Origin of the sequence: Chryseobacterium pyrolae, from assembly GCF_025153485.1 — a bacterium.
In the GTDB taxonomy this organism is placed as follows: Bacteria; Bacteroidota; Bacteroidia; order Flavobacteriales; family Weeksellaceae; genus Chryseobacterium; species Chryseobacterium antibioticum.
Genome location: NZ_JANZQH010000002.1, coordinates 1 through 230,686, shown reverse-complemented (window position 1 = coordinate 230,686; position 230,686 = coordinate 1). Strand labels below are relative to the sequence as shown.

Here is a 230,686-nt window from a genome sequence, read left to right as displayed (position 1 = left end):
TTTGCTGTAGACTTTAAAGTTCTCCTCCAACTGCTGAACCAAGTCCCGTGTCGGAGTTAATATTAAAGTTCTTATTTCTTTATGATCTGGTGTATTTCTTTTTAGTAACTGCAGGATAGGCATGGCATATGCAGCAGTCTTTCCTGTACCCGTTTGAGCATACCCTATAAAATCTCTTCCCGCCAAAATAGGTGGAACAGCTGCGTACTGTATCTCTGTAGGTTTGGAGTATCCGGCTTCTGTAACGGCGCGGACTATAGGATTTATTAAATTTAAATTTTTAAAACTCATTGTAATCTACCGGACATCCGGTTCTGAGTGGCCAAATCGGTTAAGATCTGAATTGTTGTCTTGTATAAAAATAAAGATTATCAATCAGGATAAGCATTATCTTTAGTTATTATTTTTACTTTGCATTAACTTTGACAATAAATTCAGTTGGAATATATTTGTTGAGCTTTGCAATATCGTATCGTTCTCATTCTTAGAAGCAGGATTTTGATGAATCCATACTGTCTTGAATTTTATAACTGCTTTTTTTTAACCTGAAAACCAAGGAAGCAGTATTAAAAATTATTTAAAAAATAAGTTTTAATTGGGCAGCTGAAAAAGCAAAACTGGAAGAGAAAAATGAATTTTAAACTATTACAGAATAGCAAAAGGCAGAGACCTGTTTTTATAAATGCTTTGCAAAAATACGATAAATAAACTAAATAATAATTGCTTTAAATAATTGATTATCAAAAATTTATTCGTAGCTTTCGCACGTTAACTGAATTGTTTGCACCAAGCGGATGATTTTAAATCCGTTCTTATGCAGACTTCCGCTCCTTCAACCAGCCCCCAGCCCCATACCTTAGAGTCCCACTCCGATCAGCATGTGAGAATTGCTTACTTTATTATGGTTCATCATAAGCCGGAAGTATTCAAAGCGATGTTTCAGAAGATCTACACCAGGGACCAATTTTACCTGATTCATATCGACCGGAAAGCGAAAGAAGAGATTACGGATGAGATCCAGATGTATCTGGTTCGGTTTCCCAACGTTTATATTTTAGAAAGCATCAATATTGTTTCCGGTGGGTTCAGTATGATTCAGGCAGAGCTTGATGCCATGGAATTTCTGTTGAATGTAAGTCAGGAATGGGATTATTTTGTGAATTTAAGCGGTGAAGATTATCCTCTTAAATCACAGAATGTGATTCGACAATTCCTTACCGTTAACAAAGGAAGGAACTATCTTTTCTATTATGACCAGAAATTTTACCGCCCTGATACCCTTCAGAGAATACAAAACCATTTTACCGAACTGTCTTACAAGATTTCCTCTCTTATGTATAAAAGGGAATTTATGAAAGACGTTACGCCTTACATAGGAGGAAAGTGGGTTATTTTTACCAGAGATACCTGTGCCTTTCTGGCCAATAATAAAAAGGTGATGAATTTTGAGGACTATTATCTTCATACTTTATTACCGGCGGAGTCATTTTTTCAGACTGTTCTTATGAATACTTCTTTCAATGATCTTATTGTGAATGATGATAAAAGAGCGGTTATTGAAAAACCAATATTCGGAAAGAAACAGACGACGGATGATCTTATCCTTTTCTTAAGAACCACCAATCACCTTTTCATCAGGAAAATAAACGAGAAAACAGATCAGGAAGTTCTGAATTATATTGCAGAAAGCTATGATGTTCCTTTGATAGAAATAGATGAAGTAGAAAGGGAACTGAAAATAGACAGACGGCAGAATAATTAACTTTTCCATTAAAAAATATTAACATTTTTCCCTATAAATTTTAAACAAAACCTCCCGTGATCAACAAGAGGCTGGTGAACATATGTTTTGTTCCAACTTAAATGTTCGTTAATAATAAATCAAAACACTGCGTATAGTTGCTTGATGTAATTTCGTTAAAATCCCCGTTAAGGGGATAATAGAAATATAAAGTATAATATAGATTATAAAATATAAAGTTTTGTGTTTTTTTATATGCTCTATTTCTGCTATTAAATGTAAGAGATTCAAAATGAATAATACTATTAAAAGGTGTTTATTTTCAGTGCTTTACATAGTGTATTTTGAAACCTGTTATGAATTTTCAAATGACCGTTTCCCGCTATTGATCACTTCATAATAGCTGGAAAAATCAAGACAGCATATCAAAGCCGGTTACTGTGAAGTAACGGGATCTGAGTTATAAAAAGAAGATAATTAAGGTAAGTTTTAGATAGCACCCATTACATACATATTCTCCATCGTAGGAACTGCACTACCGCCCTGTTTTTCAAGAGTTATAGCAAAGGCCTGTGCTTTGGGAATATGGGCAAGAGGTGTTTTACTGTCTTTTTCTTCGGTATACATTCCTGCGCTTACAGGTTTTCCGTCTGCAATAGCCCAAAGCTGATACTGCATGCCTTCCGGAGCTTTTGGTAAGCTTTCAGCGTTAAGGTAGACTTCTTTCGTTTTTTTATCCCAGAAAACCATTGCCTTAGAATCCGTATGTTTTTCTACGCCTTTCAGCATCACCATCTGCATATCAGGATTGGAGAACATGTTCATTTTCTGATTCATTTTTTGCATAGTGAGATCCTGAGCTTTTTTCTCGCTCTGTATCTTGGCAATTTCTGCTTTCGTTCTGGACTGATCATTCATCCAGAAAAGATTTCCGGCAGCACTGATCAGGAATAAGACAGAAGCAGCAACCGCATAAGGTTTCCAGCTGCTTTTTTCCTGAAGTCTGATCTCTTGGAGATCTTTGGCAACAGGAATCTCTTTGATCTCTGCAGGTTTTACTTCTTCAGTAATCTGTTCCTGCTGGATCTTATTCCAGATCTTTGATTTTAAATCGGCTGGTGGTGTCACGGCCTGGCTGGTCGCCAAATCTTCCAAAGTTTTTTGTGCTTCCTCGAAAGCTGCCTTTACCTCAGCATTGTTTTTCATCACACACTCCAAAATCCCAGCCTCCTCGGGAGAAGCAAGACCTAGAATATAAGATTCTATAATTCCGGATGATATGTATTCTTTTGTGTTCAATTTATTGATAATCTTTTAGCAAATCCTTTAATTTCATCAGCGCATTCCGCATTTTGGTTTTCACCGTCCCAAGGGGTATCTTCAGTTTTTCAGATATCTCGTTCTGAGTATATCCCTGATAATAAGCCAAGTCGATAAGTTCTTGTTTATCAACTTCCAGACCTTTAAGCACATTATTAAATCCAATAAAATCGGATGAATTATTACTCGTTGAAAGTTCTGCAGAATTATATACGAAATCTGGAAGCGGTTGGTTTTTAAGTTCGTTTTGGAAACCTTTTGATTTTAAATAATCTATTGCCGTGTTTCTGGCAATATTGATCATCCAGGTGTAGAACTTACCTTTTGACGAATCATATTGATGAATAGCATTCCAGATCTTAACAAAAACATCCTGAATGACCTCTTCAGTATACTCTTTTGACTGAACAATTCGGAGAACCACCCCATACAGTGCTCCTGCATAATGGTCGTACAAATAATGAAAGCCCGATTCGTTTTTTTCTTTCAGTAAAACGATAAGCTCCTCTTCCGAATAGGTTGTTTTAATAATGTATGATTTTCATTTCAAATGTAATAAAATAAAATATATACTACAAACAACATCCGTAAAATCTTTTATATCGTAAATAATTTTAAATAATCATTCAGAATTATCAAATATGAAAAGTTTAATCATAAAAATAGCGTTTTCTCTTTTGCTGATTACTATGGCAGAAAAGAGTGGTGCACAGTCAGGGAATTTTAAGACAAACAATCCTTATTACTCTCGTACGGCAACCACCCCTTTGAAAGTGAGCAATGCAGAATGGAAAAAGATTCTTAAACCTGAACTCTATCAGGTGGCGAGAGAAGGAGCAACAGAAACAGCTTTCACAGGAAAGTATGATGAATTCGATGAAAAGGGAACTTATTTCTGTGCAGTCTGTGGAAATCCACTGTTTCTTTCGACTTCAAAATTTGCAACGACCTGCGGATGGCCTTCCTTTTATCAGCCGCTTACGAAGAATAGTGTGAAATATAGAAAAGACACTTCCTATAATATGATAAGAAGTGAAGTTTTGTGCGGAAGATGTGATTCCCACCTGGGACATATTTTTGATGACGGTCCAAACCCTACCGGAAAAAGATTCTGCATGAATTCCGTTTGTCTTGAATTTGTCCCTAATTCCAAAAAGAAATAATGGACTTTAAAATTTTTAATAAAAAATCAATTTTTTAAATCCAAAACAAAATCTACCTCGTAAATGATTCTAAGAACACAATTCAATTACTTATTAACTAAAAAAATCAATACAATGAACACAAGCTCAAAAATCGCAGTTTTAGGAATGATTGCTTTATCATTCGCTTTCAGTGGGAAGGTAACTGCACAAACGATGAAAGAAAAAACAGTAATGGTAGGCGGTGCGCCGATGTATCCATCTAAAAATATTATTGAAAATGCTGTGAACTCCAAAGATCACAAGACTTTGGTAGCAGCAGTAAAGGCGGCAGGTCTGGTAGAAACGCTGCAGGGAGCAGGACCCTTTACTGTGCTGGCACCCACAGATGCAGCCTTTGCCAAACTTCCGAAAGGAACGGTTGAAACTCTGGTAAAACCTGAAAATAAAGAAATGCTGACCAAAATCTTAACCTATCATGTTCTTGCAGGAAAATACAGCGCGAAAGATATCTGGGCTACTGTAAAAGCTGGAAACGGAAAAAGCATGATGAAAACGGTAGAAGGTGAAGGACTGACTTTCTGGACCAAAGGAAAAGATCTTTATATACAGGATGCAAAAGGAAATAGTGCAAAAGTGACGATAGCTGACGTGAATCAGTCAAATGGTGTGATTCACGTGATCGATACGGTGTTGATGCCGTAATGTTTTAGTTTTCAAACAGCATAATTTATTATGCTGTTTTTTTCTCCTCTTTTTGAGAATCATATAACACTCAAACCTATAATATTATGAAAAAAATGATTAGTGTTTCTAACCAGGGAGCAACTCTGGATACAGGCAGAAGAAATTTTTTGAAACTGGGCGGTATAGGACTGGCGATGGCAGGACTTACGCTGATCGGTTGCGATGATGACAATGACTTCGGAATGACAGGTAACGGTCCGGTTTTCGACCTTGGTACCGGAGATGTTGGTGTTCTGAATTACGCGTATGCATTGGAACAGCTTGAAGCTGATTTTTATACCAAAGTAGTTAATAATTTTTACTCCGGAATTTCAAGTGTTGAGAGAGATCTTTTTACAGACCTTTATCATCATGAAGTAATCCACCGCGACTTTTTTAAAGCGGCCATTACCGGAGCAACAACCAATATTTTACCTACGCTTGAATTCCAGTATCCCAATGTGAATTTCAACGACAGAAATTCTGTTCTGGCAACAGCGAAAGCCCTGGAAGATACAGGAGTAGCGGCCTACAACGGTGCAGGAAAATACATTACCAATGCAGCTTATTTAGTGATTGCAGGTAAAATAGTTTCTGTGGAAGCAAGACACGCTTCAGCGATCAGAAATATTATTAATCCAGGATCTGCAGATTTTTCAGGTGACGATGTCATAGATGCCAATGGACTGGATCTTGCCAAAGAGCCTAAAGATATTGTCATGGCAGCGGGAGGGTTTATAAAAACGCCTTTCACGTGGAAAGAAAGAGGAATCAGCTAATTATTCATTCAAAATCTACAATTATGAACATTCTTAAATTACTAGATAAGCTTTCTAATGATAAATTTTTTACAACGGAAGCTACAAGATTAGAAACGATCACCAATCTGTCAACATTGGGTAAAAAAGCAGCAGTAGCATCCGTCCCATTAGGATTGGGAGCGTTAATGGCAACTCCTGCGAAAGCAGAAACTCTAGAAACGACAGCCTCTGCCACTTTTTTTAAAAGTGCTTTAACGGATGCCCTACAACTGGCATTGGTTCTGGAATATCTTGAAAATGAATATTACGCATTAGGTCTGGCAGCAGCCGGATTGATTCCGAATTCGGACCGACCTGTTTTTATGCAGATTTCAAAACATGAATCAGCTCATGTGGGATTTCTTAAAAGTACGCTCACCTCCTTAGGAGAAGCCCCAAAGCCAAAACCGACTTTTGATTTTACAGCGGGAGGAAGTTTTATGCCTTTTACAGATTACAACCAATTTTTGGTGCTGGCTCAGGCTTTCGAAGATACAGGTGTTCGTGCCTACAAAGGACAGGCTGGAAATGTAATGTCTAATAAAGCGGTATTACAGGCTGCCCTTCAAATTCATTCTGTAGAAGCAAGACACGCTTCACAGGTGAGAAGAATGAGAGCAAATAAAGGCTGGATAGAATTGGCTAACGGTGGAAATATGCCCACTGCTACCAATGCTGTGTATGCCGGAGAAGATAATGTAAATCAGGCTGGATTCAATACAAGTACTGCTTTTGGAGCCGCCGCCGGATCTGCTGCTTATGATGAAGTGTTAACTGGAAGTGAGGCTCAGGCTATCGCCGGTTTATTTATAGTCTGACATAGTTTTTTTATTATTTAGGTGTGAGTCCTATCCTTAGATGATGTCTAGGGATAGGATTTTTTTGTTTTAAATCTACTAATTGAAGAAATCATTACTGCTATTCTTGAAATAAGCTAATTATATTTAGAATTAAAGATAGGGGAATCATTTAATTATTTTTTCAAGAGCAAAACCTGTTGAGGTCAAAGATATAGTCGTAACAGAGATTTATTTTTAGCCGGATTTTCATCAAAAAGGTTCCAGTTATTCTCTGTCCATGGTGTGAAAATACTACTCTTTGAAGATGAAATTTAAATCAATTTCAATTTAGGACTCCTCATTTTTTGGCTTAAAGTTTCTTCCGGCCCCTTGCCTTAGGAATGTGATTTTCCCTTGTGTTTGCTTGGCTTTTTCAAGAACTTCCATAGCTCTTGTTCGTTCATTCATTTTACCCGCGTGCGTGATATTACTCTGATTTTCACTTTTTTTCATATAACAAGATAGTGAAAATAATTGACAAAAACAAATATTAGGTAGTAATTTGTTGTGGGTTGCCGTAAACGATAATTTTTTCATGATAAATCTAAGTAGTGAGAATTACTTATATCTTTAGTGTTTATACTAAATTATAAATTATGAAGAATTTAAAGAAAATCTCAAAGGAGAAATTAAGAAGTATCAAAGGAGCAGCAATCGTGTGTCCAAAAGGAATGGTTTCACACTACTGCCCTGATGACCAAACTCCACAGTGTTATTGGAAAGATAACGTAATAGATTGCAGATTATAATGAATAATTGGATCCCTCTAAATGAGGGTTTTCATTTCTCTTTTTTTAATGTTAATTCTTCGCTGGTTAGCACAAGAGAATTTAAAAAAAACCTCTGAAATCAATAATTTCAGAGGTTTTTAAATTATAGAACACATCCAAATGAATAGTTAAATTTTGATTTTAATTTGGAACAATCGTTCAATAATTATATATTTGTCTGAGATATGGCACGATTTAAAGAATTTGATCCGAAAGATAAGCTTGAAAAAGCAAGAGACCTTTTCTGGAAAAAGGGATATTATGCCACGTCCATGCAGGATTTAGTCAATGATATGAAAGTAAATCGCGGAAGCATGTACGATACATTTGGAGACAAGCACAAACTGTTCATGAGCAGTTTAAAAAGTTATGTTGCGGAAACACACAGCGAATATAAAAAAGCAGTGTCTGACGAAACCTCTCCGATGAAATCAATAGAAAAAATCATCCAGAGTGCCATTAGAAGATCATTTGAGGAAGGTAAGGTCTGTATGGTCGTTAAAACATCCTTTGAAATGGCTCCGTTTGATGATGGTATCAAAAAATTGTTACAACAGTCAACGAATGCATTAACCCAGATTTTTGAAGACCTGTTGTTAAAAGCAAAGAAAGTGGGGGAGTTTGATTCCAAAAGAGACGCAAAAGACACAGCAGCATTCATCGTGGCTTCCTTTGCTGGGTTTTGGCAAATGCAGGCATTATATGATAATAGAAAAAAGATTGATCAACTTGCTGAAAATCTGATGAATTATCTGCATTGATTTTTAACATAACATACTATAGAAGGTTACCTTCTTTAGATTTGGAAAAAAACGGAAAAGTGAAAGCTTAAAATTTTTTTATACTTAATTGGAATGATCATTCTAAAATTATAAACATTATGAACACAATGACAACGAAAAATGAACAACTTAAAAAAAGTATTCCGTTTGCTATATGGGCAATCGCTTTCTGTGCTTTTGGTATCGGTACAACAGAGTTTGTACTTGTAGGTTTACTGCCTACGATCGCCAGTAATCTGGCCATTTCTATTTCATCAACAGGTTCTCTGATAACATTGTATGCTTTGGGCGTAGCCATTGGTGGTCCTATATTTACCGTATTGACTGGCAAAATAGAGCAGAAAAAATTGTTGCTGCTCACCGTAGCTGTTTTCATTATAGGCAATACAGTAGCCTTTTTTGCCAAGGATATTCTTATGCTTCAGGTCAGCAGGGTTATTACAGGAACAACACATGGCGTCTTTTTTGGCTATGCGGTTATTATTGCAAGCAATATGGTCACCGTTGACCGCAAGGCGACAGCTATTTCGTTGGTATTTACCGGATTAATGGTTTCAAAGGTTATTGGAGTGCCATTAGGAACGTATATCGGTTCACACTTTGGCTGGAAGATAACATTTTTAGCTGTTATCGTTTGGGGTATCGTAGGTCTGCTTATCTTAAGTTTTACACTTCCAAAACAACCAAAGGCTACCGAAACACTAAAGCTGAAAGATCTGCCTAAAGTATTCAGAAACAGATCGGTATTAATTGTACTGCTGGCGAATATCTTCGCTTATACAGGGACATTTATATTGTTTACTTATCTGTCTCCTATATTGGAAAAAATCACCGGATTTTCATTGGATACTACTGCGAAAAATGCAACTGGAACATCAACGAATGCTGATGGAATTCTTATCCCTCGTGTAGATAGACAAAGGGCATTGAGTATGACTTCTGTAGAACCTTCTACCTTAATATATGTGAATAATATTTCCACTGGTACAACCACAGGGCAGGCATCCAATATTGATGCAATAGGATTCTATTATTTTGATGGCTCAACAAGTAAGTGGACAAAGCTGAATATCGGTGGGGTTACAGCAGATTTTACTCCTGATGCTTTTATAGATGATTCTGCGAATTCTATGGTAAAACTTGGAGCTAACTCTTCAGGAGGAAGCCGGGCGTCAGGATCAGATTTTGTGATTAAGGATAATGGTCGTGTAGGTATAGGTACAACTTCTCCTTCCAAAAAGCTGGACGTAAAAGGTGATGGTATATTTTCTGGAGCAGGGGCAGATGTGAAAATAGAATCATTGGATAATGTAAACCCAAGCCTTTCCTTATATCATCATCATAGTGGAACGAATTTATCAACAAATAGTAATGTTGGGAGAGTAAGTTTTAAAGGAAGAGTAAATGGGGCAGAACAATATCTGGCTTCAATTAAATCTACTTATTTGGGGAGTGGAACAGATGCAAAGTCTGACTTAAATTTTTCTGTGAACGGAATAGGAACTACGTCGATGATATTGAGCTCTGATGGATATTTGGGGGTAGGTACAATTTCTCCTACGGAAAGGTTGGATGTGAATGGAAATGCGAGGTTTAGGCTTATTCCAAATGTTCAGAAAGATGCTTTGTTTTACAAATTGGGGGTAAATGCCGCAGGAGATTTGGCTAAAGAAACATCAATATCTTCTTATAATACCTATCTAGGGTTTAACCCTGCGGCACCAACTCATACTAAAACTATACCTTTGACTCTAGAAAACGGATATCTTACTAAAATTAGTGGAACTTCTATCGGGGCATGTATGGGAGTTATGGTTGATTTTACAATTTATTTTATAGGAACATCTTACTTAGGAGCCTCATTACAGGCAAGAGCAACTAGTGGCACTACTACCTTTGCAGCAGTTACATTATCAAGTAGTCAGTCTATTTTTGGAACATCTCTTGAGCGTCTTGCAAATGCGTCAGGTTGTTCTGCGTCTGTGGGACATATTTTAAGTTATTCTGCTGGACAGATTACTGTTTCTTTTTTTGATCAGCCGACGTATTTTACTAATGCAGGTTTATTTGTTATTTATAGTATTGATAAGGTGAAGCAGACTAACTAAATAAGACAAATAATTAACCAAGATTTTATTTTAGGTAACTATATATAATTTTACACTTAAATAATATATAGTTACCTTTCAATTTATAGAACTAAAACTAGTAGTAATGATTTGCAATGTGTTACTATGTCTAAAGTAGGTATTGGATCAAGTTATGGTGCTCATACTTATATATTCTCATTCTCAAAGCTATAGTATCTCAGTAAAAATAATTTACCATTGTAATAAATTTATTTTTTTTGTATGGTAAGGTTAAATAGTCTATTTTATTAATGATGATCGGTAGGCTTTATCTGTCTTCCGACATTTTTTGTGCATATATAGTAATCGTTGAGTTGTACAAGACTGATCCAAAAGAGAGCTTATTTTCTAGAACAATAATATTCAGTTACAATAGGCTACGTAGATTAGATGTTTTTCTGAAAATATAATGCTCTAATTGTTTTGTTTTTAGTTGGTCACAAAATTGTTTTTTTTACGTATGTCTTTTTTTTTCTTTCATTCTTTGAATTCATTTCTTTGTAATGAACATAAAACTTAAACAATGAAAAATTCATTATTACCTATGATTGTTCTATTTTGTAGTACAACGATATATAGTCAGGTGGGAGTGAATACGACTTCCCCAAAAAGTACATTGGATATTACTGCGAAAAATGCAATTGGAACATCAACAAATGCTGATGGAATTCTTATCCCTCGTGTAGATAGGCAAAGGGCATTGAGCATGACTTCTGTAGAGCCTTCTACATTAATTTATGTGAATAATATCTCCACAGCAACAGCTACAGGCCAAGCTTCCAATATTGATGCTATAGGATTTTATTATTTTGATGGCTCCACAAGTAAGTGGACAAAGCTGAATATCGGTGGGGTTACAGCAGATTTTACTCCTGATGCTTTTATAGATAATTCTGCCAACAGCATGGTAAAACTGGGAACTACTTCTTCAGGAGGAAGCCGTGCTTCAGGATCAGATTTTGTGATTAAGGATAATGGTAGTGTAGGTATAGGTATAGCTTCGCCTAAAGCTAAACTAGATATTTCAGGAACAGATTCCGGGGTACGCCTACCGCAGCTGACCACAGCACAAAGAGATGCAATTGCATCTGATAGAGCACATACTGCCACTTTACTTTATAATAAGGATATTAATAAATTACAGGTAAATGTTGGTACGGATACTAATAGGATATGGGCAACTCTCGGTTCAATGAGTGAAACGTTAAATACATCTGCTACTTTTACCTCTAATGCCTCACAGACTATCACATATACAAGCCCTAATAATGGAGACCGGGTACGCTTTCAATCACAGATATATAATTCTACTCCGGCAGGATATATTTCTAAAGTTAATAATAATACTGATTTCGTTTTAAAGGGAGGACGAACTTATAAGGTGGATGTTAATATGGGAAGGCTAAAAACCAGTGATGCTAAGCATACATGGTGCCATGTATTTGATACAGCAGGGAGTGAGTATGCTTCTGTATCTGTTATACCTCAGAGTTATACATTAGTAAATTGGAATAGCGCTAACACGATGAGTACATATATAACGATTCCTGAGGGGAGTACTAAAACTATATATGTTAAATGTGCTAAACAAGACTCAGGTAATGTAATAATTAATGATGCTATTGCACCACAGATTTCCCTTACAATTATGGACTAGGTGATGAAAGTTATTTTTTATTAAAAACATTTCAATTAACTTTTAAAAACCTTGTATTTCCATAATGCTGTCTCATATTGAGGCAGCATTTTTATTTAAATGTAAAGAGTTTATTATTAATTTATAGAAATAAAAGATATTATTATACAAATAGAGTAATCGGAAGAGAGCAAATTTTACCAAGACTATGAGTAACTTGTGTAGGTAATTAGACCAGTATAGTTCTAATATAGTACAGAATAGACACAGATTGTTCTAGCAGAAATTAAATCTGAGATCATATAAAGTGATTGAATATCTGTTTAGAGGCTATGAATAAACTGTGTAGTAATAGAATCGGTTTTTATAATCTGTTCAAAACATTTTATATCAATTCAAAATGCTTTGTACTTTAAAGAGATTGTCTTGGCAATCTCTTTAGTAATTTATGTATTGGAAGGTATAGTTTGAAAGTTCCAGAACATTTGTCTATTATTTATGTCCAGTACTATGATAGTGAAATACGTTTTATATACTTAAAATAAAACAGGACAGATTTAAAATGCTTGTTTTTAGTTTGTTAATAATTAGTTTTTTTTACGTAGGGCTTTTCTTTTTGTTCATCCTTTGAACTCATTTCTTTGCAGTAAACATATAAAATCTTTAAGCAATGAAAAAAACATTATTACCTATGGCTGTTCTATTTTGTAGTACAATCATATATGGGCAGGTGGGGATGAATACTGCCTCCCCCAAAAGTACATTGGATATTAATGCAAAAAATGCGACGGGAACATCAACGAATGCTGATGGAATTCTTATTCCTCGTGTCGATAGGCAAAGGGCATTGATTATGAGTTCTGTAGAGCCTTCCACCTTAATTTATATAAATGATATTTCCACTGGCACAACCACAGGGCAGGCATCCAATATTGATGCAATAGGGTTTTATTATTTTGAAGGTTCTTTAGCGAAATGGGTAAAACTTAGTACCAGTGGGATAGTGGCAGATTCTACTCCGGATGCTTTTGTAGATGACTCTGCCAATACGATGGTAAAACTGGGAACTAATTCTTCAGGCGGAAGCAGGGTTGTGGGATCAGATTTTGTTATCAAGGATAGTGGAAATGTAGGGGTAGGTACAAATTCTCCTACGGAAAAACTGCATGTAAATGGGAGGGTAAAAATAGTAGATGGTTCGCAGGGAGCAAGCAAGGTTTTGACCAGTGATGCCAATGGTGTTTCAACTTGGGCATCCCTTCCTAACACGACAGCAAACAATGGTCTTACCAAAATCGGAAATAATCTTCAACTGGGAGGAACCTTAGCTAAAGCTACTGATATAGCTACGGCAGGATTTAATACGACTTTTAGCGGAACTGGGAATTTAGGTATTGGAACAAGTAGCCCTGTATCAGGTTCAAAAGTAAATATTCAAGGAGGGCCTTTGAATATCGGAAATATAACACAATACGCAGGAGGTTTACAGGTGAAGAATCTAGACGGTTCCAAACCCATACTTCTTGCTTACGATACTAGTAATAGTGAAAAATTTAGAATTGGGGCAGGGGGAAATGTCGGAATAGGGACGACTGCACCTACAGAAAGATTGGATGTTGAAGGGAATGCAAGGATCAGATCCATACCTACGACTTCATTAGGTTCCAGGGGGATTGTTGTTGCTGATAGTAATGGTAATTTAAGTAAGGTTTCACGAGATAATTTTGAGGCTCGTGGTATTTTGGTCGGACAGAATAAAACTTCTGGAAGCCAGAATGTTACATTAAATAATGAACGCCAAATCTGTAATTATTCAGTAACAATACCTGCTGGGCAAAAAAGGCTCTTCTTTTTATCTATAAATGCAAAATCTGCTAGTCCTTTTTCAAATCCAGGTTTTGACGGAGGGTGGGGAACGTATAGATTATATATGAATAATACTTTAATTGAAGCAAGTACTAGTAAGTTTTTTGGTGTTCAAACAACTGGTTCAGCTGCAAATATTACAGATATTAATTCGCCTGCTTCATTCTCTTCTTTTCAGGTTGTAGATAATTCCAGTGGAAATTCTGCAATTACTAGAAATTTTAGATTAACATATACCAATCAATTTACAGCTACAAATGTTGCCAATAAGAGTCACAAAGCCTTCGCAGATTTAGTTACACTGGTATTTCAACAGTAAACTGTTATTATACACTTAAACAGGTTAAAATCACCCCTTTGGTTTTTACATAAATGGGGATCAAATTATATATAAGAGCCTGTTTAAAAACGGTATAAAAAAAGAGTAAGGGTTACTCATTGGCTTAAAAACATCAATTTAGAGCTGCAAAACAAAAAAATTGATGTATCCAACAGACTTAACTCTTACTCAGTGGCAATTTATAAAAAAAACGCTTGATTTTGATGATAGAAAGCGAAAATATGATTTATGTATCATCTGGAATGCCATTTATTATATCGTAAAAACAGGTTGCCAGTGGCGAATGCTCCCCTCTAATTATCCCAAATGGCAATTGGTCTACTATTACTACTCTAAATGGTCAAATTTAGAACTCTTCGATTTACTTCTGTGTAATTTAAGAGAGAAGGTACAAGTAAAGAGAGGCCAAAATGCAGAAGCAAGTTTAGGAATTATAGACAGTCAGAGTGTGCGCTGGGGAAATAATCGTTCCCTTAATGGGTTTGATGGGAATAAGAAAGTGAAAGGAATAAAAAGGCATGTTGTGGTAGATAAAAATGGATTTTTGTTAGCCGTAATGGTAAGTGTAGCCAATTTTCACGATGGTAAAGCTGCTTTGTTATTCATGAGAACATTGCACTATCTTTTGATTCCAATTACAGTGATTTTAGCAGATGGAGGCTATAGAGGAAATATTATTGAAGAAATAAAAGATAAGTTTGGCTACATTATTCAGGTTGTTTTACGGTCCGATCATAAAGAAAAACTCTTTAAGCCTATACACAAAAGATGGATTATTGAAAGAACTTTTTCTTGGTTTGATAATGACAGAAGACTTTGCCGAAATTATGAATTGCTAATGGAAAATTCTGAAAATATGGTCAAACTATCAGCTATTAAAATATTATTGAACAAAATTTAAACAGGCTCTAAACTTTTATTCATTTATTTTATATATTTATATTATCATGAGACTGTTTCTTTTTCTGAGACAGTCTTTTGTTACTAAGCTAGTAATGAGGTGAAGGCTCTCGGGAACAATCATATTCGTAAGGTAGTAGAAGCCGTATAAAAAGGGCAGGAGAGTATAATGAACCAGTCAATGTATTTTCATTATTTATTTTCAAATGGTTACATATATTGTTAACAGAATAAAAGTAGCTAAGATAATGAATCACTATGCACTACAGTGATCTGTCTTTTGGCTATTATTCAGTACTGCAGCAATTACAAAAACATGTACTTCATTAATCTGAACTGAACGTGTTTTGTAGGCTAATTCTGGATTTATGAAAGACGGGAGACTAATACATACACAAGTTCTTTAAAACTACCACTACAATAAGTACACTCCCGCCTTTTCTTTAAAATTAATGCCACCACCAATTTGATCATATTCAAAAAGCTACATCCTCCATTACAAAAAATATGCACCTTCCCTTAATTAAGACCAAAGGCATTATAAAATTCGGGATAGTGGTGGTGTTGAATCCCGGGCGGTCTACAATATTCAGGGTGTAAACTGCGATTGAAAGAAGGAGTTGGTCGGTGTATATCTTTCAGAAAATGAAGGTGCTAAGTTCTGGCTTTCTGTGCTAATGTATTTGAAATAACGTGGTGTAGAAGATATCCAGGTTGCCTGTATTGACGGCTTAAAAGGTTTTCCGGAGGCCATAGAAACTGTATTTCCAAAAACGCAGATTCAGTTATGCATTGTCCACCAGATCCGCACCAGCCTCCGCTATGTACCTGAAAAAGACAAGAAAGCTGTCGTTGCTGATCTTAAGCCAGTTTACAAAGCCAATAATCAGGAACAGGGTTACGAGAAACTGTTGAAATTTGAAGATAAATGGGGTAAAAAATATCCCTAGTCTGTAAAAGGCTGGATGGATAACTGGACGAATTTATCTGCATATTTTGAATATTCTCCGGAAATCAGAAGAGTGATCTACACCACAAATGCTATCGAAGGAATGCATAGACAAATCCGTAAAATAACCAAAACAAAAGAGGCATTTACATCGGATCAATCGCTACTGAAACTTGTGTATCTGTCCTACAGAGACTTTTCTAAAAAATGGACGATGCCAATCTGGAATTGTGGCTTGACAATGTCTCAGCTCTATATTAGATTTGGAGAGAGATTAAAAGCCTTCGGCGACTTCTTCCTTGGTGGAGCTCCTTCAGCCTCTACCAAGGAAGAAGTGATGTTGACGACAGTTCAGTTTACACTCCCCGTAGGCTCATTCAAATAATAGAAATTATATTTAACAGCAGAATTATTTAATAATTTCTGCTGTTTTTTTTATCTGTTCTAATGTTTTAAAATTAAATGGCAGAGAGTTTATGGAGTTTGCTCCTCCCCAAAATGCAAATGATACACAATGTTGTATAGGTCATTAAAATGGAATTAGTCCTTGATTATACGCAAAGAATCATTGACCAAGTAGACGGTATATTTAAGATTTCTGTAAATGAACATTTTACAAACAATATCCTCATGAAGTTCAAACCTTGAAATGAAGCCTTTGAAGACGTTCATTTTTCATACAGTTAATAAAAAAGGATAAATTTATTTATGATAATAGGAGTTTTATATCACCTGGTTTGGATTAAAAAATATTGAGTGTAATATAGAAACTGGAGTCAGATAAATTTCCTTTTTAACAAAAAATCAATTGTCATTATTTTTTTTAAGTTGCAGGTACGTACGCAATCATTACCGTATTTTCTTGTAATAGTTTATTTTTGTTATTGATTATTAGGTTGTTGTGTATTTGGGTTGTTTTTACGTATGGCTATTTTTTTTAATAGAGTTGGTATTCCTTTCTTTTGTAAAAACATCAAAACCCTTACAATGAGAAGATATAAAATTCCCAAGATTACAGTATTAATCGATATCAGTATGTTTGATCAAATAGGAATTGATACCATTACATATACTTTTGATTCAATAATAAATTATATTGTTGGTTTTTCTAGAGGCAGTTATAATTTATATAAAATCTTCATAGAAGGACAAGAGGTAAAATACAATAAGATCTTCTTCAATAATATTTTCCAATTCAATCTTTTCAAACAAAATTCCCAACAGGTATTAATTCTATAGAACTTATTAATTAGGAAGCACAGCAGAATTATGGAAATGTGACAAATATAAACTATGGTAATTGTTTCAAAACTCAAATTATTAGACTTTTGTCATTCTGATAAACTAAGAAGTCTATTAATAATCAAACTTATGGAATTCATTACTACATTACTTTTCAATAACAATTTTGAGACAGCCTTATTAGGTAAAATATGCATATCTATTTGATGTTGCCTTCAATTAATTATAGCGCTTCTGAAAACAATATTATATGTAAATAGGTGTCTTCTTATTAGATAAATCAGGCAAGCAATAAGAAAAAAAATTATTGATAATGTTTGTTATATAATTTAATTGGGAGTTTTTAGCTTTGTATTTCATTAAAATTTGCAAAAGTCGAATTTAATATTTTTATTCATCTTTATTTTCTGTCATGGAAACGATGTGCTAAACTAAAACAACACATATTGTTTTAAATGTTTCATTTATTTCTTTTAATTAGTGTTTCTGGTTTGGTGCAAAATTTCGTAAGAGATAATAAACGTGATGTCTAAAATAACCGAAATCAATTTTGGTAGACCTCTTTTGGATGCTTCATCCATTCTTATATTATTCAATTTACCGAAAACGAAGAATTTTAAATCTAAGAGTTTAAAATAAATCTTTATTAGTAATTAAGCTGATAAGAAATTAATGCGTTAATTAATGCGATGGTCAAACTAAGATTCCGAAATATACATTGTTTTTCCGTAATTTGTTAAATATTTTCATTTATATTAATTAAAAATAGAAAATTTTATATGTTATTTAAATTTATAAGGATTATTTTATTATTTGTCTTTTGTTTTTTATATAGTCAACGGATTGAGCTTAAAAGAGTTGATGGCTTGCTGGAAAAATCAAAAGAAACTCTGTATACGAATACTATACAATCCCTTACATATGCAAAGGATGCAGCTATGATTGCTGAAAATGAGAAAAATTCATTCAAAATGGTTGAATCTTACCTAAATATAGCTCGTTGTACAAGCATATTAATGGAGTACAAAGATAGTTTTTTATATATCGAGAAGGGGTTAAATGAAAGCCAAACCGAGAATTATGCTATATTAGAATGTCAATTCAGAGAAATAAAAGCAATTAATTATAACAAGTTGAAATTGGATGGTAGCGAACTTAAAGAATATCAGAAAATTATAAAACTTCTTTCAGGAAAAAATGATATTGAATCAAAAAAATTAATATCCAGAGTTAATGCAAGAATTGCTTCGTATTATCTAAACAAACAGGAATCTTCGTATTCAGAAAAATTTATTAACAATGCTATTTCGATCTATCATGAAATAGCAAAAAACCAGGATGATAATTTCTCGGATAATTTAAATTTATATACCATAAAAGGATATGTATGCCTATCAAATCTTAAGTATGACTCAGCCTACTACTATTTTAATAAAAGCTATGCCCACTTAAACAAAATCAACAGAAAATACATCCAGTTCATTTCTCTTGGGGATTACTATTTTGAGCTGAAAAATTATATAAAAGCAGTTGATTTTTATTATAAATCTTTACAGGAACTTGAACAGAATAGAATCAAAGATCTTGAATATTCTACTTGTATCAATAAAAAGATGTCAATGTCATATGGATTTCTTAATGATAAAGCAAAAGAGAAAATATATTTGGAAAAATATTATATAGAGTCTGATGAATTGGCGGGTTCAAAGATGACAAATCTTCAATCTGCGGTAAATACAGTAGAAAATGAGCACCAAAATAGAAGTGAAAAATTCAGGAAACTCAATTGGATTATTTTTTTGTCTGCTATTATGCCATTTATGTTTTTAAATATTTTGATTGGTTATCGATATTTAAAACTTAAACGAAAAAAGAAAGCTGTAATTTTTGAGAAGAATTTGCTGATGCAGGAAAAAGATCATTTGGAGGAGGAAAAGAATATGTATTATATAAAATTACAACAAAAACTAGATGTAACGCTGGAGGAAGTTATCTATGAAGCTAAAAAAAATACGACTTCTTTCTTTGAAAAGTTTCAGGCATTCTATCCTGAATTTAGCCCAAGACTTTTGGAGTATAATCCTAGTTTTAATTTGGGGGAATTAACACTTCTTGCCTATGTATATCTGAATTTTTCATCTAAAGAGATTGCAGAATATACATTCAGATCCTATAGAACCATTCAGACCAGAAAATATACATTAAGAAAAAAAATAGGACTGGAAAAAGGAGAAGATTTATATGTTTGGCTAAAGAAAATAAATCCTTAATATAAAAAAAATAATATTATTTTACCTATTATTAAATAAAGTTATTTAAAATTTACAAACCATATGGCGTCATTTTAAACTTATTTCTGCAGTTTCGTATATTTTGACTTTTACTTTATAGAGTTTTTAGCATGGTTTAAATACTTAAATTCCACTTATTTATTGCTTTAAGCGATTGTAATCCATGGTTTAGATCGTATTTTCGCTTTTTGTTTTTTTTACGTATGTTCATTTTTTTAGATGAAAATGTAATCTCTTTTCTTTGCAGCTTTCTAAAAAACACACGAATGAAAAAACTTATTTTTGTAATTATTACAATTGTTTCTTCCACTGGGCTTTACAGTCAGGTAGGAATAAATGTAGCAAAACCAACAGCAACTTTAGATGTAAATGGAGATGTTAAAGTTCGGAATTTGCCTGTTGGCGGGTCAAATGCTGAAATTTTAGTTTCTGATGAAAATGGATATATTTCAAAACAGGAATATACTCAATTCCGAAAGGAAATAATTGGTGATATCAAAGATGCTATTCAGGATCAGGATCATGATGGCTGGTTTCTTTTAAATGGAAGAAGTATTTCTACCTTACCTTCAGCAGCAAAACAGAATGCGATCTCACTGGGCTTTAGCTCCGCTCTTCCAGATTTTAGGAATAAATTATCCAGAAGTAAAAATACTGCTGGCTCTCTAGGCACAATTGGAGGAAACTCTAGCATTACACTTTCAAGAAATAATTTACCTGCATTCGAACTGAGTGGAACCACAAGCTCAGCAGGTAATCATGAACATGGTTTTGTGAATACGATTAATCATGATGGAACAGGTTTTTCTTTAAATAATGCAAATACCGGAGCACGATGGGGTACAGACAAAACAGTACGAACTACAGGTACTTCCGGATCTCATTCTCATACTGTAACATTGAATAGTAATGGGAGTAATAGTGCTTTTAATCTGAATCCGTGGTATATCAGCTTGAAACAATTTGTATATCTGGGATTATAATTATAAATCAAAAGAAATGAAGTTTAAAGTATCATTATTATGTATAATTTCCGTTCAATGGATGTATTCCCAGATAGGAGTCAATATAAAGCAACCCACTAAAACTCTTGATATAAATGGAGAATTGAGAGTAAGAACGATTAAATCAGAAAATAGCCCTGCTTATGTTTTAGTCTCTGATTTGAACGGTGTAATAGGAAAAAAAGTATATAAAGAAATCAAGCCGCAAATAGGAGATGTAAAGAAAGGATTTCAAAAAGCAGATCATAATGGTTGGTATCTGCTAGACGGCAGACAGAGTTCTTCTTTACCGGGAATTGCAGCAGCAGGAGCACAGAGCATAGGATTTGCAGCGGCATTACCTGATGCTAAAGGAAAATTTTTGAAAGTATCTGATAACACTCAGCAAACAGCAATTAAAGGGGGAAGCAATACAGTAACTCTTAATAAAAAGAATTTACCAAAACTTAATTTTAACGGACAGGCTTCTTCTGTTGGTGTTTCCCACAGCCATTCTTTTACAGATGCTCACTCTGTTGCTTTTGCTGCTAATTTTAATGGGGTTTTGGCGGCAACATATGGAAATACTAATAATAGAAACCCCCACCTGAGTTCTCAGGCTAATACTTCCGGTTCAGGAAATCATAGTCATTCTTTTAAAATCTCGAATGCAGGGGGCAATAGTCAGGCATTTAGTGTTATACCTCAATATGTCGAAGTAAATACATTCATTTACCTAGGAAATTAAATTAAAAAAGAGATGAAAAAAATAATATTTAGCTTATTAATAAGTATGTCTGCCAGTATTAGTGCTCAAATTGGCGTTAAAACTTCCAATCCCACTACAACGCTTGATGTAAACGGGAATATGCGGATAAGAAAACTTGACGTGGTAAACACACCTGTAAATGTTGTGGCCGTAAATAATGAAGGGTATATAAAGAAGCACGAAAACATAAAACTATCCCCTTCCTTAGGAGATATTAAATATGGAATGCAAAAAAATGATCATTCAGGATGGTTTCTTATAAATGGAAGGATTATAAGTAGCTTACCTTCTGAAAAAATTAGAAAAAATGCTATTTCTTTGGGGTTTTCAACCTATTTATGGGATGCAAGAAATAAATATGTAAAGTATACTACTGCAGTTAATGGAAGCACAGGAGGTAGCCATACTGTAAAATTAACTACGCAAAATCTTCCCAGCTATAGTGTATCTGCAACAAGTGGTACATCAGGTGGACATTCTCATACATTGACTGATCATCATTTGGGACCTGCTGGGCTGAATGGTATTACTAGAAGAGGGAAACCTAACAATAATACAGGGATAAATAAACGTTTTCAGGATAGAACCCAAACCAGAAATACCAGTTCAAACTCCTGGAATCATACCCATACGGCTTCTGCTTCAATAGAAGATCAGGGACAGGCATTTTCTATAGAACCGGAATATCTTACGATGAACATGTTTATTTTTTTAGGCGAGTAATATAGAATTTGATTTACAAGATGGTCGGTAGTGACTATTTGTACTATATGAGTGGTAAGGATATTTATAAATGTATGATCGGTTTTAGGATTGTGGTATTTTTAGATACTTGGAATTTTGTTATTGCTGCTGTGAATTCCTTTATTGAGTGCTAAATATCTAAGGGGGCTGTGTTTAGTCATTTTTACGTATTACATTTTTTCTTTGTAAATGATCGCATCTTTAACTTCGTAAATGAGAATTAAAAGAAAAATCAACAAATTATTTCTAAATGGACTTTAAGAGTATAAGTATAGGAGGGATGATCAATAAGAGAGTAAATGAACTTGAGATGGATATATCTCGCATTATAAATTTTTTAAAGTGTTCTGAGGAAGAGCTACAGGAGATGTATAATGCTGAAAGTCTTGACACCAATCTACTTTTGAGATGGAGTAAGCTTTTGGAATATGACTTCTTCAGAATTTATTCGCAGCATTTAATACTTTTTTCACCTCCCACCTGTCAAAGCATAAAACAAAATCAGTCTGTTAAGAAATCTGAGATTCTACCACAGTTCAGAAAAAAAATTTATACTCAGGAAATAATAGATTTTATTCTTGAATTGATAGAAACAAAGACAAAAACTAAATTACAGGTAATAAATGAATATAACATTCCTAAAACCACACTGTACAAATGGATAGAAAAATACAAAAAATAGCGTCAATGCCTAACTATCAGAGTATTTATAAAGATATGATAGAACAAAAGTTTCCTGATAAACTAGACGATTGCAAAAAAATTATTGAAAAGGCTTCGCTTTGTGCTCTTGATATCATTCTTCTGAATAAAATCATTTTTGGGGAAAAAGTACAGGAAACTGAGCGGTTTAACCAAAGACACCGTTCTTATGATGAAAAAAGTATTATAAAAATTTTAGACTATCAAAAAAAGCATGAACTCAATAATACACAAGTTGCAAGCGCTTACAAATTAAGTCGAAATACTATTGCAAAATGGAAAAAGCAATATGAATAAATTAACTGGTTGATAAATAATATAGAGTAATCTGATTCTAAATATACAAATGATAGTGATAATGCATCCAGAATTATCATCTTATTTCCCTCATTTTTTTAATACCAGTTGCTTCAATCTCTCTTTCATAAGGAGAGATTTTTTTGTTAAGTTGTTTAAGCCTTACAAAACTACAAAAGCTTTCATTTTAAGAGCCTGTTTAAAAACGGTATAAAAAAAGAGTAAGGGTTACTCATTGGCTTAAAAACGTCAATTTAGAGCTGCAAAACAAAAAAATTGATGTATCCAACAGACTTAACTCTTACTCAGTGGCAATTTATAAAAAAAACGCTTGATTTTGATGATAGAAAGCGAAAATATGATTTATGTATCATCTGGAATGCCATCTATTATATCGTAAAAACAGGCTGCCAGTGGCGAATGCTCCCCTCTAATTATCCCAAATGGCAACTGGTTTACTATTACTACTCTAAATGGTCAAATTGGTAAATCTTCACTTTCGAAGTAAGTTTATAATTTTTATCAAGAAATTCAAATTTATCCTTAGCAAGATTTATATAATAAGAAGCTGCTTTATAAGTACTATATATTGATCTATCTAATGAAGATATCCTTTTTTTTACTTTAGTGTTAATAATATTTACAAGATCATTGTCTTTATATTGTTTAAAGAAATTATAAACATCTTTTACTGATGATAAAACTAGGCAAACCTATTGTCTCTTTGGGAGGTTTTCGTGAATATTGTTTATGTAGTTTTTTGATCAAGTAAATGTAAAATTGTACATAAAAATCAGACTTGCTAATATTATTGTTTTCTTTAACAAAAGAACAAACCCATTTAATCGTATTTAAATTCTGATTAAATGGTCTGTGCAGACTCTGTATGTATCGTATATTAAATAACAAAGATGTCAAAAAAAGATTAATAAAACAATAGCCACCCTTTGACCACCCTAAAAATCAAAATCCCCTGAAAATCAAATGATTTCAGGGGATTTTTGTACCCAGTACCAGAATCGAACTGGTACATCTTTCGATACTAGAGTTTGAGTCTAGCGCGTCTACCAATTCCGCCAACTGGGCTTGTTTCAAATCGGTGTGCAAATATATAAACTTTTTTTAATGTTCAAAAGCTTTTTAAAGGAAAAATTTTAAAATTCGATCTCCAAACCGTCATAGGCTAGATGCATCCCTTCCGGAAGGTCCTTATCTTCAATATCATGCAGTCCCAGATGGTGGCTGATGTGTGTTAAAAATAATTTTTTAGGCTTAAGCTCCTTAAACAGGGCGATGACGTCAGGAAGAACAAAGTGGGCAGGGTGCGGATCAAATTTTCTGATACAGTTTAAAACCAGTACATCCAGATTCTGTAATTTTTCCTTTTCCGTATCTGAAATAAAATTCGCATCTGTTATATACGCAAGATTTTTAAACTTATAGCCGAAGACCATAATTTTATAATGAGTCACTTCAATTGGAGTGATTTCGGTATCCAGAACATGGAATGGCTTATTTTCAATTTCGTGAAGATCAAAAGCGGGGGCTCCTGGATATCTTTCATCAGCGAAAGCATAGGGGAAACGTTTTTTGATCTCCTGGCCAACTCTTTCGTTGCAGTAGATGGGCATGTTTTTCCCACTTTTAAAAATCAAAGGGCGCATATCATCAAGCCCGATCACATGGTCATTGTGTTCGTGAGTAAGAAGGGCGATATCTACGTTGTTTTCGTGATTAAGAAGCATCTGCTCTCTGAAATCCGGTCCGCAATCGATCAGTATTTTTCTGCTTTCCTCTGTAGTAATCATTACTGAGGAGCGGAAACGCTTGTCTTTGGGATTTTCGGAAGTACATACTTCGCATGTGCAGCCTATAACGGGTACACCTTGTGAAGTACCAGTTCCTAAAAATTTCAACTTCATTTTCTTTTGAGGTTGGTTTAATTTTGGTAAATTTACGAAAAATTTTACGTCCTAATGTATCAGAAACTAACTCCTAAACAAAAAGCATTAACAATTAATCTAGATCCTACTATTTATGGTACTTTCGCGGAAATTGGAGCAGGGCAGGAGACTGTTCGTCACTTTTTTAGAGCAGGAGGGGCTTCCGGTACAATTGCTAAGGCGATGTCTGCTTACGACAAAGATTTTAGTGATGCCATTTACGGAAAAGAGGTGAAGAACAGGTATGTCACCCAGAACCGACTCCGTAAAATGCTCCGCTATGAAGTAGCATTGATCGAGGAAAGGATTTCCAGGGAAAACAATCCAAACAGAAAGTTTTTCTCTTATGCAAACACGGTGACAACGATTAATTTCGATAAAACACTCAAAGGCCACGGCTGGGTAGGAATCCGTTTCCAGACTAAAGAAAACGAAGATTACAACGAGATCGTGATCCACGTAAAATTTAATGAAAATGATGCTACACTACAGCAGGAAACTTTAGGAAACCTTGGGGTAAACCTTATCTTCGGAGCTTTCAACTACTACGACAATCCACGAAACTTAATCGAATCTTTATACGACGACATTGCCAAAGACGGTCTTGAAATTGATATGATCGATTTCAGCGGTCCTGCTTTTGACTATGTTGATAACCGACTGATGTCTCTGCAACTTGTAAAACATGGGATGACCGATGCCGTGATCTTCAATTCACAGGGGAGCAATATGCTTCCTGCCGACGTTCTGTACAAGAAGAATATATTTGCGGTAAGAGGAAGTTTCAGGCCTGTAACAAAAGTGAATATCGACATGCTTAAAAACGGTCTGGAGATGTTTCAGAAAGATGCGACCTGTACCCATGAAGAAACAGAAGTACTGATTGAGATCACCATTTCAAACCTTAGAGCAGACGGTGATATCGATGAAAGAGACTTTATGGACAGGGTAGATATTCTCGGCAGACTGGGCTATACCGTTATTATTTCCAACTTCTCGGAGTACTACAGACTGATTGATTATTTTGCCTCGTATACAAGCGGAGATATCGGTGTTGCGATGGGAGTAAATAACCTCCTGATGGTATTTGATGAGAAGTATTACAAGGACCTTTCAGGAGGAATTCTGGAAGCATTTGGTAAATTCTTCAGAAATGGGATGAGGGTATACCTTTATCCTTACAAAGATCCTGAAACCCATGAATTGCTGGATTCTGCCAACCTTAAAGTAGAAGAAAACCTTAAAGAGCTTTATAAATATTTCAAACACAACAACCGTATTGTAGATATCACCAACCATAATCCGGAGTTTTTGGGAATTTATTCAAGAGAGATCCTGAGAAAAATTGCATGCTGTGTTAAAGGCTGGGAAAACCAGGTTCCTGAAGGTGTTGCAGAAATGATAAAAGAACGTGGAATGTTCGGCTACAAAGAAGAACTTTCCTTCAAACAATTTTCCTAAAACATAAAATAATATGTCAGAAATAAAGAAAAGACTTTCTTCCATTCTTGAAAGTCCAAAACATAACACAGAAGAGAAACTAGAGAAGGTATGTCACCTGTTGGACCAGGAAATTTCTTACTTCAACTGGACAGGATTCTACTTTAAAAACGGAGATAAAGATGAGCTGAAATTAGGCCCTTACGTGGGAGCTCCTACAGATCATACCATTATTCCTTATGGAAAAGGAATTTGCGGACAGGTTGCCGTTTCCAATGAAACATTTGTAGTTCCGGATGTTCACCAGGAAAGCAATTACTTAAGCTGCTCTATTGATACTAAAGCTGAAATCGTAGTTCCTATTTTCAAAGACGGCCAAAATGTGGGTCAGATTGACATCGATTCCCATACTGTAGATCCGTTTACGGCTGAAGACCGTGAACTTTTGGAGTGGCTTTGTAATGAAGTTTCCAAGATTTTGTAATTGATATTTCAGCGCGAAATATAAAATATAAGCTCCGATTTAAAGTCGGGGCTTTTTTTTGTGTTCAAAATTCACTTTGTTGGTTTAAGAGATTATTTTCAGAGTTGAGATCGTGCGTGGGATTTTTTGAACCACCCCGTCAAAAATTCTTTGAATTTTCGCCACCTCTCCATGCGAGGGGAATTTTGGGTCGACGAATTTTTGTCATCACGAAAATCGTTGATTTTCATATAACTTATTAAGTGATCTTCTTTTTATCAAGCTTTTAAACTTAAAAAATAATTCAACGGTCTGAAAAGCTTTTGTCCCTTTTGTGGTTAAAAAAATCAACGTTGCATCGCATGAATTTCATTCAGGAATTCTTTAAAATAATCCTCACATTTCGCAATATGTGTTCCGTACCACGAAAATGCTTCTCCATCCACGATCATGATCTTCTTGTCCGGATAAAATGCCTTCATCTCCTCAATATGTTTTTCTTTGAAAGGAAAAGGTTCTGAAGAAAGCATAATAACTTCCGCATCAGCAAGGTCTTCCATTTGAATTTCGGGATAGCGCGTTTTATCTTTAAAAATATTTTCGAATCCTATTTCTGCCAGGATCTTATGAATAAACGTATCGGAACCAATCGTCATATATGGATTTTTCCAGATAAGGTAAGCTGCTTTTACAGTGGAATCAAGTTTAGCCTGCTGTAAAACGTCGTAGATTTTAAGGTTAAATTGCTGTGCCTTTTCCGTTTTATCAAAGGTATTTCCAAGAGTTTTAAGAAGGTAATAGTTGTCTTCAATAGTTTCCACATTCGTCACCAGAACTTTAAAATCATCCATTAATGCTTCTACCTGTTCCTTGATGTTTTCCTCTTTATTGGCGAGAATAAGATCCGGTTGCAGTGCCCTGATCTTATCAATATTGATATTCTTAGTACCGCCAATAATAGGTATGTTTTTTACTTTATTTTCGGGGTGGATGCAGAATTTTGTCCTACCGATCACTTCATGTTCAGTAACGCCAAGATCAAATAATGCCTCTGTAATAGAGGGTACAAGAGAAACAACTTTCATATTCAGACTTTGTCTGCCTAAATTACAAAAGTTTTCCTGTTAAGAAAAGTCCGGCTACGGAAAAATAGATAATAAGACCGGTAACGTCTACCAGAGTGGCTACAAATGGAGCAGAAGAAGTAGCAGGATCAAGGTTTAATCTTTTCAGGATAAATGGAACCATAGAGCCTGAAAGTGTTCCCCAAAGAACAATCAGAACCAGAGAAACTCCTACACTTAAACCTACATAAGGCCAGTACATACCATAATTGAAGAATCCGGCTTCATGCCATACCATAATCCTTAAAAATCCGATAGCCCCGAGAATACCACCCAAAGCGAGCCCTGTGAAAATCTCTTTTTTCATCACATACCACCAGTCTTTAAGTCCGATTTCCTGAAGAGCCATGGCACGGATAATAAGCGTTGCAGCCTGAGATCCGGAATTCCCTCCACTGGAAATAATAAGGGGTACAAATAACGCAAGGACTACAGCTTTTTGAATTTCATCCTCAAAATAGCCCATTGCAGAAGCGGTCAGCATTTCTGAAAAGAAAAGGATAATCAGCCACATTCCTCTTTTTTTGATCATCTCCATCAGAGAAGTCTGCGTATAAGGGTCATCTAAGGCTTCAAGACCTCCGAATTTCTGAATATCTTCCGTATTCTGCTGTTCGATCTGGTCAAGGATATCATCGATGGTTACAATACCTACAAGAACGCCTGCTTCAGTGATAATAGGAAGAGCTGTTCTGTCATATTTTTCAAAATAGGTTACTGCATCCTCCTTTGAAGTTACGGTGGTGATCGCCACAAAATGATTGTCGGTCATGTCTGAAATCAAAGTATCCTCTTCGGCCAGTAGAAGGCTTCCTAAAGCAATATCATCAATCAGACGGTTTCTTTCATCCACTACATAAAGGTGGTTCATGGTTTCCACTCTTTTTCCAACTTTTTTGATCTGCTGAAGACATCTTTTTACCGTCCATTCTTTACGGATCTGGATATAGTAAGGTGTCATCAGACGGGCAATAGAGTCTGAATCATAGCCCAGAAGTTTCAGAGCAATTCTTCTTTCCTGCGGATTAAGATGGTTAATAGAATACTTGATCAGCTCATCCGGGAAATCTTCAAAAAGGGCAGTTCTGTCATCCGGAGTCATTCCGTTCAGGATTTCAGAAACCTCTTCACTTCCAATGCTTCTGATGGTATCCTCCTGGAAGTCAGGATCAAGATGAGAAAAGACCTCCGCTTTGTATTCTTTTGGAACCTTCAAAAACGCGAGAAGCCTCTCGTCAGCAGGAAGGCTGCTAAGAGTTTCGGCAAGGTCGGCAGGATTAAAGATAAGTTCGTCTCTGGAATTCAAAACGTTGTTTTTTTGGATATGCAAAAATAATTCAAAATTTTAAGACTAAAAAAGAAACTGGAAGAATTAAGGATTAATTAAAGTATAAAGTAGGATAGAGCGCTCTTTACAAAAGAAAAACATCTGCCGGAGCAGATGTCAAAAAATTAAATTTAAATTCATAAATACCTATATTATTCAAGAATAGGTCCGCACATAGGATAGGGCGAGGGTAGGCACATACCTCCGTCACAGCATTCTCCGAATCCACATTGGGTATGGGTCTGACATTTTTTGATCATTCCGCCGCCGTTGAGTTCCTGCTTTTCTTTTCGGGTGAGTCTTTTAAGATTTTTCATATCAATTAGTTTTAATTATTAATAAAAATCTGTATTTATTCAATACAGTTGTATTCCATACAAACGCCCTGACAGCAAAAACCTATGAAACATGGTCGGGTTACGCTGCATTTCTGGATAGCTCCGCCATTGATTTGACTTTGCTGCTTTCTGTTGAGTTGCTTTAAATTTTTCATGTTCAATAATTTTAATTAAATAAAAAGATATAGATCTTAAAATTCAATGCAGGCAACGGTCTACAAACTCCTTCGCAACACCATCCAATGGTGCAAGGTCTGGTTGCATTGATTTGTTTTTGCTTCTCTGTTGAGTCTCTTTAAATTTTTTATATCAATTTATTTAATGATTAAATAAAAGATATGATCCTTAAGGTTCTATACATGCATAAGGTGAGCATACTCCGTTACAGCACCATCCTATGAAACAGGGTCTGTTGGTATTGTTGCATCTGTTAATGGCACCTCCATTAATTTGTTTCTGCTGCTCTCTGTTGATTTTTTTTAAATTTTTCATATTGTATAAGTTTTAATTTGTAAAACTAAAATAGTAAAAAATATTATATTATTCACCATGTGATGAAAATATTTAACTAGTAATCAGGGTGTTTGAATGTTTTTTTACTTTTCTTGAAAAGTATAACTGTGAGAATGCAGTTGTAAAATGGAGGGAAATGGATCGTGAATTATGAATTTTAGTACCAGCCAACAATTGCATATTGATGGTTGAAAAACATCGAAAGATGGGGAATAGTGAATCGTCAATGGTGAATTTTACTAACGACCACCAATTGACAACTCACCTGCGTAGCAGAATTTCCCATTTACCTTTAAGGAACATCGAAAGATGGTGAATAGTGAATCGTCAATGGTGAATTTTACTGACGACTACCAATTGACAACTCACCTGCGCAGCAGAATTGCCCATTCACCTTTAAGGAACATTGAAAGATAGTGAATAGTGAATCATCAATGGTGAATTTTACGGACGACCACCAATTGACAACTCACCTGCGCAGCAGAATTGCCCATTCACTTTTACAGCTCGGCTCCCTCCGAATGTTTCAGTTTCCGAAGTTTTTTCAGAATGCCTTTTATAGCACCATCTGTACCAATTTTAATAGAATTTTCGGTAGAACCTAAGAGGCGCATATTTTTCCGGTAGGTATCATAATCCGTTTCAGTCACCAGATTTCCTCCTGCATCGAAAAGCTTCATGCTTACAACGACCTGATTGGAGAATACATATTTACCAATTCCGACCTTAAAATATCTTACTTTGGGAACAATGGCAAAATCAGCATCATTATTAACACAGTAATCCGTAATGGTTTGTTTTTCTATGCTGTCGAAAGGGATCTGAACCTCGGCTCTGAGCATTGTATTCCTTCGTCCGCTGAAGTTATCGGAAACAGCACTGAAGAAAGCGTGGTTCGTGGGTTCTTTAATTTCTTCAATATCAGGTTCTACCTCGGGATTGAAGTATAGGATTTTTTTTACCTTATGATCTGCATTTTTCTGTGCTTTCACTGAAATGATGCCGATCAGTAAAAAAGAGCTGACTGCTGTAAAGAATATAATTTTTCTCATTTGTAATTCGTATGCAAAATTACTGCCTTTTCGTTGGATAGCATACAATTTATTAAGAAATTTTTAACATTTTTTTCTATCAATTTTGATACATGAAATCAATAATGTTTTGCTGAATTAAAAAATAGTTGTAAATTTGCAGCCGTTACATAATAATCATTAAACAAATATTGGAATGTACTTAACTACAGAAAAAAAGCAGGAAATTTTCGCGAAACATGGAAAATCTGCAACAGACACAGGAAGTGCTGAAGGACAAGTTGCTCTTTTCACTTTCAGAATCAACCACTTATCTCAGCATTTAAAGGCTAACCGTCATGATTTCAACACAGAGAGATCTCTAGTGAAATTGGTAGGTAAGAGAAAAAGTTTACTAGATTACCTTAAAAACAAAGATATCGCAAGATATAGAGCAATTATTGCTGAACTAGGTTTAAGAAAATAATCTACAAAGATTTTCAAATAAAAGCAACTTCGAAAGAAGTTGCTTTTTTGTTTTTTTAATGATGTAAAAAAATAAACCATTAAGAAGAATTTAGCTGTTAAGGAAAATTTAGAAAAAATCCGAGGATTTTTTTAAGGTAACAAGCTTAAAGCTTGAAGCTAAACTTAATATTCTAAAAATCTTAAGAAATCTTAATGGTGAAAATATATTAGCTTATCTCTGGCTTTACATTATTTATTCTTTCCAATTTTCCCCAAATGGGTATTCTGAAAACTGTCAGGATATTTCAGCCCATAGCCCAAAATCCTGTCAAATGAAGAGTGTGAGAATAAGATCGCTCCAATCATCTGTACATAGGGAAGGTGAAATGCCATTCCGGCAATATATAGAATGATGGCCAGCCCGAGATGATGAAACATATTGTAGCAGAATGCTCCGGCTTTATTGTTAATGACATATCCCAGCATGGAAATGTCAGGAGCCAGAAACAGGCCGATAAACCACCACCAGGAAAGCCCTGTCTGCTCAAAAGCAAAGGCTCCCAATACTAAAAAGGCAAAATATTCCAGCTGTAATTGAATCTTCATACATATAAAAGATATCTGATAAGTGTTTTGTTTCATGTAAAAGTTACGGTTTAAATAGTACATAAAAACAAAAGTGAGACGTTTTTAAAACATCTCACTGTATAATTTATTAAAATAGTTTGTTATTTAAATGTGAATGGGCAGTTCTGCTGCACAGGTCAATTGTCAACTAATAGCTATGGGTAAAATTCACTATTGATAATTTACCATTCACTATTCACAATCATTGACTGCAAGGTTTTAATGTCCTGATTTTGCATCCGCACTTTCTACATGCCCTAAATATTTGGTGCAGTAAGCTCCGAAGATGAGAATGACCAGATAACAGAATACAGGAATGATAAACGAATGCTGTACTCCAAACTGATCAGCAAGATATCCCTGAAAAATAGGGACTATAGCCCCGCCTAAAATAGCCATCACCACTAATGATGATCCCTGGCTGGTATATTTACCCAAACCTGAAATAGCCAGTGTATAGATATTGGAGAACATGATGGAATTAAAAATTCCGATTCCTAAAATACTGTACATCGCCAGCTCGCCATGATTGACCATCGCAGAGATAAGAAGTACAACATTGACTGCCGCAAAAATAGATAATGTTCTTGCCGGAGCCGATTTACCAATAAAGAACGCTACAAAATTAAGAGCAATGAAGACCAGGAAAAAGCTGATCTGTGAAAAGCTCAGGTCTACGATACTGAAAATAACAAGGAAAACAGCCGCCGCCGCACCCAGCATATAGATGGCTTTCTTACTCTGGCTTAATGACTGATTTAAAGAAATTGCCCCAAGAAAACGGCCGATCATAGCACCACCCCAATAGAGAGAAAGATAATTTTTACTGATGATCTCATTAAAACCCATGATCTGAGGCTGCTCCAAAAAGCTGATGATAAAGCTTCCTACCGCTACTTCTCCGCCTACATAACAGAACATGGCAAAAACACCAAATTTCAGGTGACTGAACTTAAGGGCACCCCAACCTGTTACAATTTCTTCCTCCTGGGTCTGGAAAGAAGGGAGTTTCACTCTCGAAATCAGTAACGCAACCAATAATAGGATCCCTGCAAAAATCAGATAAGGAATTCTTGTCGCCACAGCACTGAACGAACCGTCCGGAGCAGAGAAAAATTCAAAGATCAAATGTCCTCCAAGTACCGGCGCAATCGTTGTTCCGAAAGCATTGAAAGCCTGGGTCATATTCAGACGGCTGGACGCAGATTCTTCACTGCCGAGTAATGAAACGTAAGCATTGGCTGTGATCTGAAGTACTGTAAAACCAAGCCCGAGAATGAACAAAGCACCCAGAAATAAAGGATAATAAGAAAAAGTGGCTGCCGGATAAAACAGAATACAGCCAAAGGCCGCCAGAAAAATACCGAACATGATTCCTTTTTTATAACCTGCCTTATTAATAGGATCTCCTTTTGAAATAGAGATCAGGAAATAAATCAGGGAACCGATAAAATAAGCCCCGAAGAAACAGAACTGTACCAGCATCGATTCGAAAAAGGTGAGTTTGAAAAGCTGTTTCAGATAAGGGATCAGGATATCATTCATACAGGTGATGAATCCCCACATAAAAAAGAGCAGTGTGATCGTGATTAACGGGATCGTATAATTTCTGCTCTGTGTTTTTACTTCTTTATTGATCATAAACATTTATTTATTTGAAAAGAATTGTTAAGCTCTTTCAGTTGATTTCTCTGCTGCATATATATTTTGAGAAGCATGGCAAATATAAGGCAGTAGCCTGTTTTTCTGCAACTTTTCGGATGTTTTTTTCCGTAAATAAGCGGTCTTTATTTTCTTAAAAACATTATTTACATTTTTTGAGACAATAATACGAAAATGGCTGGATTCTTTGATCAATTTTCTTTGGAAAAAATCTTTTTATTGATGAAATATGATGAATAAGTTGAACATTTCGTAAGTAATTCTTACTTCATCGATAAAATAGGAGGGTAAAATCTTATAATTCCATATACTATTTCTGAGATTGAAAATTTAATATCTCATTATTATACGTTATCTTTGCAAACGAAAATTTAGACGAACTATCAATAATTAAAGCACTCAATACGGAGTGCAACACAAAACAATTTATGAGTATACCTCAAGCAATTACAGAAACGATTACTCTTGCAGACGGCAGAGAAATTACAATTGAAACAGGAAAATTAGCAAAACAGGCTGATGGTTCTGTAGTCGTAAAAATAGGCGGAACAATGCTTTTAGCAACAGTTGTAGCCAGTAAAGAAGCAAAAGAAGGAGTAGATTTCCTACCCTTAACAGTTGATTACAGAGAAAAATTCTACGCAGGAGGTAAGATTCCTGGAAATTTCTTTAGAAGAGAAGCGAGACCATCTGATCAGGAGATCTTAACGATGCGTTTGGTAGACAGAGTTCTTAGACCATTATTCCCTGAAGATTTCCATGCGGAAGTTCAGGTGATGATTTCATTAATTTCTTATGACGGACAGTCAATTCCTGATGATTTAGCAGGTCTTGCAGCATCTGCAGCAATCGCTATTACAGATATTCCTTTCAACGGACCAATGTCTGAAGTAAGAGTGGTAAGAATCAATGGTGAACTTTCTGTGAACCCTAATTATGCAGATCTTAAAATTGCCGACCTTGACATCATGGTAGGAGCAACTAAAGATTCTATCGTAATGGTAGAAGGGGAAATGAAAGAAATTTCTGAGCAGGAAATGCTTGAAGCAATCCAGTTTGCTCATGTAGAAATCAAAAAACAAGTTGAAGCTCAGGAAAGATTAGCTGAAAAAGTAGGCAAATCATTCCCAAAAAGAGAATATAGCCACGAAAATCACGATGAAGCTATCCGTGAGAAAGTGTGGAAAGAAACATATGATAAAGTATATGAAGTTGCTAAGCAACCTTCAGCAAAAGAAGAAAGAGGTGAAAAATTCAAAGCTGTTTTGGCTGAATTTTTAACTCAATATGTTGAAAATGCTGAAGAATTAGAAAGAGTAACACCTTTCGCTAAAGTATATTTCCATGATGTAGAGAAAGAAGCGATGCGTCAGATGATTTTGAATGATAAAATCCGTCTTGATGGTCGTGATCCTGAAACCATTCGTCCAATCTGGAGCGAAATAGATTATTTACCGGGAGCTCACGGTTCTGCCATCTTCACAAGAGGTGAAACTCAATCTTTAACAGCGGTAACGTTAGGTTCTGTGAAAGATGCGAACATGGTAGACAGCGTAATGGTAAATTATGACGAAAGATTTTTCTTACACTATAACTTCCCTCCGTTCTCAACGGGTGAAGCAAGACCTTTAAGAGGAACTTCAAGAAGAGAAGTAGGACATGGAAACCTGGCTCAGAGAGCTTTGGCAAACATGATTCCTGAAGAAAATCCTTACACAATCCGTATCGTTTCTGATATTTTAGAATCAAACGGTTCATCTTCTATGGCAACTGTTTGTGCAGGAACTTTAGCATTAATGGATGCAGGTATTCAGATTACAAAACCAGTTTCTGGGATTGCAATGGGATTAGTAACAGACGTTAAAACCGGAAAATTTACTGTTCTTTCTGATATCTTAGGTGATGAAGATCACTTGGGAGATATGGACTTTAAAGTAACGGGAACAGCAGACGGAATTACTGCTTGTCAAATGGATATCAAAATCCAGGGACTTTCTATGGATATCATGGAGAAAGCACTTTTACAGGCTAAAGACGGAAGATTACATATTCTTGATAAAATCACTGAAACCATTGCGGTACCAAGAGAAGACGTGAAACCTCACGCTCCGAAAATGGTAATGCTTGAGATCTCTAAAGATTTCATCGGTGCTGTTATCGGACCTGGTGGAAAAATCATTCAGCAGCTTCAAAAAGATACAGATACTGTTATTGCGATTGAAGAAGTAGGAGAAATCGGAAGAATTGAGATTTCTGGTGTAAGCAGAGAGAAAATCAATGCAGCGATTGCAAGAATCAACGAGATTACATTTGTACCGGTAGTAGGTGAAGTGTATCAAGGAAAAGTGGTAAAAGTAATGGATTTCGGAGCTTTTGTAGCGATTGCAAAAGGAACTGAAGGATTACTTCACATTTCTGAAATCGAATGGGCTCGTCTTGATAAAGTACCTTACAACGAAGGTGACGAAGTAGAGGTGAAGTTCATGGGTTACGATGATCGTAAGAAAATGAAACTTTCAAGAAAAGTTTTGTTGCCAAGACCTGAAAGACCTGAGTCTAAGCCAAGACCAGAAGGTCAAGACAGACCACAAGGTGATAGAAGACCAGAAGGAGATAGAAGACCACAAGGTGACAGAAGACCGGAAGGAGACAGAAGGCCAACCGAGCAGGCACCAAAGGAAAATGAAAATCCTTCAACTGAAGCTTAAGATTAAATCTTATATATAAATGAAATCCCTCAATTTGAGGGATTTTTTTGTTATTTACAAAGTCTTGAAACTAGGAATCACCTTATAGTTCTTTAAATAAAAGATCTACCTGTTTTCTGGTGACTGTATCGGGACATATTTTATAAAATTCATTAAGTAAATCCATAGAAGACGGTTTTTTAGGATAATGATTGTTTTGAAGGAAATTTCTTAAGGCCTCATTCACCTTATCTTCCCCAAGCAATTCGCTTAATTTAACCATGGCTACAGCACCTTTTGAATAGGCGATATGAGGAGAATCTCCTGTCGCTCTGTAAATTGGTACGTTTTCAGACAGGCCTTTTTCGTTGTCATAAATTTGCTGATGCATTTTGATCCTTTCCTTCATTTTTTCGTTGCCATGCATTTTTTTGTAAAGCATCATTTCTGTATACATGGCCAGGGTTTCCGTGAGCATGACGTTGCCTTCTCTGTCATCAGGATCTATCTGGCTGTTTCCCCACCACAAATGGGAAAGTTCGTGTCCTGCAAGTTCATTGATAACGTCCTGCTCTTTATCGGCATGAATATTGGCATGGAAAATCATATCCTCAGGCATAAAGATGGCAGACGGGTAAGCCGTTGCCGCAAATCCTCTGGTAAAAGATGAAATTTCAGCAAAACTAACCGTTTTAAAAGGATATTCTCCGAAATTCTGCCTGCAGTAATCCAAAGTAATTTTTGCATTTTCAAGAAGATGATCTACATTTTCAAAATGTTTTTTGTGATAGAAAACATTCACCATAATGCCTTTATATAACATACTTTTTACTTGATAATCTGCCGAAGAAACGGCAAAGCGAAATGGAATATCTTCAGCTTTGTATTGGAAGTAACTTCGTCCCGACTTTGTCCATTTTTTAACCAAATCTCCAGTACCAATAGCTGTTTGGCTGGCTTCTGTGGAAACAGTCATATCTAATTTGATAAAATCCTTTTTAAAGACTTCCGGAGCTTCCGGTTTTTTAAGATCTCCGGCTTTCCCCAGATGATTTTTTTTCCGGAGTTGTTCATCCTGAATTTCTTCACCCTTCTGATAACCGATGGTAGGATAATATCTGCTGATCCGCATAAAAGAACCGTTTTCTATAATGGCGTTGAAGGATTGATGCCCGTTAACCGCATACCATTGATAAGACAGTTTAAAACTAAGGTAGGCTCTTCCCCCAGGTTGTATGGGCTGCCTTAATTCAACTTCTGATGTCTTTTCATTGACTTTTATTATTTCAGAACCGGCTTTAAAAATAGCAGATTGCAACTTCAGATCCGGATTAAAATTGACCAGAATTTTATCAATAGGTAGGTCTGTAAAATTGGTGAGTGTATATTTTCCGGTGATCTGGTATGAATTTTCCGAAGGATATAATGCAATTTCAGTACTAACATCTGTAATCTCCGGCTGAGGCAGATGTTCATACCTCTTAAAATCCTTTTCATACTGAGCAGCGGTTGCGACGGCTTTTTCTTCATCTTTCGGAATGTAGCCTTTCATAAAAAATGTTCCTGCACAAATTCCTGAAATAAGTAAAAGAAAGCTGGATGTAATGGTGATAAGATTAAACTTTTTTGATCTGATGAGCTTATTGAGCATCCAGAAAAATGAAATGACTCCGGCTCCGAATAAAATTCTTTCTGCAAAGGCATATCCATAGACTCCATATCCATTAAAATCACTGTAACTCCCTGTGAAATCTGAAAATATTCTTAATAAAGGATACGGGATTAATTTACCGGAGGCCGGACCAGTCAGCAGAAATACCGCAAGAATGGAACCCCCTAAAGCAATAAATCTATTTCGAATTATATTATTGAGCAACAGAATGAATCCTGAGAAGAGAATCAACGGAAAAGTATTGAAGAGGAAAACACTCAGATAAGCATTCCAATCGATATGAAGATACTGATAAGCCGCCTGAAACAGGATCCCTTCAGTAATTAAGATTCCCGAAAAAAGGAATAACAGGATACTGATAGCAATGAAATGTCCTGTCATTTTGCTTTTTGAAAAGAAAGTACTGTTTTCGATCAGAGAAAACCCGGATAAACGGCTTCTCCAGCATAAATCATTAATAAAATAGGCAGAAAGAAGGAATCCAAACAGCGGAAAGTTTTCCGAAATGGTGGTTGTCATCAGGCCGGAACCTGCATACTTCTGCGGAAGACGTATTCCTTTTTCAATCTCAGCATACATTTCCATTCCGACGAAGAAAAGTAGCAGGATGGAAACTGCAGGAATACTTATGCTTCTGAAAAGGTAAAGCAAATCAATTTTTGCAAAAGAAAGGATGGACTTCGGAACATTTTTTTTACCAAAATCTACTTGTGATACCATATAGTGGATCGATGAAATATTTTGGTTTTCAGAACCTGAGGTCATTTTCTTTGTTTTTTGTTTTGAAACAGATGAAAAAGAAAATAAACGGTAGGTAAGAAAGAGAAATAGAACCGCCATAAAGAAAAAGACGACTCTGTTGACTAATAAATATCCTGTAAAATGGATTAATGAAGTGTTTTTTTGATGAACAGAATATCCTCTGGCTTCAAAAAAATAAGCGGACAATCCAAACGGATCTGCAAGAGCGGAAAATTGCTGGGTCTCTACCGACTGAGGTAAACTTCCTGTCATAAATGGTGAATTGGAAAAAACTAAAATGACCATATACAGAACATAGAGCAGAAGCCCACCCACTACAGCCAGCAGCTTTTTCTTTGCTACTAATGAAATGAAAAACAGAAAACTGCATACAAAAAAACAGTTGATGATTCCAAAAATCAACATAGGATACAGATAATACCCTAAACAGAACTCATTCTGCATTTCACTTCCTGTCCGCATGATTTGACCTAAGAGGAAACCGGCCATTAAAAAGAAAAAGCTTAAGAAGGTCTGCAAAAAATAAGTGCTGAATTTTCCACTCAGATAAATCCACTTAGAAAAAGGAAACGAAAACAGCAGAACATCAAATTTTGAATCTGAGTCTTTAAAAAGCAGCTGTACCGCAAAGATAACACCAATAAATATAATGGAAAGACTCAGCATTCCAGTCATAAAACCAATCGTATACGGGGAATTGAGATAGATTCCTTCTCCCACCGTGAGATTGAAATTGTTACCGCAAAAGATACCAATACCGACTAAAATAAAGACAATAAGGTAAGCTGGCCAGTGCTTGATAGTGCGTCTGGCTTCAAATAAAAATAAGGCATTCATGATTATGGTTTTTGGGTGAGCGTATGGAAGTAAACGTGTTCCAGAAGAGGATTTACAGCATAGAAATCTTTCGGCTTTTCTTCTGAAAATACCGTAATGTGGAGTTCTCTTTCGATCAGCTGACGGCTGATGATCTCATGGCTGGAAAGATAATTTTCCAGTTCGGTTTTGTCAATCGGTTTGGACCAGATTCTGTTGTCCAGTTCAGAAATTAGTTCTGCAGGTTTCCCTTGTCTTAATATTTTTCCTTTGTTCATGACTGCCATTTCCGAGCATAGATTTCTTACATCTTCCACCAAATGGGTGGAAAGAATGACAATCACCTCTTTACTGATATCATTCAAAAGAGAATTGAAACGGTTACGTTCTTCAGGATCAAGGCCTGCAGTAGGTTCATCTACAATAATGATCTTAGGGTTTCCCAAAAGGGCCTGAGCCACACCGAAACGCTGCTTCATTCCCCCGGAAAAAGTATGAACTTCTTTTTTTCTGAAATCTGAAAGGTTGACTTTTTCAAGCAGGCTCAGGATCTGTTCTTTACGTTCGGTACTGTTGGTAATCCCTTTTAACACGGCGATGTGCTCCAGAAGATCATATGCAGAAACTTTCGGATAGACTCCAAAATCCTGCGGAAGGAAACCGAGATTCTGTTTGATGGCATCAGGGTCTTTGGAAACATCAGTTCCGTTGAAAATAATATTTCCGGAAGTTGGTTTCTGCAGTCCAACAATGGTTTTCATTAAAGAAGATTTTCCGGCACCATTCGGACCTAATAATCCGAACATACCGTTCCTGATCTCAAGCGATAGGTCTGTAACCGCCTGATAGCCATTTTTGTAAATGAGGCTAAGATTGTTGATAGATAAAGTATTCATATGATAAGGTTTGGATAATAAAGGGGTAAGGCAGACCGTTATGGTTGCTCAAAGTAGATACTAGATTTCAGATATCAGACGTCAGATATCAGGCTGAGGATAAGATTGAGGGTGAGAGAATGTCAATGGTGAATTTCGCTTTGCGAGTGAAGTGTGAATGGAGTCAAGATTTTAGATACTGGATGTCAGACATCAGATTTCAGACTCTCAAACGACCAGCCACTAACTATTAACTAGCCACTACTTTTACACTCATAAATCCTGAAGCACTCCGACTCTCAAACTCGCCTTCTATTCCCGATACTCCAGAATATCTCCAGGCTGGCATTCCAGAATTTTACAAATCGCTTCCAGGGTATCGAAGCGAACCCCTTTAGCTTTGCCGGTTTTAAGAATGGAAAGGTTAACAGGTGTGATCCCTAATTTTTCTGCCAGTTCTTTACTCTGCATTTTTCGCTTGGCTAGCATGACATCTAAGTTGACTATGATCGGCATTATATAAATAGGTCTTGTTCGTTTTGCAAATGTAGTCCTTGCTTAAAGATATTCGCAAGAAACAGACAGAAAATTCCAAGCATGAAGTGGATAAACACCAGTCCCCAGATCATATTTTCCACTTCCACAAAAAAACTTGCGGCCACCACCACCGGTAGCGGAATGAAAATATTATATAGGTAAAATCTCTTAAGCCGAAGTATATTTTCTTTTGTAAACAGTTTTGACTGAAAAAATACTCTGAAAACGATCGCCGAAAGCCAGAAAAAAATTCCGTAGGAAAATAAAACCAGTAAAAATGAAAAGATAATATACGGATAGTTATGTTCAATATTCAGAAACGGCTGTTCTGTAAAAGGATAATTGATGTGAAGATACTGATCATTCTTGTACGGAGTCACTGCAAAACCAGTGGTAAGAGAGACAATAGAATAGACAAAAGTGATCAGATAACCTGCCGAAAGTACGGAACAGATATAATACAGAATTCTCGAAATAATTTTGGTCTGGTTCATGGCAATACTCATTTAACTATTGCAAATGTATAATTAATTATCGTAAAACAATAATTAATTTAAATAAAAATATATTTTGTGACGCTCATATGAAGATTGAAAACGGAAAATTATGCGTTGTTTAATATGTTTTTTGCCTACATTTAAATGATAAAAAAAATAATGGCATACAGTATTGAACTTGCAGACAGAGTTCGCGAACGGCTTTCGAAAATTCCTGATCTTGAGATCCTGGAAAAGAAAATGTTCAGTGGATTATCATTTTTGGTCAATGATAAAATGTGTATCAATGTGAGTCACGACAATCTGATGTGCCGTTATCATCCTGATCTGGAAGAGGAAGTTTCAGAAAGAACCGGCTTTCTTCCGATGATTATGAAAGGAAAGCAGCTCAAAGGATATTGCTATGTAGAAACTGTGGGGTTTCAAAAACAAGATGATTTTGAGTACTGGATAAAAATATGCCTGGATTACAATACAATAGCCAAAGCCTCAAAGAAAAAATAATCTTAATATTCCTAACACTTTTAAAATTTTACTATTAAGGTAACGTTGAGTTATTAAGAATATTAAGATTTAACAATATAATTTTTCACGGATCTCTATTAAGATTTTTTCCGTCTTTTTTATATCCGGATCATCAGGAAGGAAAGAAACGGAATGATGATGTTCTATAGACTTGATCAGATCTTCAGCTTTTTGCATTACTTGTTCATAAGACCAGTTTCCGGCTTTGATATCAAGCAGCTCTTCTCTGTTGTCTACGCGGATCTGTAAAGAGTTTGTTTTAAAAATATGCTCACACGACTGCAAAAGACGAATCGTATGCATCATGTTTTTGCTGTCGTAGTTCTGACCATGTTCCTTATTAACATTATAACGGTCTTCATTTCGTTCGGAAACCCATTTCCAGTATTCCTTATAATCTTTACAATAGGTGGAGTAGGCGTCAAGGTTGCAGTAGAGATAGGCTGTTGGCTTTTCATCTTTAGGAACGGAAGACAGAGAAACCTGATTGGCTTCCTCATGCTGTATGATTCCTTTATAATCCAAGTTTCCTGATTCATCATAAAACAGGGCATGCATTCCTTTGGTATTCCCAATATTGGTAAGGCCACACTTTTCCTGAACTTTTACATTTTCTGAGAGCCATTTTTTCAGAGGAACTGACCCCGGACCGTCGAGAATATAACAGAAATCAAGAACCGATTTTCTTTCTTTTTCTATTGGATTGAGGATCTTTTTGTTGAGCCCTTTGGCTTTTTTTATTTGCGAAACAGCATATCCGGCAAAGGTATCTTTACATAGTTTAGACAAGAAATCCTCCGGACGAAGGAGATCGATTATTGAATTTTTTTGAAGAATACAGTCTTCCGGACTTGCCAGCATTTCCAGGATATTGGGATTGTTTTTCTGTAATAATTCTACAAATCTCCCGATTTCATAATAGGTAATGTCGTTTGTTTCATTAGAGATTTGCGGGATATAATTCAGACCGAAAAAATCTTCTTTCGGCAGATAATAAACCCCACGGATATCGGTATCCGATTTTTCTGTAGCTAATCCGAAAGCACGGCTTCCGGAGATGGCTTCGAAGAGGATGAGGTTTTTGTTTTTTAGGGTTTGGATGGTCATTTTAATTAATTTAAATATTTTTTTATTTCAAACTTAAATAATTCTGGTTTTGATAATAAATATTTTTCAAATTTATGACTGTTTTTTGTACTTAAATTACCATTCCTATCCAACAAAAGATTTGATATTTGATCATCTTTTATTAATTCAGAAACACAACTAATACTTAATCCAAAACGAACTAAGTTAATTGTTGTTTCGTCAGTTGTACCATATATTATTTTTAGATAATAATTGTTTGTAATAATTTTGAAATCATTTAAAAACGAAATTAACTGAGTTAATTTATAACCAACAAAATCTTCTTCGATCTTCAATTTTACAATTGCTAAATTTATCAAATCGACATTTTCGCCAGATAAATCAACGTATACTTTTTGTTGATATCTTTTTTTATCATCATTATAAACTGATACTCTTCCAGCTTCTTCACTTGTTAATTCTCCATAGCTAACACCAATATATAGATAAGGATCATCTGTTCTTGATTTCTTTTCAAAATAATCTTTTGTTGAGATAATTCTTTGATTTAAATGAAGATGTTGTGTGATATATATATAGTTATTATAATAATTTCTAGCTTTTTCTTCGTTAAGACGGGCTATTTCAAAATCAGAGATATTCTCAGTTTGATTTTTAATAAATATGTTATAAATAATTTCTACAATTTTATCTTCTGTATTAAATTTATAAGTTTCAATATTCTCAATGATTATATCAATACTTAATTTAATATCTTTATAGTAATTACTTATAGAATTTTGTATGCAATATCTTTTTATTTTTTCAAATTGATTTTTAGGTTCTTCTAAAATAAAATCAGAAAAATCATTTAATTTTTTGTCTTCTAGTTTTTGTTTTTCCTTTTTTTCTACTTTATTTTCACCCGAAAATTCTAAATTTTCAATATCATAATTTTGAGATAAAGGATTCTCAATAGTGTCTTTAACTTTTTCCCTATTTAAAATTTCTAAAGTACTTTTCATAGAGTTTTTTCCTTGGAACTTATCATGATCTAAAAAGTGTATTTTAGATATTAGTTTATCTATATTACCATTTTTAAAAATAAAATTAAGTCTATTAGCTCTGCCGATAAGATTTATCAAATCATTATAAGTAATATTTTTTCTACCTACTCGATTATTTGTTATAAAAATTGTTTCAATTGGCATATTTATTCCTTCAAGAACAACCTTATTAGCAATCAAATATTTGATACTATCAATTTCTTTATATTTACTTTCTATATATTCTTTAATTATATTGGGAATTTTACCATGTAAATATATTATCCCTTTTTGTAAGAATTTAATAAGTTTAAAATCTTTATGAACTTCCTTTTTTAAAACCTCAGAGATTTTCATAATCTCGTAATCCTCATTTTTTAAAAAATCAAGATTATGATATAGATATTCAGCAAATTGTTCTATGAGTGGTGGCTTATTTTGATAAAAGAAATTTTTTCGTAGTAAATTCTTTTTAATATATTCAATATAGATAAGTTTAGTATCAATTAAATACCTTTCTCCTGAAAATCTATCGAAGAAAAAGCTTTGCCTTTCTGTAAAATGAAAAAGTTCAAAACTTTTAAAATCATGATTAATTTTTCTTACTGATATTTCATCTTTTGACGTTTTTATTATCTTTAAATTATTTGAAGATTCAATTAACGGGGATAAATAAATTATTTTATGATTATTGTTTCTTTTATAGTTTAATTGTACAATCCTGGCTAATATGTAACTTCTTGCATCTCTTCTTAGAATATTATGTGCTTCATCAATAAATAGTATATCAAAACAATTTTTTGCATTTTTATTTAAAATACGAGTAGCTCTTTCTTGAGTTAATATTCCAATAAAATTTTCTTCACTATTATACATTTCATCGTGTAAAACCAGTTTATAATCTTTGGAAAGCTCTTTAAGGTCTAAATATGTTTGGACAAGTAGTGATTTTGTAGGAACAATTACAGCTACTTTCTTTGGGTTATTAATTTTTATGTACTCTTTTATTATAGAACTTTTTCCATAAGATGTAGGAGCTATGTAAGCAATTTCATTTTTATCATGATTTATAATTTTTTTTCTCGAATTATTTTGCTCAAAACTTTCTATGTAACCTGGCTGTAATTCATAGTCTTTCTTAAAAAAAGTATATGTGAATAAATCTAATAAAACATTTTTATTTTTTAAACTTGATGATTCTTTTTCTAATTTTAAAAGAGTTCCAATTATCGGATAAAACCCTAATTGAATTGATATATCATACAAGGGTTGATAAGTATTATAAGACAGACAATATTTTAAAATAATATAATAACCAATTTTAAAAAATGATGAATATCTTTTATCAGAATCATATAATTGAAAAAATAATAAAGCGCATTTTAAAATAAATTCTTTTTCATCAATATTTAATTTTATGTTTAGGCAGAGCTTCTGAAAAATATTTTGAAAGTCCTTATTATTTCTAAGGTTACGTAATTGCTGTATATCTTTTTCCATAAATTAGCTATTGATATAGTTTACAAAATCAGCAATGCTCTTTTTGTTAATACATATGATATTAATCTTTTTTGCCTCAATTTTTTTTGATTCACTCTTAAATTTATTTTCTAAATCTTTTATATCAATTATTTCCCAATTATCACTTAGATAGATTGTAGAGCATGGGATTATATTGAATTCTTTTATTTTGTGTTTTCTGTTATTTATGAAATCAGAGCTTAATTTTTTTACGTTTTCAGATAATGATTTATTTGGATTTGCAATTTGAATATGATTTTTAGCATTTTCCCACGGATCATTTACTTTGTCTTCTTCGCTAGATTCCAATTTTGTTTTAATATCCTTATAAGCCTCATTAATTTTGCTTTTATGACTTTTTTTATTGTTGGTCGTTGATTTGCTTTCAACAATCCAAACTTCATTATTTAGAAGATATAAACCATCAAAACCCTTTTTGGGACCATTCTCTTCTAAATTTTTGAATAAAGAATATTGTTCAAATTTTATATATCTTAAATACAAATGACAAATAAATTCTGCAATAAATCCATTTTTTGCTCTTTCTTCTTTTCCTTTCTTATCAATCCAAATTTTGATTCTTTTCTTTACATCTCTTAAATCTTCGTCATTTAAAGGTCCATTTCTAATAAAACCGATTTCATCCTCAATAAGTTTTACCAGATCATCAGAATAATTTTCAATATTTAAAAAATGTAGAGTAACTTTTTCTGAAAGTGAAATTTGGGTTTCTTGGAAAATGGCCATTTGTTTTTGCTCTAAATTAAATATTATTCACGATACATTCAATATACTATATTTAAGTTACAAATATATTCCCAATTCATAAAAAAAGATTACGGACATCCGTAATCTTTTAATCTACATCAATATCTCCCTAAAAACCCTCTCCATCTCACCTTTATCCGATTTTCCTCCTCTAAGACTCTTAGACCTTTCTTCATTTTCCAAAACGGTATTCTCTAAAAATCCAAAAAGTTCCCAATCGTTCGGGTGATAGTAGGATTCTCCTTTGGTGGCTTTTAAAGCGATAAGATCCTCTATTTTAGTTTTTGTATCACGATCAACTAAAACCAGCAATTCGCTGAACAAAACAGGGGGAACCGTTCCTTTTTCGATGATCCATTTTCCGGTCAGTGCCGTTCTTAAACAATAAAAATAGCTTTTCAGTTTCACTTCATCACTTCTGCAGGCTTCCAGGTATTTTTTACTCATACTCAAATAGTGGTAAGAAACTGCTATCGGAGAAAAACAGGCATCTGCCAGAGGAGTGAACAGCTCCAAAAACTTCTCGTTCTTTTTGTAAACGATAGGTGAATAAAACCAGCTCAATAAAGCTGCATTCGATTTCAGCAAAAGATGAAAAGTTTTTCGAAGATCCCATCCGGAACCGTCCAGATCATCCGCAGTCATAAATTCTATCGTCTCGTCTTTATCCCACGGAGAAAGATACCAATCTTTTTCATGTCTGTAGATAAAACGTATATCATAATCACTATCCGGAGATGCAAAACCCCAGGCTCTGCTTCCCGATTCTACGGCCAATAGGACTTCTATTCCGCGCTCTGCCTCTATTTCTTTTATTTTTTCTAGTATTTTTGGTGTCATTGTATTCAATTTTAAGGCAAAGTAAAAACAGTAGTGCGCAGTGTTTTTGCGTTGTGGGGTTAGGGTTTGGGGTTTGAGAGTCGGAGAGTTTTTAGGGTTTGCGATTTTGTAGATGTTGTATGCGTGTTTAAAGATAGTTATAGTGATGAGTTTTCAGGATATGAAATACGATCTCGTTATGGTTCTTAAACTTACTCTCAGCCTTTACCTTAGCCTCAGTCTAAAATTTCATATCTGCTCGCGGAAATCTGACGTTTAAAATCTTGATTCTTGGCTCTTGTTTCTTGACGCTCTCCCTAATTTCACTAATATTGCAACTTGACAATTCAATTCAAACTACGTATACATCCATGTTAGCAGAAAAATTACAACATACAATAGATTTCAAAACAAAACCTTTGGGAGCATTGGGGCAGTTGGAACATTTAGCCCACAAAATAGGAATGGTTCAGAAAACGGTTTCGCCGGAACTTTTAAACCCGCATATGGTGGTTTTTGCGGCTGATCATGGGATTGCTGCTTCGGGAGTAAGTGCCTATCCACAGGAAGTTACCTATCAGATGGTGATGAATTTTCTGGGTGGAGGTGCTGCGATCAATGTGTTCTGTAGACAGCATAATATGGCCATTAAGATTGTTGATGCCGGAGTGAATTTCGATTTTCCTGAAGGTTTGGAGCTGATTGATAAAAAGGTCAGAAAGTCCAGCCGTAATATGTTGGAAGAACCTGCGATGACTGTGGAGGAATACCAACAGGCTTTGGAAAACGGAAGATCTGTAGTGTCAGAAATTGTTAAAACAGGCTGTAATAGTATTGGTTTCGGAGAAATGGGAATAGGAAATACTTCCGCTTCTTCATTAATGATGAGCAGACTGTTTGATATTCCGCTTGCCAGCTGTGTGGGGAGGGGAACAGGGTTGGATGATAGTCAGCTGCTGCATAAAATTCAGATTTTGTCGGAAGCAATTGAAAAATATCCGGATGTTGAAACGGCAGATGAAATTGCACAAACGTTTGGCGGATTGGAAATTGTGCAGATGATGGGAGCAATGGAAGAGGCGTATCGGCAGAACATGCTGATCATGGTTGACGGATTTATTGCAAGTGTTGCCGCCGCCGCTGTCTGGAAAAAGAATCCTCAGATTCTCGACCACTGTATTTTCTGCCATGTCAGCGACGAAAATGCGCACCAAAAGCTTTTGGAATTATTGGGACAGCAAGCTTTACTGAATCTCAATCTGCGGTTGGGAGAAGGAACAGGTTGTGCATTGGCCTATCCACTGATCCAAAGTGCCGTTAATTTTCTGAATGAAATGTCAAGTTTTGAAGATGCTCATGTTTCAAATAAAGAATAAATGAAAGCCATAAAAAACGAACTCATCTATTTTGCAACCGCTCTGATGTTTTTCACAAGAATCCCCATTCCTTTTAAGGTGCCCTATTCCGGTGAAATTATGAACAGATCACAGAAATATTTCGCATGGGTAGGGCTTTTAGTGGGTCTGGTTAACGCAGTTGTCCTATACCTTTCCTATCATCTATTTAATCTGGATATTGCCATTATTTTAATGATGATCTCCAGTGTTTTACTGACCGGAGCGTTTCACGAAGACGGCTTTACGGATGTTTGTGACAGTTTTGGTGGTGGATATGGCAAAGAAAAGATCCTTACCATTATGAAAGACAGTAGGGTAGGTGCTTACGGAGCGGTTGGAATCGTATTGCTGTTTGCACTGAAATTCTTCAGCCTTCAGGCTTTGGGAAATGTAGATGTACTTCAAACTATGGGTATTATTGTTCTCGCTCATACTGCAAGCAGATTTATTTCCGGAACCATGATCTATACCCATCGTTATGTGACGGATATTGATGTAAGCAAATCAAAACCTTTAGCCAATAAACCTTTGGATGGAGGAGCATTGGTTATAAGTTTTATCAGTGTCTTAGTTTCCTTTCTTTTGATCCCTGACTGGCGATTGATTCTCGCTTTTGCATTAGCTTATTTGGGAAAGGTAGGTATGGGCTGGTATTTTAAAAAACATATCGGAGGATATACCGGCGACTGTCTGGGATTCGTACAGCAGGTGACTGAAGTTTTGTTTTACTTAGGAACAATGATCGTATGGAAATTCATTTGATCCGGCACACGGCGGTAGAGAATCCGGAGCATCTGTGCTATGGTTTTTCCGATATACCTTTACGAAATGATTTTGCTGAAGATTTTAAGGCATTAAACTTTGATGAAAACTTTGATCTTATAATCTCAAGTCCATCTCAGAGATGTACACTTTTAGCAGATTATTTTAAATTGAATTATAAAACTGATGAAAGGCTTCGGGAAATGAATTTCGGTGACTGGGAAATGACGAAATGGACAGATATTCCGGAAGAAGAAATCACTCCATGGTACCATGATTTTGTCAATACAAAAGCTTCCGGTGGGGAAAACCTCTTGGAAATGCAGTCCCGCGTATTGAATTTCTGGAACGAACTTACGGCTGAAAAATTTACCGATAAAGTATTAATTATTACCCATGCCGGAGTGATCCGTTTGATTATACAGTCGATTTTAGAGTTTCCTCTGGAGAATATATTTAAAATACAGATCGATTACGGAAAGAAAGTGATCATTCAGATGAATGAAGGATATTTTTCAGTGCAGAAGTTAAATGTATGATTGGGTTTTAATCGCAGATAGGTAAATTTTAAAGATAAAATCCTTGCGCATTTGTGATTAAAATAACTAAATATAATTCAAAAAAAAGAGGCTCTACACAGGAGTGACGGCCTCTTTTCAATAAAATTAAATTCTAACTACTTATAGGTTTAAGCACTAATCTGCTTGGGTCCTTTTCCTTTATCTGCTTCTTTTTTATCTAATCTCTCAGATATTTTTTTTACGATATACTCTATCGCAATAGGGGCTATAATTGCAATCAATGCTTTAAATATTCTTGATTTCATAGTAAGATTTTTTAATGTGCAGATTAATACAATTTCTGAGCCATTTTGAAATTTTCTTTACAGATCGGTGTTTTAGAGGATGTGATATTTTATAGTAATCATTGTATGTTGTAGGAAACCACCCCGTCAAAAATTCTTTGAATTTTCGCTACCCTATACGGGAGGGGAATTCCAATCCTACAACTTCCAGTCATCATGAAAATCGTAAATTTTCAAAGAACTTAAGTGATCTTCTTTCAGAAATCCTGTTACGTAAAAATAACTAAAGTGTTTAAAAACTTTTGTCCCTTTTGGGGTGAAAAATATCAGTGTTCATCAGGAATATCCAGTTTCTCATAGTTTTTAAATCCAGCACTAAACTTCTCCTGTAATCGTAACCTTAGTTTTCTAGGCTTGTGAACGATCAGAGACTCTCCAAAACCAAGCAGCAGTCTTTCCAGTTCAAAATTGATTTGTACACAAATCTTAAATAATGTCCCTTCCTCCGTTTCATTGATAATCTCCTGACTTTTGTGGAGCGGTTTTGTTTTTACATACGGAGCATTGTGGGAGTCTACAAAGAAAATAACATTCCTCGGAGCCATCGTATCCGAAACCGTAACGCCCACAATATCTTTGAAATATTCATCACCGTCCAGATCCTGATCAATATATGGAACATTTTCCTCGGGATCAATGCTTTCCATACGATCCAGGGCTAAATTGTACATTTTCCCTTTGTGCTGGCAGATCAGGAACCAACGGTTGTTAAATTCCTTCAATAATTGAGGATGAACCACATAATTGCTGGATTCCCTGGCGGTAAAACTTCTGTAAAGAATATTCAGAACTTTTTTGTTGGAGATACTTTCGTAAAGAATATCGATATGTTCAAGACCTTTCAGCTGTTCATTTTTATCCAGATGAATAATGGATTTCTGGCCTGTAGAATGGATAGAATCTTCCAGTTTCTGAATCACCCCGTTCATCTCTTTGAACATGGAAAAATCCTTGAACTGCTTCAGAATCTGAACGGCATTATTCATCGCTTTCAGATCACTTTCGTTCACCGAGATATTGTGGATGCTGTATTCAGAGTCGCTGTATCGGTAGTATTTCCTTTCGTATACTTCAATCGGTGCTTCATACCCGAATTTTTCACTTCGCATATTCTGCAGATCAAGCTGAACAGTTCTCCTGCTTACGTAAGATTCTTTTCCTTCAAATTCAAACAGGGCATCAGAACACGCATCAATAAGATCTTCCAGCGTGTACTTCCTGTATTTGTTCTTAAGGCATTTGTCTAATGTTTTGTAGCGGATAAGTGCGTTTTTATTGGATGACATGGTTTTGTGATTTTTTGGTGAACGATGGTGAATGATGAATGATGAATTATGAATGATGAATTTTACTTCGCAAGTCGATTTTTAATCGTTTTCAAATTGACCATTCACTTGCGAAGCAAACTCACCATTCACTTATCTAAAATATTTCTCTTTCAACGCTTCTCCCTCAAAAGAAACTCCATCCCATCCATATTCCATAAAGTTTCTGATGTTCTGGTGATCAGTTCCTTCAGGATTTTTTAGAACGTCTTCTCTGTAAAACTCTCCGAAAAGAGGAAGCACCTGCTCTTTTGGCAATCCCTGAAGCTTTGCAAAACTGAAAACCTTGCATGAACCGTTATTCTGACCGGCTTCATTCATTGTATTTCCGTTTTTAAATTCTGTAGGGGTGAAATCATAATGTTTGTCAATATGAGCAATAACCTCTTTGAACTGAATGGTGTCAGGATTGTCTTTGAGTTGTTCTAATAACATAATTTTTTAATTTTATGGGTTGGATTGTAATAAGCAATGGAGCTTTCTTCCTTTCTGCAAAAATAATTAAAATAATTTTATCTACGCAGAATTATTGCGCACCTGTGTTATTACTTTGCATTATCAAAATGAAAAAACAAATGGAATTTAACGGAAATCACCTGATTGAATTAGGATACAGACCAGCCAAATGGTTTAAAGATGCCATTACACATATCAACGAAAATAATCTGGATGAAGTTCAGATCAAAGAATATCTGGATCAGTTTAAACAGCCCGATATCATTCCGCTTCATGATACAGCGAAAGATTTTATCATCAACATCAGAGCTGAACATGAAAGTGAAGTGGATAACGTAGAAAAAGTGATCAATACGATGAAGGTCTTAATGAAAACCCCTACGCTAACGGCTGGTGCTCTGATGCCGGATGCCTGTCCTACAGGACCGGAAGGTTTGATTCCGGTAGGTGGAGTCGTTGTAGCTAAAAATGCAATTCATCCTGGATTTCATAGTGCAGATATCTGTTGTTCTGTGATGCTTACTGATTTCGGAGACGCCGATCCTAAGGAAGTATTGGATGCTGCTCACTCTGTGACGCATTTTGGATACGGAGGGAGACCGAGAGGAGAACAGATGCCGATGTCTCAGGAACTGATGGATGCATTCAGAGAAAACTACTTCTTAAATGATGAAAAACTGATCAGCATCGCCCGTTCTCATATGGGAACTCAGGGAGATGGAAATCATTTTCTGTTTGTTGGAACCTCCAAAAATACCGGAAATACAATGCTGGTTACCCATCACGGATCAAGAGCTCCCGGTGCTGCCCTTTATGATAAAGGAATGAAGGTTGCCAACCGTTTCAGACAGGATATTTCTCCTGAAACTTTGAGAGAAAATGCATGGATCCCTTTCGATACGGAAGAAGGACAGGCCTATTGGGAAGCCCTTCAACTGATCAGAACATGGACTAAGGAAAACCATACGAATATTCATGATGCGGTTTTAAATAAACTGGGTGCTGAAAAGCAGGATAGATACTGGAACGAACATAACTTCGTTTTTAAAGACGGTGATCTGTTTTACCATGCGAAAGGAGCTACTCCGCTGGATGATAAATTTATGCCGGATATCACTGGACCAAGACTGATCCCATTGAATATGTCAGAACCTGTTTTGATCGTTCAGGGAAAAACGAACGAAAGAAACCTTGGATTTGCCCCTCACGGAGCCGGAAGAAATTTCAGCAGAACACAGCATAAAAAATCATTGGCCCATAAAACGGTTGAAGAAATCTTCGATGAAGAAACCCAGGGACTGGATATCCGTTTCTTCTCCAATGAAATTGATATCTCCGAACTGCCAACCGCTTATAAAAGTGCTAAAAACGTAAGAGCGCAGATTGAAGAATACGGACTTTGTGAAGTTCTGGATGAGGTGTTGCCTTACGGATGTATCATGGCAGGTGATGTGGGTAAAAATGCACCCTGGAAGAAAAAGAAGAAATTCAGAAAAGCATAATTCTTCAAAATCTGATTATAACGATGCCTAAACCTTATAGGTTTCTAAAATCTATAAGGTTTATATTCTCAATGATGATTAACCTATAAAAAGGCTTATAAAATAATCAATAGTAATGGGGCAGTAGCTCAGATGGTAGAGCAATGATCACTTTCCGCTATTGGCAGACAAAGTTCCTATGGTACATGGGTCATAGGTTCGATTCCTGTCTGCTCCACAATACTGATGAAAATACTTATATTTGAACTATTGAAGTTGTTTTCATCAGTAAAAAAAATAATAAGGCATACAGAGTTCCTATAATTGGTAATTACTCTCCGCCTTTTCTCAAAATAATAGGTAAAAGGAGTTCCTATATTGTTTCTTTAAAAACCATACTCCTCACTTATTTAATTTTTATCAAGATGAAAACACTTCAATTATTTAATGCCGTACTGGCCAAAAAAACGGCAAGTACACCCTTTATTTCTGACACAGGTTTTGTGATCGAAGCAGATGCTGTTTGGGCTAAAGACCAGATCATTAAATTTTACAGAAAGGAAAAATTAAACGGAAATGATCTGAACAAGACCTTCCATAAATCCTGGCAGAAAATAAAACAAAGTACCAGAATAGAGTTGTTCATCGAGCAGCTTAAACATTATATTTCTACGTATGGAAGCCATTTTCAGGATCAGATTTATATTCCTGATGAAATATTGAATGTTCCTAATACAAAGCTGGTTTTCAAACTAATTAAAGCGTATTCTGAAGAAGAAATGACTGAAAAATGTCTTTCACTGCTGAAGTCGGGAATTGCTCTGAATGAACAAACAACTAATGATCTGCTTTCTGTTTTAACGAAAGAACTGAATTATACTTTTACAGGAGCAGAAAATATCAGAAACAAGGAAGCGATCGTTAAAATAGCGGATCTGTACCAGGTTTATCCTGTGAATCCCGTAGAATTTTTCAGATACGTGATTTATAAAACGACGGATACGACACTTTTAATTAAAAATGAAGAGTTGATCAAAGCGATTAAGGAAAGCAAATTTAACCCATCAGCTTTATTTGAAAAATATGGATTAGAAAGACTTGCTCAGATTTTCAACAGATTCAAACCGTTGTTTTTAGCGTATAAAAAAAGATCATCTAAAACCATCAATAAAATATCAAAACTGTCGAAAATCCATCATCAGCCATTGGTTTCCAATCCCCTGAATGAAGCAACGCATACGCTGCTGGAAAAAAATGACCTGCACTGGCTGGATCATGCCACTCCTTTTGCGTTGTTTAAAGCATTATCTGCCTGTTATTTAAGGATGTATGGTCAGGATACCTTTGTTTATAGAATCAGAAATGGAAAATCTTGGGTGAAAACCGGAAAGGCAGGGACGGTAGGTGGAAAGAACTATGATTTTATAATGAATTATTTAAAATCAAGATTTGATCTTTCCGGAAAGAAGTTCTATTTCCCTGAACATGTAGAATTCGGATTGCCGACGTCTGAAAAAATGTTTGTAGGAAACATCCCTGCCGGAACAAGATTCCTGGGTGAAAAACTGGCTGTCGGGATTTATTGGGAAGATGGATGGGGAGCCAATGATCTTGATCTTTCGGGATTGAATATAGGAGGAAAAACAGGTTGGAATGCAGCCTATAATCAGAATAACGGAAGTCTGATGTACTCCGGAGATATGACCTCTGCGCCCAAAGGTGCCGTAGAATATCTGTATGCTTCCCACGGGTTGAATGTTCCGACATTAATTATGAATAATGTCTATTCCGGAAGTTCGGATTGTGGGTATAAAATTGTTATAGGAAAAGGAGACCATATTTCGAGAGAATATATGATGAATCCTGATCATGTTTTTGCAGAAGTGAAATGTAACTCCGTTCAGAGACAGACTGTTCTGGGAATGCTGCTTCCGAAAGGCGGAAAACAGTGTTTTGTCCTCCTTAATTTTGGAGCCGGACATGCTCATGTTTCAGGAAATTCCGAGATTTCGTTAATGGCTACGGAAGCGCTTTACCAGCAGTGGTACGAACCCATTTCCTTTAATGGGCTTATCACAGAATTAGGAGCAGAGATTACTTCTGAAAAAGAAGAAGCTGACTTCGATTTCTCATTACAGAGCCTTGAAAAAGATAGCTTTACAAAGGTTTTTAGGTAATATGAAATATATCAAAAATTCCAGACTTCATAGGTTTCAAAAACCTGTGAGGTTTATTTATCACATGGAATACACTGCCATTTTGATTAATACTCAGAATGGTAGTTTTATTAAATCTATCATATAAAATCATAGATTCCATTTTTCCAGCCCAATACTTTGGAAGAATCTGCCTTCAGCCAGTTTTTGAGAATCGTAGCGTAGACTTTTCTGAAATCTTCCGTGTAAATCAGATCCCCTTCATTTAATTTCTGCAGATCGGGAAGAGCATTCAGAAGTCCTTTCTTTTTAAGACCTCCACTGATAAAAAACATCTGATTGGCCGTTCCGTGATCAGTTCCGTTGCTGGCATTCTGAGCGACGCGACGTCCGAACTCTGAAAAAGTCATCAATAAAACATCATTGAAAATACCGTTACTTTTTAAATCAGCTACAAATGACTTTACGGCTTCATTAATGTCGCTAAAGAGTTTTGCCTGTCTTTCATTCTGGTTTACATGGGTGTCAAAACTTCCCACAGAAAGATAATAAACCTGGGTATTGATGTCAGATTTAATCAATGATGCCACCGTTTTAAAATCCTTTCCCAGTTGAGAATTGGGATACGTCTGATCTGTCTTTTTTAATTTACTTTTTTCAAAAATATACTCTGCATTATTGATGGTGGATCCAAGCGTCTGGTATAAATAAGAAACCGTTTCATCATCGTGATGGTGGTCATATAAAGATTTGAAATACTTCTCCTGACTCGTCTGATAAAGCCTTTTAGGATCTTTGAATGCAAATGCTTTATTGTTTTCTCCCTTCAAAGCGAGGCTCAGCATATCATCTACTTCCAGAGCCTGTGTCGGATGTTCACACTGATAGCATTCTTCATCCAGAAAACGTCCCAGCCAGCCTGTTTCAAGAAATTCGTCACTTTTACTTGCTGAGTGCCAGATATCCATACTTCTGAAATGTGACTTGTCAGGATTTGGATAACCTACATTATTCATAACAGAAAGTTCACCATTATCGTATAATTCTTTAAAATAAGATAGCGCCGGATTGATTCCCGTTTCATCATTCAATGGTAAAGAATTCCTGATGGAAATATTATTTCTTTCCTTAAAATAAATATCATTTTTCGTGGGAATAATCGTGTTTAAACCATCATTCCCACCTGTAAACTGCAGTACGACAAGAATTTTCTGATTCGGCTTCAAAGCGTCATCCAATGTCATTGCTTTCAGAAAATTGGGCATCATCAGTGATGCGGTGGCCAATGAACTTATTTTAAGGAATTCTCTTCTTTTGATTAACATGATTTTTCTTTTTTAGGTTGCAGGTTGTAGGGCTTGACTGCGTTTTATTAATGTTTGGTGTTTTTTTATTCACTTTTTGGGGAGCAGATAATAGCTTGCTGGTGTTGGGTTGCAGGTTGCGGAATTGAATCTCAATTTTAATAATGCTTGTACTTCTTATCAATATTTTTAAGCAAGAAATAATAAATCAAAAGCTGCAGAGCCAAACGGCAATCATTATTACCTGCTACCTGCAACCTAACATCTGCTACCTAACACAACTGATATTCCGGCGTAGACATCAGATTAATAATATTCATTTTAATGCTCTTATCTGAAAAATTCTTCACAGAATTCATATCGAGGGTTTTCGTATTCTGGATGAGGTACTCTTCACAGTTTTTATCAGCAAAGACCTTTTCCAGTCTGCTCCAGTCAATCGTGATATTAGGATTTTTAAAAGATTTGTTCATGGCAGTTTCACGGGATTTCATACCCATGTCGATGTCGTCGTCCTGACGGGGACTGTATTCCAAAGGTCGCAATCCGGACCATATCTGCGGAATCTGAAGCCTGACCATCAGGGTAGAACTGTCTATCCACGATTTTCCATTGGGCCATCCGGCGACGTTGGGTGGGTAGAGAAGCATCTGACCAAGCAATTTCTGATAAACGATGAGGTTTTCAGGATTTTGAATGTTCATCGGGAGCATCCGCATCATTCCAGCCATTAGTTCTATCGGGGATTTTATTCTGTTTCCGATATTCTTTTGATCATAGAACCATGTGCTTGAAAATATGTCGTTCATGAGTTTTTTGAGATCATATCCGGATTGGTAGAAATCTGTACTCAATTGTTCTACAATAGTGTTGTCGACTTTTTCATTAACGAAAAACTTATATATTTTGGTCGTAATAAACGTAGCGGTTGCTTTTTGTTCGAGGATGATGTTTAAAATATCCGTTCCGGTAAAATTTCCGGTTTTCCCCAGAAATGTTTTGGTTCCGTCATCGTGAAGATTTTTTCTTTCCTTAAAATTACCTTCCTTATCATAACCCCAACCGGTAAATGCTCTTGCGCCTTCCCTGATGTCTTTTTCTGTATAATTTCCTCTACCCATCGTAAACAACTCCATGACTTCGCGGGCAAAGTTTTCATTGGGATGGTCCTTTTTATTCTGCTGATTATTGAGGAAATTCAGCATGGCAGGAGACTGACTGACTTCAAAGAGAAGATCTTTAAAATTTCCCAGGGCATTCTTCCTTATCGTATTGAGAAGCTGTTTGCTGAATTTTGAATTGTTAACTCTGCATGCGAAATGTCCGTGCCAGAAAAAGGCCATCTTTTCTCTCATCTGATCCTTACTGTTCACCATCTGGTTGAGGAAATTCAGATTCAGTTCATTGTTTTGTTCCCGAATGATCCGCTGCATTTCCTTTTTCTTTTCAGCCGGTGTTCTGCTGTCCATCATATCATCTGAAATGGGAATATCAGGTGTATCATAGTTGATTTCTGTAAAGCTTTGTTCTTTAAACAACTCATTCACCAGCGTTTTTGTAGTCTTGTTTTTCAGATCTCCGATCTGATTGATTCCGGCTCCGAAACCGGCACGCCAAAGAAGATGTTTATGATGTAAGAGTGAATCGGCCATGTTGAGAGAATTTAATATTTTGATGACGTAGAAATAGAAAGGTTAAAATCATAACGGTTAAGAATTCGTAATAGTATTAATTTTAAGATTTAACTTAAACAATCATTTAATTTTAATATAAATTAACATACTGGTAATCATTGTTTTGTATTTTTTTTGAGTGTTAAAATCAAAAAAAACGCCTTCCTTGGCACGATTTTTACAGCTTATTCGATTAGTAAAATTTAAAATTAGAGTTATGAAAATGTTAAAACAAACAATATTGCTGGCTGGAATCTTAACAGCAGGTATCGTAAGCGCGCAAAGCTCGAAGATGAACAATATGATCAAAGTTGGCGCCAATGTTGGTTTAGCAGTTCCCGCAGATAATCTTTCCGCAGCTGCAGGTGTAGATGTATCTTATCAGAATTTGATTACTCCGGGATTTGGATTAGGTATTGCAACAGGATATACTCATTATTTTGGAAAAAGTAACAACGGTTATGATAACAATGATGTAGGGGTAGTTCCTGTAGGAGCTTTAATTAGAATCTATCCTAAACAGACTGGTTTCTATTTTGGAACAGACTTAGGATATGGATTCCTTGTAGGAAATGAAAAAGTAGCTTCCAATAGTTCTGCTGACAGACCGGACGGAGGTTTCTACATCAAGCCTGAGATCGGATATCACAACAGAGACTGGAATTTCTTCGTACAATACCAGAAAGTTTTTGTAGGAGATAAAGGGGATATCGCCGGACAGGACTACAATGTGGGGAATATCGGACTTGGTTTCGGATACAATATTCCATTAGGAAAGTAGTAAGATTTATATATAAACAATTATTAGCCAAACCTTTTTATTAAAATAAAAAGGTTTTTTGCTTCCCTACAGGATTTACAAAAACTATTATTATATTTGATAAAATTTGAGGTTATGATTTTGAATCCAAAATTTCCGCTTTATTTACCAGGAGTAGAGAACAGTAATAATGATAATGTTACTATCATTGGGGCAAGTCTCCGTGAAGATATAACCATCTTAGGCTATTTTGTTTCCAGTAACGGAGGTCTTGAGATAAAAATTCAGAATGAATATAGTACGAAAGACTATGCATCATTTTCTGATATATTAAAAAAATTCATTCAGGATAATCAGCTGGAAAATGTAAAACGTTTGTCAATGGCCGTACCAGGACCTGTGATTGATGGGAAAAGTAGCCCTGCAAGATTGGGCTGGGACTTAAATATTGAAGAATATACCAGAGATTTCGGATTTGAGAAAGGAGATATGCTGAACGACCTTGAAGCTTCTGCTTACGGAATGGCGCTTCTTGAAGACAACGATTTGGACCCAATCTATACCAGTGGTCATCTTGAAAAAGGAAATGTAGCCATCCTGGCACCCGGAAACGGACTGGGGGAAGCCGGATATTTCTTCGATGGAAAATACCTGAGACCTTTCGCAACGGAAGGCGGACATTCAGAATTCTCACCGAGAACGAATGTGGAGGTAGAATTTTATCAGTTCTTAAACAATATCTACGGTATTGTAAGCTGGGAAAGTGTACTGTCTAAAACAGGTCTTTTCAATATCTACAGATTCTTAAGAGATGTAAAAAGACATCCTGAGCCGGAATGGCTGGCCGAACGTATTTCTGGAGGGAATTTCGTTCAGGAGATTTACAAAGCTGCTGTAGAAGAAGATGTATTGATCTGTAAAATTGCTTTAGATACTTTCATAGAATTCATGGCAAGAGAAGCGAACAACCTTGTGTTAAAGCTTAAAGCTACCGGAGGATTATTGATTTCAGGAGATATTCCACAGACCATCAGAGAATATATCGACAAAGGAAAATTCTATGATAAGTTTAAGATAAGCGACAAGATGGAGGAAATGCTTAAAAATACGCCGATCTATCTGGTTAAACAGAACCATACGGCATTAAAAGGCGCCGCATTATACACTGCTTACTATCAAAATTAAAATACAAAACTCCGAAGCTTTCGGAGTTTTTTTATGCAATGACATTATTCATAAAAATAATTGTTTTAATTGATATACATCAATGAAATCTATCAGATAAGTAGACTATATTTGCACCGTTAAACAAGTAAATAACTTTATTCAAATGAAAAAAATATTCTTATTAGCAGTTGTTGCCAGCGGTTTGGCATTCGGACAGTCAAAAAAAGTAGTAGCGTCTGATGTTCACTGGTGGGGATACAAAGTAGCAAAATCTGAAGCAAGTTCTCATGATGGTACTGTAAAAGTAAAATCAGGAGATATGATCATGAAAGGAAAAGATCTTGTAGGAGGAAGCTTTGTATTGGATATGACTTCTATCAACTCAACTGATCTTTCAGGAGAGTATCAGCAGAAATTAAACGGGCACCTTAAGAACGGTGACTTCTTTGAAGTTGAGAAATTCCCTACGGCTTCTTTCAAAATCACTTCTGTAAAGAAAAACAGCGATAAGATTTACAACTCGTTAGTAACAGGAAACCTTACGGTTAAAGGAAAAACAAGCCCAATTACTTTCCCTGCAAAGATTGCTTACAGCAAAGGAGTAGTAAGCTTGGTTTCTGAGAAATTCGCTTTCGACAGACAAAAATTTGATGTTGCTTACAAATCTACCATGCAGGATGTTTTTGTGAAAGATGACATCGAAATGCTTGTAAAGGTAACTGCTAAATAATTTAATCAAAAAAAGATTGTTAAAAGTGTAGAAGTTCTACACTTTTTTTTATTTTTGTTGAATTGTAAATAAAAAAGAATGAAAAGATTACTATTGTTTGCTATGATGTGTGTAAGCATATCATTTGTTTCTGCACAGAAGAAATTTGATAAGGTTTCAAAAGTGACTTCATCAGAGATCAGGTGGTGGGGATATAAAGTCGTTAAAACTGAGGCTTCTTCGCATTCAGGGACGGTAAAACTGAAAAGCGGAAAATTCAATTTCGATAAAACGGTTCTGGTAGACGGAGAGTTTGTTATAGATATGAGAAGCATGATGGCGGGAGATATTTCTGAAGAAGATCAAATCAAGCTAACCAACGAGCTGAAAAGCACCAATTTCTTTGAGGTTAAAAAATTCCCGATCGCGAAATTCCACTTGACTAAAATTATTCCTTTAGCAAACAGTGAGTACAACTCAACGATTTATGGTGATATTACCATCAAAGGGGTGAGAAAAACAATTTCTTTCCCGGCAAATGCTTATGTAACTCAGTTTACAGTAGTGATTGAATCTGCCAAGTTCTCTCTAAACAGAAGAGACTTCAAAGTATTCTATCAGTCTTCACTGAAAGATTATTTCATCAAGGACGAAATGGATTTCCAGTTCAGAGTTTCTACGGAAAAACTGGATAACGACAACAGAGTTCCTGTGAAGAAAAAGAAATAAGTAAAATATACGATAAAATAATACAATGGGCGGTTTTTATAAACTGTCCATTTTTTATGTCTATACATTCTTAATAATGATCTGATATTAGAGATTTTCTTGGTCGGTAGCTTAGTTAGTGGCGGAGACGCAGACCTTTGCCTCGCTTATATGAAAAAGTAAAGCATGAAATCTTTGCGTTAAAAAAGAAGGATGCTTAAGGCGAAGCCCATCTTCATATTCTAAAAATCTTCTTAATGGTTCAGAAACTCTTAAATTTAATCTACGTCTTTTATCATGTTTTTCCTAAATTAGTACTATGAAAATTTATGTAGTAAGCGGTCTCGGAGCAGACTTTAAAGTATTAGAAAGGCTGGAATTCCCCGAGAACTGTGAATTGATTTTTATAGATTGGCTTATTCCTGAGAAAAATGAGCCCTTTCATTCCTATGTCGAAAGAATGGCGGAGAAAATAGACGTTTCTGAACCGTTCAGTCTGCTGGGATATTCTTTTGGGGGGATTATGGTTCAGGAGATCAATAAACTGAAGCCTGCCGAGAAAGTGGTCATCATGGGCAGCATTAAATCAGATAAAGAAAAATCTAAGTTTATCAGGACAGGGGAGATTACAAAAATTCCAAGAATAATTCCTACAGGGATGTTCAACGATAAAGCTGCAAATGTATATGCTGTAGTAAGAAAATTGTTTGATCCGAAAAATCCAAAAATTCTTCAGTACTTCAACGTCAGAGATCCATACTACCTGAAATGGTCTGTGGAAAAGGTTTCCGAATGGAAATTTGAAGAAATTCCGGAGGTGATCCAGATATTAGGTGATAAAGATATTGTATTTCCTATTAAATATTCAAAACCGGATTATGTCATCAAAGGGGGTACACATCTGTTTCCGGCCACAAAACACAAAGAAGTTTCCAAAATATTGAAGGAGGTTTTTGTTTAAAATTAAATTAATTCAAAATTAACGTAATTTTTTTAGGGGTTAAAATGTAAAAATATATGTTTTTATAAAATTTATATTTAATTTTGATAGGGTTAAATATAAATTGTATGAAAATTGGTTTAAAATGGATTGTTTCATTCTCAGTCATCACCCTTGTGGCATTCGGAGGATTATTCTGGAGCCCGGTGGCTGACCTTCCCAACACGGGAGACTTTCTCAGTGAAGATAAAATCGTAGGTGCAGATGTCGCATGGATTCTTGCAGCAGCTGGCCTTGTACTCCTGATGACCCCCGGGCTGTCCTTCTTTTACGGAGGAATGGTTGGGAAGAAAAATGTAATTTCCACGATGTTGCAGAGCTTTATTGCGCTCGGGGTTATTTCAATTTTGTGGGTCGTTGTCGGATTTTCATTATCATTTGGAGATTCTTTAGGTTTTGAGGTCGATGGAGTCCATTATGGGATCATCGGGAACCCGTTAAGTTATCCGTTTTTTAGCCATGTAGGTGCACTGCCTCATAAAATGATGGCTTCTACCATTCCGTTTGTCCTTTTTGCGCTTTTCCAGATGAAGTTTGCCGTCATCACACCTGCATTGATTACGGGTTCTTTTGCTGAGCGGGTACGTTTTATCTCTTATCTTCTGTTCATGGTGCTTTTCAGCATTTTTATCTATACCCCGCTTTGTCATATGGTATGGCATCCTGACGGACTTTTGAATAAATATTTTGGAGTAAAAGATTTTGCCGGCGGTACTGTGGTCCATATGAGCGCAGGTTTTGCAGCTTTAGCTGGTGCTTTGGTTTTGGGAAACAGGAAAAACCCTCATCATGAACCGTCTAATATTCCTTATGTCCTTTTAGGAACCGGAATGCTTTGGTTCGGATGGTTTGGGTTTAATGCAGGTTCTGCCCTAAGCGCAAATGCATCGGCAGCTATGGCTTTTGGAACCACAACCATTGCCTCAGCTTCTGCTATGATGACCTGGATCTTTTTTGACAGGATTAACGGAAGAAGTGTTTCTGCATTGGGAGCCTGTATTGGCGCTGTAGTTGGGCTCGTGGCGATTACTCCTGCCTGTGGTTTTGTCACCATTCCGGAAAGCCTTTTTATAGGATTTGCAGCGGCTATTGTTTCCAATCTGATGATGAATTGGAAAGCATTGAAAAAAATAGATGATACACTGGATGTATTTGCTTGTCATGGAGTAGGAGGAATTATGGGAATGATTCTTACCGCTATTTTTGCCCATGGTGAAAATGCAAGTCTTCTTCATGGGGGAATTGAAGTTTTTGCCCATCATATGATTGCTTTGATGCTTGTTTCGGTTTTTACCTTCTTTGGTTCTCTGCTTTTGTATAAGATTACAGATTCTATTATTACCCTCAGAGTTTCCGAAGAAGCAGAGTCTATCGGGCTCGATCTTTCCCAGCATGAGGAGAGTTTCAAGTGATGATTGCTAAAACAAAAACAGGGCATAGGACGTAAAGCCGAATGCCCTGATTGGGAATGCTCAATTAAAAGGATCTTTTCGCGATCTTATTCAATGGATTGAAGGGCGTTGAAAATTTTGTTTTTTGACTTTTCAAATACTTCGCCCCCAAACTCTTCATTATCTAATGAAAAAATGGTCATATCTTTGACTCCCATGATTCCGAAAATGTGTTTCAGATAAGTTGTTTGAAAATTGATATGCCCGTTTTTTTCATTTTCTCCGTATCCTGTATCGCCCCGGGCAGATAATATAAATGCTTTTTTGTTTTCAAGCAAACCTACGTAGTCGCCATCCGGAACTCCTGACCTGAATTTCCAGGTTTCATTGATCCGCATCACCTGGTCTATATAAGCTTTTAGCCCACTGGGAATAGCCCAGTTATACATGGGAGTTCCAATGACATAGATATCATGTTCTTTGAGCTCTTGGACCAGCTCATTGCTTACCAGTAATGCCTTTTGGTTTTCTTCTGTTCTGTCTGAAGGCTTTTTAAACGCTCCTGCAATCCACGATTCGTTAATATTGGGAATGCTGTCAATGCCCGTTTCTCTGTACGTAAATACATCTGCGGGATATCTGGTTTTCCAGTTTTCAACAAAAAGTTGGGTTAATTTTCGGCTGTAAGATCTTTCATTTCTTACACTTGCATTAATAATCAATACTTTCATTACTATAAATTTTATAACAACAAAATTCCTGATTATTCATTCCTTAAAAATTGATCTAGTTCAAGAGGATTTATTTTTTTTCCGGATTCTGCTTATAAATTCTGCTGATACCCCTAAATAGGAAGCAATTAAGTATTGAGGAACTCTGGATGCAATATCCGGATAGGTATCGAGAAAATCATAATACTTCTGTTCAGCTTTGTACATGTTGTTCAAGACAATTCTCTTCTCAAGAGTTCCCAGATAGCTTTCTAAAATAATCCTGAAATATCTTTCCAGGGAAGGGATTTCCTGCAGCATTTTTTGAAAAGACTGATGACCGATCTGTAAAAGGTTTGTTTTTTCTACGGCCTGTATATTGTAAATGGAAGCTTTTTGTTTGGAAAAACTGGAGATATCGGTTGCCCACCAATCGTCAATAGCTAAGAAAAGGATCTCCTCATTTCCATTTTCTGAATTGATGCAAAAGGCTTTTAAAACCCCTGAGACAATATAGCTGTCATAACGGCAGGTTTCTCCGTTTCTTAAAAGAAATTCACCTTTTTCCAATGTTTTTTCTGTCCAGAAATTTTTAAAAATGACAATTTCTTCCGGACTTAGCCGGACATGCTGTAAAATGTTCGTAATTAATGTTTCCATTCAAATTGATTAAAAGGAGAGATAACTTATATAACAGGTTTAGAAGACAACACTGGATCAGCTAATTTACAAAAATACTTATTATAAAGGCATCTGATGATGCCTGAAGTGGTATTAATTCTAAGATCCTGGGGTGCTTTTATTGGGATTTATCATGTATCTTTGTTGTTCGAGGAAAATGAAGAATCATCTATGGAATCAATATCGGTTTTTGAGATTATTAAAGTAGGAATAGGCCCTTCCAGTTCACACACAATGGGACCCTGGAATGCAGCTTCTGCATTTATCAGAATTATAAAAAGGGAAAGATCCATCGCAGAAGTGAAGGAGGTTTTCCTTGAATTTTTCGGGTCTTTAGCTAAAACCGGAATAGGACACGGGACGGATATTGCCGGAATGCTTGGGCTGAATGGCGAAGATTTTAAAACCATCAATACGTCAAAAATTGATGAAAAGATCGAGAAGATCAAAAAGGACCAGATCATTAACCTGGGGGGAGAGAAAGAAATTCCTTTTGTCTACGGGTACCATTTGGTTTTAAATATGCAAAAATCCCTTGATTTCCATCCTAACGGAATGATCTTTAAGGCTGTTTTTGAAGATGGAACCGAGCTGGTTCAGGATTTTTATTCTGTAGGGGGTGGCTTTATTGCAAGCCAGGAAAAAAATTCTATAGAAAAACAGTGTGTGAGAACGCTTTATCCTTGTCATCACGGTTCGGATATTATAAAATACTGTGAAAAACTAGGATTTAAAAGATTTTCAGATCTTATTCTGATCAATGAAGAAAGCTGGAGATCTCAGGAAGAAACCAGACAGGAAGCGCTGAATATCTGGGCAAATATTAAAGAATGCATCTACAAAGGCGTTAATAAAGAAGGCATCCTTCCCGGAGGTTTAAATGTAACCAGAAGGGCAGCCGGAATCAATAGAAAACTGTTAGGAGATAAAATCTATAAGAATATCGATGAATGGTTTAAGCTGGTGGTTGATGCAGAAGAGAACTTCACTAATATCAATAAATGGATCGCGTGTTTTGCACTGGCAGTGAACGAAGAAAACGCGAGTTTCGGAAGGATCATCACGGCACCTACCAATGGAGCCAGCGGTGTTATTCCGGCAGTTTTAATGTATTCGCAGGCATTTACAGAATGTATCAGTGAAGACGATATCGTAAGATTTTTACTGGTTGCCGGAGAGATTGGAACTTTATTCAAGAAAAATGCAACCATTTCTGCTGCGATGGGTGGATGTCAGGCTGAAATCGGAGTTTCATCGGCGATGGCAGCTGCAGGGCTTACGGAAATTTTAGGAGGAAGCATTGGACAGGTTCTGATGGCGGCAGAAATTGCCATGGAACATCACCTTGGACTTACCTGCGACCCGATCAAAGGACTGGTACAGATTCCATGTATTGAAAGAAATACAATGGGCGCCATGAAAGCGATCACAGCTGCTAATATTGCATTGGAAAGTGATCCTGCCAAAGCGAAAGTAACCTTAGATGAAGTGATCCAAACCATGTGGGAAACCGCTTTATCAATGAGTGACCGTTTTAAAGAAACGTCAGAGGGTGGACTTGCTATTGCGGTAAACGTTCCTGAATGTTAAAAGAAAACATATTATTTTAAAATATAAAATCCTTAGACTCATCATCTAAGGATTTTTTTATGGTGAAATTTTAAACCATTAAGAGCAGTGAAGAGATTAAAGAGGGTTAAGATAAATCAATTGATTTTTTTAGTGTAACTCTTAAAGCTGAGCTCTACTTAACGTTCTTAAAAACTTAAAAACCCTTGGTTAAAAAAGAATTCGAACTACTTTTTATTAAACAGATTTGTTTTTCCTTTTTGAATTAATTGCATTTGCTTGCTTTCTGGCATGAAGAGAATTGTAATACCCGCTTTTTCAAACTGGAATTTATTTTTTTCAATATTTTTCAGAGGGAATTCCGGTTGTCCTTTTCCTTGCGCAAATAAAGATCCGTTTTTGGAAAATACTGTCAAAGGAATCGGAATTTCTTTTGATTCATATTCTCCTTCATATTTTTCCAGCTCAGAATTTGATTTTGTGTCAAATGATGGATATTGATAATCTCTTCCGTACAGTTGATTTAAAATTCCAACGTATAAATCATTGTGGGGAAAATTTTCTCCGTTAACGGTAACTGCAAAAGAGAGTTTATCTGTGGGCTCATATGATAGTATAGAGTGAGAACCTGCCGTATCACCACCGTGTCCGTAGGCAATAATGTTGTAGAAAGGCACTTTCATAATTCCGGTTCCGAAGAACTTCTCCTCTTTATTGGAAGTCATCATGTCAAGCGTCTCTTTTTTAATGAATTTTCCGTTGAATAAAGCATCGATAAAAGTATTCATATCTTCTGTCGTAGAAGTGATGTCACCTAGTCCTACGCAATTTCGGAAATTAAAATCCGGGACTTCGTTCCAGCTTCCGTCTGTAAATTTATAAGATTTAAAAACATTCTTAGGGTCATCCAATACCGAGAAAGTATGCTTCATTCCTGCTTTTTCCAGGATGTTTTCTTTTAATATGATATTATATGGTTTGCCGGAGAGTTTTTCCAGGATTCTGCTTAAAAGGAAGTAGGCTGAATTGGAGTATTTGGTTTTCTTTCCGGGTTCAAAGCTTACGCCCTGTTTTTTGATCTCCGCAACAATGGCTTTATCACCTGTTACCTTTCCGAAAAGCCAGTTGTCCTTTGCTCCACCTACATAATCGCCGAGTCCGCTGGTATGGTTCAGCATCTGGTGGAGGGTGATCTTTTGTGCGTTGGGAATTTCCGGATAGTATTTTGACAGTTTCTCATTCAGTTTAAGCTTCCCGTTTTCAACGAGCTGCATCAGCATCACTGCGGTGATCATTTTACTGATAGAACCTATCTGATATTGCGTGTTTTTATCATAAGTCACGTTGGTTAATTGCCGTTGGCCGAAATCTTTATGGTATTCCTGAACGCCGTTTCTGAAAATAGATACACTGCCAATACCCTGGTTTTTCTCAGCGATATAATTCAGAAAGTCATCTATTTTTTCTTTATTAATTGCTTTTCCATTGAGGTAAGGGACGTCAGAATTTTTAGAAGCAGGAAGATGTCTGAACAGGTCTAAAGGAAGTACTTTCCCATTCTGGCTGAAGTTTCCTTCAAAATGATCTTCCTTGAAAATTCCTTTATAGCTGGCATTGATTTTTTTGATCTCAAAACTAAGTTCATTATTACTGAAAACTGTTTGGTCTACGGTAATATCATCTTTGCTTTGTTTAGGACTGTTGAGCAGAGAAGAGTATCCTTCCGGACTTTTTTTGATTTTCAATATGATGGGCAGTTTCATTGCCTGGATGTCGATTTCTCCGTTCCAGTTGCCTTCGATTTGGGCGTGACAAAGGTGTGCCAGAAAGACCAGCACGAATAAGAATTTGATTTTCATGATATTTAGAAGTATTTAGATAGTAATATTTGGCATATCAAAGTCATAATGAGTGATACTGCTGCGAAAAGAACAATATGATGCCATTTTTTGATGTTGGTAGCGGTTTTAAAACCGTTGTAATAAATGGTTATACTATAGATTAAAATAATAAGGGCGAATGATGCCATACCTATTGTAACTATAAGATCTCCAACGGGCAAAGTTTCTGGAAGGTTTCTCTGATGGCTGATCAATCGGTCCTGCGCTTCTTTTATAAAGGATATTTTTTCCGTTGCCTGCAGAATAACCAGCAAGAGCTGCGAAATTAATACAGTATTTACGATGTCGATAAGCCTCGTTTTACTGTTTAAAATTTTACCTAATATAAAAAGGATGATAATAGCAGAGGCAAAGCTGATTAAGGTGGGAATAGCTACAGCCTGCAGGGTTACTTTTTCCAAACTGTTGACTTTATAAATGCTGCTGAAATAGGTTCCTGTCCAATAGCCCATTAAAATAGCCAGAGCCGTTCCCAAAATCCCAATAACAAGAAGCAGTTTATCATCAAACCTTTCAAAAGGATTAAAAATTGTTTTCCAGTTCATCTTGTTGAGTTTACAGGTTCGTTTTTAGTTGTCCTACTTTAGTAATCAGGTCGTCCATTTTGTTTCTCATGGTCGGGTAGGAGAGTCCGGCCTGTTTGGCCATTTCCTTAATGCTTCCGCTGGAAAGGAAGAAATTCAGAACAAATTCCTGCTCTTCCCGATTCAGTTTAAGCAAAACGGGGAGCTCGTAATCGCCGCTTACTTCTGTTTTACAGTTCGGGCATTTCATCTGGCTCACATTTAAAGTATTGTCACAGCTCGGACAGACAGTTGGCAGTTTCATCAATTAATTTTTTACTAAAGTACTATTTTTTTTAATAAAGTTAAAATAACTTTTAATAAAGTTAAATTAAAATAATAAAAGGTATAGGTTTTAGAGAGCAGATCGTAGGTAGTGGGTAGCAGGTGATAGGTGATCACAGTCGGAGAGTAAAGATTTCGAGTTATTATTGAATGCTTTAAAAATAGAGGTAAAAAATACCCAATATCAATAAAATTGTTGTGAAGTCTTACCACCTGTAACCTATTATCTGCTACCTATTTTACCTCAATATTCCTCTGATTCTGTTGGCATTGGTAATCAGCTCTTCAAGGTATTCATAGTTTTCTTTTTCTAATGCAGCCTTAAATTTTCTAAGCTGGGTAATATGTTCATTCAGAACATCCAGAACGTTTTCTTTGTTTTGTTTAAAAATGGGAACCCACATTTCCGGATGCGATTTTGCAAGACGTACCGTACTGGAGAAACCGGAACTGGCCAGTTGGAAAATCGTTTCCTCCTCACGTTCTTTTTCCAAAACGGTGTTGGCTAAAGCGTAAGATGTAATGTGGGAAATATGTGAAATATAAGCCGTATGAATGTCGTGATCTTCGGCATTCATGTAGATCAGGTGCATATCAAGGTTTTCTGCCACTTTTTCTACCAATTGAAGGGCGTCGGGTGCCGATTCTTCCTTGTTGCAGATGACTCCGGCCTTTCCTGAAAAACTGTCGGAAACAGCAGAGGCGGGACCGCTGTTTTCTGTACCCCACATGGGGTGAAAAGCCACAAATCTGGAACGTTTCGGATGGTCTTTAACTGAGTTAACAATCCCGGCTTTTGTAGATCCGGCATCCATTACAGTTTGGTTGTCAGATATTAAATCCAAAACATCAGGAAGCAACTTTCTGGCTGCATCCACAGGAACGGCAATGATGATAAAATCAGCATTTTTAACCCCGTATTCGAGATCTGTACCCGCGTCAATAATTTTAAGTTCCAGTGCTTTACTGATATGCTGCTGATTATTATCAATCCCGTAGATGAAATCTGCAATGCCTTTTTCTCTTAATTTTAAAGCCATTGAACCCCCGATTAAACCTGCACCAATAATACTTATTTTCATCTTTTTAAATTTTTAAAATAAAAAACCCCGTCCTAGGACGAGGTTTATATGTTATGTTCATAAGAATCCCTATCCCAGATCTGAGCTAAAAATTCTATAATAATATGTCGTGTTATTGAAATTCACCAAGCGAAGGTATAAAATATTTTTTAAACTCGAGATACTTTTGGCTGAAATTATCATTTGTTCTGTGAACATGATTTTATAATTTTCTTTAATTTGCGCTGTGAATAATCGTTCTTTTAACGTCCTTATTCTGTTGTTCCAGACTTAGCGTTGTTACCCCGCCCTCAAAAAGAAACTCGATCTCGGTTTTTTTTGAAGTCACTGCGTAGGTAATGGAAACAAGGCCATCGTCGTTGATTTCTTTTGTTGTGTTTTCTGTCGGAAGGGTGGCCAATAGTTGCTCTGCTTTTTCTATCTCTTTGTCTTTTATCGTTCTTCTATAGACTTCATCAACAGAGGCGTTTTTAAAGATACACTCCTGTTCGGTTTCGTATTCTATCTGTTTTTCGGTACATTCTTTCAGGGTGAGAATTCCTTTGGTTTCAGTAACGGGTGTATTTTCTATCGCAGTTTTTTCAACTGGAGTGCTGTCTTTTTTAGCGGTTACTGTTTCATTTACTGTTTTTTTTGACTCATTTTTACAGGCTGTAAAAACTAATAGACTAAGGCAGACGAAACTTATTTTTTTCATTGATAAAAGGTTAGATTTATTTTTCTTTGATCCTAAAAGAAGGGTTTAAAAATAATGAATTCCTTTGTAAATGGGACTAAACCTGCAATTTTAATACATTTGTCTTTATAAATAATTGAATGCCAGTTGATTTTTTGTTTGGGGATTACTTTATTCAATACAATTAAATCCATAAAACACGGGCCAGTTTTTATTGTCTTTTCTTGTTAGAAGTAGGAGTGTCATTGCCGTCTTTTTGTACTTTTGTATGAAGAGGTGTTTTTGTGACAAAAAAATGACTTCACTGAATCTTATCCATTGTATCATTAAAATCTAATAATATGAACTATCTGAAAAAAATAGTATTGAGTATATGTTTTACCGCTGGTATCTGTCACGCTCAGCAAAAGAATACTGATGCGAATTATAGTTTTAGCGGTCTTATTGACCAAAAAATCCCTGTTGAACTGAGTGTCAGCGTTTCAAAGAATGTCGTTTTAGGGAACATCAGATATGTAAAAACTAAAGAAAAGAAACCCATTAAAATAATAGGAACGCTGAATTCTGGAAATCATTACCATCTGGAGGAATTTGAAAATGATGGGAATATCAGCGGAATTATTGATGTGGTCTTAAAAAATGGAAAATTAGAGGGAGACTGGTCATCCACAAAGTCTGACGCAGTTTATCCCATAGCACTTGATGTTCAAACTAAAGTAAATCCGAAGCCGCAAATAGTTTCACCTGTTCCATCTGATCGTTTTGAAGGAACGTATACCTATCAATATGGAGAAAATGGGTATCAGGGAAGTATGACTATTAAAAAGATAAAAGATCAGATGTATTCCTATGACATTGGTTCTGTGACCCGGGCTCCCGGAAGAAATATTGCAGATGCGTCAGGAGAGGTGATGATTAAAAATAATCAGTTTACTATTGAAATCAATAAATCATGTTCATTCCTCGTTACATTTTATAATGGATTTATATCCATTACATCAGTTCCGTCTGAGCAGTCGCGTGATTGTGAGTTTGGAATGAATGCCACTTTAGATGGAACTTATCTTAAGGTGAAATAGATTCGTGAACTAACGCAAAGCAAACTTATTGAATCACTCCAAGCCATGCAAGAAAATAATGTAACAATATAACAATGTACCAGTTTATCAATCATTTAATCAAACAGGATACTACAAATATCTATTATAATACCTTGGGATTATTCTATTGTTACATTGTTATACTGCTACATTGTTACATTAGTTCTATGGGTTCGAGATAATCAACGTCGAAGGAATATCAGACAACCAAAGGCTCTTACTATCGATCAGATTTTTCCAGCTTTTACTGCTGATCAGCATCAGATCCTGTGAGTTTAGGAATTCTTTCTCAATCTTTTTCTCGTTATATAAAGTGATGTGGTTCGGGGCTACCTGTTCAATGCTTCTGATCAGCTCTTTAACCTCGATATTGTTGCGGATCTGTCCGGCTGCATCAAGGATAATGATCTGTGAATTGTTATTGTTGATCAGTCTTTTCGCATATTCCAACAGATAAAAATCGCTCAGGTTAAAAATAGGGACAAATACTTTATCCGCTGATTTGAAATCTTTTTCTACCATAATACCTACCGGAATATGGGTCTTATCAAGGATCTGAAGCGTAAAATCGTCGAAAGGAGAATTGTTGAAGATATTTCCTTTGCCTTTTACCGTATTCAGAAGCTTTTCCGGGTTGATGATCTTTGTGGTGAATCCAAGCAGCCTTCCCAGTAAGCTCCCTTCGTACATGGACTTGCCGAGCATGATCAAAAGAAGATCATAATTTCCTTTATTTGAAATCCCGGCAAGGTCACTTTGAATATCTGTTGAAGCTTTGAAAAGGGTAGTCACTTCCAGTTTCAGGTCATGTGATGTTTCGATGACATTTTTGAACTGGGCATCTTCATACTCATCAATATCATAAGCGTGCATTTCGTCTACAGGAGCAATATTCATCGCTGTGATGCTTTTATTGCCGTTCATTTTATTGGTGAAATCGTGAGCCAGCTTCAGAAGGGTACTTCCGGATTCAGGGATATCAAAAGAAAGCAATACACGGTATTTGGAATCATTACTGTCGTGAATTTCTTCGTCACTACTTTTTTTGGATTTAAAAATAAAATTAATAAAGTCTAAAGCAGGTCCTGTCATAAAAGTGGTAAACAAAGCCATAATAACGAGCATTGCAAAGATCTCCGGACTTAGTACTCCAAGATCATACCCGATGTTCAGGACGATAAGCTCCATTAATCCCCTGGTGTTCATCAAAGCACCGATCGTTAGACTTTCTTTCCAGTTGATTCCCACAAATCGTGCTGTGAGTGCGCTTCCTATGAATTTTCCTGTAACGGCGGTTAAGATGATAAATCCTGCCGTCATCCACAAATGACCATCATTCAATAACCCGATTTGTGTACGGAGACCTGTAAATACAAAGAATAGCGGAAGGAGAAGCACTAAAGCCACATCTTCAACCTTATCGATGAAAAGGGTACGGAATTTTGCATTTTCCGGCATAATAGCTCCAGCCATAAATGCTCCGAATAATGCATGGATACCGATTACTTCAGTAGCATATGCAGAAAGGATCAGCGTCAGGAAGAAAATAGCAACCATCGGTTTACTGATGGTATTTTTACCCGCCTGAAGATCCCCGATTCTTTTTAAAAACGGTCTTACGATTTTGATCATTAAAAAGACATAGGCAATAGCCATAATGATCACATAGATAGAACTGGTGAAAGAACCTGCTTTTACAATGGCAATAACGGCCGCAAGGATACACCATGCCGTAATATCATCGGCTGCCGCACAAGTAATAACAATCGTTCCCAGTTTGGTTTTCTGAAGATTTCTCTCCTGAACAATCCTTGCCAGCACTGGAAATGCGGTGATACTCATTGAAATAGCAATAAACAGGGCAAATGATGTAAACTGGATGCCTTCAGGTGCAAATTCCTGATACACAAAATAAGAAAGCCCGATACCCAGTGCAAAAGGAATAATGATACTTGCATGGCTGATTACCACTGCATCATGTGCTTTTTTCCTTAATACGCTAAGATCCAGCTCCATCCCTACGATATACATAAACAGGATAAGTCCGATCTGACTCAGAAACTGTAAGTTACCTAAAGATTCTTTCGGGAAAAGAGAAGTGGAAAATTCAGGAAAGTACATCCCAAGAAGTGATGGTCCCAAAACAATCCCCGCAATCATTTCACCAATTACGGTGGGCTGCTTGATTTTCATACAGATCCACCCAAAAAGTCTTGCGACCAGAATAATGGTGACGATCTGTGCAAGAAGCAAGGCCAGCGGATGGTGCAGGTTGGCTTTAAAAGATTCCTGGAAATTCTCCCAGGTAGAGCCCGTATTGGTTTTTTTAACAATATTTTCTCCGATCTCCAGCGTCTGTCCTTCTATGATGAAGAAGTACATCAGGCAGGAAAAAAAGGCGATGGTCGATATGTAAAAAATTAAATTTCTGTATTTCCCCCAGTTCATGATTCCTAGTATTTTAATGCAAAGTTGATAAGAATATATGAATGTTAAACACCCTTCTTTTTAAAATGTAATAAATGTTCTAAAAAATGTAATAAAAAACCTTAAGTCTGATTAACGAAATTGAGATTATGGATAAGGGAGCGGGAAGTGGGAGGTTAAAAAAGTGAGTACGAAACTTACTAGTTTTGATTCTTTACCCTTGTTAAGGTTTTAAACCTTAACAAGGGTAACAGTACTATTCGGACCTCAATAACTTCCCTCCTACGACTCATCTTCCTGATTCCAAAAAAATCTATTTCAAAGAATATCCCAAGCCAAGTCCTACTTTCCAGGCTCCGTTTTCTGCAGATGTTTTTGTGTTATAATAGACGTGTATCTGAAGTGCTATCTTTTTGTAAACTATGGTAAGGCCTGCTCCAAGGTTGGGGATGATCGGGCTGTTTTTCGTTCCCGGAGAATGATCTTCTTTAATCCGAAGCGCAGGAAGCATTCCGGCGATCAGTTTCAGTCCTTTATAGGTGAAAAAGCTGACGTTTGGGCTTGTGACCGGACAGAGAGTGCAAAAGGGGAGGGTGTAACGAAACCACGGTATTTTGCTGTGAAACCACAAAGGTCTGAAAGATCTACTTTCCGAACAGTTCCATTAATGAATTTTTATAAGCTTCTCCGATCTGAAGCTTAAGGAAATGATCGCTTTCCATCTGAATGGTGGTAATGATTTCATTGGTAGAAAATACCTTGATTGAGGCGAGGGCTATGATCTCTTTTTTATTAACCTGGGCGAAATCTTTGGAAGGAAGCATTTCAAGAAGCGTTTTAAAACTGAGATTTTTAAGGACAATGATGGTTCCGTCGTTCAGGATGATATCTTTGTCACGGCTGTCGATCTCCGATGTTTTAATATAAGCGATCTGTTCTGTAAAAATAACGGTTCTTCCGATATTGGTGTTCCATTCGATCAGATCTTTTTTATGGGGAACGTCTACCAGCTCTTTTGCTTTTTCGAAAGCCTGGATCAGCCTTTCTTTTTTGATGGGTTTTCTTACGTAGTCTACCACATTCAGGTCAAAAGCTTCTGCTGCATATTCTTTATAAGCGGTGGTAAAGATGATCTTTTTGGAACCGGAAATAATTTCTGCCACCTGAAGTCCGGTCATTCCCGGCATTTCAATATCCAGGATGCACAGATTACAGTCGATGTTGTCTATCTCACTCAGGAAAATTTTAGGATCATTAAATGCCTTTACCACTTCTACATTTTCGATCTGTTCACATAGAAGTTTTAAATAACTGATCGCCAGTAATTCATCGTCAAGAATAACGCATTTTATCATAGAATTCTCCTAAATTGATTTTTAATTCTGCCGTGAAGATACCGTTTTTCGAACTTTTTTCAAGCTGGTAATGATTGCTATAGATCATTTTAAGCCTTTGATCCAGTGACTGGCTTCCAAAACCGCTGTTTTCCTTTTCCAGAATATTCTTTAAGGAAGACTTGTTGCTGACTTTCATGGTGAAAATCCTGTTTTCAAGCTCCAGATGGATCGAGATAAAAGAATCCTGAGCCAGAAAATCCGTATGTTTGAAAGCGTTTTCAATGAGGTCCACAGAGATCAGCGGGGCAAAAACCTTTTCTTCGTAGACCGAATCAGATTTATTGATTTTAGACTTGATCCTGAAATCAAAAAGGGGATTGATCTTTATTTTATTGATTTCAATAAGGCTTAAAGCAAAATTCAGTTCCTCTTTCGGGCTTACAAATTTATTGTTGCTTTCGTATAAAATATAATCCAGGACATTCGCCAGCTTATCCAGAGACATATAGGTCTGGTAGGCATGAGACTGTACCGAATTCAGGATATTCTTAAAGAGATGGGGATTCAGCTTTGTACCGATATGTTCCAGCTGAACTTCATTCAGTTTCTGTTCAATGATCTTATTGGTTTCAGACAGCCTTGTATTTTTCTGTCTGAAGTTGCTGTTCTGGCTGAACAGGTAGATGCTGACTGTGAGCAGAAAGAAAATAGCAAAAACTCCAGTGAATATTAGATAATCGTGGATCATGTAGTAATTGCCTTCCATAAAAAATATTATTTGATGCTACTATTTAAAATTAGTTTAATTTAACCATTAAGAGCATTTAAGCTGTTAAGATTAATTAAGAAAAATATCAAAGATATTTTATAAAGCATGCTGCTTACTATTTGACATTGTCAAATCCTAAATTATTCTTTTTAAGTAAGTTTCTTAATTCCTTAATGTTTAAAAATAAAATTTATTTATTTCAGTTTTTTCAAAGAATTCAGCGTAACTGTTTCTTCACACTTTTCAAAAGTGATCTCATAAGAAGGGTTCTTCTCCGGATAGGTAATAACATAGTCCGGACATGGTTTTTTCTGAGCATGACTTCTGTCAAAATCTACTTTTCCATTGGTAATGATGCTGTCTTTTATAAATTTCTCATCAATTTTATAAGTGATCATTCCGTTTTTGACGTCTTCAGAATATTTGAATTCCTTAGACAGGGTTTCTGCGATCACACGGCTGTTGGGAAGATATCCGCTGCAGCTCGCGCCTTTTTTGTTTAAAATAAAAAATACAAGAATCAGACCCGGAATAAGGCCTATTAAAAAGAATTTAAACTTTTTCATTAGAAAATTAAAAGATTGATATCATGGTAAGTAAGTCCGAAACGGTCGCATATCACTTTTTTGGTATGTCTTCCTTTGTACATATACAGACTCTGCTTCATTTCATTTTTGCGGATCAGCATATTTTCAAAACCGCCTTCTTCATCATAATTCAGAATATAGGAAAGAAAGAAATTGGAGATCGCTTTTGTAGTGGTTCTCGGCATTCTTGACGTAAGATTCGGGAGCCCACAGTGGATAACACCGTGTTTGATGATATAAGGATCCTCCATCGTCGTTAGCTCAGACGTTTCGATCACTTTACCGTTGTCTATGGTAATATCGATGATCACACTGCCCTTCTTCATTTTCGCGACCATTTCTTCGGTAACGATAGGGGTCATATTCAATCTCGGAAGTGCACCGATAACCACATCGGCACGTCTTAATGCTTTACTTAATTCTTTAGGATCAATAATTGAAGTCGGAACGCGGCTGTCTACAAGGGTATGAAGTCTTCTCAGCTTTGAAAGGGAGTTGTCAAAAACTCTTACGCTGGCTCCAAGTCCGATAGCTGCTTTTGTGGCAAATTCTCCCACAATGCCTGCTCCTAAAATAACAACTTCTGCAGGTCTCACTCCTGTGATGCCGCCCAGCATTAAGCCGTTTGATAGCGCAAGAAGTTCAGATGCATATAAAACAGATACTGTTCCTGCAATTTCGCCGACCAGTCTTACCAAAGCAAGCTGTTTGTATTCGTCAACGATAAATTCAAAAGCGATGGCATTGATCTTTCTCTCCGCCAACTTCAGGAAATAAGCTTTATCTCTAAGGTTGATCTGAAGGGCTGAAACCAGATACGTATTAGGTTTCATATAATCAATCTCATCTTCTGTAGGCGGATTAATTTTCAGAATAAGATCTTGTCCGAAAGCTTCTTTAGGATCATTGGTGATCTTTGCTCCAGATTCAGAATACTGTAAATCTGTAAAAAAAGAACCTTCTCCGGCACCTGCTTCTATAATGAGTTCATGGCCGTGTTCTACCAGCACCTGTACAGCATCCGGAGTAATGCACGTTCTCCTTTCGTTAAGACAGGTCTCTTTAGGAATTCCAATACTGAACTGCTTTCCTTTCTTAATAACCTCCAACTTCTCTTCTTTCGGCATCAATTCTTCTTCAGTAAAAGGAGTAAAAATATTTGTAGTACTCATTCTTTAAATAAATTATGTCTTACAGGTTGTTGTTTTTCAATTGAATTTATGAAGCAAAGATACATAATATTTACTCGAATGAAATTTCTCTTTCATCCCCTGTATTCACAATGCTCATTGTGTGGTACTTAAGCCCGTAGAGCTCTTCTTCGTACACTTCAGGCCATTCTATGATGCATAAAAACGCATTATCCAGGTATTCTTCAATCCCGATATCATAGACTTCTTCAATGTTTTTTAAACGGTAAAGGTCGAAGTGGTAGATCTTTCCTTTTGGGGTATTGTATTCGTTGACAATAGAGTAGGTAGGAGAGTTCACTTCATCCTGGCTTCCCAGTTTTTTGAGAAGAAATTGAGTGAATGTCGTTTTGCCTGCACCAAGGTTTCCTTTTAAAAGTAGGATGTTATGCTTTAAGTCAGGAATGATCTTATCGACAACTTCCTGCCAGTCTTTGATCTCTTGTATAGTAAACTGCATAAAAGTAATTTGTGCAAAAATAAGCAATTTAGTTGGAGACTGAGAAGGTTTGAGAGTGGGAGAGTTTTAGGGTGAGAGTGTGGGAATGTGATAGAGTGGCGGGCTGTTGTGGGAAATATGTTTTTTTGTTTGTTAATTGTAGAAATATTTAGTTTTCATATTTAATACAGTCATTGTTAAATTCTGAAAAACTCTCAAACCCTAAAACTCTCCTACACTCCGACTCGAATGCAAAACACTTTCTCCATCTCTATAAATTTACTTATTTTTACGCTATGATTTCCAAACAGACCATAGATAAAATTTTTTCAACGATACGGGTAGAAGAGATAGTAGGAGAGTACGTTCAGCTGAAAAGAGCCGGGTCTAACTTTAAGGGGCTCAGTCCTTTTCATGATGAAAAGTCTCCGAGTTTCGTCGTTTCACCAAGCAAACAGATTTGGAAAGACTTCTCAACAGGAAAAGGGGGAACTGCCATTTCTTTCCTGATGGAGATCGAAAATTTCACCTATCCAGAAGCCCTTCGCCACGCGGCTAAAAAATACGGGATCGAAATTGAAGAAGATCAGCGTGAGTTTTCTGAAGAAGCAAAACATGCACAGACCGAAAAAGATCAGCTGTATAAAATTCACGAAGTGGCCAATACTTATTTTCAGGAGATTCTTTGGGATTCGGAAGAAGGTAGAAGTATTGGTTTGGCTTATTTCAGAGAACGTGAGCTGAAAGATGATATCATTAAAAAATTCCAGCTTGGATATTCCGTGGAAAAGAAAAATGCCTTCACCGTTTATGCGGAGGAAAAGGGCTACACGAAAGATATTCTTGAAAAATCCGGACTTTCTATATTTCCTGAAAATACACCATCCGGAATCGACCGTTTCAGGGAAAGGGTTATTTTCCCTATCCACAGTTTTTCGGGGAGGGTTTTAGGTTTCGGGGCCAGGATTCTTAAGAATAACGTCAAAACGGCCAAATATCTTAACTCCCCGGAAACGGAAATTTACCATAAGTCCAATGTTCTTTATGGTTTAAATCAGAGTAAACAGGCAATTTCCAGAAAAAATAACTGTCTGCTTGTGGAAGGTTATATGGACGTGATCGCACTTCATATGTCAGGAATTGAGAATGTAGTGGCCAGTTCAGGAACATCTTTAACTATTGAACAGATTAAACTGATCAAAAGGCTGACGGAAAACGTAACCATTCTTTTTGACGGTGATAATGCCGGGATCAAAGCGAGCTTCAGAAGTATCGATATGCTTTTGACGGAGGGAATGAACATTCGTGTCCTGCTTTTCCCGGAAGGTGATGACCCAGATTCATTTGCCAGAAAACATCCGCAGGATTATGTAGAAAAGTTCATCGAAAATGAAGCGACAGATTTCATCGATTTTAAAGCAGACATCCTTTTAAAAGATGCCGGAAATGATCCCATAAAAAAAGCCGAAGCGATTCAGAATATCGTAAAATCGGTTTCTTTTGTACAGAATGCACTGAAAAGAGAAGTCTATCTGAAAGAGGTTTCCAATAAATTCGGACTTTCGGAACAGAGTCTTTTCAATGAACTGGATGTTCAGAAACAAATCACACAAAACCAGCACCAACACGTTCAGCAGCAAAAAGAAAAAGCTCCTGCTAAGCTTGAAATTGTGCCTCTGGATGAGGAAAAAGAAGATCCTTATTTGTATGATGTTCTGTTTATGGAAAGCAAGCTTGTAGATCATATGCTGATGTTTGGCGATGTTGTTTTGAAAAGAACCAATGAAAAGAACGAAGAATACCAGATTACCGTCATTGAAGAAATCCTGTTGCATTTTGAAGAAGAACAATATAATTTTTTAGTAAAAGGCAATGAAATTATCATCAACCAGGTGAAAGAAGGTATTCAAAAGGATGAGCTGAGAAGCGGAAACTTTTTTGTAGCTTTTATGGATGAAGAAATTACCTCCAAGGTAGTAGATGCCCTGATTCCTTTGGATGAACTGGAAAACTGGGGTTCCCGAAATATTTTCCCTCCCAATTACGGTGACAAAATAGCGGAACAGGTGCAGGGAGACGTTCTGTTGCATAAATACAGATATATAGACTATCTGATCAAAGAAACTGCAAGACAGCTGGATCAGTACAGCGGAACCGATGAAGTGAAATATTACGAACTGATCAAAAAGATTACCCTGCTGAAACAGGCATCCATCAGATTAAGCGATATTATTGAATATTCACCTATCAAAGGGATTTACGTAGATAGGAAAAGGTAAATTGCAGACATAGGCTGAGCATCAGGCCGGAATTCTCTGACAAAAAGTCCTATAAAATTTTAGGAATAAAAGTTGTAATTTAAACTTCGATAAATATTTAATAATACATAATAGACAATATGGACATTAAAAAAGACTTCAGAGATTTCTCTGTAAAACATTTAGGAAATAGCGGTCTTGCTACCGATCAGTATATGGGAATGTATGGTCCAACGAATCTTACGCCGTATATTATGGAAGAAAGAAGATTAAACGTTGCCCAGATGGACGTGTTTTCGCGTCTGATGATGGACAGAATTATCTTCTTAGGAACAGGAATTGACGATCAGGTTGCTAACATCGTAACAGCTCAGCTTTTATTCTTGGAAAGTTCTGATTCTGCCAAGGATATCCAAATCTACATCAACTCTCCGGGAGGAAGCGTTTATGCAGGTTTAGGAATCTATGACACGATGCAGATCATCAAGCCGGACGTAGCTACGATCTGTACAGGAATGGCAGCTTCAATGGGAGCGGTACTTCTTGTGGCAGGAGAAAAAGGAAAACGTTCTGCACTTAAGCATTCAAGAGTAATGATTCACCAGCCTTCAGGAGGTGCTCAGGGAGTAGCTTCAGATATGGAGATCAACTTGAGAGAGATGCTTAAATTAAAGCAGGAGCTTTATGAGATCATCGGTCACCACTCAGGACAAACGTACGAATGGGTAGAAAAGTCTTCAGACAGAGACTACTGGATGACTTCTGAGGAAGCTAAAGGCTACGGAATGGTAGACGAAGTTTTACAGAGATCTACAGAGAAAAAATAATTTCCTTTTCAGGAATATTGAAAAACGCACCGGATTTTCGGTGCGTTTTTTTATTGCTTGATTTGTATTTTAACCACAAAAGGGACAAAAGTTTTTTAGCACTTCAGCGCTACTTTCAAGCTTAAAAAAAATGTGAAAAGAAGATCACTTAAGTTCTGTGAAAATCTTTGATTTTCATAATGACAAAAATTCGTCGACCCCAATTCCCATCCCGTGGAGGGGTGGCAAAAATTCAAAGAATTTTTGACGGGGTGGTTAAAAAAAATACTCAGTCTTCCCCCAACAACTCAACTTCATCACCTCAAAGGTTATAAAAACAAAAACGCGCCCCTCAAGACGCGTGTCATCTATTTTTTAATAATCTTATGAACCGTGGTATTCTTTGATGTTTTAATTTCCATCAGATAAATCCCGGTGTTCAAGGCCTGAATATTGATTCTTGCTGTATTTCCAGTCAGTACCTTTTGTCCTGAAGCGGCATAAATATTCACTTCTTTAATACTTTCCGCAGTTTCTATCTGGACAAAATCACTTGCCGGATTTGGATAGATTCTGAACTCCTTTTTATTGATGTCAGAAACACTTAAAATAGAGCTTGATGCTTCTCTGGGAGTAAATGGTAATCTTTGTCCGAAACTTAAGCCTAGCCAGTCGTTATTTCCCAATTGAATTTGAGATAAATTGGTCTGTCCTCTCCAGTTTGAAAGGTCTTTTCCTTTGAAAAGCTTCCACGTATTGGTTCCTGATGTATTTCCTGTAAAGTTATTGAGAGATAATGTACTGATCTGGTTGCTTGCTGATGTAAAGTTAAAATAAGGAGCTTGTGCATGAATCAGCTGAAGAGCCTGCTCAGCGGTTAAGCCTCCATTGTATTTAATTCCAAAAACAAAGGAATGAGCTTCACCATTTGAATTGTTCGTCCCAAAATCGATAACAACAAGACTTGTATTGCTTCCCGTTCCGATCCAGTTGGTGATCTGTGAAAGATTGTACCAGGAAGAGCTGTAAGCTGCCACAGGAGAAGACGGATGGGAAAGTGGAGGCGTAGTAGAGGTAAATCCATAACCGAAAGAAATACCATACCATTTTCCATTAACTAATGGATCATTGTTTACGCCATTATTCAAATTCATGTTTTCTGCAGTAGGACCGGACCATGTAGACCAGTAATCTTCCAAACTTGGAATGTGATGGTTGTAATTGAAACTGTAAAGAAAACCTGAAGGAACTTCTGCCTCTATTTTAGGCTCTGCCGCAGAAATAGCATTGATGAGGTCTTCCATCGTAAGATTATTTGCATCATACCGATAGCCCCATGCATAAGATGTGGGATTGTCACTATCATTAAAATCGGCGATGAAATAAGCCTTTTTCGAGCCTGTCCCTACCCAGAATTTAATGTCATTCTCTGTAAACTGGGCAGAGAATAGCTGCAGACATAGCAGCAGAAAAAAAAGATAGATCTTTTTCATAATATAATTAAATTAAAGTTTTATTCCCGAAACTTTCCCGCAGGAAAAAGAATAAGAATCTTTTTCAGATCCTTCTTTTCCTGAAGTGAACGCAGATAAGGCAGGTCTCCTGGCTCGCTTCTCGAAGTACGCCTTCCCGGATTGAGATCCAGTGGCCTATTGTACTCAAAGTTTAAAACAGCTTACAGTTGCGGGTACAGCCCAAGCATTGAATTTCTTCTCACTTGATTCCCTGTTAATGAACAGATGTTCAGCCTTAACTGCTGCAAATATATTATATAAATTTTTGAAGCTGTTTTGTGAATTATTGTATGGTTTCTTTATTTGTTTAGCTGTCAGATTACTTTTAGGAAGATGATTTTTTGATTTAATAAAGAATTAAAAAGAAGATTGATGATATTCGGATTAATTCAAGTGTTTAAAATAAATTCATCTAACGATCTTATTGTTAAAATACAATTGTTATTAAATTCAACATCAGTTTACAATCAATGTATACTTTCGCGGCATAAAAGTAACTATGAGAAAACTGCTGTTATCGGCGATCGTATTCACAGCGCTTGCATCATGTAAAGATGATGACAACAAGATGAATAACCAGGATATCAATTATGCTAAACTTCCTCAGGAATTTCCTTTCTCCAAATTGACAACTATTAATGGGGTAGATGTTATTAACGGTGGCTTCGGTTCAGGTGCAGCTGCACATCCAACCAGAAAAGGGGAGTTTTATGTGATCACCGATCGTGGTCCGAATACAGATTATCTGAACGGAAAGAAATTTCCAGCCCCGAATTTTACGCCAACAATTATGCATTTTAAGATCAATGCAGAAGGAAATATCGAGGTTATCAAATATATTAAACTTAAAAATCCTTCCGGCCAGCCGATTACAGGTCTTCCGAACCCTGCAGGAATGGGAAGTACAGGAGAAACAGCCTACGATTCATCAGGAAATGTTTTGGGAACAGACAATTATGGACTGGACAGTGAAAGTATTGTAGCAGCAGCAGACGGAACTTTTTGGGTTTCTGACGAATATGGTCCGCACATCGTTCATTATAACGCAGAAGGAATAGAATTGGAAAGGATAAGTCCGATAGGGGTCAATACCGGACCTAGAAAATTGCCTGCTGTTTTGGCGAAAAGAAGAGCCAATAGAGGAATGGAAGGATTATGCATCACTCCGGATGGGAAAATGCTGGTAGGCACTATTCAGTCTACGATGTATGTTCCTACAAAAGTTCTCGCCACGAATACAACGTTAACCAGAATTGTCACTTTTGATATTGCAACAGGACAGACGAAACAGTATTTGTATAAGCAAAATGGAGGGGCATCAGATTCTGTATGTGATATTACAGCTATCAGCAGCACGGAATTTCTTGTTATAGAAAGAGACGGAAACTTTGGCTCTCAGGGAGGAACCAAAAAAGTATACCGGATCAATATTGCTGGAGCTTCAGACGTGAACGGTACCGATATTGCGGCTGTTGACGGGATGAAAATCAATAATAAAGCTTTAGAGCAGTCTACCTGGGATGAAATTACGAACGCAGGAATAAAGCCTGTTTCCAAGGTTTTAGCCGTAGATCTGGTAGCAAAATTAGGATATGAGCATGATAAATTTGAAGGAATCGTTTATTTAGGGAATAATAAACTGGCAGTCTTCAATGATGATGATTTTGGAATTTTAGATGACGGAAACGGAAATCCAAAAGCGAAGATCCTTCCTAAAACCGGAAAAGTAGACAAAGGAACAATGTATGTAGTCGATATTCAATAATTAGATTTTTTTTAAGAAAACGGCGGCATCGAAGATGCCGCCGTTTTTGACTCTATATGTTTTTAAATTCGATAGAAATTGGCTTTAGCTGAAACCTACGAATTAAAACCCTCAATAATTTTAGAAAAATCCTCTAATTTTAAAGCGGCACCTCCGATCAGTCCACCATCGATATCAGGCTGAGAGAAAATCTCTTTCGCATTATCAGGCTTCACAGAACCTCCGTAAAGGATAGAAATTTCGTCAGCCACTTCCTGTCCGTATTTTGCAGCGATGATGCTTCTGATGTGTGCATGAATCTCCTGAGCCTGAGCCGGAGAAGCTGTTTCACCTGTTCCGATCGCCCAAACCGGTTCGTAAGCGATCACTACTTTTTTGATCTCTTCAGCAGAAAGTGTGAAAAGAGCTACTTCAGTCTGGTTTTTCACCACTTCAAAATGCTGTCCAGCCTTTCTCTGTTCAAGCGTTTCACCGTTACAGTATACAGGGATCAGTCCTTTATCAAGAGCTAATTTGATCTTTCTGTTGCAGTGAGAATCTGTTTCACCGTGGTATTGTCTTCTTTCAGAGTGCCCGATTAATGAACCTGTCGCATCGATAGATTCCAGCATATCTGCAGAAAGTTCTCCTGTATAAGCACCGCTTTCATGCTCGCTCATATCCTGAGAGAATACGCCAATATCATCCTTTTCGAAGATATCTTTAGCCATCATCAGATATAAAGAAGGTGGCGCTATCCATACTTCGCAGTTAGTGGTGTTATTATTTTTATAGCTAAGTAATTGAATCATTAACTGTTGTGCGTCAATGACATTTTTGTTCATTTTCCAGTTTCCTGCAACTATTTTTCTTCTCATAGCCTTATATAATTATGTAAATTATTGTTTATTATTTTTATCTCACGCAGATTGTAATGATTTAGCAGATTTAAAGGTGGTTAACCACTTTTTTATTGATTTTAATTCCAATATTACTTTGTCTTCTACTAAATGTTAATTTTAAAATTAATAGCAAAATCTGCGAGAGTTTAATTACTTATTAATCCCTTCAAGTTTAAACATGAAAGCATACACCAGGGAAATATCCTTCAGGTAGTCAAACCTTCCCGAAGCACCACCGTGGCCATAATTCATGTCTGTTTTTAATAACAATACGTTTTTGTCAGTTTTCATATCCCTGAGTTTCGAGACCCATTTTGCCGGTTCAAAATATTGTACCTGAGAATCATGAAGTCCTGTTGTTACCAAAAGGTTAGGGTAATTTTTCTTTTCGATATTTTCGTAAGGAGAATAAGACTTCATATAGAAATAAGCTTCCTTATTGTTTGGATTTCCCCATTCATCATATTCGTTGGTCGTCAATGGAATACTTTCGTCAAGCATTGTATTAACCACATCTACGAAAGGAACCTGTGAAATCATCCCGTTCCATAAATTTGGATTCATATTCGCGACAGCACCCATCAAAAGGCCTCCTGCACTTCCGCCCTGAGCATAAAGATGTTTGGGTGATGTATACTTTTCTTTAACCAGATATTTTCCGGCATCAATGAAATCGGTGAAGGTATTCTTCTTTTTCATCATTTTTCCGTCTTCATACCATTGTCTTCCCATTTCCTGGCCGCCACGGATGTGAGCCATGGCAAAAGCAAAACCTCTGTTCAGAAGACTTAGCCTTGTACTGCTGAAAGCCGCATCCATTGAACTTCCGTAAGAACCATAGGCATAAAGAAGCAGCGGGCTGTTTCCATCTTTTTTAAATCCTTTTTTATACACAATGGAGATCGGAATTTTTGTTCCGTCTTTTGCCGTTGCGAAAAGTCTTTCGGTAGTATACTCGTCTTTAGCATAACCGCCAAGAATTTCCTGTTGTTTCAGTAACGTTCTTTTTCCTGTCTTCAGATCCTGTTCAAATTGTGAAACAGGCGTAATCATTGAAGTATAGCCGAAACGGAAATTATCTGTGTTGTATTCGGGGTTTTCCAGTGAAGAAATGGTATAAGCAGGTTCGTCAAATGTCAACGCTTCCTTTTTAGCGGTCTTTCTGTTGTAAATAACAAGCTGAGTAAGCCCATTCTGTCTTTCACTGAAAACAAGATAGTTTTTAAACGCACTCACAGACTGCATTAAAACATCATTTCTGTGTGGAATAAAATCCTTCCAGTTTTCAACACCTGTTTTATCTAAAGGAGTTTCTGCAATTTTAAAATTAAGCGCATCTTTATTCGTTCTGATTAGGAATCTGTCTTCCAAAGGAGTGATCGAATAGAGAACATTCTTCATTCTCGGCTGGAAAACCTTGAATGTTCCGTTCGGATCATCAGCATTTAGATATCTTGTTTCAGAAGACGTCGTGGCGCCTGAATAGATAAGAATGAATTTCTGATTTTTAGACTTGTATACCGAAATATAGTTGGTATGGTCTTTCTCCTCATAAACCGTTACATCTTTGCCTGGATCAGTTCCCAGTGTATGTTTTTTTATTTTTTCGGACAAAAGAGTAACCGGGTTATTCTCCGTATAAAAAATGGTTTTATTGTCATTCGCCCATTCTGCGGATCCTTCTGTGTTTTTAATGCCCAGATCGGTTGTTTTTCCGGTCTTCAGATCCTTTAAAAATAAAGTATACTGTCTTCTGGAGACATCATCAACGCCATATACCAGTTTGCTGTTGTCCGGGCTTATGCTGAAGCCGGTAGCATTATAATAAGGGTGTCCTTCCGCCAGTTGATCTACATCCAGAAGGATCTCTTCAGGAGCAGTAAGACTGCCCTTCTTTCTGCAGTATTTGAAATACTGTTTTCCGGCTTCTGTACGGGTATAATAAAAATATCCGTTGTCGAAGACAGGAACAGATTCATCTTTTTCCTTAATACGGGCTTTCATTTCCTGGAAGAGTTTGTCCCTGAAAGGTTCTGTATCTTTCATCATGCCTTCCCAATAGGTATTTTCGGCTTTCAGATAATCAACCACCTTCGTAGAGTCTTTTCCTTTTTTAAAATAATCGATCATCCAGTAATACGGATCATTCACTTTATCACCGTGAATTTCCCGGATGTGTTCCTGCTTTTCCGCAACCGGAGCTTTTAAAGCAGGGAATTTTTGAGATTGTATCGTAGAAGCACTCATAATTAATATTCCAAGATAAAACTTCTTCATGATGTATTTTGTTTTTTGGGTGTGTTGTCTATGCTAAATTCCACAGGTTTTTCAAGAGCTTGTAGAACGTATGCTCTTCGTCAGTTACCTTATGGTCAGCTTTGATCAATGTTTTAGAGAATTGAGCAAATTTTATACGCTCATCTTCTGTAGAATCATCGTGGAAGCATCTTGCATGGAATTCAAAGTGATCTTTCCATTCCTCAGGCTGTAAAAGAGCCAGCGTTTCCAGTTCATTGTCAAGATTCATTCTGAACGGAAATTCGTCTGCCATATACTGCTGGATCAGCATTCCCTCTTCAGGAGCAAATTCTCCGTCTACAGAAGACAGAATCATTAAAAGATGGTAACCGGCGATTGATTTATTTGATTTTTGCATTTGTAATTGTATGTTTAAGTTTAGTGTTTAAATTTGATAGTTGCGTGATTCGGGATTGGAAGAGTTTTAATTCAAAATTAACCATTCAGAATTTACTTATTGACCATTCACGATTCACAATAATCTTCTTATTTCAAATAGTCTTTTGCAGGCTGTTTGTCTACAATTTTTCCTTTCTCCAATACCACCACAAACGGGTTGCTTCTCGCAATAGTTTTGATGGCAGTTCCGTCCATCATAGCATTTTTGATGGTTTTAAAAGTGTTCTGATCTGTAGAAACGCCATAGATGACAGCCCCTTTTTGGGCACTTACTTTAGCTTCAAGTTTTTGAATAAGATCAGCCGGAATTTCTTTCGGATGATAAGAAAAAACAAGTATTGCTTTAGGAGCATTAATGATTTCATCCGTCAGGTCCATTCCTGTGGGATCTTCAATTTTGAATTTTACGATCTCAGATTTATACCCTTCTTTCGTTAGAACAGATTCATTTTTGCCTTCCTCAATTTTCCAGGGAGAACCTTCTGCCCAGTATTTGGTTTCTTTAATATAATCATCCTGGTTCACCTTTAAAACCTCTCCGGTTTTCTGGTTTTTAAGCGAGTAAAAAGTCTTGTATTCTGAAGGATTTTTATTGATTTTTTCCTTTTCAGACTTGATATTCGTCCCGATTTTATAATCACGGAAATCAATCAGTGGTTCATGCATGATTCCCTGAGCCATAATGTAAATCATAATCACCGAAAAAAGGCCTAAAAGAGCATATCTGAACTTACCGGATGATGGTTTCGTATGATCGCTGCTGTACTCATCTTTTTTACGGAATTCTTTTCTGTAAAGAATGAACAGGATGATAAGACCAGCAAGAAGCACAATATCTTTAATAAAGCTCTGCCAAGGCGTAAACTTGATCGCGTCGCCAAAGCATCCGCAGTCCGTTACCACATTGAAATAAGCCGAATAAAAAGTAAGGAACCCAAAGAAGATACAAAGGGCAATTAACGCTGAAAGTGTAAATTTAAGCTTCAGTTTCAGTAAAAGCATAAACCCCAGGAAAAGCTCCAGTACGACCACAATGATCGAAAACAGAAGCGCAAATTTTTCAAGGAATGGCATATTAAAAACCGATGGGGCAAAATATTCTTCCATCTTGAAAGAAAATCCTACCAGATCCACAGCCTTTACAAAGCCTGAAAGAATGAAGATAACAGCAATAATAAACCGTAATAAACCTTTGATCATATTAAATTATTTTTGGGGTTCGGAAATATTTTCTTTTTCAGAGAACTTAATCAGACAGAAAACAGCATAGTTCAGCATGTCGAAATAATTGGCATCCAGACCTTCAGAAACGATGGTTTTTCCTTGATTGTCTTCGATCTGTTTAGTTCTCAGTACTTTCTGGTAAATAAGATCAGTGATAGAAGAAATTCTCATATCCCTCCATGCTTCACCATAATCATGATTCTTTCTTTCCATTAAAGCCTGAGCATCATTAGAATATTGATCATAAAGACTCAAAACTTCCTCCTTATTTTCATTAAAATCATTGGAAAGCCCTTTTTCAAGCTGGATAAGTCCGATGATAGAGTAGTTGACGATGGCGATGAATTCATCTTCCTCGCTTTCATCCACCATTTTTTTATCTGTCATCTGCAGCGTACGGATCCTGTTCACTTTAATGTAAATCTGATCCGTAATAGAACTGGGCCTCAAAACCCTCCATGCTGCGCCGTAATCCTGCAATTTTTTACTGAAAAGATCACGACACTGACTGATAACTTTCCCGAACTGTACTGATGTTTTTGACATAAATTCTCTTAATCTCCCAAATATACGAATTAGGTTTAAGGTAGCAGGAATCAGGGATTGATTTTTGTCAGAGTTTAGGCGTTTGGGGTTAGAGAGTTTGAGAGTGGGAGGGTTTTAGAGTTGTTTCTGTTGTTTCTTGTCAGGGAATTTTGAAAGGAGGAATTTTAAGTTTAATATTTAATTTTGAATTCGTCCCTGCCGAAGCTCTTATCAACGAATAACAAACAACTGTCAACTAGCAACCATCAACAAACAAAAACGATCAACTCCTCAGATTCAACAATAAGTCTTAATTTTGCAGAATATCATCACTTATCAATCATAAACATGCTCTCAAACTCCCAAACTCCCAAACCCTCAAACCCTCCGACGCTCAAACCTTTCCATTCCATCAACTGCAACGGAAGACTGGTAGAATTGAGCACTCCAAAGATTATGGGGATCCTCAATCTTACCCCGGATTCCTTTTCCGACGGTGGAAAGTTTAACAGTGAAAAATCAGCACTGGAACATGCCGAAAAACTTCTGAAAGACGGTGCAGAGATCATTGATATCGGACCACAATCTACCCGCCCAAATGCTGAATTTTTGACCAGTAAAGAAGAGATTGAGAGAATAGGAAAGATGATTTCCCAGATTAAAAAAGATTTTCCGGAAGCATTGATATCACTGGATACATTCTACGCAGAAACCGTAAAATTCGGATTTAATGAAGGAATTGATATGATCAATGATATTTCCGGAGGGCAGTATGACAATAAAATGTTTGATACCGCTGCTGAAACGAAACTTCCCTACATTCTGATGCATGTAAACCCGTCTTACGAGACGATGCACGAAAAGGTGAAATTCGAAGATATTACACTCGAAGTGAACCGTTATTTTTCTAAAAAGACCAATGAACTTCTTTCAAAAGGAGTGAAAGATATTATTCTTGATCCCGGTTTCGGTTTCGGAAAAACAATAGAAGATCAGATGAAAATGATCGGTGAAACGGAGTATTTAGGTTTTGGGAAATTTCCTCTATTGATAGGTATTTCCAGAAAGTCATTTATCTATAAACCGCTTGGAAAATCTCCTCTGGACATCAATGAAGAAACACAGAAACTTCATAGGATAGTTTTGGAGCAGGGAGCCAAAATTTTGAGAGTGCATGATGTAGCTGAAACTGCAGCAACCATCAGACAATTTTGTGAAAAAAATAAAAAGTGTTAAAAAAACTTGCTCAGTATTTGAAAATTAATACATTTGCAATATGAATTTTACGAATCAGAAAAATATTATTGTCATTTCTAGCATTATTGTTGTCATTAACAACAGTTAGGAATCGGCATTATAAAAATATTTTAATTTAAATTATATAAGCCGTTTCATATTGAAGCGGCTTTTTTTATTTCAATCATTATGTATCAGTTATTAACAGTAATTATTATCGTCATTATTATTCCCTTGCGTTGGTGAGAAGGATAGAGTATGACTGTACATATTTGAGCCCTCTCACATCGTGAGAGGGCTTTTTTTATTCCCTTTTGTTAATTTTTTTAAACCCTATACAATGTATTACAGCGACAAAACTATCGTGTATTTTGATGGAAACTTCTTAAAAGCCAAAGAAGCAGGAATGGACCTTTACGGGCAATCACTGCATTACGGCTATTCTGTTTTTGAAGGCATTAAATCTTACAGAACCGATCACGGGACCAAAATCTTTAAAGCAGAAGAACATTATGAAAGACTGAAAAGATCAGCGGAACTGATGCATATCCCATTTGATTATACGGTCAGCCAGCTTACGGATATCACATATGAACTTTTGGAACGTAACGGATTCAGTGATGCTTACATCCGCCCGCTGGTAACATGTTCCCCTAATATGTCCCTTTCAAAAGGGCAAAAATCCTATCTGTCTCTGCTCGCCTGGGAATGGAGCAATGGCTATCTCGCTGATAAAATGAAAATCATGACTTCTACTTTTCAACGTCCGAATCCCAAAGCTTTTAAGATAGAAGCCAAAGTAGGCGGACACTATGTCAATTCTATTTTGGCCTGCCAGGATGCCAAAGACAAAGGATATGATGAAGCTTTACTGTTGGACGAAAATGGAAATGTAGCAGAAAGTTCAGGCGCTAATGTATTCTACGAAAAGGACGGAACATTATTTACACCCGCAAAAGGAAACATACTGCCGGGCATCACAAGGCAGACCGTTTTTGAAATATGCAGTCAGCTTCATATTCCCGTTAAAGAAACCTTCTTTAAACCTGAAGAAATGAGAGGAGCGGATGCCGCTTTTTTCTGTGGAACGGCAGCTGAAATTGTAGCGTTGGATTCTTTGGATGATGTTCCTTTCACCAAAAACTGGAAAGATACAGAAAGTGAAAAAGTACAGCAGGCCTATCTGAAACGGGTAAGAGTTCTGTCATTGTAAATTTTAATAACCTAAATATTTAATTATCAAATGAATACATCTATTTTTCAAACAGTTGAATATTGTAATTTTCATCAAAGTGAAAAGGAAAAAGATATTACAAGCTGTAGTTTTGGACCAAAATTAAGTAAAACTTCATTTATGAATTCCGAAAAAATTGAAATTTTTGATACTACACCGAGAGATAACAAGAACAGGAAATGCAGGATAATATGTTAAATAAATATTCAAAAACATTCACCCAAAACAGTGAACAGCCCGCCGCAAAAGCAATGCTTTACGGGATAGGATTTACAGATGAAGATATGAAGAAAGCCCAAATCGGAATTGCCAGCATGGGTTACGACGGGAATACCTGTAATATGCATCTCAACGATCTCGCCAAAGTCGTAAAAAAAGGAACCTGGAATCACGGTCTTGCAGGATTGATATTCAATACCATAGGAGTAAGTGACGGAATGAGCAACGGGACAGACGGAATGCGGTATTCATTGGTTAGCCGCGACGTGATTGCAGACAGCATCGAAGCCATCTGCGGAGCACAGTATTATGACGGAATTATTGCATTACCGGGATGTGACAAGAATATGCCGGGAACCATCATTGCGATGGGAAGACTGGACAGACCTTCGATTATGGTATACGGAGGAACAATAGCCCCCGGATGTTATAAGGACGAACCGCTTAATATTGTTTCAGCCTTTGAAGCTTTAGGGAAAAAAATTGCCGGGGAAATTTCAGAAGAAGATTTTAATGGAGTTATTAAAAATTCCTGTCCCGGAGCGGGAGCTTGCGGAGGAATGTATACTGCCAATACCATGTCTTCAGCTATCGAAGCATTGGGAATGAGTCTTCCGTATTCATCTTCCAATCCCGCATTGAGCACAGAAAAGCAAAATGAATGTCTGGAAGCAGGAAAATACATCAAAATATTACTGGAGAAAGATATCAAACCATCAGACATCATGACGCGGAAGGCTTTCGAAAATGCACTTCGTCTGATCATCATTCTTGGAGGAAGTACGAATGCCGTCCTGCATTTTATAGCGATGGCGAAAAGTGTTGGCGTTTCTGTCACTCAGGATGATTTCCAGAAAATGAGCGATATCACGCCGGTATTGGCAGATCTTAAACCAAGCGGGAAATACCTGATGCAGGATCTTCATGATCACGGGGGTACGCCAGCCGTAATGAAATATTTACTGGAAGAAGGTCTATTACATGGTGATTGTCTTACGGTTACCGGAAAAACCATCGCTGAAAATCTTGAACATGTTCCCAGCCTGGATTTTAATAAACAGAAGATCATCAGACCCTTATCAAATCCTATCAAACAAACAGGGCACCTGAGGATACTGTATGGCAATCTTGCAGAAAAGGGAAGTGTAGCGAAAATCACAGGGAAAGAAGGTGAAAAATTTTCAGGAAAAGCAAGAGTATTTGACGGAGAAAAAGATCTTATCAAAGGAATTGAAAACGGCAGAGTTCAGCATGGAGACGTCATTGTCATTCGACATGAAGGGCCAAAAGGTGCACCGGGAATGCCGGAAATGTTGAAGCCTACCAGTGCTCTGATCGGAGCAGGATTGGGTGGAAGCGTAGCTTTAATTACAGACGGTAGATTCAGTGGCGGAACCCATGGTTTCGTAGTAGGACACATTACTCCCGAAGCCTATGAAGGCGGTTTGATTGCTTTTGTGAAAGATAACGATCTTATTGAAATAGATGCAGTAAACAACACTATAGAACTAAGAGTTTCCAAGGAAGAAATCGAGCAGAGAAAGGAAGGATGGCAAAAACCAGAACTTAAAGTCAAAAAAGGACTGCTCTACAAATATGCACTCACCGTGTCATCAGCTGCCGAAGGCTGCGTAACAGACGAAATCACTTAATAAAAATAGAATGAAGAATCTAAATATATCCACAGAAACAGAGATTAGCGGGAGCCGGATCATCCTTGAAGCATTTCTTCAGGAAGGGGTAAAAACGATATTTGGATATCCTGGAGGAGCAATTATTCCGATTTATGATGCCCTTTACGATTATAAAGATAAGCTGGAGCATATTTTGGTCCGCCACGAGCAGGGAGCGGTCCATGCCGCGCAGGGGCTTGCCAGAGTTTCCGGAGAGGTAGGAGTGGTTTTGGCCACCAGTGGCCCCGGAGCAACCAATCTTGTGACAGGATTAGCCGATGCATTACTTGATAATACCCCTATCGTATGCATCACAGGACAGGTTTTTGAACACCTTCTGGGAACCGATGCTTTTCAGGAAATAGATGTGATGAATGTGACAAGTCCCGTTACGAAGTGGAATTATCAGGTGACCGATGCAGATGAACTTTCCGAAGTATTGGCCAAAGCATTCTACATCGCAAGATCAGGAAGGCCCGGCCCGGTATTGATAGATGTGACAAAAAATGCCCAGCTGCAAAAGGTTTTGTATAGAGACTATACACCATGTGATTCTTTGAGAAGCTACAGACCGGATCCTGTTCCCAATATAGAAAACATTGAAAAAGCAGCAGCAATAATTAATCATGCAGAAAAACCATTCATCATTGCCGGGCAGGGAATTATACTGGGAAAGGCTGAAAAAGAGTTTATACAGTTCACAGAAAAATCAGGGATTCCTGTAGCATGGACTGTGTTGGGAATGAGTGCTATTCCCACAGATCATCCGCAGGCTGTAGGAATGGTGGGAATGCATGGGAACTACGGACCGAACATCCTTACCAATGAATGCGATGTTCTGATTGCAGTGGGAATGCGTTTTGACGACCGAGTGACAGGAAGGCTTGATCAATATGCCAAACAGGCGAAAATCATCCACCTGGATATTGACAAAGCAGAAATTAATAAAAATGTAAAAGTTGAAGTTCCGGTTCTGGGAAACTGTAAAGAGACTTTGCCACTTCTTACCCGGTTAATAGCACCAAGACAACATGCTGAATGGCATCAAAAGTTTAAAGATTGCTATGAAGTAGAGCAATTTAAACTGATCAGGCACGAATTGTATCCTACTGAAGGAGAAATTACAATGGGAGAAGTAATTCGAAATCTGAATGAGATGACCCAGGGAGAAGCTGTGATTGTCAGTGATGTCGGGCAGCATCAGATGGCTACCTGCAGATATTCCAACTTTAAGCATACCAGAAGCAATATTACAAGTGGCGGACTGGGAACGATGGGTTTTTGTCTGCCCGCTGCTATAGGAGCTGCTTACGGAACTGACCGTCCGGTTGTTGCGGTGATGGGAGATGGCGGAGCTCAGATGAACATTCAGGAACTGGGAACATTGATGCAGTACCAACCGGATATCAAGATTTTGATTTTGAATAACTGCTATCTGGGAATGGTAAGACAGTGGCAGGAGCTGTTTCACGAAGAAAGATATTCTTCGGTAGATATTCAGAGTCCGGATTTTGTGCAGGTAGCCAAAGGATATCATATTCCCGGAAGAAAAGTAGCACAGAGAGAAGAGTTGGAAGCAGGTCTCAGTGAAATGCTTCATCATAAAGGAGCATTCCTTCTGGAAGTAATGACCGGAAAAGAGCACAATGTTTTTCCGATGATCCCTCAGGGGAAAAGTGTTTCCGAAATCGTACTGACTCACAATAAAGTTTAAAATATTAATAGAAAAAAGATGAAATCAGAAAATAAAGAATACACCATCACCGCCTATACAGAAGATTATCTGGGGTTGATCGGCAGGATCAATGCTATTTTTTCAAGGAGAAGGGTCTCTATTGTGAATCTCAATGTAGGTCCCTCCGAAATGGAGAAAATAAAAAAGTTTGTGATCGTCATTAAAGAAACGGAAGAATCTGTACAGAAGATCACCCAACAAATGGAAAAGCAGGTAGATGTGCTGGAAGTGCATTATCATAAAAATCCATACCTGACAGCGATATTACATGCGAGCTGAGCAGATAATAGAATTAAAATATAATAATTAACAACAAATAAAAAATTAAAAAAATGGCAAAATTGAATTTTGGCGGAGTAGAAGAAAACGTAGTAACAAGAGAGGAATTTCCATTACATAAAGCTCAGGAAGTATTAAAAGATGAGGTAATAGCAGTGATTGGTTATGGAGTACAGGGGCCAGGACAGGCGCTTAACCAGAGAGATAACGGCGTTAATGTGATTGTTGGCCAGAGGAAAAATTCAAAATCATGGGACAAAGCAGTTGCAGACGGTTTTGTACCCGGAGAAACATTGTTCGAAATAGAAGAAGCTTTACAAAAAGGAACAATTATTTGCTATCTCTTAAGCGATGCAGCCCAGATCGAATACTGGCCTAAAGTAAAACAGCATCTTACTCCCGGAAAAGCCCTGTATTTTTCTCACGGTTTTGGAATCACCTTTAATGAGCGTACAGGAATTGTTCCCCCGGCAGAGGTTGATGTATTTCTTGTTGCCCCTAAAGGATCCGGAACGTCATTGAGAAGAATGTTTCTGCAGGATCGCGGACTGAACAGCAGTTTTGCTGTGTATCAGGATGCTACAGGAAAGGCAAGAGAAAGAGTGACTGCATTAGGTATAGCTATTGGAAGCGGTTATTTATTTGAAACAGATTTTAAAAAAGAAGTATTCAGCGACCTTGCAGGAGAAAGAGGAACATTGATGGGTGCTGTACAGGGAATATTTGCGGCCCAATACGACGTATTAAGGAAAAACGGACATAGCCCTTCTGAAGCATTTAACGAAACCGTAGAAGAATTAACGCAATCATTAATGCCCTTAGTTGCAGAAAACGGCATGGACTGGATGTATGCGAACTGCAGCACCACGGCTCAAAGAGGAGCATTAGACTGGTGGAAACGTTTCAGAGATGCTACTTCTCCATTGTTTGAAGAATTATACGACAGCGTTGCGAAAGGGGATGAGGCCCAACGTTCTATCGACAGCAACAGCAAACCGGATTACAGAGAAAAACTGGAAGTAGAACTCACAGAGCTTAGAGAAAGCGAAATGTGGAGAGCAGGTAAGACCGTCCGCAGTCTGAGACCAGAGAACAATTAACCCCATTAAAAAAATGATGAGAGAAGAAACGTATCCATCCGTTTTAGACAATGTCTATAGGGCAGCCGAAAGGCTCAGAAATATAGTTGTAAGAACACCTTTGGCTGTCAATAACAATCTTTCCACTATTTATAATGCCAAAATAAGCTTTAAAAGAGAAGATCTGCAAAGAGTGAGATCCTACAAAATCAGGGGAGCTTACAATAAAATGGCAGTGATGTCCCCGGAAAGTCTGGCAAAAGGTGTGGTTTGCGCCAGCGCTGGAAATCACGCTCAGGGAGTTGCTTTTGCATGCAGTACGATGAAGGTGAAAGGAACTATTTTCATGCCTTTGCCCACGCCGGGGCAGAAACTGGAACAGGTAAAGATGTTCGGAGGCAGTGCTATAGATATTGTTCTTTACGGGGATACTTTTGATGAAGCAAAAGATGCTGCCGTGAAGTTCTGCGATGAAAACGGAGGAATATTTATTCATCCGTTCGACGATCAGAATATCATTGACGGACAGGCTACGGCAGCGCTGGAAATCCTTGAACAGTCGGAGGAGCCAGTTGATTATCTTTTTGTTCCAATAGGAGGAGGAGGACTGGCTGCGGGTGTATGTACGGTATTCAGTGAATTGTCTCCACATACAAAAATAATAGGAGTGGAGCCTTCTGCAGCGGCAAGCATGAAAAAAGCACTGGAAAATGGAAAGCCGGTGCTTCTTGAAAAGATCAGCCGCTTTGTGGATGGTGCTGCCGTGCAGAAAGTGGGAAATCTTAATTTTGAACTTTGTAAAAATGTATTGTACGATATGGCTTTAGTGGATGAAGGAATGGTTTGTGAAACTATTCTTTCCCTTTACAATAAAGATGCTATAGTGGTAGAACCTGCCGGAGCTCTTTCTGTGGCTGCATTGGAGAAATATAAGGATCAGATCAAAGGTAAAAATGTAGTATGCATCATCAGCGGAAGCAATAATGACATTACCCGGATGGAAGAGATTAAAGAAAAAGCTCTTCTGTATGCTGGTTTAAAACATTATTTCCTGGTTCGGTTTGCACAACGTCCGGGAGCTCTGAAAACCTTTGTGATGAATGTTTTGGGACCGAATGATGATATCACTTTTTTTGAGTACACCCAAAAAAACTCCAAGGAGAAAGGGATTGCTGTTTTGGGGATTGGATTGAGGAATAGTGAGGATTTTACTCCACTGCTTAACAATATGAAGAAGTATGATTTTTTTGTCAATTATCTGAACAATGATCCGTCTTTAATGAATCTGCTTATTTAAGTAACAGGTATTGGTTTATTGGAAAGTTTGCAGAAAATAACTTTTTATAACGGATAAACATCTGACATAGGAAAATGGAGCGTTAAGAAAATAAATTCTGTGAACGTCAAGAAAATTCTACTGTCTGAAGCGCGGGGCTGTAACCGAAACGAAGCAGAAATAATAAATCCGCGCAAGTTTTAGAATTTTTAGAGAACAGTATTTATTTTTAGCGGAAGTTTCCCAGTCTTGAATTTTTGATTCTTTTGTTTCAAGACAAAAGAATAATAGAGAATATGTTGCAGAATGTATTGTGAAGCAGTGACAAAGTAATCTTAAGAATAAAGAATAAAGAATAAAGAATAAAGAGATCGCTTCGCTCCTCGCAATTACAAAAAGTAGACTCGGCGGCCCGAAGGGCCGCCGAGTCTACTATCTTATCTCTCAAGCGTAAAATTCGAAATAACTTTTGGGCGTTCAGCCTCATTGGCTACCTTCCATGATGTTCTGTACATCCATTCCGTCATTTTATAAAGCTTTTTGTAGTTGATGTTTTCAGATTCATCCTGTGGAGTATGGTACTGATCATGCAGTACGCTGGTGAAAAATACAGCAGGAATACCAATTTTTGCGTATGGTAAATGATCACTTCTGAAGTAGAAATACTCTGCGTGGTTGGGAGAATCCCAATCTTTCAGGTATTTGAATTTTGTACTCTCATTATTGGCATCCTCAGCCATTTTTACCAGATCTTCAGAATTTTTATGCGGTGCATTTCCTCCAAGAAGAGCAGCTTCATTATTGTCATTTCTTCCGATCATGTCACCGTTTAAAACGGCTACGATCTTTTCTTTTGGAACTACAGGATGAGCAGCGTGCCATCTGGAACCCAGCAGTCCTCTTTCTTCAGCTCCATGGAAAACAAAGAGAATACTTCTTTTTCCGGGTTGTTTTTTGTAAGCTCTGGCCATGGCAAGCATGGCGACACAGGTACTGGCATTGTCGTCAGCACCGTTGTAGATCGTGTCATTTTTTACGGGATGTCTAATGCCGTCATGATCCTGATGACCGCTCAGTAAAACGTATTCCTCTTTAAGTTTTGGATCTGTACCTTCAATTTTTCCGATGATATTGACAGAAGGGTATTTGTAGGTTTCGGTGATGAGGTTAAGAGAAATCTTAGGGTTATTTTTTACCCAACCTGCATTTTCTCTTTTGATCCATAAAACAGGAATATTATTCGTTATTTTCTCTCTCAGTCCTTCTACACCGTAGGTTCCTCTTGTCATTTGGGGAAGAACTTCTACCCAGCTTTTTTCGGAAATATCGTCTGTGATAAAAATAACGGCTTTAGCTCCTAATTCATAGGCTTTGTTGTAATATTTAGTCCTTACAAATCCGGGATATCTTCTTACGAAAAGAGTCATTTCTTTGTCGATGTTTTTATCAGAAGCATTAACAGCAAGAACTTTTCCTTTGATATTTAATTTCGAAAGTTCTTCAGGCTCTGTAGTTCCTGCGTACACAATCTCAGTATCAATAGCTGCATTGACGGGTTCTGCAACAAGGAAATCTTCCCATAATTTCAGGCTGCTGTCGCCAATTTTTAAACTGCTTTGAGGAATCACCTGATGCCTGTACATATCAAAAAACTGGAAGAATGTACCGTTGTCACCTGCTGGTTTCATTCCGGCTTCTTTGGCTTTATCAGCCAGCCACATGGATACTTTTAATTCATCCAAAGTTCCGGCCTCACGTCCCCAAAACTGGTCCGCAGCGAGTTCATACATATCTGTTCTCAGGTCGGCTTCTTTGATAGCAGAGACCAGAGGTTTTTTATAATTTTGAGCATGGCCGAGGCTGAACAGGAGAATACTTACTATAGAGAATACGTAATTTTTATTCATCTAAACATTTTTAATTGAAGTTAGCCAATTTATCTGAAAACTGTTTTGAAAACTCCTTTCTGTCCTCCTCCAGTTTTTCTTGATCAGCAGGAAGGATATAGTTAAAAAGGACTTTGTCTTCATTATCTAGAAATACCATTTCCTTTTCATTACCATCGATCATTTGTGCGAAAATTTCCCACATCGGGGTGTCTTTCAGTTTTAATAATTCAAAAAACTGTTCCGCTTTTATTTCTATTCGCTGCATATTTCGTTTTTTATGTATTTATAATGTTGCTTAAATTTCGTTTTTCTTTGAAAGAATGGATGTTTGGATAATTAAAATTCTAATACTTTTAACTTAAACTGGATGGCGAAATTCTGTTTAAAATTGGGAGTCGTATAGTATCCAACCCTGTAGAATAGTCCTAAATTGAAATAGCTGGACAGGAAATTATTCCATTCCAGACCGACTTCCTGATACAGATGGTCCAGTTTTCTGAACCTGAATTCATGGTATTCAGGATGTTTCATGTCTCCTATTGTTCCTCTTAATACAAAATCAAAGCTGGAGATATTCTGTCCGAAACTTTTGAAGTACAGAGGAAGTTTGTGGGTGAAATAATACGCAACAAATTTATCGTTGTAATATTTACCACCTTCCAGTGTGGCAAATCCAAGATAAGAAGTAAGGTTGAAATTAAAATCCTTTCTCGGTGACGCCAGTCCGTTCATGGTAAAATGTTTCCAGATGGGAGCTTCCCCTAAAACGATTCCACCATATAATCTGAATCCGGTAGTTCCGAACATCGTCTTAAAGTTATGGACGAAAAGCGCATCAAAACGGGTGTAGTTGAAGTCTCCACCTAGTATTTTATAACTCTGTTCATAGTTAAGATACAGTTCTGGGTATTTCTGATCAATGATCGATTTTCCCTGAGGGGTCATGATATTCGTAGAATTGGGAGAATATTTTAAGGTAAACAGCGTATTGAAATTATCAAACTGGCCACCTCTTCCTCTGAACTGATAGTCAAATTTAGCTTCTTCAATATTTCTTTTGGCGGCAAAAACCAATGTAAGTCCGTTCGTTACATCATTCAGATAGGATAGGGAAGCACCTCTGTAATGATAGTATTTATCATTGTTGATGTTGTTTCCGTAATTCATCGTTCTCATCTTGAAATTCCAGAGTCTTCTGTAAAACTCTCCTGAGGCTGTCACATCATTATAATATTCAATCCTGAAGAATGAATTTTTATCCAGTGTGGTCTTCATATCCAAACCGATTCCGTATTTCCATTTATCGTCCTTGAAACCATAGGCAAAATAATAATCCGGTGAAAAATAGGGATTGAAAGTCTCATTCAGTTTAGCTTTTAAACCAACTCTAAAACCTTCATACAAGTTGAAATTGACAATTTCATCTACCGCAAAATCCACAATACCCATCCTGATCTGCCCGTTGATAAGTCCGGTCAGAATTTTGGCCTTGTTGTCAATATTATATTTTTTACCCAGGCTGTCGATCGTAGTGTAGGTATTACGTTCCCTTTCCGTCAGAGGGTCGGTTCTGTATTGATCCAGCAGATGTCCGTCAGCATTTTTTACGGAAAATGTGTAGCCTTTAAAATCATTTCGATCTTCTTCGATAGGTGATTTGAAGTCAAAATAGGTGGAAGTCAGGAAAGCATAGGTGCCGAAACTGGTTCTGTCCCTTTTTTCATGCTCTTCCGTTTTCTTTTTGTTTTCCTCTTCCATGGCCACTTTGCTCATTCTCAGTTTTACCTTTTCCTGAGCGAGAAACCATTTGTTATTGTAGAAAACCCAGGTACTTGTGATAATTCCGTCGTTTTTATTCTTGCTGAAGTTTTCGATTTTCTGAATGCCATAGGTTTCTGCATCTATGTAGATCGCACCGTTGTACTTTCTTTTTTTGTCCTGTTTTTTATAATTGACCTCACGAAAGCGGATGACGAATGTTTTTCTTCCGTTCACTTCAAGGGTATCCGAAAGAAAAAAGCGGTAAAGGCCTCTGTTTTCCTGTTTGATCTGATTCGGAATTTTATCCCTGTTGCTTTGCTGAACCGCAATCATTTCATAGATAGGCTGCTTAAGCCCGGAAATCCTGTTGTCCAGGATATTGATCTTTTCACCGTATTGTTTGGAATACAGAAACTCCTGAGCTCTTTCCCACAGGAAGAGTTTGCTTTTTGAAAAAATTTGTTTTGCTGAGATATTATTTAATGAATCTTTTTCCCTTTTTTTCTTGATAAAATCGGTGTTGTTAAAAAAAGTATTAAACTGGTTAATACTATCCTGATCGATGTCCAGAGATATTTTTTCGTAAGATTTAAAAGAATAGGATTCCAGGCTTTTTGGTGAATTGTCCCTGAACAGTTTGTTGACTTTTTTAAGGATTTCCAGCGCTCTTGGGTCGCTGCGGTCTTCAATCACCACAGCTTCAATATCAGTGGTTTTTGATGCCTTTTTTTGCATAGAAACTTCCATGTCAGCCTCTGCGGTTGCCGCTTCTTTCTGGTAATTTTCCGCCTGAACTTCAATGCTGTTGCATGATGCTTTAAATTCCAATAAGCCCTTAATGTCTGTAAAGCCAATGACTTTTCCATCGCAGGATATTTTTGCATGGGATATTGGTTTCTGGTCAGTTTCGTCAATAACCCTGATCTTTGATTGTGAATAACCAAAGAAATACATTATTAAAAATAATAAAACTAAAAACCTTTTCATGTAAAAAACTAGGTCAAAAGTAATGATATTTCTTGTGTTAAGAAAGTTTTTATGATATGTTATGACATTGATTTAATCTAAATTTTTGATAGAAAAATGCAGTAAAAATAGAGATGAGAATATTCAATATAATTTATGAAAACCATAATTTTTTTATCGATCATATAAGGTATTCATGAAGTCTATCATTTTATCTATTTCGTTGTTGGTAAGTTGCAAGGGTGTATCAGAAAGCGTTTGGTTCTCTACCTTAAAACCGAAGCCTTTTCCACCTCCTTTATTATAAAAATTCATGACATCTCTTAGCGTTTTGTAACCTCCGTTATGCATATAGGGAGCTGTTTTGCTGATGTTTCTAAGAGTTGGTGTTTTAAAAGAATGCTGCAAAGCTTCAACCGTTTCATGGAATTTTCCTCTTCCCAAATCCTGATCAAACATCTTATTGTTACCGTTGACAGCAGTTCCCAGGATTTCCTGTTCTGTTTTTTTGAAATTGGGAGGAACAGTTCCATTGAATAATGGAATGAAATGACATAGTGCGCACTGACCTTTTCCTACAAAAAGATTGAATCCCTGTTTCTGGTTTTCCGTCATAGCAGATCTGTTTCCTCTCATATACTCATCAAAATTAGAATTGAATTTCGCCAGAGAACGGATGTAGCTTGCCAGTACATTCTGAAGCTGCCAGGTTTCAGCTTTTGAAGTTTTATAGATTTTCTTAAATTCCGGAAGATATTTTGTGTCCTGATTAATTTTACCAAGAATAACATTCATATCGCCGTGCATTTCTTCTTTATTGGAGATCACGTCTGAACTCTGCCCTTCAAGATCATCTTTTCGCATATCCCAGAACTGTCCGTGCTGGAAACCTGCATAATTTAGCGATGGTGCATTTCGCTGCAACTCTGCATTCTCCAAAGACATAGACTTGGCGAGCCCGTCCGTAAAAGCCTTTTCGGGAATATGACACGTTGCACAGCTTCTGTTATTGCTGTTGGAAAGAATTTTGTCATTAAACAGTTTTTTCCCCAGAGCGGCCTTGTCTTCAGAGAATGCAAATTCTTTTCCGGGAACAAATGCATTGGGATTGAAAGCATTTTTTGAGAAAAAAGAAGCTACGTTTTTGTTTAAGGCGGAAGTAACTTCAATATCCGGAATACCTTCCTGCTTTTTAAATTCCAGGAGTAAAGAAGAGATTTTATTTAAATGATCTGGAATAAAATTGACATAATCGAAAGTATTTCTGTCTGTATTTTTCTTTAAAACAGCAATGGCTGAATCAATGGAAGTATTGATGTTTTTCAAGGCTTTGTCCGTAGATTTATCAGTAGAAATCTGTTGTAAAGTCCGTTTAACAGCTTCCAAAGAATAGGGCATTTCTTTCAAAAAAGTCCCTGATATTGGCGTATCAAAACTTGAAATTCCTAAGCTTGAAATCCTGAAAATCTCCTGTCTGGCTGCATCAAAAACCTGATCTTTACTCACGGAGATTGCCTGAAAATTGACCTTTATAGTATTGCTTTTATTGGTCAGCTTCTTCAGAAACCTTACAGCTTCATCTTTGTTTTCAGCAGTATAGGGATAGAAAAGTTCTTCCAAAACCTGAAGACCTTCCGGCTCAAGTTCTGTATGCTCATCCATTTCAATTTCAGGAAGGGCAGGACCGTTGATGAATCTGGCAGAATTCGGCAGGAAATATTCTACCGCCCATTCCATTTTTTTATACGTTATTCTGAGATCTTCAAATTTCTTCTGAATGGTCTTTTCATCTGCATTTTTTGAGACAAGAGCCATCAGTTCAGTGATCTGCCTTTCAAACGAAACATTGGTTTTGGCTATTTCATTTTTTACAGCACTCAGATCTTCATTAATGGGCTGATGTTTGTCGTTTTTGCATTGAAAAAGAACAAAAAGAACCGTTATAGTGAATGAAATAATGAGAACCGGATATTTTGAAAGTATTTTCATAAGCATGAAAAAGTACCAACGGGAATTTTCCCGCTGATACTTTGCTATTTATTGGATATTTAAAATTATTTCTCTACGTTTCTGATGATTACGATCTGCCCACCTTCCTTATTGGTATTCACACCGGCTCCGTCAGCATTCTTGAACTTATCTTTCTGCCATGTATGCGAGTGAATATTCACGGTAAAAGTGTTTGGAATTCCTATGATATCTGAAATATCCACCATCGCTCCATACTCCCATGAACCGAACTTCTGAAGGGTTCCGGACTGATTATAAGCCGTTTGCCAAGCTGTATCTGTTCTGTTGTGTTTCATGTTCAGCCATGGTTTGTATTGCTTTGTAGCAATGTTGAGCTGCCAGATATAAGAATCGTGTGCTGCTGCTGAATAATAAGAGTCACCGTCTTCCTGAATATAGACAAAGTTTTCGGTCACACATAAATTATCAGGATTGATCAGGTTGTGTCCCGGATTAGAATCCCCTTCTGCGACAACTTCAAGTTTTCCAGCCAGCATATTATTTTCGTTAAGTACCAGCTTGTAGACTCTTCCCCACATCGTCAATCCCGGCTTTGGAGTAACACCGTCTGACGATTCTCCGGTTGCAGTAAAGTAAATTTCTCTTCCTTTTCCTGCTCCTTTTCTATAATCTACGTCCTCAACTCTTGAAAAGCGGATCGCATTATTATCAATGTTTTTCTGATTGATTTGAGCACCTGTAAGGTTTTTAGCATTTGGAATTTCCACGAATTCTACGTCGTAAGAACTGCCTTTTACCATATCCGTTTCTGTATAATTGCTGTTTGTTCTTTTTAAAGCATACAGTTTTCCATTGTCGAGGTCTCCCTGCGTTGTTGAAACATACATGATCAGCTGTCCTGCAGACTGGTGTGAAGACGAATAAGACTGGTCTTCACCAATCATAATGTAGGTTTTTCCACCTGAAATATCCTTAGGAAGCGGAACTGCATTCTCCATAGAAGCCTTTCCCAAAGCCGGCTTTACTCTTGTCTGATCAGAGGCCTGGGAAGCAGGTGCCAATGGATTAAGAGCGTGAACCATACTTTCTTCACCGGACTCACCAGCAGTAAGAAACGCACTGAATCCATGGGTTTCCGGGGTAGCCAGTGTAGCAGAGCATAATCTGGTCATACCGCCCATTCCGTTCAGTATGTATTCTCCTTTGATAGGCTTAAATGTTTTATCTAAATAAACTCTGGAAACAGATTGAGTGATCTCATGATTGGTGATCATTAAGTAGCCATCAGAATTAGGATCTTTCATGATTCCCATGCCGTCCGGCTGTCCTGCGAAAACAAAATTCGGAGTTCCTGAAAGTACATCAGAACTTGAGATCAGGGTAGTGATGCTCAGATTTTCAAAACCCGTCATTCCAAAAACGAAAGCTGGTTCCTGTGAAAAATTTTCAATCTTTATATTCTGATTGACAGGAGTGGTTTCCTGCTGATCGGTATTGTCGTCATTACAACCCTGAAAGGCCATAGAAGCAAACAATAGAGCTCCAATAGTTTTGTTAATTTTCATAATTACTTTTATTGATTTCGATAGTAGCAAAGCTAAAGGTCTATTGTGAATTGTATTTTAAGGGGACGAAACAAATAGTTTAAGTTTAGGTAATGGTTTGTTAAGATAAGATCAATAATTAGAATGGATATAAATAAAAAAACTCCTGAAATTTTCAGGAGTTTTTACTTTTTTTATGATAAAGGACCTCTAATCCTAAAGATTTAAGGCTTTCTGGTAAGCATTTTCCAAACCATCAAGGTTTTTACCTCCGGCGGTTGCAAAGCCAGGGTTTCCGCCACCGCCGCCTTGGATCTCTTTTGCCAGGTCTTTGACGATAGCTCCAGCCTGATAATCTGCTGCCAGATCTTCAGAAACTCCAACTGTAATCATTGGTTTTCCGTCCGCATCAGAAAGAATGATCGTTACCGAAGTCGGGATTTCTTTCTTCAACTGGAATACAATGTCTTTAACAGAACCTGCGTCCAGAGAAGTTTTCTTCACCAGTAGCTGTTTGTTTCCTTTCTGCTCGTAAGCGTTTTTCCATTCGCCGATCTCGCCTTTTGCTTTTTCTTTTTTTAGAGCTTCTACTTCAGATTTTAAAGAAGCATTTTCTTCTATCAGTTTCTCGATAGATCTTACTACATCTTTAGACTTCAATAATTGAGAAAGCTCGTGAATTTGATTTTCCAGGTTTTTGAAATATTCCTCAGATTTGTCTCCGGAAATCGCTTCAATTCTTCTGATTCCTGCAGCAGCAGAACCTTCAGAAGTAATTTTGAAATGACCGATCTCAATGGTATTTTTTACATGAGTTCCACCACAAAGTTCCTTAGAGCTTCCAAACTGGATCATTCTCACGCTATCACCGTATTTCTCACCGAACAAGGCCATTGCGCCTTTCTCCAAAGCCTCCTGAATAGGAATACTTCTGAACTCCTGCAAAGCAATGCTTTCCTTGATTTTGTGGTTTACTTTTTCTTCTACCAACGCCAATTCTTCCTCCGTCATTTTATTGAAATGAGAGAAGTCAAAACGAAGATAGTCAGGACCTACGTAAGAACCTTTCTGCTCAACATGAGTTCCTAAAACCTCTCTTAATACCTCATGTAAAAGGTGAGTCACAGAGTGGTTAGCCTGAGAATTTTTTCTGTCGATTGCATCAGCTTTAGCATAGAAAACAGCTCCTGCATCTTTTGGAAGACCATTAATCAATGAAATGATCAGTCCGTTTTCTTTTTTAGTTTCTAAAACCTCAAAGCTTTCCACAGCATTTTCCAGAACCCCTTTGTCTCCCACCTGGCCACCGCCTTCAGGATAGAAAGGAGAACTGCTCAATACCACCTGGTAGAATTCCCCGTCTTTATTTTCTACTTTTCTGTATCTTGTAATATACGTTTCCGATTCGATCTGATCGTAGCCTACAAAGTTTTCAGGCTTTGTTTCCAAAGTGACCCAGTCGTATACTTTCTGAGCAGAATCAGCTTTTGAACGAAGCTTTTGCTTTTCCATTTCAACTTTAAACCCAGCTTCATCAATGGTAAGACCCTTTTCCTCTGCGATAATTCTCGTTAAATCATCCGGGAATCCATACGTATCATATAATTCAAAAACCTCTTCGCTTGGTAGTACCTTTGAACCATCTGCGATCGTCTGTTCAATTAATTTTTCAACTCTTATTAACCCATTTTCAATGGTTTTTAAGAATGAATCCTCTTCACTTTTGATAACCTCAGTGACCAGATTGCCTTGTTTTTCCAATTCAGGGAAGAAAGGTCCCATCTGATCTTTAAGAACAGCGACCAGTTCAAAAAGGAAGGGTTCTTTCATTCCTAAGAATCGGTATGAATAAGAAATAGCTCTTCTTAAAATTCTTCTGATCACATATCCTGCACCTCCGTTTGAAGGAAGCTGTCCATCTGCAATCGCAAATGAAACCGCTCTGATGTGGTCTACCACAACACGGATAGCAATATCTTTTTCGTCTTCCAGAATTCCGGTATATTTTTTACCTGAAAGTTCTTCCACTTTAGCAATAAGCGGTGTGAAAACGTCAGTATCATAGTTGGAAGACTTACCCTGAAGTGCCATACAAAGACGTTCAAAGCCCATTCCTGTATCAACGTGCTGTTGAGGAAGTTTTTCTAAACTCTTATCTGCCTTTCTGTTGAATTCCATGAAAACCAGGTTCCATACTTCCACCACCTGAGGGTGATCATTGTTAACCAGGTCAAGTCCTGAAACTTTAGCTTTTTCTTCAGGTGTTCTAAGGTCAATATGAATTTCTGAACACGGTCCGCACGGTCCGCTTTCCCCCATTTCCCAGAAATTATCTTTCTTGTTTCCGTTGATAATTCTGTCTTCAGAAATATGAGATTTCCAGAAATCGTAGGCATCCTGATCTCTTTCCAGATTTTCAGAGGCATCCCCTTCGAAAATCGTTACATATAAATTTTCTTTGGGAACTCCGAATACTTCAGTCAGTAATTCCCACGCAAAAGCAATAGCATCTTTTTTGAAATAATCACCAAAAGACCAGTTTCCTAACATTTCAAACATGGTATGGTGGTAGGTATCTCTTCCCACATCATCCAGGTCGTTATGCTTTCCTGAAACTCTAAGACATTTCTGGGTATCGGCAATTCTTGGGGCCGTAGGTGTTTTGTAGCCTAAGAAAAAATCTTTGAACTGCGTCATTCCCGAGTTGGAAAACATAAGGGTAGGGTCGTCTTTCAGAACGATAGGCGCTGAAGGAACGATCAGGTGGTCTTTACTTTTAAAATAATCTAAAAATTTTTGACGTATCTCTTGTGATGTCATAGTATTGCTTTGCTTTTAAAACTATCAAATTTTTGATAAGATGCAAATTTAATGTTTTTAAGCGATTTGTAAATCATTTTATGCTATGTTTTGAATGGGGTAGGAAGAGGATTTGTTATCGAATAGGTTTCAGTTTGCTTTGAAGTGGATAGAGGATTGTTGCATTAGCGCAAGGGCGCAAAGTTTTCAGGAAGTCTCCATGTCAAGGTTTTAAACCTTGACATGGAGACTTAGTAATTCCTAATCTCCCTCTCTCAGCTTCTTTTAATTCCCCTAATCTGAGCTCAGATTAAGCAAATAATATTTTTTACTTACAGTTCACAATGGTATGCGTAATAAAAACTTTGCATGTTATGATTTAACTTTTTATATTCGTTTTAATATTACATAAGGACTCAATAGATTTTACGATTTGGAGGGGCGATATAATCAATCTTCTCCAAAATTGAAAAATTAGTTTTTATCATATTAAAGAATAAGAAATGACGAAAAATGAAGTGCTGAAAAGCTGGGTAGAACAATATTCAGGGCCTCTTCTGAAAAGAGCAACGTATGTACTTTCAGATAAAATAGAAGCAGAAGATATAGTACAGGAAGTTTTTTTAGCTGCATTTTCGTCCTACGATTCTTTTGAAGGTAAAAGCCAGCCGCTGACATGGCTGATGGCTATTTTAAATAGAAAAGCCGCTGACTTTTACCGGAAGAAGTATAAATCAGAACCGCAGATCAAGCTGGATCATTTTTTTGATGAAACGGGTTCCTGGAAAAATGATGGTGTTTTGAACGACTGGAATGTTTCAGAGAAAGAATCTGAACTTTTAGATGATAATGATTTCAATAAAACGCTGGAAGATTGTATCGAGGATTTACCCTCCAGATGGAAGATTCCGTTGAAAATGTATTATCTTCAGGAGAAAAAAGCACCGGAAGTGAGTCAGGAACTGGAAATTTCTGCGACCAATCTATGGAAGATCCTTCAGAGAAGCAGAATGCAGCTGAGGGAATGCCTGGATGTTAACTGGTTTGCCAACTTATAACCATATCATAAAACATGTTGAGAAAATTTATTCATATTCTGTTCCTGCCATGCAGAAAAGCCACAATGCTGATGGAAAAAAGGAACGCACAACTGATCTCCCGAAAGGAAGACTGGCAACTTTCCGTGCATTTGAAAATCTGTAAATGGTGCCGTGCTTATGAAGAAAAACTCAAAATTTTGGATGATATTTTAAAAAGAAAGCTTTCTCAAAAAGAAAATACTGAAATTAATGATTATGATATTCAGGGTTTTAAAAATAAAGTTTTAGAAAAACTGGATCTTTAGATAAAAAACTGTCAGGATTTTGAAATGGTTCCGACTATACTTTTGAAAATCATAAAGTATCATTCAAAATCATAAAGACATGAACGGAACATCATCACTTAACGTCGAATCAGGGACGTACAAAACAGGGTATTATATTTCACTTTTCGGAGCTGCATTGATTCTGCTCTGGATCGGAATATTCAAATTTACGCCCACAGAGGCTGCTGCCATTAAACCTTTGGTCGAAAACCATTTTCTTACTTTCTTCGTATATAAAATAGCAAGTGCACAGACGGTGTCAAATGCTATCGGAGTGATAGAAATTATCATTGCCTTACTACTGGTATTTAGTGTGAAATTTGCATCTCTAAAGAAGTATGCCGGAATCGGAATGATTGTCACGTTTTTGGTAACGCTGAGCTATCTGTTCACCACTCCAGGAATCTGGAAAATAGTGGATGGCGTTCCTGTCACAGATTTTTTTATTCTAAAAGATCTGATGTTATTGGGATTCGGGTTGATGATCGTTCAAAACAATAAATAAGTAATGGATAAAAAGAAAAAAATGAAAAATATATTTATCGTACTCGGAATTATTCTGGGTATCGCAGTTTTTGCTGCAGGATCGGGGCTTTTTAAAAATTCAAAGTCTAAAGAAATAACAAAAGAAAAGGAAAATCAGAACATTATGGATAATAAAAATGTCAGAGAAATCTATTTTGCAGGCGGATGTTTTTGGGGTACGGAACACTTCTTTCAGCAGATCCGCGGAGTTGTGGGAACTGAAGTAGGATATGCGAACGGAAATACTCAAAATCCAACCTATGAGGAAGTGGTAAGTCATACCACAGGTTTTGCAGAAACGGTAAAAGTAAAATATGATCCTGAACAGGTTGATCTTAAACTGCTGATCGATCTTTATTTTAAAACGATAGATCCTACGACTCTTGACAAACAGGGAAATGACAGAGGAAATCAATACAGAACAGGAATTTATTTCTCCAATAAAGAGGATGAAACGGTAGTGAAAAATGAGGTTTCGAAATTGTCTAAAAATTATTCTCAACCGGTAGTGGTAGAAACCGTAGCGTTGAAAAACTTCTACAAAGCTGAAGATTATCATCAGGATTATCTGGATAAAAATCCTGGGGGCTACTGTCATATCGAACCAGGACTTTTTGAAATGGCCAAAAATGCCAACCCACTTCCTAAAGCAAAATACGAAAAACAGGATAAAAAAGCTTTAAAAGAAAAACTGACTGCTGAACAATACAATGTAACGCAGGAAAACGGAACAGAAAGACCTTTCCAGAATGAATACTGGAACGAAACCCGTGAAGGAATCTATGTAGATATCACGACTGGCGAACCTTTATTCATTTCTACGGATAAATTTGAATCAGGTTGCGGATGGCCAAGTTTTTCAAAACCGATTACTAAAAAGCTGATCGATGAGAAAATGGATAAAACCGCCGGAATGATCAGAGTGGAAGTAAGAAGTAAAACCGGAGATGCCCATCTGGGGCATGTTTTCACCGATGGACCTACGGATAAAGGAGGACTTCGATACTGTATCAACAGTGCTTCACTGAAGTTTGTTCCAAAAGCTGAAATGGAGAAAAAAGGCTACGGAGATTATATTCCGTTGTTGGATAAAAAGTAATATGAAGGAGAGACCGCCGAGAGGCGGTCTTTTTTTGCCTAGACTAAAATATAAAACTTCTCCCGCTGATTTTGCGGATGACGAGGATGTTTGTGTTTTATTGATTATAACCATATAGGTTTTTAAAACCTATATGGTTTAATTATTGTGTAATTAATAACCAAGACAGGCCTCAAAATAAAAGACCTTTTAGTAATGAATTTGAAATCTTTCTTTAATACTGAGCATTGAGATATTCAGTAGAAATAAAAATCCGAAGATGATATAATATCCTTCTTTGGGAAGATTGGTTAAAAACAGCTGAATTTTATCAAATAAATTTACTCTATAAACTTCATTTAAAGAAATAACATCATTGCAAAGTAGACAATCATATTCAAATTGTTTGATATTTGGATCGATGTAATTAACGGTTGCAAATAAATGTCCTGTCTTTTCTAAATCATATGCATAAGTATCCTGCTTGGCAATTGCCATATCATTCAATAAAGACGCAAAATCTCCATAGGTATTGTTCTTATCTAAAATAAATTCAATACCTGAATTTTTCTCATTTCTTTTCTGTAAATTTTTAATTTCAGCAACATAGAGCTTTGTATTTTCCCTTGCTTTATTGGGAGCCACTCTTATTTTTTTATACTTCCAATTTCTATACGGCTCAAAACTTAAAAAGGATGGCTTCTCTCCAGTTTTTGCTTTTGCTGGAAGCCAGATATCCATAACAGAAACATTGATTTCCTCAAACTTCCGGTTTCCATAATACCAAAAAAGCAGCGGAATAATAACGGCGCTGATCAATCCCGGAAAGTAATAGATCTTTTTCATGCAAATGTTTTTCTTTGGATTTGAAGATTTTCTTTAATGCTGAACATAGACATATTCACCAAAAATAAAAATCCGAATAAGATATAAAATGCCTGTTTAGGTAGATTTTTTATCACATTTTCTGGATCAGAAAAATTGATTTGATCTTTTTCTACATAGTAACGCTCTCCTCCTACTGTTCCTCCGCAAGTAGCATAGTTTTTATTAGGATCTTTATAAAAATGGACAGCAAAAAAATGACCTGTTTTCTCTACATCAATTGCATAAGTTTCCTGTTGAGCGAGCTGCATGGTATTGATGAGTGCTATAAAATCCTGATAACTGTTATGATCGTCGATAACAAACTCAATTCCAGTTTCTCTTTCATTTCTTGTTTGAAGTTTCTTTAATTCAGAAATATAATATCCTTGATTTTGGATGAATGTATTAGGCTTTACAATGATTTTTTTATACTTCCAATTTCTAAAAGGTTCAAAGGTATTCCTCGGATTGTAGGCTTCTTTTGAAGGAAGTGCAAAATCCAGGACCGTATATTTTGGCTGCACCCTCTGGTTTCCATAATACCAGAACAACACTGGAATTAATACAGCGCTGATCAGTCCTGGTAAATAGTATATTTTTTTCACTCCTGTCATTTTTATAAAATTAATGAAAAATTTAATACGCGAATGGGTAGCCACTGTTTTTAACATTCCAGCCATAAAAAACAAAAAAAGTGATCCAAGGGACCACTTCATTATTTAATCTTTCAATTTTAAATCTTTTAATCTCAAATATCTACCAATCCCTTTTTCTCAGGATCCAGTAAGAACCCCAAATAAAGACCACAGACCAGATGATACACGCGATCATACTTTCTGTAGGATAATGAGCTTCATATTTTACCCCCATCACCTTCACAAGATTCAATCGCATCAGTGGATTTGGAATTAGATTGGACATGCTCTCTAAAGGTAAAAGATTGGTGATGAAGAAATCATTCTCGAGAACGGCTTTTCTTTGTTCCCCTTGCATTCCTGTTAATTTCTGATAGGCTTCGATACCTGCTAAAATCTTTTCTGCGATCCAATAGGCGAAGAAACCAAGGAATACAAACATAGATTTTCTAAGCAATACCGAAAGGAACATCAGGAAAGAAAAGAACGTAAACAGTTTCACAAAATAATTTCCAATATAGTAAACCTCCTCATACACTTTGGCAGAATCGGTGACCTTAGAATATTGATGTCCCAAAAACATGGTGATAATAAATACAATCAATGTAGAAACAGTCGTAAAGATCGTAATGGTTAGAAGTTTTGACCCTATAAATTCCTTTCTGCTCAGTCCGTCTATCGTATTTTGTTTAAACATCCTGTTCGTGAACTCCTGGGAGATTGAAAACACAATGATTAGCCCTAGGAAAATTTTCAATAACGCGACGATCCATGTGGTGAAATTCCATATTTCAGGGAAATTGTAAATTCCCTGTTCCTTTAAATTGATAGTTCCTCCAAAAACATCCAGATCTACCAATCCTATGAACAGAAGAGCAATCAGAATAGCAAAATATAAGACTGTGAAAACCTTGAACGGTCGGTAGTTCAGGTTTTTATAATATTCAAGTTTTAATAATTTAAGCATGGGTATTCGTGTTTTTTACAAGTTCAAGGAATTGAGTTTCAAGAGACAGTTTTTTCTTCATTAAATGGGATAGAAAAATTCCTTTTTCAGCCAGTTTCTGATTTAAAGCCGAAGCAGATATCGAAGCGTCCTCACGGATCTGAGCTTTGATGATTTCTCCATCGATTTTTACTGCGCTGAACCATTGAAGTTCCTCCAAAGCGCTTAAAAGGTGGTTATTATTGTCTGCTTTTAATTCAAAATATCCGTTGTTGGCCGTCATTTCATCCACTCTTCCGCTATAGATGGCATTTCCTTCTTTCAGGACAATCACGTGACTGCAGATCTTTTCGATCTCATCCAGAAGGTGGCTGGCTATGATAATGGTAATGCCTTGCTTTGCGATATTACTAATGATATCCCTGATCTGGATAATTCCTTCCGGATCCAGACCGTTAGTAGGTTCATCGAGGATCATCACCTCAGGATTATTCAACATAGCTGAAGCGATGGCCAAACGTTGCTTCATTCCCAGTGAATATGTTTTGAAAGCATCATTTTTTCTTTCAAAAAGACCCACGGTTTTCAGAACTTCAGCAATTCTGGTATAAGGAGTTTCTTTGATCTCCGCTACGATCTTAAGATTGGTTTCAGCATCCAGATAAGGATAAAAATTAGGTTGCTCAATAATGGCTCCTATTCTTTTCAGAGTATCAGGCTCAGTTCCTTTCTTTCCAAACCAGTACCAGTCACCACTGGTAGGATTGATGGTAGACAGAAGCATTCCAAATGTGGTAGATTTTCCGCTTCCGTTAGGCCCTAACAGACCATATACATTTCCCTTTTCTACATCAAAGGAGATATTGTTGACTACAGTTCTTTTGAATTTTTTGGTTAAATTCTTTACTGACAAAATTTTTTCCATGTAATTTGTTTTACATAGTAGTAGTCTATGTAATTGAAGGATTGTTACAGATCCTGATATTTTTTAAGGTATAGCAAAATTAAGTTTCTCTATATTGAATGTAATAAGATTCAGATTGTCATTGTTTTATCTGTGTAACTATTGTTGTTGAACATAGACCTATTGACTACGTTTCAGCTTTGAAATTATCAACCAGATCAAAAAATATAACTATGAAAATTGCTAAATGGCTCAAAAGAATAGGCATGGCACTCCTTTTAATTGTCATTCTCGTATTAATTACAGGATTCATTTTTGAAGAAATATCCCGTTCAAAAGCTGAAAAAATTCAAGCGGACGGTCAGTTTGCGGAAGTCGAAAATCATAAGATGCATTACCTTCAGAAAGGAACCGGTGGACCGACCGTAGTTTTTGAAACCGCTTTCGACCCGGCAGGTCACCTTCAATGGTACCATATCCAGCAGGATCTTCCCAAAAACTACACTACTTTTTCCTATGACAGATCCGGAATTTTGTGGAGTGAACGGGGGACAAATCCTAAAACAGGAGAGAAAATAGCAGAAGAGCTTCACACACTGCTGGAAAAGTCAAAAGTACCCAAACCTTACATTCTTGTCGGACATTCTTTCGGGGGAATGCTTACCCGGTTTTTTGTCAAAAAATATCCTCACGATGTTGCCGGAGTGATTTTGGTAGACAGTCAATATCCATCTGATGAAAAATACCTGTCCCCGGAATTGTACAAAATGGTGAACCAGGGACTTCCCGGAGGTTTCTTAAAGTTTGCGAATACGTTTGGAGCAGCAAGGCTTATGTTCAGCAATATGTTTCCAGCTACTGCGCAGTATAAATACCAAAATTCTATTATGCCTGCACTGCTTTATAAAAGTGCCGACGCCACACTGGAAGAACAGGATCATATGAAATCTATTAAAACAGAAGCTGCTGCAATCAATTCCTTTGGTTCCATTCCCCTTTTCGTCATTACGGCAGGAGATAAGACAAGATATAATAGTTTCATTAAAGATCAGAAAATAAAAAATGAAATACTTACAGCATGGGATAAAATGCAGAAAGATCTATTGAATCTATCTACCGACAGCAGACAAATTATAGTTGAAAAAAGCGGTCATTACATCAATCAGGACCAGCCTGAAGCCATAGAAGATGCTGTGAATGATATGGTGAAAAAAATCACAGTCAAATAGTCGAATGCACTGACTTATAATCTGAGCCTCAATCTCAATCTTCATTAAACAAACTTTTTCATCTGCTATGTTATTTTAGTTATTTTCAACAGATGTTCAAGATTAAAATATTAAATTTGATAGAATTAATCGGTAGTTTATGAAGTTAATTGAGTTAGCAAAAGAGCTTAATGTTTCGGCAGAAGCCATCAAACAGTTTATTCAGGATTTTGATCTTGAGTTGGGAATCTGTATCAGTACCAACTTTGAAGTGAAGGAAGATTTCGAAAAATTTGCCCGTGAAAACCTGGATTTTTTAAAATTGTATGAAAAAGATCTTGACGAAAATAAAACCCTGGAACAGATCGCTGAAGTGATCAACCAACCAAAGGAAAAAGTAGAAGAAGTCATCAAAGAAGACAACCCCAATATTTTCGATAACGGATTTTTCCGTTCATCGATCTCAAGCTATGGGATTGATAATAAACTCGGCGGTAACTACCAGTTTGTTTATGATTATTTCGGACATAAAACCAGCCTGCAGCATCGGGATTTCATTGGATACAGAGATCTTTTCTTTTATATATCATCGGTTTTAGAACCGTTCCTGAATCCGCAACAGATCAAAGACTGGGGAATCCATAAACCAGCAGGGATCATTTTGTATGGGCCTCCGGGCAGTGGGAAAATATTCTGGGCCACCAAAATCGCTGAGATTATCGGGTATAAGTTCAAAGAAGTGAAAAAACATTATCTGGGGACATCTTTCATAGATGGAAACCAAACCAATTTTACTGATTTTCTGCTCACCATGATGAAAGAAGAAAAAGTGCTGCTTTTCCTTGATGATTTTGATGAAATTATGATGGAAAGGAAAGCAGAAACAGATCTAGCTTCCTGTAATCTGGAAACTCAGGAACTGATCCTGCATTATATTGGGAAATTTGAAAAAGAAGAATTGCTGATGGTGGGTTCTGCCAATACGGTTTCGGAGATCGACGAAGAAATTCTTGCTCCGGGAAGATTTGATGTCATGATTCCTATATTCCCACCCAATGCAGCAGAACGTTCGGAAATCATTCTTTATGCGATGACCAGAGGGCTTGAAGAAGACTCTCTTCTCTATAAGATTCTTAAAAAGAACAAAGCGGATAAAGTTCCGTTCTGGCATGAGATCTCTTCTAAAATGAAGGCATTCAGCAATACCATGCTTATCGATTTTACACAAAGTCTTAAAAAACGCCTTAAAAATCAATACCAGAAGACTAAAAACGAAAACCTTAAGATCGATCAGAATCTCCTAAATGCAGCTTTAAGAGATGCGGGAGGAAAGCTTACTGAAGAATATCTTGATCAGGTAGCAAGATCCCTTGCAGATGCTATTATCAATAATTTTGACGATTTTAAATTAAGAATTCAGGCTCTGAAAAAAGAACTGGAAACCTATAAGGTCGTAGAAAAACCAGCAAGTGCTATTGGTTTTCATCATAACGGAGAAAAGGATGGAGATGGTGCACAGGGATGATTAGTGAGATATGGGATGAGAGTTTGAGGGTTTGAGGGTCTTAGGGTAGAAGAGTTTGAGTATAAATGAGTCTGAAATCTGATATCTAGCATCTAAAGTCTTGATTCCTAGCTCTTGTTTCTTGGCTCTTAAATCTTCAAATACATCAATAAATTTCACAAAAAATGAACAGCATCTGGGAACTTGAAACCTTTTACAGAAAAAGAGATATTATCATTATCGGGTCCGGATTTTCCGGGCTTTGGACTGCTATATCCATTAAGGAAAAATATCCTCAAAAATCTGTTTTAATTATTGAAAGAAGTACTGTTCCTCTTGGAGCCTCGACCCGGAATGCCGGTTTTGCCTGTTTCGGAAGCCTTACAGAAGTGATTGCCGATTCTCAGAAAATGGGCTGGCAAAAGACATTGGAATTGGTTAAGATGAGGTTTGAAGGTCTGCAGAAAATCAAAAGATATTTTAACAGTGATGAAATAGATTTTGAATTGAATGGAGGCTATGAAATTTTAAATAATGCTGAACCTTTAGAGCATTTAGATACCGTTAATGAAAAACTGAAAATGATAACCGGTCTCGATACAACTTACTTTCTGAATCAGGAAAAGATCAAGGAATTTGGTCTCGGAAAATCCGAATTTTTAATTGAGAATTCATGCGAAGGAAGCCTGCATTCCGGTAAACTGCTGCAGAAACTTCTCGAGAAATGTTACGAATTGAAAGTAGAATTTCTTTTCGGAACAGAGGTGGAACATATTAATGAAAAAACGAATGAAGTAGAAATCTATCTTTCTGAGACTCTTTCTGTAAAGGCGGACAAAATTATTTACTGTACGAATGCCTTCAGCTCAAAATTCCTGGAAAAAGAAGAAATTATTCCTGCACGCGGACAGATTCTTTTGACGGAACCTATTGATGGCTTAAAGCTCAAAGGAACATTTCATTACGATGAAGGATTTTACTATTTCAGAAATCTGGGAAACAGAGTTTTGTTGGGCGGTGGTAGAAATCAGGATTTTAAAAGAGAAGAAACCACAGATTTTGAAACCACAGAATTTTTACAAAACCACTTGGAAAACTTTTTAAAAGAAGTGATTCTGCCTAATCAGGACGTGAAAATCTCTCTCCGTTGGTCAGGTATTATGGCGATGGGTTCAGAAAAAACACCCATTGTAAAACAGCTTTCAGAAAGGCAGTTCTGCGCAGTAAGACTTTCAGGAATGGGAGTGGCGTTGGCCCCGGAAATAGGAGAGATGGTGACTGAAATGATTTAAATGTAACGTCAGGACGAATGAAATATTTACCTTTTGAACGCATTATTTATAGGACAAATTTATCTGAACAGGAAGTAATTACAAGGCTTTCAGGTTTTGTTGAACCCAAAAAGTTTAGTTTTGGTAAAACATCAACAAAAGAATATGAAGGATCAGTTAATGACAACAGTTTTGAAATCAATAGAATTATCAGCAACAGAAATTCTTTTCTTCCTCAAATCAGCGGTACAATTCAAAAGAATAACTACGGAACTCAAATAGGAGTTACCATGAAATTACATGTGTTTGTATTTCTTTTTTTAGTGGGTTGGTGTGGGTTCGCGATGCTTTTCTTAATAAGTGTATGTATGACACAGCAAAAAGTATCCGGCGATTTTTTTGGTCCAATACTGATGTTATTATTTGTCTATGGTTTAACGATGCTTGGCTTCAAAACCGAAAGTAAAAAATCAAAAGAATTCCTTAGGAAAAGCTTTGAAGCTGAAATAATAAATGAATAAATGCTTGCTATTCGCCCAGTTCATCCTATTATTTGTTAATTTTTAAATTAAATTCATTGAGATAGATGGAAGCTAAGGTTTAGACTAAGATTAAGAAGGTTATAATCTCCATACACTAAACACTCAAACTCTAAGACCCTCAAACTCTCCAATCCGCACCCAGCTCTCCCAACTCACAAAAGAATTCCGTATTTTTGCATAAAATAAAAAATTCGTGATCAACAACGACCAGATAAAAGAAGTTCAGTCCAGAATCAGAGACTTACATAAATACCTTCAGATCGAAAAAAAGAAGATAGAAATAGCGAATGATGATGAAAAAACAGCTGCTCCAGAGTTTTGGGACAGTCCAAAAGAAGCAGAAGTCTTTCTAAAGCAACTCCGTTCTAAAAAGAGATGGGTAGAAGATTATGAAGAGATCAGTACCCAGTTTGAAGACCTGCAGGTACTGGCAGAATTTGCCAAAGAAGACCCGGACTCTGAAAAAGAGCTGGATGAAACATTTCCGAAGCTTGTAGAAAAAATAGAAGACCTGGAATTCAAAAATATGCTTTCTAATGAGGGAGACGAGCTTTCTGCCGTTCTTCAGATTACTGCCGGAGCAGGAGGTACAGAAAGTTGTGACTGGGCTTCAATGCTGATGAGAATGTATACGATGTGGGCTGAAAAACAAGGCTACAAGATCCGTGAACTTAACTATCAGGAGGGTGAAGTTGCCGGAGTGAAAACCGTTACGCTGGAAATTGATGGTGAATATGCTTTCGGATATCTGAAAGGCGAGAACGGTGTACACAGACTGGTAAGAATTTCACCGTTTGACAGCAATGCAAAACGACATACCAGCTTCGTTTCTGTGTATGTGTATCCTTTGGTGGATGATACTATTGAAATCAACATTAATCCTGCAGATATTTCATTTGAAACCATGAGGTCTTCCGGTGCCGGAGGACAGAACGTAAACAAGGTAGAAACTGCCGTACGACTTCGCCACGCACCAACCGGAATTATCATAGAAAACTCCGAATCCCGATCTCAGCTTCAAAATAAGGAAAAAGCCATGCAGCTCCTTCGTTCAAGACTTTACGAAATGGAACTTGAAGCCCGTATGAAAGCAAGAACCGAGATAGAGGCCAATAAGATGAAAATAGAGTGGGGAAGTCAGATCAGAAACTACGTAATGCATCCTTATAAACTGGTGAAAGACGTACGTTCTGCTCATGAAACTTCAGATGTGGATTCTGTGATGAACGGAAATATCACGCCATTCCTGAAAGCCTTCCTGATGGCCGATGGTACCGCCGTTTCAGACGATGACATGGACTTGTAAAATATCATGTCCTTATTTTAGTTAAAATCTTATAATTAATTTTTGTTTAAGACATTTTACGCTTACTTTTGTTGTTAATCGTTATATATGGAAGATTTCAATAGCTGGAGAGATTTACTGAACCCCGAGTTTTATATTAAAATGGGTGGGTTCTGGCTTATTTTATTTATTGTTTTTGCTGAAACAGGTCTTTTTGTAGGGTTTTTCTTACCTGGAGATTCATTACTGTTTGTATCAGGAATTTATGCGGTTGATATCATCAAAGCGACTTTTGGCTCCACAGGGAGCGACTTCCTGGATACGACTATTCTGGCTTCCTGCGTGGCAATTGCTGCCATTATTGGAAACGAGGTAGGGTATTATTTTGGAGTGAAGGCAGGGCCTGCTTTATACAAAAAGCAAGACACAATGCTGTTTAAAAAGAAATATCTTTATCAGGCTCATGACTTTTTTGAAAAACATGGTGCACTGGCGATTATTATGGCTAGATTCTTACCGGTAGTAAGAACATTTACTCCCATTGTTGCAGGTATTGTAAAAATGGACAAGAGAGAATTTTTAAGAGATAACGTTATAGGGGCTATTCTTTGGTCGTTTATTCTGATCTTTGCCGGACATTATTTAGATAAATTGTTCCAGGAGCAGTTCGGGATCAATTTAAAAGAGAAACTTGAACTGATCATCATCATTATCGTTTTAGTAACAACGCTTCCGGTGATCATCAAATTTGTATTCGGTAAAAAAGAAGATCATTCCAAATACGAGAACAAAGATTTAGATTAATACTATCACACAATCATATAGATAACCTGCTTTCCGGCAGGTTATTTTTTTATCCAGTTAAGAATGTTGGGATAGATAATGCTGTCTCTTTTTACTTTACTGAAAAACCGTGGTACATGACCTGTTCTTTTCATAAAGATCAGTTTGTGGGGTACATTCTGTTTGGAAAGAGCAGAATCCATGGACAATCCCTGATGCTGATTGACCAGGAAGTCGTTATTTCCTTGAAAAATCAGTGTAGGAACATTGGATATATTAGCGATGGGGCTGGCTTCCTTAAATGCTTCAGATATATTTTTACGGTCAAGCTTTGTTCCTACAACTTTCTGAAAAGTAGGAGAGGTGTATTTTGAATAAAATGAATTAAGATATTCCGGACTGTAAAAATCTGTTGGCCCGCTCAGAGAAATGATTTTTCTGATCTGCTCAGGATGACGATAACCGTAAAGAAGGGCAAGATGCCCTCCAGCACTTTCTCCCAGAAGTATATAATTATCCGGTTGAAGTTCTGCTTTTCCAGCCAGGGAATTAAATTTTTCAATGGCCATGCCAATGTCTTCCAACTGTTGTTTATAAGTAATGTTTTTTCGTTTGGAAACAAGTCTGTAATTCATGTTGACACTCGGAATCTTATGTTCAAAAAGCATTTTCTGGATTTGGATCATATGCTCTTTTTTCCCGAGAGTCCAGGCACCGCCATGCACGATAAGAACTACGGGAGCATCTTCAGCATAATCCAGCGGAAGAAAAACGTCCATTTTCTGTCTTTTATGCTCACCATATTTCAAATTATATATTTTCTGCTGACCACCTTCGCCCACCCAAACCTTAAATTTTGTATGGCAAGACTGCATCAGAAAGCTTAAACAGCCTACAACAAAAAAATGGTATCTGAGAACGAGCTTTTTCATAAGATAAAATTACGGAATATTATCAGTTTAGATAAGCCCCGAAAAATGATTTTTGTTATCAGAAATTCTTTTTGAATGCATGAGGTATTTTTATACCGGCATCGTTTAATAGGAGAGTTCTTCCTTTTTTAATCTTATCTGGTTAGAAACCATTTGTATTTCTTAGTCTATTGTTTCTCTGCCGTTTTTGATGAAAGTCCTTTTTTTATTGTAATCACCCCTTTTTCACCTTCTTTGAAGATAAAAGTGATTTCACTGTCATCATCCTGGAGAAAAAATGTGTTTTCATTTTCAGCCAGCATTCTTACTTTAGGATCATTGTTATTTTGAATGAAAAGCTGACCGTTTTCGTATAGAATATGAATGACACTGTCTTCCGAAAGCTCATAATTACCGGCATATTTTTTCAATATAGAAGTATCAGGATTGATTTCTTTCTTAGGTTTTGGGAGATCATAAGGTTGGTCTAAAAGTGCCCCTAAAATGGTATTACCCGCTTTTTCCAGTTTTTTACTCGTAATATTATTGAGCAGTATAATACAGATATCATCATCAGGAAACATAGCGAAATAACTTGTTGAGCCCTCTATATTTCCTCCGTGATTAATCAATTTTTTTCCATACAAATCGTCGATGAACCAACCAAAGGCATATCCGCTTAAATAAGGCGTGGTGGCCTTTTTGAAGGTCTCTTTAGAAACAATTTTATAATCTCTGAGCCCTTCATAATACTTGTAAAGATCTTCTGCAGTGCTGTAAATTTGCCCTGCTGGGCCTGTTAATTCCGGATTCCAGATTTCTGTTTTTTCCTGTTTTGTTTTTGAAAGGTAAGAATAGGGAACGGTTTTGTAAGGACTTTTCAAAGCAGGATAATCAAATCCTGTATGACTCATTTTCAGAGGGTTTAAGATGAATTTTCTTACAGCCTCTTCATAAGATAAACCTGTAACCTTTTCAATGATCATTCCCAGAAGGATATATCCTGAATTGGTATATGAAAATTGAGTACCCGGTTCAAAATCTAGAGGTTCGTTTTTAAAAAAAGAAATTTCTTTACTTTTTGTAATGGTTTCTCCGGTATGAAGCAAGCGGAAATACTCCTTGTTTCGGAGTACCTCATAAATTCCTGAAGAGTGGGTAAGGAGATGCTCAATGGTAATTTCATTTCCTCTCGGATAATCCGGAATAAATTTAGAGAGAGGATCCTTTACCGAGAGCTTTCCTTCTTCACTTAACTTGACAATAACCAATGCAGTGAAAGATTTGGTTAAAGAAGCAATCTGGTAAATGCTGTTGTTTTGATTCGGTATCTTTTTTTCTGCATCTTGCCAGCCGTAGGACTTTTCGAAGAATGTTTTATGTTGGTAATGAACCAGAGCCATTCCATTGAATTTATTGATGGCTGCATACGCCTGTATAATGCTGTCTATGGCCAGTTTCTTTTTTTCCGGCTGTTGAACATTGATGTCCGCTCTATTTTGGGCTTTTAAAGGGGAAAAGAACGTACAACAGATAAGGATTATAAATCCTGACAAAAAAATAGAATATTTATGGCGCATGGTATCTTGTTTAAAAACAGTTAAAAGTAAGCAGAGTTTTGCTCAGATGAACGCCCCATCGGCATAAAATATTTAAAATTAATATTCAGAAACAAATAAAAATAGATTTTAATAATTATTTTTGCCCTACTTAACATATATTAAAAAAACATTAAAATAATATGGCATCTGGTTTTTTTGCGATTTTAGATGATATTGCGGCACTGATGGATGATGTGGCTGTTACGAGTAAAATAGCTACCCAAAGAACAGCCGGTATTCTGGGCGATGACCTAGCTGTGAATGCAGAGAAAGCTACAGGTTTTCTTTCCTCACGGGAAATCCCTGTTTTATGGGCTATTACAAAAGGCTCCTTTATCAATAAGCTGATCATTCTTCCCGTTGTATTCCTTCTCAACTGGCTCTATGCTCCGGCAATTAACTATGTGTTGATTCTGGGTGGATTATATCTGGCGTTTGAAGGTGTTGAAAAAATTATAGAATTTCTTTTTCACCGGGATAAAACAGGTCACGAAGTGGTAGAAGAAATTGTAGAAGACGAAAAGAGTGATGAAGACATAGAAAAATCAAAGATAAAATCAGCTATTACTACAGATTTTATTTTGTCTGTTGAGATTGTCATCATTGCTTTGGGAACGGTTTTGGAAGAAAGTCATCCTTTCATTACCCAGATTTTGGTAACGAGTCTGGTTGCCTTTATAGCTACAGTGGGCGTGTACGGAATTGTTGCTTTGATCGTAAGGATGGATGATGCAGGATTCAAATTAATCAAAAAAAGTAATGACAAAGGTTTCTTTGGAAAGCTTGGACACTTTTTGGTGAAAGCTTTACCTGTTGTTATTAAAGCTTTGGGAGTGATAGGGACCATTGCCTTGATTATGGTAGCCGGCGGTATTTTCGCCCATAGAATAGAATTTCTTCACCATGTTTTGCCTTCCTGGTCTTCTAATGAGATGCTTACTATTTTAAAAGAAATTATTCTCGGACTTATAGGAGGTTTATTTGCTGTAGCTCTTTTTACAATGGGAAAAGGAGTTGTTTCTTTAGTAAAGAAGAAATAGGAATTTGATATATAATAAAGGACTCGGCGCGGGGTGGAAGAATCCCCGCCGCGGCCGGTTATGTAAAAAAAAAAGGCTGTTTTATAGACACTTTTTTTTATTTTTAATTTATAAATCTTTCACTTTATCAAAAAAAGTTTTTTCCTTTCCGGAAGGTTCTGCAACCATATCTCCGCTTGACATCTGTTTTTCAAAGAAATCTTTCTGTTCCTTATTCAGTTTTTGTGGTGTCCATACATTGATGTGGATGAACATATCTCCTTTTCCATAGCTGTCGATGCTTGGAAGCCCCTTTCCGGCTAGTCTAAGGATCTTTCCGGACTGAGTCCCCGGATCAACGGTGATTTTCACTTTACCGCCTACCGTAGGGATTTCTTTCTTAGTTCCTAAAGCAGCTTCTGCATAAGATATATATAATTCCTGATGAAGATTGTCCCCTTCTCTCTTGATGGTTTTATCTACTTCCTCTTCAATGATTACCAATAAGTCTCCGGGAATTCCTCCGAATGGAGCGTCATTTCCTTTTCCTCTTACATTAAGCTGGATGCCGTCTCTTGCACCTGCCGGGATGTTAATTGAAATTTCTTCTTCATCTTTGATCAGTCCCTGTGCATTGGCGCCTGCAGGAATTTTATCAGCTACTTTTCCGATTCCCTGACAAGATCCACAGGTAGTCTGTGTCTGCATCTGTCCGAACATCGTATTCATGACCTTCATCTGAACACCGGACCCGTTACAGGTAGGACATACTTTTGAAGTGGCCCCTTCGGCCATCTTCATTTTCTTTACTTTGATGGTTTTTTGCGTTCCGTTCACCATTTCCTCAAGATTCAGTTTGATTCTGATTCTCAAATTAGATCCCTTTACCTGCTGCCGTCCGCCACCTCCAAAACCTCCGAAGCCTCCTCCGCCTCCGAAAATATCTCCAAACTGACTGAAAATATCTTCCATATTCATACCTCCACCGAAGCCTCCGCCTCCAAAACCACCGTTACCACTCATTCCGGCGTGGCCGAACTGGTCATATCTGGCACGTTTCTGATCGTCGCTCAGTACTTCATAGGCTTCTGCAGCTTCTTTAAATTTTTCCTCAGCCTCTTTATCACCAGGATTTTTATCAGGGTGAAATTTAATGGCCATTTTTCGGTATGATTTCTTTATCTCCTCGGCCGATGCAGATTTACTGATCTCAAGAACTTCGTAATAATCTCTTTTTGACATAATGCTTATAATTGATTATTGATGAGTCATCAATGAGGTATTGTCTCACCATTGATGACCCATCATTGATCATGGGTATTTTAGTTTCCTGTTACTACTTTTGCAAAACGGATCACTTTATCACTTAAAGTATATCCTGTTTCAATAACATCTACGATTTTGCCTTTTAGATCTTCCGATGGTGCAGGAATCTGAGTAATTGCCTCATGGAAATCTACGTTGAATGTATCACCAGCATTGACTTCCATAGCTTTTAAGCCCTTTTCGGTAAGTCTGTTCTTAAATTTCTGATAGATAAGTTCCACCCCTTGAAGGTCAGATGAATTTCCGTTTTTAGCAATTTCTTTTAAAGCTCTTTCGAAATCATCCAAAATTCCCAGCATAGAAACCATCATATCCTGGTTGGCATACTGGAAGAATTCCATCTTCTCTTTTGCCGTTCTTTTTTTATAGTTTTCGAACTCAGCGTATAATCTGATGTAACGGTCTTTCTCTTCTGCCAAAAGTTCCTCTGCAGAAGGTTTTGCTGTCACATTTTCCTCAGCTACCACTTCGTTCTGAATGTTGTTTTCTTCCTGATTATTGATGCTTTCTTCGTTAATATCCTGATTTTGCATAATTCAATATTTATTTAAATAGTTGTTTGACAAAGAGCCTGCCAAATAGAAAAAATGGACATTAAGGCAGAAAAAAGGAAAGAGAAATTGTCAATTTTGCAGCACAGTCTAGCGGTTGATTTTGGGTGTAATTTGAATTCACCATTGCCTATTCACCATCATTCACAGTTGCCATTTCTATCCGGCAAATGTCTGGTACAGAAGGTAAAGGTTGAGAACAATGATGACAAGAGAAATAATCCAGACAATGATTTTTAAGAAAGGTTTATTCACAAAATCTCCCATTTTAGCTTTATCATTGGTAAACATAACTAAAGGAACTACCGCAAAACTCAGCTGCATAGATAAGATTACCTGGCTTAAAACCAATAAATCGGTGGTTCCCTGTTCACCATAAATAATGGCCACTATTAAAGCGGGAATTACAGCAATCAATCTTGTAATCAATCTTCTCAACCATGGTTTTAATCTGATATTTAGGAAGCCTTCCATGACGATCTGTCCTGCAAGCGTCCCCGTAAGCGTTGAGTTTTGTCCTGATGCCAGCAATGCAATTGCAAAGGCAATACTTGCCATGGAAGCACCTAAAATCGGAGTAAGCATTTTATAGGCATCATGAATGTCAGCTACGTGCTTATTTCCTGTAGTATGGAAGGTGGCAGCAGCTAAAATAAGGATCGCAGCGTTGATAAAAAAAGCCAGCATCAATGAAACGGTACTGTCTAAAGTTGCAAATTTTATGGCCTCTTTTTTTCCTTCTTTGTCGCGCGTATAATCTCTGGTCTGAACAATACTGCTATGCAGATATAGATTGTGAGGCATAACCGTAGCACCCAAAATTCCTATGGCGATGTACAGCATGGCCGGATTTTGAATAATTTCCTTTTGAGGAACAAGTCCACCCAGTATTTCATTAAAGGCAGGTTGTGAAATCACAATCTCATAAATAAAACAGGCGAGAATAATGAAAATAAGACCGCCAACAATACTTTCTATCCATCGGAAACCTTTGGCTTGAAGCAAAAGTATGATCAAAACGTCTACGGTTGTGATCACAATTCCCCAGGTCAGAGGAATGTGGAAGAGTAAGTTTAAAGCAATGGCAGAACCTATGACCTCGGCGAGATCGCAGGCGGCAATCGCTATTTCACAAAATACCCATAGGATAAAATTGGTCGTAGGGCTGAAATGGTCGCGGCATGCCTGTGCCAAATCTCTTTCTGCAACAACACCCAATTTCACAGACAGATGCTGTAAAACCATTGCGAAAATGTTTGAAATAAGAATAACCGAAAGCAATGTATATCCGAATTGAGCTCCTCCTGCAATATCAGTCGCCCAGTTTCCGGGATCCATGTATCCTACGGCAATCATCAGTCCCGGGCCCGCAAAAGCAAGGTATTTTCTCCAAAATGAACCATTTTTTGGGACTTTTATAGATGAATATACCTCCGGCAGGGAGTGGGAAGTTTTATCTTTACGCCAGGCGTTATTTAAATTGAAATTCATAAATGTTAGAAATGACTAACAAATTTACTTAAATAAATGTAAATACGAAAGTAAGGTGAAAAAAAAATCCCGAAAACTAAATTTCGGGATCTTATTTTTATGGATTCTAAAGATCTATTTTGCAAATCTTACAGACATTTTTCTGTCTGCAGCTCTTTCTGCGTCAGAAGCTTTAGCATCTACTGTAGCAAATTTACTTCCGTAACCTTCTGCTTCCAGAACCTGAGCGCCAACACCAGCTTTACCTAAAGCAGCTTTAATAAATTCAGCTCTTGATTTAGATAATTTTACGTTGCTTGCCTCGTTCCCTGTTTTATCAGTATACCCTCCGATTTTTATTTTTGCATCCGGGAATGCTTTTAAAATCGCTACTAAATTATCAAGCTGTCCCTGAGAACCTGCTTCCAGTTCAGTAGAACTTCCCATTTTGAAGTTTACATGGTCAAAATCATACCACTTATCTTTTAATGCAGCATCGTCAGCAGCATTTTTATAATCTCCTGATTTCAGGAAGGTAATCATCTGATCTTCCATACCTCCTTTGTACCCTTTCAGCATAACCCCGTTAAGATCGATGTTTTCATCAGTCTTAGCAACCGGTGTTGCTGTTGAAGTAGAAGTATCTGCAGGAGTGATGGTAGCAGCAGTATCTGCTGTTGATCCTGTAGAATCAGTGGTTGTAGTGGTGGTGGTAGTCTGTTTCTTGTCGCATTGTTTCCAAATGAAATAAGCTGCGGCAATTAAAAGTAAAAGCGGAAGCAACCATTTCCAGATTGAACCTCCGCCTTCATTATTATTTCTGTCAGGATTGGTTCCTGCAGATGTAGTACTTCTTGTAACTTCTATTTTAGGCTCTGGCTTTGGTGCTGCTTCTGCATGGGAAGTTGATGTACCTCCTCCGAACCAGCTCCCTAAATTTAGAGAGGCTAAAGATAGTCCTGCCGGAAGAAGTGAAGAAACGATTCCTTTTTGCTCACCTAGCAGACTTGAAATACCTGATTTGTCTAAATTATTATCAGCAGCATATTTTCCGATAGAACCTACCGTAGCTCCCGTTACTAAATTCAACAGCGAACTTGAAGAGTTATTGCTGATTCCTGCATAGGTAGCAATAGCATTCACGATTCCACTGATTTTGTCTCCAAAAATAGAGGTCAACAAAGTGGAAATTACAGGGCTGCTGGATGCACCACCTAATAAATTTCCTAAAATTCCGCTCGACGAGGCATTGGTAATTGCATCCAAAACTCCCGGGTTATCAGAATTATTTGCTAATCCTCCAACAATGGCAGGAAGTAAACCTCCAATTGCTTTTGAAATACCGGATTCACTCTCTCCAAATTGAGAAGCTGCTTGTGAAACCAAAGCGGGACCTAACTGTCCTTTAATTAAATCAATGACATTTAAAGACATAATAAATTATTTTTTTAGATTAATGTTGAATAAATTTAAACAAAAATCTGTCCAAAAGTCACTTTTTTTGAATATTTATTTAATTTTCAGGAAAGTTTTTGAAAATGAGCCAAATATTTTAATAAGCTTTTGCGAATAATACACGTCTTTGAGACGGTTTGCCGCTTACCAAAGAAATACCTTCTTCAATATCATCATCTAAAGGAATACATCTGATTGTTGCCTTCGTTTCATCCTTTATTTGCTCTTCTTCCTCAGCGGTTCCATCCCAATGTGCATAGATGAAACCTCCTTTTTCTTCAAGAACTTTCTTGAATTCTTCATAGGTGTCCACTTTCGTGATGTTATCCTGTCTGAAGTTTAATGCTTTTTCATAAAGATCTTTCTGAATCGTCTGCAATAATTCTTCGATATAAGTGTCTACTCCTTCAATAGAATGAAGTTCTTTAGTTAGATTATCTCTTCTCGCGATTTCTACAGATTTATTTTCAAGATCTCTTGGTCCCATTGCAATTCTTACCGGAACACCTTTTAATTCGTATTCTGCAAACTTCCATCCCGGTTTGTTATGTGTATCATCATCAAATTTTACAGAGATGCCTTTCGCCTTTAATTTAGCCACAATACCAAGGGCTACTTCGCTGATCTGAGCTAATTGCTCTTCACCCTTGAAGATGGGAACAATAACCACCTGGATTGGAGCCAAGGTAGGAGGAAGTACCAATCCGAAATCATCAGAGTGGGTCATGATCAAAGCGCCCATTAAACGGGTGGAAGTTCCCCATGATGTTGCCCATGCGTGTTCAATTTTACCTTCTTTATTGGTGAATTTTACATCAAACGCTTTTGCGAAATTCTGACCAAGGAAGTGAGATGTTCCTGCCTGAAGAGCTTTTCCATCCTGCATCAATGCCTCGATACAATAAGTATCATCAGCTCCTGCAAATCTTTCAGATGGTGTTTTTACTCCTTTAATAACAGGCATAGCCATGAATTTTTCCGCAAAATCTGCATAGACATCATTCATTTTTTCAGCTTCTTCTATCGCTTCATCTTTGGTAGCATGTGCTGTGTGTCCTTCCTGCCATAAAAATTCTGCTGTTCTCAGGAACAGACGGGTTCTCATTTCCCAACGAACAACATTTGCCCATTGGTTAATCAGGATCGGAAGGTCTCTGTAAGACTGGATCCAGTTTTTGTATGTATTCCAGATAATTGCTTCTGAAGTAGGACGCACGATAAGCTCTTCTTCCAATTTAGCATCCGGATCTACAATAAGCTTGTGTGGATTGTCCGGATCTGTTTTTAATCTATAGTGAGTAACTACTGCACATTCTTTAGCAAAACCTTCTGCATTTTTCTCTTCTGCCTCAAAGAGGCTTTTGGGCACAAAAAGCGGGAAATAAGCATTAACGTGACCTGTTTCCTTGAATCTTTTATCCATTTCATCACGCATTTTTTCCCAGATTGCATAGCCGTATGGTTTGATCACCATGCATCCTCGCACTCCAGAGTTTTCAGCTAAGTCAGCTTTTACCACCAACTCATTATACCATTTGCTGTAATCTTCGCTTCTTGAGGTTAATTTTGCCATTATTTTTTTAAATTTTTTTAACTTTTGTACATTATTGTAATCTAAAAATAAAAATCTATTTTTGATAGATTTTTCTACCAGTGTTTTGGTACATTTTTGGTACAGATTGCAAATATAATTTAAATTAAAAATCTTTACGTTATCATGAAAAAAAATATACATAAAAATTTACTCGGTTTGTTAAAGTCCAAAGGGATTTTAGCAATATCAGGTGGATTGCTACTTGTGTCTTGTGGCGCCCAGATGGGAGGATATACAGAGACCGATGGGGTGTACTATGACCCTAATAAAGATACGCTGCCAGAAGGAGTAATCATCAATGATGGCGGAAACAGAGTTGGAGAAAATTATGATTATTACCAAGAGTCTAATGTGATACAGAATGCACAGGCTAATTCTAAGGAACAAGATAATAGATACAGTACATGGAGTGATAGCAATTGGGATACCAATGCTACCAACTCAGACTGGGGCGCATTTGCCGGAGCTCAGACCAACTTTTACGACAATTCCTGGGTATCTCCTTGGGGATGGGGAGGTTATAGTCCATATTGGGGGATGAACCGCGGCTGGGGCTGGGGTGCATCATTCGGTTGGGGCGGATCTTTTGGCTGGGGTGGTTCATTCGGCTGGGGCTGGGGAGGCTCTATGGGCTGGGGAAGTCCTTACTGGGGATATGGATATTCACCTTATTGGGGAGGATATTATGATCCGTTCTGGGGTGGCGGTTACGGTAACCCATATTGGGGCTGGAATGGCGGCTACTGGGGGAATGGGTACAGACCCGTTTACAGAAGAAGCAGTGGCGGAGGATTCAGTAATCCAGGCTTAACCAATGCTGTGTACAGAACAAATACTTACAGAGGCGGCTTCAGAAACAGTAACGGAAACGGTTTCCAAAATAATAATGGTGGTTTCAGAAGTAGCAGTACAAATGGCGGTTTCAGAAACGGTTCAAATGGCGGTTTTAGAACCAATGGTTCAAATAATGGTGGCTTCAGACAAGGAAACGGGAATGGTGGTTACAGACCTCAGCAACAGTCTGGTGGATTCCGTAATTCAGGTTCTCAGCCAAGACCTAATTATAATTCTCAACCTAACTATAACAACAATAACAATGGCGGTTTCAGATCCAATGACAATGGAGGCTTCAGATCAAGTGGAGGTTCTTCAGGAGGAGGTTTCAGAAGCGGTGGTTCGTCCGGTGGTGGCGGAGGTATGAGATCTGGCGGCGGAGGCGGCGGCTTCAGAGGCGGCAGATAATTTCAAACTAAATAACTATTAAAAAAATAATGTTAAGAAAATCTTTAGTATTAATGAGTGTTTCTGCAGCATTTTTTGCGCAGGCTCAGGATGTTTCTGTATTAAGAAATACTGTAGATGTTTATTCCAGTACTCCAATGGTGGGTTCGTCGAAATTTAATGCAATGGCTGGAGCTAACGGAGCATTAGGAGGTGATGCCAACTCACTGCTTACGAACCCTGCAGGTTTGGGAGTTGCCATTTCCGGAGAAGTTTCCGGAACACTGTCTATCGCAGGAAATAAAAATAAAAGTACGTGGGCGGGATCTACGGTTGATTACAGTCAAACCAATACAGATCTTGGAAATGTAGGAGCCGTAATAGCTTTTCCACTAATGAGTGAAACAGGGTGGAAGTTTATTAATATAGGAATTAATTACTCCAACCAGTCGCTTGATAACTATGTTGAATCTCCCGGAAGTAATAATGTCATCAAGGATTTTGATGTTGATAAGAGTTCATCATTTGCAGGACATGCTTATGACAGGTATGGAAATCTGTCAAAAACAAGTTTTGGTGTAGGAGCCAACTATAATCATAATGTATATCTTGGTGCTTCATTTAACTTTTTCAATGCAGACATTGATCAGGTTGACAGAGCGGCTTTCCAATCTCTCCAGAATGGTTCTTTAGAATATTTTGACCGACAAAATACACCTTTTACTGAAAGATCTTCCGGATTTTCTGCTACTCTAGGGGTAATTGGGAAATTGAGTCCTAACTTCAGGATTGGGGGTGCAATAGAAACACCTACGTTCTGGCGTATAGACAGAGTATATAGTTTCTATAATGATCCAACTTACGGAGATGGTTCCGGGGGTGAATCCAGAGATCTCACGACACCTCTTAAAGCGACCGTCAGTGCAGCATTTGTTGCCAGCAAAAACTTTTCATTGAACGTAGATTATACGCTGGGACTAACAAGACCTAAATATGAGGTAGTTACAGGTGCTGAAAGTGAATTGAACAGTTTCTTTAAAGATAATTATAAAAACGTATCAGAAGTACGAATAGGTGCTGAATACAGGATGAAACAGTTTAGATTAAGAGGAGGGTACTCTTATGTATCTAATCCTTTTGATGCTTTGACGGTAAGCCAGGTAAATCCGGACGCTTCTACATCAGACCAGTCATACAGCAATATGATGCTTAATAGCAGAAATCTTGCTTCAGTTGGTTTGGGATATGATTTCAAATCGTTCTACATAGATGCATCTTATCAGTATGTAACATCCAAATACAGCAATCCTTTCTTAAGAGGTGTTGAGACAGGGAATCCTGCTACTGATACTGCTTATTATTCTCCTAATACTATTATGTCATCTGATTACTTTGCGGTCTCAGAAGTGAAAAATAACAGAAATAACTTCTTTATTACATTCGGCTGGAAGTTCTAATTCCAGATTGTGTAATGAGTGATTAAATTGAGGCTCCGGATCGTAAGATCCGGAGCTTTTTATTTTCGTTGAATTATAATAGTATTAATGAGAATGTCCTGCTGCAGGATGATGATGAAAAAGGTGCATAATCAGGGCTAAAGAAACCCCCAGGATTACAAGACCTATCTTTACCCAGTCGATATTATGGTTTTTATTGCTCTCAAAAATGATTACTGATGAAATATGCAGGAAGATTCCCCCCACGATAGCCAGAAAATAAGGCTGAAGATTAGGGTTGAAATAATTTCCAAGCAGCATTCCCATCGGAGAGGCAAGTGCAAATAAAGCAACAATCAGAATGGAAGGATAATGTGAATTTTTGGATTCATTTTTTCTGTTGAATAAAAAGGCTCCAAGAATAAATGAAATAGGAAGATTGTGAAATACAATTCCCAAAAGATAAGGCGATAGCTGTTCCTTCTCGTTAGCCAAAGGAATTCCCTCGATAAAAGCATGTATAAATAAACCAACCATCAGCGCCATAGGAAGAATGTTGTTCTCACTGTGATGGTGAAAATGCCCATGTTCGAAACCTTTCGTTAAAGCTTCCAGAATCATCTGAAGCAGAACTCCTGCAATCACGAAAATTCCCAGGCTACTTCCGACTTCAGAGGTGTAGACCTGCGGGAAAACTTCATTCAGACAGATGGTAATCAGAAATCCGGCACTCAGCACCAACAGATTTTTGGCAAGCTTTTCCTTTTTTCCGAAATGCTTGCCGAGAAAAACTCCTGTAATAACGCTTAATATCAGTAAAACGACAGTTATCATGCCTTTTTCTTAAATAAATTGATACAGCGTGGTGAAACCTCACGGTCAAATTCATTCAGCTGATAATCACCCCATATCTTCACTCTTTCAAAACCGCAGTCTGCTGCATAGGAATGAATCGCTTCCAACGTATGAAGTTTTACTTTTTCGAAGAAATGAAATGATTTTCCGTCCGTTTCAAAACGAATATCTTTGATGATATGTCTTCCTTCGATCTTTTTTAGAATTTTAAAATCAATGTCACCACGGGTGATTGTGGTTTCAGGGACTATACTTTTTCTTACAAATTCTTCATTCAGATAATCCAGTACAAAATATCCTCCTGGTTTTAAAACATTGTAAACCGACTGAAATACTTTTTTGTCATCACTTTCGTTATCAAAGTATCCGAAGCTTGTAAATAGATTGAATACCGCATCCATAGGATCGGCATCAATTGGGTTCCGCATGTCGTGAACATTGAAAAGAAGTGTTTGGGTTTCAAACTGTTTATCGAATTCAATACTCTGTCTGGAAAGATCAAGTCCCAATACATCGTAGCCTAATTTATTCAAAAAAACAGAGTGTCTTCCTTTTCCACATGCCAGATCAATAATCTTGGATGAAGGGGGCAACTGAAGGTCTTCAGTAAGCTTCGTAATGAAATTTTCGGCTTCCGTATAGTCTCTGTTACTATAAAGAAGATGATAATAAGGTGTATCAAACCAAGATTCAAACCATTCCATAATGCAAAAATAACTAAATTTGTGCGGTTAAAAGCAAAGTATTTAAATATTGAAAGATCGAAATATTCAATTAATTGCAAAATTGAATGTGTAATCTTTTAATTATTAAGTTGTTAAATCTTTTAATAATAATTTATGGACATAGAAAATCTAAAGATTCAGATAAAGACATTCTTCGGACTGGAGGAGATTCTTGCTGAAGAGATCAAAAAATTAGGCGGAAAGAACGTTGAAATTAAAAACCGTGCGGTCAATTGTGAAGGTGACCTCGGTTTTCTTTATAAAATTAACTACTCTGCAAGAACAGCATTAAAAATATTAATTCCTGTTTTTGAATTTAAAGCATTTAATCAGCATCAGTTTTATACAAAACTTTCAGCCATTGCATGGGAAGAATATATGGATGTTGATCAGTCGTTCGCGATTGATGCTACGGTAAATTCTGAGACATTCAAACATTCTCAGTTCGTCACTCTTAAAATGAAGGATGCTATTGTGGATTATTTTCAGGATAAATTCCACAGACGTCCGGATGTAGAAACAAAAAGTCCTGACATCAAATTTCACCTGCATATTGACCGTGAATTGGTAACGGTTTCTATGGACTCTTCCGGAGATGCACTATTTAAGAGAGGGTACAGAAAAGAACAGGGTGAAGCACCTATCAATGAGGTGCTGGCAAGCGGAATGCTTCAGCTGGCAGGCTGGGATGGAAAAGGAAACTTCCTGGATCCAATGTGCGGTTCGGGGACTCTTCTTATTGAAGCAGCCATGATTGCATTGGATCTTCCTGCACAGATTTTCAGAAGGAGATTTGCTTTCCAGAACTGGGCGAATTATGATGCTGATCTTTTTGCAAAGATCAAAGAAGTAAGAGTAAACAGAGTAAGAGAGTTTACTGGAAAGATCGTGGGTTATGATATTGACGGTAGAATGCTGAATGCGGCCAGAACAAATATCGAAGCCGCAGAAATGGAAGATGTGATCGAATTGAGAACAAAAGACTTCTTTGAATCCAAAAAAGACCTTTTCCCGCTGTTAATGGTTTTCAATCCGCCTTACGATGAAAGAATTTCTATTAATGATGAGGATTTCTACAAAAAAATCGGTGATACATTCAAAACAAACTATCCTAATACATTAGTCTGGCTGATCTCTTCAGATCTGGAGGCGGTGAAAAAAATTGGTTTACGCCCTTCGAGAAAAATCAAGCTTTTCAACGGGAAACTGGAAACGAGATTTTTACAGTACGAAATGTATGAAGGAACGAAAAAGCTTCATAAAATTGAAAAAGAATAATCAGTTTTATATAGAAACCTTCCTGTTTACGGAAGGTTTTTTGTTTTTGTGTAAACCCGAATTAAAAGCATAACTTGGAATCTTATATATTATCAAAAATAATCTTTCCGTAAAATTCCCTAACTAATTGGTAGATCATATTGATTTTGTATAAAAGTTAATTTCTTTGAATAAGCTGTTAAACTGTTTGCGGATTCCTCAGCGAATAAGTAATTTTGAAAAATTTTCAATTTGAGACCTACTATTTCCATCGTTGTTGCTATTTTTAACCGAAAAGACGAACTTTTTGAGCTTCTAAATTCTTTGACTTTTCAGACAGATAAAGCGTTTGAAGTTATTATCGTAGACGATGGTTCTCTTATTGATCTTAAGCCGACTATTCAGAATTTTGATGGAATATTAGAGATCAAATACTTCAGAAAAGACAATTCAGGTCCCGGTCTTACCAGAAATTACGGTGCGAAGAGAGCCCAGAATGACTGGCTGCTTTTTGTAGACAGCGACGTGATCGTAGAGAAAGATTATATCGAAAATATTAAAAAAGATATAGAAACCATTCCATGTGATGCGTTCGGAGGAGCAGATAAGGCTCACAAAGGTTTTAACCTGATGCAGAAAGCAATTTCCTATTCCATGACCTCAGTTTTTACAACGGGAGGAATCAGGGGGAGTAAAAAAGCGGTATCCAGATTTCAACCCAGAAGTTTTAATATGGGGGTAAACAAAGCCGTTTTTGAAAAGGTAGGTGGTTTTTCCGAAATGAGAATCGGGGAAGATCCGGATCTGTCGATGACACTCTGGGAGAAAGGCTTTACGACTGCATTTTTCGACGATATCGCAGTGTATCATAAGAGAAGGGTGGATCTGGGTAAGTTTTCTAAGCAGGTCTATCAGTTTGGATGTGCAAGACCCATTCTCAATCAAAGGCATCCTAATTATGTCAAGATCTCATTTGCATTTCCAACACTGTTTATGCTAGGGTATATTTTAGGCTTTATAGAATATTTTATTTTAGGAAGAGGTATTATTCTGGCGTTTTACGGATTGTATACCTTCCTTGTATTATTCCATGCCATGATCGTGACGAGGAATATAAGCATTGCCGGAATGGCGGTCATCTCTACCTACATCCAGATGTTTTCTTACGGATACGGTTTTCTTAAATCATGGGTGCTCCTGAATATTTTCAGAATGAAGCCCGAAGATGCTTTCCCGAAACATTTCCATAAAAAATAGATTAAAAAAAATAAAAGCTGTCAGAAATTCCGACAGCTTTTATAACAATAAAATTAGGATATGTATAGAGTTTCATGGTTGAGAACGCCTGTTTTTAGCATGCATTCCCGCATTTTTTCATAAGTTCTGGCGATATCATGGTCTAGTCCGATTGAGAATCTGATCAGTCCGTCTGATATGCCCATGGCTTCACGCTCTTCTTCCGGAATCTCCGATGAAGTAGAACTTCCCGAGCATGAAAATAAAGTTTTGTAGAATCCTAAACTTACTGCCAGGTAGCCTAAGTTTTCCTGCTGCATCATTTCCATCAGCTCATTCGCTTTGTCAGTGGTGCCTGCATCTACCGTAAGTAGTCCTCCAAATCCGTATTCCTCATACATCATGCTTTTCATCAGTTCGTGATTCTTATGGGATTTCAGTCCCGGATAAGAAACTTTAAGCCCATCTTTTTCAAATCTTTCAGCAAGGTACATCGCGTTGTGACTGTGCTGTTTCATTCTGATGTGAAGCGTTCTCAGGTTTTTCAAAATACTTGCAGAACGGAAACTGTCCATCGTTGGACCCAACAGCATACATGCTCCGTTATTGACATTTTTGGTATCATTAATGAATTCCTGAGTTCCACAGTATACACCACCTACCGTATCGCTACTTCCGTTAATGAACTTGGTTAAACTATGAATGACGATGTCAGCACCTAATAATGTAGGCGAAACAGAAAGAGGGGAGAATGTATTATCTACAATCAGTTTTAAATTGTGTTTTTTACAGATTTCAGAAAGTCTTCTAAGGTCTGCCACTTCAAGAAGCGGGTTGCTTACACTTTCACAGTAAATCACTTTGGTATTAGGTGTTATTGCATTTTCTATAGACTCAAAATTGCTGATGTCTACAAAAGTAGTGTCAATATGAAAAGGAGGAAGGAAGTTTTTAAGAAAAGCGTAAGTTCCGCCGTAGATGGTTCTGCTGGAAATAATATGGTCGCCGCTTTTACATACCTGCATCAAAACAGAAGTAATAGCTCCCATGCCAGATGCTGTAACGTTGGCAGCCTCTGTGTTTTCCATTTTAGCCAATGCTTGTGCAAGGTACAGATTCATTGGGGATGAATGTCTGGAATATAAATAACATCCTTCAGCATTCCCTTCAAAGGTGTCAAACATTGTTTTTGCAGAGAGGAACGTATACGTAGAGCTGTCAGAAATCGATGGGTTTACACCTCCGAATTCGCCAAAATATTGCAGATCCTGGATCTCATTAGCCGCATTAAAATTTTCCATAAGCTTTAGATTTTATTTGTCGGTCTAAATATGCTCTGTTTTCATAATTATTACAACATATATTTGAATATGTAGAATATAAATCTAATATTTTTGTTTTGAATAGAAAATATGTTTATTATATTTGAATTTGTTAAACTTTATCCAAAAATTTATCTATGAATTTTGATGAAACTGATAAAAAACTGCTTCTGTTCCTGCAGGAAGACTGCAAACAGACCACCAAAGAACTGTCTTACAAGCTTGGTTTATCTGTAACGGCTGTTTATGAACGTATAAAAAAGCTGGAAAACCTTGGTGTGATTTCAAAATATGTAGCGTTGCTGGACCGGCACAAGATCAACCGGGATTTTATCGTGTTATGCCACATCAAATTGACCCAGCACAAAAAAGAATTTGTACTCCAGTTTGAGAGAGAAGTGATGAATCTACAGGAAGTTACAGAATGCTTCCATGTAAGTGGCGATTACGACTATATCCTTAAAATAGGCGTGAAAGATATGGAGGATTACCGTAATTTTATGCTGAGTAAATTAACGGCACTTCAGCATATAGCGAGTACCCACAGCTCTTTTATGATCTCTGAGGTTAAAAATACAACCGCGATTGTGCTTTAAATTTATACTAAAACTCCATTTTTAGATGAAATGGACTCCGGAATGTCTGTTTCTCCACCCATTTGTAAAAGATCGATTTCTATAGCTCTGCAAATAGAAAGCATCGGAACATCAAACATTAATCCGGCGAAAGGGTTTTCAGAATAATCACCTACCAGTTCCATAATAATATAAATCCACCCGATAATAATACAGAAAGGAATGGAAGTCCAGATTCCCCAGTCACCCAATTTGGCAAACTCATTTACCAAACCTAGCGGAAGCAAGAGGATAAAAAGGATGTTAAATACGAATGCAGTACTGGCAAACTGCCTTGGTGAAGGGAATTTTTTAATTCTTTCGGCTTGCCCCTGATAATTATAAAACTCGTTTAAGCAGTTTTGAAGTTGTACCTGGTTAAACTCAGAAATGATCTTTTTATTTTTTAATTCGTTGATCTCTTTGGCTTGCTTTGAGATCAGATAAGTGGCGAAATTTTTATAATCCGATTGCAGTTCAAATTCTTCCTCTGAAAGGTATTTATGTAAAAAGATAGGTGTTCTTCCGTAGTCAGGAAAGCCTGCTTTGATCAGTCTGTGACGTTTAAGATCAATACTTTTAAATTGATCCTCTTCATTACTGATGTGTTCCCATTCTGCAGGAACCAGAAGCTGTTCACGGAAAGCATAAAGCCATGCAATATGACGGTAAATAATTCTTTTTCTTCGGTCTTCCAGCTCAAATGACCCTGTTCCTTCATTTTCGGTGTCAAAAGCATAGATCATGGAGGCGAACGAGCGACTTGAGTTCACAATTCCACCCCATATTTTTCGTGCTTCCCACAATCTGTCATAGGCCTGATTATTTTTAAAACCTACTAAAAAAGCCTCTGCGGTACCAATCAATGCAACCGGAACCCAGGGAATGATCATCCAGTGCCAGTTAAAAAAATAAAAGAGACCTGTAATCAATGTACACCAAATCGAAATCCAGATCAAATGAATGCCGGATAAGTTTAAAACCTGTTTGTAGTTGACGTATTTTGTGGTGATCATATTGCTGTGTGAAATTTGATGTGCATATAAACAAAAGAAATACCAAAAGCGGTATTTTAATGCTGATTAAATGTAATAAAAAAACCTCTAAAAAATTAGAGGTTTCATATAATTCATATGGCTGATTAATATTTCAGCATTTCTTCGATTTTTTTGCTAAGCTTTTCAGCGTTTGGAAGCATTTCTTTTTCCAGTACCAGATTGATCGGAACAGCTGGTACATCCAGAGATCCCATTGTTTCCACAGGAGCATCCAGATACTTGAAGCAGTTTTTCGAGATACGGTGCGCAAATGCTTCGGCAAATGAGTTGTTCAGCTGTTCTTCCGTCAGAACGATACATTTTCCGTGTGCTTTTACCCTTTCAAAAACAAGTTCTTCATCAAGAGGAATTAAAGTTCTTAGGTCGATCACTTCAACTCTTCCGTTAAAATTCTTAACCGCTTCTTTTGCCCAGTAAACTCCCATTCCATAGGTGACAACCAGTAAAGTTCTTCCTTTTTCCGTTTCATTTTGATCCGCTTCAATGATCACCTTGCCTTTTCCAAAAGGAAGGATGTAATCTTCTGCCGGCTCAATGGTTTTAGCATCTTCAGTTCCCGGAACTTTACTCCAGTATAAACCTTTGTGCTCCAGCATGATTACAGGGTTCGGATCGTAATAGGCTGCTTTTAATAAACCTTTGAAATCAGCTGCGTTGCTTGGATAAGCGATTTTAATCCCTTTAATATTGGCTAAAATACTTTCAACACTTCCACTGTGGTAAGGTCCGCCACCTCCGTAAGCACCAATCGGTACACGGATGATATTGCTTACAGGAAATTTTCCCTGACTTAAATAACTGGATTTTGAGATTTCAGTGATCAGCTGGTTGATTCCCGGATAAATATAATCGGCAAACTGAACTTCTACGATAGGTTTTAATCCTACAGCACTCATTCCAGCGGTTGATCCAATGATATACGCTTCCTGAATAGCGGTATTGAAAACCCTTTTACTTCCGAATTTTTTTCCTAAAGTAACCGTTTCTCTGAAAACACCTCCGATTCTTTCTCCCACATCCTGTCCGTAAAGAAGGGCTTCAGGATGTTTCCACATTATTTCCTGAACCGCATGAATAGCTGCGTCTACCATGACGATTTTTTCACCACCTGCAGGTTCGCGCGTTCCCGTTTCCTCCGTGATCGGAGTAGGAGCGAAAACGTGCTGCATAACGGTTTCAGGTTTCGGGTCTTCAGCATTTTGTGCTCTTTCGAAAGCTTCTTCTGCTTCAAGACGGGCTTTTTTAGTAATCTGTTTTAGAAGATCTTCGTCCGTCCCTGATTCCAGAAGTTGTTTTCTAAGGATCTCACCCGGATCTTTAGCTCTATGTTTTGTTAAATCTTCCTCGTCTCTATAGAATTCTCTTCTTACCCCTGATGTATGATGACCGATAAGAACCGTTTTAGCACAAACCACAATTGGTTTTCTTTCGTTTCTTACGAAATCGACAGCCTTTTTCATGGCCTCGAAACTTTCCACAAAATCAGTTCCATCTACACGCATTCTGCTAAGGCCTGTAAACCCTGCCACGAAATCGTAAGCATCACAGGTTCTGGCCTCTTCTTTGGTCACAGAAATTCCCCATTCATTATCCTGTACCAGAAATATAATAGGAAGTTGGTGTAGAGCTGCAAACTGTAAAGCTTCACTTACTTCACCTTCTGTTACAGAGTTGTCCCCAAGACTGCATATCACAACAGGGTTATTTTCGAAGGTCTGTAAATTGAAATCCTGAATATATTTTATCCCCTGTGCAACCCCGGTTGTTGGGATGGTTTGCATTCCTGTTGCAGAACTCTGGTGAATGATTTTAGGTTTGTTTTCATCACGGCTTGAAGGGTGAGAATAATACGATCTTCCACCTGAAAAAGGATCCTCTGCTTTGGCAAGCAGCTGAAGCATTAATTCATAAGGTTCAAAACCGATACCCAGAAGAATACTTTCGTCTCTGTAATAAGGAGAAATCCAGTCTTCTTTTTTAAGCTGATAAGCAGTGGCCAATTGAATGGCTTCATGACCTCTTGAAGTACTATGAACATATTTACATATATTTCTGTTTTCTTCATAGATATCCGCCATAGCTTTAGCCAGCATCATATGATTGTACGCTTTAAGCAAAATATCCTGAGAAACTTTTTCGTGAAGTGTATTTTCCATAGGAAGCAAATATACACAAAAAAACAAAACACTAACGCTTGTTAGTGTTTTGTAAAAATTATAGGAGCTAAAGGGTTATTCCTTAATGACTTTTTTAGAAATGACCTCTTTTCCGGTTTTTATTTCAATGATGTAAATTCCGTTATTGAAGGTTGAAAAATCTATAGGTTCTTTATCACTGCTAATCATACCACTTTGTATCTTTTTACCTGAAATATCATAAACAGTGAATACAGATTGTTGAGGTGCTTTCAATACATAAACCCTATCTTTTGTAATAGTTGGTGCCACAGATAGGTTACTTAAAAGTGAAGCTTCAGCGGTTCCAAGAACTCCATTTTGGCCAGTTATGATAATTGAATAGTTTTGAGGTGCCGTAGCCCCTGAATTGTCTTTTAATGTTCCTTTATGAGAGATTTCAATCCGGTATTTTCTGCCTCCTGTTGGGGCATTTATAATAATCTGTTCCACATTGTCTACTGTATTGTCTCCTTTGGTGGCAGGTACCATGGGACTGAGAGGATTAAGTTTCCACGGAGTGTATACCGTATTGGTGACAGTATCTATAATTCTTACATCAATGTCGTTGATCAGTTTGGAATTTCGATCATTATGAATTTCAGTCCAGAGACTGCCGAAATTAGTGAATTCAGGATCTATCCAGGATAAGGTTACTTTTAGTGGTTCGTAGCCGGAAGCAATGACGCTTTTCTGATTGATAGTGCCATTATCGAGCTTCTCGTCATTAAAAAGAACCGTATTATTTGATTTTCCTACCAATAGTTCTGCCCCTTTTTTCGCATTAATAAAACCCCAGCCAAATTGAGGATCGGGACCTGTATTTCCTGCTTCTGATGCTGAATGTATCATTAATGTTTTAGCAGAGGCTGCATTTAAAACTTGTCCTGAAAATAGCTGTTTGCTGATTTGTGTCCAAAGTCCTATAATTCCAGTAACAACCGGGGCTGAAAAAGAGGTGCCGCTTCCTGTAGTAATAATGCTGCTTCCCGTTGTGTTATTGGCACTGTTGGCACTACTGACGTTTGTTCCAACCGCGATGATGTCCGGTTTAATAGCTCCATCATCCCTCGGTCCAGCACTGCTGTAGCTTGAATGTATGACGTCAGGTGATGAGATGTATCTGCCTCCGTTGGTGGTAACAATGTCTGCTGCTCCCACTACAATGATATTCTTCGCCAAAGAACCTGTACCAATGCAGTCATACCCTTGAGAGCAGTTGTTTGGAGGTATAGTATCTGTAGATGAGAATTCCACAAAATATCCGTTGGAATTTTCATAATATTTTTTTTCAGTACTGGCTTGCGGCCCATCTCCAAAAAAATTACCGGCAGATTTTACAATAATGAATGAAGGATTGTCATAGACGATTCGATCATAATTTTGGTCGTTGGTGAGATAAACTCCCTGAGCGTCATAATAAATGTTGGGGCTTGTAAAGCTTCCCTGCCAAACCCAGGCTCCTACTCCGGCAATCGGCCGGTAGGTCCATCCACTATTGATGCCATAGGAATGATTTGATATATTGGGCTGTGCAATCACTAATTTTTGGAATACACTACTGGCTGCAGAATTTCCAGGGAGTGGGGTTGTTCCAAAGGAATAAGCATCTATCGTTGAATTAGGAGCAATTCCTTTAAAATTGACCTGTTTGGTTGTTCCATTATTGGATGTGATCGTAGAGGGATAATTTTTGGCGCCGATAAATCCGGCAACAGCAGTTGCATGATCACCATAGATGAAGCTGCTGCTTTCCTTGTTGCTTATTCTGTTGGGGAAATTATTAAAAAATATATGGTCGGCATAGACTCTTGCTTCGCTTGTTGAAGAGCTGCCATCAAAAATCGTAAACTTGATATTTTCGCCATTAAAAGAACCTGTTAATCCTGAAATATTACCCTCCTGTAAAAAATCAGCATTTGAATTTAAAATCTGGTCTTTATCTGTAGCCTCCAGAAAGTAAGGTTTATCATCAGGCAGGAAACCGGCGAGGGTGCTTCTTTTTTCCTGAATTTCTTTTGATGTTTCCTGGTTTTTGTTATTGCCGTAGTGTTTGAGAAAATATAGATCGAGCTTTTTATTATTTTCAACAGTCTGTCTCTCAAACTCTCTTTTAAGGTTTTCATTTTTTTGTGCGTTACCTAGTGTAATACCTAAGGTACCCACTAGAATGAAAATTTTTTTCATTAAATTGTATTGTGTTTTGAGACGCCAAAGATATTGAACATATAGATATAATGTTCTGTATTTTAGTTGATTGATTTAAATTGTAAATTTATTTTTATAAATATGTTTATAATTTTATATGTATTGTGTTTTTTGATGTTTTTTATACGTTTAAAAAAGCAATATTGTCGCTAATCGCTCTGTTAAAATGTGAATTTGTACTTCAAAATTGATCAGAGACGGTGTTTTGGCTGCGCTTTTCTTTTGGTAGAGTACAATAGAATGATAAATACAAATAAAAATGGGCAATATTAGCCGGTATCTAACATTGTTTTTAAATGAAATTTTATTTTTTATTTATAAGATAGAAATTGTAAAAAGTTATTAGTCTTTCTTTGTATTTTACTGCTGAATTTTTGAAAAAATGAAGTAACTTTACATTCTCTTTTTTAAAAAAGTTAGAAACTAATATGTATTTAATTTTTGACACAGAAACAACCGGTTTACCTAAAAATTTCAATGCACCCCTTTCAGACTCAGACAACTGGCCAAGAATGGTTCAGATTGCATGGCAGGTGCATGATGATGATGGTAAATTAATTGAAAATCAGGATTATATAATAAAACCTGAAGGATATGATATTCCCTTTAATGCAGCAAGAATTCACGGGATTACTACCAAAATAGCCAATGAAGAAGGACAGGATCTCCAGGAGATTTTAGAAGAGTTTTCTAAAGTACTGGACAGGGTAAGAGTAGTTTCCGGACACAACGTAGAATTCGATTACAATATTGTAGGAGCAGAGCTCTACAGAAAAAATTTAAAAGACAATCTTCAGGATAAACCTAAGGCCGATACCATGGTTTTAGGAACAGACTATTGTAAACTTGGTGGTGGAAGAGGAGGAAGGTATAAATCTCCCAAACTGGAAGAATTGTATGAAAAGCTGTACGGTCATAAATTTGACGAAGCCCACAACGCTGCTGCCGACGTAAATGCAACCGCCAGGGTATTCTTTGAAATGATGAGGATAGGAGTGATTCCTGCCGAAGTACTGAAGATATCTGAAGATCAGCTGGCTTACTTTAAAACACTTTATCCAGATCCGATAAAGCCGTTTAATATTGTTATCAGAAGACAGGTTGCCAATTTTAATAATAAGAAAAAACAGGCTGACACCGGAAATATTGACGAAGTTGATATCGGAAAATATTTCAATTTTAACAACCACAGCGTTTTCTCTACCTTAATGGCTACGTCCAGCATTAATGACCTGATCAAAAAAGCTTCCGATGAAAACTTTCCTGCTGTAGGAATGGTGGATATCGGGAATATGATGGGAGCTTTTAAATTCGTTTCAGCAGTGGAATCTGCCAATTCTGATCGTTCAAAGAAGTATAAAGAATTTTTAGCAAAAAAACAGGAAGCAGAAGAAAACGGAACAGAATTTAATGAAGATGAACCTGTTTCTGAGCCTTTGATCCCTGTTGTTGGCTGCGAATTCTATATTTCAGACCGTTACGAGCAGAAACAGTTTACCAAAGATGATCCCGACAGAAGAACACAGGTTGTTCTTTTGGCTAAGGATTTTGATGGATATAAAAATTTAGCAAAACTTTCAAGTATAGGATTCTTAAAAGGATTCTATTTTGGAGTTCCGAGGATCAGCCGGGAGTTGATTTCTCAATATAAAGAAGGATTAATTGCCCTGACTTCTGGAATCAACGGAGATATTCCCGATGCGATTTTAAATACAGGGGAACAAAAGGGGGAGGAGCTTTTCAAGTGGTGGAAAGAAACTTTTGAGGATGATTTTTATGTTCAGATCCAAAACCATAATCTTCCCGAAGAAGAGCATTTAAATGATGTTTTACTGCATTTTGCAGATAAATATGATGTTAAAATTTTAGCTCAAAACGAAACCTATTATACCAATAAAGACGATTCTAATATTCAGGATATTGTAAGCTGTATTAAAGATGGAGAAAAGTTGACAACGCCTGTTGGTAAAGGGTTTGGTAAAAGAAGAGGTCTTGCTTCAGGAGAGTATTTTATTAAAAATTCCCATGAAATAAAAGAAGCTTTCTTAAATTACCCTGATGCTTTTGATGCCTATGAAGAATTTACAGGAAAATTTAAACCTTATACCTTAAAAAGAGACGTTTTACTTCCAAAATTTGATATTCCGGAGGAGTTTATTCATGCAGAAGATGAAGTTGATGGAGGAAAACGTGGTGAAATGGCGTATTTAACGCATTTAACCTACGAAGGAGCAAGGAAAAGATATGCTGACACAGGAATTACAGACGAAATTAAGGAACGTCTTGATTTTGAGCTTGAAGTTGTTGCCAATACAGGTTATCCCGGTTACTTTTTGATTGTACAGGATTTCTGTAACGAAGCCCGCAAAATGGGAGTTTGGGTTGGTCCGGGACGTGGTTCGGCAGCAGGATCTGCCGTTGCATATTGTACCGGAATTACCAATGTTGACCCTATTAAATACGATTTGCTATTTGAGAGATTTTTGAATCCGGAAAGGATTTCGATGCCCGATATTGATATCGATTTTGATGATGAAGGTCGAGACAAGATCATCAAATGGGTAGTTGAAAAATACGGTAAAAATCAAGTAGCTCAAATTATTACCTATTCAGTTTTAGGAGGGAAATCTGCGATTAAAGATGCCGGAAGAGTTTTAGATCTTTCAATTTCAGATACTATTAATATTGCTAAACTTATTCCCTCTACACCAGGGATGAATATTGCAAAAGCTTTAGCCAAATATGATAAATTAAAGCCAGAAGAGCAAATGCTTGTCGATGAGATGAGATATGTTCTGGACAGTCCTGATGATCCCCGTTTTGATGTGCTTGCGAGTGCTAAGAAAATGGAAGGATGTATCAGAAATACAGGTATTCACGCTTGTGGAGTTATTATTACGCCGGAAGATGTGAGTAATCTGGTTCCGGTGACGATTGCTGCTAAAGATGCCGATATTTTGGTCTCTCAGTTCGATAACTCGGTGGCGGAAAGTGCCGGACTTCTGAAAATGGACTTCCTGGGGCTTCGTACTTTGACGATTATCAGAGATGCTTTAAGGTTGATTAAAGAAAGGCATAATGTAGATATCAATCCGGATGATATTCCTTTGGATGATACCAAAACGTATCAATTATTTAAGGAAGGAAGAACGGTAGGGATTTTCCAATATGAAAGTCCGGGGATGCAAAAATACATGAGAGAGCTTAAACCAACGGTTTTTGCCGATCTTATTGCCATGAATGCCCTTTACCGTCCGGGTCCTATTAAATATATCCCGAACTTTATCAACAGAAAGCACGGAATTGAAGAAATTGTTTACGATTTACCCGAAACCGAAGAATATTTAAAAGAAACCTACGGAATTACCGTTTATCAGGAGCAGGTAATGCTTCTGTCTCAAAAACTGGCCAACTTTACAAAAGGTGAAGCCGATACATTGAGAAAAGCGATGGGTAAAAAGCAGATTGATGTACTGAATAAAATGTACCCGAAATTCATCGAAGGCGGTAAGAAAAACAATCTTGCCGAAGATCCGTTAAATAAAATATGGAATGACTGGAAGGCCTTCGCAGAATATGCCTTCAACAAGTCTCACTCCACTTGTTATGCATTAATTGCTTATCATACAGCTTACTTGAAAGCAAATTACCCCGCAGAATACATGGCGAGTGTAATGAGTAACAACATCAACAATACGGAATCGATTACCATGTTCATGGAAGATTGTAAAAGTATTGGGGTGGACGTTTTAGGACCTGATGTTAATGAATCTCAATATAAATTCTCAGTAAACGAAAAAGGCCAGATCCGTTTTGGATTGGGAGCGATTAAAGGTATTGGAGAAGGCCCGAGTGAGGGTATTACGAAGGAAAGGGCGAACGGAAGATTCAAAAATGTTTATGATTTCTTTGAAAGAATTTTGCCTTCTCAGATGAATAAAAGAGTGGCGGAAAGTTTAGTGCTGGCGGGAGCTTTCGATGAATTAGGTTCTTACCACAGAGGTCAATATTTTGATATTGACATGGCTGGGAAAACAAATCTTGAAAGACTGATCAGATACGGGCAGAGTTTCCAGGAAAGCAAAAACGAAATGGAGCACTCTCTCTTTGCTGATTTTGCCGATGAAGTACAGATCGAGCAACCTAAATTGCCACCTTGCCCGGAATGGCCGAATATGCATAAGCTTAACAAAGAAAAAGAAATCATCGGTTTCTATCTTTCTGCGCACCCGTTGGATGAGTTTAAATATCATTATCAATTCATGCAGGGTCAGCTTTCAAAAAAAGCAGTTTTAGAAAAAGATGAAGAGGAAAAAGTAGTAGCAGAAGTAGTTCCGATTCTTGAAAAAGATACTGTTGATGAGGTTGCGGATCTTATAGAAATTGTTTCTGATGAAATGTCCATAGGTGAGGAAGAGATCATAGAAGAGGTTACGAAAAAGGCTGAACCAAAAGGGAATTTCATGTTTTTAAATCTTGATGAGGTAGATGCATACAAAGAGCAGGCGTTTGCCAATAAGCAGGAAGAGCTTTTTGAGGAAAAAAAGAAAGACTGGAAAACTTTACAAAAAGAAAGAGAAAACGGTGGCGCTGGAAAAGAATATACAGTTGCTGGTTTGATTACTGAGTATGTGGTGAAAGATGGTTTCAGAAGCGGTGAAAAAGTAGCTTTTGTTACGCTGGAAGATTATTCCGGGTCTTATTCTTTCAGGCTGGGAGATCGGGACTATATGCGATTGAAAGAAAAGCTGGAAGTTCAGAGATTCGTGATTTTTAAAATAAAGTTTGCCCAGGTGAAGGACGGAAGAGTCTTTGTAAATGTAAATGATGTTATTGAGCTTCAGGAAGCTTTTGAAAGATTTGCAAAAAGTATCTCCCTGGTAATGGACGTCATGGATGTCCGTGCTGAAGATCTGGAGTTTTTCAGGACTGTTCTTGACCGGAATAAAGGGAATCAAAAACTTAAATTCTTTATTAAAAATATTGAAGATGATTCACAAATTGAAGTTCAGTCTATGAAACATTCTGTAGATCTGAACGGAGATCTCATTAAGGAAATTCAGCTCCTTAATAAATATGAGTTTTATCTGAATTAAGAATAGTGAAATATTAAAATAAAAAGCGGCATTTTGTCGCTTTTTTTTGTTTTTTTAATTGAAAATGAGAGGGGTAACTAAAAAAAATATTTTATGTTAAATTGGAATTTTTCCATTTTAGGTGATTTTAAATATAATTGTAATGTATTGATAATCAAGTGTATTTTAAATGTATTGCGATTGTGAATTTTAAGTTAAAATTAAACATGTATTTAAGTTTAGATAATAAAACAAATAATTTATGTGTTTTGGTTTAATATTTTAAGATAATTTTTGATTTTAAGTGAAATATTTGTCTACATTTACCTCCCTAATTTAATTTTTACTGAGTATGAAAAAAACTTATCTTTGGCTCTTATTGGTCTGCAGTTTTGCAACAATGAAAGCACAAACAACGTATTATTCCAAAGCCTCGGCCACGGATTTTACAAATGTGGCTTCGTGGGGAACGAATGCTGATGGGACAGGAACATCGCCTGGTTCTATAAGTAATTCAGACAATTTTGTTATTCAAAATGCTTCGGCAATGACACTTCCCGGTAGTGCTTCAGTCAGACAGCTTACTATTAATTCCGGAAGTTTAACAGTTGCTACAAACACCCTTACGGTAAGTAAAGCGGGAACATTTGACTCTACATTAAATGTAGCTGGAGGAACATTAACAGTTTCAGGAGGTAATTTGAATGTAAATGGAAATGTGATAATAGCATCAGCAGCTACTTTTAATCAGAGTGGTGGAACGATTACAGAAGATGGGAATAATGGAGGTTCAGCAACAGGAAGTGTAGCGAGTGGAACTTCATTGTTTGTAATATCTACTACTTCTCTTAATTTAACAGGAGGTACAATTATTATTGTAGATCCACATGTAGGAACTACGACTTCTAGTTATTCATTTAATTATTCCAATTCTACAACAAATGTAAATGCTTCAACAGCTCATACGCTTCAATTTGGAGATGGGGTCTCAACAGATGCTACAACAAATACAGGTGGTTTTATTTACGATCCATACACAGGTTCTAGCAAATTAAATACTGGAACGATAGTATTTAATACAGGTACTACAACTGGAAACCGATTTGTTACTTCTCCTTTTAGTACAGGTAATTTTGGTAATATGACTATTAGTGCAGGGAGTGAGTTCAGGCCCACGGGAATTAATGTAATTGGAGGTAATTTGATTAATAATGGAATATTAACAACCGCTTCAACTCTTACTTTTGCTCTGCCTTCAGGTACATCAAGTGCTGTAAATACTGTTGCTCAGAACATTTCAGGAAGTGGCGTATTTAGAAATTCAGCAACAGCTTCAACGGCAAATTACACTTCTTTATTAATCAATAATTCAAGTGCAGGCGGTGTTACTTTCGCAGATGCCAACTCGTTACTAAGTGGCGCAAATACAGGTACTGTTTCGGGAACATTGACTTTTACCAATGGGGTTGTAAATATAGGTTCTAATACTTTTATACTGGGAGTTTCTGGTACAGCTGTAGGAACTTTAAGTTATACAGCAGGTGGTTTTGCTTCTGGCTCTACTTTTAGCAGATGGTATGGAACAACAGGATCAGGAACGACAATAGCTGCAGCAACTATACCTACAGCGGGTGCAGGTACTTATCCTTTTGTGACAGGGAATGCAGGTTCTTACAATGCTAGCCACTTTCATAGAGCTACTGCAGCATTAACTACAGCAGGTCAATTGGCAGTTAAATTTAACGGAGGAACAGGAACTTCTGCCATTACTCCGGTAACAGAAGGTTCTTTAACTTATGACAGACAAACTAATGCCAATTGGGTAGTTACGACTTTGGCAGGTTATGCTTCGTCTGCCACACATAATTTTGCTATTCAAGGGCAGGGTACATATACGGCTACTAGTGCAAATGTTACATTGTTAAACAATGGAGCGTTGGTAGGAACTGCTCAGGCAGGTACAAGCCAGCCTATGGGACAAAGAACTTCGGTACCTGCCGCAAATATTGCAGCTACTTATACATTGGCTTCGATTGCATCAGAAGCTCCTATAGAATCAGCACAATCAGGTCCTTGGGAAAGTACAAGTACATGGGTAGGTGGTGTAGTGCCAAGTTGTGCAAATGCAGCTATTTTATCAGGTCATACAGTAACTGTTAGTGCTTCAACAACAGCAACACCTAGTAATGTGATTATTAATGTAGGAGGTACTTTATCTGCAACAGGAGGATCTATTACAGTGGGTTGCGTTAATAAAAATAATTATGTTAATAACGGTGGTACTTTATCAGTATCTGGAGGAAACGTAGTAGTAAATGGTAACATTAATAATGTATCGGGTTCTACTTTTGCCCAAACGGGGGGTAATATAAATGTGGATGGAAACGATGCAGGAGCTACGGCAACAAGTGTAGCTTCGGGTACACACATAGTAAATATAGCTACCGGAAATGTAACACTTACTGGTGGAACTATGACCGTGGTAGACCCTCATGCAGCTAATAGTACTGCTTCATACGCATTCTCCTATTCTGGTGGAACTGCCATTGATAATACAGTAGGCTGGACTTTAAAGTTTGGTGACGGATCTTCTACTGATGCAGGAGGAACTACTGCAACTGCTTCAGCTGCGGGAGGATTTATTTGGAACAATGCAGGAAGCAAAATATATTTTGATAATGTAATAGTAGACGGAGCTTCAGGTACAAATAGATATGTATCAAATTCATCCTCAACTATTGGTATTAATACATTAACTATTAATGCAAATGGAGAATTTAGAATGCCAACATCTGGAATAAGTATTGCAGGTAATTTTATCAATAATGGTACATTTACGCATACTGCTTCCACTTTGAGTTTCCAAAATTTCAAAAATGCAACTGCTTCAGCTTCTGCCACGCCTCAGACTGTTTCAGGATCTGGTGTATTTAGAAATAATATTGTTACAGCAAGTTCTACTGCCAATTTTAGTTCAGTAACAATTAATAATAGTTCTTCAACTGGTGTTACTTTTGCCAATGCAAATTCATTATTGAGTGGGGCAAATACAGGTACAGTATCTGGAACATTAACCATGACAACTGGATTTGTCAACACAGGTGCTAACACTTTTATTTTAGGAACTTCAGCTACTTCTAACGGAACTATGTCTTATACTGCAGGTGGTTTTAGCACGGGTAGTATTTTTGCAAGATGGTGGCCTACAACAACCGGCGGAGCAACTATTACGGCAAGTACTACTCCTTCTGGAACAACAGCTGGAGTATATCCTTTTGCTGTAGGTACATCTTCTGCTTTTGTAGCGCGTAATTTATATTTGAATCAAACAGCAGCCGCTACAACAGGTGGGAAAATTGCAGTACAATACAATGATGTTGCAGGAACAAATGCTGTAAGCATTGTAGATGGAGCTTATACCGTAGATACGCAAGCAAAATCCAATTGGGTTGTTTCTCAATCAGGGATTGCAGGGACACCTGCTTATAGCATGGCAATAAACGGACAAAATATTTATGGTGCTGCTAATGGAAACAGTAGGATAACTTTAGCATCAGCTCCAGCTTTGGGAACACACCAAACAGGAACAAGTTATGTAAATGCACAAAGAACAGCTGTTCCACTGGCTAATTTGGCGAACACGTATTATTTAGGTATTGCAGCTTCGGATATTCCTTTTCTATCTGTAGCAAATGGCGATTGGGGTGTTGCTTCTACCTGGAACAAAGGAACGGTGCCTACTTGTACAGATGTGGTGCAAATTGCAGCTGGTACTACGGTAACGGTAAACTCAGCAAGCAATGTTTCTAAAAATGTTACTATCAATGCTGGAGGAACATTAGTAAATGCTTCAGGAGATTTAACTGTAGGTTGTACACTAAATAATAATTTCCTTACCAACAACGGTACATTAACTGTTTCAGGAGGAACATTAAATATTAATGGAAATATTAGCAATGCAACAACAACATCTGTATTTAATCAATCAGGTGGAACAATTAAAATAGATGGAAATGCAGCAGGGGTGGTGGCTAACTCAGTAGCATCTGGTACTCCACTATTTAATAGTGCTTCTACGAATATTAATTTAACAGGGGGAACATTATTGTTTGTAGACCCACATACGGCAACAACAAATACAAATGGGTATACAATTTATATTACAAATGGTACGGTATCTACAACAACATTAGCTACATCTGTAAATCATATCACTCAATTTGGTGATGGTGTTTCTACTGATTCAGGAGGTAACACAAATGGTTTTTATGTAAATAACTGGGCTAGTTCAGCATACTTGTCTTTAGGAAGTATAATTGTGAATGGAGGAAGTGGTACCAATAGATTGGTTTCTTCAGTATATCAGTTAGCAGCAACTGGAGATGTAACAATTAATGCTAATAGTACACTTAATTTAGGAGTAGCATTGATTTTTGGTAAAAACTTAACAGTAAACTCAACAGGTGCTTATATTAACACTGCTGGTGGCTTAGTAGCAAGCTTAGTAACAAGTAATACAACCTCTGCTTTAACATTCTCGCCATCTACATTATCACAATCTATTACTAATAATGGAACTATAGGAAACTTGGCAGTTTCTCCAACAGCAAATTTATTTAACTTTCAAGTTAATAATTCAAATGCAACAGGTGTAACACTGAATTCTCCTTTATCAGTAAGTGGAACTTTAACTTTAACTCAAGGTTTTGTCAATACTACTGATACCAATTTATTGACATTAGGTACAGCAACAGTAGCAGGTACATTATCTGGAGGTAGTGCAACAGCTTATATTAATGGGCCTTTTGCCAGAACTATTGCTAATTCCAATACTGCTTACATTCATTATCCAGTTGGAAAGACTGCGTATGCACCAGTTTGGTTGGCTCCGGCTACTACTGCAGTGACTAATATGAAAGCAGAAGCATTTGATACTAACTCAGGAACAGCATCTGCTGCGATCCAAAATTTATCTACGAGAAGATGGGAAGCACCTTTAGTATCTGGTACTTTCTCAACAATTAATGTAAGATTGGGAGATAATGCAATTACAAATGTTAATTTCCCGGTAATTGCACCAACTGCAAGTGGAGTATATGATAGTTTATTTGGTACTACAGGTACTTATGCTGCTGGTACACCAAATACCACACAATCTACTACTGCATTAGCAACTGCTAGTTATTCAGGTTTTCTATCTTATGCGAAAATAGCTTCTGGTCTTGGTACAAGTGAAGTTGTATCTAATGGAAAAGGAATAAAAGCTTATCCAAATCCATTCACGGATGTATTGAATATTTCTGATATTTCTAATGTGAAATCTATTTCCATAATAGATCTTGCCGGAAGATTAGTAAATACTATCGAAAATCCTTCTACAGCTCTTCAGTTAGGAAATCTGAAACAAGGAATGTATCTTGTCACTCTTAACATGAAAGACGGATCAAAACAAACAATCAAGGCCATTAAGAAATAAAATTTTATTGACCCTATTATTATAGAATAGCAGCTGAAAGGCTGCTATTTTTTTGTAATTATAAGTGTAATGATTTGTATTTAATGATTGATGCAAAAACTTTGTACTTGCTTATATTTATATATGTGGGATTTTTAATTGAATATATATAATCAATTAAAAATTAATTATTTGCAAATATTTTTATACAAACTTCAAGGAGTCATATCTTTTTTAAACAAAAAAAATAGATATTGTGTTTTTTTTATTAAATTAGCGATTACCATAAAATAATATTACATGAAAAAGATTTTACTTGCGAATTTACTAATGATTAGCACGTGTGCATTTGCTCAGACCTATTGTATACCAGAATTTTCAAGCGGTTGCGATGGAGGGGACATGATCGACAGTTTTACGATTCCATCAGCGGGATTTAGTCATTTGGATACAGGCTGCTCTCAGGGAGCGTATGGAGATTATACCTCACAAACGATTAACATGAACGCCGGAGTTAATTATGCCTTTTCTATTGTCCATGATTATTCCAATCAGAATGTGCGTGTCTGGATCGATTTTGATAATAACGGAACCTTTGATGATGCAGCACCAGAACTGGTTGCAGCGGCAAGCAGTGTGGGACCTGATGATAATTCAATTACTAACGGGAGTATCATTATTCCTGCTACAGTAACACCCGGAACTTACAGAATGAGAGTAGGGGACCGATATTCCAGCCAACCAGAGCCTTGTAATACATCTGGGTATGGAGAAGCACATGATTACACAGTAACTATAGGAGCTGCACCAAGCTGTCTGGCACCGAGTAATCTATCTTCCAGTGCAGTCACTTCAAGCTCAGCATCTGTTGCATGGACAGCCTCAACGAGTACCGTAGGGGTAGGTTACGAATATTATTATTCTCAAACAAATACAGCACCCACCAGTACTACTGCAGCAACAGGAAGTGTAGGAGCATCTTCTACATCGGTGCCCCTGTCTACGCTATCTTCTGCTACTACTTATTATGTATGGGTGAGGTCTGTATGCAGTGCTTCTGATAAAAGTGCATGGTCGATAGGAACATCATTTACAACACTTTGTGCCGTTGTAGTGCCTTCAGTAACCTATACAAACGATTTTTCAACATTCCCTGGAAACTGTTGGGAACAAGCTTCGGGTGGGGATGCCAGTACAGGACCTGACGATACGGAAGAGTTATGGTTTGATGGTGACTTCCTGAATTCCGGTGATAATGCGGCAAAAATAAACCTTTACTTTACCGGAACTAAAGCATGGTTGAAAACTGTACCTTTCAATTTGTCTGCAGGAGGATACAGGGTTAAGTTTGATTATGGAGTTACAGAATTTTTGGAGACTACTGCTTCTGCTATGGGATCTGACGACGTGGTTCAGTTCTTGGTTTCAGGTGATGGAGGAAGTACATGGACTGTCCTTCAGACGTGGAATAATGCGAATGGACCATCTAATACCTCTACGGCCTATTCTTATAATCTGACATCTTATACGGGAGCGAATACGATCTTTGCATTTTATGCCTCGGACGGATCTGTGAACGATCCTGAGGACTACGAGTTCTTCGTAGATAACTTTAAAGTAGAATCTGCATCACTGGCTACATCTGAAGTTTCCAAAGCAAAAGAAGATATTAAAGCATATCCGAATCCTTTCACCGATGTATTGAACATTTCAAAAGCAGATCTTGTGAAGTCGGTTTCAGTTTCTGATGTTTCCGGAAGATTGGTGAAAACTATTGATACTCCTTCTTCTGCTCTTCATTTGGGAGACCTGAAACAAGGATTGTATTTTGTGACTTTAAATATGAAAGACGGTTCTAAACAGATGATTAAAGCCATCAAAAAATAAAAAGAAAATACTCACATTCATAGAAAAAGACGGCCATATGGCCGTCTTTTTTATATTACTCATCCTTATCATTTATTGGGTACTGGCTGTATATCTCCTGTGTTCATATGCTCAAATACAGTTGGGAAAAACATTACGAGTATAAAATAAATAATGATCATTAATACAATTAAAGAGAAAAGGATAATGACCAGACTATTGGGCTTATTTTTCTTTTGTGGTTCCATGATTTTTGTGGTATTTTGGTGAATATATTAATATCAATACCAAATACTAAGCTAATTTCTTGCCACACTGTTTACAGTATCTCGCGTCGTCATCTATATCTTCGTTGCCACACTGGTCACAGATCTTTTCCAGATTCTGTCTTTTGTTCCGCATTTCTGCCGTTACAATTCCCGTAGGAACGGCGATGATAGAATATCCGGCAAGCATTAAAATAACAGCAAAAAATTTACCCATTGGGGTAATAGGGGAGACATCACCATAACCCACTGTGGTCACCGTAACTACCGCCCAGTAAATAGACTGTGGAATCGTTTCAAAACCGGGTCTTCCGCCCTCCACCATAAACATGAGGGAGCCTACAATCACTGAAAAAATAATCAGGAATAAAAGAAAAATATAGATCTTTCTGGAACTGTGTTTTAAGGCTCTCACGATGAGGTAGCCGTCGTTCATAAAATCCAGAAGGTTGAAAATTCTGAAAACTCTCAGCATTCGTAGCATTCTGAAAATCAGAAAATATTTTGTGACCGGAAAGAAAAAACTGAGGAAGAAAGGAACCAGTGCCAAAAAATCGATGATTCCGAAAAAGCTGAAAATATAGTTTTTCTTATTTTTCACCACACTGATACGCATCCAGTACTCGACGGTGAAGAAGATAGAAATAATCCATTCCAGGATCAGAAAGGTTCTGTGAAATCTTTTGTCGAGTTGAGGTACACTTTCCATCATAATAATGGCCGTACTTATAAGGATCAGAGATAATAATGTAATGTCAAATAACTTCCCGAGTTTAGTGTCGGCACGATAGATGACCCTGTAAAGAAACCTTTTCCAAAGCTTGTCTTCAGGAACAAGATTATGTTCTCTTTCCATTTTTAATGTTTTTTAAAATTAACAAATTATCGTTATTTTCGTAGCAAACATACAGAATAAAATGACAATAAGCGAAGTAATTTCAAAAATAGAGAACCGTATTCCCCTGCAGCAGGCAGAAGACTTTGATAATGTAGGACTGCTTTGTGGAGTTCCGGGCCGAAATGTCAGCGGTATACTGGTATGCCATGATGCACTGGAGAATGTGGTGGATGAGGCTATTCAGAAAAACTGTAATCTGATTGTATGTTTTCATCCCATTATTTTCTCAGGATTAAAATCTCTGACGGGGAAGAATTATGTGGAAAGAGCTGTGCTAAAAGCTATTGAGAATAAAATAGCCATCTATGCCATACATACGGCATTTGATAATGACTTTTTTGGAGTCAATCATGGAATCTGCAGCCATTTAGGGTTAAAAGATCTGAACATTCTTCAGCCTAAAAAAAATAATTTAAAACAGTTAACGGTTTTTGTGCCGAAGGATCATTCGGACAAAGTGAGAGAAGCTCTTTTCTCTGCAGGAGCCGGGAATATAGGCTTCTATGATGAATGTAGTTTTACACTGAACGGAAATGGTACTTTCAGACCGGGGGAAGGTTCTAATCCATTCTCGGGACAGCAGAATATCCGTGAACAGGCAGATGAAGATATGGTATCCGTTATTTTTGAAAGCTATAAACAAGGACGTATTATTTCAGCGATGAAGGCAGCGCATCCCTATGAGGAGGTAGCCCATCAGATTTATCAGCTGGATAATGAAAACCAGCATTCGGGATTGGGAATGTATGGCGATTTTGAGGAAGAGATGGATGAACAGGATTTTTTAAGACTCGTGAAAGAAAAATTCGGACTTGAAGTGATTAAACATTCTGATTTTACCCGGAAAAAAATCAGAAGAGTAGGTGTTCTTGGAGGATCCGGCGCCAGTGGAATAAAATCGGCAATATCGCAGAAATGTGATGCCTATCTTACCGGAGATATCAAATACCACGACTATTTTATGGCAGAATCCAAAATGCTGATCTGCGACATAGGCCATTATGAATCAGAACAATTTGTAACTCAACAATTATTTGAAATTTTGTCACAAAAATTTAGTACATTTGCAATTTCAAAATCTATTGAAAAAACAAACCCAGTAAATTATTTCATTTAAGATATGGCAAAAACCAACGATATTTCAGTTGAAGAAAAATTAAGAGCTTTATACGATTTGCAGATCATTGATTCAAGATTGGATGAAATCCGAAATACCAGAGGAGAATTGCCAATTGAAGTTGAAGATCTTGAAATTGAGATTGAAGGACTTGAAAAAAGAGCTGAAAAATTTCATGCAGATATCAAAGATCAGGACGACCAGATCAAAACCAAGCATGAAGTGATCAACCATGCGAAAACTTTAATTGAAAAATACAAATCTCAGCAGGATACGGTAAGAAACAATAAAGAGTTTGAAGCATTAGGAAAAGAAATGGAATTCCAGGAGCTGGAAATTCAGCTTGCTGACAAGAGAATTAAAGAATTCGGAGTTAAAATTGCTCACAAAAATGAAACTTTAAGCGAACTTAACGGGAAAATCAGTGACCTAAAAAACCATTTAAAATTCAAAAAAGTAGAATTGGATGGTCTTGTCTCTGAAACTAAAAAAGAAGAGGAATACTTAATAGAGCAGTCTAAAGAGTATGCAAGTAAGATTGACGAAAGATTACTAGCTTCATATAACAGAATCAGAAAGAGCTCTATCAACGGATTAGCGGTTGTAGGATTAGAAAGAGGAGCGCCAAAAGGTTCATTCTTTACCATTCCTCCTCAGAAGCAGATGGAGATTGCACAGAGAAAGAAAATCATTATTGATGAGCACTCAGGAAAAATTCTTGTAGATGACGAATTGGTAATGGAAGAAAACGATAGAATGAAATCGGTTATTAAATTTTAATTTCGATTTTAAATAATATAAAAATGTGCTTCAGAAATGAAGCACATTTTTTGTTTCATATAAAGATGATGTTTTGGCTAAAGCCTTTGGATTATGCTTTTAAGGTGAACGGGCTAAAGCCCGTTTCTATTGATACAAAATACAAGAAGCTGCTTCATCTCTGAAACAGCTTTTTGTATTTTTATTCGTGATGCTCGTACATTTTGTTGTACAGATCCATAAACTTCTCTTTGACAGCCTTTCTTTTCAGTTTTAAAGTAGGCGTAAGCAGTCCTGTATCGATGGCCCAGACTTCCGGGGTAAGCTCAATTCTTTTGATCTTTTCCCAGTTTCCGAGATGTTCATTGATGCCTTCCATCTCCTTTTGTATTCTTTCCTTTAATTCAGGACTTTTGGCAATTTCTGCCGGAGTAGAACCTATATTCAGATTGTTTCTCATTGCCCAGTTTTTTGCAAATTCAAAATCAGGTTGTACCAATGCACATGGCATTTTTTCACCGTCACCTACTACCATGATCTGTTCAATGAATTTTGACGCTTTTGCAAGGTTTTCAATCATTTGTGGAGCAATATATTTTCCACCTGATGTTTTAAACATTTCTTTTTTACGGTCTGTGATCTGAAGAAACCCTTCAGTATCAATATGTCCGATGTCTCCTGTTTTGAAGAATCCGTCTTCTGTAAAAGCTTCCTTAGTTATATCTTCAGCCTTAAAATAGCCTTTGAAAACAGACGGTCCTTTTACCGTAATTTCACCATCTTCCTGGATCTTCACCTGCAGATTATCCAACGGCCTGCCGACGGTACCGATCTTCATTTTTTCAAAACTATTTACAGAAATAACCGGTGACGTTTCAGTTAAGCCATATCCTTCTAAGATAGGAATACCGGCATTCTGGAACATCAGGTTTAATCTTGTGGAAAGGGCCGCAGAACCGGAAACCAAAGTAATGATTTCTCCGCCCAGGCCTTCTCTCCATTTAGAAAATACCAGTTTATCCGCAATGATTCCCTGCAATCCTGAAGGTTTGGAGATTTCTTTTTTCTTGCTGATTAAATTTAAAGCCCAGAAGAATATTTTTGATTTTAGTCCCCCAGCTGAAGAACCTGTGTTATAGATCTTGTCATATACCTTTTCTACCAGTCTGGGTACAACACTCATATAATGCGGCTTTACTTCTTTTACATTTTCACCCATTTTATCAATGCTTTCAGCGAAATAAACAGAAAAGCCATTGTACTGGAAAAGATAAAAAAGCATCCTTTCAAAAATATGACAGATAGGAAGGAAGCTCAGCACTCTTGTATCTTTGTAATCCAGGCTTTTTTTCTTAGGGATTCTTGGAAAAGAGCCCAATACATTAGAAACAATATTATGATGGGTAAGCATCACGCCTTTTGGTCTTCCCGTAGTTCCGGAAGTGTAAATAATGGTAGCCAGATCCTCAGAATTGATAGCATTGGAAAGATCTTCTACTTCAATCTGAGTGGAATCGTCTTCACCAAGATCCAGAATTTCTCTCCAGTTGGCTGCTCCGCTTATGATATCAAAAGTAAAAATTCCCTGTAAAGTAGGAATATTATGTTTTACCTTCATCACTTTAGTAAGCAGTTCCTTATCAGATACAAAACAATACTGTATTTCAGCATTATTAAAGATAAATTCATAATCTTCAGCAGAAATACTCGGATAAACAGGAACAGAAACCACACCGATCTGAGAGAGTCCAAAATCCATCACTGCCCATTCCGTACGGGAATTGGTGGTAATCAGAGCAATCTTATCTCCCGGTTTAATGCCCAGTTTCAAAAGTCCTCTGGAGATTTTATTTCCCTGATTGATAAACTCTAACGTTGAAGTTTTTTTCCACTCGCCCTGGTATTTGGTTACAAACATATCCGTTTTAGGAAATTTTTCTAAAGCGTAGTATGGAATATCGAATAATCTTTTGATTGTCATGATTTTTTAAGCAATTTTTAAAGAATTTTAAATATAAGCATTTTTTTTAATTGTAGTAATCTGAAATGATCAATTGGGAATTAATTGAATGCCTGCCATAATAAACAATCTATTCCATAACCTTCAGCTAAAAATATGAAACAGTATAGCCTTCTAACTTTAACCTTAATCTCAGACTTTACCGCCTTCCACCCTCTAATCCCTAAAACCTGTTCCCTAATTTCCAATTCTATTTTCAGATTTCGTTAAAAAGTGTAAATTTACGGCTATCTAATTATTATTTTTTATGGACTTTAATTTATCGGAAGAACAGCTGATGATTCAGCAGGCTGCAAGAGATTTTGCACAAAATGAACTATTACCTGGAGTTATCGAAAGAGACCGCGACCAGAAATTCCCTACAGAACAAGTAAAGAAAATGGGTGAAATGGGACTTTTGGGAATGATGGTAGATCCTCAATATGGTGGTGCTGGTATGGACAGTGTTTCTTACGTGTTGGCAATGGAGGAGATCGCAAAAATAGATGCTTCTGCAGCTGTTGTAATGTCTGTAAACAACTCATTGGTATGTGCAGGTCTTGAAAAATTTGCTTCCGAAGAGCAGAAAGTGAAATACCTTACGCCTCTTGCCAGTGGAAAAGTAATTGGAGCTTTCGCATTATCTGAGCCTGAAGCTGGTTCTGATGCTACTTCTCAAAAAACAACAGCAGAAGACAAAGGGGATTATTATCTTTTAAATGGTATTAAAAACTGGATCACCAATGGAGGAACTGCTTCTTACTATATTGTAATTGCACAGACAGATCCTGAGAAAAAACATAAAGGAATTAATGCTTTCATCGTAGAGAGAGGATGGGAAGGTTTTGAAATCGGGGTGAAAGAAGACAAACTGGGAATCAGAGGAAGTGATACGCATTCTTTGATCTTCAACAATGTAAAAGTACCGAAAGAAAACAGAATCGGAGAAGATGGTTTTGGTTTCAATTTTGCAATGGCAGTATTGAATGGCGGGAGAATAGGTATTGCTTCTCAGGCATTAGGTATCGCTTCAGGAGCTTATGAATTGGCTTTGAAATATGCTAAAACAAGAAAAGCGTTCAAAACTGAAATCATCAATCATCAGGTTATTGCATTCAAACTAGCAGATATGGCAACTAGTATTACTGCGGCAAGAATGTTATGTTTCAAGGCTGCTGTTGAGAAGGATGCCGGTAAAGATATCTCCGAGAGCGGCGCAATGGCGAAATTATATGCATCTCAGGTGGCAATGGATACTACTATCGAAGCAGTACAGATTCACGGTGGGTATGGATACGTGAAAGAATACCACGTAGAAAGAATGATGAGAGATGCGAAGATCACTCAGATCTATGAAGGTACTTCAGAGATCCAGAAAATTGTAATCTCAAGAAGCATTGCAAAATAAATTAATATAAAACACACTACTTATGAAAAAAACTTTGTGGATCAGCTTGGGAGTAGTCCTTCTTCTGGTAAGCGTATTGGTATGGTATAAATACTTTTTCGTTTTTGGAGAGGGCGTGAAATCCGGCTATCTGAACTATGCCATGAAAAAAGGCTATGTCTTCAAAACCTATGAAGGAAAATTAATTCAGGAAGGTTTTGGAAAAGGAAAAACAGGAAGTATTACAAGCTACGAGTTTGAATTTTCTGTAGAAGATTCTGAAATTTTTAAACAGCTGGAAACAAACAGCGGAAAAACTTTTGATCTTCATTACAAAGAATACAATGGAGCGCTTCCCTGGAGAGGAAACACAAAGTTTGTTGTAGATAAAGTAGTGAATATGAAATAGCGAAAGGCTCCCAATGGGAGCCTTTCTATTTACAAACCACTTACTTTAATAATATATGAACACTTTTACAAGCGATATTATTCTGTTTTAATTCTCTATTTACCAATAACGGTTGTTATTATCTGTCATCCCTCCTGGCCCTGATCTGGGCTCTTTTTTTCTAATTCATATCTAAAATGGAGAAGTACCTTATCCGTGGATTACTATGCTTGTCTTGATAATATAAATATAAGAAGAAGAAATGAGTTTAATTTTTATATTGATTAAAATAATATTAAAAAAATCCATCGAAGATGGATTCTATTATTACTGAGGATTATTGTCTGTCGTTTTTTTATTCTTATAGAAATAATATCCTATACCTGCGATAACAAACAGAGGCCACAAAGGGAGTATGAAGAGAAAGATTGAAGTTATAACACCCCAGCCGGATGAAATGGCTGCCAATGATTTTCCACCGAAAGTTTTAGGCTCCTTTTCATGATCGGATTTATCGGTAAGGGTTACGGCTATGCTGCATAACGTATTATCCGTATAGCTATTTCCGGAAACCTGGATATTTTTATTATCTACATCACCTATGCTGCTCAGGTCATTCATTAAATCGTCAAAATTCTGGATGGGAACTTTAATATCCATATAATAGACTTTCTGGTTGGTCTCAGGGTAGGAAGACTCGCGTCTCGCCGGTTCTACAGTAATATAGGAAAGCTCTTCACTTTTTATATACCCATTGTTTTTTAGCGTTTCTTCTTTTACAAGCTCTTTTACGGTTTCTGCGTTGTCCGCTTTTACAGACAGCAATCCGGTTTTTACCATTCTGTTTTTAGGAGTGTTAAGCTCGTAGCTGTCGTTTTTAGGTTGGTCTTTGTAAATGATCTTGGTTTCTTTGATCACTTTTGGAGCCGGAACATTAACAACGATCTTTTCAGTTTTTTTCTCTGTTGAGTCTTTTTTCTCAATCTTGGATTCCAGTTTTGTGGATGCAATTTTATCAGATAAAGAATCTACTATTTTGGCAGTACTTTCTATGGTCTGCTGAATCTCACCTTTTGTATCTTCAAAGTCTTTGATTTTGATATGAGCTGAATCCAGAACCTTATCTGCTGTATGATGAATAGAATTCACCGTTTCATTTACTGCAACTGCAGCACTGTCCGCCGCATGTAACGTATTTTCAATCTGAGATTGTGCAGCTTCTCCTTTTTTACACATGATAAAAGTGCTTGATAAAGCAACCAGTACTATGAACTTTTTCATAACATTAATTTTTTGATGAAGTAAAATTAGCGGTGTACAGGCGCAGATTTTTGTAAATGGAACGTATTATTCTGGTAAATATTTAAATAATTGAAAATTAGTGTTTTGTATTTGTTTTACAATTATTTTACAAATTATTTGTTGTTTTGTGAGACGCTGTCTTATCATTCTGATGATGTAAAGGGGAGGAGGCAAAATAAAATGCTTATTGTCTCATTTTAAGAATCTTAGTTGTAGAAAATGATAATAGAAATAATGAATTCATGTTTAAATAATTTTTATATTTGTTATTATGGGTTTATGTATTAAAAGTTTTCTTTTTTTGAGTTTTTTTACTTTTTTAGTGTTTAATTGCGCTGATTATAAAAGTATTTCGATTATGAATCTGGAAAGTGAGAACCAGAAAAAAGTAGAATTCATCGAAATAAGAAGGCTTAATCTTAATAATGACCTGAAAGAACATACAGTAATTACTTCTACAAAAGGAATCAAAGAGCTGTATATGAAACTTAATGATTCCAAATATTCAAGATCAGCACCGATACCCGTTTTAGAAGAAGGCGAATATTTTTTGATATTAAAACCAAAACTAAAAAGAATAAAAAACGGAGATATAGAGGTTGAAAAACTAGAAAAAAACGGTTCTACCCTTAATATTTTTTATAAAGAAATTAAAAATCAGGAGTACACTGAGAAGAAACAGTCTCATCCTATACTCATCCTTAAAGTCATTGACAGTCCTAAAAAAATTAAACTAACCATCATTTAAATTAACAATATGAGACAAAAATTATTATTTCTGACAAGTCTTCTGCTTCTTTCGGGAACGGCAGTTGCGCAGCAGAATACCTGGAGCAGGACTTCGCAGAAAAGTGTAAAAGAAACCAGAGAAAGGAATGTAAGAACATCAGACTACCAGTTAGTCAGTCTAAATACAGATGAACTGAAGCATCAGCTCTCTTTGGCACCGGACAGAAACAGACTTTCTTCGGAAAAAGGAATCCTTGTGAAATTTCCAAATGACCAGGGAACATTCGATACCTATGAAGTGTTTGAAGCATCTACAATGGATCCCAAGCTTCAGTCAAGATATGCTGACATTAAATCTTATGTAGGGCAAAGAGTAGGGGACCCTGCAACCAATATCAGATTTACTTATGATCCGTATTTCGGCCTAAATGCGGTAGTGAGAGGAATAAAAGGAATATACTATATTGATTCATATTCTCAGGATAACAAGACCTATATGGTATATGACAGAAAGAATGCTGCTTCTCAGAGCCGTTTTGACTGTCTGTTTAAAGGAAATTCTCCTTTGGTTGATCTGGTTCCGGATGTCCACGGGAAAACCGTTATAGATGGTTTGCTGCGTAAATACAGATTGGCCATCAGTACAACAATAGAATATACGGCTTATATTTCCCAGCAGGCTGGTGTAGGAGCAGGAACAGATGCGCAGAAAAAGGCAGCTGTACTTGCTGCGGTTAATTTAGCGGTAGCCCGTCTTAATCAGGTATTTGAAAATGAAATTTCAGTAACATTGCAGCTTGTTGCCAATACAGACCTGCTGTTTTTCATTGCTTCAGATACTTTTGATGCACTGGATGCCTATCAGATGATTGACGAGAATGTTACGGTAACCAACAATGCTATCGGTGTTAATAATTATGACATCGGGCATGTATTTTTCCAGGCTACTCAGGGTAATGATAACGGACTTGCTTATACTCCTGCAGTTTGCGGAAGTGTGAAGGCAGGGGGTGTTACAGGCTCGGCAGCTCCCGTAGGAGATCCATTTGTAATCGATTATGTAGCTCACGAAATGGGACATCAGTTTGGAGCCAACCATACACAAAACAACGGTTGTAACAGAAATACCCCAACTTCAGTAGAGCCTGGAAGTGCAAGTTCTATCATGGGATATGCAGGAATCTGCTCTCCAAACGTTCAAAATAATAGTGATGCTTATTTCCACGCGGTAAGTATCCGTGAAATGTACACCAGAATTACCGGAGCAGGCGGGAGCTGCTCCGTGAATATACCAACAGGAAATAATGAACCCACTGCCAATGCAGGACCAGATAAAACAATCCCGATGGAAACTCCGTTTGCTTTGACAGGCGTAGGTTCTGATCCGGATGGTGATGCAATTACCTATAACTGGGAACAAATTGATACCGGTGCAGCTACAATGCCTCCGAGACCAACCAATACAATAGGTCCAATGTTCAGATCTATTTGGGGAACAACATCTCCTACAAGATACTTCCCAAGACTTTCAACAATTGTGGAAGGATACGACCCTGCCATGATTACAGCTTCAAATTATAAATCATGGGAAAAACTGTCTACAGTAGCAAGAAATTTAAATTTCTCATTAATGGTGAGAGATAACAAACCAGTGGGCGGACAAACAGGACGTGATGATATCCAGCTTACCGTATCTACTGCTGCCGGACCATTTACAGTAAGCTCACAGAATACGGCAGGAGTCGTATGGAATGTAGGAACACCACAGACCATTACCTGGAATGTAGCCAATACAAACTCAGCTCCTGTCAATACGGCGAATGTAACGATCCTGCTTTCTAAAGACGGAGGGCTTACATTCCCTCATACGCTGGTAGCCAGTACACCAAACAACGGTTCTTATGCATTTAATGTTCCGGCAGGTTTAGGAACAAGTTCAACAGCAAGAATCATGATCAAAGCGATTGATAATGTATTCTTAAATGTGAATACAACCAACTTTACGATCAATTCTACATTAGGAACCAGCGAAACTGAAAAAGCGGAAGAAGGAATAAGAATTTACCCGAATCCTTCAAAAGGAATCTTCACCATCGAAACAGAAGCCGGAAACGGTATTTCGTATACTGTTTTTGCAATGGACGGAAAATTAGTCAATGCTAAGAAAGAGGTAAAGGGCGGTAAGGTCCGTGAAGAAGTGAATCTATCTTATCTTCCTTCAGGTGTTTACATTGTTCAGGTAGATAAAGACGGTCAGAAAATCTCCAAAAAACTGATTATTAAAAAATAATACAAGTTTTTGTTATAAAAAGAAACCGTTCAATATCACATTGAACGGTTTTTATTTTTAATTGAAATCTTATTCATAACAAACTGTTTACGGGTGCATTTTTATAAAAGTAGACGGTTGGGCAACTGCTTTTGTTTTTGAACTGATCATTTCTTTTAACAATTATGTGATTTTAACGACTCATTATTATGTTTTTGGGTTGATTTAACAGTTATTTGATAATTTTTAAAAAAATATTCATAATTAGCATTTTGAATATTTACCTTTGCTTTTTAAGATTTTTATAATGAAAGGCGTGTATTGGGTTCTCGTTTTTAATAGTGCGATCATCAACATTTGTTGATGACGAAATTATATTATAATATTAAAAAGATAAGCACAGTAATAATAAGTTTAAAAAAAGAAAAGTAATTTTATACCTCTTAATATTAAAAAAAGAAAAACTATATGAAAAAACAATTATTTTTGATGGGGATATTTCTTATTTCCAATGTTTTTTTAGCACAAACAAGCCGTCTTTGGAAGGAAGTGTCTCAAAAAAATACTTCGGAAATCTTTAAAAATAAGACCAGCATTCTTCACCCTAAAATTTATAATCTTGATTTTGATAATTTAAAGAATGTTTTAGCGAAAGCACCCAAAAGATTTACTGTTAAAGGAAAGTCTGATGTTATTGTTTCTTTCCCAAATTCTAATGGCAACCTTGAAAATTTCAAAGTAAGAGAAAACTCAAATTTCGATCCTGAATTAGCAGCAAAATATCCGGATATTAAATCTTATGTTGGTGTAGGTGAAGATGACCCTAGTTCTACTATTTACTTCAGTATTTCACCATTGGGATTATCTTCAATGGAGATTTATGGAAACAAATCAGCGGTTTTTATCGAGCCATATACAAAAGACCTTTCAACTTATGTTGTTTATAAAAAATCAGATAAAAAAGAGAGTTTAGATAAGTTTGAATGTACTGTGCTGGATGTTGCTCAAAAAGGTCTGGATAATTCTAATCTTGCGGCAAGACCAAATGCTGATGACGGAAAATTAAGAACTTTCAGATTAGCCTTATCTTGTACAGGTGAATATACAACCTATTTCGGAGGAACAGTAGCGGGTGCATTGGCAGCGATGAACAATACAATGACTCGTGTAAATGGGGTTTTTGAAAAAGATTTCTCTGCAAGAATGATCATTATTGCAAACAATAATGCTGTAATTTATACTGACGCAACTACAGATCCTTATTCTCCTTCAGCCCAAATGAATAACTGGAATGCTCAGTTACAGAATACTTTAACTGCGACGATTGGAGAAGCAAACTACGATATCGGCCATTTATTTGGAGCAACTGGTGGTGGTGGAAATGCTGGTTGTATTGGTTGCGTTTGTACAAATGGATCAAAAGGAAGTGGATATACTTCCCCGGCAAATGCTATTCCATCTGGTGATAGTTTTGATATTGATTATGTTGCCCATGAAATGGGGCATCAGTTTGGAGGGAATCATACATTTTCTCATAATATTGAATCAGCAGGGGTAAATATGGAGCCCGGTTCAGGATCTACAATTATGGGGTATGCAGGGATTACCAACCAGGATGTGCAACAACATTCAGATCCGTTTTTCCATGCTATAAGTATTCAGCAGATTACTGATAATATTAAAACAAAAACATGCCCGGTAGTTACAAATACCGGAAATACTATTCCTACAGCTAATGCAGGATTAGATTATATCATTCCCAAGGGCACTCCATTTATGCTTACAGGAACTGGCACTGACGGAGATGGAGATGCTCTAACCTATATTTGGGAGCAAATGGATAAAGCTGTTGCCGGACAAACCGGAGCAAATTCTGCGGCAACTGCAACAAAAGCTTCTGGTCCTACTTTCAGATCCTGGACTCCACAAACTACTCCTATCAGATATTTTCCAACAATGACTTCAGTATTAGCTGGAGCAACCACCACTCAAGGCTCGGCAATTCCTGTAGAAGCTTTATCAAATGTTGCCAGAACCTATAACTTCAGGTTTACAACCCGTGACAACAGAGCAGGAGGTTCTGGAAACAATTCTGATGATATGGTAGTTACAGTGAATGCAGCTGCAGGTCCGTTTACAGTAACTTCACAAAATACTACTGGGGTTGTTTGGACTGAAGGTCAGTCATATGCAATTACATGGGATGTTGCCAATACAACGGCAGCCCCTGTAAGCACCCCTAATGTAACAATCCTGTTATCAAAAGACGGCGGTCTTACGTTCCCAATTGTTTTGGTGGCAAGCACTCCTAATAATGGTTCTTATAATTATACGGTTCCGGGCGGGCTTGGAACAATTTCCAACAATGCCAGAATTATGGTGAAAGCGGTGAATAATGTATTTTTCAATGTCAATTCGAAAAATTTTACAATTAATTCATCAGTGGTAGTAATAACTCCCGGTCCAAATCCGGGGAATCCGGTAATCCCTACAAGAATCTACCAGGGGCTGATGATATATCCTGTGCCTTCCAATGATGGTTATGTTTATATTAAGGCAGATTTCCCTAGACAGGTTCCGTTGCGCCCTTACGTTCTTACTTACGAAATATTTTCAATGGATGGAAAACTGATTGTACCTAAAAAGACCAAATATATATTTGATCAGGATCTGCAACAGATTAACTTAAAACATTTACCTACCGAATCCTATATGATTCATGTTACTGTAGATGGAGAAAAGATTGTTAAGAAATTAATGATGATCCCTAAGTAGATCATCCAAATAGATTCAATAAAAAAACCGTTCAGATGAACGGTTTTTTGTTTTTTATGGATTTAATATTACTCATTATTAAATTCACTGATAAAATGCAGTTTCACATTCGGGAATTTTTCCTGTGTCATATGAATTGTGAATGATGAATCTGCCAGGAATACAAGCTGGTTGTACTTATCTCTTGCAAGGAATCTCTGTTTCAGTCTTGCAAATTCTTTAAACTCTTCAGATTTTTCATCAGCTTCTATCCAACATGCTTTATGCATAGAAAGTGGTTCGTAGGTACATTTTGCGCCATATTCATGCTCCAAACGGTATTGGATCACCTCATACTGAAGTGCTCCCACAGTTCCGATGATTTTTCTGTTATTCATTTCCATCGTGAATAGCTGGGCAACCCCTTCATCCATCAGCTGATCAATACCTTTTGCCAATTGCTTAGCTTTAAGAGGATCACTGTTGTTGATATAACGGAAATGTTCCGGCGAGAAGCTAGGAACTCCCTTGAAGCTTAATTTTTCACCCCCTGTCAATGTATCTCCGATTCTGAAACTTCCCGTATCATGAAGACCTACGATATCACCCGGGAAGCTTTCATCTACCACCTCCTTTTTATCAGCAAAGAATGCATTGGGTGAAGAGAATTTCATCTTTTTGTTTTCTCTTACCAGCAGATAATTTTCATTTCTTTTGAATGTTCCCGAAACAATTTTCACGAAAGCAAGCCTATCTCTGTGTTTTGGATCCATATTCGCATGGATTTTGAACACAAATCCGGTAAAATTACTTTCTTCAGGTTTTACAAGACGGGTGTCGCTTTCTTTAGGCTGAGGCATCGGTGCAATTTCAATAAATGCATCCAGTAGCTCACGGACTCCAAAATTATTTAAAGCCGAACCAAAGAAAACAGGCTGTAAATCACCTGCCATATATTCTTCACGACTGAATTCAGGATACACAGACTGTACAAGTTCCAGCTCATCTCTTAAGTTTTGAGCGGCTTTTTCTCCGATCACTTCATCTATTGAAGGATCATTGATATCGTCAAACTTAACAATTTCACCTACTTTCTGCTTCTTTTCTTCAAGGAAAAGCTGAATATTGTTTTCCCAGATATTATAGATTCCCTGGAAGTCACTTCCCATGCCGATTGGAATAGATAATGGAACTACTCTTAATCCTAATTTCTGCTCCACTTCATCCAAAAGATCAAAGGCATCTTTACCCTCACGGTCTAGTTTATTGATGAAAACAAGCATCGGGATATTTCTCATTCTGCACACCTTCACCAATTTTTCAGTCTGTTCCTCAACCCCTTTTGCAACGTCGATGACCACGATTACAGAGTCTACGGCTGTTAAAGTTCTATACGTATCTTCAGCGAAATCTTTGTGACCTGGCGTATCCAGGATGTTGATTTTATGGTCTTTATATTCAAAAGCCAATACGGAAGTCGCTACGGAGATCCCTCTCTGTCTTTCGATTTCCATAAAGTCGGAGGTAGCTCCTTTTTTTATTTTGTTGGACTTTACCGCACCGGCTTCCTGGATTGCACCCCCGAAAAGAAGTAATTTTTCTGTAAGGGTTGTTTTTCCGGCATCCGGGTGGGAAATGATCCCGAAAGTCTTTCTTTTTTGTATTTCTTTGATTAAGTCTGACATAGTGTATTTTGAAGTTGCAAAAATCGGGATTTTTTACGAGGTTTCAAATAATTTACGAGAATAAATGGTTGCGAGGTTGGAATACAGGCTACGAGATCTAGGATGCAGGATAAGAGGTGTAGGATATAAGGTGGAGACTTGGGATGTTTGAGGAATAGACTGATCCTGGATTCTATGCTTGGGAAGGGGCTTTCCGGGCTCGCTTTTATTAGGATTGAAATGGATGGAAGAAAATAAGTATTTCTTTTTTTTAGTTGCTTAAGGCTTTCAAAAAAATTATCTTTGTTTTTATAAAATTTTACAGAAATAGTATGGAAAATAGCAGGTATCCGAAGTTTACTTTCACCTGGATTGGTGGTCTTGTCTTGTTGGCAGGATTATTCATAGGAACAATGGCTGTTAATTTTTTCGGCAGTTTCTGGAAAATGGCTTTCAGAGAAAACCTCGAACTCAAAGACTGGTTTTTAATGTTGACCAATGCCGCAGGCTTTTTGACTGCTATTGCCTTTTTTGACTTTTTTATCGTAAGGCCCACAACAGGAAAGAAACTGAATTTCAACTTTTCACCAACGAATTTTTATACCTACCTCCTGATATTTCCTATGATGATCGGGATGATGTTTATTTCAGAATTTATCACCTCTCTTATTCCTATAACAGGGCCATTCTGGGGAAAATACTACGAATATTTCTCGCAGCTTATGGAGCAGCTTACCTTTGAACCGGTGATTATGATCATTATGACCGTGATTATGGCGCCTATTTTTGAAGAAATAATTTTCAGGGGAATTATTCAGAAAGGATTGGTGAATAAAGGAGTAGACCCCAGAAGAGCCATTTTTTATGCATCCATTATTTTCGGACTGGTTCATGGAAATCCGTGGCAGTTTGTAGGTGCGGTTTTGCTGGGCTGCGTACTGGGACTGGTTTATCATAAAACAAAGTCTCTGTTGCTTCCGATGTTGCTGCACGGATTCAATAACCTGTGTTCTTCATTGTTGGTAACCTATACCAAAAGTGAAAGTTTCGCAGATGCTTTCAAAATTTCAGAATGGATCATTCTGGCGGTAGGAATTGTACTTTTTTCTTTATTCTATTATCTTTTTACGAAAAAGTATAAAGTACATTATGCTGAAATATAGTTTTCAATGGCTAAGAAAATCGGAAACTTTTCAATTGAAGAAAATGAAGAAGCTGTTTCATTGCATTATACTCTTTCGAAAAAGGATTGGCTTGATTTTGTAATAAAGTTAGTAATGGCCATACTGACATTGTTAATAGGCTTCTTATTTTTTTATAAGCTGACTTCTAAAAGTATAATACTGGAAGTAGTTATAGGAATAGTATTTATTCTATTTGGTTGTATTTTTCTTATTGATGCTGTTTCCTTAATTATCAGAGTGAAAAGAAATATAGTCAGAGTTTTAAAAAAAGAAAACATACTTGTTCATAGAAAGACATTATTTACTTCTGATACTTATAAATTGCAAGATATTAAAGCATTTATTGTGTCTGGTAAAAATGAGCAGGCTTACTTTAATAGAAAATCGGTACGGAGGCTTTACGGAATAATTGAGTTACAGCTTAGTAATAATATTTTAAAACCTGTTTTGATAATCAATTCTAAAAGGGTTTTTCAGGATTCAGGTAATATCTCAATTGAATCTGAGATACAAAACGAAGCAAAAAATATAGTTAAAGAACTAAATAAAAGTATTAAAGCAAAGTATCAGTTTGAAAACTTTAAAATAGAAAATTTTTAAATAATGGAATTATTAGTTGCCACACACAACACACATAAGAAAGAAGAGATCCAGCAGATTCTGGGTGATGATTTTACGGTAAAAAGTCTCACAGATTATAATATTCATGAAGAGATTGTAGAGGATGGCGATTCTTTTAATGCCAATGCTCTGATCAAAGCAAAATATTGCTTTGAAAAAACTGGAATTCCGAGCTTAGGAGACGACAGCGGTCTTGCAGTTGAAGCCTTAGATGGCAGACCTGGAATTTTTTCAGCACGTTATGCAGGTGATCATGATTTTGCTAAAAACATGGAAAAGGTTTTAGGCGAATTAGACGGTGAAGAAAATAGAAAAGCATATTTCATTACAGTTTTATGCTATTATGACGAAAATGGAGCCCGATATTTCGAAGGAAGAGTTCATGGAAATATACTAACAGAAAATAAGGGGCATAAAGGGTTTGGATATGATCCTATCTTCGTGCCTGAAGGATATGACAGAACTTTTGCAGAAATGAATCCTGATGATAAAAACAAGATAAGCCACCGCAAACAGGCATTGGATCTGTTCCTTGATTTTTTGAAAGTAAAAGATTAATTGATATAACGTAAAAAGCCACTGGTTTTTAGAAAGCTTAAGCAATTCCATACAGCTTTTGCCCTTTTAAAAATCCTATGCTTTTCAGTATTTAAAATGAAATCTAAAATATATGTTTAGATTTTCTGTCGTACATTTGTTACAATAAACTATTGATTTGAGTACCTATTTAACGATACTTGGCTTTAATTCAGCTATTCCGACCATTAATTCTTCGCCAACAGCTCAGCTTTTGGAAATAGAAGAAAGACACTTTCTGATCGACTGTGGAGAAGGAACACAAGTGCAGCTGAGAAAAGCAAAAGCAAGATTTTCAAAGATCAATCATATCTTTATATCGCACCTGCACGGGGATCATTGTTTTGGCCTTCCGGGGCTTATTGCCTCTTTCCGTCTGCTTGGACGGGATATGCCTCTGCACGTCTACGGTCCCAAAGGGATCAAGAAAATGCTGGAAACCATCTTTAAGATTACAGAAACACACCGCGGATTTGAGGTGGTTTATCATGAGCTGGATAAAGATTATTCTGAAATGATCTATGAAGACAGCAGGGTAGAAGTATATACCATTCCCTTAGATCACAGAATATACTGTAACGGTTACCTTTTTAAAGAAAAACCGAAAGACAGACACTTGAACATGAAGGAAATAGCCAAGTACAGCGAAATAGAATCCTGTGATTATCACAATATAAAGGCCGGAAAAGATGTTGTGCTGAGCGATGGTTACGTTCTTAAAAATGAAGTACTGACTCTGGACCCGGCACCTCCCGTTTCCTATGCTTTCTGCAGCGATACCCGTTATCTCGAAAGTATACTCCCAATCATTAAAAATGTAACGGTTCTCTACCATGAATCCACATTCCTGCATGATCTGAAAGAAATGGCGGATTATACCGGACATTCAACCGCTTTGGAAGCTGCAACGATTGCCCAAAAAGCAGAAGTAGGAAAACTTATTCTGGGACATTTTTCGAATCGATATGCAGACCTTACTGTATTTACGGATGAAGCCAGAAATGTTTTTCCCAATAGCTACCTACCGAAAGCTTTGGAAAGCGTAAAAATTGAAAACCTGTATGCTTAATTTTGAAGAATTAAAAAGCTTTTTGAACGAAAAAGCAGATCAATACAACAGTCCGGACTTCATTGAAGATGACCCAATACAGATCCCCCATCGCTTTACTTTAAAACAGGATATAGAGATTGCCGGTTTTCTGGCGGCCACTATTTCGTGGGGAAACCGGAAGTCAATCATCAAGTCTGCTGATAAGATGCTGGATGTCATGGGAAATTCTCCTTACGATTTTGTACTGAATTATTCCGAAAAAGATTTGGAAATTCTTCAGGACAAAAGTATCCACAGAACTTTTAACGGCCAGGATTTTGCTTACTTCATCAGGCAGTTCAATAAGGTGTACAAAGAAAATGAAAGTCTGGAAAATTTATTTACCGTAAAAGATAAGGAAACCAATTTTTTTCATGCTATTGAAAGATTCAGGAACAACTTTTTGGAAGTTGAGAAACACAGAAGTCATAAACACATCAGTTCGCCTTACAAAAACTCTTCATCCAAAAGGATTATTATGTTCTTGCGATGGATGGTACGAAAAGACAAACATGGCGTAGATTTTGGTATTTGGGAAAATATAGACCAGAAACATTTATCGATTCCTCTGGATGTACATACAGGGAATATTTCGAGAAAGCTCGGCCTGGTTTCCAGAACGCAGAATGACTGGAAAACCGTAGAGGAACTGGATGCAGCCATTAGAAAATTTGACGAGAATGATCCGGCTAAATATGATTTTGCACTATTTGGACTCGGAGTGACCAAAGAACTCTTATAACACAGGAAAGGATGAAAAAAGAAAACGAAAAAACAGAAGTCTTAGAAAAAATAGCAAACGGTATTACGTGGTGGGTAGGTTCTATTCCTTCACTTATCGTTCATACATTATTCTTTATTACATCATTTCTTTTGCCCATGCTCAATCTTGTTGAGTTTGACAAAATGCTTCTGATTCTTACCACTGTTGTTTCGCTGGAAGCCATTTATCTTGCTATTTTCATTCAGATGTCCGTGAATAAAAGTCATGAGAAAATTGAAGATATCCAGGAAGATATCGAGGAGATCAGTGAAGATATTGAAGACATTCAGGAAGATATCGAAGAGATTAGTGAGGACATTGAAGAGATCAATGAAGATATTGAAGATATTCAGGAAGATATCGAAGAAATTAACGAGGATGAAGATGACGAAGATAACAATGAAAGAGCTAAGAATGTGATACTTAAAAGCAATGTGAACTCCAATAAAAATGAGATTAAAGCACTAAAAGATATTATCAGCCAGCTCCAGACAGAAATAGAGCAGCTGAAAAAAGAATAATGGAAAAGACTAGATAATTGAATGATTATCGTAATAATATAAAAACAGATCGGTACGAATGAACCGATCTGTTTTTTTTGCCGTTTTTTAAGTTCAAAATGTAACTCTACTATTTTTGTGGAATATTTAATTATAAAATATATTTATTATGAATATGGGTGGTAAATTATTTCAATGTGGTTGAAGAAGATGGTTTTTAATGATATTTTTGCTACATTTGAACAAACAATTATAAAATGTTAGGTTATAGACTGAATAATTACTTTTTAGTTACCATGTTTCTATTGGCTTCTGTTTCTGCATTTTCCCAGAAAGTGAATAGAAAGCCGCAGCTCGAAAAGTTTAGCATCCAGAGTAAAAAAGCAGGTGCATTTATTGATGTAAATGTACCTACGTATGCACCTTCCGCGTTCACCATAGATCAGCTGGTAAAAAATGTACTGATTTCCGGAGGATCTGTCTGCGCAGCCCCCAATGTGAGCAATGTAACCATATCACCCAATCAGCTCCCAACAGATACAGAAAGAGCATGGGGATATTTTCATAAAGGAACTACTAATTTTCCTTTTACTGACGGAGTTGTGCTTGTTTCCGGTAAAGCAAGAAGAGCTGGGAATGGATTGGAAGCATCCACATTAAGCGATATTGTTCCTGGAGCCGGGATGAATGATCCTGATCTGGTAGCGGCTATCAACCCTCCGGGTAACCTTAAAGACGTGGTGTCTTTAGAATTTGATTTCGTTCCAAACAGCAATCAGGTTAAATTTAATTACTTATTCGCTTCAGAAGAGTATACAAGTGGATTCCCGTGTGGTGATTTTGCAGACGGTTTTGCGCTCCTTCTGAAAAAAGTAGGGGACCCAACCTATGAAAATTTAGCAATTCTTCCCAACGGAGCAGGACCGGTAAGTGTTCTTAATATTGTACCACCGGGAGTAGGGTGTGATGGGGAAACCATTAATGAGCAGTACTTCGGTGGATTAAATACCCTGAATGTCGAAACTAATTTTATAGGAAGAACCATTCCTCTTACGGCAGTAGCTACAGTTGTTCCCGGCCAGACCTATCATTTTAAAATGGTGATGGCAGATGCGGTGGATAATAGTTATGATTCTGCAGTTTTTTTGCAGGGTGGATCATTTGACATCGGAATGACCATCGTTGACAGTAACGGAAATCCCCTGGGAGCAACTTTGAATATGTGTGATAATACACCACAGACTTTAAAAGCTCAGGTATCTGCCGTTCCTGGAATGACCTATAAATGGTATAAGGATGGAGTATTTATCCCTTTTGCAACAAATGCGATATATATAGCCAATTCACCGGGAGTATATGAAGTGAAAACGTTTGTAGGCGGAACAGAATGTCAGAAAGCCAGCATTACCATCATAGGGGGAACTTCTCCTGTTGTTCAAAATGCAACACTGAAACTCTGTGCTACTCCTACTTTGAATACGTTTAATTTGGAAACTGCAAAACCGCAGATAAGTACAACAGCTGGAGCTGTCTTCCGTTTTTATGCAAATCAGGCTGATGCGCAGGCGCAAAATAACAGCTTCATTACAAACACCACCAATTATAATGGTACAGACGGACAGGTTATATATGTATTAGTTTCAAACGGAGCATTCTGTAGTAAGATTGTAACGCTGACCTTAAGGAGAGAAGAAACTCCCGTTGCTCAGCTTAATGCACCGAGATTGAGAATCTGTGAAGGAGAATCTCTTATATTAACGGCTTCCGGCGGGGTAACCTATCAGTGGGGAGATACTTCCAGCACCGCAGGAGTTAGAACGGTAAGCCCGACTCAGACGACTACTTATACAGTATATGCGATCGGAGCACAAGGATGCAGATCTCTGCAACCTGCAACCATTACGATTGATGTAGTACCAGCTATTGTGTCTTCATTGAAAGGAGGACAGATCTGTGAAGGGGATATGATCCTTTTAGATGCCGGATCCGGTCCCGGGTATACTTACCAATGGAATACAGGCGAGACTACCCAGGCGATTACTGTAGGAACTCCGGGCGAATATACCGTAATGATAGGCAATGGAGTATGTTTCAAAGAATTTAAGACCCAGGTCATACGTGCCGGAATACCTCAGATTATAAAAGTTGACTATAACAATAATGGAACTATGGTTCTTACGGCAAGCAATCCTAGTAACGGAACATTGGAATATTCTGTAGACAATGGATTTACATGGCAGACTTCCAATGTATTTGCGAATGTTCCTAAAAATACGGTCATATCAATCCGTGTTAAAGTAAAGAACACCAGCTGCGTAGGATTTCTGGAATATTTTACGTTTGTCATGAAGAATGTAATCACGCCAAACGGAGATAATGTTAATGATATTATTGATTTTAGCGGAGTAAGCAGTTATAAAGACTTCAAAGGTCTTGTTTTTGACCGCTACGGAAGAGAGGTATTCAAAGCCGGAAAAACCAGACCGTATTGGGATGGCTTTTTCCAGGGAAAACGTTTGCCAACCTCATCTTACTGGTATCAGGTCACTTATCAGGATCCTGCCAGTAAAGAGACAGCCGTGAAAACAGGGTGGATTCTTCTTAAAAACCTCGAATAATCTTTTGATGTAATATACAGAAGGGCCGGCATAATTGCCGGCCTTTTTTGTTATCTTTAAATAAAGCGAATTTATATTGCAGAATGAATAAACTTGTATGGATGATAATGTAAATTGTGTTAAATTAAGTTTCAATCAAAAAAAATAGTATTTTTGTTTAAAATACTATAAAATGTTAAATAGGAGGATTGGAAATTTATTTTTGGCGTCATTTTTTGCACTGATAGGTAGTTTTGTTTTTGCTCAAAGCACAGACAGAGCTACGATAGCTGCAAAAAAGGCTAATGCAATTTCTATGAAAGCGGGTCAGTTTATAGATGTAAATACCCCCAATTATCCGGAGTCTAACTACAGCGTTACACAACTTGTAAAAGATGTACTGATATCCGGAGGAGCTTGTTCTACCTCCAATGTAAGCAATGTCAATGTTTCCCCTAACTTAGCGGTTAATGATGCCGGAAGAAGCTGGGGATTTTTCAATAAAGGAACCACGGGTTTTCCATTTGAAAAAGGAATTATTCTTTCAACAGGATATGCAGCAAAAGCTGGGAATACCTATCAGGGACTTTTAAATGATGGTATCAATACTTCCGGAGATGTAGATCTGGCTACTGCTTTAGGCATCAATAATGGTGACTTGAGAGATGCCACCTATATTGAATTTGATTTTGTACCAGCTTCTACGGAAGTTACATTTAGATACTTATTTGCATCCAAAGAATACGCACCTGGGTTCCAGTTTGCATGTACCAAATCAGACGGATTTGCCTTACTGTTAAAAAAAGCAAGTGATCCTACCTACACCAATCTGGCGGTACTTCCGGGAGGGGCAGGACCAGTAAGTGTAACCAATATCCACCCGGCAATTCCCGGAGGCTGTGGAGCGGTTAACCCGTCTTATTTTGCAGGAATCAATAACCCATTGATCGAAACTAACTTTGATGGACGTACAGTCCCTTTAACGGCTAAAGCTACCGTAATTCCAGGTCAGACTTATCACTTTAAAATGGTTTTAGCTGACTTTAGTGATAGAAATTACGACTCAGCAGTATTCCTGGAAGCCGGTTCATTTGATATTGGTGTGAAAATTTTGGATCCTGCAGGAGTGCAGCTTCCTTCCTCTGTCAATATGTGTGACAATGCCCCTCAGACATTTACAGCCTCAGTACAGGTTCCTAACGTTACCTATCAGTGGTTTTTAAATAATAATCCTATCCCTGGCCAAACGGGACCAAGCTATACGGCCACACAGCCGGGAGTATACAGCGTTCAGGTATTTATTCAGGGGAATACATGTCCCGGAATAGGAACAATTACAGTAGTGGGGGGAACTTCTCCTACGGTACAGAATGCAACCTTAACAGCTTGTTATGCGGCAGGAAATACAAATTTTAATTTACCTTCAGCGCAGACTTCTATAAGTACAACCCCGGGTGCAACGTTTTCATATTATGTGAATCAGGCAGATGCACTTGCCGGAAATACAAATACTATTCCCAATCCGGCAACATACTCAAGTCCGGGAGGACAGACGGTATATGTCTCGGTAAAAAATGGGTTCTGTTCAAAAGTAGCCCAGTTACAACTGGTTAAAGCACCTCAGATAACTGCGTCTATTTTGCCACCACCTGTATTGACCTGTGCCAGTTCACAGGCAACTTTAGATGCTTCAGCTTCAGTATATCCTACAGGATCTGTCTTTAGCTGGACCACTACCGGAGGAAATATCGTCTCAGGAGGAAATACATTAACTCCTGTTATTAATGCTCCGGGAACCTATACTTTAACAATATCAAATACGTATCAGCCGGGAACTGTTATCTGTACCTCAGCTGCCAATGTGACCGTTACAGGAGACAGCGCTCCGCCTGTTACAGGGCTTACGGCAAGCAAAATACAGATTTGTAACGGTGAATCAGTTGTTTTAACAGCATCTGGAGGTACTACTTACAACTGGACTGCTCTTCCGGGAACAGGAAATACACAGACCGTATCTCCCACCACGACCACGACTTATACAGTCACTGCTGTAGGAGCCAATGGATGCGTATCCCAGAACCCGGCAACAATAACTATTGAAGTTTCGCAGCCAATCACTGTACAGAATGCAGTGCTTCACAAATGCTATGCACCAGGACTTACCTATGATTTAACAACCGCCCAGAGTCAGATTACTGCTGCCGGTGCCGGTATTACTTTTACTTATTATGTTCTTCAGGCTGATGCTCTTGCAGGGAATGCTAATTTTATTGCAACGCCTACCACATATGCTCCGCCAGGAAATCAGACTATTTATGTTTTGGTGAAAAACGGAGGATGTCACTATGTGGTTTCACTTCAATTGTTGAGAACAGCCGAAACAACTCTTACTATAGCTGCACCGCAGCAAATTACCTGTACAACTCCTCAAACTACATTAGATGCCTCAGCATCTGTAGTGCCGGCAGGATCTACCATTGCCTGGGCAGCAACAGGAGGCGGAAATATTGTGTCAGGGGCCAATACACTCAATCCTGTAGTTAATGCAGGAGGAGTTTATACCCTTACAGTTTCTAATGTGTCTCAGCCTGGAAATTTAGCATGTACATACACAGCTGCCGTTACGGTAACACAAAATACGACCCTGCCAACAGCTACTGTTGTCTCCTCACAACCTAGAATATGTGTAGGAGAATCAGTAACACTGACTGCTTCCGGAGGTGTAACCTATAACTGGGTGGGTTTACCCGGAAACGGAAATACCCAGGTAGTTTCTCCAACGACAAATACAGTATACACAGTTTTTGCAGTAAGTGCTAACGGCTGTATTTCTGCAACTCCAGCTACAGTTACTGTTTTAGTGGGGCCACCCACTGCTGGTATATCTGCATCTAAAACAAAGATATGCGCAGGAGAGTCTGTTACGCTTACTGCTACAGGAGGATTTACCTATAACTGGGTAGGCTTACCTGGTAACGGAAATACCCAGGTGGTTTCTCCGACAGGGACTATAGAATACTCAGTTTTTGCCCTTGGAGGCAATGGTTGTAGCTCTGTTTTACCAGCAAAAGTAATCATCGAAGTGGTACCTGCCATTGTATCTACCTTACAGGATGTGTATGTCTGTACAGGAGATACGGGTGTTTTAGATGCTGGGGCAGGTCTGAATTATACCTATCTCTGGAGTACGGGAGCAACTACTCAAACTATATCCACTAATGTCATTGGAACATATTCGGTTACCATTAGCAATGGCGTTTGTTCTAAGGTTTTCACTGCGAAATTATTAAATCCGGATCTGCCACAGTTCACGAATGTAGTCTATGATAATCATGTGCTTACTATTACAACCAGCAATCCTACGGGAGGCGTTTTAGAATACTCTATAGATGGTGGTGTGGTATGGCAGACATCCAATATATTCTATAATGTTTTAAATAATACCAACTACCATCTGATGGTAAAGGTTAAAGATGCAAAATGTGGTAATTCATTAGATTACTTCACATTTGTGATCAGCAACGCGATCACTCCCAATATGGATGGAGTGAATGATACGATAGATTTCTCAGGACTTAGAGGATATAATAATTTTGCAGCATCAATCTTTGACCGGTACGGAGCTGAACTCTTCAAGGCAACAAAAACGGATGCTATCTGGAGGGGATCTTTAAAAGGGATGAATCTGGCTACTGGCACATACTGGTATAAAGTACAGTGGGAAAATCCGGCAAGTAAAAAGCTCGAACAACGTTCAGGTTGGATATTGCTAAAAAACAGGAACTAAGAGATAAACCTTCCATATTTGGAAGGTTTGTTTTTTTAATATTAAAAAAAAGGTAAAAAATAGATGATATATTTGAAAATAAATTAAATTTGTTGAAACAAAAGTATTATGCAAAGAAATCTCTTATTTTTTTTATTTTTCTTAGTCATTTCGACCTTTTCATATTCTCAAATAAACGGGCCCCGTAAGCCTCCCAAAGAAAAAGCTTCCGGATCAGCTACTCAAAAAGCGGGTAGCTTTATTGATATTAATGCTCCTGGATATGCAGAGTCTGCCTATAGCATTACGCAGCTGGTAAAAGATGTCCTGATCTCTTCGGGAACAAATACTTGTGTAACTCCTACTGTAACCAACGTAAAGATAACTCCTAACCATGCGGTGACAGATGCTGACAGATCATGGGGGTATTTCCATAAGGCAACTACCAATTTCCCTTTCAAAGACGGAATCGTACTTTCTACAGGGAAAGCAAGAAGAGGAGGAAACAGCTCTGAAGGACTTCTGGGTGACAATAACGGCGGCGGAACAGATTCTGATCTGGCTCAAGCTGTAGGGTCTACCGGAACGCTTACGGATGGTGTTCTTTTGGAATTCGATTTTGTTCCTACCACCAGCCAGATCAAATTTAACTATATACTGGCATCAGAAGAATATACAGGTTCATTTCCATGTAGCTATGCAGATGCTTTTGCCATTCTCCTAAGACCTACATCAGGAGGTCCATACCAGAATATGGCAGTACTTCCGGGTGGTGCAGGCCCTGTAAGTATCACCAATATCCATCCACTAATTCCGGGAACTTTTGGAGGTTGTGCTGCTGTCAACGAACAGTTTTTCGCAGGTTATAATCCAACTAATATTGAAACCAATTTTGAAGGAAGAACTATTCCTCTTACAGCAACAGCTACAGTAATGGCAGGTCAGGAATACCACTTTAAAATGGTAGTCGCTGATTTTGCTCCAGGTAGCTTTGAAGACCATTCCTACGATTCAGCTGTATTTCTGGAAGGTGGATCATTTAATATAGGGGTAGAACTTTTAGACCCTAGTGGTGCCACACTACCTTCTGATATTAATGTTTGTGATAATGTACCACAGGTGATCACAGCATCAGTAAGCGATCCTAATTTATTATATCAATGGTTCCTGAACGGAGCTCCTGTTGCGGGTGCTACCACAAACAGTATTACTGCTGTACAGCCAGGAACATATACCATAGAAGTAAGTGTTCCCGGAAATCCTTGTCCGGGGAAAGCAACTATAGAAATTCATGGAGGAACGACTCCGCAGGCACAGGATGCCACACTGTTGCTCTGTACGACACCGGATATTACTACTTTTGACCTGACGAATGCCATGCCATCCATCAGTCCGACACCGGGAGCTGTATTCAGATTCTATGTAAATCAGACAGATGCCGTGGCTCAAAATAACAACTATATTCAAAATATTTTAAATTATAATGGTACAGACGGACAAATCCTTTACACGGTAGTTTCCAATGGGGGATTCTGTAGCAAAATGATAGAATTAAAGCTCCTCAAAGAAACGACACCTACAGCTGGTCTAAAATCTTCAAGAATAAAAATATGTCCGGGAGAAAGTGTAACGCTGACTGCTGAAGGAGGTGTAACTTACCAATGGAGCAATTTCTCAGGTACTGGCAATACACAGACTGTAACCTTGTATCAGACTACAACATTCACTGTTTATGCTGTAGGAACAAAAGGATGTCGTTCATTAAACCCTGCTACTATAAAAGTAGAGGTGACGCCGGAAATTACTTCTCCGTTAAAAGATATAGAAATGTGCCTGGGTGACCGTATTACTCTGGATGCAGGTGCGGGCCCTAATTATAAATATTTATGGAGTACAGGAGCTACAACGCAGACTATATCGGTTGATAGCTGGGGTATTTATACAGTAGAAATAGATAACGGGTTCTGTAAAAAAATCTTTACTGTAAAAGTGGGAGGTGCAGCTACACCTTTCGTGACTGCCGTAAATTATGAAAGTGCTAAAAAAATGGTGACCATTATTGCCGAAAATCCTCCGATGAACAATACTCCAAGTACGTTAGAGTATTCTATCGATAACGGAATCACCTGGCAGCCGTCTAATGTTTTCACAAGTCTTTTAGACAATACAAATTATACCGTACTGGTAAGAAGGGTAGGAACTCATTGTGTAGGAACATTTGATTTCTATACATTACAGATCAATAATATCATTACACCAAATGATGATGGTGTTAATGATGTTCTGGACCTTAAGGCACTTGGAGCATTCAAAAACTTTACCGGATCCGTCTATGACAGATATGGTGTGGAAATGTTCAGATTCTCAAAAGAAAAACCCGTATGGGATGGAACAGTAGGAGGAAAGAAACTGCCTACAGCTACTTACTGGTATAAATTTAATTTTGAATACCCTAAATCAAAAATTCAGATGAACTGGTCCGGATGGATCATGCTTAAGAACAGGGAATAAAAAGATAAAGCATCCATAAAAAAGCCTTTCAAGTGAACTTGAAAGGCTTTTTATTTTTTTAATCTATTGATTTTGCTTCCAGAGATTGGCAAAACCGATAAAATCCAGAACACTCAATTCTTCCGCTCTTTTGTCTAGGAATTCGTGAGTTTTTAAAGCTTCAGGGATGTTCAGCACCTTCAGTGAATTTGAAAGTTTTTTTCTTCTCTGGTTAAACCCTGCTTTTACAATTTGTTTAAAAAGAACTTCATTTCCGGCCAGACCTTCCTTTGGATTTCTTGTCAGTCGGATGACTCCTGACTTTACCTTCGGAGGCGGATTGAAAACATTTTCATGAACTGTGAACAGATACGTCACATCATAATACGCCTGAATCAAGACTGATAGAATACCGTAATCTTTAGTTCTGGGTACAGCGGCCGTTCTTTCGGCAACTTCCTTTTGAAACATTCCAACCATTTCAGGGACCTGCTGATAATAATCAACGATCTTAAAGAGGATCTGGGAAGAAATATTATACGGAAAATTACCAATGATGGCGATCTCTTCTCCATTGATAAAATTAAAGTCCTGTTTCAGAAAATCTCCTACAAAGGCATTTTCTATGATCTTTGAATAATTCTTTTTCAGGTATTCAATAGATTCTGTATCAATCTCTGCAAGGTAGATAGTCTGTTCCTTTTCGAGAAGATATTTGGTAAGGACCCCCATTCCGGGACCTACTTCCATGACATTTTTATAGTCTTCATAGCTAAGACCTTCCACGATTTTTCTCGCGATATTTTCATCTGTCAGAAAGTGCTGTCCAAGATGTTTTTTTGCTTTTACACTCAACGTTTTTTATGATTTTATTAACAATGATTTTCTTTATTTCGTCCCAAATTTCGGAAGTTTTTTTCTAATTTAGCCAAAAATTTTAATATTAATGGCTAAATCTGTAGATGAGTTTAATAAGAAAAGGCTTCGGTCCAGCAATATTACAGTAGTAATAAGTATCGCATTAGTTTTATTTTTGTTAGGATTAATGGGGCTTATTTTAATCAATGCCCAAAAGTATTCTGACTATATCAAAGAACAGTTGGTTGTAAACGCTTACTTTGATGAGAACTTTGATGCAAAAGATTCTGCAAAGATTGCAAAACTAGAGGAAGAAACTTTTAAAAAGGTACAGACGTTAGCTCCTGTAAAAAAAGCGACTTACATCACCAGAGACATGGCTGCAATAGAAGCCAAGAAAACGATGGGGATAGACAGCGATGCGCTTTTTGAAGAAAACATCTTCCCTTCTTCTATTGAAGTGGCATTAAAGCCTGAATATGTAGACCCAGCCAAAATTGACGGAGCGATCAAGATTATAAAATCTGTTCCCGGTATTGTGGATGTTAAAAACGACAGTACTTTAATGGTAGATGTGTACAACAACCTGAGCAGAATTTTGAAATGGATCCTTGGATTCTCTATTCTCTTCCTGATCCTGGCGGTAGTATTGATCAATAACTCCATCAGGCTGAAAATTTTCTCCAAAAGGTTTATTATCAAAACCATGCAGCTGGTAGGGGCAAAAAGAAGGTTTATCCTTAAGCCGTTTATCATCGAGGCTATTATTCTGGGGGCTATAGGATCTACGATCGGTATTCTTGCGCTGGGAGGAGTATGGTATTATTTTACAAGCCAGATTGGCTCAGCTTTCGTACAGGATAACAACCAGTATTTCTGGCTGATTGTTCTGGTACTGGGAGTAGGGGTTTTTATATCTGTCCTAAGTACCATTTTCGCTACATGGAGATTCTTAAAATCAAACGTTGACGATCTATATTACTCTTAATAATGAGCAAAAAAACAAATAAATTGGCCGCATCAGAATTTGGCAAAGAAACCGAAGTAGCACAGGAAAACACCTTCTATTTCGGACAGCAGAACTTCAAGTGGATGCTGATAGGGCTGGCGTTTATCGTCGTGGGATTCCTGCTGATGATGGGCCCGGATGCTAATACAGTAGACGGTAAATTTGATCCCAATGCATGGAATGACGGTATTTTTTCCATTCGCAGGATCAGAATTGCACCACTGTTCATAGTGATAGGCTTTGTCATAGAAGTGTATGCTATTTTAAAAAGAAAATAAATTTAAACCTTATTTAAAGATTAAGAGATGGAGAGATTTAGGACATTCTAAATTTCAAAGTCTCTTAATCTTTTAATTTTAACAATATTATGGATCTAATTAAAGCGATCATTATTGCTATTATTGAAGGACTTACAGAGTATCTTCCGATTTCTTCTACCGCGCATATGGGATTTGCAGCCAACCTGATGGGGCTTAAAGATGATGAATTTCTGAAAATGTTTCAGGTGTCCATTCAGTTCGGTGCTATTTTATCTGTTGTGGTGGCTTACTGGAAAAAATTCTTCGATCTGAAAAATATCCGGTTTTATTATAAACTGGCGTTTGCCGTAATTCCTGCTTTGGTTTTAGGGTATTTATTTGACGATAAAATTGAAGCTATTTTAGGAAACCAGATTGCTATTTCCTCAGTTTTGGTGTTGGGTGGCGTGGTTCTGCTTTTCGCTGACAAATGGTTTAAGAATCCCAGAATTGATGATGAAAAAGGAGTTTCTATAAAAAGTGCAGTTACCATAGGCTTCTGGCAATGTCTTGCGATGATGCCCGGAACCAGCCGTAGTGCAGCTTCTATTATAGGAGGAATGTCGCAAGGGCTTACCAGAAAAGCGGCCGCAGAGTTTTCATTCTTCCTGGCAGTTCCTACCATGCTGGCGGTAACGGTATATTCTGTTTTTCTGAAAACATGGGGTAAGGAAACAATGCATCCACAGAAAGGATATGAAATGATCATGGCATCAAATGATCACATTATGATTTTCGTGATAGGAAATATTGTTGCATTTATTGTAGCCCTAATAGCTATTAAAGCATTCATAGGAGTTTTGAACAAGTATGGCTTCAGACCTTGGGGCTGGTACCGTATTTTTGTTGGGATTGCCCTTTTGATTTATTTCTATTTCTTTAAATAAGAGTATGAAAATTAATATTTTAAAGATATTGGCTTTTTCAAGCTTCATCGTTTCCTGTTCACCGGCACATACACTGTTTGTAAAAAATAATAGTGGAGAAAGGATAGAATTTTTTGTGGAGGTGAAGGAGAAAAACCCAACCGAAGATTTACTGATCTGCAAAGAACTTGTACCGGACGAAAAGCTGGATCACAAACCTTTTATCGACTATAGCAAGGAAGGAAAATGTTACACTCAAAAAATTACAGCGGTTGATAAAACAAGCTATAAATTTAATTTGCCTGTGAATTATACGGTGAACATTGTTCCGAATAGTTCTGTATATCCTTTTAAAAATATATACTACTTCATCGGAGATAAAAAATGTTTTATCAATGTTGAAAACGGTCCCGAATGCAAACAGAAGGTCAATAAGCTGCCCAGCTTAGTAAGTATCACCGAAATTTTAGAATAATGACAGCTGAAGAACTGCAATCAGGATATGTGTTTTTATTGGACAAACCTTTGGACTGGACTTCTTTTCAGGCCGTTAATAAAATGAAATATAAGCTCAAGAGAGAGTTTAACCTTCCTAAAAAATTTAAAATAGGACATGCCGGAACTTTAGACCCAAGAGCAACTGGTCTTCTTATTGTTTGTTGCGGAAAATTTACCAAGAAAATTCCTGAGATCCAGGATGCTCCGAAAGAATACTGGACCGAGATTAAAATAGGAGTACAAACGGAATCCTATGATACGGAAAAACCGGAGATCCTTCAACAGGATATCGCTCATATTTCAGAAGAGCAGATTAATGAAGTGCTGGAAAAATTCGTTGGAGAAATAGAGCAGAAACCTCCGGTGTATTCAGCGATAAAAATAGATGGACAGAGAGCTTATAATTTAGCTAGAGCAGGGGAAGAAGTAGAAATGAAATCCAGAAAAACGACGATTTTCTATATTAAAGATATTAAAATTGATTTCCCTTTGGTAAGCTTTACAGTAGGATGCTCAAAAGGAACGTACATCAGAAGTCTGGCTCACGACATCGGACAGGAACTGGGAGTAGGTGCTTATCTGACACAGCTTAGACGGACAAAAATCGGGGATTATACCATTGAAAATGCGACGACTGATTTTCTAGAGAATGAATACAGATTCGAAAATTTATAAAAAAGAATCGTATTTTTACTCACAACAGGCAATAAAAATTATACAGGTTACGGAGAAGACTAATGGAAAAAACGCGTATCAATAAATATTTATCAGAAGTAGGATACTGTTCAAGAAGAGCAGCAGATAAACTTTTGGAAGAAGGAAGAATAACAATTAACGGCAAGATCCCTGAAATGGGGACTAAAGTTTCTGATGAAGACGCTGTAGAAGTTGACGGAAAACCTATCCGTGAGCCGCAGGATAAGCCTGTTTATATCGCTTTTAATAAGCCAATGGGTATTGTATGCACTACAGACACCAAACGCGAAAAAAACAATATCGTTGATTATATTAACTATCCGAAAAGAATTTTTCCCATCGGAAGACTGGATAAACCAAGCGAAGGACTGATCCTGCTGACCAGTGATGGGGATATCGTCAACAAAATTCTTCGTGCAAGAAATAATCACGAAAAAGAATATATCGTACGGGTAGATAAGCCACTTTCTCCCAAATTCCTTGAGAAAATGAGAAATGGCGTTCCGATTCTGGATACAGTCACTAAAAAATGTGACGTAGAAAAGATTGATGACATGACTTTCCGTATCATCCTTACCCAGGGACTGAACAGACAGATCCGAAGAATGTGCGAATATCTCGGTTACGAAGTAAAAAAACTGAAACGTATCCGTATCATGAATATCAAACTGGATCTCCCGGTGGGAAAATGGCGTGACCTTACAGAGGAGGAATTTAATACGCTTAACAACCTCCTTTCTGATTCTATCAAAACAATCGATTAAGATTATATCATTAATAATAAAAAAGTAAGCAGGAAATATTTTCCTGCTTTTTTTATATCTGTTATTTTGTTAAACAAATTAGAACTTCTATCTCCGAGTAATCTATTTGAAGAAAAGGAATAGAAGAAAATACTTAAAATGTTACCATTTAATAATATTCACACATTAGTGTAATATTCTTAGTTTGTTAGTGAAAATATATTATATTTATAATAATAACTATTAAAACTAAAAACCATGAAATTAAAATTTAATCTAATTTCTCTTATTATTTTAATAACATTTTCTAATTGTCAAAATGATAACCATAATTCGGATCTTCCGCACGATTCTTCTTTTTACATTGACTATAGAAGCTTGAAAGGATTATCAGATGGAATAGCTGTAATTGAGCTTGATCCTGAAGCCCCAAACTTTGGACATATTAGCAGCAAACTTGAATTAGGCATTGGGGTCCTGCCTCATCATCTTTATTATAATCAGAATGCAAACAAATTATTTACCACTGCTTTAGGAGGTAGTTATCTCTACCAGATAAAAACGGAAAAAGACAAAAATGGACAGCCAAAATTAGTTAATGCAACACCCATTGATACAGGTGAGAATACAGTAGGGGAAAATTTGTTTTTTACCAATGATGGAAGATATTTTATGACTTTTATGGGAGGCGCAGGAGGACCGAAAGATGGTAGTATAGGTGTTTTTAACGCAGATAACAACCAGCTTATCAAAACTATTAAAGCGCCGGTTCAAACCAATCCCAATCAATTTATTATGTACCCGCATGGTATTTCTGTTAATGAAGAAAAAGGAATAATGATGGTCACCTCAACCATTCACCCGGATCTTACTACTGGAATGGGAAATACCTGTACTTTATTAGATCTAAATACCTACGAATTAAAAGAGACTTACCTGGTAGCAGACTCACAAACGGATATGTCAAGTCCTGTCGAGGTTCTATTGCTACGTGGAAAATTTCCACAGTATGCCCTTGCCACGACAATGCTGGGCGGTGATATCTGGATTGCTCCATACAATGCTACCACCAAGAAGTATGATGCTTTTAGTAAAATATTTGATGGAAGTACACAAGGATTAGGCTGGGCACTCGAAATGTACATCGATGATAACAGCAAGCTTTATGTAAGTTTTGCAGATCCCGGAAAAGTTTTGGTCTTTGATATAAGTAATCTTCCTCAGCTAAAGCTTTTAAAAACCCTTACCGCGGATAAAGGAGCCCATCATATGGTTTTCTTTAAAACCAAAAAAGGAAAAGAAGTTGTCGCAGTACAAAATAACCTGTTGGATATTCCTAACTTAAATTCCGGTACCATTAGTGTTATTGAAATCCAGACAGGGAAAACATTAGGTACCGTCGATTTACGAACCAAATATGGAATACTACCTGAATCAATTGAAGGAACCAATGGTCCCAGCAACTACATGCATCACTAAAACTTAAAATAATGCGCAGATTAGAAACTATCCAAAATAGCAGATCTTGTTTTGGGTAGTTTTTACTATATGGTTTCCAGTTATTTTAAATATAATTTCATTCTTTCCTCATATTCAGGCTTTAATTTTAAAAGCTTCAGAATTTTCTTATCATCCGTGTAGGTAGTCCGGTAGAATATGATCTTATCAGCAGAATATTTGAAGTAGGGATGATCTTTCAGCCATTCTTCAGGGGCTTCTGTTAAAGTATACTTAGGAACATTTGAAACATCTAGCGGAGCAATAGAAATTAATTTTTGAACCAAATTTTTATCAATATTATAGGTATCTAAAATTTGTTGTTTATTGACAAAACCTCTCAGTTTTTTTCTAAAGCCGATCATCGATCCGGCACTTTTTTCATCCAAACCAAATTCCAGCAACTGCTTGAATGTGATGGTATTTAAATCAACTTTTGAAAAATCGGTTTCCTGTTTTTGGATAAGGTTTGTATTGGTATTGAGTTTAATATAAGGACTTAGTTCCTCGAATTTTTCCGGAGAAATAACAAAACATTTCTTTATATCTTCAAGTGATTTGAAACTTCCTCTGAGATTTCTGTCACGGTAATTAACAATTGTATTAGCCTGTTTTTCAGAAAATCCTAAACCCTTCCATCCATCCAGATCTAAAGTGTTGGGATCAAAATTACGGTAATGAATCTTTGATTTTGCAGTATAATTTTTACCATAGTTTTTAAAGTCGTCAGGAGTTTGTACCGGAAGTACTAAATAAGGCTCCAGCTTACTGTAATTGTCTGAGGAAATAATAAAACATTCTTTGAATTTTTCTTTGCTGACGAAACTTCCACCCAAATAGTTTTTATATTTCAAAATAGCTTCAGCCTGTTTTTCACTGAAACCCATGCTGATCCATTCAGCAGCAGAAAGTCTATCCGGATTGAATCTTCCGGAAATATGGATCTCTTTCTTTTCATACGTATCAAACTTTTCAAAATGGTTGTCTTTGCCAGTTTCAGGAAGCAGGATGTAAGATTCCAGCTCTGTGAATTTTTCGGGAGAAACAGCATAGCATTTTTTGAATTGAGCTTTAGACGTAAATTTTCCGCCTATAATTTTTTTATAATTAAGAATGGTGAAAACCTGTTTTTCGGAAAATCCTAAATTCTCCCATTGCTTTGCATCGAGATTGTTCGGATCGAATTCCGTTAGATTTAATGGAATTGAATTTTCAGTAATAAATTTTACTTCAGGGAAATTTTCTTTTTCTCTGCTCGTATAATTTTGGAAGGCCAACAGGACGATCAGCATCATCCCCGTAAATGCCAGTTTCTGGTAATAGTTTTTTCTCATCATACAGTAAACTTATTAATAAAAACAAATCGAAGCAATGATGAATAGCCAAAGGAATTGTTTTGTACAACAAATTCTTTAAAATGATTTTAAAATTACATTTGAATACTTTTTTTATAGAATTATTTGAAGAAATAGAGGTGAGAAACGGGGAAAAGAGAAAAGCACCTTTAAAAGATGCTTTTGTAGTATAAAGTTTATTCTGAATCTTTGTCAGCCAGCGAAGCTTTCAGTTTCTGAAGTTCAGCTTTTATAAATTCAAGACGGTCAATAATGGTAACCGTTTCAGAAATTTTACTGTTGGTGGTCAAAGCAATCCTTGCACCATCCAGTGTATAGCCCTTTTCTTTTACCAAATGGTAAATCATCTGCAGGTTTTTGATATCTTCAGGCGTAAAGTAGCGGTTTCCTTTTTTATTCTTTTTAGGCTTAATGATAGGGAACTCCTGTTCCCAATATCGTATAAGTGAGGTGTTTACATCAAAAGCTTTTGCAACTTCTCCTATAGAGTAATACAGTTTGTCAGCTAAGTTTATCTTCATTGTACGAATCCTAAAAGCCAAAGATAAAAATTTTTTAAATTCTATCATAAATATACACCTGTAAATATCTCTGTAAATGTTCTGTATAAGGGAGATTTATTTCATTATGTCAATTTTTTTTTGAGTTATTGTCACAGATTTATATGAAAATTACACATAATCAGATTTTTATATGCTTTAATTTTATTAAATTAGAGGACAACAAATCACTTTTTTATGAAATATTATTTCTTTATTTCCATGCTAATGGTTCCTTTTTTAGGATATTCGCAATGGGCAAAAACATCCGTGAGAACGCAAAAAGTAAAGCCTTCTCAGGAAAAATTAGAATATGCAGCTCTGTATTCATTAGATGCTGATCAACTCAAGCTTACCCTGAAAGATGCTCCTGAGCGTTTTTCCAGATCAAAAGGTGTGATTATTTCACTTCCTACGGCTGCAGGTAAAATTGAAAAATTTCAAGTCTGGGAATCCTCTAATATGGATCCTGCACTTCAGAAAAAATACCCGGATATCAAATCATATGTTGGAGCCGGTATAGATGACCCTTCAGTATATCTAAGATTCAGTATGTCGCCGGTAGGATTTTCATCCATGATCACGCGGTCCGGTCTTTCTGAGTTCATTGAGCCTTACACCGAAGACAGAACGGTTTATGCAGTCTTTGACTCCAATGCAAAAAGAGGTCAGGATAAAGAGCCGTTTGAATGTTCTGTTGAAGAGGTTGTAGAGAAAAGTGCTGCTGAAAAAAAAAACGAAAGTGTCAATAAGAAATTAGCGGGTTTTAATATTTTCAGGCTTGCATTGTCTTGTACCGGGGAATATGCCCAGTATCATTTAACGGCAACGGGCACTCCGGCCGGAGCCACAGATGCTCAAAAAATGGCAGTGGTTCTTGCCGCCATGAATGCATCACTCACTAGGCTGAACGGTGTTTTTGAAAAAGACCTGTCCTTTCACTTTAACCTGATAGCAGGAAACGAAGCGATTATGTTTTTAGACCCTGCGACAGATCCTTATACGAGCGGAGGCCCCAACGAGGCTCATGCTCAAATATCAGCAAGAATAGCTTCTGAAAATTATGATATGGGGCATCTCATAGATAAAAAAGGAGGGAACGGATCTGCCGGAGTAGGGGTTATCTGTAATAACGGCTCAAAAGGAGCGGGATGGACTGCTCATAATTTTCCGGAAGGAGATAAGTTTGATATAGACTATGTTGCTCATGAAATGGGACATCAGCTGGGTGCAGGACACTCTTATACGTACAGATCCGCACAGGCAGACCAGAAAGTAGAGCCGGGAAGCGGGAGCACAATTATGGCTTATACGGGGATAACAACTGCTTCAGATGTTCAGTTCAATTCCAATGATTATTTTCATACCAACAGTGTTACACAGATTAGAAATAAGCTAAACAGTATTGCTTGTGGGGTCAATGCTCCTTTTACCAACCCAGCTCCAGGTATTAATGCCGGTGCTGATTATACCATTCCGAAATCTACTCCATTTGTTTTAAGTGCCATTACAACCGATGCCAATACTGCTGCTTATACTTATACATGGGAACAGGCAGACCAGGCAGCTGCAGCTCAGATTGGAGCAGGAGATATTTCGGTAGCCTATCCTACAAAACCAACGGGGCCTACTTTCAGATCTTTTACTCCGATAAGCTCTCCCGTAAGATATTTCCCTGATTTTAATAAAGTGCTGGCGGGTGTGTTATCAACCCGTTGGGAAACAGTATCAAGTGTAGCCAGAAGTCTTAATTTTGCTGCTACAGTAAGAAACAACAATCCAATACAGCCACAGGTATCCAAAGATGCAATGGCGATAACAGTAGATGCAGCTTCTGGTCCTTTTCAGGTGACAGCTCCGGTGTTCGGACAGTCATTAAGCTCAGGTGGGACCATTAATGTGACCTGGGATGTTGCCAATACCAATCAGGCTCCTGTAAACACCGCCAATGTGAATATTAAATTATCTAAAGACGGTGGGCAAACCTTTACAACCATTGTAGCCAATACTCCTAATGACGGCAATGAGCAGGTAGTTATTCCTACAGGATCTCTTTCTGCTAATGCTTATATTTTGGTGGAAGCAGTAGGAAATGTTTATTACGCGGTAAGCCCAAGTTTTGTTATTGATTATACCGTGACAGGCGAAACCTGTAATACATATACTTACGGCGGAGCGGCTGTAGCGATTACAGACAGTCCCGGTGGCGGAGGTATATCAGCCCCTAGAATAAATATTCCGTTGATGGTCAACAATACCGGAACCATTACTAAGATAAAAGTAACTCCTTCTATTACCCATCCCAACATAAGCCAGCTGGCGGTAGGAATTGAAAGTCCGGTAGGATCTTCAGCTCTTTTCTGGAACAGACAATGCTCCGGACAGTCAGGAATCACAGCTTCATTCAGTGAAGCAGGAAATGCTGTAGCATGTGCATCGCCTCTTTCAGGAGAAACAAGATCAAATGAATCTCTGGCTATATTTAAAGGACATAAAGCTCAGGGAGAATGGAAACTTTTCGCAACGGATAATAACCCCGGAAGTACAGGAACTGTTACCGCATGGTCTCTTGAAGTATGTACAAGAGAAACCCAGAGTTTAGGAACCCATGATGTTTCTTCTCCATTGGCAGATGATATCAAAATTTATCCTAATCCAAGTGACGGTAACTTCTTCATTAAATCCAGAAACTTAAAAGGAGAAGTAAAAGTGGGAATGTTTGATGCCAGTGGAAGATTGGTATTCTCATCTGCTTACCAAAGCGAAGGAAACAGTACAAAAGAATTTAATGTTAATGTTCCAAAAGGCGTTTATGTGATCAGCATCAACTCTTCAAAAGGAGCTTACAACACTAAGCTTGTCATCAAATAACAGATTAATAATTTCTGAATAAAGGACCCGTTTTCACGGGTCTTTTTTTGTGCAGATTTGCGTTATCATTCTTTTTACAGTACTTTTATACGATAACTACGATCCGTTTATTATCCGTAATGAATTCCATCTCTGTCCTTCATATTGAGCTTTTCCAGTCCGGCAGGAATACATCAGATTTTTATTTCAATACCATGAAAGAACATCTGGTGGTGGGGCACCGTCACATTGAAAAACCACACCGTCATGATTTTTATGCTGCTGTTCTTTTCACAAAAGGGAAGGGAATTCATGAGATAGACTTCCAGAAATATGAAGTTTCCGGGGGAAGTCTTTTCTTTCTGTCTCCGGGACAGATTCACAGCTGGGAACTTTCGGAAGATATTGACGGATATATTTTCTTTTGCTCACAGGAATTTTATGAGATGCATTATGTGAGTCAGAAACTCCGGAATTTTCCTTTTTTTGGATCCGTATCTTTTCCAAGAAAACTGCAGCTGGATATTGAGGAGCTGAGAAAAAATGACATCTTATTTCAGGAGCTGGGAAGAGAACATCAGTCCCAGAATGTGATGAAAGAAGGACTGATTCTCTCGATGATGTCTCAGATTTTCATCAATGCGACAAGGCTGTTTTCAAAAGATATTGATATGCGTTCTTCTTCTGCGAGTCTTTCTTATTTTAAACATTATCAGGATTTTGAAAATCTGATAGAACAGCACTTTACTGAGCAGAAATCTATTTCTCATTATGCATCTTTATTAGGAATTACTCCAAAGCACCTGAACAGAATTGCTCAGACTGTTATTCAGAAAACAGCAACCGATGTTATTACCGAAAGAGTTGTGCTGGAAGCTAAAAGGATGTTGATGTATCTTGATGAAAGTCTCGTGGAAATTGCTTTCAGGCTTGGTTATGAAGAATATTCCTACTTTGTAAGAGTATTCCGGAAAAGCTCCGGAATGACTCCTACTCAGTTTATGAGAAAATACAAGGCTTAAAATTTAATATTTAAAGATAGGAGAAGGAAGACTGAAGATAGATGTTTATCGAAGCCAAATCTCTCGTCTAGTGTCTGAAATCTGAAATCTGCCATCTGATATCTAACATCTTGATTCTTTCGTACTCCTACAACATAAGTTTAAACGGACCCTCAAACGTAGTGTCAAATGAATCCAGCATTTCCCCCTTTTCGTCGAAGACACCGATCACCATATTCTGCTTGGAAAATTGAATATCTTCTTCGGGGAAGGTAATATTGATGTTTCCTTTCAGAATCTCGTCCCCTTTCAGAATAATTTTTTCAGAACCGAAATAATTGATTTCTGCATGGGCTGGAGTCAGTACCTTAATGGTCAGGATCTTTTTCTCGTTCGACTTGTTTAAAAGGGTATAAATAAAAGTATTTGTGATTTTACCGTCTTTAATAAAGAACGTGGAACCGGCCGGTTTGATGAATTTGGCCTCCATAGAGCCGCGGTCATACATTAAGAAACCTAAAAATCCAATCAGTAGGGCAAGAAATACGGTTGTAACTTTCATTCTTGAGGTAAATTTGAACGTTTCCTGATTTTCAATTTCTGCTTCTGTGGCATAACGGACCAGTCCTTTTGGAAGTCCTACTTTTTCCATCACCTCGTCACAGGCATCTATACAGGCTGTACAGTTTACACATTCTAATTGCTGTCCATTTCTGATATCAATACCGGTAGGACAGACTACAACACACTGGTGGCAATCGATGCAGTCTCCTTTTCCTTCTGCTTTACGGTCTTCATTATTTCTCCATTTTGAACGGCCTTCTCCTCTTTTGAAATCATAATACACATTAATGGTCTGTTTGTCAATCAATACCCCTTGAAGTCTTCCGTATGGGCATACCAATGTACAAACCTGCTCACGGAGCCAGGCGAAAACAAAGTAGAAGGTCATAGTGAAAAATAGCATGACCAGGAATTTCATGGAATGATGTTCAGGACCTTCAGCCATGATCCGGAATACTTCCTTGTAACCAACGATGTACATAAACATAAAGTGAGCAATCGTTAATGAAATGAATGCAAACGCAGACCATTTTAATAGCCTTTTTCTGATTTTTTCGGCGTCCCATTCTTGTCTATCCAGCTTCATTTGTTTATTCCGGTCACCTTCGATCCAGTATTCAATTTTTCGGAATACCATTTCCATGAAAAGGGTTTGCGGACAGAGCCACCCGCAGAATATTCTTCCGAAAACTACTGTGAAAAGCATCACGAAAATAACAGATGTAACAGCTCCGAGTGCCAGGATAAAGAAATCCTGAAGATAAAAAGGTTGTCCAAGAATAAAAAACCTCCTGTCGATCAGATTGATCAGAAGAAAAGGATTGCCGTTGATTTTCACAAATGGCAGTCCGAAAAATATAGCAAGCATAAGATAACTCGCATAATTCCTGTAGTTTGTGTATTTTCCTTTCGGTTTTCGTGGAAAGACCCATTTTCTTTTTCCCGTTTCATCCATGGTTCCCACCGAATTCCTAAACGTGTCGTTTTCTATTTCTACGAATTTGCTGCTGCCTGATTCTGCACTCATTGCGGTACTTTTGTTAAGTTAAAAAAGTATTAATGTGATATTTGAGGCTGGATCAAGCTGTTTTTTCAGTCAGTTTCAAAAAGGAAAAAGAAGTGTTGATCTTACCATGGCAAAGGTCCGGATAAAACTGTTTTTTAACTAATACCATCTGCTTCAAAAATAGTACAATTGGGACATTTGTTATTTTGAATTTTAATAGATCAAACTGAGAAAATATATTTGATTCTTAAAGGTGATATTGTAACTTGCCGTCATTAAAAGGGGAAGAATGAAAAATATATGCAGAATAAGCATGGTTGGTTTGGTTTTCGCATTGCTAAACTGTCAATCAGTAAATTACAACAAAATGTTTTATGAAGATGCACAGCCGGAGAAGATTTCGGACCAATTCACTTTTACAGAAGGACCGTCTTCGGATAAACAAGGGAATGTTTATTTTACTGACCAGCCTAATGACAAGATCTACTACTGGGATTGGAAGACCAATAAGGTGATAGAGTTTTTAGGAAAAACAGGGAGAGCCAACGGTACTCATTTCGATAAAGACGGAAATCTGATCACTTGTTCCGATGATCAGGGAGAGATCTGGAGAATTTCAAAAGATAAAAAAGTAGAAGTCATCCTAAAAGGTTTTGAAGGAAAAAGATTCAATGGGCCTAATGATGTCTGGAATGATTCATCCGGTGGAATGTATTTTACAGATCCCTTGTATAAAAGAGATTATTGGGTAGATTTTAAACAGGAAATCGCACACAAAAGTCTCTACTACAGAACTAAAGAAGGTAAGACCGTTAAACTGCAAACTTTTGTACAGCCAAACGGAATAGTGGGAAGCGAAATATTTAAGAAACTGTATATTTCAGATATTGATGCCGGAAAAACCTATGTATACGATATCCTTGGTGAGGGAAAACTTTCCGAAAGAAGACTGTTTTGTGAAATGGGTTCAGACGGGATGACATTGGATAAGCATGGAAACCTTTATTTAACCGGTAAGGGCGTGCATATTTTCAATCTTAAAGGGAGAAAGCTTTATCATATTCCTATTGAAGAAGAATGGACCTCTAATGTAACTTTTGGAGGAGAAAATAACAATGTATTGTTTATTACGGCTTCAAAATCAGTTTATACTTTACGGACTAAAGTGAGAGGGGTAAAATAACGTCATTGATATAAAAAAATAAGCCCGTTTTGGGCTTATTTGTATTTTTAATATATAAACAAAGGGGTTTCAATTGACATCCTTTCGTTAGAAAAATAAAAATTTAAATAGGTTTTTATAAAAAATAGCTATTAACTAATCTATTCAGGGTAATGCACTGCTTTATCTAGTTCTATTGGATTATATGTGCTTCGGAAATATTTTTTTTTCTCTGCTATAATCTTGTAAATTTCTTCTTTAGTAATGATATTACCGGTTTTGTTATCAGTAAAACTTGTCCCTTCATCTAAATAATCAGATCCTATTTTATCATATCTATTAAGCAATAATTTTTGGTATTGTATTGATGTAATAAGTTTTGGATTCTTGTAATAGTTTAATATTGTGTCATTTTTTTGGTTTCCTTTAATGTTTTTTATTTCAATTAATGTATAATGGTAATCATTTTTTTTATCATAAACCTCGTAAACCAAACCAGGTAATTGATTAAATTTATACGGTCCTTCAGGAATAGAAATTTCACTATTAAACCAAGCAATCCATTCTCTACCTCCAAATTTTCCTACCGCTTTTTTTAAAACAACATTGGGCTTAACTATTTTTGTGCTATCAAGTATTTTCCAATTAATTTTATCATCAGATTCTAATTTAAAATTCATTCTTTCCTCACTTATAAAATAGGTATTTTTAGAATTTCCCATTTTTCGTAGAAGAGTTTGGCTTACATAATCATTAATCTTTATCAAACCATTTTGTTGAATTATAGTATCAGATTCAAAGAAATCAGGATAAAAAGAAGCTGTGTTAGCTTCTATTTTTAGAATCATTTTTTCTTCAATAGGAGGCTCTTTTTGTAATAAATCTTGTTTATATTTTAGTTCGTAATAAATTTTACTGTGCTGAGAAAATAGATTTAGAGAAAGTAGTAAAAAAAGTAACGTTATTTTTTTGAATTCCATAAAAATTATATTTATTATAAATGACTATCTAAATCCTAAATGGATAAATGGTTATGAGTAAACTAGCATTCATGATAACTTTGCTCATAATACTTATTCTCTTACCATGCTTAACATGAGATAAAATTACTTATTTTTTAATAGTTCAAATGTTATCTTTTCATTAACATTCCTAAACGTTTTTTTTGCTCTAGGCATTTGTATTATTTTAGCAATATAATTTTTAAGAAGAGAAATACATAAACACAAAAGTACAATATGACGGAATTTGTTCCCGACCAAACAGATGATGCCAATAGTAATATTTTACGAGTCCAGTCAGTCGTTTTGAGAATGTTGAAAGTCTTTAGTTCAATATGTGATAGGCATAAAATTAATTATTGGTTGGAATATGGAACTTTGTTAGGAAGTATAAGGCATAAAGGATTTATTCCGTGGGATTATGAAGCTGATGTTGGAATGTTACGAGAAGATTTTGAAAAATTCTTATTAGTATGTGATGAAATACCTTCTGATATTTTTTTTCAGACAAAAGATACAGATCCAGAATATTTATTATTTTCTGTTTTTGTAGAAGCAAAGTTTAGACATAAATATAGTTGTTATGTTGATGAGACTATTGATAGGTTCTCTTCAGAAAAGAATTGTTTTAATAGAGGAATATCATTAGATATTTTTGTTTATGATCTTTATAATTTTGAAGGAACATTATGTTTATTTAATGGTTTTGAAAAGAATATAACAGGAGGAAAGTCTTATTTTAAAATTGAAGAAATCGAAGAATTAATTCTACAAAAGTTTGAAGACTCTTCTTTTTTTATTCCGATAGGATTTAATGCCTACTTAAAAAGAAACTATGATGACTATTTAATACTTCCTCCACTTCATGAAAGAAGGTCTCCTCGTTTTGAAATATTTTACCCATAATAATGTTTAGGTATATAGTGGAAATTAAAATCAATTAATTTTTATGATAGCAATAATTTTAGCTGCTGGATCTGGAAGAAGATTGAGTATAAAGAAACCCAAAGGGTTACTAAATGTGGGACAGCATCCTCTTATTTATTATTCTATAAGAAACTTGATTAAAACAAAAAAAATTAAGGATATCTATGTAGTGATAGGTTATGAGTTTATTAAATATGAAAATTATTTTAACTCATTTAATTTTGATACTTCAGTCAACATTAAAACGATTAAAAATGATTTATTTGAAACTTCAGGTTCAATGTTCTCTCTTTATCTTGCTTTACAAGAATTAATTAAAGCAAGTAAAAATAATGTAAATCAGAATGTAATTATTTTAGATTCAGATATTATATATGATTATGATGAATTCTATTCTTATATTACAAACTCATACACAAATGCCATTTTTGCAACTAATGTAGCACCCGAGCGTTATGATGCTTGCTATATAAAAGAAAATAATGACAGCTATTTAGAGCACATATCAAAAGATATAAATTCTATTGGTTTTTCGGAGAAAACTACTTTGTGGGAACATATAGGAATAACTAAAACATCTGCTGATTCGATTAAAGTAATTAGGGATTATTGCAAGAAGGTTTTTGATGACTCAAATTCATTTCAACATGAATATGATAATATTTTTGAAAACTTATCATCTAATTATAAAGTATGTAAATACGAAAATTATATTTGGACAGAAGTAGATGATGATTTACAGCTTAACTATTTAATAACCAATATATACCCTAAGCTTAATATATAAAAATGATATTATCAGAAGTTGAAGAAGAAATTAAGAATAAATTAAAGGAGTTAAAAAGTGAAAACGGATTACATTCTCTTTCTATTCAAGAAATAGGAAGCAATCTAGGTATAAAAGTCAATATAGATGCCTGCTACTTGTCTAATCCATATTCGTAAGATTTGGTATACTAATGGCTCCAAACAAGAATAAATAAAGAAACATTAATGTATTATCCACTATCTAATACTCATTTAGCAAAGTATATTGGTTCTTGGAGAAGACTTGATTATAAAAGAATTTTGGTTGGTAATGGGGTTATAGAAATTATTTATAACATTTTAAACTCTATTAAAAATAAAAAAAATAATCACACCAACGCCTTTATTTTCAATGTATTATGAGGTTTTAGAAGTGGATAATGAAATGTTTTATTATTCAGTATCAAAAGCAGATGAATTTCGAATAAAAGTTAATTCTTTTTTAGAATTTATTGGTGAATGCAACCCAGACTACATAATTTTAATAAACCCATCCAATCCTTCGTGAAAACCCCTTTCAATCAATGAATTGTTTATTGTTTATTGTTAATTAAATTTAAAATTAGAGCTGGAAAAATAATTTATAATTTTGTATCAAACTAAACAAACAAACAAAATAAACTATTATGAAAAAATTAAAATTTTCACAAGAAATGCTTGAACATGCAACTACGCTTTCACGAGAAGAATTAAAAACTGTATTTGGTGGGGATGATACTAGAACATGTAATGTTTATTGTACACATTCGCAGGTTAGTATTACAAATTGTGTAGGTAAATGTGAATCTAATTCAGGTTGGTTTGGTAGTACTCCAACAATTTCTTGCGTTGGTCCTAATAACACTCTCACAAAAAATTGTTAATAATTAAAAAGTAATGAATTTACAGAAAATTTTGATTATCAAGAATGATGATACACGAAATTTGATGTAATTTTTGTGAAGAGTATAAGACTTACAAAAAAATCCTTGCTAATTAGTAAGGATTTTTTTGTAGAAAATAGGAATATTTTACTATTACTTAAAAGAGTATTAAAATTAATTTTTTATACAATAAATGGATAATTTTTCACTCTAATTAGTTTTCGATTGTTTACTTATAATTAATAGGCTACTTCCATTTTCACTTTCTTACCCTTCAGTTTCTCAGTGCTTAATTTCTTTAAAACAAAACTCACTTTATTTCTGGAAACCGCAACATAAGAAGTGGTGTCTTTCACTTCAATAATGCCGATATCTTCTTTCTGCAGTTCTCCTTTTTTAATAAGATACCCTACAATATCCACTTTATTGACTTTGTCCTTTTTTCCTGCGCTGATATAGATCGTTTGGAAAGGTGTTTTTTCCGGAACTGTATTAAAATCGATAACACTTTCTTCCGGTGTGTTGCTTTTAATGAACGGGAAATTTTCGTCCTCAGTCATGATCAGATAGGCAAAACCTTTTGCGTTCATTCTTGCGGTACGGCCGTTTCTGTGGATAAAGGCATCTTCTTTTGAGGGAAGCTGGTAATGAACAATAGATTCCACTTCAGGAACATCAAGACCACGTGATGCCAGATCTGTAGTGATCAAAATTCTTGCAGAATCATTTCTGAATTTCAGAAGGGCACGTTCTCTTTCATCCTGCTCCATACCACCATGGAAAGTTTCCCTGTCAATTCCTTTATCAGCCAGAAGGTCAGAAATACGGTCTACAGCCTCACGGTGATTACAGAAAATTAATGTTCTTTTATTACCGATTTTACAGATTAAATTAAATAAAGTATCTAGCTTTTCTTCAGAAATCGTCATTACTTTTCGCAATTGAATATCTGGTTTTGCATCCCCTAACTTTAAGAAATTAATGATCTTTTCATTTTTCAATCCTGTGAACTTTGGAATTTCATCCATTGCTGTCGCAGAAGTCAGAATTCTTTGGGAAAGACCTCTTAAAGAACCGGTAATAAATTCCATATCTTCATGAAAACCTAATTCCAGTGCTTTATCAAATTCATCCAAAACTAACGTCTTGATCGTTTTAGGATCAAAATTGTCATTTCTTACATGGTAAGCGACTCTTCCCGGAGTTCCGATTAAAACAGCCGGAGCTTCAATTAAATTATTGACCTCAATTTTTTTATCATGTCCGCCATAGCATACAGAAACTTTAAAATCTGTTCCCATGGATTTGAAAACCTGCTCAATTTGTAATGCCAATTCTCTTGCAGGAACTAAAATGAGTGCCTGAATTCCTGAACCCTCTTTTTTCAGATTTCTAAGAACCGGAAATAAGAAGGCAAGTGTCTTCCCTGAACCTGTAGGAGACAGCAGAACAACATCTGTATTGTTCTCAGTAGTTTTATATGTAGATTTCTGCATCTGATTCAGATCCTGAATCTGCAGTTTTTGATAAATTGATTCTAATTCCATTTTGCAAAGGTAGACCATTTTGTTTTTTATGGAAAATCCATTTAATATTTATTTGAAGTACGGTTTTCCGTAATGACCTGGAACTTATTGACAATACATTTGAAATAAGAAATTTTTAATGTATTAAAATAATATCCAGCAAAATGAAACTATACCAAACACTTGAAAATCAAATTAAAAAAGAACCCAATTATGTTTCCGATAATGGAGAAGTTAAAAAATGGGTGGTACTCAATAAAGCACAAAATTTTGATGAAGAACTGATTGGATTGTTATTAGACGATTCAGATTTGAAAGAAAAATTTTTCATTAAGGTAAAAGATGTTTTGATATTTAACCAAAATCTTTTCATCCAATTTCTTGAACAGAAAAATTATCTCAACGACAGCTACACTCAGTTTAAGAATAAAGTTGGTTTATCGATTGATGGCAAATATATGAAACAACGCAACGAAGTAGCTTTGGTTTGGCCATTTAAGGATTGTGTTTTGGAAGGTGGGCAAAGCCGTGAAGAGGATAAAAGAGAAGAAATTTTCTTTAATGAAACTTTAGCGCAGGACGAGATTACCGAATTACTTGATCCAAAAGTTTTTACCAATGCCAAGCTATTTGATAAAGATGGTGAAAAGAGTTTTGACCAATTTAATAGAAATGAAAACGGAACGATTACGGATAACCTTATTATCAAAGGAAATAATCTTCTCGCATTGCATTCTCTAAAGAAAGAATTTGCCGGAAAAGTGAAGCTTATTTACATTGATCCGCCTTATTATTTTAATAATACAGTTGATACAGATAGCTTTAAATATAATTCAAATTTTAAACTTTCAACTTGGCTAACATTTATGAAAAATAGATTGGAAGTCTCAAAAAGTTTATTAAAAGATGAGGGATTTATATTTATTCAAATTAAAACTGACGGATATGCTCATTTGAAAATTTTGGCTGATTCAATATTTGGGTCTAATAATTTAGTAAATAGCATTTCAGTTAAAATGAGTGAAAGTTCTGGTGTTAAAATGGCTCATGTAGATAAACGACTTGCTAATGTTTTTGAGCATATTTTAGTTTATTCAAAAAGTAGAAGTAGCAAAATTAACCCAATAAAAATTGAAAAATCAGATGAAGAAGAAAATTCAAAACTTGAAAAATATTTAAATTATTATTCTAAGATTATTATTGATAAATCAAAACCTGTGGAGGAGTGGGAAATTATGTCTATAGACAAGTATTTTGAGATTAATAATTTGAAAAAACCGTGTGATAATTACAAGGAATTTAAAATAAGTAATGCTAATAAAATAGTTTATAGAACGAATAATAGTTCTTTTGAAAAATTAAATATAAAGAAAAAACTTGCGAAAATTACTTCTGCAAGAGGAATAGAATATATATGGTGGGAGGGTAAACAAATGCTATTTTTAGAAGATTATATAAGCGAATATTTATGTGATTTATGGTTAGATATTAGTACGATTAATTTAAATAAAGAAGGTGGAGTTGATTTACCAAATGGGAAAAAACCAGAAAAGTTAATAGAACGAATAATTAATTTGTGCACAACAAAAAATGATATAGTGTTGGACTATCATTTAGGAAGTGGTACAACTGCAGCCGTTGCCCACAAAATGGAAAGGCAATATATTGGACTTGAACAAATTGATTATGGTGATAATGATTGTACAATAAGGATAAACAATGTTATTAGAGGCGAACAAGGTGGCATTTCCAAATCTGTCAACTGGCAAGGCGGCGGTTCATTCATTTACCTTGAACTTAAAAAATACAACCAAATATTTATCGAGAAAATCGAAGAAGCAGAAAATTCTGAAAGTCTTCTGCAAATCTGGGAAGAAATGAAAACGAAATCCTTCCTTAATTACAATATTGATATCAAAAAGCAAGTGCAATATCTCGAAGATTTTAAAGCATTAAATCTAAAGGAACAAAAACAACATCTTTGCGAGCTGCTCAACAAAAATCAACTGTATGTCAATCTCTCTTCACTTAACGATGTGAATTTTGAGTGTACACCGGAAGAAAATAAAGTAACAAGAGATTTTTACCAAATAAAAAAATAACAAATGGCATTTCTATACGATACACTTTTACAGGAATTCGGAAAAAGAGCCATTTCTCAGATTTCAATTCCAACACAAATTTCAGATAATTTGAAATTTAGCCAAAGACCTTATCAGCAGGAAGCATTTCAGCGTTTTATTCTCTGTCATTCAGAAAGTTTTGTTGGAAAACCCAATAAACCACTTCATTTACTTTACAATATGGCAACAGGAAGCGGAAAAACTCTGGTGATGGCAGGCTTGATGCTTCAGTTGTATGAAAAAGGATACCGAAATTTTCTGTTTTTTGTGAATAGCAACAATATCATCCAGAAAACGAAAGATAATTTTCTCAATCCGCAAACGTCTAAATATCTGTTTAATGATAAAGTGGTCATCAACGGAAAAGAAGTCTTTCTGAAACAGATTGATAATTTTGATGAAGCTGATCATGAGAATATCAATATCAAATTTACAACCATCCAACAGCTGCATATCGATTTGAATAATACCAAAGAAAACAGCGTTACTTACGAAGATTTTGCAGATAAAAAAATAGTAATGATTGCCGATGAGGCGCATCACTTAAGCAGTGGTACAAAAGCTGGAAATCTTTTTGGAAGTTGGGAGGAAACCGTTTTAAAAATACTTCATCAGAATTTTGACAATATCCTTTTGGAGTTTACGGCAACTCTGGATTATGAAAGTCGGGAAATTATCAATAAGTATAAAGATAAAGTAATTTATAAATATGATCTTTCGCAATTCAGAACAGATAAATTTTCTAAAGAAATCAATCTTGTCCGCTCCTTGTATGATGAAAAAGAACGCATCATTCAGGCATTGATTCTTAACTTATACCGTCAGGAATTGGCAACGATTAACAATATTAATTTAAAACCTGTTATTCTTTTTAAAGCAAAGAAAACGATTAAAGAATCGGAACAAAATAAAGAAAATTTCCACAAATTGATTGATGATTTATCTGAATTGATGATCGAGAAGATAAAGAAAACGTCTACGGTTCCCATTGTTCAGAAGGCTTTTCAGTTTTTTGAAACTAAGAATATTTCATTGGATGAGATTGCAAAACGAATTCATACCAATTTCCGGGAAGAAAATTGTCTGAGTGCGAATAATGATTCTGAGGCAGAGAAAAATCAGATTTTACTCAATACTTTAGAAGATGAAAATAACCCGATTCGTGCTGTATTTGCCGTTCAAAAATTGAACGAAGGTTGGGATGTTCTTAACTTGTTTGATATTGTAAGGTTATACGAAGACCGTGACGGAAAAGATGGAAATCCTGGTAAAACAACACTTTCGGAAGCTCAATTGATTGGTCGCGGAGCGAGATATTATCCTTTTGCACTGGAAGAAGGCGAAGATAAATTTGTCCGTAAATATGATGATGACATTTCAAATGATTTAAAAATACTGGAAGAACTTTATTATCATACCAAAGAAGACAGCCGTTATATTTCAGAATTAAAAAAAGCTTTGGTAGAAACAGGAATTTATGAAGACGATGTCAATCTCGAAACCAAAAAACTCACTTTAAAGCCAATATTTAAGAATTCTGAATTATATAAAAAAGGGTATGTTTTTTCCAATAAAAAGTTGCCCAAAAATTTTGATAAAGTAAAATCGTTTGTGGATTTGGGCGTTACAAAAACCAATTATCGACATCAGCTTTCTTCAGGTTCCGGAAGAGTTTCCAGTGTGTTTTTTGAATCAGAAAGTCCTGTTACTTCTGATGAGGTTATGAAGTCTAAAGAAGTGAAACTTGTAAGTATTCAAAAACACGTTATCAGATACGCCTTAAGCCACAATCCATTTTATTATTTCAATAACCTTTCACATTACTTTCCAAATCTTCGCTCACTTTCAGATTTTATTGAAGGTAAAGAATATTTAGGAAATTTAGAAATCACGTTCATAGGAAGTTATAACCGTCTTCAGGAAATTTCACATTTTGATTATCTTCAGGCATTGAACGGACTTTTGCAAAGTATAGAAGTTGAAATTAAAAATAATTCTACGGATTATGAAGGTTCAGAATATTATGCGCAACCTATTCGTCAGGTTTTCAGAGATAAAGAAATCAGGGTAAACAAATACAGCGAAAGAGCAAAAAGTCAATCAGAAACAAGCGATAAATTTAGAGTTAATTTAGACAAGGAAGATTGGTTTTCTTTCAACGATAATTTTGGAACTATTGAAGAAAAGGCATTTGTTTCATTATTTTCCAGACGTTTTGAAGGCTTCAGCCATAAGTTTGAAAATATTCATCTCATACGGAATGAAAGAGAAATTAAAATTTTTGATCAATATGGTCGGGCATTTGAACCGGATTTTTTACTGTTTTGTAGTGAACGAGCCAATAAGCAGCTGACTTTTCAAGTATTTATTGAACCTAAAGGAGCTCACTTAATAGGATATGACAAATGGAAAGAAGATTTTTTGAAGATCATAGGAAACGAGCAGAAATCTATTAAAATTTATACAGATACCTACAAAATTACAGCAGTTCCTTTCTATAATTACGGTAATGAAAATGAATTTAAGAAGGTTTTAGAAAGTACATTTGAAAAGTAAAATTATTGTATTTTGTTAAAATAATTTCCGTATCTTTGCACCACTTTTTGTGGGTAAGGTTTGAAATGGTAAATTATTATAAATTAATTACTTCCGTATTTTTTAAATCCACATTTATTCAAACCATTAAAAAAGAAGGAATACAAATTTTATTAGAAAATGTCAAAAGAGACAAATTCAGCAGAGGTTATTCTTAACCAAAACGTAGCACCAGAACAATTTGATTGGGATTCTTTCGAATCAGGTCTTGATGCAGATGCGAGAAAAGAAAAAAGCGATTTAGAGGAAATCTACAACGGATCTTTAAGCAGTTTAAATGATAACGACGTTATCACTGGTAAAGTTGTAAGATTAACTGATAAAGAAGCTATCGTAGACATCGACTTCAAATCAGAAGGTGTTATTTCTCTTAACGAATTCCGTTACAACCCAGGCCTAAAAGTAGGTGACGATGTGGAAGTAATGGTAGACAGAAGAGAAGACAAAACAGGACAATTACAGTTATCTCACAGAAAAGCTAGAACGCTTAAAGCTTGGGATAGAGTAAACGAACTTCACGAAACTGGAGAAATCGTTAACGGTTTTGTTAAGTCTAGAACTAAAGGTGGTATGATCGTTGACGTTCACGGAATCGAAGCATTCTTACCAGGTTCTCAAATTGATGTTAAGCCAATTAAAGATTACGATCAGTTCGTAGGTAAAACTATGGAGTTCAAAGTTGTGAAAATCAACCCTGAGTTCAAAAACGTAGTAGTATCTCACAAAGCATTGATCGAAGCAGATATCGAAGGTCAGAAAAAAGAAATCATCGCTCAGCTTGAAAAAGGTCAGGTTCTTGAAGGTACTGTTAAGAATATTACTTCTTACGGTGTATTCATTGACTTAGGAGGTGTTGATGGATTGATCCACATTACAGACCTTTCTTGGTCTAGAGTGAACCACCCATCTGAAATCCTTGAAGACGGACAGACTGTAAAAGTTGTTATCCTTGATTTCGATGACGAGAAAACAAGAATCCAGTTAGGTATGAAGCAATTAGAAGCTCATCCTTGGGATGCTCTTTCTGCTGACATGAAAGTTGGTGACAAAGTAAAAGGAAAAGTAGTAGTTCTTGCTGACTATGGTGCATTTGTAGAAATTGCTCCAGGTGTAGAAGGATTGATCCACGTTTCTGAAATGTCTTGGTCTACTCACTTAAGATCTGCAGGTGATTTCGTGAAAGTAGGTGATGAAGTTGAAGCTGAAGTATTAACTTTAGATAGAGAAGACAGAAAAATCTCTCTTGGTATCAAGCAATTATCTAAAGATCCATGGGAAAATATCGAAACTAAGTATCCATTAGGATCTAAGCATGTAGGAACTGTAAGAAACTTTACTAACTTTGGTGTATTCGTAGAGTTAGAAGAAGGTATCGACGGATTAATCTACATCTCTGATCTTTCTTGGACTAAGAAAATCAAGCATCCATCAGAATTCTGTGCAGTAGGTGATAAATTAGACGTTATCGTTCTTGAATTAGACACTCAGGCTAGAAGATTATCTTTAGGTCACAAGCAGTTAACAGAAAACCCTTGGGATAAATTCGAAACTAAATATGCTGAAGGTACTATCCACGCTGGTAAAGCTGTAGAAGTTCACGATAAAGGAGCTTCTGTACAGTTCGAAGACGTTGAAGTAGAAGCTTTCTGCCCATCAAGATTATTAGAGAAAGAAGATGGATCTAAAATCAAGAAAGGGGAAGATGCTCAGTTCAAAGTAATCGAATTCAACAAAGAATTCAAAAGAGTAGTAGTATCTCATACTGGTATCTTTAGAGACGAAGAGAAGAAAAACGTAAGAGAATCTTCTAACAACAGATCTAATAATACATCTTCTTCTTCAAACAATGAAGAAAGATCAACTCTTGGAGATATCGATGCATTAGCAGAATTGAAAAGAAAAATGGAAGAAGGTAAATAATCTTTGAACCATTAGATCATATTAAGCCGCTCATTTGAGCGGCTTTTTTTATGCCTGATTCTGAAATTTCTTTATCCTATTAATTTCGAAAATGTATCAGTTAATAATGGACCTCAGGACAGTTTTTAGCATGAAATGATCTGCTATAGCTTAATTGTGGAAATGATAAAAATCCCAGCAATGAGAGTTCTTTGGATTAAATATTTTATTTTTATAAATAATTTCTTAAAAAAGTTTATTAATTGTGAATTATTTGTACATTAGCGCCTTTATTAGTAAAAATGAAAAAGATAACTCTACCTCTTTTATTTGCTGCATTCGCAGTGTTTCCTTCTAGTTTATTTTCACAAGATAACGAGAAGTTAGTTAAAGATTATATTTCTCAAAACAAGACGAGAGAATATAAGAAAAACGATCTTACCAGTTTCGTTATTGACAATGTTGATTCTTCAAAGTCAATGAACGGAGATGTTGTAAAGTTCCAACAGATGTATAATGGTTTGCCGGTGTACAGCTCTGTAGGAACAGCCCTTGTCAGGGATAACAAAATAGTGTACTACACAGATAACTTTGTAAAAGATTATTCTGTATCTGCTCCTAAAAATACAACAGTTACTAAAAGTGAAGCACTTCAGGCTATTGCAAAAGATTTAAGAAAAGATGAGATATCAAATCTGACTATTATTGGTTTTTCTGAATCTGAGCCTGTAACAGGAAGTGCAGCAAAACAAAGGCTGGTATATGTTGAAGACAGAGGTGATTTAAAACTTGCCTATGAGTATTCTTTAAGAGAGCCAAAATCTGAAAGCTACTGGAATATCTTGGTCAATGCTTCTACAGGAGAGATTATCAGTAAGCTTGATTTAAATTTATCATGTAATTTTGAACACGGTGCTTATTCTCACGATCATGAAAGTGTAGCTCAGAATCAACTTATAGGACCTATCAATTCATTAAACCAAGCAGCTGCTTTTTTAGTACCTGACAATGCTTCGTACAATGTATTTCCATTTCCTATAGAAGCTCCTACATTCGGTAATAGATCTCTTGTTTCAAATCCTTGGATGTTGGCATCTTCACCAGAAGGATGGCATTCTGACGGAACTACTCATTATACTTCTACAAGAGGGAATAATGTGCATGCATATGAAGATGCGGGTGGCTTAAATAGTGGTATATCGGCAGATGGGGGTGCTTCTCGGAATTTTGATTTTCCTTTTAATATTCATGCAGATTCTTTTAGCAATCAAAATGCTTCGATTACCAATTTATTTTATGTAAATAATAGGATTCATGATGTATTTTATAAATTTGGATTTACCGAATCAGCCAGAAATTTCCAACAGAATAATTTTACAAATGGAGGTGCTGGAAATGATTATGTAAAAGCTGAAGCACAAGATGGTGGTGGAAGTAATAATGCCAATTTTGCAACACCCATGGATGGAACTAGACCAACTATGCAGATGTATTTATGGTCTACAGTGAATCAATTATTCTATTATAATACCCCAGGTGCAGCAACTGGCCGAAATCCAGCCATTGGGACTGCTCAGTTTGGACCTGCATTAGATGCTGTAGGAGTTACTGGTAATGTGCAGCTTGCTTCGGTAATTGATGGTTGTACAGCACTTCCGGCAGGATCTCTTACCGGGAAAATTGGATTGATGGAAAGAGGTGGTACAAACTGTCCATTCACATTGAAAGTGAAAAATGCACAGGATGCAGGAGCTATTGGTGCTATTATATATAATAATGTAGGAGCTACAAATTTCCCTACACAGATGTCGGGAGCTGATGCTACGATTACAATTCCGTCAGTAATTATCTTAAATCCTGAAGGTGAATATATCAAAACTCAGCTTGCTGCAAATACAACAGTAAATGTGACACTGAAAAATGATCCTGCTTCTGCTGTAACGCCAGATGGAAGTTTTGACAATGGTATCATCACTCATGAGTATGGACATGGGATTTCTAACAGATTAACAGGAAACGGATATACCTGCTTAAGCTCAAGTTCAAGTAAAGAACAGATGGGAGAGGGATGGTCAGACTTTTTCGCTCTCATGCTAACCAATAGACCTGGAGATAATGCTTCAGTTGCTAGGGGTATGGCTACTTATGCTGCGGGACAAACTCCAACAGGCGGAGGTATCAGACCCGCAAAGTATTCTCCAGATTTCGGCATTAATGATTATACTTATGGGGATACAAATGGTATGGAGTATACGAACCAGAGTGGAAATATCGTACCTGATTCACACTCTATCGGATTCATCTGGGCTAGCATGTTATGGGATCTAAACTGGAAATACGTTGAAAAATACGGCTATGCATCTGATGTAACAGCTAACGCTACCAGCGGAAGTGCAAGAGTGCTTCAACTGGTAACAAACGCACTGAAGCTTCAGGTATGTAACCCCAATTTTATTAATGGTAGAGATGCTATTCTTCAGGCTGAATTGGCAACAACAGCGGGAGTAGATAAATGTATGATCTGGAGAGTTTTTGCAAAGAGAGGATTAGGAGTAGGTGCTACAGCGGGATCTATGACGAACATCAACGATCAGACTGAAAGCTTCACCCTTCCTGAAGGATGTGCTGCATTGTCAACAGAAGAGGTACAGGCTGTTAAAAATAAGATCTCTATCTATCCAAACCCTGCTAAAGATGAGTTTTACATCAACTTCCCAAGCAGCACTATTGGAAAAGTAAGCTTAGAAATCTATGATATGTCAGGAAAGATGGTTTCTTCAGAAGATAAAATTTCTCCGGATGCCAAAAAAGCTGTTTCTACAAATAAATTAATAAACGGAACTTATATGGTGAAAGTAAAAGGCCTTGGTTTCGAGGCTTCATCTAAAGTAATCGTTAAAAAATAATTATTACATAAATCAATTTTTTGAGAATCGCCGCAAGCAAGCTTGCGGCGATTTTGTTTATCTATCATATTGACCTCTCTGGATATTTCCATTATTATGTCGTAACTTTGCAAGCTGTAAAAAAAATTATGAAGAAGAAAAATATACTCAAGGGGGTTTTATTCGTAGGAATTGGGGCTAGTATATACGGAATGCTGGCTACATTTGTAAAAATGGCTTATCAGGATGGTTATACTACCTCTGAAGTCACTACTTCTCAGTTTTTGCTGGGAATTGTTGGACTTTTGATCCTGAATTTCATTCAGACGATCACATCAAAACAAAAACTTTCATCTCCAAGTGCCAAAGAAGTGAGAATGTTGATGATTGCAGGAACATCTTTAGGGTGTACGAGTCTGTTCTATTATATTGCGGTTCAGTATATCAATGTTTCCATAGCGATTGTCCTGTTGATGCAGTCTGTTTGGTTTAGTGTTGTGGTAGAAAGTTTTATAACAAGAAAATTACCCAATGCAAGAAAAGTAGTCTCCGTGATCATTGTACTGGTAGGTACTATATTGGCTACTAATCTGATCAATATGGATATAGAGCTTGACTGGCACGGGATTTTTTGGGGCTTAATGGCTGCAGCGTCCTATACAATGACTATGTTTACATCCAATACACTGGCTACACGTCTGCCGGTATTCAGGAAAAGTATTGTCATGCTTTGTGGTGGGGCAGTGGTGGTATTTGCATTTTTGTTTTTTGCTCAGATCGGACCAATGTATTTTGACGGGTTGAAGTCAGTATATCTTAATTTTACGGAAAATACAGAGCATATCCACTCATTTAATTATTCAATATTCTGGACGTACGGATTTGTTTTAGCTTTGTTTGGAACGATTATTCCGCCGATCTTATTCAATGTAGGTTTTCCGAATGCAGGACTTGGGCTGGGAAGTATTGTTTCATCATTGGAACTTCCGGTTTCAGTAACGATGGCTTTCGTTTTATTAGGCGAAAAAGTTTTGTTGATACAGTGGGGAGGAATCATTCTTATCCTTTTTGCCATTGTTCTGATGAATCTTCCTGCAAAAAAAGAACTGAAAGTAGTAGAAGTAGCATAAAAAAATAATCATAAATAATATTAAAGACCGTTCCTTTTGGATCGGTTTTTTTAATTTTAATATTTAAAATAAAGTTCTTCATGAAATATTTCAGAAAAACAATAGTAATGATCTTGATATCAGTTGTACCTACGTTACTATTTTCACAAGTAAAACCACTGGATGCAATGCTATCCGAATATCAATACCCGTACGAAGTTCATTATATAGATTTTAAGTCTCAAAATAACGACCTGAAGATGGCTTATATGGATGTACAACCCCAAAAGCCTAACGGTAAAACCATCATGCTTCTCCATGGGAAAAATTTTAATGGAGCCTATTGGGGGAAAACGGCGAAAGACCTTTCTGAAAAGGGATTCAGAGTTATTATTCCGGATCAGATAGGATTTGGAAAATCTTCAAAACCTCAAAGCTATCAGTTTTCTTTTTCGCAGCTGGCTGAAAATACAAAAGCTATATTGGACAAGCTTCAGATTGATAAAACAATCGTATTGGGGCATTCCATGGGAGGGATGATAGCAACCAGATTTACGCTCCTTTATCCTGAAAAAGTCCAGAAACTAATTCTTGAAAATCCTATTGGATTGGAAGATTATAAAACTTTTGCAGCTTATCAGACTGTAGATCAGGCCTATCAATCGGAATTGAAAAATACGGCTGAAACCTACAAAAACTATCAGCTGAAATTCTACTACGATAATAAGTGGAAAGAGGAATACCAGCCGTGGCTTGACCTTATCGCCGGATGGACGCTTCATAAGGATTATCCCCAGGTAGCCTGGGATGCAGCCCTGACTTCAGATATGATCTATAACCAGCCTGTCTGTTATGAATTTAAAAATATAAAAGTACCTACATTGCTTATCATTGGAACAAGAGACAGAACGGCAATAGGAAAGGACAGAGCGCCTAAAGAGCTACAGCCTAAAATGGGACAGTATCAGGAACTGGGTAAAAAGACACAACATGAAATTGATGGATCAAAATTAGTGGAATTTGAAAATGTAGGGCATCTTCCTCATATAGAAGTTTATGATAAGTTTTGGAATACTTTGTATGATTTTATTAAGTAAACTGATTTGATATTTTGAATCAGTCCAAATTTTGTCATTTTGAAAGAATGTAAACATAATTTATCGATAAAAATTTAGCCTTTGCTAAGTGATAATGACGATATTATACACAGTTATTCTCTCTACTGTCAGGCGGAGCGGAGTCGAAGCCTTCCAATGAATGTCTTTGATAAGTTGTGGAATCGTATAACGAATAAAAATCCTTGCCCATATACAAACCAGGAATAGAAAACTCAAAAAAGAAAATAAAAAGAGACTGCTCAAATATGAACAGCCTCTTTTTGTATGTATTGTTGTCTGAATTACTTTTTCTTGTAAGCAGCGTCTTTGATTCTAGCTTTCTTACCTCTAAGGTCTCTGAAGTAATAAATTCTAGATCTTCTAACTCTACCTTTTCTGTCAACTTCAATTTTTTGAAGCGCAGGCATGTTGATAGGGAATACTCTTTCTACACCTACATCACCACTCATTTTTCTGATTGTGAATGTTTTTGTAGCTCCAGTACCTCTCAATTGAATAACGGTACCTTTGAAGAACTGAGTTCTGGTCTTTTGTCCTTCTTTAATTTCGTAATACACAGTAATTGTGTCTCCTGCTTTGAATTCAGGGAAATCTTTTTTAGTAATGTACTGATCTTGTACGTACTTTAATAAATCCATTTTTAATAAAATAAAATGTTAAAGCTAAGCAACTTACACGTTCTTCGTCAGAGGTTGAATAACAGGTCGCAAAGATACAAAATAGTTTTTGATTCCACCAAATAATTAATGTACTAAAAACTATAATTTTTTTACCCCAAATCCGCCTTAAAATTAACAGTTCTTTTAAATTCCCAACAGCTACAGTTTATATAGGAAGTCTACTTTTGCCCGAAATTAAAAAATCAGGTTATTATTTTTTTAAGGACCTGATTTACAAATCGAAATAAATCTATACAAAAGTAAACTATTATGAAACATTATTTCTTCTTTTTCTGTTTTGCCGTCCAGATGGCATTCGGGCAGGCTCTGTTTCCCTACCTGCAGAATCCGACGCCAAATTCGATGATTGTCAACTGGAAAACAGCTTCCGATAACGAAACAACTGTGATCTACGGAACCTCTCCAACCAGCCTAAATGTCACTGTTACCGGAACAACCAACATTTTTTCTGATACAGGGTACAACAACAATTATTATTACCATACCGCGAAGGTTGCAGGCCTGCAGCCAAACACCAAATACTATTATAAAATAAAGACAGGAAACAGCGAATCTTCGGTTTATAATTTCAGAACACTTCCTCTGCCAGGGCAGCCTGTTACCGCAGACGGAAAAATACGTTTCCTGATCATGGGCGACAACCAGATCAAAGCGGAACCAAGATACGATTCCCTTACTTTAAATGCTTATAAAAAATTAAAGCAGAAGTTTGGAGCCAATTCTGACCCTTCAGATAATATTGCCCTTACCTTTATGGTGGGAGATCAGGTAGACGTTGGTACGCTGGATCATTATGAGAATGTTCATTTTAAAAAGAATATCAAACTGTCACCTTATCTTCCTATTCAGACAACGGTAGGAAACCATGAGACTTACGGAACGCTTGGAATGAATTCTTATTATGCTCATTTCTATATCGATGAAATTAAATATAAAAACATTGCATCTGGAAATGAAAACTACTATGCACAGCAGGCAGGAAACGTTCTGTTTGTCAGCTTAAGCTCTGAACATACAGGTACTGCACAACAAACCTGGCTTTCTCAGATCCTGAATGAAGCAAATGGTGATCCTACAGTAGACTGGATCATTTCTTTAAGTCACAGACCGTATCAGGCAGAACAATATGTAGGAGATATTTCTACATGGGTAAGAAACAATGCAGTACCGTTGCTGACGACTTCCAATAAATATTTAATGCATGTTGGAGCTCACCATCACCTGTATCACAGAGGACAGTTAAAAGATACCCCGAATTACCAGATCATTTCCGGAGGAACGGCATGGGATCAGTATTGGGGAATGTCTAATGAGCAGGATTTTGACGATGTACAGAAAACCCTTACAGACTGGACTTACCAGATCGTGGAAGTAGATGTACAGACCGGAAAAGTAGATATAGAAAGTTACTCAATTGGTGGAATTTATAATAAGAAGTATAATGAACTGGTAGATACCTTCCACAGGTATAAAAACCAACCAAAGCCTTCAAAACCCACTGTTACCAATGCTTTTTCTACATCGGTAACCTTACCTTTGACATTGAACGGAAGTGCTTTTGCCTCATCAAACGGAGAGCTCCTGAATACCACTCAGTTTCAGATAAGTAAAGCAGCCAATTTTTCTGTCATTGAAAAAGAGTTCTACCGCGACTATGAAAACTGGTTCGGAAAAGAAGGAAACGGAACACCGGATAAAACGAAAAACTTAAACGCGGGACTTGATATTACAAAAGCGACGATTCCTGCGAACTCTATTTCAAACGGAACCTATTATGTAAAGGTACGTTACAGAGACAGAAACCTGGAATGGAGCGACTGGAGTGATGTAAAACAGTTTGAGGTGACCGGAAGTGTGGTTTCCAATCCTACATTTACATTAGATAAAACCGAATATACGCAAGCTGAACCTATCACCGCCACTTACACAGGAGGTCCGGGAAATCAGCAGGATTGGGTAGGAATCTATAAAAAAGGACAAACACCTGCTACAACCACTTCTCAAAGTTTCCTTTATACGAACGGGCAAACGGCAGGAACAGCTGTTTTCACGAATGGTATTGCGAATAAAGGACAATATTTTGCAGGATTTTTTGCCAATGGAGGGTACACTGAAATTACAGGAAGAAAGAACTTCTATGTAGGCCCGAAAGTACAGCTGCTGGCTACTGCGGATACCTATCCTGTAGGCGGAACTGTTGTGATTAATTACAGCAACGGACCGAATTTGGTGAAAGACTGGATTGGAATTTATAAAATGGGACAGACACCGGGAACTAATGCTGCTACCAAATGGAGTTATGTAACAACACCTTCAGGAACCTTGAATTTTACAGGTCTTCCAAAAGGATATTATTATGCCCAGTATCTTCTTGAAGACGGATATACAGGAATCGGAGATCCGGTATTCTTTAAAGTAGGGGATATTGTAACAGAACTATGGATCAACAAGCCGGTCTATACATTAGGTGAAAATATTACAGCTTCATGGACGGATTCTCCGGGAATTATCAAAGACTGGTTGGGAATTTATCCTCAGAATATCCAGACTCCAGATGATAACTTTGTTTCTTATACTTATTTCGATGGGGTTACTCAGGGAACCAAAACGATCCAGGGAACCGCACTTCCTACAACGCCAGGGAATTATTATATGGTGATGTTTACGAATGACTCGTACACAGAAGTTTCAAACAGGAAACAGTTTCAGGTGACATCCGGAACGCTGGGAACCGAAGAGACAAAGAGTACAGAGAAAAATGTAGTGCTATACCCGAATCCTACAAAACCGGGCGAGCCTACCTTCATCAAGAGTGATTACCCGATTGAGAAAATCGAGCTTGTATCTGCATCAGGACAGCTGTTGTATGAATCAAAAAACATCAACAATCAACGTTTCTCACTGGTGAATGAAAATCTTCCGAAAGGAGTATACTTCGTGAAAGTTCACACAAGAAAACTATTTACTTTAAAACTGGTGATACAGTAAAAAATAGAGTAGTATAAAGCAATAAAAGAATCGGCTGTCTTGAAAAGACAGCCGATTCTTTATTAAGACTTAAAAAATATTTTAAAACTCATACAGAAGATCATCCTCCTGTATCGTTGTACTCAAAACGTTATAAACATCCTGTGGTTCGGCCTCTGCAAGAATTTTTGAGTCCTGAATAAGTTTTCCTTCGGCATTATAAACTTTTAACAGGATCCATTTTCCACTGCGCTCCATTTCCTTTAATCCGGATTCCGTTTTATATTTAATTTTTCCGCTCTGAAGAACTCCGTCTTTTACCACAGCTTTATTGCCTGGTTTACCTTTCACATACTGTACGATCTGTGCTGTGAAACCTTCCGCTTCCTCCAATGGTTGACTGTAGGTATAAGCCACAGCTCCTTTTTCGTCATAAACAGTAGAATCATATCCTGTTTGCCTGGCATTTATTTTTTTCTCGGATTTTATCTTTTCGTCTTCTCTGAAAGATTTTGAAAGCACTAAAATACCATCTTTATACTGTTGCTCATTAAGCTCTTCATACAAAGTTCCGCTGTAAGGCATATCATCTTTATAGGTTAAGGTTCCCTTTAGTCTTCCATCCGGATGATAATATTTGATTTCCTGTACGACATCATCTTTTAAAACTTTTTCAGAAGATAATTTTCCGTTGTCATCAAAATATTTATTCAGAATTACAGAACCGTTTTTATAAACATCAATCGCCGTGAAGCCCGAAAAGTCATAGTTGAACTGATAATCTTCACCGTCCTGAGGCTTGTAATAATTAGATTCCTTATCATAAACATAGGTCAGATTTCCTATTTTCTTACCTGTTTCATCGTAGGTTGTTTTATAGCCGTCTTTTTTGCTTTTCTTATCTTCCTGGAGAATTTTCCCGGTTTTTGAATAAATCAAGCTCTCCTTTATCGTCCCGTCACTTTTCTGTTTCTCGATTTTGGATACCCTCATCGGATTATAATAATATTCTACCACCAGATTATCCTCGGAACTGTCTGCATTGCTGGTACCAATATGTTTTCCTTTATCGCCGTAATATTTAGTTTCATACTTTCCTTTGCTGTCCGTGGTGATCTCATAGCGGATTCCTTTAATATCCTCATCATAGGCTATGGTTTTGAAAGTATCAGAATTCTCATAGATCGTAATGCTGTTGTAGAAAGAAGAAAGCTCCGGATCCTTATAGGTGTACATTTTTCCCTTAAAAGTTCCGTCTGCTTTGTAAACAAGATCCTCCAAAGGCCTTCCTTTCTCATCAAAAGTCTGGGCAGGTCCTATCTGTTTTCCATTTGAAAATGTTCCTGTGCTTAAGATTTTGCCTTCAGGGCTGTACCAGGTTACTTTTCCTTCATAGATCTCACTACCCGGCGTAGCATTCGAAGCAAGACCTTCCATCTGTAGCTTTCCGTTTTTATAAAAATCTTTAATCAAAGTAAGCTTACCTTTATTCTCAGTTTCACGATAGAACTCCATTTTGTCTTGAGTAGTTTTCTCCCAGTTTTCATCAAAATAGACTTTTTCCTGTGCACCGACACTGATGCTGAGGATCAGGGCAAGAACTGCTGATGTAAATAATTTTTTCATGTCTTTATTAAAGTTTAAATGGTTTACTAATTGAAATGTAGAGTACGGTTGAAGATATTGAATAGTTATATGGTGTAGGCTAAGTAGGTCCGGAAACAGCTGTGGACCACTCCTAATAATTTTTTTATAAAATTGTGGTTAGTATTGGTTTTTCGGATCAAAGATAAGTCAATTTACCGAGAAATAAAGTGGATTTAAAACGTAAAAGCTCCGTAAAATCACGGAATTTTTAGAAAAAATTATTACTAATTGAACCTTACGTAAAATAGGTGTCGATCTGTTTTTAATGCTTAGGAGTTTTACTCTTTTTTATAAATTGATCGATCCCGAAAGCTTTGTATCCGTAAAGAGAAAACATGCCCAATAACATGATAAACAGTACTTGTGGCAGAAAAAAGAAATAGGTAAGCCATGTGAAATGATCCATAGGACGGGTACCCACGGAAGGATCAAGAGGAACCAGTTCAGTGGGAATAGAATGTAAATCTTTGGTGACTAACGCAACAAGCATAATGACAATTAATGACAGTGAACTGAACCTGGTTAACAATCCCAATAATAATAGCAATCCCCAAAACGCTTCATTAAAAGCAACAAAATTAGCCATAAACTGAGGATTGGAGAAGCCTAAACTGCTGATGGTTTTAAGCATATAGCCTTGAAAAACAGGATGAAAAAGCTTGTTGAGGCCCGTGATCAAAAAGAAAAGCCCAATGCTTATTCTACAGATGACATAAAAAAGATCTCCCGTTTTATTGAAAGCATTTTGTTCCATGGTGCAGGTACTACAGATTAAAACTTTTAGGTTTATAAAGGATTTACCTGAACTATGAGGGCAGAATCTGCAAAAAGTCAGATCAAAATTCAAATAAATTCCAGGGTGCTGTAAATATGAGAAAATTTATTAAATTTAACGGACAGAAAAATCTAATATTTCATGATAGATAAAAGAGTAAAAAATGCAAAGGAAGCCATCGAAGGTATTCAGGATGGAATGACTTTAATGCTGGGCGGATTTGGTTTGTGCGGTATCCCTGAAAACTCAATTAATGCTTTGGTAGAAAGCGATGTGAAAGATGTAACATGTATTTCAAACAATGCAGGGGTTGATGATTTTGGATTGGGACTGCTGCTTCAGAAAAGACAGATCAAAAAAATGATCTCTTCCTATGTAGGAGAAAATGCGGAATTCGAAAGACAGATGCTGTCAGGAGAACTTGAAGTGGAACTTACACCACAAGGAACGTTAGCAGAGAAATGCAGAGCGGCGCAGGCTGGAATTCCTGCTTTCTATACCCCGGCAGGCTACGGAACTGAAATTGCAGAAGGTAAAGAAGTAAAAGATTTTGACGGAAAACCTCACATCCTGGAACACGCATACAAAGCAGATTATTCCATCGTAAAAGCATGGAAAGGAGATCATCTCGGAAACCTGATCTTTAAAGGTTCTGCAAGGAATTTCAATCATCCTATGGCCGGTGCTGCAAAAATTACAATTGCTGAAGTAGAAGAATTGGTAGAACCGGGAGAATTAGATCCTAACGAGATCCATATTCCGGGTATTATGGTCCAGAGAATCTTCCAGGGTGAAAAATTTGAAAAGAGAATTGAACAGAGAACAGTGAGAACAAAAGAATAAACATTCTATTTTTAACCACAAAAGGTATAAAAGCTTTATCATTTTATTAAAATGAAATTAGAAGTTAAAAGGAGATGAAAATCTAAGATTTTCTTAATTAATCTTTAGTGTTAAAAAAATTTTGTATCTAAAATAGTAATAAAAACAAAAGCGCTGAAAATATTTCAGCGCTTTATTTGTGTTATGCATCCGGTGAAATGAGCATTTTTCTTTCCCCGATCTGTTGTCGCCACATGGCGTAGTACAATCCTTTTTCGGTGATCAGATTATCGTGAGAGCCCATTTCTATTACTTGCCCGCGTTCAAGCACATAAATTCGGTCTGCATGCATGATCGTACTTAAACGATGCGCAATAAGTACGGTGATCTGTTCCTTTTCTTTTGAAATATCTTTAATAGTAGACGTTATTTCTTCTTCAGTAATACTGTCTAAAGCTGAAGTCGCTTCATCAAAAATCAGTAAGTGAGGTTTTCTTAAAAGCGCCCGGGCAATGGCAATTCTTTGTTTTTCTCCACCACTTAGTTTCAGTCCGCCTTCACCAATCACAGTTTCTATACCCTTTTCAGCTCTTTCCAACAATGCAGTACAGCTTGATTTCTGTAAAGCAATTTCCAGATCCGATTCTGTAGCGTTAGGGTTGACAAAAAGAAGATTTTCCCTGATAGTTCCTGCAAAAAGCTGAGTATCCTGTGTGACAAAGCCAATTTGATTTCTCAGTTCATCAAAATCAAATTCTTTTCCATTAATCGTATTGTAAAAAATATTTCCCTCCTGAGGTCTGTACAATCCAACCAGTAATTTTACCAATGTACTTTTTCCCGAACCACTTGGGCCCACAAAAGCAATAGTTTCGCCATTTTTAACATCAAAAGAGATATTATTTAAAGCTTTATATTGAGCAGACTGATGTTTAAAAGAAACGTGTTTAAATTCCAGTTCCTCAATAGCACCAATTTGTTTGGGATGAAGCGGTTTTTCTTCCACCGCTTTTTTCATTAAGTTATCAAAATTAAAAAGAGAAGCTTCTGCCTCACGGTAAGAAATGATGATATTCCCGATTTCCTGCATCGGTCCGAAAATGAAAAAACCATAAAACATCAAAGACAAATACTGTCCCGGAGTCACAATATTTTTAAAAATCAAAAGCAATAAGGTCATCGTGATCATCTGTTGAAGAAAATTGACCATCGTTCCCTGAATAAAGCTCAAAGAACGGATGCTTTTCACCTTTCTGAGTTCAAGTCCAAGGATCTTGTACGTATTGTTATTTAAACGGATCACTTCCTGATTGGTTAATCCTAAACTTTTAACAATTTCGATATTCCTTAAACTTTCTGTAGTACTTCCGGCTAAAGCCGTAGTTTCCGAAACAATGCTTTTCTGAATGCTTTTTATTCTTTTACTCAATAAATTGGTAATGAAGGCAATCAGGAAAATCCCGCAGATATACACAGGCATAATGGACCAATGCAGGCGGATAGCATACACAGAAACGAAAATAATGCTGACTAAAATTCCAAAGAAGATATTAATAAAACTGGTAATGAATTTTACAGTATCTTCCCTAACCTTCGTTAAAATCGACAACGTTTCACCACTCCTTTGATCTTCAAATTCCTGATAAGGCAATGCCATTGAATGTTTTAAGCCGTCCGTAAATATTTTCGCCCCAAACTTTTGAGTGATCACGCTTACCGCATAATCCTGAAAAGCTTTAGCAATTCTGCTTACCATTGCTGTTCCAATAAGTAATCCTAAAAAGTAAAAAACACCATGGTAAATTCCTTCTCCATATAAATATTGGTTCAGATTTCTGGGTAAGAGTTTTTCCTTATCAAAAAAATTAGGATGCGTAACCAGTTTGTCCAGGATATTCCCTGTAATGGCTGGTGCAAATAAAGAAAAAACCTGATTAATGGTTGCCAAAAACAAAGAAAAGGCGATCAACCATTGGTAAGGCTTAAGGTATTTTAAAAGTATTTTCATTCTAATCAATAATGTTGTAAAATTAGAGATATTATTTTGACTTATAATACTATCCTGAGTTCGGGTAAAGAAAATTAATATAATTCGGCTGGAAACGGAGATTATAAATGACTGTTATCCTTGTGATAAGTTTGTCCAATAGAATAAATCATTTGAAATAGTTAAAATATCTTTGAAATATTAATCATTGGAAAAAGCAATAGGAAAAAGATAGAAACCTTGTTGGTACTTGATACCGTCCTTGACATTTAG

At 36.8% G+C, this 230,686-nt stretch carries 185 protein-coding genes, 2 tRNA genes, 1 pseudogene and 1 riboswitch (1 of these 189 cut by a window edge); of the genes and pseudogenes, 104 read left to right on the top strand and 84 right to left on the bottom strand.

From position 1 onward, the window contains the following. Positions 1-291 carry the start of a DEAD/DEAH box helicase gene (locus tag NZD88_RS04365; protein ID WP_259827724.1) on the bottom strand. The gene continues 834 nt to the left of window position 1, outside the view, so only the first 291 of its 1,125 coding nucleotides appear in the window; the start codon lies at positions 289-291; its stop codon lies off the left edge, out of view. Positions 292-814: 523 nt separating this feature from the next. On the opposite strand from NZD88_RS04365, the gene NZD88_RS04360 reads away from it, so the two are divergent. Then, on the top strand, positions 815-1,762 hold the full coding sequence (locus NZD88_RS04360) for a beta-1,6-N-acetylglucosaminyltransferase (protein WP_259827723.1): 948 nt from the start codon (positions 815-817) through the stop codon (positions 1,760-1,762). A gap of 468 nt (positions 1,763-2,230) precedes the next feature. Here NZD88_RS04360 and NZD88_RS04355 read toward each other — a convergent pair whose 3' ends face one another. After that, positions 2,231-3,040 carry an anti-sigma factor gene (locus NZD88_RS04355; protein ID WP_259827722.1) on the bottom strand — a complete coding sequence of 270 codons (810 nt, stop codon included), beginning with the start codon at positions 3,038-3,040 and terminating at the stop codon, positions 2,231-2,233. Between the two features lies 1 nt (position 3,041). After that, positions 3,042-3,518 carry an RNA polymerase sigma factor gene (locus NZD88_RS04350; protein WP_169236670.1) on the bottom strand — a complete coding sequence of 159 codons (477 nt, stop codon included), beginning with the start codon at positions 3,516-3,518 and terminating at the stop codon, positions 3,042-3,044. A gap of 232 nt (positions 3,519-3,750) precedes the next feature. Here NZD88_RS04350 and msrB (NZD88_RS04345) point away from each other — a divergent pair, with 232 nt between their 5' ends. The 4 genes from msrB (NZD88_RS04345) to NZD88_RS04330 all read left to right on the top strand — a co-directional run bounded on the left by msrB (NZD88_RS04345) (position 3,751) and on the right by NZD88_RS04330 (position 6,547). Further along, entirely contained in the window at positions 3,751-4,224 is a 474-nt protein-coding gene (gene msrB / locus NZD88_RS04345) for a peptide-methionine (R)-S-oxide reductase MsrB (protein ID WP_423738655.1), read from the top strand. Between the two features lie 114 nt (positions 4,225-4,338). Further along, positions 4,339-4,908 (top strand): fasciclin domain-containing protein, encoded by a 570-nt coding sequence (locus NZD88_RS04340; protein ID WP_259827719.1) that lies wholly within the window; start codon positions 4,339-4,341, stop codon positions 4,906-4,908. A gap of 86 nt (positions 4,909-4,994) precedes the next feature. Then, positions 4,995-5,708 carry a ferritin-like domain-containing protein gene (locus tag NZD88_RS04335; RefSeq protein ID WP_259827718.1) on the top strand — a complete coding sequence of 238 codons (714 nt, stop codon included), beginning with the start codon at positions 4,995-4,997 and terminating at the stop codon, positions 5,706-5,708. Between the two features lie 23 nt (positions 5,709-5,731). After that, positions 5,732-6,547: a ferritin-like domain-containing protein gene (locus NZD88_RS04330; RefSeq protein WP_259827717.1), complete on the top strand. Its 816-nt coding sequence runs from the start codon at positions 5,732-5,734 to the stop codon at positions 6,545-6,547. Positions 6,548-6,856: 309 nt separating this feature from the next. On the opposite strand, the gene NZD88_RS04325 is transcribed toward NZD88_RS04330, so the two are convergent. Then, positions 6,857-7,021 (bottom strand): hypothetical protein, encoded by a 165-nt coding sequence (locus tag NZD88_RS04325; RefSeq protein WP_259827716.1) that lies wholly within the window; start codon positions 7,019-7,021, stop codon positions 6,857-6,859. Positions 7,022-7,164: 143 nt separating this feature from the next. On the opposite strand from NZD88_RS04325, the gene NZD88_RS04320 reads away from it, so the two are divergent. From NZD88_RS04320 to NZD88_RS04255, 13 genes and pseudogenes are all read left to right on the top strand, one after another. Further along, complete coding sequence (locus tag NZD88_RS04320; RefSeq protein ID WP_259827715.1) at positions 7,165-7,317, top strand: bacteriocin-like protein; 153 nt, start codon at positions 7,165-7,167, stop codon at positions 7,315-7,317. A gap of 206 nt (positions 7,318-7,523) precedes the next feature. Further along, complete coding sequence (locus NZD88_RS04315; RefSeq protein WP_259827714.1) at positions 7,524-8,099, top strand: TetR/AcrR family transcriptional regulator; 576 nt, start codon at positions 7,524-7,526, stop codon at positions 8,097-8,099. A 119-nt stretch (positions 8,100-8,218) separates the two neighbouring features. Further along, on the top strand, positions 8,219-10,228 hold the full coding sequence (locus NZD88_RS04310) for an MFS transporter (RefSeq protein WP_259827713.1): 2,010 nt from the start codon (positions 8,219-8,221) through the stop codon (positions 10,226-10,228). 544 nt (positions 10,229-10,772) lie between these two features. Continuing rightward, the gene (locus NZD88_RS04305) at positions 10,773-11,906 is read left to right on the top strand and encodes a hypothetical protein (RefSeq protein ID WP_259827712.1); all 1,134 of its coding nucleotides are present in this window, start codon (positions 10,773-10,775) and stop codon (positions 11,904-11,906) included. 670 nt (positions 11,907-12,576) lie between these two features. Next, complete coding sequence (locus NZD88_RS04300) at positions 12,577-14,070, top strand: hypothetical protein (protein ID WP_259827710.1); 1,494 nt, start codon at positions 12,577-12,579, stop codon at positions 14,068-14,070. 163 nt (positions 14,071-14,233) lie between these two features. After that, on the top strand, positions 14,234-14,992 hold the full coding sequence (locus tag NZD88_RS04295) for an IS5 family transposase (RefSeq protein ID WP_259827709.1): 759 nt from the start codon (positions 14,234-14,236) through the stop codon (positions 14,990-14,992). A 556-nt stretch (positions 14,993-15,548) separates the two neighbouring features. Beyond that, a pseudogene (locus NZD88_RS04290) lies at positions 15,549-16,220 on the top strand (IS256 family transposase); the annotation flags it as partial. 1,741 nt (positions 16,221-17,961) lie between these two features. Continuing rightward, positions 17,962-19,452, top strand: coding sequence for a helix-turn-helix transcriptional regulator (locus tag NZD88_RS04285; protein ID WP_259827708.1), 1,491 nt, complete (start codon positions 17,962-17,964; stop codon positions 19,450-19,452). A gap of 287 nt (positions 19,453-19,739) precedes the next feature. Continuing rightward, positions 19,740-20,456, top strand: coding sequence for a hypothetical protein (locus NZD88_RS04280; protein ID WP_259827707.1), 717 nt, complete (start codon positions 19,740-19,742; stop codon positions 20,454-20,456). Positions 20,457-20,472: 16 nt separating this feature from the next. After that, positions 20,473-21,204, top strand: a complete 732-nt coding sequence (locus tag NZD88_RS04275; protein WP_259827705.1) for a hypothetical protein — start codon at positions 20,473-20,475, stop codon at positions 21,202-21,204. Between the two features lie 12 nt (positions 21,205-21,216). Next, positions 21,217-21,948, top strand: coding sequence for a hypothetical protein (locus NZD88_RS04270; RefSeq protein WP_259827704.1), 732 nt, complete (start codon positions 21,217-21,219; stop codon positions 21,946-21,948). A gap of 678 nt (positions 21,949-22,626) precedes the next feature. After that, the gene (locus tag NZD88_RS04260) at positions 22,627-22,968 is read left to right on the top strand and encodes a helix-turn-helix domain-containing protein (RefSeq protein WP_259827702.1); all 342 of its coding nucleotides are present in this window, start codon (positions 22,627-22,629) and stop codon (positions 22,966-22,968) included. Positions 22,969-23,247: 279 nt separating this feature from the next. Further along, positions 23,248-23,457 carry a transposase gene (locus NZD88_RS04255; RefSeq protein WP_259827701.1) on the top strand — a complete coding sequence of 70 codons (210 nt, stop codon included), beginning with the start codon at positions 23,248-23,250 and terminating at the stop codon, positions 23,455-23,457. A gap of 515 nt (positions 23,458-23,972) precedes the next feature. Here the strand turns inward: NZD88_RS04255 and NZD88_RS04250 are convergent. Both NZD88_RS04250 and NZD88_RS04245 read right to left on the bottom strand, forming a co-directional pair. Next, positions 23,973-24,054, bottom strand: a tRNA-Leu gene (locus tag NZD88_RS04250). Positions 24,055-24,122: 68 nt separating this feature from the next. Further along, the gene (locus NZD88_RS04245) at positions 24,123-24,890 is read right to left on the bottom strand and encodes an MBL fold metallo-hydrolase (protein ID WP_259827700.1); all 768 of its coding nucleotides are present in this window, start codon (positions 24,888-24,890) and stop codon (positions 24,123-24,125) included. Positions 24,891-24,944: 54 nt separating this feature from the next. Here NZD88_RS04245 and NZD88_RS04240 point away from each other — a divergent pair, with 54 nt between their 5' ends. Together NZD88_RS04240 and NZD88_RS04235 are read left to right on the top strand one after the other, a co-directional pair. Further along, positions 24,945-26,372, top strand: coding sequence for a TonB-dependent receptor (locus NZD88_RS04240; RefSeq protein ID WP_259827699.1), 1,428 nt, complete (start codon positions 24,945-24,947; stop codon positions 26,370-26,372). A 13-nt stretch (positions 26,373-26,385) separates the two neighbouring features. After that, entirely contained in the window at positions 26,386-26,835 is a 450-nt protein-coding gene (locus tag NZD88_RS04235; protein ID WP_259827697.1) for a GAF domain-containing protein, read from the top strand. 326 nt (positions 26,836-27,161) lie between these two features. On the opposite strand, the gene NZD88_RS04230 is transcribed toward NZD88_RS04235, so the two are convergent. From NZD88_RS04230 to NZD88_RS04205, 6 genes are all read right to left on the bottom strand, one after another. Next, entirely contained in the window at positions 27,162-27,899 is a 738-nt protein-coding gene (locus NZD88_RS04230) for an ABC transporter substrate-binding protein (RefSeq protein WP_259827695.1), read from the bottom strand. 22 nt (positions 27,900-27,921) lie between these two features. After that, positions 27,922-29,244, bottom strand: a complete 1,323-nt coding sequence (gene mgtE / locus NZD88_RS04225; protein ID WP_259827694.1) for a magnesium transporter — start codon at positions 29,242-29,244, stop codon at positions 27,922-27,924. A 173-nt stretch (positions 29,245-29,417) separates the two neighbouring features. Beyond that, the gene (locus NZD88_RS04220) at positions 29,418-29,582 is read right to left on the bottom strand and encodes a hypothetical protein (protein ID WP_259827693.1); all 165 of its coding nucleotides are present in this window, start codon (positions 29,580-29,582) and stop codon (positions 29,418-29,420) included. Between the two features lie 35 nt (positions 29,583-29,617). Beyond that, on the bottom strand, positions 29,618-29,758 hold the full coding sequence (locus NZD88_RS04215; protein WP_259827692.1) for a hypothetical protein: 141 nt from the start codon (positions 29,756-29,758) through the stop codon (positions 29,618-29,620). Between the two features lie 190 nt (positions 29,759-29,948). Continuing rightward, a complete protein-coding gene (locus NZD88_RS04210; RefSeq protein ID WP_169236658.1) occupies positions 29,949-30,095 on the bottom strand; it encodes a bacteriocin-like protein in 147 nt (48 codons plus the stop codon). A 521-nt stretch (positions 30,096-30,616) separates the two neighbouring features. After that, on the bottom strand, positions 30,617-31,168 hold the full coding sequence (locus NZD88_RS04205; protein ID WP_259827691.1) for a pyruvate decarboxylase: 552 nt from the start codon (positions 31,166-31,168) through the stop codon (positions 30,617-30,619). 175 nt (positions 31,169-31,343) lie between these two features. On the opposite strand from NZD88_RS04205, the gene rpsO reads away from it, so the two are divergent. Then, a complete protein-coding gene (gene rpsO, locus NZD88_RS04200) occupies positions 31,344-31,613 on the top strand; it encodes a 30S ribosomal protein S15 (RefSeq protein ID WP_169236656.1) in 270 nt (89 codons plus the stop codon). Between the two features lie 230 nt (positions 31,614-31,843). Here the strand turns inward: rpsO and NZD88_RS04195 are convergent, their stop codons facing one another. Further along, a complete protein-coding gene (locus NZD88_RS04195) occupies positions 31,844-32,200 on the bottom strand; it encodes a DUF4260 domain-containing protein (protein ID WP_259827690.1) in 357 nt (118 codons plus the stop codon). 240 nt (positions 32,201-32,440) lie between these two features. After that, the gene (locus NZD88_RS04190) at positions 32,441-33,862 is read right to left on the bottom strand and encodes a sugar MFS transporter (RefSeq protein WP_259827689.1); all 1,422 of its coding nucleotides are present in this window, start codon (positions 33,860-33,862) and stop codon (positions 32,441-32,443) included. 449 nt (positions 33,863-34,311) lie between these two features. On the opposite strand from NZD88_RS04190, the gene NZD88_RS04185 reads away from it, so the two are divergent. Then, entirely contained in the window at positions 34,312-36,591 is a 2,280-nt protein-coding gene (locus tag NZD88_RS04185) for a polyribonucleotide nucleotidyltransferase (protein WP_259827687.1), read from the top strand. 82 nt (positions 36,592-36,673) lie between these two features. Here the strand turns inward: NZD88_RS04185 and NZD88_RS04180 are convergent, their stop codons facing one another. From NZD88_RS04180 to NZD88_RS04165, 4 genes are all read right to left on the bottom strand, one after another. Continuing rightward, on the bottom strand, positions 36,674-39,841 hold the full coding sequence (locus NZD88_RS04180) for an ABC transporter permease/M1 family aminopeptidase (protein ID WP_259827685.1): 3,168 nt from the start codon (positions 39,839-39,841) through the stop codon (positions 36,674-36,676). 2 nt (positions 39,842-39,843) lie between these two features. Further along, positions 39,844-40,716 (bottom strand): ABC transporter ATP-binding protein, encoded by an 873-nt coding sequence (locus NZD88_RS04175; RefSeq protein ID WP_259827684.1) that lies wholly within the window; start codon positions 40,714-40,716, stop codon positions 39,844-39,846. A gap of 291 nt (positions 40,717-41,007) precedes the next feature. Beyond that, entirely contained in the window at positions 41,008-41,211 is a 204-nt protein-coding gene (locus NZD88_RS04170) for a helix-turn-helix domain-containing protein (protein ID WP_040995723.1), read from the bottom strand. After that, positions 41,211-41,726 carry a DUF2975 domain-containing protein gene (locus NZD88_RS04165; protein WP_259827678.1) on the bottom strand — a complete coding sequence of 172 codons (516 nt, stop codon included), beginning with the start codon at positions 41,724-41,726 and terminating at the stop codon, positions 41,211-41,213. Before NZD88_RS04165 ends, NZD88_RS04170 begins: the two co-directional genes overlap by 1 nt. Positions 41,727-41,888: 162 nt before the next feature. Here NZD88_RS04165 and NZD88_RS04160 point away from each other — a divergent pair, with 162 nt between their 5' ends. Continuing rightward, positions 41,889-42,233: a TfoX/Sxy family protein gene (locus NZD88_RS04160; protein WP_259827676.1), complete on the top strand. Its 345-nt coding sequence runs from the start codon at positions 41,889-41,891 to the stop codon at positions 42,231-42,233. A gap of 69 nt (positions 42,234-42,302) precedes the next feature. Here the strand turns inward: NZD88_RS04160 and NZD88_RS04155 are convergent, their stop codons facing one another. The 4 genes from NZD88_RS04155 to NZD88_RS04140 all read right to left on the bottom strand — a co-directional run bounded on the left by NZD88_RS04155 (position 42,303) and on the right by NZD88_RS04140 (position 47,497). After that, positions 42,303-43,361 carry a nucleotidyltransferase domain-containing protein gene (locus NZD88_RS04155; protein ID WP_259827674.1) on the bottom strand — a complete coding sequence of 353 codons (1,059 nt, stop codon included), beginning with the start codon at positions 43,359-43,361 and terminating at the stop codon, positions 42,303-42,305. A 5-nt stretch (positions 43,362-43,366) separates the two neighbouring features. Further along, positions 43,367-45,868 carry a DEAD/DEAH box helicase gene (locus tag NZD88_RS04150; protein WP_259827672.1) on the bottom strand — a complete coding sequence of 834 codons (2,502 nt, stop codon included), beginning with the start codon at positions 45,866-45,868 and terminating at the stop codon, positions 43,367-43,369. A 3-nt stretch (positions 45,869-45,871) separates the two neighbouring features. Beyond that, positions 45,872-46,636, bottom strand: coding sequence for a Hachiman antiphage defense system protein HamA (locus NZD88_RS04145; RefSeq protein ID WP_259827670.1), 765 nt, complete (start codon positions 46,634-46,636; stop codon positions 45,872-45,874). Positions 46,637-46,750: 114 nt separating this feature from the next. Further along, positions 46,751-47,497, bottom strand: coding sequence for a nucleotidyltransferase domain-containing protein (locus tag NZD88_RS04140; RefSeq protein ID WP_259827669.1), 747 nt, complete (start codon positions 47,495-47,497; stop codon positions 46,751-46,753). A gap of 350 nt (positions 47,498-47,847) precedes the next feature. Between NZD88_RS04140 and cobT the strand changes: the two genes are divergently transcribed. From cobT to cobC, 3 genes are read left to right on the top strand one after another with little or no spacing between them, the layout of a single operon-like run. Beyond that, on the top strand, positions 47,848-48,852 hold the full coding sequence (gene cobT / locus NZD88_RS04135; RefSeq protein ID WP_259827668.1) for a nicotinate-nucleotide--dimethylbenzimidazole phosphoribosyltransferase: 1,005 nt from the start codon (positions 47,848-47,850) through the stop codon (positions 48,850-48,852). After that, on the top strand, positions 48,853-49,635 hold the full coding sequence (locus NZD88_RS04130) for an adenosylcobinamide-GDP ribazoletransferase (RefSeq protein WP_259827666.1): 783 nt from the start codon (positions 48,853-48,855) through the stop codon (positions 49,633-49,635). Then, the gene (cobC, locus tag NZD88_RS04125) at positions 49,620-50,174 is read left to right on the top strand and encodes an alpha-ribazole phosphatase (RefSeq protein WP_259827665.1); all 555 of its coding nucleotides are present in this window, start codon (positions 49,620-49,622) and stop codon (positions 50,172-50,174) included. The genes NZD88_RS04130 and cobC overlap by 16 nt, the downstream gene beginning before the upstream one ends. Before the next feature lie 149 nt (positions 50,175-50,323). Here cobC and NZD88_RS04120 read toward each other — a convergent pair whose 3' ends face one another. The 3 genes from NZD88_RS04120 to NZD88_RS04110 form a co-directional block, all read right to left on the bottom strand. Next, positions 50,324-50,461, bottom strand: coding sequence for a hypothetical protein (locus tag NZD88_RS04120; RefSeq protein ID WP_259827664.1), 138 nt, complete (start codon positions 50,459-50,461; stop codon positions 50,324-50,326). A 305-nt stretch (positions 50,462-50,766) separates the two neighbouring features. Beyond that, positions 50,767-51,786 (bottom strand): helix-turn-helix transcriptional regulator, encoded by a 1,020-nt coding sequence (locus NZD88_RS04115; RefSeq protein ID WP_259827663.1) that lies wholly within the window; start codon positions 51,784-51,786, stop codon positions 50,767-50,769. Positions 51,787-51,918: 132 nt separating this feature from the next. Continuing rightward, positions 51,919-52,260, bottom strand: a complete 342-nt coding sequence (locus NZD88_RS04110; RefSeq protein ID WP_259827661.1) for a HopJ type III effector protein — start codon at positions 52,258-52,260, stop codon at positions 51,919-51,921. Between the two features lie 140 nt (positions 52,261-52,400). On the opposite strand from NZD88_RS04110, the gene NZD88_RS04105 reads away from it, so the two are divergent. The 3 genes from NZD88_RS04105 (at position 52,401) to NZD88_RS04095 (ending at position 55,939) form a co-directional block, all read left to right on the top strand. Next, positions 52,401-53,783, top strand: coding sequence for an RtcB family protein (locus NZD88_RS04105; protein WP_259828377.1), 1,383 nt, complete (start codon positions 52,401-52,403; stop codon positions 53,781-53,783). 117 nt (positions 53,784-53,900) lie between these two features. After that, positions 53,901-54,000, top strand: a tRNA-OTHER gene (locus tag NZD88_RS04100). A 187-nt stretch (positions 54,001-54,187) separates the two neighbouring features. Next, entirely contained in the window at positions 54,188-55,939 is a 1,752-nt protein-coding gene (locus tag NZD88_RS04095; protein WP_259827659.1) for a hypothetical protein, read from the top strand. Positions 55,940-56,058: 119 nt separating this feature from the next. Here NZD88_RS04095 and NZD88_RS04090 read toward each other — a convergent pair whose 3' ends face one another. Together NZD88_RS04090 and NZD88_RS04085 are read right to left on the bottom strand one after the other, a co-directional pair. Then, a complete protein-coding gene (locus tag NZD88_RS04090; RefSeq protein ID WP_259827657.1) occupies positions 56,059-57,243 on the bottom strand; it encodes a DUF1501 domain-containing protein in 1,185 nt (394 codons plus the stop codon). A gap of 251 nt (positions 57,244-57,494) precedes the next feature. Continuing rightward, positions 57,495-58,874, bottom strand: a complete 1,380-nt coding sequence (locus NZD88_RS04085) for a DUF1800 domain-containing protein (RefSeq protein WP_259827655.1) — start codon at positions 58,872-58,874, stop codon at positions 57,495-57,497. A gap of 238 nt (positions 58,875-59,112) precedes the next feature. Here NZD88_RS04085 and NZD88_RS04080 point away from each other — a divergent pair, with 238 nt between their 5' ends. The 6 genes from NZD88_RS04080 (at position 59,113) to NZD88_RS04055 (ending at position 64,651) form a co-directional block, all read left to right on the top strand. Further along, positions 59,113-59,676 carry a hypothetical protein gene (locus NZD88_RS04080; RefSeq protein ID WP_169235679.1) on the top strand — a complete coding sequence of 188 codons (564 nt, stop codon included), beginning with the start codon at positions 59,113-59,115 and terminating at the stop codon, positions 59,674-59,676. Positions 59,677-59,790: 114 nt separating this feature from the next. Then, positions 59,791-60,840 carry a glucokinase gene (locus NZD88_RS04075; RefSeq protein WP_259827653.1) on the top strand — a complete coding sequence of 350 codons (1,050 nt, stop codon included), beginning with the start codon at positions 59,791-59,793 and terminating at the stop codon, positions 60,838-60,840. A 145-nt stretch (positions 60,841-60,985) separates the two neighbouring features. Beyond that, a complete protein-coding gene (locus NZD88_RS04070; RefSeq protein WP_259827651.1) occupies positions 60,986-61,552 on the top strand; it encodes a YceI family protein in 567 nt (188 codons plus the stop codon). Between the two features lie 78 nt (positions 61,553-61,630). Beyond that, the gene (locus tag NZD88_RS04065; protein WP_259827650.1) at positions 61,631-62,260 is read left to right on the top strand and encodes a YceI family protein; all 630 of its coding nucleotides are present in this window, start codon (positions 61,631-61,633) and stop codon (positions 62,258-62,260) included. 298 nt (positions 62,261-62,558) lie between these two features. Beyond that, positions 62,559-63,200 (top strand): alpha/beta hydrolase, encoded by a 642-nt coding sequence (locus NZD88_RS04060; protein ID WP_259827648.1) that lies wholly within the window; start codon positions 62,559-62,561, stop codon positions 63,198-63,200. Between the two features lie 107 nt (positions 63,201-63,307). After that, entirely contained in the window at positions 63,308-64,651 is a 1,344-nt protein-coding gene (locus NZD88_RS04055; protein ID WP_259827647.1) for an ammonium transporter, read from the top strand. Positions 64,652-64,737: 86 nt separating this feature from the next. Here the strand turns inward: NZD88_RS04055 and NZD88_RS04050 are convergent, their stop codons facing one another. Further along, a complete protein-coding gene (locus NZD88_RS04050) occupies positions 64,738-65,361 on the bottom strand; it encodes an FMN-dependent NADH-azoreductase (RefSeq protein WP_259827646.1) in 624 nt (207 codons plus the stop codon). Between the two features lie 60 nt (positions 65,362-65,421). Next, positions 65,422-66,000, bottom strand: coding sequence for a Crp/Fnr family transcriptional regulator (locus NZD88_RS04045; RefSeq protein ID WP_259827645.1), 579 nt, complete (start codon positions 65,998-66,000; stop codon positions 65,422-65,424). A 192-nt stretch (positions 66,001-66,192) separates the two neighbouring features. On the opposite strand from NZD88_RS04045, the gene NZD88_RS04040 reads away from it, so the two are divergent. Continuing rightward, positions 66,193-67,611, top strand: coding sequence for an L-serine ammonia-lyase (locus NZD88_RS04040; protein ID WP_259827644.1), 1,419 nt, complete (start codon positions 66,193-66,195; stop codon positions 67,609-67,611). 206 nt (positions 67,612-67,817) lie between these two features. On the opposite strand, the gene NZD88_RS04035 is transcribed toward NZD88_RS04040, so the two are convergent. The 5 genes from NZD88_RS04035 to NZD88_RS04015 form a co-directional block, all read right to left on the bottom strand. Beyond that, entirely contained in the window at positions 67,818-69,449 is a 1,632-nt protein-coding gene (locus NZD88_RS04035; protein WP_259827642.1) for a serine hydrolase domain-containing protein, read from the bottom strand. A gap of 5 nt (positions 69,450-69,454) precedes the next feature. Continuing rightward, positions 69,455-70,036: a YIP1 family protein gene (locus NZD88_RS04030; protein WP_259827640.1), complete on the bottom strand. Its 582-nt coding sequence runs from the start codon at positions 70,034-70,036 to the stop codon at positions 69,455-69,457. A gap of 10 nt (positions 70,037-70,046) precedes the next feature. Then, entirely contained in the window at positions 70,047-70,319 is a 273-nt protein-coding gene (locus NZD88_RS04025; protein ID WP_090024187.1) for a DUF2089 family protein, read from the bottom strand. Between the two features lie 259 nt (positions 70,320-70,578). Next, positions 70,579-71,421 carry a prephenate dehydrogenase gene (locus NZD88_RS04020; protein ID WP_169235667.1) on the bottom strand — a complete coding sequence of 281 codons (843 nt, stop codon included), beginning with the start codon at positions 71,419-71,421 and terminating at the stop codon, positions 70,579-70,581. Positions 71,422-71,635: 214 nt separating this feature from the next. Then, complete coding sequence (locus NZD88_RS04015) at positions 71,636-72,118, bottom strand: hypothetical protein (RefSeq protein ID WP_259827637.1); 483 nt, start codon at positions 72,116-72,118, stop codon at positions 71,636-71,638. 320 nt (positions 72,119-72,438) lie between these two features. Here NZD88_RS04015 and NZD88_RS04010 point away from each other — a divergent pair, with 320 nt between their 5' ends. After that, positions 72,439-73,176, top strand: a complete 738-nt coding sequence (locus NZD88_RS04010) for a hypothetical protein (RefSeq protein ID WP_259827636.1) — start codon at positions 72,439-72,441, stop codon at positions 73,174-73,176. Positions 73,177-73,362: 186 nt separating this feature from the next. On the opposite strand, the gene NZD88_RS04005 is transcribed toward NZD88_RS04010, so the two are convergent. The 7 genes from NZD88_RS04005 to tsaE form a co-directional block, all read right to left on the bottom strand. Further along, on the bottom strand, positions 73,363-75,645 hold the full coding sequence (locus NZD88_RS04005; RefSeq protein ID WP_259827635.1) for a cation:proton antiporter: 2,283 nt from the start codon (positions 75,643-75,645) through the stop codon (positions 73,363-73,365). A gap of 292 nt (positions 75,646-75,937) precedes the next feature. Next, entirely contained in the window at positions 75,938-76,135 is a 198-nt protein-coding gene (locus NZD88_RS04000) for a hypothetical protein (protein WP_259827634.1), read from the bottom strand. Positions 76,136-76,268: 133 nt separating this feature from the next. Beyond that, entirely contained in the window at positions 76,269-76,979 is a 711-nt protein-coding gene (locus NZD88_RS03995) for a LytR/AlgR family response regulator transcription factor (RefSeq protein WP_259827633.1), read from the bottom strand. Continuing rightward, complete coding sequence (locus NZD88_RS03990; protein WP_259827632.1) at positions 76,957-77,727, bottom strand: histidine kinase; 771 nt, start codon at positions 77,725-77,727, stop codon at positions 76,957-76,959. The genes NZD88_RS03995 and NZD88_RS03990 overlap by 23 nt, the downstream gene beginning before the upstream one ends. Positions 77,728-77,924: 197 nt before the next feature. After that, positions 77,925-78,296, bottom strand: coding sequence for a hypothetical protein (locus tag NZD88_RS03985; protein ID WP_259827630.1), 372 nt, complete (start codon positions 78,294-78,296; stop codon positions 77,925-77,927). Further along, positions 78,296-79,489: an alanine dehydrogenase gene (locus tag NZD88_RS03980; RefSeq protein ID WP_259827628.1), complete on the bottom strand. Its 1,194-nt coding sequence runs from the start codon at positions 79,487-79,489 to the stop codon at positions 78,296-78,298. The genes NZD88_RS03985 and NZD88_RS03980 overlap by 1 nt, the downstream gene beginning before the upstream one ends. A 70-nt stretch (positions 79,490-79,559) precedes the next feature. After that, positions 79,560-79,967, bottom strand: a complete 408-nt coding sequence (gene tsaE, locus NZD88_RS03975) for a tRNA (adenosine(37)-N6)-threonylcarbamoyltransferase complex ATPase subunit type 1 TsaE (protein WP_259827626.1) — start codon at positions 79,965-79,967, stop codon at positions 79,560-79,562. 275 nt (positions 79,968-80,242) lie between these two features. On the opposite strand from tsaE, the gene dnaG reads away from it, so the two are divergent. Both dnaG and clpP read left to right on the top strand, forming a co-directional pair. Next, the gene (gene dnaG, locus NZD88_RS03970) at positions 80,243-82,225 is read left to right on the top strand and encodes a DNA primase (RefSeq protein ID WP_259827624.1); all 1,983 of its coding nucleotides are present in this window, start codon (positions 80,243-80,245) and stop codon (positions 82,223-82,225) included. Between the two features lie 119 nt (positions 82,226-82,344). Then, entirely contained in the window at positions 82,345-83,031 is a 687-nt protein-coding gene (clpP, locus tag NZD88_RS03965) for an ATP-dependent Clp endopeptidase proteolytic subunit ClpP (RefSeq protein ID WP_169235655.1), read from the top strand. A gap of 347 nt (positions 83,032-83,378) precedes the next feature. Here the strand turns inward: clpP and NZD88_RS03960 are convergent, their stop codons facing one another. Beyond that, a complete protein-coding gene (locus NZD88_RS03960) occupies positions 83,379-84,503 on the bottom strand; it encodes a T9SS type A sorting domain-containing protein (protein ID WP_259827622.1) in 1,125 nt (374 codons plus the stop codon). Positions 84,504-84,585: 82 nt separating this feature from the next. Continuing rightward, a riboswitch (cobalamin riboswitch) is annotated at positions 84,586-84,777 on the bottom strand. Positions 84,778-85,023: 246 nt separating this feature from the next. Between NZD88_RS03960 and NZD88_RS03955 the strand changes: the two genes are divergently transcribed. Further along, positions 85,024-86,289, top strand: a complete 1,266-nt coding sequence (locus NZD88_RS03955) for an esterase-like activity of phytase family protein (RefSeq protein WP_259827621.1) — start codon at positions 85,024-85,026, stop codon at positions 86,287-86,289. 95 nt (positions 86,290-86,384) lie between these two features. Here NZD88_RS03955 and tpiA read toward each other — a convergent pair whose 3' ends face one another. From tpiA to NZD88_RS03930, 5 genes are all read right to left on the bottom strand, one after another. Then, complete coding sequence (gene tpiA / locus NZD88_RS03950) at positions 86,385-87,146, bottom strand: triose-phosphate isomerase (RefSeq protein ID WP_259827619.1); 762 nt, start codon at positions 87,144-87,146, stop codon at positions 86,385-86,387. A gap of 174 nt (positions 87,147-87,320) precedes the next feature. Then, positions 87,321-89,447 carry a S9 family peptidase gene (locus tag NZD88_RS03945; protein ID WP_259827618.1) on the bottom strand — a complete coding sequence of 709 codons (2,127 nt, stop codon included), beginning with the start codon at positions 89,445-89,447 and terminating at the stop codon, positions 87,321-87,323. 28 nt (positions 89,448-89,475) lie between these two features. After that, complete coding sequence (locus tag NZD88_RS03940) at positions 89,476-89,826, bottom strand: tellurite resistance TerB family protein (RefSeq protein WP_259827616.1); 351 nt, start codon at positions 89,824-89,826, stop codon at positions 89,476-89,478. Between the two features lie 128 nt (positions 89,827-89,954). Beyond that, positions 89,955-91,067 (bottom strand): BT_3928 family protein, encoded by a 1,113-nt coding sequence (locus NZD88_RS03935; RefSeq protein WP_259827614.1) that lies wholly within the window; start codon positions 91,065-91,067, stop codon positions 89,955-89,957. Positions 91,068-91,073: 6 nt separating this feature from the next. After that, complete coding sequence (locus tag NZD88_RS03930) at positions 91,074-91,637, bottom strand: DUF1599 domain-containing protein (RefSeq protein WP_169235648.1); 564 nt, start codon at positions 91,635-91,637, stop codon at positions 91,074-91,076. 327 nt (positions 91,638-91,964) lie between these two features. Here NZD88_RS03930 and folP point away from each other — a divergent pair, with 327 nt between their 5' ends. From folP to ilvA, 7 genes are all read left to right on the top strand, one after another. Then, positions 91,965-92,852, top strand: a complete 888-nt coding sequence (folP, locus tag NZD88_RS03925; protein WP_479875910.1) for a dihydropteroate synthase — start codon at positions 91,965-91,967, stop codon at positions 92,850-92,852. Between the two features lie 340 nt (positions 92,853-93,192). Then, positions 93,193-94,065 (top strand): branched-chain-amino-acid transaminase, encoded by an 873-nt coding sequence (gene ilvE / locus NZD88_RS03920; RefSeq protein ID WP_259827613.1) that lies wholly within the window; start codon positions 93,193-93,195, stop codon positions 94,063-94,065. Between the two features lie 200 nt (positions 94,066-94,265). Continuing rightward, a complete protein-coding gene (ilvD, locus tag NZD88_RS03915) occupies positions 94,266-95,957 on the top strand; it encodes a dihydroxy-acid dehydratase (RefSeq protein WP_259827611.1) in 1,692 nt (563 codons plus the stop codon). A 10-nt stretch (positions 95,958-95,967) separates the two neighbouring features. Beyond that, positions 95,968-97,692 carry a biosynthetic-type acetolactate synthase large subunit gene (gene ilvB / locus NZD88_RS03910; RefSeq protein ID WP_259827609.1) on the top strand — a complete coding sequence of 575 codons (1,725 nt, stop codon included), beginning with the start codon at positions 95,968-95,970 and terminating at the stop codon, positions 97,690-97,692. Positions 97,693-97,710: 18 nt separating this feature from the next. Continuing rightward, positions 97,711-97,992: an ACT domain-containing protein gene (locus NZD88_RS03905; RefSeq protein WP_259827607.1), complete on the top strand. Its 282-nt coding sequence runs from the start codon at positions 97,711-97,713 to the stop codon at positions 97,990-97,992. Positions 97,993-98,045: 53 nt separating this feature from the next. After that, on the top strand, positions 98,046-99,092 hold the full coding sequence (gene ilvC / locus NZD88_RS03900) for a ketol-acid reductoisomerase (RefSeq protein ID WP_259827605.1): 1,047 nt from the start codon (positions 98,046-98,048) through the stop codon (positions 99,090-99,092). A 13-nt stretch (positions 99,093-99,105) separates the two neighbouring features. Continuing rightward, the gene (gene ilvA, locus NZD88_RS03895) at positions 99,106-100,368 is read left to right on the top strand and encodes a threonine ammonia-lyase IlvA (protein WP_169235642.1); all 1,263 of its coding nucleotides are present in this window, start codon (positions 99,106-99,108) and stop codon (positions 100,366-100,368) included. 416 nt (positions 100,369-100,784) lie between these two features. Here the strand turns inward: ilvA and NZD88_RS03890 are convergent, their stop codons facing one another. From NZD88_RS03890 to alaS, 6 genes are all read right to left on the bottom strand, one after another. Next, positions 100,785-102,254 carry a M20/M25/M40 family metallo-hydrolase gene (locus NZD88_RS03890; protein ID WP_259827602.1) on the bottom strand — a complete coding sequence of 490 codons (1,470 nt, stop codon included), beginning with the start codon at positions 102,252-102,254 and terminating at the stop codon, positions 100,785-100,787. Between the two features lie 10 nt (positions 102,255-102,264). Further along, the gene (locus tag NZD88_RS03885) at positions 102,265-102,501 is read right to left on the bottom strand and encodes a hypothetical protein (protein ID WP_169235640.1); all 237 of its coding nucleotides are present in this window, start codon (positions 102,499-102,501) and stop codon (positions 102,265-102,267) included. Positions 102,502-102,572: 71 nt separating this feature from the next. Further along, a complete protein-coding gene (locus NZD88_RS03880; RefSeq protein ID WP_259827600.1) occupies positions 102,573-104,951 on the bottom strand; it encodes a hypothetical protein in 2,379 nt (792 codons plus the stop codon). Between the two features lie 186 nt (positions 104,952-105,137). Continuing rightward, positions 105,138-106,952 (bottom strand): cytochrome-c peroxidase, encoded by a 1,815-nt coding sequence (locus tag NZD88_RS03875; protein WP_259827598.1) that lies wholly within the window; start codon positions 106,950-106,952, stop codon positions 105,138-105,140. A 65-nt stretch (positions 106,953-107,017) separates the two neighbouring features. Continuing rightward, on the bottom strand, positions 107,018-108,499 hold the full coding sequence (locus tag NZD88_RS03870) for a hypothetical protein (protein ID WP_259827596.1): 1,482 nt from the start codon (positions 108,497-108,499) through the stop codon (positions 107,018-107,020). Positions 108,500-108,694: 195 nt separating this feature from the next. Beyond that, positions 108,695-111,298, bottom strand: a complete 2,604-nt coding sequence (alaS, locus tag NZD88_RS03865; protein WP_259827595.1) for an alanine--tRNA ligase — start codon at positions 111,296-111,298, stop codon at positions 108,695-108,697. 482 nt (positions 111,299-111,780) lie between these two features. Here alaS and NZD88_RS03860 point away from each other — a divergent pair, with 482 nt between their 5' ends. The 4 genes from NZD88_RS03860 (at position 111,781) to msrB (NZD88_RS03845) (ending at position 114,267) form a co-directional block, all read left to right on the top strand. Beyond that, positions 111,781-112,335, top strand: a complete 555-nt coding sequence (locus NZD88_RS03860; RefSeq protein ID WP_259827594.1) for a sigma-70 family RNA polymerase sigma factor — start codon at positions 111,781-111,783, stop codon at positions 112,333-112,335. A gap of 14 nt (positions 112,336-112,349) precedes the next feature. After that, positions 112,350-112,622, top strand: coding sequence for a hypothetical protein (locus NZD88_RS03855; protein WP_259827593.1), 273 nt, complete (start codon positions 112,350-112,352; stop codon positions 112,620-112,622). A gap of 79 nt (positions 112,623-112,701) precedes the next feature. Continuing rightward, positions 112,702-113,148, top strand: a complete 447-nt coding sequence (locus NZD88_RS03850; RefSeq protein ID WP_259827592.1) for a YkgB family protein — start codon at positions 112,702-112,704, stop codon at positions 113,146-113,148. A 21-nt stretch (positions 113,149-113,169) separates the two neighbouring features. Continuing rightward, positions 113,170-114,267, top strand: a complete 1,098-nt coding sequence (msrB, locus tag NZD88_RS03845; RefSeq protein ID WP_259827590.1) for a peptide-methionine (R)-S-oxide reductase MsrB — start codon at positions 113,170-113,172, stop codon at positions 114,265-114,267. A 189-nt stretch (positions 114,268-114,456) separates the two neighbouring features. Here the strand turns inward: msrB (NZD88_RS03845) and NZD88_RS03840 are convergent, their stop codons facing one another. The 4 genes from NZD88_RS03840 to NZD88_RS03825 form a co-directional block, all read right to left on the bottom strand. Beyond that, the gene (locus NZD88_RS03840; protein ID WP_259827589.1) at positions 114,457-115,092 is read right to left on the bottom strand and encodes a hypothetical protein; all 636 of its coding nucleotides are present in this window, start codon (positions 115,090-115,092) and stop codon (positions 114,457-114,459) included. Next, positions 115,089-115,718: a hypothetical protein gene (locus NZD88_RS03835; protein ID WP_259827587.1), complete on the bottom strand. Its 630-nt coding sequence runs from the start codon at positions 115,716-115,718 to the stop codon at positions 115,089-115,091. The genes NZD88_RS03840 and NZD88_RS03835 overlap by 4 nt, the downstream gene beginning before the upstream one ends. Positions 115,719-115,869: 151 nt before the next feature. Then, positions 115,870-116,715, bottom strand: coding sequence for an ABC transporter permease (locus NZD88_RS03830; RefSeq protein WP_169235629.1), 846 nt, complete (start codon positions 116,713-116,715; stop codon positions 115,870-115,872). After that, positions 116,708-117,619 (bottom strand): ABC transporter ATP-binding protein, encoded by a 912-nt coding sequence (locus NZD88_RS03825; protein WP_259827585.1) that lies wholly within the window; start codon positions 117,617-117,619, stop codon positions 116,708-116,710. Before NZD88_RS03825 ends, NZD88_RS03830 begins: the two co-directional genes overlap by 8 nt. A 212-nt stretch (positions 117,620-117,831) precedes the next feature. Here NZD88_RS03825 and NZD88_RS03820 point away from each other — a divergent pair, with 212 nt between their 5' ends. The 6 genes from NZD88_RS03820 to NZD88_RS03795 all read left to right on the top strand — a co-directional run bounded on the left by NZD88_RS03820 (position 117,832) and on the right by NZD88_RS03795 (position 124,212). Next, on the top strand, positions 117,832-118,827 hold the full coding sequence (locus NZD88_RS03820) for an alpha/beta fold hydrolase (RefSeq protein ID WP_259827583.1): 996 nt from the start codon (positions 117,832-117,834) through the stop codon (positions 118,825-118,827). Between the two features lie 139 nt (positions 118,828-118,966). Beyond that, entirely contained in the window at positions 118,967-120,331 is a 1,365-nt protein-coding gene (locus NZD88_RS03815; RefSeq protein ID WP_259827581.1) for an AAA family ATPase, read from the top strand. A 164-nt stretch (positions 120,332-120,495) separates the two neighbouring features. Continuing rightward, positions 120,496-121,602, top strand: a complete 1,107-nt coding sequence (locus NZD88_RS03810) for an NAD(P)/FAD-dependent oxidoreductase (RefSeq protein WP_259827578.1) — start codon at positions 120,496-120,498, stop codon at positions 121,600-121,602. 17 nt (positions 121,603-121,619) lie between these two features. After that, positions 121,620-122,102, top strand: a complete 483-nt coding sequence (locus NZD88_RS03805) for a hypothetical protein (protein ID WP_259827576.1) — start codon at positions 121,620-121,622, stop codon at positions 122,100-122,102. A gap of 214 nt (positions 122,103-122,316) precedes the next feature. After that, entirely contained in the window at positions 122,317-123,429 is a 1,113-nt protein-coding gene (gene prfB / locus NZD88_RS03800) for a peptide chain release factor 2 (RefSeq protein WP_259827574.1), read from the top strand. Between the two features lie 87 nt (positions 123,430-123,516). Continuing rightward, the gene (locus tag NZD88_RS03795; RefSeq protein ID WP_169235622.1) at positions 123,517-124,212 is read left to right on the top strand and encodes a DedA family protein; all 696 of its coding nucleotides are present in this window, start codon (positions 123,517-123,519) and stop codon (positions 124,210-124,212) included. 41 nt (positions 124,213-124,253) lie between these two features. Here the strand turns inward: NZD88_RS03795 and NZD88_RS03790 are convergent, their stop codons facing one another. Together NZD88_RS03790 and NZD88_RS03785 are read right to left on the bottom strand one after the other, a co-directional pair. Then, positions 124,254-125,123: an alpha/beta hydrolase gene (locus NZD88_RS03790; RefSeq protein WP_259827572.1), complete on the bottom strand. Its 870-nt coding sequence runs from the start codon at positions 125,121-125,123 to the stop codon at positions 124,254-124,256. A 167-nt stretch (positions 125,124-125,290) separates the two neighbouring features. Further along, entirely contained in the window at positions 125,291-126,658 is a 1,368-nt protein-coding gene (locus NZD88_RS03785; protein ID WP_259827570.1) for a serine hydrolase, read from the bottom strand. Positions 126,659-126,843: 185 nt separating this feature from the next. On the opposite strand from NZD88_RS03785, the gene NZD88_RS03780 reads away from it, so the two are divergent. Beyond that, positions 126,844-127,743, top strand: a complete 900-nt coding sequence (locus NZD88_RS03780) for a DUF808 domain-containing protein (RefSeq protein WP_259827568.1) — start codon at positions 126,844-126,846, stop codon at positions 127,741-127,743. Between the two features lie 108 nt (positions 127,744-127,851). On the opposite strand, the gene dnaJ is transcribed toward NZD88_RS03780, so the two are convergent. The 5 genes from dnaJ to proS form a co-directional block, all read right to left on the bottom strand. Next, entirely contained in the window at positions 127,852-128,964 is a 1,113-nt protein-coding gene (gene dnaJ, locus NZD88_RS03775) for a molecular chaperone DnaJ (RefSeq protein WP_259827566.1), read from the bottom strand. 80 nt (positions 128,965-129,044) lie between these two features. Beyond that, complete coding sequence (locus NZD88_RS03770; RefSeq protein WP_279324404.1) at positions 129,045-129,581, bottom strand: nucleotide exchange factor GrpE; 537 nt, start codon at positions 129,579-129,581, stop codon at positions 129,045-129,047. A 177-nt stretch (positions 129,582-129,758) separates the two neighbouring features. After that, positions 129,759-131,090 (bottom strand): Nramp family divalent metal transporter, encoded by a 1,332-nt coding sequence (locus tag NZD88_RS03765; RefSeq protein WP_259827564.1) that lies wholly within the window; start codon positions 131,088-131,090, stop codon positions 129,759-129,761. 114 nt (positions 131,091-131,204) lie between these two features. Then, on the bottom strand, positions 131,205-132,503 hold the full coding sequence (locus tag NZD88_RS03760; protein ID WP_259827562.1) for an OmpA family protein: 1,299 nt from the start codon (positions 132,501-132,503) through the stop codon (positions 131,205-131,207). A gap of 118 nt (positions 132,504-132,621) precedes the next feature. Continuing rightward, positions 132,622-134,097 carry a proline--tRNA ligase gene (gene proS, locus NZD88_RS03755; protein WP_259827560.1) on the bottom strand — a complete coding sequence of 492 codons (1,476 nt, stop codon included), beginning with the start codon at positions 134,095-134,097 and terminating at the stop codon, positions 132,622-132,624. 144 nt (positions 134,098-134,241) lie between these two features. On the opposite strand from proS, the gene NZD88_RS03750 reads away from it, so the two are divergent. Together NZD88_RS03750 and NZD88_RS03745 are read left to right on the top strand one after the other, a co-directional pair. Beyond that, on the top strand, positions 134,242-135,360 hold the full coding sequence (locus NZD88_RS03750) for a prolyl-tRNA synthetase (RefSeq protein WP_259827558.1): 1,119 nt from the start codon (positions 134,242-134,244) through the stop codon (positions 135,358-135,360). A gap of 29 nt (positions 135,361-135,389) precedes the next feature. Further along, the gene (locus NZD88_RS03745; protein ID WP_259827556.1) at positions 135,390-136,796 is read left to right on the top strand and encodes an OmpP1/FadL family transporter; all 1,407 of its coding nucleotides are present in this window, start codon (positions 135,390-135,392) and stop codon (positions 136,794-136,796) included. 84 nt (positions 136,797-136,880) lie between these two features. Here the strand turns inward: NZD88_RS03745 and NZD88_RS03740 are convergent, their stop codons facing one another. After that, positions 136,881-137,606, bottom strand: a complete 726-nt coding sequence (locus NZD88_RS03740) for a ZIP family metal transporter (RefSeq protein WP_259828374.1) — start codon at positions 137,604-137,606, stop codon at positions 136,881-136,883. Beyond that, on the bottom strand, positions 137,606-138,334 hold the full coding sequence (locus NZD88_RS03735; RefSeq protein ID WP_259827554.1) for a class I SAM-dependent DNA methyltransferase: 729 nt from the start codon (positions 138,332-138,334) through the stop codon (positions 137,606-137,608). The genes NZD88_RS03740 and NZD88_RS03735 overlap by 1 nt, the downstream gene beginning before the upstream one ends. Before the next feature lie 135 nt (positions 138,335-138,469). Between NZD88_RS03735 and NZD88_RS03730 the strand changes: the two genes are divergently transcribed. Both NZD88_RS03730 and NZD88_RS03725 read left to right on the top strand, forming a co-directional pair. Beyond that, complete coding sequence (locus tag NZD88_RS03730) at positions 138,470-139,633, top strand: THUMP domain-containing class I SAM-dependent RNA methyltransferase (protein ID WP_259827553.1); 1,164 nt, start codon at positions 138,470-138,472, stop codon at positions 139,631-139,633. Positions 139,634-139,864: 231 nt separating this feature from the next. Continuing rightward, a complete protein-coding gene (locus NZD88_RS03725) occupies positions 139,865-140,869 on the top strand; it encodes a glycosyltransferase family 2 protein (protein ID WP_259827551.1) in 1,005 nt (334 codons plus the stop codon). Between the two features lie 53 nt (positions 140,870-140,922). Here the strand turns inward: NZD88_RS03725 and NZD88_RS03720 are convergent, their stop codons facing one another. Continuing rightward, entirely contained in the window at positions 140,923-142,149 is a 1,227-nt protein-coding gene (locus NZD88_RS03720; RefSeq protein WP_259827549.1) for an aminotransferase class I/II-fold pyridoxal phosphate-dependent enzyme, read from the bottom strand. Between the two features lie 158 nt (positions 142,150-142,307). Between NZD88_RS03720 and NZD88_RS03715 the strand changes: the two genes are divergently transcribed. Then, complete coding sequence (locus NZD88_RS03715) at positions 142,308-142,766, top strand: Lrp/AsnC family transcriptional regulator (protein WP_169235606.1); 459 nt, start codon at positions 142,308-142,310, stop codon at positions 142,764-142,766. A gap of 2 nt (positions 142,767-142,768) precedes the next feature. Here NZD88_RS03715 and NZD88_RS03710 read toward each other — a convergent pair whose 3' ends face one another. From NZD88_RS03710 to NZD88_RS03700, 3 genes are all read right to left on the bottom strand, one after another. Beyond that, the gene (locus NZD88_RS03710; protein ID WP_259827547.1) at positions 142,769-143,800 is read right to left on the bottom strand and encodes a bestrophin family protein; all 1,032 of its coding nucleotides are present in this window, start codon (positions 143,798-143,800) and stop codon (positions 142,769-142,771) included. 125 nt (positions 143,801-143,925) lie between these two features. Continuing rightward, on the bottom strand, positions 143,926-145,998 hold the full coding sequence (locus tag NZD88_RS03705) for an alpha-ketoacid dehydrogenase subunit alpha/beta (protein ID WP_259827545.1): 2,073 nt from the start codon (positions 145,996-145,998) through the stop codon (positions 143,926-143,928). A 75-nt stretch (positions 145,999-146,073) separates the two neighbouring features. Beyond that, the gene (locus NZD88_RS03700; RefSeq protein ID WP_259827543.1) at positions 146,074-148,203 is read right to left on the bottom strand and encodes a S8 family peptidase; all 2,130 of its coding nucleotides are present in this window, start codon (positions 148,201-148,203) and stop codon (positions 146,074-146,076) included. A 449-nt stretch (positions 148,204-148,652) separates the two neighbouring features. Between NZD88_RS03700 and dnaE the strand changes: the two genes are divergently transcribed. From dnaE to NZD88_RS03685, 3 genes are all read left to right on the top strand, one after another. Continuing rightward, positions 148,653-153,320, top strand: coding sequence for a DNA polymerase III subunit alpha (gene dnaE, locus NZD88_RS03695; RefSeq protein ID WP_259827542.1), 4,668 nt, complete (start codon positions 148,653-148,655; stop codon positions 153,318-153,320). Between the two features lie 331 nt (positions 153,321-153,651). Next, positions 153,652-158,775 (top strand): beta strand repeat-containing protein, encoded by a 5,124-nt coding sequence (locus tag NZD88_RS03690; RefSeq protein WP_259827541.1) that lies wholly within the window; start codon positions 153,652-153,654, stop codon positions 158,773-158,775. 279 nt (positions 158,776-159,054) lie between these two features. After that, complete coding sequence (locus NZD88_RS03685; protein ID WP_259827540.1) at positions 159,055-160,641, top strand: GEVED domain-containing protein; 1,587 nt, start codon at positions 159,055-159,057, stop codon at positions 160,639-160,641. Between the two features lie 273 nt (positions 160,642-160,914). On the opposite strand, the gene NZD88_RS03680 is transcribed toward NZD88_RS03685, so the two are convergent. Continuing rightward, the gene (locus NZD88_RS03680; protein ID WP_259827537.1) at positions 160,915-161,742 is read right to left on the bottom strand and encodes an ion transporter; all 828 of its coding nucleotides are present in this window, start codon (positions 161,740-161,742) and stop codon (positions 160,915-160,917) included. Positions 161,743-161,803: 61 nt separating this feature from the next. Between NZD88_RS03680 and NZD88_RS03675 the strand changes: the two genes are divergently transcribed. Together NZD88_RS03675 and NZD88_RS03670 are read left to right on the top strand one after the other, a co-directional pair. After that, on the top strand, positions 161,804-162,901 hold the full coding sequence (locus tag NZD88_RS03675) for a Nif3-like dinuclear metal center hexameric protein (RefSeq protein WP_259827536.1): 1,098 nt from the start codon (positions 161,804-161,806) through the stop codon (positions 162,899-162,901). A gap of 3 nt (positions 162,902-162,904) precedes the next feature. Beyond that, entirely contained in the window at positions 162,905-163,681 is a 777-nt protein-coding gene (locus NZD88_RS03670) for a zinc ribbon domain-containing protein (protein WP_169235596.1), read from the top strand. Between the two features lie 181 nt (positions 163,682-163,862). Here NZD88_RS03670 and NZD88_RS03665 read toward each other — a convergent pair whose 3' ends face one another. After that, positions 163,863-165,641: an AMP-dependent synthetase/ligase gene (locus NZD88_RS03665; RefSeq protein WP_259827534.1), complete on the bottom strand. Its 1,779-nt coding sequence runs from the start codon at positions 165,639-165,641 to the stop codon at positions 163,863-163,865. A gap of 286 nt (positions 165,642-165,927) precedes the next feature. Between NZD88_RS03665 and NZD88_RS03660 the strand changes: the two genes are divergently transcribed. Both NZD88_RS03660 and NZD88_RS03655 read left to right on the top strand, forming a co-directional pair. After that, positions 165,928-167,067 carry an acyl-CoA dehydrogenase gene (locus NZD88_RS03660; RefSeq protein ID WP_169236928.1) on the top strand — a complete coding sequence of 380 codons (1,140 nt, stop codon included), beginning with the start codon at positions 165,928-165,930 and terminating at the stop codon, positions 167,065-167,067. Positions 167,068-167,089: 22 nt separating this feature from the next. Beyond that, entirely contained in the window at positions 167,090-167,455 is a 366-nt protein-coding gene (locus tag NZD88_RS03655; protein ID WP_259827530.1) for a hypothetical protein, read from the top strand. A gap of 306 nt (positions 167,456-167,761) precedes the next feature. Here NZD88_RS03655 and NZD88_RS03650 read toward each other — a convergent pair whose 3' ends face one another. After that, a complete protein-coding gene (locus NZD88_RS03650) occupies positions 167,762-168,715 on the bottom strand; it encodes a DUF4349 domain-containing protein (protein WP_259827528.1) in 954 nt (317 codons plus the stop codon). Between the two features lie 379 nt (positions 168,716-169,094). On the opposite strand from NZD88_RS03650, the gene NZD88_RS03645 reads away from it, so the two are divergent. The 3 genes from NZD88_RS03645 (at position 169,095) to NZD88_RS03635 (ending at position 174,509) form a co-directional block, all read left to right on the top strand. Then, the gene (locus NZD88_RS03645; RefSeq protein ID WP_259827527.1) at positions 169,095-169,484 is read left to right on the top strand and encodes a hypothetical protein; all 390 of its coding nucleotides are present in this window, start codon (positions 169,095-169,097) and stop codon (positions 169,482-169,484) included. Between the two features lie 9 nt (positions 169,485-169,493). Next, positions 169,494-171,755: a zinc-dependent metalloprotease family protein gene (locus NZD88_RS03640; protein WP_259827525.1), complete on the top strand. Its 2,262-nt coding sequence runs from the start codon at positions 169,494-169,496 to the stop codon at positions 171,753-171,755. Positions 171,756-172,202: 447 nt separating this feature from the next. Then, the gene (locus tag NZD88_RS03635; RefSeq protein WP_259827522.1) at positions 172,203-174,509 is read left to right on the top strand and encodes a reprolysin-like metallopeptidase; all 2,307 of its coding nucleotides are present in this window, start codon (positions 172,203-172,205) and stop codon (positions 174,507-174,509) included. Positions 174,510-174,577: 68 nt separating this feature from the next. Here NZD88_RS03635 and NZD88_RS03630 read toward each other — a convergent pair whose 3' ends face one another. Further along, positions 174,578-176,173 (bottom strand): peptide chain release factor 3, encoded by a 1,596-nt coding sequence (locus NZD88_RS03630; protein WP_259827521.1) that lies wholly within the window; start codon positions 176,171-176,173, stop codon positions 174,578-174,580. Positions 176,174-176,484: 311 nt separating this feature from the next. On the opposite strand from NZD88_RS03630, the gene NZD88_RS03625 reads away from it, so the two are divergent. The 9 genes from NZD88_RS03625 to NZD88_RS03585 all read left to right on the top strand — a co-directional run bounded on the left by NZD88_RS03625 (position 176,485) and on the right by NZD88_RS03585 (position 189,760). Continuing rightward, a complete protein-coding gene (locus NZD88_RS03625; protein WP_259827519.1) occupies positions 176,485-177,315 on the top strand; it encodes a CPBP family intramembrane glutamic endopeptidase in 831 nt (276 codons plus the stop codon). A 6-nt stretch (positions 177,316-177,321) separates the two neighbouring features. Next, entirely contained in the window at positions 177,322-177,936 is a 615-nt protein-coding gene (locus tag NZD88_RS03620) for a hypothetical protein (protein WP_259827517.1), read from the top strand. A gap of 3 nt (positions 177,937-177,939) precedes the next feature. Beyond that, a complete protein-coding gene (gene rdgB, locus NZD88_RS03615) occupies positions 177,940-178,515 on the top strand; it encodes an RdgB/HAM1 family non-canonical purine NTP pyrophosphatase (RefSeq protein ID WP_259827516.1) in 576 nt (191 codons plus the stop codon). 157 nt (positions 178,516-178,672) lie between these two features. Next, positions 178,673-179,602 carry a ribonuclease Z gene (locus NZD88_RS03610; protein WP_169236000.1) on the top strand — a complete coding sequence of 310 codons (930 nt, stop codon included), beginning with the start codon at positions 178,673-178,675 and terminating at the stop codon, positions 179,600-179,602. Further along, the gene (locus tag NZD88_RS03605; RefSeq protein ID WP_259827515.1) at positions 179,595-180,365 is read left to right on the top strand and encodes a TIGR02757 family protein; all 771 of its coding nucleotides are present in this window, start codon (positions 179,595-179,597) and stop codon (positions 180,363-180,365) included. Before NZD88_RS03610 ends, NZD88_RS03605 begins: the two co-directional genes overlap by 8 nt. 11 nt (positions 180,366-180,376) lie before the next feature. After that, entirely contained in the window at positions 180,377-180,907 is a 531-nt protein-coding gene (locus NZD88_RS03600; RefSeq protein ID WP_169235998.1) for a DUF1003 domain-containing protein, read from the top strand. A gap of 236 nt (positions 180,908-181,143) precedes the next feature. Next, positions 181,144-183,504 (top strand): choice-of-anchor L domain-containing protein, encoded by a 2,361-nt coding sequence (locus tag NZD88_RS03595; protein WP_259827512.1) that lies wholly within the window; start codon positions 181,144-181,146, stop codon positions 183,502-183,504. Between the two features lie 172 nt (positions 183,505-183,676). Beyond that, positions 183,677-187,270, top strand: a complete 3,594-nt coding sequence (locus NZD88_RS03590; protein ID WP_259827510.1) for a choice-of-anchor L domain-containing protein — start codon at positions 183,677-183,679, stop codon at positions 187,268-187,270. 108 nt (positions 187,271-187,378) lie between these two features. After that, positions 187,379-189,760: a gliding motility-associated C-terminal domain-containing protein gene (locus NZD88_RS03585; protein ID WP_259827508.1), complete on the top strand. Its 2,382-nt coding sequence runs from the start codon at positions 187,379-187,381 to the stop codon at positions 189,758-189,760. A gap of 63 nt (positions 189,761-189,823) precedes the next feature. Here the strand turns inward: NZD88_RS03585 and rsmA are convergent, their stop codons facing one another. Next, positions 189,824-190,594, bottom strand: coding sequence for a 16S rRNA (adenine(1518)-N(6)/adenine(1519)-N(6))-dimethyltransferase RsmA (rsmA, locus tag NZD88_RS03580; RefSeq protein WP_169235994.1), 771 nt, complete (start codon positions 190,592-190,594; stop codon positions 189,824-189,826). A gap of 91 nt (positions 190,595-190,685) precedes the next feature. Here rsmA and NZD88_RS03575 point away from each other — a divergent pair, with 91 nt between their 5' ends. From NZD88_RS03575 to NZD88_RS03545, 7 genes are all read left to right on the top strand, one after another. After that, positions 190,686-191,585, top strand: a complete 900-nt coding sequence (locus tag NZD88_RS03575) for a cell division protein FtsX (RefSeq protein ID WP_259827506.1) — start codon at positions 190,686-190,688, stop codon at positions 191,583-191,585. A 2-nt stretch (positions 191,586-191,587) separates the two neighbouring features. Beyond that, a complete protein-coding gene (locus NZD88_RS03570) occupies positions 191,588-191,884 on the top strand; it encodes a DUF3098 domain-containing protein (RefSeq protein WP_169235992.1) in 297 nt (98 codons plus the stop codon). Positions 191,885-191,973: 89 nt separating this feature from the next. Next, entirely contained in the window at positions 191,974-192,792 is an 819-nt protein-coding gene (locus NZD88_RS03565) for an undecaprenyl-diphosphate phosphatase (RefSeq protein ID WP_259827503.1), read from the top strand. A gap of 4 nt (positions 192,793-192,796) precedes the next feature. Next, entirely contained in the window at positions 192,797-193,246 is a 450-nt protein-coding gene (locus NZD88_RS03560; RefSeq protein WP_259827502.1) for a hypothetical protein, read from the top strand. After that, positions 193,246-193,944, top strand: coding sequence for a tRNA pseudouridine(55) synthase TruB (truB, locus tag NZD88_RS03555; RefSeq protein ID WP_259827501.1), 699 nt, complete (start codon positions 193,246-193,248; stop codon positions 193,942-193,944). Before NZD88_RS03560 ends, truB begins: the two co-directional genes overlap by 1 nt. Positions 193,945-194,006: 62 nt before the next feature. Beyond that, positions 194,007-194,729, top strand: a complete 723-nt coding sequence (rluF, locus tag NZD88_RS03550; RefSeq protein ID WP_259827499.1) for a 23S rRNA pseudouridine(2604) synthase RluF — start codon at positions 194,007-194,009, stop codon at positions 194,727-194,729. A gap of 237 nt (positions 194,730-194,966) precedes the next feature. Beyond that, entirely contained in the window at positions 194,967-196,187 is a 1,221-nt protein-coding gene (locus NZD88_RS03545) for a YncE family protein (RefSeq protein WP_259827497.1), read from the top strand. 80 nt (positions 196,188-196,267) lie between these two features. Here NZD88_RS03545 and NZD88_RS03540 read toward each other — a convergent pair whose 3' ends face one another. Next, positions 196,268-197,539, bottom strand: coding sequence for a helix-hairpin-helix domain-containing protein (locus NZD88_RS03540; protein ID WP_259828373.1), 1,272 nt, complete (start codon positions 197,537-197,539; stop codon positions 196,268-196,270). 197 nt (positions 197,540-197,736) lie between these two features. Then, complete coding sequence (locus tag NZD88_RS03535; RefSeq protein WP_073335058.1) at positions 197,737-198,081, bottom strand: MerR family transcriptional regulator; 345 nt, start codon at positions 198,079-198,081, stop codon at positions 197,737-197,739. Positions 198,082-198,297: 216 nt separating this feature from the next. Here NZD88_RS03535 and NZD88_RS03530 point away from each other — a divergent pair, with 216 nt between their 5' ends. Together NZD88_RS03530 and NZD88_RS03525 are read left to right on the top strand one after the other, a co-directional pair. Continuing rightward, positions 198,298-200,970 carry a reprolysin-like metallopeptidase gene (locus NZD88_RS03530; protein ID WP_259827493.1) on the top strand — a complete coding sequence of 891 codons (2,673 nt, stop codon included), beginning with the start codon at positions 198,298-198,300 and terminating at the stop codon, positions 200,968-200,970. A 119-nt stretch (positions 200,971-201,089) separates the two neighbouring features. Further along, entirely contained in the window at positions 201,090-201,971 is an 882-nt protein-coding gene (locus NZD88_RS03525) for an AraC family transcriptional regulator (protein ID WP_259827491.1), read from the top strand. A 127-nt stretch (positions 201,972-202,098) separates the two neighbouring features. On the opposite strand, the gene ccoG is transcribed toward NZD88_RS03525, so the two are convergent. Next, positions 202,099-203,541, bottom strand: coding sequence for a cytochrome c oxidase accessory protein CcoG (gene ccoG / locus NZD88_RS03520; RefSeq protein WP_259827490.1), 1,443 nt, complete (start codon positions 203,539-203,541; stop codon positions 202,099-202,101). Positions 203,542-203,809: 268 nt separating this feature from the next. On the opposite strand from ccoG, the gene NZD88_RS03515 reads away from it, so the two are divergent. Next, positions 203,810-204,703 (top strand): SMP-30/gluconolactonase/LRE family protein, encoded by an 894-nt coding sequence (locus NZD88_RS03515; protein ID WP_259827488.1) that lies wholly within the window; start codon positions 203,810-203,812, stop codon positions 204,701-204,703. 140 nt (positions 204,704-204,843) lie between these two features. Here the strand turns inward: NZD88_RS03515 and NZD88_RS03510 are convergent, their stop codons facing one another. Continuing rightward, on the bottom strand, positions 204,844-205,662 hold the full coding sequence (locus NZD88_RS03510) for a GLPGLI family protein (RefSeq protein WP_259827486.1): 819 nt from the start codon (positions 205,660-205,662) through the stop codon (positions 204,844-204,846). A 258-nt stretch (positions 205,663-205,920) separates the two neighbouring features. On the opposite strand from NZD88_RS03510, the gene NZD88_RS03505 reads away from it, so the two are divergent. The 3 genes from NZD88_RS03505 (at position 205,921) to NZD88_RS03495 (ending at position 208,280) form a co-directional block, all read left to right on the top strand. Next, entirely contained in the window at positions 205,921-206,589 is a 669-nt protein-coding gene (locus NZD88_RS03505) for a LicD family protein (protein WP_259827485.1), read from the top strand. A 43-nt stretch (positions 206,590-206,632) separates the two neighbouring features. After that, positions 206,633-207,397, top strand: coding sequence for a sugar phosphate nucleotidyltransferase (locus tag NZD88_RS03500; protein ID WP_259827483.1), 765 nt, complete (start codon positions 206,633-206,635; stop codon positions 207,395-207,397). 646 nt (positions 207,398-208,043) lie between these two features. Continuing rightward, positions 208,044-208,280 (top strand): hypothetical protein, encoded by a 237-nt coding sequence (locus NZD88_RS03495; RefSeq protein ID WP_169235979.1) that lies wholly within the window; start codon positions 208,044-208,046, stop codon positions 208,278-208,280. 239 nt (positions 208,281-208,519) lie between these two features. Here NZD88_RS03495 and NZD88_RS03490 read toward each other — a convergent pair whose 3' ends face one another. After that, entirely contained in the window at positions 208,520-209,827 is a 1,308-nt protein-coding gene (locus NZD88_RS03490) for a DEAD/DEAH box helicase (RefSeq protein ID WP_259827481.1), read from the bottom strand. Positions 209,828-209,970: 143 nt separating this feature from the next. Here NZD88_RS03490 and NZD88_RS03485 point away from each other — a divergent pair, with 143 nt between their 5' ends. The 6 genes from NZD88_RS03485 to NZD88_RS03460 all read left to right on the top strand — a co-directional run bounded on the left by NZD88_RS03485 (position 209,971) and on the right by NZD88_RS03460 (position 221,514). Continuing rightward, the gene (locus tag NZD88_RS03485) at positions 209,971-211,908 is read left to right on the top strand and encodes a DNA methyltransferase (protein ID WP_259827480.1); all 1,938 of its coding nucleotides are present in this window, start codon (positions 209,971-209,973) and stop codon (positions 211,906-211,908) included. A gap of 3 nt (positions 211,909-211,911) precedes the next feature. Continuing rightward, positions 211,912-214,485, top strand: coding sequence for a DEAD/DEAH box helicase family protein (locus NZD88_RS03480; protein WP_259827478.1), 2,574 nt, complete (start codon positions 211,912-211,914; stop codon positions 214,483-214,485). A 159-nt stretch (positions 214,486-214,644) separates the two neighbouring features. After that, positions 214,645-216,444, top strand: coding sequence for a 30S ribosomal protein S1 (gene rpsA, locus NZD88_RS03475; protein WP_259827476.1), 1,800 nt, complete (start codon positions 214,645-214,647; stop codon positions 216,442-216,444). 281 nt (positions 216,445-216,725) lie between these two features. After that, on the top strand, positions 216,726-219,329 hold the full coding sequence (locus NZD88_RS03470) for a T9SS-dependent M36 family metallopeptidase (protein ID WP_259827474.1): 2,604 nt from the start codon (positions 216,726-216,728) through the stop codon (positions 219,327-219,329). Positions 219,330-219,457: 128 nt separating this feature from the next. After that, positions 219,458-220,438 carry an EamA family transporter gene (locus NZD88_RS03465; RefSeq protein ID WP_259827472.1) on the top strand — a complete coding sequence of 327 codons (981 nt, stop codon included), beginning with the start codon at positions 219,458-219,460 and terminating at the stop codon, positions 220,436-220,438. Positions 220,439-220,545: 107 nt separating this feature from the next. Then, on the top strand, positions 220,546-221,514 hold the full coding sequence (locus tag NZD88_RS03460) for an alpha/beta fold hydrolase (protein WP_259827470.1): 969 nt from the start codon (positions 220,546-220,548) through the stop codon (positions 221,512-221,514). A 302-nt stretch (positions 221,515-221,816) separates the two neighbouring features. On the opposite strand, the gene rplS is transcribed toward NZD88_RS03460, so the two are convergent. Continuing rightward, the gene (rplS, locus tag NZD88_RS03455; RefSeq protein WP_076505873.1) at positions 221,817-222,173 is read right to left on the bottom strand and encodes a 50S ribosomal protein L19; all 357 of its coding nucleotides are present in this window, start codon (positions 222,171-222,173) and stop codon (positions 221,817-221,819) included. 291 nt (positions 222,174-222,464) lie between these two features. On the opposite strand from rplS, the gene NZD88_RS03450 reads away from it, so the two are divergent. Next, on the top strand, positions 222,465-225,203 hold the full coding sequence (locus NZD88_RS03450; protein ID WP_259827465.1) for a fibronectin type III domain-containing protein: 2,739 nt from the start codon (positions 222,465-222,467) through the stop codon (positions 225,201-225,203). Between the two features lie 81 nt (positions 225,204-225,284). Here NZD88_RS03450 and NZD88_RS03445 read toward each other — a convergent pair whose 3' ends face one another. Next, a complete protein-coding gene (locus NZD88_RS03445; protein WP_259827463.1) occupies positions 225,285-226,808 on the bottom strand; it encodes a toxin-antitoxin system YwqK family antitoxin in 1,524 nt (507 codons plus the stop codon). Positions 226,809-227,091: 283 nt separating this feature from the next. Further along, the gene (locus tag NZD88_RS03440; RefSeq protein WP_259828372.1) at positions 227,092-227,508 is read right to left on the bottom strand and encodes a DoxX family membrane protein; all 417 of its coding nucleotides are present in this window, start codon (positions 227,506-227,508) and stop codon (positions 227,092-227,094) included. On the opposite strand from NZD88_RS03440, the gene NZD88_RS03435 reads away from it, so the two are divergent. After that, a complete protein-coding gene (locus NZD88_RS03435; RefSeq protein ID WP_259828382.1) occupies positions 227,479-227,604 on the top strand; it encodes a hypothetical protein in 126 nt (41 codons plus the stop codon). The two genes, NZD88_RS03440 and NZD88_RS03435, sit on opposite strands and share 30 nt — an antisense overlap. Positions 227,605-227,745: 141 nt before the next feature. Beyond that, positions 227,746-228,447: a CoA transferase subunit A gene (locus tag NZD88_RS03430; RefSeq protein WP_259827462.1), complete on the top strand. Its 702-nt coding sequence runs from the start codon at positions 227,746-227,748 to the stop codon at positions 228,445-228,447. Positions 228,448-228,628: 181 nt separating this feature from the next. Here the strand turns inward: NZD88_RS03430 and NZD88_RS03425 are convergent, their stop codons facing one another. Further along, positions 228,629-230,434: an ABC transporter ATP-binding protein gene (locus NZD88_RS03425; protein ID WP_259827460.1), complete on the bottom strand. Its 1,806-nt coding sequence runs from the start codon at positions 230,432-230,434 to the stop codon at positions 228,629-228,631. Positions 230,435-230,686 lie beyond the last annotated feature (252 nt).

What these genes read in the sequence shown, in the direction of transcription:
- NZD88_RS04360 (WP_259827723.1), top strand. Translation starts at nt 815, where the DNA reads ATGCAGACTTCCGCTCCTTCAACCAGCCCCCAGCCCCATACCTTAGAG.
- msrB (WP_423738655.1), top strand. Translation starts at nt 3,751, where the DNA reads ATGGCAGAAAAGAGTGGTGCACAGTCAGGGAATTTTAAGACAAACAAT.
- NZD88_RS04340 (WP_259827719.1), top strand. Translation starts at nt 4,339, where the DNA reads ATGAACACAAGCTCAAAAATCGCAGTTTTAGGAATGATTGCTTTATCA.
- NZD88_RS04335 (WP_259827718.1), top strand. Translation starts at nt 4,995, where the DNA reads ATGAAAAAAATGATTAGTGTTTCTAACCAGGGAGCAACTCTGGATACA.
- NZD88_RS04330 (WP_259827717.1), top strand. Translation starts at nt 5,732, where the DNA reads ATGAACATTCTTAAATTACTAGATAAGCTTTCTAATGATAAATTTTTT.
- NZD88_RS04325 (WP_259827716.1), bottom strand. Translation starts at nt 7,021, where the DNA reads ATGAAAAAAAGTGAAAATCAGAGTAATATCACGCACGCGGGTAAAATG.
- NZD88_RS04320 (WP_259827715.1), top strand. Translation starts at nt 7,165, where the DNA reads ATGAAGAATTTAAAGAAAATCTCAAAGGAGAAATTAAGAAGTATCAAA.
- NZD88_RS04315 (WP_259827714.1), top strand. Translation starts at nt 7,524, where the DNA reads ATGGCACGATTTAAAGAATTTGATCCGAAAGATAAGCTTGAAAAAGCA.
- NZD88_RS04310 (WP_259827713.1), top strand. Translation starts at nt 8,219, where the DNA reads ATGAACACAATGACAACGAAAAATGAACAACTTAAAAAAAGTATTCCG.
- NZD88_RS04305 (WP_259827712.1), top strand. Translation starts at nt 10,773, where the DNA reads ATGAAAAATTCATTATTACCTATGATTGTTCTATTTTGTAGTACAACG.
- NZD88_RS04300 (WP_259827710.1), top strand. Translation starts at nt 12,577, where the DNA reads ATGGCTGTTCTATTTTGTAGTACAATCATATATGGGCAGGTGGGGATG.
- NZD88_RS04295 (WP_259827709.1), top strand. Translation starts at nt 14,234, where the DNA reads ATGTATCCAACAGACTTAACTCTTACTCAGTGGCAATTTATAAAAAAA.
- NZD88_RS04285 (WP_259827708.1), top strand. Translation starts at nt 17,962, where the DNA reads ATGTTATTTAAATTTATAAGGATTATTTTATTATTTGTCTTTTGTTTT.
- NZD88_RS04280 (WP_259827707.1), top strand. Translation starts at nt 19,740, where the DNA reads ATGAAAAAACTTATTTTTGTAATTATTACAATTGTTTCTTCCACTGGG.
- NZD88_RS04275 (WP_259827705.1), top strand. Translation starts at nt 20,473, where the DNA reads ATGAAGTTTAAAGTATCATTATTATGTATAATTTCCGTTCAATGGATG.
- NZD88_RS04270 (WP_259827704.1), top strand. Translation starts at nt 21,217, where the DNA reads ATGAAAAAAATAATATTTAGCTTATTAATAAGTATGTCTGCCAGTATT.
- NZD88_RS04260 (WP_259827702.1), top strand. Translation starts at nt 22,627, where the DNA reads ATGGATAGAAAAATACAAAAAATAGCGTCAATGCCTAACTATCAGAGT.
- NZD88_RS04255 (WP_259827701.1), top strand. Translation starts at nt 23,248, where the DNA reads ATGTATCCAACAGACTTAACTCTTACTCAGTGGCAATTTATAAAAAAA.
- NZD88_RS04245 (WP_259827700.1), bottom strand. Translation starts at nt 24,890, where the DNA reads ATGAAGTTGAAATTTTTAGGAACTGGTACTTCACAAGGTGTACCCGTT.
- NZD88_RS04240 (WP_259827699.1), top strand. Translation starts at nt 24,945, where the DNA reads ATGTATCAGAAACTAACTCCTAAACAAAAAGCATTAACAATTAATCTA.
- NZD88_RS04235 (WP_259827697.1), top strand. Translation starts at nt 26,386, where the DNA reads ATGTCAGAAATAAAGAAAAGACTTTCTTCCATTCTTGAAAGTCCAAAA.
- NZD88_RS04230 (WP_259827695.1), bottom strand. Translation starts at nt 27,899, where the DNA reads ATGAAAGTTGTTTCTCTTGTACCCTCTATTACAGAGGCATTATTTGAT.
- NZD88_RS04220 (WP_259827693.1), bottom strand. Translation starts at nt 29,582, where the DNA reads ATGAAAAATCTTAAAAGACTCACCCGAAAAGAAAAGCAGGAACTCAAC.
- NZD88_RS04215 (WP_259827692.1), bottom strand. Translation starts at nt 29,758, where the DNA reads ATGAAAAATTTAAAGCAACTCAACAGAAAGCAGCAAAGTCAAATCAAT.
- NZD88_RS04210 (WP_169236658.1), bottom strand. Translation starts at nt 30,095, where the DNA reads ATGAAAAATTTAAAAAAAATCAACAGAGAGCAGCAGAAACAAATTAAT.
- NZD88_RS04205 (WP_259827691.1), bottom strand. Translation starts at nt 31,168, where the DNA reads ATGAGAAAAATTATATTCTTTACAGCAGTCAGCTCTTTTTTACTGATC.
- rpsO (WP_169236656.1), top strand. Translation starts at nt 31,344, where the DNA reads ATGTACTTAACTACAGAAAAAAAGCAGGAAATTTTCGCGAAACATGGA.
- NZD88_RS04195 (WP_259827690.1), bottom strand. Translation starts at nt 32,200, where the DNA reads ATGAAGATTCAATTACAGCTGGAATATTTTGCCTTTTTAGTATTGGGA.
- NZD88_RS04190 (WP_259827689.1), bottom strand. Translation starts at nt 33,862, where the DNA reads ATGATCAATAAAGAAGTAAAAACACAGAGCAGAAATTATACGATCCCG.
- NZD88_RS04185 (WP_259827687.1), top strand. Translation starts at nt 34,312, where the DNA reads ATGAGTATACCTCAAGCAATTACAGAAACGATTACTCTTGCAGACGGC.
- NZD88_RS04180 (WP_259827685.1), bottom strand. Translation starts at nt 39,841, where the DNA reads ATGAATGCCTTATTTTTATTTGAAGCCAGACGCACTATCAAGCACTGG.
- NZD88_RS04175 (WP_259827684.1), bottom strand. Translation starts at nt 40,716, where the DNA reads ATGAATACTTTATCTATCAACAATCTTAGCCTCATTTACAAAAATGGC.
- NZD88_RS04170 (WP_040995723.1), bottom strand. Translation starts at nt 41,211, where the DNA reads ATGCCGATCATAGTCAACTTAGATGTCATGCTAGCCAAGCGAAAAATG.
- NZD88_RS04165 (WP_259827678.1), bottom strand. Translation starts at nt 41,726, where the DNA reads ATGAACCAGACCAAAATTATTTCGAGAATTCTGTATTATATCTGTTCC.
- NZD88_RS04160 (WP_259827676.1), top strand. Translation starts at nt 41,889, where the DNA reads ATGGCATACAGTATTGAACTTGCAGACAGAGTTCGCGAACGGCTTTCG.
- NZD88_RS04155 (WP_259827674.1), bottom strand. Translation starts at nt 43,361, where the DNA reads ATGACCATCCAAACCCTAAAAAACAAAAACCTCATCCTCTTCGAAGCC.
- NZD88_RS04150 (WP_259827672.1), bottom strand. Translation starts at nt 45,868, where the DNA reads ATGGAAAAAGATATACAGCAATTACGTAACCTTAGAAATAATAAGGAC.
- NZD88_RS04145 (WP_259827670.1), bottom strand. Translation starts at nt 46,636, where the DNA reads ATGGCCATTTTCCAAGAAACCCAAATTTCACTTTCAGAAAAAGTTACT.
- NZD88_RS04140 (WP_259827669.1), bottom strand. Translation starts at nt 47,497, where the DNA reads ATGACACCAAAAATACTAGAAAAAATAAAAGAAATAGAGGCAGAGCGC.
- cobT (WP_259827668.1), top strand. Translation starts at nt 47,848, where the DNA reads ATGTTAGCAGAAAAATTACAACATACAATAGATTTCAAAACAAAACCT.
- NZD88_RS04130 (WP_259827666.1), top strand. Translation starts at nt 48,853, where the DNA reads ATGAAAGCCATAAAAAACGAACTCATCTATTTTGCAACCGCTCTGATG.
- cobC (WP_259827665.1), top strand. Translation starts at nt 49,620, where the DNA reads ATGGAAATTCATTTGATCCGGCACACGGCGGTAGAGAATCCGGAGCAT.
- NZD88_RS04120 (WP_259827664.1), bottom strand. Translation starts at nt 50,461, where the DNA reads ATGAAATCAAGAATATTTAAAGCATTGATTGCAATTATAGCCCCTATT.
- NZD88_RS04115 (WP_259827663.1), bottom strand. Translation starts at nt 51,786, where the DNA reads ATGTCATCCAATAAAAACGCACTTATCCGCTACAAAACATTAGACAAA.
- NZD88_RS04110 (WP_259827661.1), bottom strand. Translation starts at nt 52,260, where the DNA reads ATGTTATTAGAACAACTCAAAGACAATCCTGACACCATTCAGTTCAAA.
- NZD88_RS04105 (WP_259828377.1), top strand. Translation starts at nt 52,401, where the DNA reads ATGGAATTTAACGGAAATCACCTGATTGAATTAGGATACAGACCAGCC.
- NZD88_RS04095 (WP_259827659.1), top strand. Translation starts at nt 54,188, where the DNA reads ATGAAAACACTTCAATTATTTAATGCCGTACTGGCCAAAAAAACGGCA.
- NZD88_RS04090 (WP_259827657.1), bottom strand. Translation starts at nt 57,243, where the DNA reads ATGTTAATCAAAAGAAGAGAATTCCTTAAAATAAGTTCATTGGCCACC.
- NZD88_RS04085 (WP_259827655.1), bottom strand. Translation starts at nt 58,874, where the DNA reads ATGGCCGATTCACTCTTACATCATAAACATCTTCTTTGGCGTGCCGGT.
- NZD88_RS04080 (WP_169235679.1), top strand. Translation starts at nt 59,113, where the DNA reads ATGAAAATGTTAAAACAAACAATATTGCTGGCTGGAATCTTAACAGCA.
- NZD88_RS04075 (WP_259827653.1), top strand. Translation starts at nt 59,791, where the DNA reads ATGATTTTGAATCCAAAATTTCCGCTTTATTTACCAGGAGTAGAGAAC.
- NZD88_RS04070 (WP_259827651.1), top strand. Translation starts at nt 60,986, where the DNA reads ATGAAAAAAATATTCTTATTAGCAGTTGTTGCCAGCGGTTTGGCATTC.
- NZD88_RS04065 (WP_259827650.1), top strand. Translation starts at nt 61,631, where the DNA reads ATGAAAAGATTACTATTGTTTGCTATGATGTGTGTAAGCATATCATTT.
- NZD88_RS04060 (WP_259827648.1), top strand. Translation starts at nt 62,559, where the DNA reads ATGAAAATTTATGTAGTAAGCGGTCTCGGAGCAGACTTTAAAGTATTA.
- NZD88_RS04055 (WP_259827647.1), top strand. Translation starts at nt 63,308, where the DNA reads ATGAAAATTGGTTTAAAATGGATTGTTTCATTCTCAGTCATCACCCTT.
- NZD88_RS04050 (WP_259827646.1), bottom strand. Translation starts at nt 65,361, where the DNA reads ATGAAAGTATTGATTATTAATGCAAGTGTAAGAAATGAAAGATCTTAC.
- NZD88_RS04045 (WP_259827645.1), bottom strand. Translation starts at nt 66,000, where the DNA reads ATGGAAACATTAATTACGAACATTTTACAGCATGTCCGGCTAAGTCCG.
- NZD88_RS04040 (WP_259827644.1), top strand. Translation starts at nt 66,193, where the DNA reads ATGGAATCAATATCGGTTTTTGAGATTATTAAAGTAGGAATAGGCCCT.
- NZD88_RS04035 (WP_259827642.1), bottom strand. Translation starts at nt 69,449, where the DNA reads ATGAAAATCAAATTCTTATTCGTGCTGGTCTTTCTGGCACACCTTTGT.
- NZD88_RS04030 (WP_259827640.1), bottom strand. Translation starts at nt 70,036, where the DNA reads ATGAACTGGAAAACAATTTTTAATCCTTTTGAAAGGTTTGATGATAAA.
- NZD88_RS04025 (WP_090024187.1), bottom strand. Translation starts at nt 70,319, where the DNA reads ATGAAACTGCCAACTGTCTGTCCGAGCTGTGACAATACTTTAAATGTG.
- NZD88_RS04020 (WP_169235667.1), bottom strand. Translation starts at nt 71,421, where the DNA reads ATGAAAATAAGTATTATTGGTGCAGGTTTAATCGGGGGTTCAATGGCT.
- NZD88_RS04015 (WP_259827637.1), bottom strand. Translation starts at nt 72,118, where the DNA reads ATGAAAAAAATAAGTTTCGTCTGCCTTAGTCTATTAGTTTTTACAGCC.
- NZD88_RS04010 (WP_259827636.1), top strand. Translation starts at nt 72,439, where the DNA reads ATGAACTATCTGAAAAAAATAGTATTGAGTATATGTTTTACCGCTGGT.
- NZD88_RS04005 (WP_259827635.1), bottom strand. Translation starts at nt 75,645, where the DNA reads ATGAACTGGGGGAAATACAGAAATTTAATTTTTTACATATCGACCATC.
- NZD88_RS04000 (WP_259827634.1), bottom strand. Translation starts at nt 76,135, where the DNA reads ATGCTTCCTGCGCTTCGGATTAAAGAAGATCATTCTCCGGGAACGAAA.
- NZD88_RS03995 (WP_259827633.1), bottom strand. Translation starts at nt 76,979, where the DNA reads ATGATAAAATGCGTTATTCTTGACGATGAATTACTGGCGATCAGTTAT.
- NZD88_RS03990 (WP_259827632.1), bottom strand. Translation starts at nt 77,727, where the DNA reads ATGGAAGGCAATTACTACATGATCCACGATTATCTAATATTCACTGGA.
- NZD88_RS03985 (WP_259827630.1), bottom strand. Translation starts at nt 78,296, where the DNA reads ATGAAAAAGTTTAAATTCTTTTTAATAGGCCTTATTCCGGGTCTGATT.
- NZD88_RS03980 (WP_259827628.1), bottom strand. Translation starts at nt 79,489, where the DNA reads ATGAGTACTACAAATATTTTTACTCCTTTTACTGAAGAAGAATTGATG.
- tsaE (WP_259827626.1), bottom strand. Translation starts at nt 79,967, where the DNA reads ATGCAGTTTACTATACAAGAGATCAAAGACTGGCAGGAAGTTGTCGAT.
- dnaG (WP_259827624.1), top strand. Translation starts at nt 80,243, where the DNA reads ATGATTTCCAAACAGACCATAGATAAAATTTTTTCAACGATACGGGTA.
- clpP (WP_169235655.1), top strand. Translation starts at nt 82,345, where the DNA reads ATGGACATTAAAAAAGACTTCAGAGATTTCTCTGTAAAACATTTAGGA.
- NZD88_RS03960 (WP_259827622.1), bottom strand. Translation starts at nt 84,503, where the DNA reads ATGAAAAAGATCTATCTTTTTTTTCTGCTGCTATGTCTGCAGCTATTC.
- NZD88_RS03955 (WP_259827621.1), top strand. Translation starts at nt 85,024, where the DNA reads ATGAGAAAACTGCTGTTATCGGCGATCGTATTCACAGCGCTTGCATCA.
- tpiA (WP_259827619.1), bottom strand. Translation starts at nt 87,146, where the DNA reads ATGAGAAGAAAAATAGTTGCAGGAAACTGGAAAATGAACAAAAATGTC.
- NZD88_RS03945 (WP_259827618.1), bottom strand. Translation starts at nt 89,447, where the DNA reads ATGAAGAAGTTTTATCTTGGAATATTAATTATGAGTGCTTCTACGATA.
- NZD88_RS03940 (WP_259827616.1), bottom strand. Translation starts at nt 89,826, where the DNA reads ATGCAAAAATCAAATAAATCAATCGCCGGTTACCATCTTTTAATGATT.
- NZD88_RS03935 (WP_259827614.1), bottom strand. Translation starts at nt 91,067, where the DNA reads ATGATCAAAGGTTTATTACGGTTTATTATTGCTGTTATCTTCATTCTT.
- NZD88_RS03930 (WP_169235648.1), bottom strand. Translation starts at nt 91,637, where the DNA reads ATGTCAAAAACATCAGTACAGTTCGGGAAAGTTATCAGTCAGTGTCGT.
- folP (WP_479875910.1), top strand. Translation starts at nt 91,965, where the DNA reads ATGCTCTCAAACTCCCAAACTCCCAAACCCTCAAACCCTCCGACGCTC.
- ilvE (WP_259827613.1), top strand. Translation starts at nt 93,193, where the DNA reads ATGTATTACAGCGACAAAACTATCGTGTATTTTGATGGAAACTTCTTA.
- ilvD (WP_259827611.1), top strand. Translation starts at nt 94,266, where the DNA reads ATGCAGGATAATATGTTAAATAAATATTCAAAAACATTCACCCAAAAC.
- ilvB (WP_259827609.1), top strand. Translation starts at nt 95,968, where the DNA reads ATGAAGAATCTAAATATATCCACAGAAACAGAGATTAGCGGGAGCCGG.
- NZD88_RS03905 (WP_259827607.1), top strand. Translation starts at nt 97,711, where the DNA reads ATGAAATCAGAAAATAAAGAATACACCATCACCGCCTATACAGAAGAT.
- ilvC (WP_259827605.1), top strand. Translation starts at nt 98,046, where the DNA reads ATGGCAAAATTGAATTTTGGCGGAGTAGAAGAAAACGTAGTAACAAGA.
- ilvA (WP_169235642.1), top strand. Translation starts at nt 99,106, where the DNA reads ATGATGAGAGAAGAAACGTATCCATCCGTTTTAGACAATGTCTATAGG.
- NZD88_RS03890 (WP_259827602.1), bottom strand. Translation starts at nt 102,254, where the DNA reads ATGAATAAAAATTACGTATTCTCTATAGTAAGTATTCTCCTGTTCAGC.
- NZD88_RS03885 (WP_169235640.1), bottom strand. Translation starts at nt 102,501, where the DNA reads ATGCAGCGAATAGAAATAAAAGCGGAACAGTTTTTTGAATTATTAAAA.
- NZD88_RS03880 (WP_259827600.1), bottom strand. Translation starts at nt 104,951, where the DNA reads ATGTATTTCTTTGGTTATTCACAATCAAAGATCAGGGTTATTGACGAA.
- NZD88_RS03875 (WP_259827598.1), bottom strand. Translation starts at nt 106,952, where the DNA reads ATGAAAATACTTTCAAAATATCCGGTTCTCATTATTTCATTCACTATA.
- NZD88_RS03870 (WP_259827596.1), bottom strand. Translation starts at nt 108,499, where the DNA reads ATGAAAATTAACAAAACTATTGGAGCTCTATTGTTTGCTTCTATGGCC.
- alaS (WP_259827595.1), bottom strand. Translation starts at nt 111,298, where the DNA reads ATGACATCACAAGAGATACGTCAAAAATTTTTAGATTATTTTAAAAGT.
- NZD88_RS03860 (WP_259827594.1), top strand. Translation starts at nt 111,781, where the DNA reads ATGACGAAAAATGAAGTGCTGAAAAGCTGGGTAGAACAATATTCAGGG.
- NZD88_RS03855 (WP_259827593.1), top strand. Translation starts at nt 112,350, where the DNA reads ATGTTGAGAAAATTTATTCATATTCTGTTCCTGCCATGCAGAAAAGCC.
- NZD88_RS03850 (WP_259827592.1), top strand. Translation starts at nt 112,702, where the DNA reads ATGAACGGAACATCATCACTTAACGTCGAATCAGGGACGTACAAAACA.
- msrB (WP_259827590.1), top strand. Translation starts at nt 113,170, where the DNA reads ATGAAAAATATATTTATCGTACTCGGAATTATTCTGGGTATCGCAGTT.
- NZD88_RS03840 (WP_259827589.1), bottom strand. Translation starts at nt 115,092, where the DNA reads ATGAAAAAGATCTATTACTTTCCGGGATTGATCAGCGCCGTTATTATT.
- NZD88_RS03830 (WP_169235629.1), bottom strand. Translation starts at nt 116,715, where the DNA reads ATGCTTAAATTATTAAAACTTGAATATTATAAAAACCTGAACTACCGA.
- NZD88_RS03825 (WP_259827585.1), bottom strand. Translation starts at nt 117,619, where the DNA reads ATGGAAAAAATTTTGTCAGTAAAGAATTTAACCAAAAAATTCAAAAGA.
- NZD88_RS03820 (WP_259827583.1), top strand. Translation starts at nt 117,832, where the DNA reads ATGAAAATTGCTAAATGGCTCAAAAGAATAGGCATGGCACTCCTTTTA.
- NZD88_RS03815 (WP_259827581.1), top strand. Translation starts at nt 118,967, where the DNA reads ATGAAGTTAATTGAGTTAGCAAAAGAGCTTAATGTTTCGGCAGAAGCC.
- NZD88_RS03810 (WP_259827578.1), top strand. Translation starts at nt 120,496, where the DNA reads ATGAACAGCATCTGGGAACTTGAAACCTTTTACAGAAAAAGAGATATT.
- NZD88_RS03805 (WP_259827576.1), top strand. Translation starts at nt 121,620, where the DNA reads ATGAAATATTTACCTTTTGAACGCATTATTTATAGGACAAATTTATCT.
- NZD88_RS03795 (WP_169235622.1), top strand. Translation starts at nt 123,517, where the DNA reads ATGGAAGATTTCAATAGCTGGAGAGATTTACTGAACCCCGAGTTTTAT.
- NZD88_RS03790 (WP_259827572.1), bottom strand. Translation starts at nt 125,123, where the DNA reads ATGAAAAAGCTCGTTCTCAGATACCATTTTTTTGTTGTAGGCTGTTTA.
- NZD88_RS03780 (WP_259827568.1), top strand. Translation starts at nt 126,844, where the DNA reads ATGGCATCTGGTTTTTTTGCGATTTTAGATGATATTGCGGCACTGATG.
- dnaJ (WP_259827566.1), bottom strand. Translation starts at nt 128,964, where the DNA reads ATGTCAAAAAGAGATTATTACGAAGTTCTTGAGATCAGTAAATCTGCA.
- NZD88_RS03770 (WP_279324404.1), bottom strand. Translation starts at nt 129,581, where the DNA reads ATGCAAAATCAGGATATTAACGAAGAAAGCATCAATAATCAGGAAGAA.
- NZD88_RS03765 (WP_259827564.1), bottom strand. Translation starts at nt 131,090, where the DNA reads ATGAATTTCAATTTAAATAACGCCTGGCGTAAAGATAAAACTTCCCAC.
- NZD88_RS03760 (WP_259827562.1), bottom strand. Translation starts at nt 132,503, where the DNA reads ATGTCTTTAAATGTCATTGATTTAATTAAAGGACAGTTAGGTCCCGCT.
- proS (WP_259827560.1), bottom strand. Translation starts at nt 134,097, where the DNA reads ATGGCAAAATTAACCTCAAGAAGCGAAGATTACAGCAAATGGTATAAT.
- NZD88_RS03750 (WP_259827558.1), top strand. Translation starts at nt 134,242, where the DNA reads ATGAAAAAAAATATACATAAAAATTTACTCGGTTTGTTAAAGTCCAAA.
- NZD88_RS03745 (WP_259827556.1), top strand. Translation starts at nt 135,390, where the DNA reads ATGTTAAGAAAATCTTTAGTATTAATGAGTGTTTCTGCAGCATTTTTT.
- NZD88_RS03735 (WP_259827554.1), bottom strand. Translation starts at nt 138,334, where the DNA reads ATGGAATGGTTTGAATCTTGGTTTGATACACCTTATTATCATCTTCTT.
- NZD88_RS03730 (WP_259827553.1), top strand. Translation starts at nt 138,470, where the DNA reads ATGGACATAGAAAATCTAAAGATTCAGATAAAGACATTCTTCGGACTG.
- NZD88_RS03720 (WP_259827549.1), bottom strand. Translation starts at nt 142,149, where the DNA reads ATGGAAAATTTTAATGCGGCTAATGAGATCCAGGATCTGCAATATTTT.
- NZD88_RS03715 (WP_169235606.1), top strand. Translation starts at nt 142,308, where the DNA reads ATGAATTTTGATGAAACTGATAAAAAACTGCTTCTGTTCCTGCAGGAA.
- NZD88_RS03710 (WP_259827547.1), bottom strand. Translation starts at nt 143,800, where the DNA reads ATGATCACCACAAAATACGTCAACTACAAACAGGTTTTAAACTTATCC.
- NZD88_RS03705 (WP_259827545.1), bottom strand. Translation starts at nt 145,998, where the DNA reads ATGGAAAATACACTTCACGAAAAAGTTTCTCAGGATATTTTGCTTAAA.
- NZD88_RS03700 (WP_259827543.1), bottom strand. Translation starts at nt 148,203, where the DNA reads ATGAAAAAAATTTTCATTCTAGTGGGTACCTTAGGTATTACACTAGGT.
- dnaE (WP_259827542.1), top strand. Translation starts at nt 148,653, where the DNA reads ATGTATTTAATTTTTGACACAGAAACAACCGGTTTACCTAAAAATTTC.
- NZD88_RS03690 (WP_259827541.1), top strand. Translation starts at nt 153,652, where the DNA reads ATGAAAAAAACTTATCTTTGGCTCTTATTGGTCTGCAGTTTTGCAACA.
- NZD88_RS03685 (WP_259827540.1), top strand. Translation starts at nt 159,055, where the DNA reads ATGAAAAAGATTTTACTTGCGAATTTACTAATGATTAGCACGTGTGCA.
- NZD88_RS03680 (WP_259827537.1), bottom strand. Translation starts at nt 161,742, where the DNA reads ATGGAAAGAGAACATAATCTTGTTCCTGAAGACAAGCTTTGGAAAAGG.
- NZD88_RS03675 (WP_259827536.1), top strand. Translation starts at nt 161,804, where the DNA reads ATGACAATAAGCGAAGTAATTTCAAAAATAGAGAACCGTATTCCCCTG.
- NZD88_RS03670 (WP_169235596.1), top strand. Translation starts at nt 162,905, where the DNA reads ATGGCAAAAACCAACGATATTTCAGTTGAAGAAAAATTAAGAGCTTTA.
- NZD88_RS03665 (WP_259827534.1), bottom strand. Translation starts at nt 165,641, where the DNA reads ATGACAATCAAAAGATTATTCGATATTCCATACTACGCTTTAGAAAAA.
- NZD88_RS03660 (WP_169236928.1), top strand. Translation starts at nt 165,928, where the DNA reads ATGGACTTTAATTTATCGGAAGAACAGCTGATGATTCAGCAGGCTGCA.
- NZD88_RS03655 (WP_259827530.1), top strand. Translation starts at nt 167,090, where the DNA reads ATGAAAAAAACTTTGTGGATCAGCTTGGGAGTAGTCCTTCTTCTGGTA.
- NZD88_RS03650 (WP_259827528.1), bottom strand. Translation starts at nt 168,715, where the DNA reads ATGAAAAAGTTCATAGTACTGGTTGCTTTATCAAGCACTTTTATCATG.
- NZD88_RS03645 (WP_259827527.1), top strand. Translation starts at nt 169,095, where the DNA reads ATGAATCTGGAAAGTGAGAACCAGAAAAAAGTAGAATTCATCGAAATA.
- NZD88_RS03640 (WP_259827525.1), top strand. Translation starts at nt 169,494, where the DNA reads ATGAGACAAAAATTATTATTTCTGACAAGTCTTCTGCTTCTTTCGGGA.
- NZD88_RS03635 (WP_259827522.1), top strand. Translation starts at nt 172,203, where the DNA reads ATGAAAAAACAATTATTTTTGATGGGGATATTTCTTATTTCCAATGTT.
- NZD88_RS03630 (WP_259827521.1), bottom strand. Translation starts at nt 176,173, where the DNA reads ATGTCAGACTTAATCAAAGAAATACAAAAAAGAAAGACTTTCGGGATC.
- NZD88_RS03625 (WP_259827519.1), top strand. Translation starts at nt 176,485, where the DNA reads ATGGAAAATAGCAGGTATCCGAAGTTTACTTTCACCTGGATTGGTGGT.
- NZD88_RS03620 (WP_259827517.1), top strand. Translation starts at nt 177,322, where the DNA reads ATGGCTAAGAAAATCGGAAACTTTTCAATTGAAGAAAATGAAGAAGCT.
- rdgB (WP_259827516.1), top strand. Translation starts at nt 177,940, where the DNA reads ATGGAATTATTAGTTGCCACACACAACACACATAAGAAAGAAGAGATC.
- NZD88_RS03605 (WP_259827515.1), top strand. Translation starts at nt 179,595, where the DNA reads ATGCTTAATTTTGAAGAATTAAAAAGCTTTTTGAACGAAAAAGCAGAT.
- NZD88_RS03600 (WP_169235998.1), top strand. Translation starts at nt 180,377, where the DNA reads ATGAAAAAAGAAAACGAAAAAACAGAAGTCTTAGAAAAAATAGCAAAC.
- NZD88_RS03595 (WP_259827512.1), top strand. Translation starts at nt 181,144, where the DNA reads ATGTTAGGTTATAGACTGAATAATTACTTTTTAGTTACCATGTTTCTA.
- NZD88_RS03590 (WP_259827510.1), top strand. Translation starts at nt 183,677, where the DNA reads ATGTTAAATAGGAGGATTGGAAATTTATTTTTGGCGTCATTTTTTGCA.
- NZD88_RS03585 (WP_259827508.1), top strand. Translation starts at nt 187,379, where the DNA reads ATGCAAAGAAATCTCTTATTTTTTTTATTTTTCTTAGTCATTTCGACC.
- NZD88_RS03575 (WP_259827506.1), top strand. Translation starts at nt 190,686, where the DNA reads ATGGCTAAATCTGTAGATGAGTTTAATAAGAAAAGGCTTCGGTCCAGC.
- NZD88_RS03570 (WP_169235992.1), top strand. Translation starts at nt 191,588, where the DNA reads ATGAGCAAAAAAACAAATAAATTGGCCGCATCAGAATTTGGCAAAGAA.
- NZD88_RS03565 (WP_259827503.1), top strand. Translation starts at nt 191,974, where the DNA reads ATGGATCTAATTAAAGCGATCATTATTGCTATTATTGAAGGACTTACA.
- NZD88_RS03560 (WP_259827502.1), top strand. Translation starts at nt 192,797, where the DNA reads ATGAAAATTAATATTTTAAAGATATTGGCTTTTTCAAGCTTCATCGTT.
- truB (WP_259827501.1), top strand. Translation starts at nt 193,246, where the DNA reads ATGACAGCTGAAGAACTGCAATCAGGATATGTGTTTTTATTGGACAAA.
- rluF (WP_259827499.1), top strand. Translation starts at nt 194,007, where the DNA reads ATGGAAAAAACGCGTATCAATAAATATTTATCAGAAGTAGGATACTGT.
- NZD88_RS03545 (WP_259827497.1), top strand. Translation starts at nt 194,967, where the DNA reads ATGAAATTAAAATTTAATCTAATTTCTCTTATTATTTTAATAACATTT.
- NZD88_RS03540 (WP_259828373.1), bottom strand. Translation starts at nt 197,539, where the DNA reads ATGAGAAAAAACTATTACCAGAAACTGGCATTTACGGGGATGATGCTG.
- NZD88_RS03535 (WP_073335058.1), bottom strand. Translation starts at nt 198,081, where the DNA reads ATGAAGATAAACTTAGCTGACAAACTGTATTACTCTATAGGAGAAGTT.
- NZD88_RS03530 (WP_259827493.1), top strand. Translation starts at nt 198,298, where the DNA reads ATGAAATATTATTTCTTTATTTCCATGCTAATGGTTCCTTTTTTAGGA.
- NZD88_RS03525 (WP_259827491.1), top strand. Translation starts at nt 201,090, where the DNA reads ATGAATTCCATCTCTGTCCTTCATATTGAGCTTTTCCAGTCCGGCAGG.
- ccoG (WP_259827490.1), bottom strand. Translation starts at nt 203,541, where the DNA reads ATGAGTGCAGAATCAGGCAGCAGCAAATTCGTAGAAATAGAAAACGAC.
- NZD88_RS03515 (WP_259827488.1), top strand. Translation starts at nt 203,810, where the DNA reads ATGAAAAATATATGCAGAATAAGCATGGTTGGTTTGGTTTTCGCATTG.
- NZD88_RS03510 (WP_259827486.1), bottom strand. Translation starts at nt 205,662, where the DNA reads ATGGAATTCAAAAAAATAACGTTACTTTTTTTACTACTTTCTCTAAAT.
- NZD88_RS03505 (WP_259827485.1), top strand. Translation starts at nt 205,921, where the DNA reads ATGACGGAATTTGTTCCCGACCAAACAGATGATGCCAATAGTAATATT.
- NZD88_RS03500 (WP_259827483.1), top strand. Translation starts at nt 206,633, where the DNA reads ATGATAGCAATAATTTTAGCTGCTGGATCTGGAAGAAGATTGAGTATA.
- NZD88_RS03495 (WP_169235979.1), top strand. Translation starts at nt 208,044, where the DNA reads ATGAAAAAATTAAAATTTTCACAAGAAATGCTTGAACATGCAACTACG.
- NZD88_RS03490 (WP_259827481.1), bottom strand. Translation starts at nt 209,827, where the DNA reads ATGGAATTAGAATCAATTTATCAAAAACTGCAGATTCAGGATCTGAAT.
- NZD88_RS03485 (WP_259827480.1), top strand. Translation starts at nt 209,971, where the DNA reads ATGAAACTATACCAAACACTTGAAAATCAAATTAAAAAAGAACCCAAT.
- NZD88_RS03480 (WP_259827478.1), top strand. Translation starts at nt 211,912, where the DNA reads ATGGCATTTCTATACGATACACTTTTACAGGAATTCGGAAAAAGAGCC.
- rpsA (WP_259827476.1), top strand. Translation starts at nt 214,645, where the DNA reads ATGTCAAAAGAGACAAATTCAGCAGAGGTTATTCTTAACCAAAACGTA.
- NZD88_RS03470 (WP_259827474.1), top strand. Translation starts at nt 216,726, where the DNA reads ATGAAAAAGATAACTCTACCTCTTTTATTTGCTGCATTCGCAGTGTTT.
- NZD88_RS03465 (WP_259827472.1), top strand. Translation starts at nt 219,458, where the DNA reads ATGAAGAAGAAAAATATACTCAAGGGGGTTTTATTCGTAGGAATTGGG.
- NZD88_RS03460 (WP_259827470.1), top strand. Translation starts at nt 220,546, where the DNA reads ATGATCTTGATATCAGTTGTACCTACGTTACTATTTTCACAAGTAAAA.
- rplS (WP_076505873.1), bottom strand. Translation starts at nt 222,173, where the DNA reads ATGGATTTATTAAAGTACGTACAAGATCAGTACATTACTAAAAAAGAT.
- NZD88_RS03450 (WP_259827465.1), top strand. Translation starts at nt 222,465, where the DNA reads ATGAAACATTATTTCTTCTTTTTCTGTTTTGCCGTCCAGATGGCATTC.
- NZD88_RS03445 (WP_259827463.1), bottom strand. Translation starts at nt 226,808, where the DNA reads ATGAAAAAATTATTTACATCAGCAGTTCTTGCCCTGATCCTCAGCATC.
- NZD88_RS03435 (WP_259828382.1), top strand. Translation starts at nt 227,479, where the DNA reads ATGAAAAAGCTTGTTGAGGCCCGTGATCAAAAAGAAAAGCCCAATGCT.
- NZD88_RS03430 (WP_259827462.1), top strand. Translation starts at nt 227,746, where the DNA reads ATGATAGATAAAAGAGTAAAAAATGCAAAGGAAGCCATCGAAGGTATT.
- NZD88_RS03425 (WP_259827460.1), bottom strand. Translation starts at nt 230,434, where the DNA reads ATGAAAATACTTTTAAAATACCTTAAGCCTTACCAATGGTTGATCGCC.